The sequence below is a fragment of the Streptomyces sp. RLB3-17 genome (genome assembly GCF_007113425.2).
In the GTDB taxonomy this organism is placed as follows: Bacteria; Actinomycetota; Actinomycetes; order Streptomycetales; family Streptomycetaceae; genus Streptomyces; species Streptomyces mirabilis_D.
This window is the reverse complement of the sequence record NZ_CP041610.2, coordinates 5,536,431-5,766,285: the sequence shown is the minus strand read 5'-3', so window position 1 is coordinate 5,766,285 and position 229,855 is coordinate 5,536,431. Positions and strand designations below refer to the sequence as shown.

197 protein-coding genes, 15 tRNA genes, 1 other RNA gene, 1 pseudogene and 1 riboswitch (2 of these 215 only partly in view) are annotated in these 229,855 nt (G+C 70.4%); of the genes and pseudogenes, 107 read left to right on the top strand and 107 right to left on the bottom strand.

The genetic code is table 11. The features are described 5' to 3' along the window. Both thiC and FNV62_RS26175 read left to right on the top strand, forming a co-directional pair. Positions 1–1,576 carry the 3' portion of a phosphomethylpyrimidine synthase ThiC gene (thiC, locus tag FNV62_RS26180; RefSeq protein WP_060901675.1) on the top strand. 254 nt of this gene lie to the left of the window's left edge, so only the last 1,576 of its 1,830 coding nucleotides appear in the window; its start codon lies off the left edge, out of view; it ends in the stop codon at positions 1,574–1,576. Between the two features lie 96 nt (positions 1,577–1,672). Continuing rightward, positions 1,673–3,142 (top strand): VWA domain-containing protein, encoded by a 1,470-nt coding sequence (locus FNV62_RS26175; protein WP_169081061.1) that lies wholly within the window; start codon positions 1,673–1,675, stop codon positions 3,140–3,142. A 131-nt stretch (positions 3,143–3,273) separates the two neighbouring features. Here the strand turns inward: FNV62_RS26175 and FNV62_RS26170 are convergent, their stop codons facing one another. The 3 genes from FNV62_RS26170 to FNV62_RS26160 all read right to left on the bottom strand — a co-directional run bounded on the left by FNV62_RS26170 (position 3,274) and on the right by FNV62_RS26160 (position 6,766). After that, a complete protein-coding gene (locus FNV62_RS26170; protein WP_143627249.1) occupies positions 3,274–4,143 on the bottom strand; it encodes a hypothetical protein in 870 nt (289 codons plus the stop codon). Positions 4,144–4,324: 181 nt separating this feature from the next. Continuing rightward, on the bottom strand, positions 4,325–5,395 hold the full coding sequence (locus FNV62_RS26165) for a metallophosphoesterase (protein ID WP_054236911.1): 1,071 nt from the start codon (positions 5,393–5,395) through the stop codon (positions 4,325–4,327). Between the two features lie 258 nt (positions 5,396–5,653). Further along, complete coding sequence (locus FNV62_RS26160; protein WP_060901678.1) at positions 5,654–6,766, bottom strand: LacI family DNA-binding transcriptional regulator; 1,113 nt, start codon at positions 6,764–6,766, stop codon at positions 5,654–5,656. Positions 6,767–7,255: 489 nt separating this feature from the next. Here FNV62_RS26160 and hisC point away from each other — a divergent pair, with 489 nt between their 5' ends. The 5 genes from hisC to FNV62_RS26135 all read left to right on the top strand — a co-directional run bounded on the left by hisC (position 7,256) and on the right by FNV62_RS26135 (position 16,558). Then, positions 7,256–8,332 (top strand): histidinol-phosphate transaminase, encoded by a 1,077-nt coding sequence (gene hisC, locus FNV62_RS26155; protein WP_054236913.1) that lies wholly within the window; start codon positions 7,256–7,258, stop codon positions 8,330–8,332. A gap of 336 nt (positions 8,333–8,668) precedes the next feature. Continuing rightward, entirely contained in the window at positions 8,669–10,186 is a 1,518-nt protein-coding gene (locus FNV62_RS26150; protein ID WP_054236914.1) for a cytochrome ubiquinol oxidase subunit I, read from the top strand. Between the two features lie 20 nt (positions 10,187–10,206). Beyond that, positions 10,207–11,214: a cytochrome d ubiquinol oxidase subunit II gene (gene cydB, locus FNV62_RS26145; RefSeq protein WP_060901679.1), complete on the top strand. Its 1,008-nt coding sequence runs from the start codon at positions 10,207–10,209 to the stop codon at positions 11,212–11,214. Between the two features lie 98 nt (positions 11,215–11,312). Beyond that, entirely contained in the window at positions 11,313–14,816 is a 3,504-nt protein-coding gene (gene cydD, locus FNV62_RS26140) for a thiol reductant ABC exporter subunit CydD (RefSeq protein WP_143627247.1), read from the top strand. A 59-nt stretch (positions 14,817–14,875) separates the two neighbouring features. Beyond that, positions 14,876–16,558 (top strand): GAF domain-containing sensor histidine kinase, encoded by a 1,683-nt coding sequence (locus FNV62_RS26135; protein ID WP_143627245.1) that lies wholly within the window; start codon positions 14,876–14,878, stop codon positions 16,556–16,558. 111 nt (positions 16,559–16,669) lie between these two features. Here the strand turns inward: FNV62_RS26135 and FNV62_RS26130 are convergent, their stop codons facing one another. From FNV62_RS26130 to FNV62_RS26110, 5 genes are all read right to left on the bottom strand, one after another. Next, positions 16,670–17,557: a Cof-type HAD-IIB family hydrolase gene (locus FNV62_RS26130; protein ID WP_186003104.1), complete on the bottom strand. Its 888-nt coding sequence runs from the start codon at positions 17,555–17,557 to the stop codon at positions 16,670–16,672. Between the two features lie 99 nt (positions 17,558–17,656). Then, positions 17,657–18,568: an LLM class flavin-dependent oxidoreductase gene (locus FNV62_RS26125; protein ID WP_097285410.1), complete on the bottom strand. Its 912-nt coding sequence runs from the start codon at positions 18,566–18,568 to the stop codon at positions 17,657–17,659. A gap of 88 nt (positions 18,569–18,656) precedes the next feature. Continuing rightward, a complete protein-coding gene (locus tag FNV62_RS26120) occupies positions 18,657–19,205 on the bottom strand; it encodes an RNA 2'-phosphotransferase (RefSeq protein WP_143652106.1) in 549 nt (182 codons plus the stop codon). 134 nt (positions 19,206–19,339) lie between these two features. After that, entirely contained in the window at positions 19,340–20,284 is a 945-nt protein-coding gene (locus FNV62_RS26115) for a MerR family transcriptional regulator (RefSeq protein WP_143627241.1), read from the bottom strand. A 167-nt stretch (positions 20,285–20,451) separates the two neighbouring features. Next, positions 20,452–22,212 (bottom strand): SDR family oxidoreductase, encoded by a 1,761-nt coding sequence (locus FNV62_RS26110; RefSeq protein ID WP_186003218.1) that lies wholly within the window; start codon positions 22,210–22,212, stop codon positions 20,452–20,454. 258 nt (positions 22,213–22,470) lie between these two features. On the opposite strand from FNV62_RS26110, the gene FNV62_RS26105 reads away from it, so the two are divergent. The 7 genes from FNV62_RS26105 (at position 22,471) to FNV62_RS26075 (ending at position 28,388) form a co-directional block, all read left to right on the top strand. After that, a complete protein-coding gene (locus tag FNV62_RS26105; RefSeq protein ID WP_054236935.1) occupies positions 22,471–23,454 on the top strand; it encodes an ABC transporter ATP-binding protein in 984 nt (327 codons plus the stop codon). Beyond that, entirely contained in the window at positions 23,444–24,349 is a 906-nt protein-coding gene (locus tag FNV62_RS26100) for an ABC transporter permease (protein WP_054236922.1), read from the top strand. The genes FNV62_RS26105 and FNV62_RS26100 overlap by 11 nt, the downstream gene beginning before the upstream one ends. Beyond that, positions 24,346–25,257 (top strand): ABC transporter ATP-binding protein, encoded by a 912-nt coding sequence (locus FNV62_RS26095; protein WP_054236923.1) that lies wholly within the window; start codon positions 24,346–24,348, stop codon positions 25,255–25,257. The genes FNV62_RS26100 and FNV62_RS26095 overlap by 4 nt, the downstream gene beginning before the upstream one ends. 9 nt (positions 25,258–25,266) lie before the next feature. Continuing rightward, positions 25,267–25,986: an ABC transporter permease gene (locus tag FNV62_RS26090; protein WP_054236936.1), complete on the top strand. Its 720-nt coding sequence runs from the start codon at positions 25,267–25,269 to the stop codon at positions 25,984–25,986. A 164-nt stretch (positions 25,987–26,150) separates the two neighbouring features. After that, entirely contained in the window at positions 26,151–27,665 is a 1,515-nt protein-coding gene (locus FNV62_RS26085) for an ISL3 family transposase (protein ID WP_143651897.1), read from the top strand. 121 nt (positions 27,666–27,786) lie between these two features. Continuing rightward, a complete protein-coding gene (locus FNV62_RS26080; protein ID WP_054236924.1) occupies positions 27,787–28,020 on the top strand; it encodes a hypothetical protein in 234 nt (77 codons plus the stop codon). A 283-nt stretch (positions 28,021–28,303) separates the two neighbouring features. Then, a tRNA-Ser gene (locus FNV62_RS26075) sits at positions 28,304–28,388 on the top strand. A gap of 77 nt (positions 28,389–28,465) precedes the next feature. On the opposite strand, the gene FNV62_RS26070 is transcribed toward FNV62_RS26075, so the two are convergent. The 9 genes from FNV62_RS26070 to FNV62_RS26030 form a co-directional block, all read right to left on the bottom strand. Beyond that, positions 28,466–29,353: an HAD-IIB family hydrolase gene (locus FNV62_RS26070; RefSeq protein WP_143627237.1), complete on the bottom strand. Its 888-nt coding sequence runs from the start codon at positions 29,351–29,353 to the stop codon at positions 28,466–28,468. Next, positions 29,350–30,627 carry a serine--tRNA ligase gene (serS, locus tag FNV62_RS26065; protein WP_060901687.1) on the bottom strand — a complete coding sequence of 426 codons (1,278 nt, stop codon included), beginning with the start codon at positions 30,625–30,627 and terminating at the stop codon, positions 29,350–29,352. The genes FNV62_RS26070 and serS overlap by 4 nt, the downstream gene beginning before the upstream one ends. Before the next feature lie 708 nt (positions 30,628–31,335). Next, positions 31,336–32,271 carry a prephenate dehydratase gene (pheA, locus tag FNV62_RS26060; RefSeq protein WP_054236926.1) on the bottom strand — a complete coding sequence of 312 codons (936 nt, stop codon included), beginning with the start codon at positions 32,269–32,271 and terminating at the stop codon, positions 31,336–31,338. Positions 32,272–32,305: 34 nt separating this feature from the next. Continuing rightward, entirely contained in the window at positions 32,306–33,604 is a 1,299-nt protein-coding gene (gene efeB / locus FNV62_RS26055; RefSeq protein ID WP_097285404.1) for an iron uptake transporter deferrochelatase/peroxidase subunit, read from the bottom strand. Between the two features lie 8 nt (positions 33,605–33,612). After that, positions 33,613–35,757 (bottom strand): copper resistance CopC/CopD family protein, encoded by a 2,145-nt coding sequence (locus FNV62_RS26050; protein ID WP_399222649.1) that lies wholly within the window; start codon positions 35,755–35,757, stop codon positions 33,613–33,615. 13 nt (positions 35,758–35,770) lie between these two features. Beyond that, positions 35,771–36,256, bottom strand: a complete 486-nt coding sequence (locus FNV62_RS26045) for a copper chaperone PCu(A)C (RefSeq protein ID WP_225900376.1) — start codon at positions 36,254–36,256, stop codon at positions 35,771–35,773. After that, positions 36,253–36,906 (bottom strand): SCO family protein, encoded by a 654-nt coding sequence (locus tag FNV62_RS26040; RefSeq protein ID WP_097285403.1) that lies wholly within the window; start codon positions 36,904–36,906, stop codon positions 36,253–36,255. The genes FNV62_RS26045 and FNV62_RS26040 overlap by 4 nt, the downstream gene beginning before the upstream one ends. Before the next feature lie 106 nt (positions 36,907–37,012). Beyond that, positions 37,013–37,750 (bottom strand): YcnI family protein, encoded by a 738-nt coding sequence (locus FNV62_RS26035; protein WP_143608658.1) that lies wholly within the window; start codon positions 37,748–37,750, stop codon positions 37,013–37,015. Positions 37,751–37,942: 192 nt separating this feature from the next. Beyond that, on the bottom strand, positions 37,943–38,764 hold the full coding sequence (locus tag FNV62_RS26030) for a hypothetical protein (protein ID WP_097285401.1): 822 nt from the start codon (positions 38,762–38,764) through the stop codon (positions 37,943–37,945). Between the two features lie 234 nt (positions 38,765–38,998). On the opposite strand from FNV62_RS26030, the gene FNV62_RS26025 reads away from it, so the two are divergent. Beyond that, positions 38,999–39,454, top strand: a complete 456-nt coding sequence (locus tag FNV62_RS26025; protein WP_054236932.1) for an ATP-binding protein — start codon at positions 38,999–39,001, stop codon at positions 39,452–39,454. On the opposite strand, the gene FNV62_RS26020 is transcribed toward FNV62_RS26025, so the two are convergent. The 3 genes from FNV62_RS26020 to FNV62_RS55815 form a co-directional block, all read right to left on the bottom strand. Next, positions 39,417–40,766, bottom strand: coding sequence for a sensor histidine kinase (locus FNV62_RS26020; protein WP_143627235.1), 1,350 nt, complete (start codon positions 40,764–40,766; stop codon positions 39,417–39,419). The genes FNV62_RS26025 and FNV62_RS26020 overlap by 38 nt on opposite strands. Positions 40,767–40,842: 76 nt before the next feature. After that, on the bottom strand, positions 40,843–43,065 hold the full coding sequence (locus tag FNV62_RS26015) for an MMPL family transporter (RefSeq protein ID WP_164331752.1): 2,223 nt from the start codon (positions 43,063–43,065) through the stop codon (positions 40,843–40,845). 225 nt (positions 43,066–43,290) lie between these two features. Next, a complete protein-coding gene (locus FNV62_RS55815) occupies positions 43,291–43,692 on the bottom strand; it encodes a hypothetical protein (protein WP_225900375.1) in 402 nt (133 codons plus the stop codon). 178 nt (positions 43,693–43,870) lie between these two features. On the opposite strand from FNV62_RS55815, the gene FNV62_RS26005 reads away from it, so the two are divergent. The 3 genes from FNV62_RS26005 (at position 43,871) to FNV62_RS25995 (ending at position 47,005) form a co-directional block, all read left to right on the top strand. Then, a complete protein-coding gene (locus FNV62_RS26005) occupies positions 43,871–45,034 on the top strand; it encodes a sensor histidine kinase (protein ID WP_097285399.1) in 1,164 nt (387 codons plus the stop codon). A 147-nt stretch (positions 45,035–45,181) separates the two neighbouring features. Then, positions 45,182–46,153, top strand: a complete 972-nt coding sequence (locus tag FNV62_RS26000) for an intradiol ring-cleavage dioxygenase (RefSeq protein WP_225900374.1) — start codon at positions 45,182–45,184, stop codon at positions 46,151–46,153. 9 nt (positions 46,154–46,162) lie between these two features. Beyond that, entirely contained in the window at positions 46,163–47,005 is an 843-nt protein-coding gene (locus FNV62_RS25995) for a triphosphoribosyl-dephospho-CoA synthase (protein ID WP_143627229.1), read from the top strand. On the opposite strand, the gene FNV62_RS25990 is transcribed toward FNV62_RS25995, so the two are convergent. The 4 genes from FNV62_RS25990 to FNV62_RS25975 form a co-directional block, all read right to left on the bottom strand. After that, positions 46,977–48,263, bottom strand: coding sequence for an MFS transporter (locus tag FNV62_RS25990; RefSeq protein ID WP_225900373.1), 1,287 nt, complete (start codon positions 48,261–48,263; stop codon positions 46,977–46,979). The genes FNV62_RS25995 and FNV62_RS25990 overlap by 29 nt on opposite strands. 46 nt (positions 48,264–48,309) lie before the next feature. After that, entirely contained in the window at positions 48,310–49,770 is a 1,461-nt protein-coding gene (locus tag FNV62_RS25985; protein WP_143627227.1) for a PLP-dependent aminotransferase family protein, read from the bottom strand. 161 nt (positions 49,771–49,931) lie between these two features. After that, positions 49,932–51,434 carry an aminopeptidase P family protein gene (locus FNV62_RS25980; protein WP_060899421.1) on the bottom strand — a complete coding sequence of 501 codons (1,503 nt, stop codon included), beginning with the start codon at positions 51,432–51,434 and terminating at the stop codon, positions 49,932–49,934. Between the two features lie 236 nt (positions 51,435–51,670). After that, on the bottom strand, positions 51,671–53,194 hold the full coding sequence (locus FNV62_RS25975) for a PP2C family protein-serine/threonine phosphatase (protein WP_082417600.1): 1,524 nt from the start codon (positions 53,192–53,194) through the stop codon (positions 51,671–51,673). Between the two features lie 481 nt (positions 53,195–53,675). On the opposite strand from FNV62_RS25975, the gene FNV62_RS25970 reads away from it, so the two are divergent. Together FNV62_RS25970 and FNV62_RS25965 are read left to right on the top strand one after the other, a co-directional pair. Continuing rightward, complete coding sequence (locus FNV62_RS25970) at positions 53,676–54,341, top strand: bifunctional DNA primase/polymerase (protein WP_054235106.1); 666 nt, start codon at positions 53,676–53,678, stop codon at positions 54,339–54,341. Between the two features lie 55 nt (positions 54,342–54,396). Continuing rightward, positions 54,397–55,068, top strand: coding sequence for a hypothetical protein (locus FNV62_RS25965; protein ID WP_225900372.1), 672 nt, complete (start codon positions 54,397–54,399; stop codon positions 55,066–55,068). Between the two features lie 263 nt (positions 55,069–55,331). Here FNV62_RS25965 and FNV62_RS25960 read toward each other — a convergent pair whose 3' ends face one another. The 3 genes from FNV62_RS25960 to FNV62_RS25950 form a co-directional block, all read right to left on the bottom strand. Continuing rightward, positions 55,332–56,297 (bottom strand): DUF5926 family protein, encoded by a 966-nt coding sequence (locus tag FNV62_RS25960; protein ID WP_143627225.1) that lies wholly within the window; start codon positions 56,295–56,297, stop codon positions 55,332–55,334. Positions 56,298–56,490: 193 nt separating this feature from the next. After that, positions 56,491–57,129 carry an ATP-binding protein gene (locus FNV62_RS25955; protein WP_143627223.1) on the bottom strand — a complete coding sequence of 213 codons (639 nt, stop codon included), beginning with the start codon at positions 57,127–57,129 and terminating at the stop codon, positions 56,491–56,493. 137 nt (positions 57,130–57,266) lie between these two features. Next, positions 57,267–58,076: a glycerophosphodiester phosphodiesterase gene (locus FNV62_RS25950; RefSeq protein WP_097285393.1), complete on the bottom strand. Its 810-nt coding sequence runs from the start codon at positions 58,074–58,076 to the stop codon at positions 57,267–57,269. Positions 58,077–58,343: 267 nt separating this feature from the next. Between FNV62_RS25950 and FNV62_RS25945 the strand changes: the two genes are divergently transcribed. Further along, entirely contained in the window at positions 58,344–59,828 is a 1,485-nt protein-coding gene (locus FNV62_RS25945; RefSeq protein ID WP_143602258.1) for a S1C family serine protease, read from the top strand. Positions 59,829–60,131: 303 nt separating this feature from the next. Here FNV62_RS25945 and FNV62_RS25940 read toward each other — a convergent pair whose 3' ends face one another. Beyond that, positions 60,132–61,145: a hypothetical protein gene (locus tag FNV62_RS25940; protein ID WP_186003103.1), complete on the bottom strand. Its 1,014-nt coding sequence runs from the start codon at positions 61,143–61,145 to the stop codon at positions 60,132–60,134. 382 nt (positions 61,146–61,527) lie between these two features. Between FNV62_RS25940 and FNV62_RS25935 the strand changes: the two genes are divergently transcribed. The 3 genes from FNV62_RS25935 to FNV62_RS25925 all read left to right on the top strand — a co-directional run bounded on the left by FNV62_RS25935 (position 61,528) and on the right by FNV62_RS25925 (position 63,933). After that, entirely contained in the window at positions 61,528–62,172 is a 645-nt protein-coding gene (locus tag FNV62_RS25935) for an RNA polymerase sigma factor (RefSeq protein ID WP_097285390.1), read from the top strand. Then, entirely contained in the window at positions 62,169–63,233 is a 1,065-nt protein-coding gene (locus FNV62_RS25930) for a CU044_5270 family protein (RefSeq protein ID WP_143627221.1), read from the top strand. Before FNV62_RS25935 ends, FNV62_RS25930 begins: the two co-directional genes overlap by 4 nt. Before the next feature lie 403 nt (positions 63,234–63,636). Then, positions 63,637–63,933, top strand: a complete 297-nt coding sequence (locus FNV62_RS25925; RefSeq protein ID WP_143627219.1) for a hypothetical protein — start codon at positions 63,637–63,639, stop codon at positions 63,931–63,933. 128 nt (positions 63,934–64,061) lie between these two features. Here FNV62_RS25925 and FNV62_RS55810 read toward each other — a convergent pair. Both FNV62_RS55810 and FNV62_RS25915 read right to left on the bottom strand, forming a co-directional pair. After that, a pseudogene (locus FNV62_RS55810) lies at positions 64,062–64,301 on the bottom strand (DNA mismatch repair protein MutT); the annotation flags it as partial. A gap of 363 nt (positions 64,302–64,664) precedes the next feature. Then, positions 64,665–65,234: a DinB family protein gene (locus tag FNV62_RS25915; protein ID WP_097285387.1), complete on the bottom strand. Its 570-nt coding sequence runs from the start codon at positions 65,232–65,234 to the stop codon at positions 64,665–64,667. Positions 65,235–65,969: 735 nt separating this feature from the next. Between FNV62_RS25915 and FNV62_RS25910 the strand changes: the two genes are divergently transcribed. Then, positions 65,970–66,824 (top strand): hypothetical protein, encoded by an 855-nt coding sequence (locus FNV62_RS25910; RefSeq protein WP_144315671.1) that lies wholly within the window; start codon positions 65,970–65,972, stop codon positions 66,822–66,824. A gap of 138 nt (positions 66,825–66,962) precedes the next feature. Here FNV62_RS25910 and FNV62_RS25905 read toward each other — a convergent pair whose 3' ends face one another. The 7 genes from FNV62_RS25905 to FNV62_RS25880 all read right to left on the bottom strand — a co-directional run bounded on the left by FNV62_RS25905 (position 66,963) and on the right by FNV62_RS25880 (position 72,884). Then, complete coding sequence (locus FNV62_RS25905) at positions 66,963–68,357, bottom strand: tyrosine-type recombinase/integrase (protein ID WP_144315670.1); 1,395 nt, start codon at positions 68,355–68,357, stop codon at positions 66,963–66,965. Next, positions 68,351–68,557: a helix-turn-helix transcriptional regulator gene (locus tag FNV62_RS25900; protein ID WP_225900371.1), complete on the bottom strand. Its 207-nt coding sequence runs from the start codon at positions 68,555–68,557 to the stop codon at positions 68,351–68,353. Before FNV62_RS25900 ends, FNV62_RS25905 begins: the two co-directional genes overlap by 7 nt. Next, complete coding sequence (locus FNV62_RS25895; RefSeq protein WP_144315668.1) at positions 68,554–70,017, bottom strand: replication initiator; 1,464 nt, start codon at positions 70,015–70,017, stop codon at positions 68,554–68,556. Before FNV62_RS25895 ends, FNV62_RS25900 begins: the two co-directional genes overlap by 4 nt. A gap of 149 nt (positions 70,018–70,166) precedes the next feature. Beyond that, positions 70,167–70,859, bottom strand: a complete 693-nt coding sequence (locus FNV62_RS25890) for a DUF2637 domain-containing protein (RefSeq protein ID WP_144315667.1) — start codon at positions 70,857–70,859, stop codon at positions 70,167–70,169. 53 nt (positions 70,860–70,912) lie between these two features. After that, a complete protein-coding gene (locus tag FNV62_RS25885) occupies positions 70,913–72,328 on the bottom strand; it encodes an FtsK/SpoIIIE domain-containing protein (protein ID WP_144315666.1) in 1,416 nt (471 codons plus the stop codon). After that, positions 72,325–72,450, bottom strand: coding sequence for a hypothetical protein (locus tag FNV62_RS57155; RefSeq protein WP_260691470.1), 126 nt, complete (start codon positions 72,448–72,450; stop codon positions 72,325–72,327). The genes FNV62_RS25885 and FNV62_RS57155 overlap by 4 nt, the downstream gene beginning before the upstream one ends. Positions 72,451–72,533: 83 nt before the next feature. After that, complete coding sequence (locus FNV62_RS25880; RefSeq protein ID WP_054233111.1) at positions 72,534–72,884, bottom strand: hypothetical protein; 351 nt, start codon at positions 72,882–72,884, stop codon at positions 72,534–72,536. 170 nt (positions 72,885–73,054) lie between these two features. Here FNV62_RS25880 and FNV62_RS25875 point away from each other — a divergent pair, with 170 nt between their 5' ends. Continuing rightward, positions 73,055–73,537, top strand: a complete 483-nt coding sequence (locus FNV62_RS25875; RefSeq protein WP_144315665.1) for a winged helix-turn-helix domain-containing protein — start codon at positions 73,055–73,057, stop codon at positions 73,535–73,537. Positions 73,538–74,470: 933 nt separating this feature from the next. Here the strand turns inward: FNV62_RS25875 and FNV62_RS25870 are convergent. From FNV62_RS25870 to FNV62_RS25860, 3 genes are all read right to left on the bottom strand, one after another. Beyond that, on the bottom strand, positions 74,471–75,259 hold the full coding sequence (locus FNV62_RS25870) for a protein kinase domain-containing protein (RefSeq protein ID WP_413083922.1): 789 nt from the start codon (positions 75,257–75,259) through the stop codon (positions 74,471–74,473). A gap of 118 nt (positions 75,260–75,377) precedes the next feature. Continuing rightward, on the bottom strand, positions 75,378–75,821 hold the full coding sequence (locus FNV62_RS25865; protein WP_144315663.1) for a glycine-rich domain-containing protein: 444 nt from the start codon (positions 75,819–75,821) through the stop codon (positions 75,378–75,380). Between the two features lie 251 nt (positions 75,822–76,072). Beyond that, a complete protein-coding gene (locus FNV62_RS25860; protein WP_144315662.1) occupies positions 76,073–76,315 on the bottom strand; it encodes a hypothetical protein in 243 nt (80 codons plus the stop codon). 114 nt (positions 76,316–76,429) lie between these two features. Between FNV62_RS25860 and FNV62_RS25855 the strand changes: the two genes are divergently transcribed. Next, positions 76,430–77,770 (top strand): helix-turn-helix domain-containing protein, encoded by a 1,341-nt coding sequence (locus FNV62_RS25855; protein WP_144315661.1) that lies wholly within the window; start codon positions 76,430–76,432, stop codon positions 77,768–77,770. On the opposite strand, the gene FNV62_RS25850 is transcribed toward FNV62_RS25855, so the two are convergent. From FNV62_RS25850 to FNV62_RS25840, 3 genes are all read right to left on the bottom strand, one after another. After that, positions 77,748–78,281, bottom strand: coding sequence for an NUDIX hydrolase (locus tag FNV62_RS25850; protein WP_144315660.1), 534 nt, complete (start codon positions 78,279–78,281; stop codon positions 77,748–77,750). The two genes, FNV62_RS25855 and FNV62_RS25850, sit on opposite strands and share 23 nt — an antisense overlap. 193 nt (positions 78,282–78,474) lie before the next feature. Further along, positions 78,475–79,347, bottom strand: coding sequence for a hypothetical protein (locus FNV62_RS25845; RefSeq protein ID WP_144315659.1), 873 nt, complete (start codon positions 79,345–79,347; stop codon positions 78,475–78,477). Beyond that, a complete protein-coding gene (locus tag FNV62_RS25840; protein ID WP_144315658.1) occupies positions 79,344–79,976 on the bottom strand; it encodes an RNA polymerase sigma factor in 633 nt (210 codons plus the stop codon). Before FNV62_RS25840 ends, FNV62_RS25845 begins: the two co-directional genes overlap by 4 nt. Before the next feature lie 656 nt (positions 79,977–80,632). On the opposite strand from FNV62_RS25840, the gene FNV62_RS25835 reads away from it, so the two are divergent. The 4 genes from FNV62_RS25835 (at position 80,633) to FNV62_RS25820 (ending at position 86,532) form a co-directional block, all read left to right on the top strand. Next, complete coding sequence (locus tag FNV62_RS25835; RefSeq protein WP_144315657.1) at positions 80,633–81,397, top strand: hypothetical protein; 765 nt, start codon at positions 80,633–80,635, stop codon at positions 81,395–81,397. Between the two features lie 14 nt (positions 81,398–81,411). After that, entirely contained in the window at positions 81,412–83,820 is a 2,409-nt protein-coding gene (locus FNV62_RS25830; RefSeq protein WP_225900370.1) for a bifunctional polysaccharide deacetylase/glycosyltransferase family 2 protein, read from the top strand. A gap of 963 nt (positions 83,821–84,783) precedes the next feature. Beyond that, positions 84,784–86,004: a S53 family peptidase gene (locus FNV62_RS25825; RefSeq protein WP_144315654.1), complete on the top strand. Its 1,221-nt coding sequence runs from the start codon at positions 84,784–84,786 to the stop codon at positions 86,002–86,004. A 441-nt stretch (positions 86,005–86,445) separates the two neighbouring features. Next, positions 86,446–86,532, top strand: a tRNA-Ser gene (locus FNV62_RS25820). Positions 86,533–86,778: 246 nt separating this feature from the next. On the opposite strand, the gene FNV62_RS25815 is transcribed toward FNV62_RS25820, so the two are convergent. From FNV62_RS25815 to FNV62_RS25805, 3 genes are all read right to left on the bottom strand, one after another. Next, positions 86,779–87,132, bottom strand: coding sequence for a VOC family protein (locus FNV62_RS25815; protein WP_097285386.1), 354 nt, complete (start codon positions 87,130–87,132; stop codon positions 86,779–86,781). Between the two features lie 280 nt (positions 87,133–87,412). Further along, complete coding sequence (locus FNV62_RS25810; protein WP_143627217.1) at positions 87,413–87,844, bottom strand: hypothetical protein; 432 nt, start codon at positions 87,842–87,844, stop codon at positions 87,413–87,415. Between the two features lie 10 nt (positions 87,845–87,854). Beyond that, positions 87,855–88,775, bottom strand: a complete 921-nt coding sequence (locus FNV62_RS25805; RefSeq protein ID WP_143602251.1) for a bifunctional DNA primase/polymerase — start codon at positions 88,773–88,775, stop codon at positions 87,855–87,857. A gap of 361 nt (positions 88,776–89,136) precedes the next feature. Here FNV62_RS25805 and FNV62_RS25800 point away from each other — a divergent pair, with 361 nt between their 5' ends. The 8 genes from FNV62_RS25800 (at position 89,137) to FNV62_RS25765 (ending at position 97,092) form a co-directional block, all read left to right on the top strand. Next, positions 89,137–89,442, top strand: a complete 306-nt coding sequence (locus FNV62_RS25800; RefSeq protein ID WP_097285383.1) for a hypothetical protein — start codon at positions 89,137–89,139, stop codon at positions 89,440–89,442. Positions 89,443–89,669: 227 nt separating this feature from the next. Further along, entirely contained in the window at positions 89,670–90,833 is a 1,164-nt protein-coding gene (locus FNV62_RS25795; RefSeq protein ID WP_143627215.1) for an acyl-CoA dehydrogenase family protein, read from the top strand. Beyond that, positions 90,830–91,738 carry a bifunctional MaoC family dehydratase N-terminal/OB-fold nucleic acid binding domain-containing protein gene (locus tag FNV62_RS25790; RefSeq protein WP_097285381.1) on the top strand — a complete coding sequence of 303 codons (909 nt, stop codon included), beginning with the start codon at positions 90,830–90,832 and terminating at the stop codon, positions 91,736–91,738. Before FNV62_RS25795 ends, FNV62_RS25790 begins: the two co-directional genes overlap by 4 nt. A 1-nt stretch (position 91,739) precedes the next feature. Beyond that, positions 91,740–92,810 carry an acyl-CoA dehydrogenase family protein gene (locus FNV62_RS25785; protein WP_054235121.1) on the top strand — a complete coding sequence of 357 codons (1,071 nt, stop codon included), beginning with the start codon at positions 91,740–91,742 and terminating at the stop codon, positions 92,808–92,810. 86 nt (positions 92,811–92,896) lie between these two features. Further along, positions 92,897–93,292, top strand: a complete 396-nt coding sequence (locus FNV62_RS25780; RefSeq protein WP_143652104.1) for a MaoC family dehydratase — start codon at positions 92,897–92,899, stop codon at positions 93,290–93,292. Further along, positions 93,289–94,458: a lipid-transfer protein gene (locus tag FNV62_RS25775; protein ID WP_097285380.1), complete on the top strand. Its 1,170-nt coding sequence runs from the start codon at positions 93,289–93,291 to the stop codon at positions 94,456–94,458. Before FNV62_RS25780 ends, FNV62_RS25775 begins: the two co-directional genes overlap by 4 nt. Positions 94,459–94,721: 263 nt before the next feature. Next, a complete protein-coding gene (locus tag FNV62_RS25770; RefSeq protein WP_054235087.1) occupies positions 94,722–95,267 on the top strand; it encodes a SigE family RNA polymerase sigma factor in 546 nt (181 codons plus the stop codon). 148 nt (positions 95,268–95,415) lie between these two features. Continuing rightward, the gene (locus FNV62_RS25765) at positions 95,416–97,092 is read left to right on the top strand and encodes a long-chain fatty acid--CoA ligase (RefSeq protein ID WP_143602247.1); all 1,677 of its coding nucleotides are present in this window, start codon (positions 95,416–95,418) and stop codon (positions 97,090–97,092) included. 101 nt (positions 97,093–97,193) lie between these two features. Here the strand turns inward: FNV62_RS25765 and FNV62_RS25760 are convergent, their stop codons facing one another. Continuing rightward, positions 97,194–101,276, bottom strand: coding sequence for a PAS domain-containing protein (locus FNV62_RS25760; protein WP_143627213.1), 4,083 nt, complete (start codon positions 101,274–101,276; stop codon positions 97,194–97,196). A gap of 202 nt (positions 101,277–101,478) precedes the next feature. Then, the gene (locus tag FNV62_RS25755) at positions 101,479–101,976 is read right to left on the bottom strand and encodes an SSI family serine proteinase inhibitor (RefSeq protein ID WP_143627211.1); all 498 of its coding nucleotides are present in this window, start codon (positions 101,974–101,976) and stop codon (positions 101,479–101,481) included. Positions 101,977–102,186: 210 nt separating this feature from the next. On the opposite strand from FNV62_RS25755, the gene FNV62_RS25750 reads away from it, so the two are divergent. From FNV62_RS25750 to FNV62_RS25735, 4 genes are all read left to right on the top strand, one after another. Beyond that, positions 102,187–102,277 (top strand) — tRNA-Ser (locus tag FNV62_RS25750). A 194-nt stretch (positions 102,278–102,471) separates the two neighbouring features. Further along, a tRNA-Arg gene (locus tag FNV62_RS25745) sits at positions 102,472–102,544 on the top strand. Between the two features lie 118 nt (positions 102,545–102,662). Then, on the top strand, positions 102,663–103,034 hold the full coding sequence (locus FNV62_RS25740; RefSeq protein WP_143602244.1) for a VOC family protein: 372 nt from the start codon (positions 102,663–102,665) through the stop codon (positions 103,032–103,034). A gap of 90 nt (positions 103,035–103,124) precedes the next feature. Further along, positions 103,125–103,304 carry a hypothetical protein gene (locus FNV62_RS25735; protein ID WP_143627209.1) on the top strand — a complete coding sequence of 60 codons (180 nt, stop codon included), beginning with the start codon at positions 103,125–103,127 and terminating at the stop codon, positions 103,302–103,304. Positions 103,305–103,397: 93 nt separating this feature from the next. Here FNV62_RS25735 and FNV62_RS25730 read toward each other — a convergent pair whose 3' ends face one another. Continuing rightward, entirely contained in the window at positions 103,398–104,060 is a 663-nt protein-coding gene (locus tag FNV62_RS25730) for a hypothetical protein (protein WP_144315653.1), read from the bottom strand. A 339-nt stretch (positions 104,061–104,399) separates the two neighbouring features. Between FNV62_RS25730 and FNV62_RS25725 the strand changes: the two genes are divergently transcribed. After that, positions 104,400–105,500 carry a Bro-N domain-containing protein gene (locus tag FNV62_RS25725; RefSeq protein WP_143627206.1) on the top strand — a complete coding sequence of 367 codons (1,101 nt, stop codon included), beginning with the start codon at positions 104,400–104,402 and terminating at the stop codon, positions 105,498–105,500. A gap of 144 nt (positions 105,501–105,644) precedes the next feature. On the opposite strand, the gene FNV62_RS25720 is transcribed toward FNV62_RS25725, so the two are convergent. After that, positions 105,645–106,124, bottom strand: a complete 480-nt coding sequence (locus FNV62_RS25720; protein ID WP_373559494.1) for a MarR family winged helix-turn-helix transcriptional regulator — start codon at positions 106,122–106,124, stop codon at positions 105,645–105,647. 111 nt (positions 106,125–106,235) lie between these two features. Here FNV62_RS25720 and FNV62_RS25715 point away from each other — a divergent pair, with 111 nt between their 5' ends. From FNV62_RS25715 to FNV62_RS25670, 10 genes are all read left to right on the top strand, one after another. Beyond that, entirely contained in the window at positions 106,236–106,604 is a 369-nt protein-coding gene (locus FNV62_RS25715; RefSeq protein ID WP_143627204.1) for an HGxxPAAW family protein, read from the top strand. A 70-nt stretch (positions 106,605–106,674) separates the two neighbouring features. Beyond that, positions 106,675–107,544: a DUF2797 domain-containing protein gene (locus FNV62_RS25710; protein WP_143627202.1), complete on the top strand. Its 870-nt coding sequence runs from the start codon at positions 106,675–106,677 to the stop codon at positions 107,542–107,544. 161 nt (positions 107,545–107,705) lie between these two features. Next, positions 107,706–108,059, top strand: a complete 354-nt coding sequence (locus FNV62_RS25705) for an antibiotic biosynthesis monooxygenase family protein (RefSeq protein WP_097285371.1) — start codon at positions 107,706–107,708, stop codon at positions 108,057–108,059. Positions 108,060–108,115: 56 nt separating this feature from the next. Beyond that, positions 108,116–109,075: an amidohydrolase family protein gene (locus FNV62_RS25700; RefSeq protein ID WP_143627200.1), complete on the top strand. Its 960-nt coding sequence runs from the start codon at positions 108,116–108,118 to the stop codon at positions 109,073–109,075. A gap of 182 nt (positions 109,076–109,257) precedes the next feature. Next, positions 109,258–109,998 (top strand): response regulator transcription factor, encoded by a 741-nt coding sequence (locus FNV62_RS25695; RefSeq protein WP_054235077.1) that lies wholly within the window; start codon positions 109,258–109,260, stop codon positions 109,996–109,998. Further along, positions 109,995–111,605 (top strand): sensor histidine kinase, encoded by a 1,611-nt coding sequence (locus FNV62_RS25690; RefSeq protein ID WP_143627198.1) that lies wholly within the window; start codon positions 109,995–109,997, stop codon positions 111,603–111,605. The genes FNV62_RS25695 and FNV62_RS25690 overlap by 4 nt, the downstream gene beginning before the upstream one ends. A 14-nt stretch (positions 111,606–111,619) precedes the next feature. Then, the gene (locus FNV62_RS25685; protein ID WP_097285367.1) at positions 111,620–113,161 is read left to right on the top strand and encodes a bifunctional glycosyltransferase family 2/GtrA family protein; all 1,542 of its coding nucleotides are present in this window, start codon (positions 111,620–111,622) and stop codon (positions 113,159–113,161) included. Next, the gene (locus tag FNV62_RS25680; protein WP_143627197.1) at positions 113,158–115,401 is read left to right on the top strand and encodes an ArnT family glycosyltransferase; all 2,244 of its coding nucleotides are present in this window, start codon (positions 113,158–113,160) and stop codon (positions 115,399–115,401) included. The genes FNV62_RS25685 and FNV62_RS25680 overlap by 4 nt, the downstream gene beginning before the upstream one ends. 161 nt (positions 115,402–115,562) lie before the next feature. Continuing rightward, positions 115,563–117,068: an MFS transporter gene (locus FNV62_RS25675; RefSeq protein WP_143627195.1), complete on the top strand. Its 1,506-nt coding sequence runs from the start codon at positions 115,563–115,565 to the stop codon at positions 117,066–117,068. Between the two features lie 86 nt (positions 117,069–117,154). Continuing rightward, a complete protein-coding gene (locus FNV62_RS25670; protein ID WP_143627193.1) occupies positions 117,155–117,928 on the top strand; it encodes a TetR/AcrR family transcriptional regulator in 774 nt (257 codons plus the stop codon). A gap of 33 nt (positions 117,929–117,961) precedes the next feature. Here FNV62_RS25670 and FNV62_RS25665 read toward each other — a convergent pair whose 3' ends face one another. The 4 genes from FNV62_RS25665 to FNV62_RS25650 all read right to left on the bottom strand — a co-directional run bounded on the left by FNV62_RS25665 (position 117,962) and on the right by FNV62_RS25650 (position 122,443). After that, a complete protein-coding gene (locus FNV62_RS25665; protein WP_054235072.1) occupies positions 117,962–118,432 on the bottom strand; it encodes a PPOX class F420-dependent oxidoreductase in 471 nt (156 codons plus the stop codon). 41 nt (positions 118,433–118,473) lie between these two features. Further along, entirely contained in the window at positions 118,474–119,295 is an 822-nt protein-coding gene (locus FNV62_RS25660) for a YceI family protein (RefSeq protein WP_097285364.1), read from the bottom strand. 106 nt (positions 119,296–119,401) lie between these two features. Beyond that, the gene (locus FNV62_RS25655) at positions 119,402–121,933 is read right to left on the bottom strand and encodes an MFS transporter (protein WP_097285363.1); all 2,532 of its coding nucleotides are present in this window, start codon (positions 121,931–121,933) and stop codon (positions 119,402–119,404) included. Between the two features lie 18 nt (positions 121,934–121,951). After that, entirely contained in the window at positions 121,952–122,443 is a 492-nt protein-coding gene (locus tag FNV62_RS25650) for a MarR family winged helix-turn-helix transcriptional regulator (protein ID WP_054235070.1), read from the bottom strand. Positions 122,444–123,261: 818 nt separating this feature from the next. Here FNV62_RS25650 and FNV62_RS25645 point away from each other — a divergent pair. Continuing rightward, a complete protein-coding gene (locus tag FNV62_RS25645; protein ID WP_054235117.1) occupies positions 123,262–123,459 on the top strand; it encodes a hypothetical protein in 198 nt (65 codons plus the stop codon). A gap of 45 nt (positions 123,460–123,504) precedes the next feature. On the opposite strand, the gene FNV62_RS57615 is transcribed toward FNV62_RS25645, so the two are convergent. The 7 genes from FNV62_RS57615 to FNV62_RS25610 all read right to left on the bottom strand — a co-directional run bounded on the left by FNV62_RS57615 (position 123,505) and on the right by FNV62_RS25610 (position 128,819). After that, positions 123,505–123,795, bottom strand: a complete 291-nt coding sequence (locus FNV62_RS57615; RefSeq protein ID WP_306459570.1) for a hypothetical protein — start codon at positions 123,793–123,795, stop codon at positions 123,505–123,507. 504 nt (positions 123,796–124,299) lie between these two features. Further along, positions 124,300–125,208 carry an RNA polymerase sigma factor SigF gene (locus tag FNV62_RS25635; RefSeq protein ID WP_054235068.1) on the bottom strand — a complete coding sequence of 303 codons (909 nt, stop codon included), beginning with the start codon at positions 125,206–125,208 and terminating at the stop codon, positions 124,300–124,302. 244 nt (positions 125,209–125,452) lie between these two features. Next, complete coding sequence (locus FNV62_RS25630) at positions 125,453–126,403, bottom strand: RNA polymerase sigma factor SigF (protein WP_079089988.1); 951 nt, start codon at positions 126,401–126,403, stop codon at positions 125,453–125,455. A gap of 190 nt (positions 126,404–126,593) precedes the next feature. Beyond that, on the bottom strand, positions 126,594–126,887 hold the full coding sequence (locus FNV62_RS25625) for a Dabb family protein (RefSeq protein WP_143608594.1): 294 nt from the start codon (positions 126,885–126,887) through the stop codon (positions 126,594–126,596). A 40-nt stretch (positions 126,888–126,927) separates the two neighbouring features. Next, positions 126,928–127,107, bottom strand: a complete 180-nt coding sequence (locus FNV62_RS25620; RefSeq protein WP_067377012.1) for a hypothetical protein — start codon at positions 127,105–127,107, stop codon at positions 126,928–126,930. A gap of 244 nt (positions 127,108–127,351) precedes the next feature. After that, a complete protein-coding gene (locus tag FNV62_RS25615) occupies positions 127,352–128,080 on the bottom strand; it encodes a GNAT family N-acetyltransferase (RefSeq protein WP_144315652.1) in 729 nt (242 codons plus the stop codon). Then, positions 128,061–128,819 carry a GntR family transcriptional regulator gene (locus FNV62_RS25610; RefSeq protein WP_144315651.1) on the bottom strand — a complete coding sequence of 253 codons (759 nt, stop codon included), beginning with the start codon at positions 128,817–128,819 and terminating at the stop codon, positions 128,061–128,063. The genes FNV62_RS25615 and FNV62_RS25610 overlap by 20 nt, the downstream gene beginning before the upstream one ends. 427 nt (positions 128,820–129,246) lie before the next feature. Between FNV62_RS25610 and FNV62_RS25605 the strand changes: the two genes are divergently transcribed. From FNV62_RS25605 to FNV62_RS25540, 14 genes are all read left to right on the top strand, one after another. Beyond that, on the top strand, positions 129,247–129,513 hold the full coding sequence (locus FNV62_RS25605; RefSeq protein ID WP_144315650.1) for a DUF6284 family protein: 267 nt from the start codon (positions 129,247–129,249) through the stop codon (positions 129,511–129,513). After that, positions 129,510–129,953: a Pycsar system effector family protein gene (locus FNV62_RS25600; protein ID WP_144315649.1), complete on the top strand. Its 444-nt coding sequence runs from the start codon at positions 129,510–129,512 to the stop codon at positions 129,951–129,953. The genes FNV62_RS25605 and FNV62_RS25600 overlap by 4 nt, the downstream gene beginning before the upstream one ends. After that, entirely contained in the window at positions 129,950–130,846 is an 897-nt protein-coding gene (locus tag FNV62_RS25595; RefSeq protein WP_144315648.1) for a DUF2637 domain-containing protein, read from the top strand. Before FNV62_RS25600 ends, FNV62_RS25595 begins: the two co-directional genes overlap by 4 nt. Then, a complete protein-coding gene (locus FNV62_RS25590; RefSeq protein WP_144315647.1) occupies positions 130,846–131,229 on the top strand; it encodes an RRQRL motif-containing zinc-binding protein in 384 nt (127 codons plus the stop codon). The genes FNV62_RS25595 and FNV62_RS25590 overlap by 1 nt, the downstream gene beginning before the upstream one ends. A gap of 29 nt (positions 131,230–131,258) precedes the next feature. Then, positions 131,259–131,492 carry a hypothetical protein gene (locus tag FNV62_RS25585; RefSeq protein ID WP_144315646.1) on the top strand — a complete coding sequence of 78 codons (234 nt, stop codon included), beginning with the start codon at positions 131,259–131,261 and terminating at the stop codon, positions 131,490–131,492. Positions 131,493–131,494: 2 nt separating this feature from the next. After that, positions 131,495–131,812: a hypothetical protein gene (locus FNV62_RS25580; RefSeq protein ID WP_144315645.1), complete on the top strand. Its 318-nt coding sequence runs from the start codon at positions 131,495–131,497 to the stop codon at positions 131,810–131,812. 107 nt (positions 131,813–131,919) lie between these two features. Continuing rightward, complete coding sequence (locus FNV62_RS25575; protein WP_144315644.1) at positions 131,920–134,043, top strand: ATP-binding protein; 2,124 nt, start codon at positions 131,920–131,922, stop codon at positions 134,041–134,043. A gap of 206 nt (positions 134,044–134,249) precedes the next feature. Then, positions 134,250–134,711, top strand: a complete 462-nt coding sequence (locus tag FNV62_RS25570; RefSeq protein ID WP_144315643.1) for a hypothetical protein — start codon at positions 134,250–134,252, stop codon at positions 134,709–134,711. 19 nt (positions 134,712–134,730) lie between these two features. After that, entirely contained in the window at positions 134,731–135,282 is a 552-nt protein-coding gene (locus FNV62_RS25565) for a hypothetical protein (protein WP_144315642.1), read from the top strand. A gap of 89 nt (positions 135,283–135,371) precedes the next feature. Further along, the gene (locus tag FNV62_RS25560) at positions 135,372–136,286 is read left to right on the top strand and encodes a bifunctional DNA primase/polymerase (RefSeq protein ID WP_144315641.1); all 915 of its coding nucleotides are present in this window, start codon (positions 135,372–135,374) and stop codon (positions 136,284–136,286) included. Next, on the top strand, positions 136,283–136,636 hold the full coding sequence (locus tag FNV62_RS54670; protein WP_205523162.1) for a hypothetical protein: 354 nt from the start codon (positions 136,283–136,285) through the stop codon (positions 136,634–136,636). Before FNV62_RS25560 ends, FNV62_RS54670 begins: the two co-directional genes overlap by 4 nt. Then, positions 136,633–137,781, top strand: coding sequence for a DUF3631 domain-containing protein (locus FNV62_RS25550; RefSeq protein ID WP_143614650.1), 1,149 nt, complete (start codon positions 136,633–136,635; stop codon positions 137,779–137,781). Before FNV62_RS54670 ends, FNV62_RS25550 begins: the two co-directional genes overlap by 4 nt. A gap of 189 nt (positions 137,782–137,970) precedes the next feature. Continuing rightward, a complete protein-coding gene (locus FNV62_RS25545; RefSeq protein WP_144315640.1) occupies positions 137,971–138,216 on the top strand; it encodes an excisionase family DNA-binding protein in 246 nt (81 codons plus the stop codon). A 9-nt stretch (positions 138,217–138,225) separates the two neighbouring features. Next, entirely contained in the window at positions 138,226–139,509 is a 1,284-nt protein-coding gene (locus FNV62_RS25540) for a tyrosine-type recombinase/integrase (RefSeq protein WP_144315639.1), read from the top strand. A gap of 31 nt (positions 139,510–139,540) precedes the next feature. On the opposite strand, the gene FNV62_RS25535 is transcribed toward FNV62_RS25540, so the two are convergent. From FNV62_RS25535 to FNV62_RS25510, 6 genes are all read right to left on the bottom strand, one after another. Then, the gene (locus FNV62_RS25535; RefSeq protein ID WP_144315638.1) at positions 139,541–139,816 is read right to left on the bottom strand and encodes a hypothetical protein; all 276 of its coding nucleotides are present in this window, start codon (positions 139,814–139,816) and stop codon (positions 139,541–139,543) included. Beyond that, entirely contained in the window at positions 139,809–140,078 is a 270-nt protein-coding gene (locus tag FNV62_RS25530) for a hypothetical protein (protein ID WP_144315637.1), read from the bottom strand. Before FNV62_RS25530 ends, FNV62_RS25535 begins: the two co-directional genes overlap by 8 nt. Positions 140,079–140,281: 203 nt before the next feature. Then, positions 140,282–140,366 (bottom strand) — tRNA-Ser (locus FNV62_RS25525). A gap of 62 nt (positions 140,367–140,428) precedes the next feature. Beyond that, positions 140,429–140,860, bottom strand: a complete 432-nt coding sequence (tadA, locus tag FNV62_RS25520) for a tRNA adenosine(34) deaminase TadA (RefSeq protein WP_060899669.1) — start codon at positions 140,858–140,860, stop codon at positions 140,429–140,431. A gap of 175 nt (positions 140,861–141,035) precedes the next feature. Further along, positions 141,036–141,581 carry a hypothetical protein gene (locus FNV62_RS25515; RefSeq protein ID WP_054235064.1) on the bottom strand — a complete coding sequence of 182 codons (546 nt, stop codon included), beginning with the start codon at positions 141,579–141,581 and terminating at the stop codon, positions 141,036–141,038. 299 nt (positions 141,582–141,880) lie between these two features. Beyond that, positions 141,881–142,189, bottom strand: coding sequence for a hypothetical protein (locus tag FNV62_RS25510; RefSeq protein WP_143602234.1), 309 nt, complete (start codon positions 142,187–142,189; stop codon positions 141,881–141,883). A gap of 96 nt (positions 142,190–142,285) precedes the next feature. Here FNV62_RS25510 and upp point away from each other — a divergent pair, with 96 nt between their 5' ends. Beyond that, a complete protein-coding gene (gene upp, locus FNV62_RS25505; protein ID WP_054235115.1) occupies positions 142,286–142,921 on the top strand; it encodes a uracil phosphoribosyltransferase in 636 nt (211 codons plus the stop codon). Between the two features lie 234 nt (positions 142,922–143,155). Here upp and FNV62_RS25500 read toward each other — a convergent pair whose 3' ends face one another. After that, the gene (locus tag FNV62_RS25500; RefSeq protein WP_143605474.1) at positions 143,156–143,809 is read right to left on the bottom strand and encodes a LytR C-terminal domain-containing protein; all 654 of its coding nucleotides are present in this window, start codon (positions 143,807–143,809) and stop codon (positions 143,156–143,158) included. Between the two features lie 189 nt (positions 143,810–143,998). Beyond that, positions 143,999–144,295 (bottom strand): type II toxin-antitoxin system VapB family antitoxin, encoded by a 297-nt coding sequence (locus FNV62_RS25495; RefSeq protein ID WP_003999914.1) that lies wholly within the window; start codon positions 144,293–144,295, stop codon positions 143,999–144,001. A gap of 105 nt (positions 144,296–144,400) precedes the next feature. Between FNV62_RS25495 and FNV62_RS25490 the strand changes: the two genes are divergently transcribed. Further along, the gene (locus tag FNV62_RS25490; protein ID WP_186003102.1) at positions 144,401–146,005 is read left to right on the top strand and encodes a helicase HerA-like domain-containing protein; all 1,605 of its coding nucleotides are present in this window, start codon (positions 144,401–144,403) and stop codon (positions 146,003–146,005) included. A gap of 157 nt (positions 146,006–146,162) precedes the next feature. Here the strand turns inward: FNV62_RS25490 and FNV62_RS25485 are convergent, their stop codons facing one another. The 4 genes from FNV62_RS25485 to FNV62_RS25470 all read right to left on the bottom strand — a co-directional run bounded on the left by FNV62_RS25485 (position 146,163) and on the right by FNV62_RS25470 (position 148,238). Next, on the bottom strand, positions 146,163–146,309 hold the full coding sequence (locus tag FNV62_RS25485) for a hypothetical protein (protein WP_159055361.1): 147 nt from the start codon (positions 146,307–146,309) through the stop codon (positions 146,163–146,165). Positions 146,310–146,380: 71 nt separating this feature from the next. Continuing rightward, a complete protein-coding gene (locus FNV62_RS25480; protein ID WP_060896945.1) occupies positions 146,381–146,722 on the bottom strand; it encodes a hypothetical protein in 342 nt (113 codons plus the stop codon). Positions 146,723–146,851: 129 nt separating this feature from the next. Beyond that, positions 146,852–147,511: an HdeD family acid-resistance protein gene (locus tag FNV62_RS25475; RefSeq protein ID WP_060896946.1), complete on the bottom strand. Its 660-nt coding sequence runs from the start codon at positions 147,509–147,511 to the stop codon at positions 146,852–146,854. Between the two features lie 142 nt (positions 147,512–147,653). After that, complete coding sequence (locus FNV62_RS25470; RefSeq protein ID WP_143602232.1) at positions 147,654–148,238, bottom strand: HhH-GPD-type base excision DNA repair protein; 585 nt, start codon at positions 148,236–148,238, stop codon at positions 147,654–147,656. Positions 148,239–148,427: 189 nt separating this feature from the next. Between FNV62_RS25470 and FNV62_RS25465 the strand changes: the two genes are divergently transcribed. The 3 genes from FNV62_RS25465 (at position 148,428) to FNV62_RS25455 (ending at position 153,273) form a co-directional block, all read left to right on the top strand. Beyond that, on the top strand, positions 148,428–150,593 hold the full coding sequence (locus FNV62_RS25465) for a penicillin acylase family protein (protein ID WP_143627189.1): 2,166 nt from the start codon (positions 148,428–148,430) through the stop codon (positions 150,591–150,593). Then, a complete protein-coding gene (locus tag FNV62_RS25460; RefSeq protein ID WP_143627187.1) occupies positions 150,583–151,215 on the top strand; it encodes a GNAT family N-acetyltransferase in 633 nt (210 codons plus the stop codon). Before FNV62_RS25465 ends, FNV62_RS25460 begins: the two co-directional genes overlap by 11 nt. Before the next feature lie 63 nt (positions 151,216–151,278). Then, positions 151,279–153,273 carry a copper resistance CopC/CopD family protein gene (locus tag FNV62_RS25455; protein WP_097285353.1) on the top strand — a complete coding sequence of 665 codons (1,995 nt, stop codon included), beginning with the start codon at positions 151,279–151,281 and terminating at the stop codon, positions 153,271–153,273. Positions 153,274–153,291: 18 nt separating this feature from the next. Here FNV62_RS25455 and FNV62_RS25450 read toward each other — a convergent pair whose 3' ends face one another. The 5 genes from FNV62_RS25450 to FNV62_RS25430 all read right to left on the bottom strand — a co-directional run bounded on the left by FNV62_RS25450 (position 153,292) and on the right by FNV62_RS25430 (position 157,596). Then, positions 153,292–154,392 (bottom strand): CU044_5270 family protein, encoded by a 1,101-nt coding sequence (locus tag FNV62_RS25450; protein WP_143627186.1) that lies wholly within the window; start codon positions 154,390–154,392, stop codon positions 153,292–153,294. Then, on the bottom strand, positions 154,389–155,045 hold the full coding sequence (locus tag FNV62_RS25445; protein WP_143611312.1) for an RNA polymerase sigma factor: 657 nt from the start codon (positions 155,043–155,045) through the stop codon (positions 154,389–154,391). Before FNV62_RS25445 ends, FNV62_RS25450 begins: the two co-directional genes overlap by 4 nt. Before the next feature lie 58 nt (positions 155,046–155,103). Beyond that, positions 155,104–156,039: a phosphorothioated DNA-binding restriction endonuclease gene (locus tag FNV62_RS25440; RefSeq protein WP_143627184.1), complete on the bottom strand. Its 936-nt coding sequence runs from the start codon at positions 156,037–156,039 to the stop codon at positions 155,104–155,106. Positions 156,040–156,150: 111 nt separating this feature from the next. Further along, on the bottom strand, positions 156,151–156,633 hold the full coding sequence (locus tag FNV62_RS25435; protein WP_143605472.1) for a GtrA family protein: 483 nt from the start codon (positions 156,631–156,633) through the stop codon (positions 156,151–156,153). A gap of 285 nt (positions 156,634–156,918) precedes the next feature. Beyond that, positions 156,919–157,596, bottom strand: coding sequence for a hypothetical protein (locus tag FNV62_RS25430; protein WP_225900367.1), 678 nt, complete (start codon positions 157,594–157,596; stop codon positions 156,919–156,921). A gap of 267 nt (positions 157,597–157,863) precedes the next feature. Between FNV62_RS25430 and FNV62_RS57150 the strand changes: the two genes are divergently transcribed. Further along, positions 157,864–157,986 carry a hypothetical protein gene (locus tag FNV62_RS57150; protein ID WP_258320964.1) on the top strand — a complete coding sequence of 41 codons (123 nt, stop codon included), beginning with the start codon at positions 157,864–157,866 and terminating at the stop codon, positions 157,984–157,986. Positions 157,987–158,018: 32 nt separating this feature from the next. On the opposite strand, the gene FNV62_RS25425 is transcribed toward FNV62_RS57150, so the two are convergent. Both FNV62_RS25425 and FNV62_RS25420 read right to left on the bottom strand, forming a co-directional pair. Further along, positions 158,019–158,228: a hypothetical protein gene (locus FNV62_RS25425; protein WP_143602227.1), complete on the bottom strand. Its 210-nt coding sequence runs from the start codon at positions 158,226–158,228 to the stop codon at positions 158,019–158,021. Positions 158,229–159,058: 830 nt separating this feature from the next. Continuing rightward, positions 159,059–159,146, bottom strand: a tRNA-Ser gene (locus FNV62_RS25420). Between the two features lie 71 nt (positions 159,147–159,217). On the opposite strand from FNV62_RS25420, the gene ffs reads away from it, so the two are divergent. From ffs to FNV62_RS25390, 6 genes are all read left to right on the top strand, one after another. Further along, an RNA gene (gene ffs / locus FNV62_RS25415) (signal recognition particle sRNA small type) lies at positions 159,218–159,316 on the top strand. Positions 159,317–159,425: 109 nt separating this feature from the next. Further along, on the top strand, positions 159,426–161,747 hold the full coding sequence (locus tag FNV62_RS25410; protein ID WP_143627182.1) for a DNA polymerase III subunit gamma and tau: 2,322 nt from the start codon (positions 159,426–159,428) through the stop codon (positions 161,745–161,747). Positions 161,748–161,844: 97 nt separating this feature from the next. Then, positions 161,845–163,110, top strand: a complete 1,266-nt coding sequence (gene purD / locus FNV62_RS25405; RefSeq protein ID WP_143602225.1) for a phosphoribosylamine--glycine ligase — start codon at positions 161,845–161,847, stop codon at positions 163,108–163,110. A gap of 329 nt (positions 163,111–163,439) precedes the next feature. After that, positions 163,440–165,299 (top strand): hypothetical protein, encoded by a 1,860-nt coding sequence (locus FNV62_RS25400; RefSeq protein ID WP_143611305.1) that lies wholly within the window; start codon positions 163,440–163,442, stop codon positions 165,297–165,299. A 186-nt stretch (positions 165,300–165,485) separates the two neighbouring features. Then, on the top strand, positions 165,486–167,039 hold the full coding sequence (locus tag FNV62_RS25395; protein WP_143602224.1) for a N,N-dimethylformamidase beta subunit family domain-containing protein: 1,554 nt from the start codon (positions 165,486–165,488) through the stop codon (positions 167,037–167,039). Positions 167,040–167,113: 74 nt separating this feature from the next. Beyond that, positions 167,114–168,013, top strand: coding sequence for a phosphoribosylaminoimidazolesuccinocarboxamide synthase (locus FNV62_RS25390; RefSeq protein ID WP_143627180.1), 900 nt, complete (start codon positions 167,114–167,116; stop codon positions 168,011–168,013). 61 nt (positions 168,014–168,074) lie between these two features. On the opposite strand, the gene FNV62_RS25385 is transcribed toward FNV62_RS25390, so the two are convergent. The 8 genes from FNV62_RS25385 to FNV62_RS25350 all read right to left on the bottom strand — a co-directional run bounded on the left by FNV62_RS25385 (position 168,075) and on the right by FNV62_RS25350 (position 172,871). Next, positions 168,075–168,147: transfer RNA gene (locus FNV62_RS25385), tRNA-Gly, on the bottom strand. Between the two features lie 22 nt (positions 168,148–168,169). Then, positions 168,170–168,826: a response regulator transcription factor gene (locus FNV62_RS25380; protein ID WP_143627179.1), complete on the bottom strand. Its 657-nt coding sequence runs from the start codon at positions 168,824–168,826 to the stop codon at positions 168,170–168,172. Beyond that, positions 168,823–170,133, bottom strand: coding sequence for a sensor histidine kinase (locus tag FNV62_RS25375; RefSeq protein ID WP_143652103.1), 1,311 nt, complete (start codon positions 170,131–170,133; stop codon positions 168,823–168,825). Before FNV62_RS25375 ends, FNV62_RS25380 begins: the two co-directional genes overlap by 4 nt. 20 nt (positions 170,134–170,153) lie before the next feature. Next, complete coding sequence (locus tag FNV62_RS25370; RefSeq protein WP_143602222.1) at positions 170,154–170,978, bottom strand: ABC transporter permease; 825 nt, start codon at positions 170,976–170,978, stop codon at positions 170,154–170,156. Continuing rightward, positions 170,975–172,042: an ABC transporter ATP-binding protein gene (locus FNV62_RS25365; protein ID WP_143627177.1), complete on the bottom strand. Its 1,068-nt coding sequence runs from the start codon at positions 172,040–172,042 to the stop codon at positions 170,975–170,977. Before FNV62_RS25365 ends, FNV62_RS25370 begins: the two co-directional genes overlap by 4 nt. A gap of 132 nt (positions 172,043–172,174) precedes the next feature. Next, positions 172,175–172,250: transfer RNA gene (locus tag FNV62_RS25360), tRNA-Gly, on the bottom strand. A 79-nt stretch (positions 172,251–172,329) separates the two neighbouring features. Beyond that, positions 172,330–172,401 (bottom strand) — tRNA-Gly (locus FNV62_RS25355). A 152-nt stretch (positions 172,402–172,553) separates the two neighbouring features. After that, the gene (locus FNV62_RS25350) at positions 172,554–172,871 is read right to left on the bottom strand and encodes a histone-like nucleoid-structuring protein Lsr2 (protein ID WP_060898437.1); all 318 of its coding nucleotides are present in this window, start codon (positions 172,869–172,871) and stop codon (positions 172,554–172,556) included. A gap of 361 nt (positions 172,872–173,232) precedes the next feature. Here FNV62_RS25350 and purS point away from each other — a divergent pair, with 361 nt between their 5' ends. The 7 genes from purS (at position 173,233) to purM (ending at position 181,173) form a co-directional block, all read left to right on the top strand. Continuing rightward, a complete protein-coding gene (gene purS / locus FNV62_RS25345) occupies positions 173,233–173,496 on the top strand; it encodes a phosphoribosylformylglycinamidine synthase subunit PurS (RefSeq protein WP_060898438.1) in 264 nt (87 codons plus the stop codon). After that, positions 173,493–174,173, top strand: a complete 681-nt coding sequence (purQ, locus tag FNV62_RS25340; protein WP_143627175.1) for a phosphoribosylformylglycinamidine synthase subunit PurQ — start codon at positions 173,493–173,495, stop codon at positions 174,171–174,173. The genes purS and purQ overlap by 4 nt, the downstream gene beginning before the upstream one ends. Then, positions 174,170–176,428, top strand: coding sequence for a phosphoribosylformylglycinamidine synthase subunit PurL (gene purL, locus FNV62_RS25335; RefSeq protein ID WP_143627173.1), 2,259 nt, complete (start codon positions 174,170–174,172; stop codon positions 176,426–176,428). Before purQ ends, purL begins: the two co-directional genes overlap by 4 nt. Before the next feature lie 226 nt (positions 176,429–176,654). Further along, the gene (locus FNV62_RS25330) at positions 176,655–177,488 is read left to right on the top strand and encodes a maleylpyruvate isomerase family mycothiol-dependent enzyme (RefSeq protein ID WP_097285337.1); all 834 of its coding nucleotides are present in this window, start codon (positions 176,655–176,657) and stop codon (positions 177,486–177,488) included. 161 nt (positions 177,489–177,649) lie between these two features. Next, a complete protein-coding gene (locus tag FNV62_RS25325; RefSeq protein WP_143627172.1) occupies positions 177,650–178,441 on the top strand; it encodes an META domain-containing protein in 792 nt (263 codons plus the stop codon). 61 nt (positions 178,442–178,502) lie between these two features. Continuing rightward, complete coding sequence (gene purF / locus FNV62_RS25320) at positions 178,503–180,029, top strand: amidophosphoribosyltransferase (RefSeq protein ID WP_054235040.1); 1,527 nt, start codon at positions 178,503–178,505, stop codon at positions 180,027–180,029. 43 nt (positions 180,030–180,072) lie between these two features. After that, a complete protein-coding gene (gene purM / locus FNV62_RS25315; RefSeq protein WP_179858214.1) occupies positions 180,073–181,173 on the top strand; it encodes a phosphoribosylformylglycinamidine cyclo-ligase in 1,101 nt (366 codons plus the stop codon). A gap of 144 nt (positions 181,174–181,317) precedes the next feature. Here the strand turns inward: purM and FNV62_RS25310 are convergent, their stop codons facing one another. Continuing rightward, complete coding sequence (locus tag FNV62_RS25310; protein WP_037615441.1) at positions 181,318–181,572, bottom strand: DUF3073 domain-containing protein; 255 nt, start codon at positions 181,570–181,572, stop codon at positions 181,318–181,320. A gap of 321 nt (positions 181,573–181,893) precedes the next feature. Then, on the bottom strand, positions 181,894–182,994 hold the full coding sequence (locus FNV62_RS25305) for a Leu/Phe/Val dehydrogenase (protein WP_054235038.1): 1,101 nt from the start codon (positions 182,992–182,994) through the stop codon (positions 181,894–181,896). 246 nt (positions 182,995–183,240) lie between these two features. Between FNV62_RS25305 and FNV62_RS25300 the strand changes: the two genes are divergently transcribed. Both FNV62_RS25300 and bldC read left to right on the top strand, forming a co-directional pair. Then, entirely contained in the window at positions 183,241–184,089 is an 849-nt protein-coding gene (locus tag FNV62_RS25300; protein ID WP_060898444.1) for a hypothetical protein, read from the top strand. A gap of 705 nt (positions 184,090–184,794) precedes the next feature. Beyond that, positions 184,795–185,001, top strand: a complete 207-nt coding sequence (gene bldC, locus FNV62_RS25295) for a developmental transcriptional regulator BldC (RefSeq protein WP_003949541.1) — start codon at positions 184,795–184,797, stop codon at positions 184,999–185,001. 449 nt (positions 185,002–185,450) lie between these two features. Here bldC and FNV62_RS25290 read toward each other — a convergent pair whose 3' ends face one another. From FNV62_RS25290 to FNV62_RS25255, 8 genes are all read right to left on the bottom strand, one after another. Then, positions 185,451–185,639, bottom strand: coding sequence for a DUF6274 family protein (locus FNV62_RS25290; RefSeq protein ID WP_060898445.1), 189 nt, complete (start codon positions 185,637–185,639; stop codon positions 185,451–185,453). A 378-nt stretch (positions 185,640–186,017) separates the two neighbouring features. Beyond that, a tRNA-Asp gene (locus tag FNV62_RS25285) sits at positions 186,018–186,092 on the bottom strand. Between the two features lie 93 nt (positions 186,093–186,185). Beyond that, complete coding sequence (gene hrpA / locus FNV62_RS25280; RefSeq protein ID WP_097285333.1) at positions 186,186–190,163, bottom strand: ATP-dependent RNA helicase HrpA; 3,978 nt, start codon at positions 190,161–190,163, stop codon at positions 186,186–186,188. A gap of 360 nt (positions 190,164–190,523) precedes the next feature. Then, positions 190,524–190,886: a hypothetical protein gene (locus FNV62_RS25275; protein WP_225900366.1), complete on the bottom strand. Its 363-nt coding sequence runs from the start codon at positions 190,884–190,886 to the stop codon at positions 190,524–190,526. A 155-nt stretch (positions 190,887–191,041) separates the two neighbouring features. After that, positions 191,042–191,118: transfer RNA gene (locus FNV62_RS25270), tRNA-Phe, on the bottom strand. Between the two features lie 24 nt (positions 191,119–191,142). After that, positions 191,143–191,217, bottom strand: a tRNA-Asp gene (locus tag FNV62_RS25265). A 47-nt stretch (positions 191,218–191,264) separates the two neighbouring features. Then, positions 191,265–191,337: transfer RNA gene (locus FNV62_RS25260), tRNA-Glu, on the bottom strand. Between the two features lie 80 nt (positions 191,338–191,417). After that, the gene (locus FNV62_RS25255; protein WP_143627170.1) at positions 191,418–193,052 is read right to left on the bottom strand and encodes a metallophosphoesterase family protein; all 1,635 of its coding nucleotides are present in this window, start codon (positions 193,050–193,052) and stop codon (positions 191,418–191,420) included. Positions 193,053–193,146: 94 nt separating this feature from the next. On the opposite strand from FNV62_RS25255, the gene FNV62_RS25250 reads away from it, so the two are divergent. From FNV62_RS25250 to FNV62_RS25225, 6 genes are all read left to right on the top strand, one after another. Further along, the gene (locus FNV62_RS25250) at positions 193,147–193,497 is read left to right on the top strand and encodes a metallopeptidase family protein (RefSeq protein ID WP_054230272.1); all 351 of its coding nucleotides are present in this window, start codon (positions 193,147–193,149) and stop codon (positions 193,495–193,497) included. A gap of 171 nt (positions 193,498–193,668) precedes the next feature. After that, complete coding sequence (locus tag FNV62_RS25245) at positions 193,669–194,193, top strand: hypothetical protein (RefSeq protein WP_097285330.1); 525 nt, start codon at positions 193,669–193,671, stop codon at positions 194,191–194,193. A 358-nt stretch (positions 194,194–194,551) separates the two neighbouring features. Further along, complete coding sequence (locus FNV62_RS25240; RefSeq protein WP_054230270.1) at positions 194,552–196,801, top strand: DEAD/DEAH box helicase; 2,250 nt, start codon at positions 194,552–194,554, stop codon at positions 196,799–196,801. Positions 196,802–197,048: 247 nt separating this feature from the next. Then, complete coding sequence (locus tag FNV62_RS25235) at positions 197,049–200,135, top strand: FG-GAP repeat domain-containing protein (RefSeq protein WP_225900365.1); 3,087 nt, start codon at positions 197,049–197,051, stop codon at positions 200,133–200,135. A gap of 58 nt (positions 200,136–200,193) precedes the next feature. Next, positions 200,194–201,729, top strand: a complete 1,536-nt coding sequence (locus FNV62_RS25230) for an amino acid permease (protein WP_097285328.1) — start codon at positions 200,194–200,196, stop codon at positions 201,727–201,729. 109 nt (positions 201,730–201,838) lie between these two features. After that, positions 201,839–201,911, top strand: a tRNA-Lys gene (locus FNV62_RS25225). A 72-nt stretch (positions 201,912–201,983) separates the two neighbouring features. Here the strand turns inward: FNV62_RS25225 and FNV62_RS25220 are convergent. Then, positions 201,984–202,610: a GTP cyclohydrolase II gene (locus FNV62_RS25220; protein ID WP_143602215.1), complete on the bottom strand. Its 627-nt coding sequence runs from the start codon at positions 202,608–202,610 to the stop codon at positions 201,984–201,986. A 207-nt stretch (positions 202,611–202,817) separates the two neighbouring features. Beyond that, complete coding sequence (locus tag FNV62_RS25215) at positions 202,818–203,321, bottom strand: MarR family winged helix-turn-helix transcriptional regulator (protein WP_054230266.1); 504 nt, start codon at positions 203,319–203,321, stop codon at positions 202,818–202,820. Between the two features lie 72 nt (positions 203,322–203,393). On the opposite strand from FNV62_RS25215, the gene FNV62_RS25210 reads away from it, so the two are divergent. The 6 genes from FNV62_RS25210 to FNV62_RS25185 all read left to right on the top strand — a co-directional run bounded on the left by FNV62_RS25210 (position 203,394) and on the right by FNV62_RS25185 (position 208,795). Continuing rightward, complete coding sequence (locus FNV62_RS25210) at positions 203,394–204,536, top strand: dihydrofolate reductase family protein (protein ID WP_097285327.1); 1,143 nt, start codon at positions 203,394–203,396, stop codon at positions 204,534–204,536. Positions 204,537–204,609: 73 nt separating this feature from the next. After that, positions 204,610–204,683: transfer RNA gene (locus FNV62_RS25205), tRNA-Met, on the top strand. A 150-nt stretch (positions 204,684–204,833) separates the two neighbouring features. Continuing rightward, positions 204,834–205,025: a hypothetical protein gene (locus tag FNV62_RS25200; protein WP_097285326.1), complete on the top strand. Its 192-nt coding sequence runs from the start codon at positions 204,834–204,836 to the stop codon at positions 205,023–205,025. A gap of 161 nt (positions 205,026–205,186) precedes the next feature. Further along, positions 205,187–206,329, top strand: a complete 1,143-nt coding sequence (locus tag FNV62_RS25195) for a PP2C family protein-serine/threonine phosphatase (protein WP_211179897.1) — start codon at positions 205,187–205,189, stop codon at positions 206,327–206,329. A 256-nt stretch (positions 206,330–206,585) separates the two neighbouring features. After that, a riboswitch (cyclic di-AMP (ydaO/yuaA leader) is annotated at positions 206,586–206,743 on the top strand. Between the two features lie 11 nt (positions 206,744–206,754). Beyond that, complete coding sequence (locus FNV62_RS25190) at positions 206,755–207,792, top strand: M23 family metallopeptidase (protein WP_097285324.1); 1,038 nt, start codon at positions 206,755–206,757, stop codon at positions 207,790–207,792. 58 nt (positions 207,793–207,850) lie between these two features. Continuing rightward, entirely contained in the window at positions 207,851–208,795 is a 945-nt protein-coding gene (locus FNV62_RS25185) for an aldo/keto reductase (RefSeq protein ID WP_143602213.1), read from the top strand. A 3-nt stretch (positions 208,796–208,798) separates the two neighbouring features. Here FNV62_RS25185 and FNV62_RS25180 read toward each other — a convergent pair whose 3' ends face one another. The 4 genes from FNV62_RS25180 to FNV62_RS25165 all read right to left on the bottom strand — a co-directional run bounded on the left by FNV62_RS25180 (position 208,799) and on the right by FNV62_RS25165 (position 214,235). Then, positions 208,799–210,196: a PrsW family intramembrane metalloprotease gene (locus FNV62_RS25180; protein WP_143602212.1), complete on the bottom strand. Its 1,398-nt coding sequence runs from the start codon at positions 210,194–210,196 to the stop codon at positions 208,799–208,801. Between the two features lie 67 nt (positions 210,197–210,263). Next, positions 210,264–211,103 carry a tRNA (guanosine(46)-N7)-methyltransferase TrmB gene (gene trmB / locus FNV62_RS25175; RefSeq protein WP_099921855.1) on the bottom strand — a complete coding sequence of 280 codons (840 nt, stop codon included), beginning with the start codon at positions 211,101–211,103 and terminating at the stop codon, positions 210,264–210,266. 311 nt (positions 211,104–211,414) lie between these two features. After that, entirely contained in the window at positions 211,415–212,620 is a 1,206-nt protein-coding gene (gene lhgO, locus FNV62_RS25170) for an L-2-hydroxyglutarate oxidase (RefSeq protein WP_225900364.1), read from the bottom strand. 190 nt (positions 212,621–212,810) lie between these two features. Beyond that, positions 212,811–214,235, bottom strand: a complete 1,425-nt coding sequence (locus FNV62_RS25165) for a hypothetical protein (protein ID WP_060901701.1) — start codon at positions 214,233–214,235, stop codon at positions 212,811–212,813. 747 nt (positions 214,236–214,982) lie between these two features. Between FNV62_RS25165 and FNV62_RS25160 the strand changes: the two genes are divergently transcribed. Together FNV62_RS25160 and FNV62_RS25155 are read left to right on the top strand one after the other, a co-directional pair. Next, positions 214,983–217,082, top strand: a complete 2,100-nt coding sequence (locus FNV62_RS25160; protein ID WP_097285320.1) for an asparagine synthase-related protein — start codon at positions 214,983–214,985, stop codon at positions 217,080–217,082. Positions 217,083–217,519: 437 nt separating this feature from the next. Then, entirely contained in the window at positions 217,520–221,095 is a 3,576-nt protein-coding gene (locus FNV62_RS25155) for an AfsR/SARP family transcriptional regulator (protein ID WP_225900363.1), read from the top strand. Positions 221,096–221,154: 59 nt separating this feature from the next. On the opposite strand, the gene FNV62_RS25150 is transcribed toward FNV62_RS25155, so the two are convergent. Together FNV62_RS25150 and FNV62_RS25145 are read right to left on the bottom strand one after the other, a co-directional pair. Next, positions 221,155–223,170, bottom strand: coding sequence for a sigma-70 family RNA polymerase sigma factor (locus tag FNV62_RS25150; protein WP_143627166.1), 2,016 nt, complete (start codon positions 223,168–223,170; stop codon positions 221,155–221,157). A 258-nt stretch (positions 223,171–223,428) separates the two neighbouring features. Next, positions 223,429–224,208 carry a TetR/AcrR family transcriptional regulator gene (locus FNV62_RS25145; protein WP_143627164.1) on the bottom strand — a complete coding sequence of 260 codons (780 nt, stop codon included), beginning with the start codon at positions 224,206–224,208 and terminating at the stop codon, positions 223,429–223,431. 374 nt (positions 224,209–224,582) lie between these two features. Here FNV62_RS25145 and FNV62_RS25140 point away from each other — a divergent pair, with 374 nt between their 5' ends. Further along, positions 224,583–225,962, top strand: coding sequence for an NAD(P)/FAD-dependent oxidoreductase (locus FNV62_RS25140; protein WP_060901704.1), 1,380 nt, complete (start codon positions 224,583–224,585; stop codon positions 225,960–225,962). Between the two features lie 242 nt (positions 225,963–226,204). Then, positions 226,205–227,860, top strand: a complete 1,656-nt coding sequence (locus FNV62_RS25135) for a SpoIIE family protein phosphatase (protein WP_054230575.1) — start codon at positions 226,205–226,207, stop codon at positions 227,858–227,860. 97 nt (positions 227,861–227,957) lie between these two features. On the opposite strand, the gene FNV62_RS25130 is transcribed toward FNV62_RS25135, so the two are convergent. Beyond that, a complete protein-coding gene (locus FNV62_RS25130) occupies positions 227,958–229,235 on the bottom strand; it encodes an MFS transporter (protein WP_075031346.1) in 1,278 nt (425 codons plus the stop codon). Between the two features lie 144 nt (positions 229,236–229,379). Between FNV62_RS25130 and FNV62_RS25125 the strand changes: the two genes are divergently transcribed. Beyond that, positions 229,380–229,855, top strand: the 5' portion of a protein-coding gene (locus FNV62_RS25125) for a MarR family winged helix-turn-helix transcriptional regulator (RefSeq protein ID WP_054230573.1). Its footprint extends 85 nt past the window's final position; the window shows 476 of its 561 coding nt (coding positions 1–476); it begins with the start codon at positions 229,380–229,382; the stop codon falls past the right edge of the window.

Genomic DNA, 229,855 nt, shown 5'->3' with positions numbered 1-229,855 from the left:
GCCACTGCGCGAGAACTGGATCATCGCCCGCGGTGACACCGAGGAGTACGCGGGGCGTCCCGTCCGTCCCGAGGACGACGGAATCAAGCACACCTCGCCGCGCGGGGGCCTGCGCAACCTCGACGCGGTCTTCCCGGGGCGGCCACGCCAGCCGCGTCGAGGCCGTCCCGGAGAGGCGGTCACGCAGCTCGCCTACGCCCGGCGGGGCGAGATCACACCCGAGATGGAGTTCGTGGCGGTCCGCGAGAACGTCGACCCCGAGGTCGTACGCGAGGAGATCGCCGCCGGTCGCGCGGTGCTGCCCGCGAACGTCAACCACCCGGAGATCGAGCCGATGATCATCGGCAAGCGGTTCCTGGTGAAGGTCAACGCCAACATCGGCAACTCCGCCGTCACCTCCTCCATCGAGGAGGAGGTCGAGAAGATGACCTGGGCGACCCGCTGGGGCGCGGACACGGTCATGGACCTGTCCACCGGTCGCAATATCCACACCACGCGGGAATGGGTCCTGCGCAACTCCCCCGTCCCCATCGGCACGGTGCCGCTCTACCAGGCTCTGGAGAAGGTGGACGGCCGCGCCGAGGAGCTGACCTGGGAGATCTACAAGGACACGGTCATCGAGCAGGCCGAGCAGGGCGTGGACTACATGACGGTGCACGCGGGCGTGCGGCTGCCGTACGTGCCGCTCACGGCGAACCGCAAGACCGGCATCGTCTCGCGCGGCGGCTCGATCATGGCGGCCTGGTGCCTCGCGCACCACAAGGAATCGTTCCTCTACGAGAACTTCGAGGAACTCTGCGAGATCCTCGCGGCGTACGACGTCACGTACTCGCTCGGCGACGGGCTGCGGCCCGGGTCGATCGCGGACGCCAACGACGCTGCTCAGTTCGCGGAGTTGAGGACGCTCGGGGAACTCAACACGATCGCGAAGCGTTTTCATGTGCAGACGATGATCGAGGGCCCGGGACATGTCCCGATGCACAAGATCAAGGAGAACATCGACCTTCAGCAGGAGATCTGTGATGAAGCTCCGTTCTATACGCTCGGCCCGCTGACGACGGACGTCGCGCCGGCGTACGACCACATCACCTCCGGCATCGGTGCCGCGATGATCGCCTGGTGGGGCACGGCCATGCTCTGCTATGTCACGCCCAAGGAGCACTTGGGCCTGCCCAATCGTGACGACGTCAAGACCGGCGTCATCACCTACAAGATCGCCGCCCACGCAGCCGACCTCGCCAAGGGGCACCCGGGTGCGCAGGAATGGGACGACGCGCTGTCCGACGCCCGCTTCGAGTTCCGGTGGGAGGACCAGTTCAACCTGGCCCTCGACCCGGACACGGCACGGGAGTTCCATGACGAGACCCTGCCGGCCGAGCCCGCCAAGACGGCGCACTTCTGCTCCATGTGCGGCCCGAAGTTCTGCTCGATGAAGATCAGCCAGAGCATCACCGAGCAGTTCGGCGGTACGGCGGCCGCGGGGGCGTCGGCCGAAGAGGTCGCCGAGGGGATGCTGCAGAAGTCCAGGGAGTTCGCCGCCGCCGGCAACCGGGTCTATCTGCCGCTCGCGGACTGAGCCGCACGCACGCGCAGTCGTGCCCGGAGCCGTTCGCGGCGTAGATCCAGCGCAACGAACGGCTCCCGGGCCGGCTTCTCTCGGCAGACTGGGCCCATGACATCGACATCCATGAGCAAGGGCGCCAACCTTCCCGTCGCCGCCGGGGCGGTGCGGGCCGTGCTCGGCTGGAGAGGAGGTGCCGGTGCACCGGACGCGGATGCCTCGGCGCTGCTGCTCGGCCCGGGCGGACGTGTGCGGGACGACGGGGACTTCGTCTTCTACAACCAGCCGCGGCACGCCTCCGGCGCCGTACGGCATCTCGGGAAGCAGCGGGACGGCGCCGCCACGACGGACACCGTCGAGGTGGACCTGCGTGCCCTGGAACCGGAGATCGAGCGGGTCGTCCTGTGCGCCTCGGCCGATGGCGGCACCTTCGGCGGGCTGTCCGGACTGACGCTGCGGCTGCTCGATGCCGGGACCCAGCAGGAGATCGCGCGCTTCGAGATGGAGGCCACGACGGAGACGGCGTTCATCGGGGGCGAGCTGTATCTGCGGGGAGGTCAGTGGAAGTTCCGGGCGGTCGGACAGGGCTATGCGTCCGGGCTGGCCGGTCTCGCCACCGACTTCGGTATCAGCGTGGAGTCCGACGGGGCCGGTGCGCCCGGGCCGGAGCCGACGGTTTCACCCGGGGGCACACCGGCGGTCTCTCCCGCGCTCCCGCCGACTGGCTCACGGACGGCCGCTTCCACCGCTGCGGGCGCCCCGCCGGCGCCCTCGGCACCTCCGGCACCATCAGTGTCCCCGGCTTCCTCCCCGCGTCTCAGCAAGGGCGAGGAACGGTTGCCCGTGGACATGCGCAAGCGGCTCTCGTTGCGCAAGGAGCAGGTGGCGGTCAGTCTGCGGAAGCACGGTGCGGAGGGGGTCACGGCGCGCGTCGTGTTGATCCTCGACGCCTCCGGTTCCATGTCGCTCCTGTACTCCAAGGGCGTCGTGGCCGACGTGGTGGAGCGGATGGCCGCGGTGGCGGCGCAGCTGGACGACGACGGGGTGATGCAGGCGTGGACGTTCGCCTCCCATGCCGCCCGGCTGCCCGACCTGAGTCTGGGCGAGCTGCCCGAGTGGCTGGAGCTCCATGTCCGGGTCGGTGAGCTGAGCCTGTTCCGGCGGAGCAACAAGCCACGGAAGGGCCTGCTGCCGGGGCAGGTGGACATGCGGTCGGTCGGTATCCAGAACGAGGAGCAGAAGGCGATCGCCGAGGTGCGTACGTATGTACGAGAGCATCCGGCTGTCGATCCCACGCTGGTGTTGTTCTTCTCCGACGGAGGTGTCTACCGGAACAAGGCGATCGAGCAGGAGCTGAGGGCCGCGGTGGAGGAGCCGATCTTCTGGCAGTTCGTGGGCCTGGGGCGGTCGAACTACGGCGTGCTGGAGCGGTTCGACACGTTGCCCGGTCGGCGCGTCGACAACGTGGGGTTCTTCGCGGTGGACGACATCAGCGGCGTACCGGACCCGGAGTTGTACGACCGGCTGCTCTCCCAGTTCCCGGCCTGGATGACGGCGGCCCGGGGGCTCGGCATCATCTGACGGGGCGCACCAGGACCGTACGAGCGGGGCGGGCGCCGGTGAGGGTGAAGGGGTGGGCAGCGGCAAAAGGGCCCGCGCCGTATTGGCGCAGGCCCCTCGTTCCCGTCACCCCGGTGTCGGCCCGCCGGGTGTCACTCCGGCTGGTGCTCGGGCCCCCCGAAGTCCGGGCTGGTGAAGTCCGGGCTGGTGAAGCTCGGGCGCGGGCCGGCCGCGGGTCCGCCGTCGGGGCTGCTGAACCCCGGCCGGTTGTAGCCGAGGTGCGGCATGCGGCCGGTGGTCGGTGTCGGTGACGGACGGGTCAGTGCCGCCGAGCCCGGATCGGCGAGGGCCTCCCGGAGGAACGGCATGATGCCGCGCTCCAGCAGGGCCTCGCGCCAGGCTTCCCTGGCCCGGGCCACCTCCGCGTTGAGCTCGCCGGGCGCTCCGGCCCGGAGCGAGGACGAGCCGTTGCGCAGAGCGGTGAGCAGCAGCCCGACCGCGGCGACCAGGATCGCGGCCGCCGTGACCGCGCCGAAGACCCACCCGGTGGTCAGCAGGGTCTGGGCGAACGCCAGCTCGGGGGTGAGGACCTTCAGGATGAATCCCACGAGCAGGAAGATCGCCGCGGCTGTTCCGGCGAGGACGGGCGCGAGCACCGCGACGACGGCGATCGCGCCGGCTCCGGCGGTCTCGGTGACCTCGCCCATGGTGGCGGCGAGCCCCATCGCGGTCGCGCCGGGCTCCGCGGAGCCGGCGCCTTCGCTCACGGTTGGGGTGGACGGCGCCGGGCGGCGCAGTTCCTCGCGGACCTTCACGTAGTGCGCGTACTCGGTCGCCGCGGCCGTCGTGATGAGTGCGGTGGCGTTGAGCGCCATCGTGCGCAGCTGTTCGGCATTGAGCCGCTGGCCGACAGCGGCGAGTTCCGGGCGGTGTGGGGCGGAGCGCAGCGCCTCATCGAGGATCCGCTCGTATTCCTGGCGGTCCTCGCTCAGCAGGTGCTGCGGAACGCTGTTCATGTGCATCCCCCGATGCTCCGTAGGGCTGGTGGCTCGCACGCTGACGAGCCGTCGGGCAGAAACGGAGGGGAGCCTGCTACGGATAAGCCGATGGTAGAGCGGTGACGGCACGCCGTGACAGGGGGTTTCCAGAAATTGCCCCCTGGCCAGCGCTGTCCTTCCTGGGGGACGTCTGCCCGAAGAACCCTCAGCTATCCAGGGGCAGTTGCTGGACCAGCAGTTTTCCGGCCATGGTCACTCCGCCGTCCATCGCGATGGCCAGTCCGTCGGCGTAGAGATGCGGTCCCTCGACCACGGGGCCCGCGGCGTCCTCGCCGTCCTCCGAGCCGACCTCGCCCAGGAGGTACGGGATGGGGCTGTGGCCGTGGACGACACGGGTGCCGCCGTAGGTGTCCAGCAGGGACAGCGCCGCCTCGGCACCGCCTTCGTCGCGGAAGGCGAAGCGTCTGGTGAACTTCCGGAAGAGGTCCCAGCACTCGTCCGCGTCGTTGCGCGTGAGGGTTTCGCGGATGGTGTCGTTGACCGCCTCGATCGAGTCGCCGTAGTCGAGGTAGGCGGTGGTGTCGGAGTGCACGAGGAGGTGCCCGTCGACCTGCTCCATGGCGTCCAGGCGGGCCATCCACTGCAGGTGGTGGTCCTGGAGGCGGTCCATGTCGGTCTTCTGGCCGCCGTTGAGCAGCCACGCGGCCTGGAAGGTGGCGGTACCCGCGCCGGAGTTGACGGGGGTGTCGCCGAACCGCTTGGCGCCGAGCAGCAGCAGCTCGTGGTTGCCCATGAGCGCCTTGCAGTAGCCGCCGACCGCGGCAGCCTCGGCGGACAGCCGCATCACGAGGTCGATCACGCCGATGCCGTCGGGGCCGCGGTCGGTGAAGTCGCCGAGGAACCACAGGCGCGCGGTCCCGGCGGACCAGTTGCCCGCGGCGTCGAGGAGGCCCTGTTCCTGGAGCGCGGCGACCAGCTGGTCGAGGTAGCCGTGCACGTCGCCCACGACGTACAGCGGACCCGGCCCGTCGGCGGGCTGGGGGGCCGCCACGGCGGCGGGGTCCATGACGACCTGCACCGTGTCGCCCCGGTTGATGACAGGCAGGTCGCGCCGGGTGGGCGTGTAGCCCTCGGGCTCCTCGCCGACTCCGGCCGCCTCGCCGGGAGCTGCGCTCGGCGGGTACGGACCGGTCTCGTGGATGTACGCGGGCACCCGGAAGTCGCGCAACGTCTCCGTCCGCACCGCCTCGGGTCCCTGACCGGCCCCCTGAGTCATCGACCCCTCCACCACCATCGCGCCGCATCTGCACCGGATCGGACTGCCTGGTCGCAGCGGCCCGCGGTGTCGTGGGCCCATCATAGGAATGCGGATCGCGCCATGTGATGACCCAGGGGTGGTGAATCGGAGCAGGAGCCCTGTTCACCACGGTTTTCGCCCGAATTGGGCGGGGCTTTCCCTGGTGGATGCCCCGCCGCCGACATGACGGACGTCAACCTCAGCGTACGCCGGGCCACTCCTCCCCGGGGTCCCGGACTACCCCTTCTCGGGTGACCGGGGCGGGCTGACCGTCGTACGAGGTGGACGCCGCTCGGAGGAGGTACGCACGATCAGCTCCGTCGGTATGACCTGTTCGACGGGTTGGTCGGTTTCCGCTCCCTCGATGGCGTCGATGAGGAGCTGGACGACGGCGGTGCCGATGCGGCGGGGTTTGAGCGAGAGGGTGGTGATGGGCGGCTCGGTGCTGGCGTAGACGGTGGACTCGCTGCAGCAGACCAGCAGCAGGTCGTCCGGGACGCGCAGTCCGTAGCGCCGGGCAGCGGCCAGCAGATCGGTGCCGTTGGGGTCGAAGAGGCCGTAGACCGCGTCGGGGCGGTCGGGCCGGGCCAGTAGCCGGTCCGCGGCGACGGCGCCCGCACACGGGTCGTGGGCCGGGTAGGCCTCGTACACCGGATCCTGTCCGACCCGCTCGCACCAGTGCAGGTACGCGGTGGTGGAGAGGTGGGTATAGGTGTCGGTGGAGGTGCCGGTGAGGAGGCCGATGCGGCGGGCGCCGGCGTCGGCGAGGTGGTCGAGGATGCCCAGGACGGCGGCTTCGTGGTCGTTGTCGACCCAGGCGGTGACGGGCAGGGTGCCGGCGGGGCGGCCGTCGGAGACGACGGGTAAGCCCTGACGGACGAGTTCGCTGACCACGGGGTCCTGGTCGGAGGGGTCGATGACGACGGTTCCGTCGAGGGCGACGTTGGACCAGACGTCGTGGCGTGAGGTGGCGGGGAGGATGACCAGGGCGTAGCCGCGGGCGAGTGCGGCGGAGGTGGCGGCTCTGGCCATCTCGGCGAAGTAGGCGAATTCGGTGAAGGTGAAAGGTTCATCCCCGTAGGTGGTCACGGTCAGGCCGATGAGGCCGGACTTGCCGGTACGGAGGGTGCGGGCGGCGGCCGACGGGCGATAGCCCAGCCGGTCGGCGACTTCGCGGACGTGGCGTCGGGTGGCGTCCGGGAGCCGGCCCTTGCCGTTGAGGGCGTCGGAGACGGTTGTGATCGAGACGCCTGCGGCCGCGGCGACGTCTCTGATTCCCGCCCGGCCCGGTCGACCGCTTCGGCGGGTAGTCTCCGCCCGGCTCACCTGGTGCTTCCCTGCTGCTGTCATGGCGAGCCGATAGTAGGGCTCATGCGGTGGGGTAGTGCGGACGCATATGCACGCGTTGACAGGCACGTTTCTGCATGATCGAAACCTCCCTACTCCCTTTGAAACCAAGTCAGTTAAACGATCCAATGGCAGTACGTGACGCGTCGGCGCGCATGGGCCTGCCAAGTGGGTCATGTTTCGAAGAGGTCTCAACTCACCTGCACGGGTGATGCGCGCTACGGCGTGAGCCACCAGCGCACAGCCTTGAAGGCAACGCGCCCCCCGATTCGTACGCCTTCGTACGAGGATGACCGCGGAGTTCGCACGGAGACGGTCGCCGGGGAGTATGACGATGATCACCAAGGCGTACGCGGCGGGTCGTCGGCCCGGGCCAGGGGCGTCGCATGGTTGTCCCCGGCCCATTCGCAGCGGCGCCGAATCCTCATAAGGTGAGAAGCATTGGTAGCCGGTGGTGGTCATGAGCCAGCGGTGGTCGCGAGGAGGACTGCGGTGAGCGAGACGAGCCCCAAGCTGCGTGCCGAGCTGGAGGGTATCCCCACCTACAAGCCGGGCAAGCCCGCCGCGGCCGGCGCGGTGGCGTACAAGCTGTCCTCCAACGAGAACCCCTACCCGCCGCTGCCCGGGGTGATGGAGAGCGTGACCGCCGCGGCCGGTACGTTCAACCGCTACCCGGACATGGCGTGCACCGGACTGATGAGCGAGCTGTCGGACCGCTTCGGGGTCCCCCTCTCGCACCTGGCGACCGGCACCGGTTCGGTCGGGGTGGCCCAGCAGCTGCTGCAGGCGACCAGCGGACCGGGCGACGAGGTGATCTACGCCTGGCGGTCCTTCGAGGCGTACCCGATCATCACGCAGATCAGCGGGGCGACCTCGGTACGGGTGCCGCTGACCTCGGACGAGGTGCACGACCTGGACGCCATGGCCGACGCGATCACCGACAGAACGCGGCTGATTTTCGTCTGCAACCCGAACAACCCGACCGGCACTGTGGTGCGCCGGGCCGAGCTGGAGCGATTCCTCGACCGGGTGCCTGGCGATGTCCTGGTGGTCCTGGACGAGGCGTACCGCGAGTTCATCCGGGACGTCGAGGTGCCGGACGGCGTTTCGATCTACCGTGACCGTCCCAATGTCTGTGTTCTGCGCACCTTCTCCAAGGCGTACGGGCTCGCGGGCCTGAGGGTCGGTTTCGCGATCGCGCACGAGCCGGTGGCCGCGGCGCTGCGCAAGACGGCGGTGCCCTTCGGCGTGAGCCAGCTCGCGCAGGACGCGGCGGTCGCCTCGCTGCGCGCCGAGGACGAACTGCTCGGCCGGGTCGGCGCGCTGGTGTGCGAGCGCAACCGCGTGGTCGAGGCGTTGCGCGGGCAGGGCTGGACGGTGCCCGAGACGCAGGCCAACTTCGTGTGGCTCAGGCTGGGGGAGCGCACGCTCGAGTTCGCCGCCCACTGCGAGCAGGCCGGGGTCGTCGTGCGGCCCTTCGCCGGGGAAGGGGTGCGCGTGACGATCGGCGAGACCGAGGCGAACGACATCTTCCTCAAGGCGACCGAGGGGTTCCGCGAGCAGCTCTGACGTCACATCCCCTCCGACGTCGCATCCCCGCTGACAACCCCGTTGCTTCCGTGCCTCGCGGCGCCGGAGCAGCGGGGTTGTCGTCGTCGGTCCGGAGGACACCGTGGTGTGGTCCGGAGGACACCGTGGTGTGGTCCGGAGGACACCTTGGTGTGTTCGAGACCTTCCGAGGGGTTGACGCAAAGGGGGACCCCCCTTCGAGGGTCGAAAACCGGTGCGTCATAATTGCTTGTGAATGTGAACGCGTTCACAAGCGTGTCCCGGTTGTCCCGTGATGTATGTAGCAAAAGGGGCAAACTGCCGCTGTAACCACGGCGGCGTAAGGAGACTGACGACGTGGAACTGGCTTTGGCACCGGAGACTCTGGCTCGGTGGCAGTTCGGCATCACCACCGTCTACCACTTCCTTTTCGTCCCGCTGACGATCTCGCTCGCCGCTCTCACGGCGATTCTGGAGACCGCCTGGGTGCGGACGGGCAAGGAGCACTACCTCAGGGCGACCAAGTTCTGGGGAAAGCTGTTCCTGATCAACATCGCCATGGGTGTCGTGACCGGCATCGTGCAGGAGTTCCAGTTCGGCATGAACTGGTCCGACTACTCGCGCTTCGTCGGTGACGTGTTCGGTGCCCCGCTTGCCTTCGAGGCCCTGATCGCCTTCTTCTTCGAGTCCACCTTCATCGGGCTGTGGATCTTCGGCTGGGACAAGCTGCCGAAGAAGGTGCACCTCGCCTGTATCTGGGTGGTCTCCATCGGCACGATCCTGTCGGCCTACTTCATCATGGCGGCCAACTCCTTCATGCAGCATCCGGTCGGCTACCGGCTGGTCAAGAAGGCGGACGGCACGATGCGCGCCGAGCTGACCGACTTCCCCAAGGTGCTCTTCCAGGAGACGGCGCTCGTCAACTTCTGGCATGTGATCAGCGCGTCCATCCTGGTCGGCGGCGCCTTCATGACCGGCATCGCCGTCTTCCACCTGCGCAAGAAGCGGCATGTCCGCACCATGCGGATGTCGCTGCGGCTCGGCCTGGTCACCGCGCTGGTCGGCACGCTCCTCACCGTCGTCAGCGCCGACACCCTCGGCAAGGTGATGTACGAGCAGCAGCCGATGAAGATGTCGGCCGCCGAAGCCCTGTGGGACTCGCAGCAGCCCGCGCCCTTCTCCCTCTTCGCGTACGGCGATGTCGCCAAGGGGCACAACACCGTCGCCATCGAGATCCCGGGGATACTCTCCTTCCTCGCCAAGAACGACTTCAACGCCAAGATCCCCGGCATCAACGACATCAACAAGTCCGAACAGGAGAAGTTCGGGCCCGGTGACTACCGGCCCAACATCCCCACCGCCTACTGGGCGTACCGCTGGATGATCGGCTTCGGTGGGGTCTCGATGGCCCTGTGCACCGCCGGCCTCTGGCTGACCAGGCGGAAGTTCTGGCTGGCGCCGGAACACCGCACCGGGGACGAGGACGTCCCGAAGCTCATGCTCACCAAGAACATGGAGCTGACGCCGAAGCTCGGCATCTGGTGGTGGCGGCTGTCCCAGTGGACGTTGATCTTCCCGCTCATCGGCATCTCCTGGGGCTGGATCTTCACCGAGACGGGGCGTCAGCCCTGGGTGGTGTACGGCCTGTTGAGGACCAGGGACGCGGTCTCGCCCGGGGTCTCCCAGGCGGAGGTGCTGACCTCGCTGATCGTGTTCACCCTCATCTACGCGATCCTCGCCGTCATCGAGGTGAAGCTGATGCTCAAGTACGTGAAGCAGGGTCCGCCGGAGCTCACCGAGGCCGACCTCAACCCGCCCACCAAGATCGGCGGCGACCCCCATGACGCCGACAAGCCGATGGCCTTCTCCTACTAGGCCCAGGGAGCTGCTGAGTCATGGAACTCCACGACGTCTGGTTCGTCATCATCGCGGTCCTGTGGACCGGCTACTTCTTCCTGGAGGGCTTCGACTTCGGGGTCGGCGTCCTCACCAAGCTGCTGGCCCGCGACCGCACCGAGAAGCGGGTCCTCATCAACACCATCGGACCCGTCTGGGACGGCAACGAGGTCTGGCTGCTCTCGGCGGGCGGCGCGACCTTCGCCGCCTTCCCGGAGTGGTACGCCACGCTCTTCTCCGGCTTCTATCTGCCGCTGCTGCTCATCCTCGTCTGCCTGATCGTGCGCGGAGTCGCCTTCGAGTACCGGGTGAAGCGGCCCGAGGAGAACTGGCAGCGCAACTGGGAGGCGGCGATCTTCTGGACCTCGCTCGTCCCCGCGTTCATGTGGGGCGTGGCCTTCGGCAACATCGTGCACGGAGTGAAGATCGACAAGAACTTCGAGTACGTGGGCAACTTCGGTGACCTGCTCAACCCGTACGCGCTCCTGGGCGGTCTGGTCACGCTGACGTTGTTCACCTTCCACGGGATCGTGTTCGTGGGGCTCAAGACCGTCGGGGACATACGGGAGCGGGCGCGCAAGCTCTCGCTCGGGGTCGGGCTGGTGGCCGCCGTGGTGGCACTCGTCTTCCTGATCTGGACCCAGGCCGACAACGGCGACGCGAAGTCCCTGGTCGCGTTGATCGTGGCCGTGGTCGCCCTCGTCGCCGCGATCGCGGTGGCCCAGACGGGGCGCGAGGGCTGGGCGTTCGCGCTGTCGGGGCTCACCATCGTGGCGGCCGTCGCGATGCTCTTCCTGACGCTCTTCCCGAACGTCATGCCGTCCTCGCTCAACCCGGACTGGAGCCTGACGGTCAGCAACGCCTCGTCGTCTCCTTACACCCTGAGGATCATGACCTGGTGCGCGGGAATCGCCACACCGATGGTTCTGCTCTACCAGTCGTGGACGTACTGGGTGTTCCGCAAGAGGATCGGTACGCATCACATCGCCGCGGATGTTGCGCACTGACCCCGGCCTTATGGGCTGAATCCGACCTCATGGACCAAGTCCGACCCAAGGGCATGTTTCACGTGAAACATGCCGGATGAGCCAAGGGTGTGTTTCACGTGAAACCAATCGATCCGCGTCTGCTGCGGTACGCCCGCGCCACTCGCTTCTTCCTCATGGCGGTCGTGGGGCTGGGCGCGGCCGGAGCGGCGCTGGTCATTGCCCAAGCGATGCTCATCGCCGAAGTGGTCGTGGGTGCTTTCCAGCACGGTCACTCGGCTTCCGAGCTCCGGACGCCCCTGGTCCTGCTGGTCGCGGTCGCCATCGGGCGAGCGGTTGTCTCCTGGCTCACCGAACTCGCCGCGCACCGGGCGAGCGCGGCGGTCAAGTCGGAGTTGCGGGGGCGGTTGCTGGAGCGGGCCGCCGCGCTCGGTCCCGGGTGGCTGAGCGGGCAGCGGACCGGGTCGCTGGTCGCCCTCGCCACGCGGGGAGTGGACGCGCTCGACGACTACTTCTCGCGCTATCTCCCCCAGTTGGGACTCGCGGTCGTGGTGCCCGTGGCGGTGCTCGCGCGGATCGTCACCGAGGACTGGGTGTCGGCGGCGATCATCGTCGTGACCCTGCCGCTCATCCCCGTCTTCATGGCGCTGATCGGCTGGGCCACCCGGTCCCAGATGGACCGTCAGTGGCGACTGCTGTCCCGGCTCTCGGGGCACTTCCTGGATGTGGTCGCAGGTCTGCCCACGCTCAAGGTCTTCGGGCGGGCCAAGGCGCAGGCCGAGTCGATCCGGCGGATCACCGGCGAGTACCGCCAGGCGACCATGCGGACGCTGCGGATCGCCTTCCTCTCGTCCTTCGCGCTGGAGCTGCTCGCCACGATCTCGGTCGCCCTGGTCGCGGTGACCATCGGGATGCGGCTCGTCCACGGCGACATGGATCTGTACGTCGGGCTCGTCATCCTCGTCCTCGCTCCCGAGGCGTATCTGCCACTGCGGCAGGTGGGGGCGCAGTACCACGCCGCAGCCGAGGGGCTCGCGGCGGCGGAGGAGATCTTCTCGGTGCTGGAGACCCCGGTGCCGACCACCGGTTCGCTCGTCGCGCCGGAGGGGGAGATCGGCTTCGAGGGAGTGACGGTCCGGTATCCGGGACGCTCCGGGGACGCGGTCTCCGATGTCTCCTTCACGGTCGAGCCCGGTGAGACGGTGGCCGTCGTCGGACCGAGCGGTGTGGGCAAGTCGACGCTGCTGAACGTGCTGCTGGGGTTTGTGGAGCCCGTCGCGGGGCGGGTGCGGATCGGAGGAGTCGATCTCGCCGAGGCCGATGCGGAGGAATGGCGGTCTCGGGTGGCATGGGTGCCTCAGCGCCCGCACCTCTACGCCGGCTCGATCGCCGAGAACGTACGGCTCGCCCGGTTGGACGCCGACGACGCGGCGGTGCGGCGGGCGCTGGCCGACGCGGGGGCGCTGGAGTTCGTGGACGCCCTGCCCGACGGGGTCGGGACGGTCCTCGGCGAGGACGGCAGCGGACTCTCCGCCGGGCAGCGCCAACGTCTCGCGCTGGCCCGGGCGTTTCTCGCGGACCGGCCCGTGCTGCTGCTCGACGAGCCGACGGCTTCGCTGGACGGGGCGACGGAGGCGGAGGTCGTGGCGGCGGTGCGCAGGCTCGCCGTCGGCCGGACGGTGCTGCTGGTCGTGCACCGGCCCGCGCTGCTGGAGGTGGCCGACCGGGTGGTGCGGCTCGAGGCCGCGGCGTCGGTCGTCGCGACCGGTTCCGTCCACGGCGAGGGCGCGAAGGAGCTCCCGGCGGTCGAGCCGGAGGGCGTGCCCGCGGCCGCTACGGAAGAGGCCCACGCGGCCCCTTCGCGACGCGGAGGTGTGCTCGCCCGGGTCCGTGCGACGGCCGGCCCCCGGAGCGGTCGTTTCGCGCTCGCCCTTCTCCTCGGGAGCCTCGCCCTCGGAAGTACCGTCGGGCTGATGGCCACCTCCGGGTGGCTGATCTCGCGGGCGTCGCAGCAGCCGCCGGTGATGTACCTGATGCTGGCCGTGACCGCCACGCGGGCGTTCGGGATCGGCCGGGCCGTCTTCCGGTACGCGGAGCGGCTCGTGTCGCACGACGCGGTGCTGCGGATGCTGGCCGACACCCGCGTCGCCGTCTACCGACGCCTTGAGCGCCTGGCCCCCGCCGGACTGCGCACGGCCCGGCGGGGCGACCTGCTGTCGCGGCTCGTGGCCGATGTGGACGCCTTGCAGGACTACTGGCTGCGGTGGCTGCTGCCGGCCGGGGCGGCGCTCCTCGTGTCCGCCGCCTCCGTCGGCTTCACCGCCTGGCTGCTCCCCGAGGCCGGGGCCGCCCTGGCCGCCGGGCTGCTGGCGGCCGGGGTCGGTGTCCCGCTTCTGACCGGCGCCGTGGCGCGCCGCGCGGAGCACCGGCTGTCCCCCGCTCGTGGCGCCCTGGCGACCCGGGTGACCGACCTCCTCACCGGGACGGCCGAGTTGACGGTCGCGGGCGCGCTGCCCACCCGTACGGCCGAGGCGCGGCGGGCCGACACCGTGCTGACCCGCATCGCCTCCCGGGCCGCCACCGCGACCGCGCTCGGCGACGGGCTCACCGCGCTGGCGACCGGACTGACCGTCGCGGCGACCGCCCTCGTGGGCGCCCAGGCGGTCGCCGGCGGGCGACTGAGCGGCGTGGCGATGGCCGTGGTCGTTCTCACCCCGCTGGCGGCGTTCGAGGCCGTCCTGGGGCTGCCGCTCGCCGTCCAGTACCGGCAGCGGGTGCGCAGGAGTGCGGAGCGTGTGTACGAGGTGCTGGACGCCCCCGATCCCGTACGCGAACCGGAGGTCCCGCAGCCGGCGCCCGCGTCGCCGTTCCCGCTGCGTGTACAGGGGCTGAGGGCGCGCCATGCCGGACAGGACCGTGACGCGCTCGCCGGCCTCGACCTGACCCTCGAACAGGGCCGCAGGGTCGCCGTCGTCGGCCCCTCCGGCTCCGGCAAGACCACGCTCGCACAGGTGCTGCTGCGGTTCCTGGACGCGGAGGCGGGGACGTACACGCTGGGCGGCACCAACGCGTACGGGATGGACGGGGACGACGTGCGCCGACTGGTCGGGCTCTGCGCCCAGGACGCGCACCTCTTCGACAGCACGGTGCGCGAGAACCTCCTGCTGGCCCGGAAGAACGCCACCGAGGCCGAGCTGCGCGACGCGCTCGCGCGGGCCCGGCTCCTGGAGTGGGCGGACGGACTGCCCGACGGACTCGACACGCTCATCGGTGAGCACGGGGCGCGGCTGTCCGGTGGTCAGCGCCAGCGGTTGGCGCTCGCTCGCGCGCTGCTGGCCGACTTCCCCGTGCTCGTCCTCGACGAGCCCGCGGAACACCTCGACCTGCCGACGGCCGACGCGCTCACCGCGGACCTGCTGGCCGCGACCGAGGGCCGTACGACGCTGCTGATCACCCATCGGCTGGCCGGTCTCGCGGCGGTGGACGAGGTGATCGTGCTGGCGGCGGGACGGGTGGCGCAGCGGGGTGCGTACGCGGAGCTGTCGGTGGCGGAGGGGCCGTTGCGGGAGATGCTGGAGCGGGAGGCGGCGGGGGATCTGCTGGCCGGGGCGGCGGCGCGCTAGCGGCTCCCCGGGCAACGATCCGACTTTCCGCACCAAAGGGGACTAACTACTCTCGAGGCATGTCAGTGGTCCCCGCCTCCCCTCGTCCGGACGGCGGCCCGGACGTGCCGCGGCTGCTGGAGGCGGTGCGGTCGATCGGGTCGGGGCTGGAGCTGCACGCGACGCTGGACCGGATCTGCGAGAAGGCGGCCGAGCTGGCGGACGCGTGCTACGCCGCCATCGGGGTCGTGGCGGAAGACGGCGAGGGACTCGCGGACTTCGTCTTCCACGGCGTCGACGAGGAGACCGCCCGGCGGATCGGGCAGTTGCCCGACGGACACAAGGGGCTGCTCGGGGCGCTCATCCACGACCCGGCGCCGGTACGGCTCGCGCGGTTGGACGAGGACACGCGCGCGTGCGGATTTCCCGAGCACCATCCGGCGATGCGCAGCTTCCTGGGGGTTCCGATCCGGGTGCAGGGGGAGATCTTCGGGAATCTGTACCTGGCCGAGAAGCGTGGCGGTGGCCCGTTCACCGACGACGACCTCAGCATGGTCCGCGTGCTGGCCGCGGAGGCGGGTATCGCGATCGGCAACGCCCGGCTGTACGAGGCCGCCCAGCAGCGCGAACGGTGGATCGACGGCTCGGTGGCCGTGACCCGGGCACTCCTGTCGGCCGACGACCCCGAGGACGCGCTCCAGGTCGTCGCGGAACAGGCCCGCAGGCTCTCCGGATCGGTGGCCGGGATCGTGCTGCTGCCCGCCGCGGAGGGCGGTCTGGAGATCAGCGCGGTCGCCAAGGACCGCCCCTCCAAGGTGCTGGGAGCCGTCGTCCCGCCGGAGAGCGAACTGGTCGCCGAACTCCTCGACGGAGAGGCCGTGTTCCTCGACGACGCGGCCACCGACCCGCGCATGGTCACCGACTTCGCCCGCGAGTACGGGCCGACGATGATGCTTCCCCTGCAGAGCGACTGCCGTCTCCTGGGAGCCCTCGTCACTCCCCGGGAACGGGGCGGGCGACCTTTCACCGAGAACGAGCGCACCCTCGCCGCGCACTTCGCCTCGCAGGCCGCGCTCGCGCTGATCATGGCCGAGGCACAGCGCGACCGGGAGCGGCTCGCGGTCTACGAGGACCGTGACCGGATCGCCCGTGACCTGCACGACCTCGTCATCCAGCGGCTGTTCGCCACCGGGATGATGTTGGAGAGCGCACAGCGGAACTCGGCCGTGCCCGAGGTGCGGCAGGGCGTCGAAAGGGCGGTCGACGAACTCGACGTCACCATCCAGGAGATCCGCACCGCCGTCTTCGCGCTCCAACAGGGACCTGCCGAAGTTCCGTCCGGGCTGCGCACCCGGGTGCTGCGGGAGATCAACATGGCCGCCGTGCCGCTCGGCTTCAAGCCCACGCACCGTTTTGTCGGGCCGGTCGACTCGGCGGTCGGTGAACTCACGGGCAAGAACCTCATCGCGGCCCTGCGTGAGACACTCTCCAACGCCTTCCGGCATGCCGGGGCCTCCCGCATCGACGTCGTCGTCGACGCGACCGTCGTCCTGCCGGACGGTCGGCAGGGTGTCCGGCTGACCGTCGAGGACGACGGCGTCGGCATCCCCGAGGGCGGCCGGCGCAGCGGCCTGCGCAACCTCGGGCGGCGCGCCGAGTCGCTGGGCGGCGACAGCTGGTACGGACCGGGGCCCGGAGCCGACGGCGGCGGTACGACGGTGGTGTGGCAGGCGCCGCATGTTCCGCAGGGGGAACCGCTTTAGAGACCCGAGGACGGAACCGGTTTGGACCCCGGGCGCGGCACCGCTTTGGAGCCCCGGGCCGTTGTGGAAACCGCCGGTCCTGCCCAGCCGCTGCTACCTGCCCAGCCGCCCCTACAGCCGCTCGGCGAGGATCTTCTCGATGACGACCGCCACCCCGTCCTCGTTGTTGGCGACCGTGCGACCGGAGGCCGCGGCGATCACGGTGGGGTGCGCGTTGCCCATCGCGTACGACGTGCCCGCCCAGGTCAGCATCTCGACGTCGTTCGGCATGTCCCCGAAGGCGACGACCTCCTCGGGGGAGATACCGCGCTCGGCGCAGCACAGTTCGAGCGTGCTGGCCTTGGAGACGCCGGGGCCGCTGATCTCCAGCAGGGCGCTGGGGCTGGAGCGGGTGATGGTGGCGCGGTCGCCGACGGCACGACGGGCCACGGTGAGGAAGGCGTCGGGGTCGAGCTCGTGGTGGAAGGCGAGGATCTTGAGCACCGGCTCGCCGGCGCCGGGGGCGTCCGGGGCCAGGAGCCGCTCGGCGGGCGCGAGGTTGTCGGGGATCTCCATGTGCAGCTTGGGGTACGCGGGCTCCTGGTAGAAGCCGTACGTCTGCTCGACGGCGAACACGGTGCCCGGCGCGGCCTCCCGCAGCAGTCGTACGGCGTCGAGCGCGTTCTCCCGCGCCAGCTCCCGGACCTTGACGAACCGGTGGGCGCCGGGGCCGCCGTGCAGGTCGACGACGGCGGCGCCGTTGCCGCAGATCGCCAGGCCGTGGCCGTGGACGTGGTCGCTGACGACGTCCATCCAGCGGGCCGGGCGGCCGGTCACGAAGAAGACCTCGATGCCGGCCTCCTCGGCGGCGGCGAGGGCGGCGACCGTGCGCTCGGACACGGACTTGTCGTCGCGCAGGAGGGTGCCGTCGAGGTCCGTGGCGATCAGGCGCGGCGGAAGGGCGGCTGCCGGGGTCTCTGGCTGTCGGGTCGCTGAGGTCACCGGGCCATTCTCGCGCATATGCCCGCACGGCCGTGCGGGAGCCCGCACAGGTGAGTGGTTACCGCTCTCACCAGTGCCGTTACACCCCGTTGTCGCCTTCCGCCATGGATCTGGCCGTCAGGCCAGCTGCGCCGGGGCCTCCATGGCGATGCGCTCGAAGACCTTCTCGTCCGCGGCGAAGTCCGAGTCGGGGATGGGCCAGTGGATCACGATGTCGGTGAAGCCCAGCTCCGCGTGCCGGCCCGCGAAGTCGACGAACGCGTCGAGGGACTCCAGCGGACGGCCACGGTCCGGGGTGAAGCCGGTGAGCAGGATCTTGTCGAGTTCGGACGCGTCACGGCCGACCGCGGCACAGGCGGCGGCCAGCTTCTCCACCTGTCCGTGAATGGCCTGAACCGACTGTTCAGGGGTGCCCGTTTCGTACAACTTGGGGTCGCCGGTGGTCACCCAGGCCTGTCCGTGGCGGGCGGCGAGCTTCATGCCGCGCGGGCCGGTGGCGGCCACCGCGAAGGGCAGTCGGGGCCGCTGGACACAGCCCGGGATGTTGCGCGCCTCGTGTGCCGCGTAGAAGTCGCCGTCGTAGGAGACCGAGTCCTCGGTGAGGAGGCGGTCGAGCAGCGGCACGAACTCGCCGAAGCGGTCGGCGCGCTCGCGCGGGGTCCAGGGCTCCTGGCCGCTCTTCAGAAGCGTCGTGGCGTCGAATCCGTTGCCGCCCGCGCCGATGCCCAGGGTGATCCGGCCGTTCGAGATGTCGTCGAGGGAGATCAGCTCCTTGGCGAGGGTCACCGGGTGCCGGAAGTTCGGCGAGGTCACCAGCGTGCCCAGGCGGAGCCGGTCGGTGGCGGCGGCCGCGGCGGTGAGCGTGGGCACGGCGCCGTACCAGGGGCCGTCCCGGAAGGTCCGCCACGCCAGGTGGTCGTACGTGAACGCGGTGTGGAAGCCGAGCTGCTCCGCACGCTGCCAGGCGGCACGCCCGCCCTCGTGCCAGCGGAGGTACGGCAGGATCACAGTGCTCAGACGCAGACTCATGCATCGAGCGTAAGCGGAGCCGCGGGGTGGTCGTGGCCACCGCGTGATCGCTCCACCGGCGCCCCTCGGCCCGCCGGTCGGCGGCCGATCAGTGCGGGCCGGGGAAGCGCAGGTACTTCGGGGGTACGGCCTCGGTGAGCCACACCCCGTTCGCGCTGACCCGGAAGACATGGCCGTCGCGGTGCATGGCGGCGGCGTCCACGCCGAGCACGACGGGCCGGCCGCGGCGGGCACCGACGCGGGTGGCGGTGTCGCGGTCGGGCGAGAGATGCACGTCGTGCCGGTTCATGGGCCGCAGGCCCTCGGCCCGGATCGCGTCCAGATTGCGAGCCACGGTCCCGTGGTACAGGTACTCCGGCGGAGTCGCCGGGGGCAGTCCGAGGTCGACCTCGACGGAGTGGCCCTGGCTGGCGCGGATGCGGGTGCCCTCCACGGCGAAGCGCCGCTTGTCGTTCGTGGCCACCACATGGTCGAGCTCCTCGCGGGTGATCCGGAAGCCGTGCTCCGCCGCTGCCGCGATCAACGTGTCGATCTCGACCCAGCCTCCCTCGCCGAGCGTGAGCCCGATCCGCTCGGGCTGATGCCGCAGATGCTTCGAGAGGTACTTCGACACCTTCACGGTGCGTCTTTCATCCATCGGTTCGTTCATCCTGCCAGCGTGCCTGGCGAGAGACGGATCACGCATTTGATTTTGGTTCGGAGGTTTGATCCACAAGCAAGTCCGGTTATCCACAGGTGAATTGACGAATCTGTGGACAACACGCAGAAGATTTACGGCGTTTCGCCAATAACATTGTGATTGTTGTAATTTGAGGTGAGATGGTCCAACGTCCTTGCCTGGACCTCCCGTTCCACGGCCGCCGCGACGAAGGCCGCCACCTGCGCGGACCCAACCAGGGTCTCCACGGCCCGCATTGTGGCGAGCGGGAGCTGGACGGAACGCGTCTCGTCCCCAGGGTCCTGGGACGGTCCCGCCCCAAGACGTTCACGCAGGTGTCGGGTCGCGAACAGCCGCATGGCGCGGGCCAGTTCCGCGTCCACCGTCTGCTGCGCGAGCGGTCGCAGCCGGCGTACCAGGGAGGCCGCCTCGGCCGCTTCCGCGTCGCTCGGCGGATGCTCACCGAGATAGCGCGCGAAGACGTGCTCGGTCGTGAACTCCAGGAAACGCGCGGCGATGTGCTCGACCTTGCCCCTCAACTCCCGCAGATGGCCCGAGATCGCGGACAGCGGAACGCCCGCCGCGTACAACTCCACCGCCACAGCCAGCTCTTGGGGGCTCGGGACCAGATACACCTCACCCGCGCCGGGGACGCGCTCCAGCACTCCGAGCTCCACCGCCTCCGCCACCGCCGCGTCGTCCGGACGGCCGCCGAACCGCTCGTCCAGCTCGGCCCGCGACATGCGCACGGCCTCCTCGTCGCTCCACGGTCCGTCGACCTCCGCGACCAGCCCGAGGATCCCGCCCAGCCCCCGGCCCGCGTCCCAGGCCTCCAGGAGTTCCTTGATGGAGGCCAGGGTGTAACCACGGTCCAGGAGGTCGGCGATCTGCCGCAGCCGGGCCAGATGCGCGTCCGCGTACACGTTGGCGCGACCGCGCCGCTCGGGGCGGGGGAGCAGCCCGCGGTCCTGGTAGGCGCGGATCGTCCGGACCGTGGCGCCGCTGTGATGCGACAGATCCTCGATGCGGTACGCGACCCGGACCGGCTCGTCGTTCACGCTGCCTGCCTCCCGACCCCCTGGGTACTACGCGACGGCCCCGCGCGGCGAGCCCTCCTGCGAGGGATGGTACGACCGCCGCGGACAGCGGGACATGGCCGTGCCGAGCTCCTCCAGAGTGGGCAACAGGCCCTTTCCCGCGCCCCTGTTGCGGGCGGCCACGAACCTCACAGCGGTGGCTCCATCCGCGCGATCGCGCGCAGCGCCCTCGGCGCCAGCCGGGACATCAGGCGGCCACCGCGCGCCTCGGGGGTGACGGGCACGACCGCCTGGTTGCGGACGACCGCGCGCAGGATCGCGTCGGCCACCTTCTCCGGCGGGTAGTTGCGCAGCCCGTACAGCCGCGCCGACTTCTTCTGTCGGCGCTTCTCCTCGCTCGCGTCCACCCCGGCGAAGTGCGCGGTCGAGGTGATGTTCGTGTTCACGAAACCCGGGCAGATCGCCGAGACGCCGATGCCCTGCCCGGCCAACTCCGCGCGCAGGCACTCGCTGAGCATCAGCACGGCCGCCTTCGAGGTGCTGTAGGCGGGCAGCGCCTTCGAGGGCAGGTACGCCGCCGCCGACGCGGTGTTGACGATGTGGCCGCCCTGCCCACGCTCGGCCATCTGCCTGCCGAAGAGCCGGCAGCCGTGGATCACGCCCCACAGGTTGACGTCGAGAACCTTCTTCCAGTCCTCCGGAGTCGTGTCGAAGAAGGACCCGGACAGTCCGATCCCGGCGTTGTTCACCAGCACGTCCACCACGCCGTACTCGCCGGCGACCCTTTCGGCGAGCTTCTCCATGGCCTGCTCGTCGGAGACGTCGACCGTCTCGGCCCACGCCTCGGGGGAGCCGATCAGCCGGGACATCTCCGCCGTGCGCGCCGCGCCCTCCGCGTCCCGGTCGACGGCCACCACGCGCGCGCCGGCCTCGGCGAACGCCAGGGCGGTGGCCCGCCCGATGCCGCTGCCCGCGCCGGTGACCAGCACGAGCTGCCCGCCGAACCGGTCGGCGTACCTGCCCGAGGCGATGGTGTCCCGCACCGGCACGCCGTCCTCGTTGGCCTGCACGAAGTCCGTGATCCAGGACGCCAGTTGGTCGGGCCGCGTACGCGGGATCCAGTGCTTGTCCGGGAGGGTGCGACGCACCAGCTGCGGGGCCCACTCCTCCAGGTCGTCGTAGAGCCGCTCGGAGAGGAACCCGTCCCCCAGGGGCGTGACGAGCTGCACGGGCGCGTGCGCGTAGGCGTCCGTGCGTGGCCTGCTCAGCCGGGCCCGTACGTTGTCGCGGTACAGCCATGCGCCGTGCGCCGCGTCCGTCGGCAGCGAGGAGGTCGGATAGTCGCCCGCGGGCACCTTCTCGACCCGCCGCAGGATCTTCGGCCACTGCTTGCCGAGGGGGCCGCGCCAGGCGAGCTCCGGCAGCACGGGCGTGTGCAGCAGGTACACGTACCAGGACTTGGCGCCCTGGCCGAGGAGCTGGCCGACCCTGCGCGGGGTGGGCCGCCGTACACGCCGCTTGATCCAGTGGCCGAAGTGGTCGAGGGACGGCCCGGACATGGAGGTGAAGGAGGCGATCCGGCCCTGGGTGCGCGCGACCGTGACGAACTCCCAGGACTGCACCGAACCCCAGTCGTGCCCCACCAGGTGCACCGGGCGGTCGGGGCTCACCGCGTCGACGACGGCCAGGAAGTCGTCGGTCAGCTTCTCCAGGGTGAACCCGCCCCGCAGTGGCTGCGGGGCCGTCGATCCGCCGTGGCCACGGACGTCGTACAGCACCACGTGGAAATGCTCAGCCAGGCGGGTGGCGACCTCGGACCACACCTCCTTGGAGTCCGGATAGCCGTGCACGAGCACCACCGTGGGCTTCGCCGGATCGCCCAGCTCGGCGACGCACAGCTCGATCCCACCCGTCCGCACCCGGCGCTCGCGCGCGCCTTCGAGAGTCACGAGAGTCACTTCTCCTTCGTCCAGCGCCGCACGGTACGTGTCCGTAACGTGACACTGGCGAATGTGACAGTTGTTAGAGGCTGCGTCAATAGACTTGCGCGGCACCTGTGGACAACCGGTCCGATGTGGACAAACCCCCGCCGGTTGTTCGACTTCAGGCGGACCCCTACGGGCCCGTACGACTGGAGTCGGACGCGGATACAGCTCCGTGGGTTGACGACCGCTGTGGTGTGCGCCACTACGTTCGACAACGTGACTGTGATCGCGACCGAAAGCCTGAGCAAGCGGTACCCACGGGTGACCGCTCTTGACCGGCTCTCCGTGGACGTCGGACCCGGTGTGACCGGACTCGTCGGAGCCAACGGAGCCGGCAAGTCCACACTGATCAAGATCCTGCTGGGTCTCTCCCCCGCCACCGAGGGCCGCGCCGAAGTCCTCGGACTCGATGTCGCCACCCAAGGCGGCGCCATCCGCGAGCGGGTCGGGTACATGCCCGAGCACGACTGCCTGCCCCCCGACGTCTCGGCCACCGAGTTCGTCGTCCACATGGCGCGCATGTCCGGGCTCCCGCCGGCCGCGGCCCGCGAGCGCACCGCGGACACCCTGCGCCACGTCGGACTGTACGAGGAGCGCTACCGTCCCATCGGTGGCTACTCGACGGGCATGAAGCAGCGCGTCAAGCTCGCGCAGGCCCTCGTCCACGACCCCCAGCTGGTCTTCCTCGACGAGCCGACCAACGGCCTCGACCCGGTCGGCCGCGACGAGATGCTCGGACTGATCCGTCGTATCCACACCGAGTTCGGGATCTCGGTCCTGGTCACCTCGCACCTGCTGGGCGAGCTGGAGCGCACCTGCGACCACGTCGTGGTCGTGGACGGCGGCAAGCTGCTGCGGTCCAGCTCCACCACGGACTTCACCCAGACCACGACGACCCTCGCCATCGAGGTCACCGACACCGACGAGCACCCGGACGGCACCAGCGCGGTCCGCGAGGCGCTCCACGCGCGCGGGGTCGAGACCCACGACGGCAGCGGGCTGCCGGGCGCCGGCCACATCCTGCTGCTGACCGCCGAGGGCGAGGAGACCTACGACCTCGTCCGCGACGTCGTCGCCGACCTCGGCCTCGGCCTGATCCGCATGGAGCAGCGCCGCCACCACATCGCGGAGGTCTTCCGCCAGGAACAGACGGACGGGACGGACGTGCAGGGCGTACGGAAGGAGGCAGTGGGCCATGGCAGTTGAGCAGTCCCTCACCCCCCGCGGTGAGCAGACCCGGATCCACGACATCGGCTACCGCCACTACGACGGCCCGCGCCTGGGCCGCGCCTACGCACGCCGCTCGCTGTACTCGCAGTCCCTGCGCGGCTCCTACGGCCTGGGCCGCTCGGTCAAGTCCAAGGTGCTGCCGATGCTGCTCTTCGTGGTGATGTGCATCCCCGCACTCATCATGGTGGCCGTCGCGGTCGCCACCAAGGCGAAGGCCCTGCCGGTCGACTACACGCGCTACGCGGTCATCATGCAGGCCGTCATCGGCCTGTACGTCGCCTCCCAGGGACCGCAGTCCGTCTCGCGCGACCTGCGCTTCAAGACCGTGCCGCTGTACTTCTCACGCCCCATCGAGACCGTCGACTACGTACGCGCCAAGTACGCGGCGCTGGCCTCGGCGCTGTTCGTCCTGACGACCGCGCCGCTGATCGTGCTCTACGTAGGGGCGCTTCTGGCGAAGCTCGACTTCGTCGACCAGACGAAGGGCTTCGGACAGGGGCTGGTCTCCGTGGCGCTGCTGTCGCTTCTCTTCGCCGGGATCGGCCTGGTCATCTCGTCGGTCACCCCGCGCCGCGGCTTCGGCATCGCGGCCGTCATCGCGGCGCTGACCATCTCCTACGGAGCCGTGTCGACCGTCCAGGCCATTGCCTTCGAGCAGTCCAGCTCCTCGGCCGTGCCCTGGCTCGGCCTCTTCTCTCCCATCACGCTCATCGACGGGGTGCAGACGGCCTTCCTCGGCGCCACCTCCGCCTTCCCCGGAAGTCAGGGCCCTTCGACCGGGCAGGGAGTCGTCTACCTCGTCGTCGTCCTCGGGCTCATCGCGGGCTCCTACGGCCTCCTGATGCGCCGCTACCGAAAGGTCGGGCTGTGACCACGCTCAACATCGACCATGTCTCGCGCTGGTTCGGCAACGTGGTGGCGGTCAACGACATCACGATGACGATCGGCCCCGGCGTCACCGGCCTGCTCGGCCCGAACGGCGCCGGGAAGTCCACCCTCATCAACATGATGGGCGGCTTCCTCGCCCCCTCCACCGGCACCGTCACCCTCGACGGCCGGCAGGTCTGGCGCAACGAACAGATCTACAAGCACATCGGCATCGTCCCGGAGCGCGAGGCGATGTACGACTTCCTCACGGGCCAGGAATTCGTCGTCGCCAACGCCGAGTTGCACGGCCTCGGAGCGAAGGCCGCCCAGCGGGCGCTCGCCACGGTCGAGATGGAGTACGCGCAGGACCGTAAGATCTCGACGTACTCCAAGGGCATGCGGCAGCGCGTGAAGATGGCCTCCGCGCTCGTCCACGACCCCTCCCTGCTGCTGCTCGACGAGCCCTTCAACGGCATGGACCCGCGTCAGCGCATGCAGCTCATGGACCTGCTGCGCCGCATGGGCGACGAGGGCCGCACGGTGCTGTTCTCGTCCCACATCCTCGAAGAGGTCGAACAGCTCGCCGCCCACATCGAGGTGATCGTCGCCGGACGGCACGCGGCCAGCGGCGACTTCCGCCGCATCCGGCGCCTGATGACCGACCGCCCGCACCGCTACCTGGTGCGTTCCAGCGACGACCGGGTACTGGCCGCCGCGCTGATCGCCGATCCGTCGACGTCCGGCATCGAAGTGGACCTGGCCGAGGGCGCGTTGCGCATCCAGGCGGTCGACTTCGGCCGGTTCACGGCGCTGCTGCCGCGCGTCGCGCGCGAGCACGGCATCCGGCTGCTCACGGTCTCGCCGTCCGACGAGTCCCTCGAGTCCGTCTTCTCGTATCTCGTCGCGGCGTAGGAGGCCAAGATGTACGACCCCACAGTCGCCCGGCTCACCTATCGAGCCCTGCTCGGCCGCCGCCGGGCCCTCATCCTGTGTGCGCTGCCCGTCCTGCTCATCGTGATCTCCGCGGCCGTACGCAGCTTCGCCGGAGCCGACGACCAGGTGGCATCGGACCTGCTCGGCGGCTTCGCGCTCGCCACGATGGTGCCGATCATCGGCGTCATCGCCGGCACCGGCGCGATCGGCCCCGAGATCGACGACGGCTCGGTGGTGTATCTGCTGGCCAAGCCCCTGAAGCGGCCGACGATCATCTTCACCAAGCTGATCGTCGCGATCGCCGTCACCATGGCGTTCTCCGCCCTGCCGACGTTCATCGCCGGCATGATCCTGAACGGCAACGGCCAGCAGGTCGCCGTCGCCTACACCGTGGCGGCGCTGGTCGCCTCGATCGCGTACGCCGCGCTGTTCCTGCTGCTCGGGACGGTCACCCGGCACGCGGTGGTGTTCGGGCTCGTCTACGCGCTGGTCTGGGAGGCCCTGTTCGGGTCGCTGGTGTCCGGCGCGCGCACGCTCAGCGTCCAGCAGTGGGCGCTCGCCGTGGGCCACAAGGTCACCGGCGGCGACCTCGTCACCTCGGACGTGGGCCTGCCCACCGCGACGGTGCTCCTGGTCGTGGTCACCGTGCTCGCCACCTGGTACGCCGGGCAGCGGCTGCGGTCGCTGACGCTGGCCGGCGAGGAGTGAGCCGGGGGTCCCACGCGCGTGTGCCGGTTGTCGCCACGCACGCGCGCGTGGAACCCGCTTTTTTCTTGGCTCTGACTTGATTTTCGTAGCGGGTGATCGAACCCGTCGTGGTTCTCCCTGCCCTGGGCGCAGACTGGTGGGTGTATGCCCTCGAGTTGGAGGTCCTGCTGCCGCAGCTGGCCGCGGTGCAGGTACGGGAAGTGCAGGCTGGCGGGGATCTGATCCAGATTATGGCCCGGACCCGGGACGGTGTCGCGGTGGCGTGTTCGGGCTGTGGCTGGTTATCGGACTGGGTGCACAGCCGGTACGAACGGCATGTCGCTGACGAGGCGGTCGGGGGCCGGCCGGTCACGGTCGACCTCTCGGTCCGCCGCCTGTACTGCGAGAACCCCGGGTGTTCGAAGACCACGTTCGTGGAGCAGGTCGATGGACTGACCGTGCGCTACCAGCGACGCACCCCTGCCCTGCAGCAACTGCTGAGTGCTGTCGCGGCGGCGCTCGTCGGCAAGACCGCCGTCCGATTACTGCCTCACCTGCATCAACTGGTCAGTTGCAGCACGTTGCTGACCATGCTGATGGCACTTCCGCTCCCCGTCCTGCCGGTTCCGCAGGTGCTGGGAGTCGATGATTTCGCGCTACGGCGCGGTCACCGCTACGCCACCGTCCTGATCGACGTGATCACCCACGCCCGCGTCGACGTACTGGCCGACCGCACCGCCGAGACGCTGACCGCCTGGCTGCGTGCACACCCCGGGGTGGAGGTCGTATGCCGGGACGGCTCGGCCGGCTACGCCGAGGGCATCCGTCAGGGAGCCCCCGACGCGGTGCAGGTCAGCGACCGATGGCACCTGTGGCACAACCTCGCCGCCGCGGTGGAGAAGACGGTGGCCGCGCACGCCGCGTGCTGGCGCGCGGTGCCCCCCGAGGCGACGCCCGGGTCGCGCAACGCGCGTGTCCTGCAGACCCATGCCGCCGTGCACGCCTCACTCGAGACCGGGGTGAGTCTGTGCGAGACCGGCCGACGCCTGGGCCTCGCGCTGAACACCGTCAAACGGTACGCCCGCGTCGGTGACCCCGCGCAGCTGATCCGGCCCCCTCAGTACCGGCGCTGCCTGGTCGATCCCTACCGCGACCACCTGCGGACTCGCCGCGCGGCCGGTCCGGTGGCCACCACCACCCTCCTCGCGGAGATCCGCGTACTGGGCTACACCGGCAGCCCGAACCTGCTAGTCCGCTACCTCGAACAGGGCCGGGCCGAGGAGTCTTTGGCCGACCCGTCCGTCCGCCGCCTCACCTCCTGGATCATGACCGACCCCGACCACCTGGCCGATGAGCCGGGGACCCACCGCGACAAACTCACCGCCGTCTGCCCCGAGATGACCGCCTTGACCAGCCACGTCACCGCTTTCGCCAAGCTACTGGCCCACCACGAACATCCCACCACCGGGCACGCGGCCCTGGCCGAATGGATCGAGGCCGTGAACGGCGACGACCTCCCCGCCCTGCACGCCTTCGTCCGCGGCCTTCAGAAGGACCAAGACGCCGTTCAAGCCGGTCTCGACCTGCCCTACAGCAACGGAGCCACCGAGGGCATCAACAACAAGACCAAGCTCCTCAAGCGCCAGACCTACGGACGAGCCGGCTTCGCCCTCCTCCGCCAGCGCATCCTGCTCAACTGATCTTCGGGTCAACGGGACGATCACCCGCTACGAAAATCAAGTCAGAGCCTTTTTCTTGACAGTGGCTTCACCTCTGTCCCGGCACACTGGGCAGAGGGACGCGCGGCTAGGAGGAACGGGGATGGCGGAACCGCAAGGTGAGGGACAGAGGGAGACCGAGGACGTCTGGGACGGCCTCGTACTTGACGAGAGCTTCATACGGTCGGCGGAGACGACCGAGCCGTCCGCCCGCGCCCGTATGCTCGCCGCCCGCTGGCGCGAGGGGGGACCCGACCCGCAGCCCTGGCGCTCCGACGAGCCGCCCGCGGGGTGGTTCTTCAGCAAGGCACGTCGGCGCAGGTGGCGCCGCCGGTAACCCTCTTTGGGCCGTCGGTGACCCCCTTTGAGGGGCGGCTTTATTCAGTGGCGCCCAAGTCGGCGTACGGGCACAGTAGTTATGTCCACGTCGCCGCATCGAGTCGGCGCCACATTCTGGGAGAGGAGCGCGACGATGCCCATGAGTAGCAGTCCGTCGAGCTCCCTACAGGGCAGCCCGCGGCAGGCTCAGGAGTAGTTACCCCTCCGTGGAGCCCGCCCGCACGGGGGGCTGCCCGGGGCGGCCGCTTCGAGCGCGCGTACGCCGCGCGGGCCGCCCACCCGGAGGATTGGCCGAGAGGTAAGGCACCGGCTTGCTGAGCCGTGGTCGGGGTCAACCCCGCGCGCGTTCGATCCGCGCATCCTCCGCAAGACGTTGTCACAGGCACTCGGCAGAGTGCGGGTTCTGACAAGGCATACGGCGCCGCAGGCCGTGCCCTCACCCGCTAACCCAGCATCCGCTCCAGCACCACCGCGATGCCGTCCTCCTCGTTCGAGGACGTCACCTCGTCCGCGACAGCCTTGAGCTCGTCGTGGGCGTTCGCCATGGCCACACTGTGGGCCGCCCAGGCGAACATCGGGATGTCGTTGGGCATGTCACCGAAGGCGATCGTGTCCGCGGCCTTCACACCGAGCCGTCGGGCGGCGAGGGACAGCCCCGTGGCCTTGGAGAGGCCGAGGGGGAGGATCTCCACTATCCCCGCGCCCGCCACGGTGACGCCGACCAGGCCGCCCGCGACCTTGGCGGCCACCGCGGCCAGTTCGTCGTCGGAGAGCGTGGGGTGCTGCACGTACACCTTGTTCAGAGGGGCCGACCAGAGGTCCGTCGCGTCCCTGATCGGGACGACCGGGAGCGAGCCGTCCTGCCTGCGGTAGCCGGGGCCGACCAGCACCTCGCCGTCGAGCCCGTCACGGCTCGCGGCCAGCAGCAGCGGGCCGACCTCCGCCTCGATCTTGGCGAGCGCGAGCCCGGCCAGCTGCCGGTCCAGCGTCACCGAGGTGAGCAGCCGGTGCTCCCCCGCGTCGTACACCTGCGCGCCCTGGCCGCACACCGCGAGACCCTCGTAGCCGAGGTCGTCGAGGATGTGCCGGGTCCAGGGCACCGCGCGCCCGGTGACGACGATGTGCGCGGCGCCCGCCGCGGTCACCGCGGCGAGTGCCTCACGCGTGCGCTCCGAGACCGTCTCGTCGGAACGCAGCAGCGTGCCGTCGAGATCGGTCGCGACGAGCTTGTAGGGGAACGATCCGGTCGGACCCGTGGATCCGGCCGGACCCCTGGATCCGGTCGGACCCCTGGATCCGGTCGGACCGGTCGACCCGGCGGCGGCGGTCACTTGGAGATCGGCTCCAGAACCTCACGTCCGCCCAGGTACGGACGCAGCACCTCGGGCACCCGCACGGAGCCGTCGGCCAGCTGGTGGTTCTCCAGGATCGCCACGATCGTGCGCGGGACGGCGCACAGCGTGCCGTTCAGCGTGGCGAGCGGCTGGACCTTCTTGCCGTCGCGCATGCGCACGGACAGGCGGCGGGCCTGGAAGCCGTCACAGTTCGAGGCCGAGGTCAGCTCGCGGTACTTGCCCTGGGTCGGGATCCACGCCTCGCAGTCGAACTTGCGGGACGCGGAGGCACCGAGGTCGCCCGAGGCCACGTCGATGACCTGGAAGGGCAGCTCGAGGCCGGTCAGCCACTGCTTCTCCCAGTCCAGGAGCCGCTTGTGCTCGTTCTCAGCGTCCGCGGGGTCGACGTACGAGAACATCTCGACCTTGTCGAACTGGTGCACACGGAAGATGCCGCGGGTGTCCTTGCCGTAGGTGCCGGCCTCACGGCGGAAGCACGGCGAGAAGCCGGCGTAGCGCAGCGGCAGCTGGTCCGCGTCGAGGATCTCGTCCATGTGGTAGGCCGCGAGCGGGACCTCGGAGGTGCCGACCAGGTAGTAGTCGTCCTTCTCCAGGTGGTACACGTTCTCCGCGGCCTGGCCGAGGAAGCCGGTGCCCTCCATGGCGCGCGGGCGGACCAGGGCCGGGGTCAGCATCGGGGTGAAGCCGGCCTCGGTGGCCTGCGCGATCGCCGCGTTGACGAGGGCGAGCTCCAGGAGCGCGCCGACACCCGTCAGGTAGTAGAAGCGCGAGCCGGAGACCTTGGCGCCCCGCTCGACGTCGATGGCGCCGAGCGCCTCGCCGAGCTCCAGGTGGTCCTTGGGCTCGAAGCCCTCGGCGCCGAAGTCGCGGATCGTGCCGTGCGTCTCCAGGACGACGAAGTCCTCCTCGCCGCCGACCGGGACGTCCGGGTGGACCAGGTTGCCGAGCTGGAGGAGCAGACGTTTGGTCTCCTCGTCCGCCTCGTGCTGTTCGGCGTCGGCGGTCTTGACGGCGGCGGCGAGTTCCCCTGCCTTTTTCAGCAGCTCGGCCTTCTCGTCGCCGGATGCCTTGGGGATCAGCTTTCCGAGCGACTTCTGCTCGGATCGGAGCTCGTCGAAGCGGACGCCGGACGACCTGCGCCGCTCGTCGGCGGAGAGGAGGGAGTCGACGAGGGCGACGTCCTCTCCACGGGCGCGCTGGGAGGCGCGAACACGGTCGGGGTCCTCACGGAGCAGGCGAAGGTCAATCACCCCTCAAGGCTACCGGTGCGCGCTTCCGGCCATCGACTCGATATTCCGCTCCGTCACTTCTGTGACGTTATGAGTGAAATGCCGTATCGATATTCCTTGATCGCCAATGATCACCCATGAGCGCCGGTCCGCGTCAATAAAAGGGACGGTACTCCCTGAAACGGGGCAGACGGTAATCAGAGGGTTGACTGATTCCCTTGTGGAGAGCGGCACTTGAGAAGGGGTTGTCCACAGGGATCCACATCCCCGCAGAGTTATCCACAGGCTGTGCGGAAGATCTGTGGACTTCGGAGGTGATCGTTCCGAAAGCCGCATGTGGGGCGAAGAATTCCCGGGTCGAACCAGCTGTACACCCACGTTCGAGTGGAAATGCTTCGCTCCAAAGGATTGATCAAGGGAAAAGAGTGGACGAGGGGTGACGTGCGGGGCTGTGGACGAACTTGGGCCCTGTAGGCCGATTTGTCGATGATGTAGTGCTTCCTTGTCGACTTGTCCCCAGATCGAGAAGCACACCTGTGGATAACGTCTGTGGATGACGAAAATCGGCAGGTAGGACTGATGGAATGCGGAGAAGGGCAGTGGAAAAGCCCACGCCGACGAGCCGCCGACACGGGAACCCGAACGCCTGAACGGGCCTGATCCGGCCTGGATCCGGCCCGGCTCCGGTTCTGGATCTGGTTCTGGTTCTGGATCTGGCCTGGAACCGGCCTAGAACCGTCCGTCCTGGCAGCGCGCCAGCCAGTCCGACGCCGCCGAGAACGCGCTGTCGGACGTCCCGGGCCGCAGCGGCCGTACGTCCTCCAGGGCGACCCCGGCCCGCGGATAGGACCCGAGGAAGCGCACCTGGGGGCTGATGCGCTTGAGGCCCATCAGTGCCTCGCCCACACGGCGGTCGGTGATGTGGCCCTCGGCGTCCACGGAGAAGCAGTAGTTGCCGATGCCCTGGCCGGTCGGCCGTGACTCGATCCGCATCAGGTTGACGCCGCGCACCGCGAACTCCTGGAGCAGTTCGAGCAGCGCACCCGGGTGGTCGTCGCCGAGCCAGATGACCACGGACGTCTTGTCGGCGCCGGTCGGGGCCGCGGGCCGGGCCGGACGGCCGACCAGCACGAAGCGGGTCTCGGCGTTCGCCGCGTCGTGGATCTCGGTGACCAGCGGCTCGAGCCCGTAGGTCGCCGCCGCGAACTCGCCCGCGAAGGCCGCGTCGTACCGGCCCTCCTGGACCAGCCGGGCACCGTCCGCGTTCGAGGCCGCCGACTCCCACACGGTGTTCGGCAGGTGGGCGCCGAGCCAGTTGCGTACCTGCGGCTGGGCGACCGGGTGGCCGGTGACCGTCTTGATGTCCTTCAGGGCCGTGCCGGGCCTGACCAGCAGGGCGAAGGCGATCGGCAGGACGACCTCGCGGTAGATCATCAGCGGCTCGCCCTTGGCGAGCTCGTCGAGGGTGGCGGTGACACCGCCCTCGACCGAGTTCTCGATCGGGACGAGGGCGCCCGCGGCCTCGCTCGCGCGCACCGCGTCGAGCGCGGCCGGCACGGACACCATGGGCACCAGCTCCCGTGTCGCGGCTTCCGGGAGCGTGCGGAGGGCGGCCTCGGTGAACGTTCCCTCGGGGCCGAGATAGGTGTAGCGCGTCGCCGACATACTCGTCACCCTAATGGGCCCCGTCCCGCGCGGATCACGCTTCCAGCAGCCGTTGCCCCACGTACTCCCCCTCCGCCGCACCACCCGGCACCGCGAACAGCCCGCTCGCCTCGTGGCGGATGAAGGTCGACAGGGCGTCGCCGCGGTCGAGCTTGCGCTGCACCGGGACGAAGCCGCGCAGCGGATCCGCCTGCCAGCAGACGAAGAGCAGGCCCGCGTCGGGCACCCCGTCCGTGTCGAAGCCGTCGTGGAAGGAGAACGGGCGGCGCAGCATCGCGGCGCCGCCGTTCTGGTCGGGCCGGGTGATCCGGGCGTGCGCGTTGAGGGGGACGACCAGGTTGCCGTCGGCGTCGGTCTTGTCGAGGTTCATCGCGGTCGTCTCGGTGCCACCGGTCAGCGGCGCCCCGGTGGATTTCTTCCGCCCTACGACGTCCTCCTGGGCCTTGACCGACAGCTTCTCCCAGTCGTCGAGGAGCATCCGGATCCGGCGTACGACGGCGTAGGAGCCGTTCGCCATCCAGGCCGGGTCGCCGGCGGCCGGCACGAAGATGCGCCGGTCGAAGTCGGACTCGGACGGCTTCGGATTGCGGGTGCCGTCGATCTGGCCCATCAGGTTGCGGGCCGTCATCGGCTGGGCCGTGGCGCCGGGCGAGCGGTTGAAGCCGTTCATCTGCCAGCGCACCCGGGCCGCGCTGCCCGCGTCCTTCTGGAGCGTGCGCAGGGCGTGGAAGGCGACCAGGGCGTCGTCGGCGCCGATCTGCACCCACAGGTCGCCGTTGCTGCGCGCCTTGTCGAGGTGGTCGGAGGAGAAGTCGGGCAGTGGGTCGAGGGCGACCGGGCGCTGCTTCTCCAGACCCGTCCGGGCGAAGAAGCTGTTTCCGAAGCCGAAGGTGACCGTCAGCGAGGACGGTCCGGCGTCACGGGCGACGTCCGTGTCGTTCTGCGCGGCAGCCTGGCCCGCCATCAGCCGCTGGGCCGTCGTCGACCAGCGGCGCAGCAGGGCGGCGGCCTCCTTGCGGCCCGCGCCCGCGGCCAGGTCGAATGCGACGAGGTGGCCACGGGCCTGGAGCGCGGTGGTGATGCCGGGCTGATGTTTCCCGTGAAACATCACCGTGTCCGCGCCGAGCGAGGTCAGGGGTGCGGCCTTGTCGGCGGCGGGCGCTGCCGCGTACCCGGCGGCACCTCCGGCCGCGCCCAGGGCGAGACCGGTGGCACCGGCGGTGCCGAGCAGCCGGCGCCGGGAAAAGACCCCGCCAGAAGAGGGCTTCTGGGAAACGGCCTCTCCTGGAGGGGTGTTTTCCGTGGTGGCTTCCGGAGTGGGCTGGTCAGCCATGGTGAGGTTCAGCCGATCTTCGCGTTCTTGGTGACGGTCGTCTGGTCGATGTCGGAGGTGCGCACGGTCACCGCGATCTCCCAGTCGCCCGCCATGGGGATCTGCACCCCGATCGCCGACCAGTGGCCGGTGGCGATGCGGTCGGGGGTCACGGGCAGCGGCCCGATCTTCTTGGCCTTCAGGGTGAAGGCGACCTTCACCTCGGGGATGTCGAAGGCCTTGCCGTTCGGTCGTTCCACGTAGACGTGCATCTCGTTGCCGCCGACGCGGGCCGGGGCGAGGGTGACCTCCGCGGTGCCCTTGCCGTCGTGGCCGCCCGTGTCGAACGGGAGCTTCAGGGAGAGCGGCCCGGACCGCTGCGAGGAGGACGAGGTGGCCTGCTTGGCCGCCTCCTCCGTGCGCCCCGGCTCGGTGGACGTCAGCACGGTCGTCACGGCCAGCAGGACGACGGCGACGCCGGCCTCGGCGAGCACCGAGCGGCGCAGGCCGGCCCGGGCCGGGTCGGCGTCGCGGAGGCGCTTTTGACGCGCGATGGCCACGGCGGTCTGCTGCCGGGCGAGTTGAGCGGCACGCCGTGAGTCTCCGGAGTGCGAGTCCCTGGAGTTCGAGTGTCCGGAGTTCGAGTCCCTGGAATCCGCGTTTCTGGAATCCGAGCCCCCAGAGCTGGAGTCCCTGGAATTCGCGGGCACCTTCGTCGGCTGCTTCGTCCGCAGTTCGGCGAGAGCCGTCGCTCCGGCTGTCGTCCCGGTTCCGGCCCCGGCTTTGGCCCCGGCCGTCGCCAAGGCCTTCGCCTGCGGCGCCTCGGACAGCTGTGCCGTCCAGCGCCGCGAGATCCACGCGATGCCGACGAGGACCGCCACCAGGCCGATCTTGATGAGCAGCAACTGTCCGTACCACGTTCCGGTCAGCGCCGACCAGGAACCGACCTGGCGCCAGGACTGGTAGATCCCGGTCGCGGCCAGCACGGTCACGCTGCCGAACGCGAGGCGCGAGAAGCGCCGTACGGCCGCCGCGTCGATCTGTGTCTCGGTGGGCGCCCGGAACAGCGCCACGAGCAGCGCCGACAGGCCGCCCAGCCAGACGGCGACCGCCAGCAGGTGCAGCACGTCCACGGGCATCGCGAGGCCCGCCTGGATACCGGTGGAGGCGTGCTCGGCCATCGCCCAGCTCGCCGCCAGGCCCGCCGCGACGACGGCGCCGCCGATCGCGAGCCCGAAGGTGAGGTCCCTCTTCTCGGCATCGGCATCGACACCGCTCTTGTCGGACCCGTCCCCCTTGTCGGACGCGTCACTCCTGCCGGACGCGTCGCCCTCGTCGGTCGCGTCGGCCTCGTCCCGCCGCGCGTACGCCCCGAAGAGCACCGCGATGAACAGCGCGCCCGCGGCGAGCAGCAGCAGCCGCGAGACCAGTGCCGCGCCCGCCTTGGTCTGCAGCACCTGCCCGAGCAGCGTCAGGTCGAAGATGTCGCCGACCTTGCCGGAGCCGACGTAGGAACCGCGCAGGAGCAGCAGCGCGAGGGTGGCGCCGGTCAGCGCGAGCCACCCGGAGACCACGAGCCGTTGCACCGGACGGACCCCGGCGCCGCGCTGCCAGCAGGCCAGTACGAAGGCCGCGCCACCCACCAGAAGGATGAATCCGGCGTACGAGACATACCGCCCGACCCCGTAGAGCGCGCCGACGACTCCGCCGCCCACGGCCGGGTCGGAGAGCGCGACGGAGGTCTGCGAGGGCGCGCCGACGGAGAAGGTGAAGGCGCCCGAGACGGGATGGCTGTCCGCCGACACCACCTGGTAGGTGACGGTGAACGTGCCGTCGGGCAGCCCCGAGTGGAGCTTCACGCCGTAAGTGGTGCCGCCCAGGTCGGTCGCCTTGCCGGTGTCGACGCGCTTGCCCTTGGGGTCGAGCACGCGCACCGAGTCGTCGGACATCGCGACCTTCTCGGAGAACGTCAGCGAGACCTGGGTGGGTGCCCGGCCTACCACCGCTCCCTGCTGGGGGTCGCTGCCGGTCAGCGCGGCGTGCGCGGAGGCGGGCGCCGCGCCGGCCAGGACCGCGCCGATCACGGCGAGGAGCAGCAACAGCAGTGCCCGTACCCGAAAAGCGACCCCTCCAGTGGTGGTGGCAGCCGCACGGGGAGCGATGGCCTGTGTCACGGTGATCCCTCCCTCAGTGCCCGGTCTTGGGGTTGTACGTCGCGGACTTCACCGGCATGGAGACCTTCACCGCGCCCGCCTTGGTGAAGTGCAGCGTCACCGACACCTTCTCGCCCTCCAGAGGCTTGTGGGTGAGCTTTTCGAACATGAGGTGGTTGCCGCCGCTCGCGAAGTCGAGTGACCCGTCGGCGGGCACGGCGAACGACTTCTGCTCCTCCATCGCGCCGCCCTTGGTGGAGTGCAGCGTGACGTCCGAGGCGAGGTCGCTGGTGACGGAGGTCAGGGTGTCGGCGCCGCCGGAGTTGGTGACGGTGAAGAAGCCGGCGGCCATGGTGTCCATGACGGGGGCGGGCATGTAGGCGCCGGTGATCTTCATCTCGGGCTTGCCCGCTTTGTTCGAGGGGGAGTCCTCGGAGCCGCAGCCCGCCAGCGCCAGCGCCGTGGCCGTCAGGGCCACGCATCCCGCGAGACGCCTCGAAGGGGCTCCGGGTCGGCTCACGGATTCTCTCCCTTGATGAGCTTGGGGAGGTCCCTGGTGTAGTCGTCGACGGTGGCGTCCTCGCCGTAGATCACATAGCCCCCGTCGGTCTTCGGCGAGAACGCGATGACCTGGGTGCCGTGCACGGAGACGAGCTTGCCGTTCTTGTCCTTCGTCGTCGGCTCGATGGAGATGCCCAGGGTGCGGGCGCCCGCCTGGATGGTGGGGAAGTCGCCGGTGAGGCCGACGAAGGCGGGGTCGATCCCCTTGAGCCACTTGCCGAGCGTGGCGGGGGTGTCGCGGGCCGGGTCGGTGGTGACGAACACGACCTTGAGCTTGTCCTGTTCGGCCTTGGGCAGTTGCTTCTTGGCGACGGCGAGGTTGCTCATCGTCGTCGGGCAGACGTCGGGGCAGTGGGTGTAGCCGAAGTAGATCAGCGTCGGGACACCCTTGGTCTCGGCCCGGAAGTCGTACTTCTTGCCGTTCGTGTCGGTGAGGACGAGGTCGGGCTTCTCGAACGCCTTGTCGAGGACTGTGGCGGCCTTGCCCGTGCCGGCCTCGGCGGACACGTTGGCGATCGGCTTGTTGCTGTCGTCGCCGCTGCCGCAGGCGGAGAGGGTCAGTGCGGCGGCGGCGAACAGGGCGGCCGCGGCATACGTCTTCTTGCGCATAGAAAAATGTCCCAGATGTGAGGGCTCCGGTGTGCACCGGGGTCGTACGACCTCTTTGACGAGGGCGTACGACCTACCGGTGCACAAAGGAGGCGTGCGATGGGCCTCAGGCCTCGGTGCGCCGACGGCCGGCCAGAACGCCGTACGCCACGCCCGCCGCGCCGACGACGATGCCGACGACACCGAGGACGCGCGCGGTGGTGTCACTGCTGTCCGCGGAGGAGGCGGAGGTGGACGAGGCGGGGGCCGCCGTGGAGGTGTCGGAGGCATCCTTGGCGGTGCCGGAGGACCCGTGGTGGCCGTCCGCGGACGCTTCGGAGAGCGTGAGCACCGGAGCCGGGTTCTCGGGCTCCTCCTGGCCCGCCTTCTGCGGCTCGATCCAGCGCACGACCTCCTTGTTGTCGTACGTCTGGATCGCCTTGAAGACGAGTTCGTCGGTGTCCTCGGGGAGCGCGCCGACGGAGAGCGGGAACTTCTGGAAGAAGCCCGGCTCGATGCCCTTGCCGGTGGCGGTCCAGGTGACCTTGCTGACAGCCTCGGAGATCTTCTCGCCGTGCATCGTGAGCGGCTTGGCCAGCTTGGTCTTGGTGACCTTCACGGACCAGCCGTCGAGGGGCTGCGGCATGACGGAGGCGAGCGGGTGGTCGGTCGGGAAGTTCACCTCGACCTGGTTGGTCGAGGCGTTGTCGCGCTCGTTGGGGACCTTGAAGTCGACGACGGCGTAACCGCCCTTGGCGGCCTCGCCCTCCGGCTGCACGCTGACGTGCGCGAAGGCGGGGGCGGAGACGGCGAGGACGGCCGAGACGGCGACGGCACCGGCGGCGGCGATACGGGAAGCCTTCATGGAAGAGAGCACTCCACTTTCAGTCCGATGAGAAGAGAAGGGGGTGCGCGTGCGAAAGGTGCGAGGGGCCCCTGGGGGTGTTTTCGCGTGCACGCGCGCGTGCCGCACGACGGCAGCCCCTTCGGATCCTTCAGATCCTTCGGATCGGTCCGGACGGATCCTTGGGATCGGTCCGCGTAGTGGCGCGTCGTGTCAGGCGGCGAGGACGAGAGCGGTGGAGTGGGGCGGTCCGCGGCGGACGACGCTGTGCTGAAGCTCGGCGGTACGGGGCTTGGGCGGCGTCAGAAGCGCGGTGCGCCGGGCGCGCGGCGTCGCGTCGGGCGTACCCGGCAGTCCGGCCCGCAGGGCGCGTACGAGCGCGAGCGCCCCGCGCAGGGACCGTACGAGCGCCCCTTCCGCGACTCCGTGCGCGGACAGCCGCATCAGCCGCAGCAGCGCCAGATCACCGTGGCGCAGCACCCAGCCGGCGGCGACGGCCGCGAGGACGTGCCCGAGCAGCATCGGCAGGGACGGCCACACGGACATCGAGGACCCCGTGGCGGCCGACATCGCGTCCGAGGAGTGGGGCATGGGCATGGACATGGACGGGGTCGTGCCCGTGTCGAGCCGTGCGTCGGCGAGGATCTTCATGGCCTGAGCCGGGCTGATCGCCGCCGCGGTCGTGCCGCAGACGAGGCGCGCGGCACGTTCCACGAGTGAGGTGTCGGCCATCGACATGGAGCTTGAGCCCGCCGTAGCGGTCCCGGCGAGCCCGAAGAGCGTGTGCAGCGCGGTCTGACCGCCCGCGAGCAGCGCGGCGATGCCCGGTAGGGAACGCTCCCGTCCCGCCAGCCCGGCGGCGACGGCGAAGACCGCCAGGAATCCGGCGCCGAGCGTCCACAGCGGGACGGTGGCGCAGGAGGCGAGCCCATGACCGGCCGCGGCCAGCACGACACAGACCGCGGCGAACACCGCGGCCCGCAGAATCCGGAGCCCGTGTCCGGAGCGCGCCCTGCGCTGGTGGGGGGCAGTCATGGCGGGCTCATCATCGCACTCGACCCACCCGCTGCCCACGGCAGGTCCGCAAGATGACGGTCCGCGAGCCGTGGTCCGGAAGATCACGATCTGGGCCGAACCACCCGCACATACACCGATCGTTGTCGCGTGCGCATCCGCCATATGGGCGGCATCACGTCCTGCGGGCGATTGCGCACAGGTGCTTGCGGCAATACGTAACGGTATGTCGAGCCGCGGCCGGGAGGCTGGAGCATGAGCATCTGGTGGTCACTCCATTTGCGGCGTGAGGCTGCGAGCGTTCCGCTCGCCAGACGTCTGCTGCTCGGCACGATGGAGACGGCGGGTGTCGATCCGGACGTCTCGTACGACCTCTCCGTGGCTCTCACCGAGGCCTGCGCCAACGCCGTGGAGCACGGCGGCGACGCCGCTCCCGGTACGGCGTCCGAGGCCTATCGGGTCACCGCCTACCTCGACGGCGAGAAGTGCCGCATCGAGGTCTCCGACTCCGGCCCGGGCTTCGCCCCGGGCCGTGCGCGTCCCGCGCTCCGCCCGGTCCGCGGCGACGCGGAGCACGGCCGGGGGCTCTGCCTGATCCGGGAACTCGCCGATCACGTCCAGATCGGCAACGAGCCGGGGCGGGGCGGTGCGGTGGTCAGTTTCGACAAGATCCTCAAGTGGAAGAAGGACGCGCCGCTGATGGCGGTTTAGCGCCCGGGCGGGAGCGGATCGCCAAGGCGGTCTCGCGGGTCGCCAACGCGGCCTCGCCCAGCGGGAGTTCGGCCCTGACCTCGAAGCCGCCTCCGGGTCCGGGCCCGGCCCGGAGGCGGCCGCCCACGGACTGGGCGCGTTCGCGCATGCCGACGAGACCGAAGCCGCCGGGGACCTGTGGTGTGGGCGGGGCGGATCGCAGGGCGCCTCCGTCGTCGGCGACCGTGAGGGTCAATCGGTCGTGGGAGTAGGCGAGCCGGACCCGGGCGGTCTTGGCGGCCGCGTGTTTGGTGACGTTGGTGAGCGCTTCCTGCACGATCCGGAACGCGGTGAGATCCGCCGCCGGGGTGAGCTGTTGGGGTTCCCCCTCGGTGCTGACGGTGACGTCGAGACCGGCGGACCGGAAGGAGGCGGTCAGGCCGGCCAGGCGGGCGAGTCCGGGAGCGGTCGGCGAGGATGCGCCCTCGGACTCCCCGGACTCCCCGGACTCCTCGGACTCCTCGGACTCCTCCGTGTGTTCAGTGTCCTTGGTGTCCTTGGTGCCCTCGTGCCGCAGCAGGCCGACGGTGGCCTTGAGTTCGCGCAGCGCCGCGGAGGTGGTGGTGGCGAGGTCGGCGAGAATCTTGTGGACCTGGTCGGGCTGGCCGCGCAGAAGGTGGGCGAGGGTGCCGGCCTGGGCGTTGGCCAGGGCGAGGTGCTGGGCGGTGACGTCGTGCAACTCGCGGGCGATGCGCAGCCGCTCCTCGGCGACCCGGCGCCGTGCCTCCTCCTCGCGGGTGCGCTCGGCGTGCTCCGCGCGGGCCCGGACGGCGTCGAGGTAGGCGCTCCGGAGCCGGACCGCGCTGCCCAGAGCCGTCGGCATCAGCACCCAGGCGGCGGGGCCGACCGTCTCGAGGTCCAACGGGCGGTCGGCGGGCCCGGCGATGACCTCCGTGGTCATCAGGAGCGCGGCGACACCGAAGACGTAGCTCCTGCGCAGGGCGTTGTGTTCGGTGCGGAGGGCGAACGAGTAGAGCGCCACCATGAGCGGGCCCAGCGACAGCACGGTGAGCAGCCGGCCCTGCGCGGCCGAGGTCACGGCGGCGGCGGTGGTCAGGGCCAGTGCGGTGCGCGGGTGGTCGCGGTGGAAGAGCAGGGCGGTGCAGGAGACACCGGACAGGAGCGCGGCCGTCCACCACGGGGCGGCCGGGTCGGGGGAGCCGGTGGCGACGTACAGGCTGCCGGGGAAGGAGACGGCGAACAGGAGCAGGGCCGTTGTCGTGTCCCGGGCGCGGGGACTGCTTCGCACGTGTCGCTGCCAGTTGGCGATCATCACCGGTTCCTGTCGGGGGTACGGAGTGAGGGCCGCCCGTGTTCGGCACGGGTGGCCCTCCGGCACGCGGGGATGGTCAGATGCGGGCCGGTTCCCGTGGGGCCGGGTCGTCGTGCGCCGGGGGTGCCGGGGGGATCGTGGACTGCTGGGTGAGTGCCTCGCCCTCGACGTCGACCTTGGGCAGGATGCGGTCCAGCCAGTGGGGCATCCACCAGGCGGCTTTGCCGAGCAGGGCGAGGACGGCTGGTACGAAGGCCATGCGGACGATGAAGGCGTCGAACAGGACGGCGATCGCGAGGCCGAAGCCGATCATCTTGATCATGGACTCGCTGGCTCCGATGAATCCGGAGAAGACGGCCATCATGATCAGTGCGGCGGCGACGACGACCCGGGCGCTGTGGCGGAAGCCGCTCTCGACGGCCTGGCGCGGGTTGTCGCCGTGGACGTAGGCCTCCCGCATCCGGGCGACGAGGAACACCTCGTAGTCCATCGCGAGGCCGAAGACGATGCCCACCAGGAAGATCGGCATCAGGCTCATGATCGGACCGGTGGTCTCCACGCCGAGGAGTGAGGCCAGCCAGCCCCACTGGAAGACGGCGACGACGGAGCCGAGGGCGGCGAGCACCGACAGGAGGAAGCCGACGGCCGCCTTGACCGGGACCAGGACCGAGCGGAAGACCACCATCAGGAGCAGGATGGCCAGGCCGACGACCACGATCAGGTAGGGGATCAGGGCGTTCTGGGTCTTCTGGGCCATGTCGATGTTCAGGGCGGTGGTGCCGGTGACCTCGAAGCTCGCGCCGTGGGTCGAGGCCTCGGTGGCGGGGCGCTGGTTGCGGATGGTTTTGACGAGGTCCTGGGTCTTCTTGTCGGTGGGCGCGGTGGAGGGGACGGCGGTGAACATCGCGGTGTCGCCCGCGGGGTTGAAGCGGGCGGGGGAGACGGAGACGACTCCGTCGGTGGCTTTGATCTTCTTTTCGATGGTGGTGACGGCGGCCTTGGGGTTCGCGGCGGCCCTGGCGTCGACGACGATGGACAGGGGGCCGTTGAAGCCGGGGCCGAAGCCCTTGGCGAGGTCGTCGTAGGCGCGGCGCTCGGTGGTGGAGGTGGGTTTGGCCTCGTCTCCGGGCATGCCCAGCTGGAGGTCCATCACGGGTACGGCGAGGGCGCCCAGGCCCACGACCGACAGCAGGAGCACCGGGAGGGGGCGGCGCAGGACGAAGCGTGCCCAGCGGCTGCCGCCGTTGTTCGTGCCGCCTTCTTTGATCCGGCCGCGCTTGCGGGCCTTGCGGGAGAGTACGGCGTTGGGCCAGAAGCCGAGGAGGGCCGGGACGAGTGTCAGTGCGATGAAGACGCCGATCATGACGGCTCCGGCGGCGGCGAGGCCCATCTTGGTGAGCATGGGGATGCCGATGACGGAGAGGCCGGCGAGGGCGATGACGACGGTGAGGCCGGCGAAGACGACGGCGGATCCGGCGGTTCCGGTGGCGAGGCCGGCGGCTTCCTGCGGGGTGTGGCCCTTGGCGCGTTCTTCGCGGTAGCGGGAGACGATGAAGACGGCGTAGTCGATGCCGCAGGCGAGGCCGAGCATGGTGGCGAGCGTGCCGGTGGTGGAGGACAGGCCGAACGCGCTGGACAGGGCCATGATCGCGGCCATCGAGACGCCCACACCGATGAGCGCGGTGAGCAGCGGCAGCCCGGCGGCGGTCATCGAGCCGAAGGTGATCAGCAGGACGAGCGCGGCGATGGCGATACCGATCCCCTCGGCCGCTCCGCCCGCGGCGGGCTGGGCCGCCAGCGCGTCACCGCCGGCCTCGACCGTCAGACCCGCGTGCTTGGCCTGCGCTATCGCGTCCTTCAGGTGGTTCTTGCTGGCGTCGGTGAGGCCGTCGGCCTTCACCTTGTAGGTGACGGTCGCGTACGCCGTCGTCGCGTCCTTGCTGATCGCGTTCGCCTGGAAGGGGCTGACCGCGCCGGCGACCTGCGAGCCGTCGGCCGCCTCGTCCACGAGCTTGTCGATGGCCTTCTTGTTGCCGGCCGCGGTGATCTTCTGGCCGTCGGGGGCCACGAAGACGATCCGGGCGTTCGCCCCGTCGGCCTTCGCCCCGGGGAAGCGCTGCTCCATGAGGTCGAACGCCTTCTGGGACTCGATCCCCGGCATGGAGTTCGAGGCGTCGGGAGCGGCCGGAGCCTTGACCGCGCCGAAGCCGACAGCGCCGAGCACCGCCACCCAGATCAAGGCGACGTACCAACGCCGCCGGAAGGCCGTACGGCCCAGTCGATAAAGGAAAGTAGCCACGGGAGTGGTCTCCAAGGTCTGTGTTCGGGGCAGCGAGCGGTGGGGTGCTGCGAGCGGTGCGGTGCGGTGCTGGGCGGGCGCGGGCATGCCGGGGTGTCCCGTGGCCCGGAGGGGGCGTCGTAGGCGCCGGGGTCAGAGGTTGAGCCGGGGTCAGAGGCTGAGGGGGATGAGCGTCGGGCCGTAGTCGGAGCGGCAGGCGCGTCAGGCCGGGGGGCGGTAGGCGCGTCAGGCCGGGGTCGGCGTCCTGCGGCCCTGCGTTTCGAGGGCCTGTGTCCCGCGGTTTCGCGTCCCGCGGCTCTGGAGGAGGCCGAAGCCCGCGCCGAGCGAGACGAGGCCCATACCGGCGGCGGCAGTGATTCCCTGCACGCCGTCAAGGGCGAAGCCGGCGGCCACGGCGACGACTCCGTTGAAGAGGAACAGGAACCAGAGCACCGGACGGGAGGAGAGGAACGACTTGATCGGGTCCTTCTTGGCGATGCGGGAGCCGGCCAGGAGGGAGAGGGCGATCCCGCCGTAGGTGGCCACGTCCTTCTGCGTGCCGTCGAGTACGGAACCGGAGGCCACGGTGGCGGAGAGGCCGACCAGGAACAGCGACCAGAGCACGATCGAGGAGAGCAGCGACTTCATGAACCTTTTCCTTCGGCGGGGAGTCTGTAGGGGCGTGAGCTTCCGGATTCAACGATCCCGTCGGAAGCTCGCCGCCACGAGTGAGTGCTCCCCCGAACCTGTGGTGTAGCGGGCTACACCATCTATCTGGAGCCTGCTCTCCCGCGCAGCCGCACCAGGCGTGCCTAGCCTGGACGGCATGGGAACGACAGTGCGGCAGGCAGCGCGAGCCACGGTCCAGTTGGGACGGGCAGCCGTACTGGCGTTCGGCTCGATCATCTTCATCACCGTGCTGCTGTTCACGGCCGTCGCCACCCTCGTGGTGGTCGGTGCCGGACTGCTGCCCGAGACGGTGCTCCTGGTGCGCCGCTTCGCCGGCGCCAAGCGGCGCCAGGTCGCCGAGTGGACCGGCCGGGAGATCCCCGAGGCGTACCAGCGCGTCGAGGGCCCGCTCCGCCGGCGGCTGCGCACGGCGGTCCGAGACCCGGGCACCCTCAACGACCTGCGCTGGATGGTCGCCCACTACGCCTACGGCTTCCTGGGCGTCCTCGCGCTGCCGCTGTGGCCGGCCGGCCTGCTCGTCGACGGCGTACGACAGGGTGTGCTGGGCCGTTCACCGCTGGTCCTGCCGCTGATCAGCCGGCTCGCGGACCTCGACGCCGTCTGGTCCACCGCCCTGCTCAAGCCCTCACCCAAGGCCCTGCTCGCGGAGCGGGTCGAGGAACTGACCGAGACCCGGGCGGGCGCGGTCGCCGCGCACGAGGCCGAACTGCGCCGCATCGAGCGGGACCTGCAAGAGGGTACGCAGGCCCGACTGGTGTCGCTCTCCCTGCGGATCGGCATCGCCAAACGGGCGTACGAACGCGACCCGGACGCCGCCCGCAAACTTCTCGACGACGCCCAGGACCAGGCCGAAGAGGCGCTGACCGAACTGCGTCACGTCGTCCGTGGCATCCACCCGCCGATCCTCACCGACCGTGGACTCGTCGGGGCGGCGCGGGCGCTCGCGGCGAGCAGCGGGCTCGACGTGACCATGGACGTGGACGGTCTGGAGGACGGGGCGCAGAGCGGGGTCCGGGCCCCCGCGGCGATCGAGGCGGCCGCGTACTTCGTGCTGGCCGAGGCGCTGACGAACGCGGGCAAGCACAGCACCTCGGAGCGGGCGGCGGTCCGGCTCGCCCGTACGCCGACGGGACTGAGTGTGGTCGTCCGTGACGAGGGCCGCGGCGGTGCCGACGAGGCGGCCGGTTCGGGACTGCTCGGTATGCGACGGCGGGTCGCCGCGCTCGACGGGGCCGTACGACTGACCAGCCCTGTCGGGGGGCCGACGGTGATCGAGGTGGACCTGCCGTACGCGTGGTGACGCCCTCGGCGTTTCGGCGACACCTTTGGCGTTTTCGGGCTCCCTGTAGAGGCCGATTTTCCGTCGACTTCAGCTTTCTCAGGATTCTTACCCTCCTCACAGCCCCACCCCATGTCCCTGACGGTTGACCTTCCTAGCTTTCCGATCATGACGAGAAGCCACAAGGACACTTCGGTCACCCGGCGCCGTGCGCTCGCGGTGACGGGTGGCACGGTCGCCGCGGGCGGGCTCGCGGTCGCCGGCTACCAATCGGCGTTCGCCGACGGGACGACCAGCGCCACCGACGCCGAGGCGACCGCCTCGGCGACCTCGACCTCCACCGGCAGCGGCCAGTGCGTGCTGATGTCCAGCGTCACGGAGGGGCCGTACTACCTCGACGGCGCTCTGGTGCGCAAGGACATCACCGAGGGCAAGGGCGGCGTCCCGCTGACGCTGCGCATCACGATGCAGGACACCACCGACTCCTGTGGCCCGGTCGCGGGCGCGGCCGTGGAGATCTGGCACTGCGACGCCTGGGGCTACTACTCCGGCTACACCACCGCCAACCCCGGCGGCTCCGCCCCCGCCGAGAGCGAGGACGGCTCGACCGCGAACGACCAGACCTACCTGCGCGGCTACCAGGTCGCCAACGCCAACGGGGTCGTCAAGTTCGAGACGATCTTCCCCGGCTGGTACACGCCTCGCACCACGCACATCCACGTCAAGGTGCACACCGGCGGCGAGAAGGCGGACGGCACCTACGAGGGCGGCAAGGTCAACTTCACCGGCCAGCTCTTCTTCGACGACGACATCGCCGCCGAGGTCCAGGCCCTGGAGCCCTATTCCAAGCACACGGGCAGCTACACCAAGCTTGCCGACGACATGGTGTACGACGGCGGCGGCACCTCCAGCGGGCTGCTCACCCTGACGCCGGTCCACAAGAAAGACCCGTCCAAGGGCTTCAAGGGGTCCATCATCCTGGGCATCGACCCCGACGCCGAGAGCACCGGCGCGGGCGGCGGTGGTACGCCCCCGAGCGGCGCTCCGACCGGTACGCCGCCGAGCGGTGCCCCGACCGGTACGCCGCCGAGCGGTGCCCCGAGCGACAGTGCCAGTCCGTCCGCCTCGGCGTCCTCGTAGGGCTCGCGCGTGAGCGGCCGCGAGGACGAGACGCTGGCGCGGGCCGCCGTGGCCGCGCTGACAGGGCAACTGGAGCTCACCCCCAAGCCCGGCCTGCCCGATCCGCGTGATCTCGGCGCCCGGGACACCCGCCGGGATCTGTGTTCCCTGCGCTGGTCGGCCAAGGCGCTGACGCCCGGCCTCGCGGCGATGGCGGCCGCCGCCCGCCGCATCGGCGGGCCCACGCCCGAACTCCGCACGGAACTGGGCGCGATCGGCCGGTCCACCGAGCACTCGGTGACGCTGGCGGGCGGTGGCCACCGCGGGGCGCTGTGGGTCCTGGGCTTCCTGGTCGCGGCGGCGGCCCTGGATCCGGGGGCCAAGGGTTCCGAGGTCGCCGCCACCGCCAAGCGGATCGCGGCGCACCCCGACCGGCGGGCGCCGCGGCGGCCCTCCCGGGGGTCGTCCATGTCCGCGAAGTACGGCGCGGCCGGGGCGCGGGGCGAGGCACGCGCCGGATTCCCGCACGTACGGCGGGCGTTGGACGCGCTCGCCGCCTCGCGCTCCGCCGGCGCGTCCGAGCCGTACGCCCGGCTCGACGCCCTCCTCACCGTCATGTCCACCCTTCAGGACACCGAGTTGCTGTACACAGCGGGCCCGCACGGGCTCCGGCACGTCCAGGCGGGTGCCCGGGGCGTGCTGGAGGCGGGCGGTACGGCGACGGAGGCCGGCCGCGTGGCTCTGGCCGCCTTCGACGACGACCTCCACACGCGCGCGTGGAGCCCCCGTGGCACGGGGGGACTGCTCGCGGGCGCCCTGTTCGTGGACTCGCTTCCGGTGGTGGTCAGTTCGCCGGTACGGGTTGCTGCTTGACCCGGTCCTGGTCCCGGTCCCAGTACCGGCGGTGGGCTGTCGCCTCGCGCGTGGCGGCCCACCGCACCGCCGGGCCCATCCCGTAGGACGCCCCCAGCATCAGTCCCCCCAGCAGCAGCCATCCCGGGGTGCCCCAGCCCACCAGCAGCGCGGTCAGGACCAGCGGGCCCGCGGTGCGCGCCACCGTGACGCCCGTGCCGAAGAAGCCCTGGTACTCGCCCATGCGGTCGGCCGGGGCGAGGTCGAAGCCCACCTGCCAGGAACCCGCCGACTGCTGCATCTCGGCGACGACCTGGAGCACCGCGCCCGCCACCAGGACCCCGGCCGCGACCCACGGCGAGGCACCGGCGGACAGCGCGAAGACCGCGCAGGACATCAGCATCACGAGCCCGGAACGGCGTATCGCGCGCGTGGCCGAGGCGAGGCCCGTGACACCGCGCGCCATCCGCACCTGGAAGACCATCACCGCACCGGTGTTGAGGACGAACAGCGCGGAGACCAGCCAGGCGGGCGCCTGGGTGCGCTCGGTGATCCACAGCGGGATGCCCAGACTGAGCAGCGGCATCCGCAGCAGCAGCACGGTGTTGAGGAACGTGACGAGCACGTACGGGCGGTCGCGCAGGACACCGGCCCCGTGACCGCGCCGTACGGTCACGCGCGGCACGGACGGCAGCCGCAGCAGCACACCCGCGCAGAGCAGGAAGCTCACCGCGTCCAGCGCGAACACCCCGAGATACGCGTCCCGTGTACCGGCGTGCAGTGCGAGCCCGCCGAGGCCGGCCCCCACCGCCAGACCGGCGTTGAGGGTCGACTGAAGATGGGCGAGCAGCCCGGTCCGCTCCCCGGCCGGTATCAGCCCGGCGAGCAGCGCCTGCCGGGCCGCCCCGAGCCCCGACTGCGCGGAGGCGTACGCGCAGGCCGCGAGGACGAAGGGCAGGAAGCCGCGGACGACCAGGAAGGACGCCACCGCCGCTCCGGTCGCGAGGGCCAGCAGCACCGCCGTGCCACGAGGCCCGCGCCGGTCGGCGAGCCGTCCCAGCGGTACGCCCACAAGAGAGCCGATCGCCCAGGCGACGGTCAGCCCGAGCCCCACGCGCGCGGGGGCCAGCCCCACGACATGCGTGAAGTACAGCGCGGAGGTCACGTAATAGGCGCCGTCCCCCACGGAGTTGGTCAGCTGGGCGAGGGCCAGGACGCGTTGCGGTCCCGCGGGCGGGACGAGGCGGCTCGACCGCGCGGATGCTGCCGGATTCGTCATGACTTCGACGCTACGGGCCCGGTGGACCTGTCAACAGGCCCAATCCTCACGCCTTTTCGCGACCCAATTGGCTCCCGTACGACACCCGCCGGCTCCCGCCCGACACCCGCCGGCTCCCGTCCGACACCCCCTGGCTCCCGTCCAGCACCCGCCCCAACGCCTCCAGCGCTTCCGGATAGATCCGCTCCCGGGGAGTCCCGTAGCCCACGACCAAGCCCTGAGGCCGCCCCTCGCCGCGCTCGTGCCAGTGCTCGCCGAGATGCCCGACCGCGAGCCCCTCCTCCTCCGCCCGCGCCAGCACCTCCGCCTCGTCCGCCACGTCCACCAGTGCGTGCAGCCCGGCCGCGATACCGCGTACGCTCCTGCGCGCCCCCAGCCGGTCGAGCAGCTGGTCCCGGCGTCGCCGGTACCGCAGCCGGCAGGCGCGCACATGACGGTCGTAGGCGTGGCTGGTGATCATCTCGGCCAGCGCCAACTGGCCGATGGACTCGGTGTGATGGTCGCTGTGCAGCTTCACGTCGGCCACCGCGTCGACCAGGTGCGGCGGCAGCACCATCCAGCCGAGCCGCAGGGCGGGGCCGAGGGTCTTGGACGCCGTGCCCAGGTAGGCGACCTGTCCCGGTGCCATGCCCTGGAGGGCGCCGACGGGTTGCCGGTCGTAGCGGAACTCACCGTCGTAGTCGTCCTCGACGATCAGTCCGCCGCGCGCGCGGGCCCAGTCTGTGAGCGCCCGCCGCCGCTCGGGGTGCAGGGTCACCCCGGTCGGGTACTGATGGGCGGGCGTGACGACGACGGCGTCCGCCGGTGAGTTGGCCAACTCCCCAGCGCAGGCGCCTCGTTCGTCCACCTTCAGCGGCACCACCGTGCCTCCGCCCCGCCGCACCACGTCCCGGTGGAACGGCAGTCCGGGGTCCTCCATCGCGACCACCCCGCCGTCCAGCACACGCGTGAGGAGCGCGAGCCCCTGCACGTATCCCGAGGTGATCACGATCCGCTCGGGGGGCGCGATCACGCCCCGGGCCCGTCCCAGGTAGCCCGAGAGCGCCGTCCGCAGTTCGATCCGGCCGCGCGGGTCCCCGTAGTCGTACGCCAGGGAGGGCGCCGTCGCGATCGCGCGGCGCAGCGCCCGCAGCCACGCCGCCGCCGGGAACGTACCGACGTCCGGGCTGCCCGGCCGCAGATCGAAACGGGGCGCACGCGCGCGGGGAGCCCCGACGGCTTCCGACACGGCGTCCGCGGGAAGCACCGCGACCTCGGTGCCCGACCCCTGCCGGGCTGTCAGGTACCCCTCGGCGACCAGTTGGTCGTACGCCCCCTTGGCGGTCCCGCGCGAGATGCCGAGTTCGGTCGCGAGCCGCCGGGTCGGGGGCAACCGTGTGCCCGGAGCGAGCCGGCCGTCGCGCACCGCGTCCCGCAGAGCCCGTTCGAGCCCGGTTCTGCGCCCCGCGGCCACGTCCGGCTCCAGATGCAGATCCACCCCGACACCGGACCAGAAGTCGTCGCCCACTCATCCCCCCGTGAGTTCCCGCGCCCAAAGGGGCGCCGGGCCGTGACACCATGCGGCTCCGCCGCGTGGGCGCGACCAGCCACGACCTACCCGCAGACCAATGGCCGGGCACTTCTCGTACCCGGCCATCAGCCCTATGCCAGCCCTACGCCGGCCCTACGTCAGCCCTTCAGAGCCGCCATCCACGCCTCGACCTCGTCGGAGCGGCGCGGCAGCCCCGCCGACAGGTTCCGGTTGCCGTCCTCGGTCACCAGGATGTCGTCCTCGATGCGCACGCCGATGCCCCGGTACTCCTCGGGGACGGTCAGGTCGTCCGCCTGGAAGTACAGGCCCGGCTCGACGGTCAGGCACATGCCCGGCTCCAGCGTGCTGTCCACGTACGTCTCGGTCCGCGCGGCGGCGCAGTCGTGGACGTCCATGCCGAGCATGTGGCCGGTGCCGTGCAGGGTCCAGCGACGCTGCAGACCCAGCTCCAGGACACGCTCGACCGGGCCCTCGACCAGACCCCACTCGACGAGCTTCTCGGCCAGCACGCGCTGCGCGGCGTCGTGGAAGTCGCGGTACTTGGCACCGGGCTGCACGGCCGCGATACCGGCCTCCTGGGCCTCGTACACGGCGTCGTAGATCTTCTTCTGGATCTCGCTGTAGCGGCCGTTGACCGGCAGTGTGCGCGTGACGTCGGCGGTGTAGAGCGTGTGCGTCTCCACGCCCGCGTCGAGCAGCAGCAGGTCTCCGGAGCGCACGGGCCCGTCGTTGCGCACCCAGTGCAGCGTGCAGGCGTGCGGGCCGGCGGCGCAGATCGAGCCGTAGCCGATGTCGTTGCCCTCGACCCGCGCGCGCAGGAAGAAGGTGCCCTCGATGTAGCGCTCGCTGGTCGCCTCGGCCTTGTCCAGGACCTTCACGACGTCCTCGAAGCCGCGCACCGTCGAGTCGACGGCCTTCTGCAGCTCGCCGGCCTCGAAGTCGTCCTTGATCAGCCGCGCCTCGGAGAGGAAGACCCGCAGCTCCTCGTCGCGCTCGGCGGTGACCTTGTCGGTCAGGGCCGCCTCGATGCCGGCGTCGTAGCCGCGCACGACCCGGACCGGGCCGGTGGCCTCACGCAGCTTGCCGGCCAGCTCCCGCACGTCGGAGGCGGGGATGCCGTACAGCTGTTCGGCCTCGGTGAGGGAGTGACGACGGCCGACCCACAGCTCGCCCTGCCCGGACAGCCAGAACTCGCCGTTCTCGCGGTCGGAGCGCGGCAGCAGGTAGATCGTCGCCTTGTGGCCGCCGTTCCCGTTCGGGGAGACGGTGGGCTCCAGGACCAGGACGCCGTCCTCGGTCAGGTTGCCGGTGAGGTAGGCGTACTCGACCGAGGCGCGGAAGGGGTACTCCGTGTCGTTCGAGCGCGTCTTCAGGTTGCCCGCCGGGATCACCAGGCGCTCGCCCGGGAAGCGCGCGGAGAGCGCGGCGCGGCGGGTGGCGGTGTACTCGGCCTGCGCGATCGGCGTGAGGCCGCGCAGCTCGGTGTCGGCCCATCCGGACTTCATGTTCTCGGCGAGCTCGTCGGACACGCCCGGGTACAGGCCGTTCTTGCGCTGCTTGATCGGCTCTTCTTCGCCCGCTTCGTCAGCGGCATCGTCGAGCACGGCTTCCGGGGTCTCCGGGTTGAGCGCCTCCGACACGGTCTGCCTCCTAGATACGACTCTGGACCTTCCCCCCAGCTCTCCGCTGTGCTCGAGCAGGGGGACACCCATCATCGTACGGTCGTACGGGAGCGGGCCCAGGGCCGGAAGTCCTGTTACGCGCAGAACTCAGCGCGGCGGCCCCACAGGACCGCACTCGTCGAAGTACGGACCGCACTCGAAGCGTGGACCGACCGCAGTCGAAGCCTGGATCGACCGCACTCGAAGCGCGGACCTCAGTCGAAGCGCGCCGCCAGGAGTACGACGTCCTCCCCGCTGTCCGCCTCGTCCAGCCCGTCCGGCAGCACGGACCGCAGAACATGGTCGGCGAGCGCGCCGGGATCCTCACGCAGCGTCCTGGGGACGCTGGCGGCCGCCGCGTGCAGCCGGGCGAAGGCGCGGTCCATGGGGTCGCCGGTGCGGTGCAGCAGGCCGTCGGTGTAGAGCAGCACGGTCTCGCCGGGCTCGGCCGTCAGTTCGACACTGGGCGCCTCCCAGCAGGCGAGCATGCCCAGGGGCGCGGACAGCGAGGTCTCCACGAACTCGGTGCGCCGCGCGCCGATCACCAGCGGCGGGCTGTGTCCGGCCCCGGCGAGCGTGATCTTGCGCAGGGCGGGCTCGCAGTACGCGAAGAGGGCGGTCGCGGAGCGGGCGGGCTCGGTCAGGCGCAGCAGCAGCTCGAGGTCGGACAGGACGGCGACGGGGTCCTCGCCCTCCATCACGGCGTACGCCCGCAGTGAGGCCCTCAGCCGGCCCATGGCGGCGACCGCGCTGGGCCCGGCCCCGGTGACGGAGCCGACCGCGAGGCCGAGCGCGGCGTCGGGCAGCGGCAGCGCGTCGTACCAGTCGCCGCCTCCGCGCGGGCCCGTGCGGTGCCGGGCGGCGAGCTGGACACCGGAGACCCGGGGCAGCCGCGGCGGCAGCAGCTCCTGGGAGATCGTCTTCATGCACGCGCGCGTGCGGTCCAGTTCCAGCAGCCGTGCCAGGTGTTCGGTCGCGTAGCGGGCGTAGAGGCCGACGAGGTGGCGCTGGCGCTCCACCGGTTCGGCGGGTTCGTCGTAGAGCCATACGGCGGCGCCCAGCCGGCCCGCCGCCTTGGTGGACAGGGGCAGCGCGTAGCTCGCGGCGTAGCCGAGCCGGGCGGCCACCTCGCGGTGGCGGGGGTCGAGCCCGTCCTCGGAGAGGAGGTCCGGCTGGGAGATCTCGCCCTCGCCTCCGGGCAGTCCGTCCAGGATCCTGCCGTACGACATGGCGCTGCGCGGGACGGTCTCGATGTGGCCGAGGTCGGCGCGGGCGAGGCCCAGGCCGATGGTGGTGTCCGGGCCGAGTCCGTCGCCCGGTTCCATGACGACGAGACCGCGCCGGGCGCCCACGAGGGCGGCTCCCGCGCGCAGCAGCTCCTGCAGCGCGTCGTTCAGTGTCGCGGTGCGCACCAGGCGCTCGGTGAGTTCGTGGAGGGTGGTGAGGTCGGACACCCAGCCGGCGAGCCGATCTTGGAGAACGGCTCCGGGGCCGGTGGACGAGGTGGCCGAAGAGGAGCCCGTCGCGGAACCCGTGACGGAGGTCGTCGGCGCGACAGTGTGTGCGGGCGCGGGAACCGTTGAATCGATTCCGGCCACTTTCGGAACGTGAGGGGCGTTCATGGTGTCCGGCTTTCCGACCGGTGCGTATTGCTCAATAGCATCGCAAACCCCCATGTCGTTCTGCGCCGCTAGCAGTGTCTCCACATGTACACGCACTCGTGAGGGGATGTCCAGCATTGTCCTGCTGGGATTCCTGGTGTCCATGAGACCCTCGGTAACCCTTGCGGGAAAGCAAAGTTGGCTTAAAACTGACTCAGGTAACGGGTTATTGAGGTCGACTGGCCTCGTTCGACGGAGCGTCACAGCGGTCGTGATGGGTACGTACTCGGTGAAGGCCAGGGGTGGTTGGGATCCGCCCGGAACCTGGCGACGGACCCGGGCGTCTTAACCACCGACGACCGTGCCCCATCCTCCCGTGGCGGAGGCGGCAAGAAACAGCGGGACGGCAAAACGCCAGGCGCCGCCACCCCACGCCATGCCCATGCTTCAGACAGACGCAGTATGGACGCGGACGCAGCCAATGCTCGGCCCAGATGGGTTCCCCTTGCCGTGCGCAGGGGTGTGATGCGCCAGCAGGTACGCACAGTGAAGTGATCGACACATGACGTGATGTGATCCACGGTGTTGCCAGGCGTGCAACGGAAAGGAACGAGCGCTCATGCGCGAGATCCTCGGAAGGCGACGCAGGCTCCTGTCCAGGCGAAACAACGGGAGGTCTGAGATGCTCAGCGCGGCCCTGACCTTCGCGACCGATTGGCAGTGGCCCGTGCTCCCGGGTGTGGCACCGGACCCGCAGGGGCGTGCCCGCTGCGGGTGCCCGGACCCGGAGTGCACGGTGCCCGGTGCCCACCCCTTCGACCCCGGCCTCCTCGCGGCCACCACAGACGAGCGCATGGTGCGCTGGTGGTGGACCAACCGGCCGTCCGCACCCATCGTGCTGGCCACCGGAGGCACGGCCCCCTGCGCGGTGAGCCTGCCCGCCCTCGCGGCGGCGCGCGCACTCGACGCGCTCGACCGCACGGGCATGCGTCTCGGCCCGGTCGTCGCGGCGCCCACGCGCTGGGCGATCCTCGTCGCGCCCTACTCCATGGAGCAGCTCGGCGAGCTCCTCTACGCCAAGGACTTCGTGCCGGGGTCCCTGCGCTTCCACGGCGAGGGCGGCTACATCGCGCTGCCCCCGTCCGAGACCGGCCAGGGCCAGATCCGCTGGGAGCGCGCACCACTGCCCGGCTCGGCCGCGCCCTGGGTGCCCGATGTGGAGGCCGTGGTGGACGCGGTGGTGGAGGCGCTCACTCGTACGGGTGTGAGCGCGCCCGAGTTGTAGGGTGCCCGGCGCGCGGTGAGCCGCGCGCCCACCCACGCTCGTTATGTTCCGCACTATGCAGCGTCATTCCGGGGGACACAGAGCCCCATCGTCTCTACGTGCCGGGCCGGACTTCCACAAGGTTCGCCTGGTGGCGCTGGCGGGCCTCGTGGTGTTCACGGTCGCCCTGCCACTGACCGTGGCCTCCGCAGGACCCGTCGGTGACGGGAGCTCCGAGGCCCTACGCGCGTCCCGGACGATCGACGACAAGGGAACGGCAGCCCCCGCCGCGCCCCGTTCCGCTTCCGCGACCCCTCCCGCTTCCGCGCCCGTGCCCCGGCTTCTGGGCCTCGGCAGGGCCACCGCCGCCCGGTGCGGCCCCGAACTCTCCTCCCCCGACGGCATCGAGGCGCAGACCTGTGTCATGACCCAGGGGGAGGACACCTGGGCGCGCACCTACTACCGCAACGCGACCGGTGACGAGCTGAGCTCCACACTGAGCCTCATGGGCCCCGGTGGCCGCACCGTGGAGATGAACTGCGCGGTGGGTGCCGAGGACGACCCGGGGGTGTGCGAGACGCCCAGAGGGCGCACGGCGGGAGGTGTGGGGGCGTACACGGCGGTCGCCGAGTTCGCGAGGAGCGTCGGGAGCGGGCCGATGTTGCTGCGGTCGGGAAGCGAGGCGGCGAGCGCCTCGGGGAGCGACTCCGAGAGCACCTCGGGAAGGGGACCGGAGAGCGGTCCGTAGAGCGTCTCGGGGAGCAACTCGGCCCCGTAGCAAGGCGGTTGACGCCGCAGGAAAATCCGTACATGGAAAGACCCGGTTGCTGGCGACGGGGGATGCACCAGCAACCGGGCTACTCGAACGGTAACAAGAGATCGGCGGTTCGCAAATTCGATCTCGGCTATTCGGACACGGATTTACCTGTCACCGCCGGGAGTTGTGACAGGAGTCACCCACTCCGTGAAGCGCCGACCAGCTGACCGGTCGGTCAGTGCCCCAGCTGTGTGTCAGCTGAGCGTGACCTGTCGGTTCGTGAGGCCGCCGCGTGCCCGCCGCTCGTCAGGGGTCAGCGGTGCGTCCGAGGCCAGGGCGGTCGCGAGGCGCTCGGCGAACTCGGCCGCCGGCTTTTCCACATCGTCGGCCGTGACGCCCGTCGGCAGGTCCCAGACCGGCACCGTGAGCCCGTGCGCACGGAAGGAACCGACCAGCCGCGTGCCCTCGCCGAGGCTCGAGCGACCGGCCGCGTGCAGCCGCGCGAGCGCGTCCAGAAGCTGCTCCTCGGGGTACGGCATCACCCAGCGCAGGTGGTTCTTGTCGGGGGTCTCGCACCAGTACGCCGCGTCCACGCCGGAGAGCTTCACGGTCGGGATCGCCGCCGCGTTGGCCCGCTCCAGGGAGGCGGTGACCTCCGGCGTCGAGTGTGCCGTGTCCGGGACCCAGAACTCGAAGCCCGAGTGCACAACTGGCTCGAACGCGCCTTCGGGGTCGAGCAGTTCCTGCAGTCGCGGGCCGTCGGCAGGGGCGCGGCGGCCCTGGATCGGGGTGCCGGGCTGGGCCGTGAGCGCGCGCTGGAGGGTGTCGGCGAGGTCGCGGCTGATGTCGCCGGACGCCGTGTCGTTCTGCAGGCCGATCAGGACCGAGCCGTCGTCGCGGCGCAGCGCGGGCCAGGCCATCGGCAGGACGGTGGCGAGCGTCACCGAGGGAACCCCCTCGGGCAGGCTCTCCTTGAGATTCAGCTCGACCGTGGCGGCGGGCACCAGCTCGCGCAGCGCGACCCAGTCGCCCTCGCTCGGCAGGCCCTCGAAGGGGCGCTGGACCAGCTCCGTCACCGCGTGTGCGGCCGCCCGGCCGTGGCAGGCCTTGTAGCGGCGGCCGCTGCCGCATGGGCAGGGCTCGCGAGCGCCGACTACCGGGATCTCCCCGTCCTTGAGCTGAGGCTGCTTGGCCTTCGTCTGGGGTCGCTTCTTGGCCATCGTGGGTGTCTCCCGATCACGGCTCGTCTCGTACTGGCGCGAGCCTAGCCGCTCGTACGTCAGCCGACGGGACCCTGTGGACAACGCACCGAGTCGTCACGGAACCGGACCTTCCGTCCGGGGCTTCCGCCCGCGGTTTCCGCCCCGCTCCGTCGCGTCCCGCCCGGCCCCGTCCCGCCCTGTCCTGCCCTGGTCAGTCCAAGTCGTCGAAGGCGTCCGTGAAGTCCAGCCCGGGCAGTCCCGTCACACCTGGTGACGCGACGCGCGTAGCGAAGTCGTCACGCCGACGCGCCGTGGCCGTGTCCGTCACGTCGTCCTGGACGACGACCCACACGGTGACCTCTCCGCGGGTGTCGTCCCGTACGCCCCAGTCCTTGGCCAGCGCCGTGATGATGTTCAGCCCGCGGCCGCCGTGTGCGGTGACCGAAGGTGTGGCGGGAACCGGGCGGGTCGGACCACCGCCGTCCGTCACCTCGACGGTGAGCCTCCCGGACGCGTCGACGCGCCACGCGGCCCGCACGTCGCCGTCCCCGGCGAGGGCGTCGCCGAGGGGCCTGCCGTGCCGGCACGCATTGCTCAAAAGTTCGGAAAGGATCAGTACGGCGTCGTCGATGACCGATTCCGTCACTCCACCGGTGCGCAGTTGATCGCGCATCCGATGTCTTGCTTTCCCCACGCCCGCAGGGCCATGGGGAACGGCCATGCTCGACGACGTGGGCACCTCCTGTGCCACCACCAACGCCACCCCCGAGACCTCCTTTGCCCCACGCCACGGTGTGGATGCCCCTCCGGACTGGACCGGAAACCGGCCAATCCACGTCTGCTGACGCACTCGTAACGATCGAACACGGAACGAACGCGCCGGTGCACTCCCTGTAACCGAGTGGCTGGATTTCGGCGGTGGATGACGTGGTTCGACGGCTGTCGTCGGCACCTGGAGCGGTGGTTTCCGGACGACGAGCCGCGAGGTCAGCGGCCGAGTTGGTGCAGCACCGCGCGGGGGCGGTTGGTGATGATGGCGTCGATGCCCAGTTCAACGCAGAGATCGACGTCCTCGGGTTCGTTCACCGTCCAGACGTGGACCTGATGACCGGCTCTTTTCAGCCGTTCGATGTATCCGGGGTGGTTGCGCACGATCCGCATCGAGGGGCCTGCGATCCGGACACCGGCCGGCAGTCGTCCGTCGCGCAGCCGGGGTGAGATGAACTGCAGAAGATAGACCGTCGGCAGCGTCGGGGACGCGGACCGGACGCGGTGCAGGGAGCGCGCCGAGAAGCTCATGACGCGCACCGGAGAGGTGGCGGCGCTCGCCGGGGCGTCCAGGCCGAAGCGCTTCAGGAGGAGCAGCAGCCGGTCCTCGACCTGGCCCGCCCAACGCGTGGGGTGCTTGGTCTCGATGGCCAGCTCCACGCGGCGGCCCGCGTCGGCGACGAGTTCCAGCAGTCGCTCCAGAGTGAGGACGGAGGTGTCCTGCGGGTCCCCGGGGCCGTACTCCCAGTCGGGGGACTCGTCGCGGTTCTTCCAGGAGCCGAAGTCCAGGGCGGCGAGCTCGGCGAGCTCCAGGGCGGAGACGGCTCCGCGGCCGTTGGACGTACGGTTGACGCGGCGGTCGTGTACACAGACGAGATGTCCGTCCGCGGTCAGCCGTACATCGCACTCGAGGGCGTCCGCACCGTCCTCGATCGCCTTCTTGTACGCGGCCAGGGTGTGCTCGGGAGCCTCTTCGGAGGCCCCGCGGTGGGCGACCACCTGAATCGGGTGCTGTCGTGCGTGGGTCACCGCGTCATGGTGCCACCGTCGCAGGGCCGACGTGGAGGCCGAGACGCCAGGAATGTTTCTTTTTAGTATAAAAAGCCCGATATAAAGGATGGTCCTGGACCCACAGCCACCGCTTATGGTGCTCTGACGTCCCGTGGGAAAAGCTGACGGCGTACAAAAAGCACATGCACACCAGCACAGCTGCATCGCGCCGGACCGTCTGACAAGCGTGAGTGAGCGTGACCGAGTGCGACCGAGAACAACAGCCGTGGACCGAGGAGAAGAGCTGTGAGCACCGAGAACGAGGGCACTGCAGTACCCCCGGCCCCGTCCGCACCTCCTGTGCCGGTGGAAACTCCCGCTGCTTCCGCGCAGAGCGCTGCGCCCGAAGGGGGCGCGCCGACCGCCCAGCTCCCGGCGGTGCCTCCGAGCGCCCCCGGCGCACCGGAGCAGACACCGGCGTACGCGTCGATGGGCGCCGGGACTCCTGAGGCTCACGGGCACGCCCCCGGAGCGTCCGGAGCGCCGGTCTCCGCCGCCGAGGCGGGCTGGCCGCCCCCGCCGCCCGCCGTTCCCTCGTACGCGGACGGTGGCGGCTCGGGCGCGGGCGGCTGGGGCTCCTCCTACGAACAGCCCGCGCCGCAGCCCAAGAACCGGCGTGGCGGCCTGGTCGCGGCGATCCTGGTGGCCGCGCTGGTCGCGGGCGGCGTCGGCGGCGGCATCGGCTACTCGCTGGCCAAGAACAACGACAACTCCACCGACTCGACGACCGTCTCCGCGCCGAGCGGCAGTGGTGACGTGAAGCGGGCCTCGGGCACGGTCGCGAACGTGGCCGCCAAGGCGCTGCCGAGCACCGTCACCATCGAGGCCGAGAGCAGCAGCGGCTCGGGCGGCACCGGCACCGGGTTCGTCTTCGACACCCAGGGCCACATCCTCACCAACAACCACGTCGTGGCGGACGCGGTCGACGGCGGCAAGCTCACCGCGACCTTCCCCAACGGCAAGAAGTACGACGCCGAGGTCGTCGGCCACGCGCAGGGCTACGACGTCGCGGTCATCAAGCTCAAGAACGCGCCGTCGGACCTGAAGCCGCTCACCCTGGGTGACTCCGATGCGGTGGCGGTCGGCGACTCCACGATCGCGATCGGCGCGCCTTTCGGCCTCTCGAACACGGTGACCACGGGCATCATCAGCGCCAAGAACCGCCCCGTGGCCTCCAGCGACGGCAGTGCCAGCAGCAAGGCCTCCTACATGAGCGCCCTGCAGACGGACGCCTCGATCAACCCGGGCAACTCGGGTGGCCCCCTCCTGGACGCCCAGGGCGCGGTCATCGGCATCAACTCGGCGATCCAGTCCTCGAGCAGCGGCGGTCTGGGCGGCACCAGCCAGTCCGGCTCCATCGGCCTCGGCTTCGCGATCCCGATCAACCAGGCGAAGCACGTCGCCCAGCAGCTGATCAAGACCGGCAAGCCGGTCTACCCGGTGATCGGCGCCTCGGTCTCCCTCGAGGACGGCACCGGCGGCGCGAAGATCACCGAGCAGGGCGCGAGCGGCTCCGCGGCGGTCACCTCCGGCGGCCCCGCCGACAAGGCCGGTCTCAAGCCCGGCGACGTCATCACCAAGCTCGACGACCAGGTGATCGACAGCGGCCCGACCCTCATCGGCGAGATCTGGACCCACCAGCCCGGCGACGTCGTGAAGCTCACGTACACGCGCGACGGAAAGACCCACACGGCCGAGGTCACCCTCGGACAGCGCGACGGCGACAGCTGACCGGTTGGTCTCGTCCCCAGGCTCGGATCGCGCCGACTCCGCAGGTCATAGACGTACTGGTCAGAAGGGGTGCCTCTCACTGAGGGGCACCCCATCTGCATCAGGTCTGTCTCACCTTGATCCGGCTTCGTCACGTGGTGGATCAGCGTGTGTGGACCAGGCGTGGACCGGATGTCGGGCCGCAGGATTGGCTGCGACCTGGGCTTTCGTCGGGCTGATGGTTTGAAGGACTCCAAGCCCGAAGCAGGTGGCACGGCTCCCTCATGTGATCTGGTCCGTCGCCCGCGGATGCGGTCCGTCGTCTCAGATGTGGTCCGCCGGTGGCGATTCGAAGTGACCGCAAGGCCGCGTGTTGAGCCAGGCCTGGCTACCGCCCGCGAAACGTGCCGCCAGGTCCATGGCCTCCTGGGTGAGTCTGATGTGCAGGCCGGCGTCGTCCTGTGTGGCGACCTGGGTAAAGCTGCCCTCGTACCACCAGAACACCGAAGGGCTCAGCGCGCCCGGTGACTGCTCGAAGCCCATGGCGGCGAACCGGGCCATGGCGTGCAGTGAGGGGGCCACGCTCCTGTCGCGGATGACGTGGAAAGCGAGTTGGTGCCGGTGCGGCAGAGTGACCAGGATTCCGTCCGGCGCGGGTGCGTCCTTGGTGTAGCGGCGTACGACCTCGTCGAGGACCAGGGCGAGGCTCGCGATGAAGTACGAGCCTCCTGTCAGCACGTCGAAGTGGGAGCCGTCCTTGTCCTTGACCACCTTGTGCCTGTCCACGCGGACGGCCCGTAGGTTCTGGAACGCGCGGTCCCGAAGGGCCGTGATTTCACCCAGATCGGAGAGGGAGTCCGCGGTCAGCATGTCGACGGTTTCCGGGAGGTCGAGCGCCAGCACCTCCAGCAGCCCCGGGACCGATCGGGGACCGTACCCGAAGGCCTTCAGGAGCGCGGGGTCGCTGGGAATGAAGCGGGGGTAGAGCTGGGCCAGGAGCCGTTCGTGCGGCAGGGCCCTGAGAGCCTGTGGTCCATCCATCGAACGGATGACCCGGTCGACATGTTCGTCTACCAGCGTCCGCCAGCACCGAGGGCCGCGGCTGTCGTGGTGGCACACGGCCGCGAGATTGGAGAGGCCGAAGCGCCAACCCGAGACCGTGGTCACGCGTCCCGGTTCGACCGTTACCTCGATGCCGCGTTCCGCGAAGGCCTCGCGGACGAAGGTGCGCAACCGGGCCGCCTCCGCCTCGGACAGGAACGCGAACTCCCCGTCGCGCGGCAGGTCCACCCCGTCACGACGCTCTCCGCGCCGAAATATCCCCACCAGGCCCCCCATCGCTCGAAGATGCGGATCATAGCCGCGACCGGCCCAGGCGCCTTCTTGAGGTGCTCACGCCCGGTGGGCGGCGGGCGCCGACGGCCCCTCTACATCCCCCGGTGACCTGCTCCGACCCAGGAACCAGATCACATGAGGCGACCAGCGAACCTGACCGGATCATCTGAGATTCGGACCAGACCGACTGAGACGGGACAGGGGAACCTTGGAACGCCACCCGCCCTGCTGCTCAGCTGCCGTGCCGCCCAGTACTCGCTGCCGCCCGAGATGTCGCTCAGCCCACGGAGACGGCGGTCGTGATGTGCGAGCCTGGCCGCGGAGCCCCATGTCTCCTGACCGTGTGACGCACGCCACGGGAACCTGCCCTGCCGTGTGGACAAGGATGGACGTGGACTACTCATTGCACACCCGGATACGGGCAGGCGACCCCGAGGCGTTCCGCGAGCTCTTCCGTGACCACGCCCGACTGGTCCACCGGCACGCGGTGCGCGTGACCGGGGATTGGACCGTCGCCGAGGACATCGTCTCGCTGACCTTCTTGGAGGCGTGGCGGCTGCGCGTCAAGCTGCGGGATGAGGGCGAAAGTCCGCGCCCCTGGCTGATGGGCATCGCCGTCAACGTACTGCGCAACACCACCCGGGCTGCGCGCCGCCACCAGCGGGCCCTGGAGCGCCTGCCGGCCAAGGAAAAGGTCCCGGACTTCGCCGACGAACTCGTCGGCCGCATAGCCGATGCCGACCAACTGGCTGCCGCCCAGCGGGTGCTGAAGAAGCTGAACCGGAGTGAGCGCGAGGTCTTCACACTCTGTGTGTGGTCCGGGCTCAGCTACGCGGAGACGGCGGCCGTGCTCGGCGTTCCGGTCGGCACCGTGCGCTCCCGCCTGTCCCGCGCCCGCAAACGGCTGAGCAAGCTGGCCGACGAAGAACTGAGGAAACGCACGGAACCGCTACCGCGCAACGGACAAGTACAGGGCGGCCGCACTTCCGCGGCCCGGTCACATGAGGCGTACGAGGAGAGGTCCGAATGATCCGCAAGAAGTCTCGGCGTGAGGAGTCGCTGGGCCACGCGGAACTGGCCCGGTTGCTGCCGGCGCCGGGAGACCCGCACCTGTCGCTCGACCGTCACCTGCTTCTCGAGGAGCACCTGATGAGCGAGATCCAGCCCACTGCACCCGCCCCTGCGCCGTCCCGCCGCGTGGCACGCCGTGTCCTGGTGATCGGTGTCCCGGTCACCGCCGCCGCCCTGGCCGGCGCCTTCGCCTTCACCGCGCTGACCGGTTCCGGGGGCAGCAGCCCGGCCGCGGCCACCCCGCCCCCGGTCGAAGCGCCGGTCGTCCGCATCGAGCCCGGCAGCACCGCCCAGCTCGCCTCCACCGTCGAGCACATCGCCGCCGCCGCCTCGGCCAGCAAGACGCCCGAACCCGGTCCGGGCCAGTACATCTACATCAAGAGCAAGGTCTCCTACCTCTCCGTCCTGCACACCGACGCAGACAAGTCCAAGACCTTGGTCCAGCCCCTGCATATCCGTGAGGCATGGAATTCCCCCGACGGCAAGCAGGGCTGGCTGGACGAGCCCGGCTACCAGCCCAAGGGTGGCATCACCCTCAACAGTGACGTCGAGAGCAGCTTGAACGCCCCCTCCTACGACTACCTCAAGACGCTGCCCACCGACCCGGACGCCCTGCTGAAGAAGATCTACAAGGAGACCAAGGGCCAGGGGAACTCACCGGACCAGGAGGCATTCACCACGGTCGGCGACCTGCTCGGGGAGCAGCTCGCACCGGCGAAGCTGAATGCGGCACTGTACCGGGCCGCGGCCAAGATCCCCGGGGTTGTGGTGGTGGACCATGCCCAGGACGCCGCGGGCCGCGAGGGCATCGCCCTGGCCCACGTCGACCAGCAGAGCGGCGATCGCACCGAATGGATCTTCGACCGCAAGACGTACGCCTATCTCGGCAGCCGCGGTGTCCAGGTCAAACAGGCCGACGACGTCAAGCCCGGCACGGTCCTCGAATACACCGCCGTGCTGGAGAGGGCCGTCGTCGACGCCCAGAAGCAGCGCCCCGGCGCGCAAGGTACCGGTGCGTGAGAACACGATCGCCCCGCTGGGCAGTGCGTATGTTGCCACGCGATCAGGACCAGCGCGTCGAGCGGCACTCCCGTCGTCGCGGGCGTCGGTCTCGCGGTCGTGGCTGGTCGGCACTGGCGCAGTGTTCATCGCGCGCAGACGCCGTACGGCCCGCCAGAGCTGACGGCAGGCAGCACAACGCTACGAAGGACGCAGGCCGCTCGTCGTGTCGTGGGCGGCCTACTCGTACTCCGAACCGCCAGGTGAACGGCCACTACTGGCGCCCGAGGTATTGGCGGTCGCCCTTGCCGTCGTCTCAGCTCCGAGGCGTGCCCCTCTTGCAGCGGCTACCCCCCCCGCCGATGGCCGCACCACCGAGCGCACCCAAAAGGCCGACGCCGGCAGACACGAGTGCCACGAGTCCTTGATCCATGAAGGCGGGGTGCAGGCAAACGGCTTGGGAATGATCCCGCTTCCCAAAACACGAGAGGCGCCCCACAAGGGACGCCCCTACGAGCCGGTTTGCCTACTCGTCGTCGTGCTCGTTGATCGCGTCGAGAGCCTGTTGGATCTGCTGGTTGGCCCGCGCTTGGTGGGGCTGGCGACGCCCAGACATGGTCACCGAACGGCGAAGTTCATCGCGATTGACTGGCGCGAGCGCGTCCGCTTCCACCTCGGCGTCGGTTACGGCCTCTGCGACGGCCGTAACCGGCGCTTCTGAGCATCGTCGGAGGGCCATCGCGTGCATGAACGTCCGTCGACGACAGACGGATACGCGGACTGTGTGAGGGCTCGGGGCCCCGAGCCTCCGAGCTCTTATTCGTCCGCCCGGCGCGAGAACGCTTCCGACTACTTCCATCCGTCAAGCGACACCTGCGGCCCGCCTTTGAGACAACGGTGGACGGCGCTGGCGGTGGTTTCCACGTCCTTGGGGAGGGCGTCGGCGTCGACCCAACCGACCTGTGCGTGCTGACGCGGCCCGCGGTTCTCGGGTTCGCCGCTCCACTCATGAGCACCTAAGACCACGGTGAGGAAACCATCGGGGACTTCGACGCCTCAGGCGCCGTGGAGGACGTGGGCGAGCCCGAGCCCGACGATGCGGGGGATCCAGGCCCGGAGTCTGTGCCGGATGGTGCTGATCTTTCGGGAGAAACCTCGGAGCCTGGGGACCCGTCCGCTCACGCAAACGGCCCCGGACGAGGAGTCCGAGGCGGAATAGAGTGCCTCTCTGAAGAGGAAAACCCAGGTCAGCGTCGTAATGCGTACCGACGTTGGCGAGTACGCCCTCAACTGCACTGGTACGCCGACGTTCGCGCCCGTTGATGTCAGGCGTAGATGTCAGCTGCCTCGCCCGACGACCTTGACCCGCGGATCATGGGGTAAGGCGTTTGCGGGGTCACAGGTCGTGTCGCCCCGACCGTGTGGGGGCGATACGACCTACCGCGCCGCTGGCTAACCCATGGTCTTGGCGCCGTCCAGGGACTCGCGGATGATGTCGGCGTGTCCGGCGTGCTGGGCGGTCTCGGCGATGATGTGCATCAGCACCCGGCGGGCCGACCATTGCCCACCCGGCTCGGACCACGGGGCCTTGGGCAGCGGTTGTGTTGCGTCCAGGTCGGGCAGGGTGACAACCAACTCGTCGGTCCGACGGGATACCTCGGCGTAGTTGGCGAGCACGCCGGCCAGCGTCTCGCCGGGCAGCATCCGGAAATCGTCGGCCCGCCGGGCCCAGTCGGCCTCGGTCATGGTGGTGAAGTCGGGCATCGCCGACGGGCCGTCCAGGATGAACTGCACCCAGGTCCGCTCGACCGCAGCGACATGCTTGATCAGGCCGCCCAGGCACAGCTGGCTGGCGGTGGTCCGGCGCCCGGCCTGCTCGTCGGTGAGGTCGCGGGTGGTGAAACGCAGGAAGCGCCGATGCGTGGCCAGCACCTCCAGCAATTCGGCGCGCTCGCCGGTGGCGGTCGGCTCATCGGCCGGGTCGTGGGTCGCCAGTTCGTTGACGGTCACGGTCTCGCTCATGGTCGCTGCCTTCCGTGGTTTGTGTTCCGCCGGGCAAGGAGGACGCTAGAGGCCCTAGAGGTCAGATTCTGACCTAAATGAGGGAAGAGGTGAGATTTCCATGATCCACTCCCCGGTGCCTCCCAAGAGCCGCGGACCGGGTGTTGATGATCGGCGCAGTGGGCATGGTGCGCGGAACCGAGCCAGCGGACCCCGTGTGGGCCACGGCCGCTGCGAATCGTCTGGAGCCGGTACGCTGTACCCGCTCCGTCCCTGGTGGGCGGGTGCGCAGGTGGGTTGCCCGAGCGGCCTAAGGGAACGGTCTTGAAAAACGTGAGGACGCGAAAGCGTCCCCGTGGCCTCGGATCGCACCGCCACCGCAGGTCATAGACGTGCTGGTCAGAAGGGGTGCCTCTCACTGAGGGGCACCCCTTCTGCATGGATCCTGTCTCACCTTGATCCGGCTTTGTCGCGTTGTGAATCAGTGCGTGTGGACCAGGCGTGGACCAAGAACCAGCCGACCAGGTCTGGAAATCCGCTGCTCAGCGGCCCTGTCTGATCCGAGGCATGAACCGTCTCCCTGAGGCGCCGGGACCCGCGAGTCGCCACCCGGACGGCATCGCAGCCTGCACCTTCTGCGCCGTACAGTTCGCCCAACCTCGCCGCTACCCGGCCGGTTCCGTACGCTAATCTGCGCCCACCATTCGAACATCCGATCTTCGGACAACAGATAACAGGGGGCGCCCCTTGCGTGGCATGCGGTTCCGTACGGTTCTGGCGGTCACGGCTGCCACGGCGACTCTGGGCACGGTCTCCGCCTGCGGCGGCAAATCCACCTCGGCGACGGGCCAACACACTTCCGCCACGCCGTCAGCGGTCGTTGTCTCACCGGTGGCTTACCTGCTCAAGGTGGAGGACGCCACAGCCAAGGTGCACTCGTCCACTATGGTTCGGACCGTCACGGTCGGTACTCTGCGCCAGTTGCGGATTGCGGGGGACGACGACTGGGCCCACGGTATGCAGGCCAACGTCACGATGTCGGTGAAGTCCTCTGCCCCGACGCCGATGAAGGTCCGGAGCGACGCCATGTACCTGAAGGTGCCTGCGCAGAAGGTGGCCAAGCTGGGCGGCAAGCACTGGATCAAGGAACCGCTTGCCCTCCTCGCGGCGCAAGGTGCCGCTGGCAAGGCCACGACCGACCAGCTGAAGCGGGCCAACCCTGCCATGGCCGTACGGATGTTGATGGCCAGCGGCGATCTGCGCAAGGTGGGCCAGGAGGCGGTACGCGGGGCGGCCACCACCCATTACACGGGCACGTTGGACACGGCCAAGCTGATCGCCACCAGGCAGGGCCTGACGCCTGATGACGTGAAGTTCTTCAAGAAGCAACTCGCGGCACAAGGTGTTGCCGACGCTCACATCGACCTCTGGGTCAACAGTGAGAACCTGCCTGTGGAGGCGCAGGAACAGATGCAGACGGCCACCGCCAAGGTCACCCGGACCACCTACTTCTCCAACTACGGCGTCGCGGTCGACCTGTCCGTCCCCGCTGCCTCGGACACCTACACCCTCCACTCGGTGACCGACGGCAACCAGACCGGCACGGCCTGAGCCGGGAGCTTCCAGCACGTCCCTGCCCCGTACTCCCATGCCTGAAGCAGGAGATCGGGTCCCCGACAGCGCAAAAGGCGTCACCCCCACCTTGGCATGGGTGAGGGTGACGCCTGTGGTTTGGACGGACCGCACGGCCTATTCGCCGTCGGCAGCCTCCAACGCCCGTGCTATCTGCTGGTTCGCCCGTTGCTGATTGCGGTGAATCGCCTTGGCGTAGAAGCGGAACAGAACAGCGATGCTGTGACCTGCCCGGCGTGCGACCTCGGCCGGAGAGACGCCAGACTCAAGCCACAGCGAAACGCCCGCGTGGCGCAGGGAGTACGGCACGTCAGCTAGCGGCGAGGCCGCCTCGGACTCCGTCAGCGCTGCGAGGCGGGCGGCCTTCCACGCCTCCCCGTACTCCTTGGACAGGAGGTGGCCGCCCTGGGCTGCGCGAAAGAGCCGGCCGTCCTCGGCGGTGCCGAACTCCTTGATGTGCTCGCGGATCAGGCGCACGAGAACCGGTGGAATCGGTACCGGCCTGGTCGCCTTGCGTGCCCGCTTTTTCAGGCCGCGCGTATCGAACGACTCGCCCGTGTCGGTCCATCCGGAGCCGACTCGGGGCATGCTCGTGGAGAGCAGGACTTCACCCCAGCCCTCTTCGGGAAGGGCGAAGTCGTCCTCACGGAGACTGACCGCCTCACCAGGGCGGTTCGCCGCGTAGTAGAGGCAGCCGAAGAACGCCATCAGGTGCCGCCCGCGTTCGCCCTGCTCACCGACAGCGTCGATCAGCGCCTTCGCCAGCTTGGGGCCGGGGACGAACCGGAAGTCGATCTCGTCGTCGGTCTCGGGCGGGGTCCAGTCGACCTTGTCGAGGGGCAGGGTCGTCAGCAACTCCCGTTCTACCGCGTACCTGAGGCAGTTGCTGAAGACCGTTCGCTTGCGGTTCACCGTGTTCTCGGCTGCGGCCGTGCCGTCCTGCTTCAGCTTCAGTGCGTTGAGTGCCGTCCGCACCACCGCGGGCGTGTTGAGGTCGGTGATGTCCACGGACTTCCGGCCCATCCAGGCCAACGCGGCCACGATGTCGGCAGGTGGCTCTTCGACGTCGAGGCGGGGCCGCAGCGTCCCGTCATTGCCGAGGACGAACCGGTAGACCCACGAGTAGAGCGCGATCCGGAGCACCTTCGGAGCTGGAGCCCCGCGGTTGTCCTTGACCAGCTTCGGCGTGATGGTGGCGAGCGTGTCAGCGATGCTCGCGCGGTGCTTGGCCGAGGCGCCAGGCCACTTCATCTCGGCGTAAGCGAGGGTGTGGGCGTACCAGGTGGAGGAGTTGAGGGCCTGGACCTCCGAGGCCGGCAGGCCGGTTTTCGTGTCGAATTGTTCGCGGCTGCGCAGGGCGGTCAGCAGTTCCGAGCGTCGGCCGTCGGCCTGAGCCTTGATCTTGTAGCTCTTGGAGAAGGGCCGGGGGCCAACGCGCCACCGGAGCTGGTAGGCCGCCGAACGGTCGGGCCGCTTGCGGATGGCCCAGATCTGAACGTCGTAGGTCAGCACGCTTCCTGCACCTCGCAGGCGTCGAACCAGGCGTCGAGGTCGGCCCGGCGTATGCGGATCTGACCGTTGGGCAGCTTCAAGTGTCTGGGCGCCTGGCCCCGAGCGCGCATCCGGTAGAAGGCGGCGCGGGACACCCCGATCTCATCCAGCGCTTCGACCAGCTTCAGCGTCTGCTTGTCGGCCTTGGTCGGAGTGGTCACAGCCAGAGCTCTCCTTCGGACTTCGTGCGTTGGACATGGGCTAGGTCGTGGCGAACCTGGGCAGCGAGAAGTTCTTCGCCGGGGCGGTAGCCGCTGCTGAGGTAGGTCCATGAGGAGTCGGTGACGAGGGTGGTGTTCTCGTCGTCGACGGGGAGGCCAGCCAGGGCACGAGCGCGGTCGGCTTGGGCGGTGCGCCAGGCGCGGCGTACGTCGCGGAGTGCGCCGAGGGTGGTGGAATAGGCGCGGGACTTGCTGGAGAAGTGGCCTCGGAAGCCGAGCATGTGAGCCCACTTCCAGAGCTTGAGGTCGGCGAACTCCGGAAGGTGGCCGAGCGCCCAAGCGGTACGGATCATCTGGCGGGCGTGCTGCTGTACCGGGAGGTCGGTGAGGGGTTCGGCTTGGCCGGAGCCGTCGCAGTCGTCGCACAGGTCGCGGAAGCCGTCGGGGCCGCGTACATAGCCGCGTCCGGAGCAGGGGCGGCATACGAGGGTGCGGTCCACGGTGCCCGCGCCTTCGGCGTTCTTGGTGGCGTACTTGGCGACGTATCCGGCGACCTTGGTGTCCGTGAGTTCGCCGTCCCCCAAGGCGGAGATCTGATCCACCTTGAACCGGTCGCCCCACCGGATGACGCGTTCGCCGACCGCGTCCGACTCGATGGTGAGCCGGGCACGGTCGACGGCCAGGCCGACGGCGACGCTAAGAGCGTCGAAGGTGGCCCAGGTCGGGGGCGAGGTGGTGTGGCCGTCGGGCCCGTCGAAGCGGACGACCGCGTGGAAGTGGACCAGGCCGCGTTGTTGGTACTCGGCGACCTTGGCGAAGGAGACGCGGAGGGCAGCGTTGAGTGCCTTCTGCGTCATGCCGAGGTGCTCGGCGAGGGCGCGGCGGAGATAGGTGGTGAAGCGCGCCCAGAGGGCCCCGGCGTGAGCGTTCCAGAGCACGGCGCCGGTGTAGTCGTAGCTTGCCGGGTGCAGCGGGGTGCCGAGTTCGGGGGCGTCCTGGGGGTGGCTTGCGCCGCACGCGCAGGGACGGGGCTTGCCCACGTTGGTGGTGGGCCGGTTGTGGACGGGGCCGAAGGAGGGGGCGGTGAGGGTGACGAAGGCGCGGGGGTGGTTGCGGACGGCTTCGGCGACGTTCTTGCCGCCGGATAGTCCGGCTTTGATGAGGTGGTACGTGTCGGCGGCGTAGAGACGGGAGCAGGCGGGGCAGCGGGAGGCGCGGCGGTTGCCGCAGGTGGTGAGTAGACGTCCGGAGGGTTCGTCCTCGGAGCGGTAGGAGCGGACCACTTGCTTGGTGGCCTGGTCGGTCGTGACCGTCCAGCCGTGCAGGTTGACGGGGCTTGAGCAGCCGCGCAGGCTGCGGACCTGCTCGGTCACGCGGTCGAAGTCGTCGGTGTTGGCCAGTTCGACCAGGTCCCGCAGGCCGGGGCTGATCACGTGGCGCAGGTCGAGGGAGCGGCGCATGAGTGGCGGGGTGTCCCTTCTGGCGCGAGGGTGGGCCCGCGGGCAGCAGCGATTCAGTGCGCTCGGGCTGCTGCCCGCAGGCATGGCGGATCGGGCCCAGGGGCGGGCGAGGCTGGGAGGTGCGGGAAGGGCGGCGGAAGGGGGCGGCCCTACAGGGCGGCGTGAAGCGCGGTGGCCATGGGCAGGCCGATGCCGAGTCGCATCTTGAGCTGAGCCGCCGTGATGGGTTCGCCGTGCTCGGTGTGGTGGGACGTGGCGATGGAGCGGGCTTCGGTCAGTAGCGGCTCAGGCACCTTCACCGCAGGCGAGGCGGGAGCCGGGGCGATGTGAGGAGTGACCGGGGCCGGAATGGTGAGCGGCACCGCAGGGAGGGCTGTGTCAGAGGCTGTCTCAGGCTCCGACTTGATCTCGTCCGGCGAGGGCGCCGCTTCTGCGGGGCGCGCAACGATGTGGAAGGCGCGCAGGAGCTGAGGGCCGACCGCGCCCCAGCCGAGGAGGAGCAGCGGAGCCACCGCGTCAACGGCGGCGCGACCGTAGTGTCCGGCGACTATGGGTTCGGCGACGTTGAGGGCCAGGGTCAGCAAGCCGGAGAAGTGCATCAGACGGGTCGCAGCCGTCATCTGTTCGGCGGGCAGGCCGCGCAGGGAGAGATAGCGCAGAGCGACCAGGAGACCGACCACGGACAGGTCCACCATCGGAGCGATGAGCGGTGCGATCGGGCCGGGGACGCCCAGGCGCAGAGCGAGGGACCAGACGTTGCCGAACGAGAAGACGAACGCCAGCGCGGCGATGACGATCATGACGGCGGTGATGGTGCGCTGAGTGATCCGGTCCTCTGTCATGGGTGTTCACCTCCTTTCTTTCGCTTGGCGTCGTGAACGTGCAGGTCGGTCGGTCAGGCCACTTCGGCGTCGGCCTTGATCAGGTCCAGGTGTCCCACGGGAGAGCCGAGGACGGATTCGAGGAGGGTGTAAGGGTCGGCGGTGAGGTGTGCGGTCTGCTCGGCGACGCGGGCCGCGTCCGCGTCCGGCACGTACGGCGTGCGGATGCGAGTGAAGCCGGGCTGGGACTGGTGGTTCATGGACGCGACGCCGACATAGGTGGGGTCCTGGAGGTTGATCGGGTTGGCGTCCGGCCATTCCCGGATCTCCTCGCCGAGCGCGGCCACGGCGGCTTCGGCGGTCTTCTGCGCGAAGCTCAGGCCCACGGGGCACACGTCGCGGATGAAGGTCGGGATCGCGTCACCGGTGGACTTCTGGGTGGTGAGGATGACGAGCAGGCCAACGGAACGGCCCTTCTTCACCAGGTCCTCGACGAGCCGGGCGTTCTCGGCAGCCAACGCGGCGAGCTTTTTGGTCTTCGGGTCGCTCCCCTTGTGGTCGCGGAAGTAGGTGTGGGCTTCGTCGACGATCAGCACGACGAGCGGCCAGCGGTCGGACGGGCCGATGTCCCATATGGACTTCACTCCGAGCACCATGCGCACCGACGCGGACCGTGCGCGCCGCAGCTCCACCAGCCGACGGAACAGCCTGTTGGCCTCTTCCAGGTCGTCGCCCACGAAGGCGAACATGCGCTGGACCCAGTCGGCATAGTCGCCTTCGTACGCAGCTGACACCTTGCCGTCCGCGCAGGCGAACTGCACCGCACACGAGGGCGCCCAGTCCGAGAGGAGCCGGTTGACCAGGCTGGTCTTACCGAAGCCGGGAAGGCCGGCCACGGTCACGCCGGGCACCTGCGTGAGGTTCACCGACACAGGCTGTGCGTACTCGTCCAGGCCCAGATCCCATCGGGCTGTCTCGTCCGGCACTTCACCTGTGGGGTGGTGCTCGGTGGGGAACTTCAGCGGATCGAGTCGCACACCGCGGATGAGGAGCTGCCCAGGCTTGTCCTGGGTGACTGCGACCCGTGTGCAGCGCCACGCGTCCGCGAGGTGCGGGGCCGCCCTCTGGAATTGTTCGAGCCCCACACCGGGCAGGCAGTTCGCCCGCGCGATCACTCCGTATGCGTCGTGCTTCACCCTCAAAGCGGGTATGAGGACGCGTGGCTTGATGGGCTTGCCGTTCGTGTTCGCCAGCGACGCCAGTGCGGTCGGGGTCTTGTCCGTGGCCGACAGCTTGAGCATCGGTGCGAGACGCTTCCAGCCCCACCGCACACGTACGGCCTGCCGGATCGACTGCCGGGTCATGGCGTCGGCGCGCAGGTAGCGGACCACCCACCACACCGCCCATCCGACGAGCACGGCAAGCGCCAGATCGACGACGAGCGGGCCGTAGCCGAGGACGCCTTCCGCCGGGGTGTTCGGATCCTTCATATGCGCTTCTCCAACGGGTTGTAGAGGAAGGCCACGAGGGCCGATTCGAGGGCCGCCCGATCCGCCGAGACGTCGAGGCGGGGGTAGCCGTAGCCGACGAGCACGGCCGCTACCGAGTTCACGAGCGATTCGGTGAACCGGGCATCCGGCCCGGCGTGAGGCAGCGGGTAGCTGCGCTCAGCGCCGGACCGGTGAGCCGTGCCGCTCACGCCGCCTCAGACGTCGGGGACACCAGGTCCAGCCGACCCGCGCGGTAGGCGATGCCGTCCGAGAGCGAGCCGTTGAAGATCCGCGCCCACGGGGTGGCGAACAGTTCGACCGGCATGACCGGGACACCCGGCCGAAGGCCGTTGGGCAGACCGGTCTCCGGAACGGTGATCTTCAGAGCCTCGGCACGGTCCTCCTCCATGAAGAAGAGGGTGATCGTGTAGAGCTTCGCGCCGGTCTCACGATCGGTTGCGAACTGCGTCTTCTCCTGGTCCGCGTACTTCGGCACCGGCAGGGTGCCGACCATGAACGACGAGGTAGGGAGCAGGCCAACACGGATGCGTGCCATGGGAGTTGATCCTTTCGATTGCGCTCCACCAGGGCGGCGGGGCGTGATCACCATTGAACATAGCTGACCTAGCAGTGTCAAGTGAATCGGGTGAGCTAGGTATCAGCTGACATAGGCCACCTATGTCAGTGGGGTGTGCTAGGGGTGCTAGGAATCGCTACTCTTGGGCCATGAGCCCCGCGCCAGAGAGCAAGCAAGACCGCCGGCCGCCGTATCAGCACGCTGCCGACGAGCTTCGGCGCGACATCTTGCAGGGGCGGATCAAGCCGGGCGAGCAGATGCCGTCCATTCGCGAGCTACAGGAACGCTTTGGCGTCGCCAACATGACCGCGAGGGCCGCGCTCAACGTGCTGCGCGATGACGGCTTGATCTACACGATCCACGGCCGGGGCAGCTTCGTCGCAGACCACGATGCCGGCGGCGAGCTCTCCGCGAACTACAACGCTCCGGCCTGGTACTTGGCGAACAAGGACGGTAAGCCCCACCAGGAGCAACACGGGGAAGGAGGACCCGACGACGCCGAAGCCGCCGGGGCCACCCTCACTGAAATGCTCACGGCGCTACGCGACGAGATCCGTGCCCTCAGCGCTGATCATCAGGAGCTGCGCCGTGAGGTCGAGGAGCTGAAGGCTGCTCAGCAGGCGAAGCCGTAGTCCTGAGCTGGGCCACTTCCTCTCGCAACTCCTTGGTCTCCCTGCTGAGGCGGCCGACCATGGCCCGCATCTCCCCGATCAGCGCGGCCATCTGATCCGTGTCCCCGACGTGAATGCTGGTCAACCCCATTTCGTTGTCCGGTATGTGCTCGGTCATCGCTCCCCGCTTGCCGCCGTGCCGTCGTTCCGTACCGCGCTTGCTCGAACCGGGGGCTTGCCCACGGCATCCGCGGGTCTCTCAGGTTGATCGACCACTGCCCTGTGGGCTGTTCAGAGTTTCTTTACTGGATCAAGGCGGACCGCCTACGGCGGTCCGCGCGCGCTGGCGGCCACGGGCCGCCGCCGCTCCCTGTCTCCGCCACCGCTCCGGCGGCCCCCGGCCACTCAGCGCGCAACACCGCCAAGGAGGACGGCCAGAGCAGGAAGCAACCCGACCAGCCCGAGCACCAGGACCATGCCGAGCCGCGCTGAGAGCGACGACACCGTCCCATCGGCCGCCGTTCTGCAACCGGGACCCGAGGCTGCGCCAAGCACCGTGCGTGGGTCGACAACGCGCAGGCCGGAAGGGGTGCGGTCTGTGACGTATTCGGGAAGCGTGGCTGAGGCCGGTACGGGGTTGCTGGAGACACACGTGACGGGTGCTCGTTCGGCGCACCCACCGCTATGGCTGACTTTCGGTGGCTGAGGTCAGAACCGTTTTGCCGTCGGCCGTACTGCAAGGGTCGTCCTCTCCAACTCGACAACAGAAAGCCAGGGTTGTAGCCGCACCCGCATCCGAGCACGCCGACCACCCCGGTACCATCGGCACCGGGGTCCTGATCAGGGATTCCACGACCGGACCACCCGGAATGCTGTCCAGGCTGAGGGGTGGTCCGGTCTTTTGTTGTTGGCTTTCGCCGCGTGAGCGGCTCCGGATAAACCGGGGCTTCGAGATCAGCTCAGGGCCTTGCCCACCTCGTAGATCGTCGGGCGATCCTCAGGAGCATGGCTGAGCATCGCGTCGATCAGCTCGCCCAGCTCACCGGGCACCTTCACGGGACGACGCCGACCGTTCGCCACCGCTTCGCGCTGCACAGGGCGCGGAGCGTCGTCCGGGTACTCGACCGCCCGCCAGCCTGTGGCAGAGATGAGCAGGGAGGCGCCGAGCGCGTAAATGTCGGCTTCCTGCGTCGGCTCGGCTTCACCGGTGGCGAGCACGCTGCGCGCGATCTCCGGTGCCTCGTAGTGGACGAGGCAGCCGCGGAACGGGAAGTCGTACCCCTCAGGCACGTGTCCGCCCCGGGCAAGGGCGAGGTCGATGAGGTGCGTCCGTCCCGGCCCGATGATGAAGTGCGCGGGCTGCACGTCACCGTGTGCCCAGCCCTTCGCGTGGAGCTCGGCCAGCGCTTCCACACATCCCAGCGCCACGCTGGTGTGCGGTGCGATGGACGAGTCTCGCCCACGGCATGGCTCCCACAGCCTGTACAGGTCCGGCCCTTCATGCCACGGCTGGAAGTTCCACGTTCCGCGCTCCCATTCGCCGTACGCGATCTCATCGAAGCCGAGGCGATGCAGCACGGCGCCCTCGCGTGCGGGCGCGAGCGCGGTCCAGGGCTGGGCAGGCCAGTCGGCGGTGGCCTCGATCGGATAGCCGAGCTTCACGGCGTAGTGGCCCCGAGGGCTCTCCACCTCCCAGACCGTGGAGCCCCGACGGTTGATGACCAGGTGCTGAGCCGTGGGCATGAGCGCGTCGAGCACCACGATCGGCAGTTCAGCGGTTGAGCCGGGCAACGTCTCTTCTCCTTCCGAGCGAACGCGGCCGACCACGAGTCGAGGCCGGCCGCATCGCTGTTGTCGTGTGCTACGCCCGACCGTACGGTCGGCCACAGTCCGAGTCGCACTGCGCGAGGTTCGTGCCGTTGACGGTCCAGAGGTCGTCGAAGACCGTGAACCCGGCCGCCTTCATGGCGTGTGCCGAGGCGGCGACCTTCTCAGGATCACGGGCCCCTCCGCCCGGCATCGGGCTGTGGTGCAGGAAGCGGCCCGCGTACTTCTCGCACAGCTCGGCGTACTCCTTCGTGTGCAGGATGAGTGCGTGGAGGCCGAGATCCACATCGTCCGAGGGGACCATGGGCACGGTGGCGGTGGCCGCAGTGACCAGGAACGCGACCGCCTGGTCCGCGATCCGCTCGGCACGCTCGGACGACTGCCCGTTGTGGATGACCACGAAGTGGGCGAGGCTCTCGAACAGCTCCTCACCAGCCACCGCGCGACCGGTCTTCTGATCGTTCGCCGTTGCCGTCATGTGCAATCTCCTCGTCTGAGGTGGTGCATGGGCATTTACCTCCCGCCCTGATCGTCGAGCTCGGCTCATAGACGACCGGGAAGCGGGCTTGGATGGTCGACCCCGAACGGGTTGGGGAGCCGGGGAGTTGGCACCCGTCCGGGGGCGACCGGTCTACGGGCTGGTACCGAGGGCCATGCCGATCACCAAGCCGCACGAACCGCTGATGCCGATGATGAACAGGACCCCGGCGTACCGGCCGATGGCGCGCATCACAGCCCGGCCCGACTGTTGCCGTTCTTCACGGTCAGACGTGCGCTCAGTTCCTCTCGCGCACTGAGCGCCACCACGTTGTCCGGCGTGGCATCCCACTCCTTGCCGCCGCGGATCGGCCTTATCTGAACACGGCCGCCGATCTCACCCATGACGACGCCGATACGTCCCCTGGCGCTGTCCTTCGCCATTTCACCGATGCCTGGTCTGGTCTGCTGATTGCTCGCCATGCACAGGAGCATCGCGACCCGGGGGCCGCCGCCAAAAGGTCAGGCTGATTACCCAACTTGGGTAATATCGCGGGAAGTAGAGAATCAGCGACGTTGCGTAGCCCTCGCAGTGTGGGAGCTTGCCCAATGCCCGAAGCCGATCGGCCGCAGGAACTGCCTGCCAGGTTGCTCACCGATCCCGAAATGCTCCATGCGTGTCGGGTACGGGACTTCGCCAGAGTCTTCCGACTGGTGAAAACGAGAGCGGGCATCTACCCGTCGATGATCGCCAGGCGATGCGAGCTAACGCCCAGCCGAGTCGGTGAAGTCATCGCAGGCCGCCGCCAGTTGCTCCACATGGACGTCGTCGAACGCATCGCGGACGGCTTGCGCATCCCAGGCCACATGCTCGGGCTTGCCAGACGATCTTGGGAGACGCCTCAGGCACTCGTCGTCACCGAGCGCGAGGCACCGCAAGAGCCGGAGCCAGAGAAGCAGACACCCGCTTCTCTACCGGGGCCAGACGTGGACAGCATCCTCGCGTTGGCCACCCGAACAAGCCTCAGCACCGCCACACTCGAAGCCTTCCGGTCGTCCATCGAAGATTATTGGCGCCGGGACGATCAGCACGGCGGCGAAGCTCTGAGGCCGGCTATCGTCGGCCAGCTCCGGTATGTGGTCGGGCTCCTGAAGGAGAGCCGACCGCAGTTCATCCAGAACGGCTTGTACGGAATCGCGGCCGAGCTGTCACGCCTCACCGGGTGGACCTACTTCGACGCCCGCCAGTACAACCAGGCCCGCGCGTACTTCACCGAGGCGCTGCAACTGGCCAAGGAAAGCGACGACCGGCAGTTCATGGCCAACGTGCTTGCCTGCATGAGCTTGCAGGCGACCTACCAGGACAAGCCCGCGGACTCTCTGGCACTCGTGACCGCCGCCCAGGACCAGGCCCGCTCAGCCCTCGGCACCACCCCACGCGTCCTGTCGATGCTGTCCATGCGCGAAGCGTTCGCCCATGCCACCCTCGGCAACCGGGACTCCACCCACCGGGCGATCGGGGAAGCGCACCGCCATTTCGAGCAGATCGGGGTAGGTGATCCGGACCCGTCATGGGTGAACTACTTCGATGAGCCGAAGCTCATCGTGGACACGGGCATCGCCCACGGCCGACTGGGCGAAGCAGTGACTGCCGAACCCTTGATCGCGGACGCTTTGCGGCGGGAAGACCGCACCAACCAGCGCGGCCGTGCGTTTCACGCGTTCTGGCTGGCTCGTACGCAGTTGGACCAGGGCAAGCTTGATCAGGCGTGTGCCACCGCCACGCAGGCTCTTGTGCCCGCGTCGGCGGTGGCGTCCGAGCGAGTGTCGGGCCATCTCAGGGAGTTCTACGACCAGTTGGCCCCGTACAGGCAAGAGCCCGTAGCCCTGGCCTTCGAGGCGCGGCTACGGGAGCTCCTCCCACCGGTCAGCGGATCGCTTCATCCATGAGCAGGTACAGGAGACCGACGAGGGATCCACTGCTCACGATCTCGCGGCGGTCGATCATCCCCCGCACCTCGCTGAGGGGGATCCACTCGATGCGGTCGGACTCGTTCTTCTCCGTGGGTGGTCCGGCGTAGGTCGCGCCATCGGCGCGGAAGACATGGTGCTGCGAGTCGGTGATCCCGTTGGCCGGCTCGGCGTAGATCAGGGGCTTGATGGGGCCAGGACGCCAGCCTGTCTCTTCCAGGACTTCGCGGGCCGCCGCTTCCTCCGGGGACTCACCGTCCTCGACCAGGCCCATGGGCAACTCCCAGGCCCACGAGTCCGTGATGAAGCGGTGGCGCCACATCATCAGGACCTCTTGGCGATCGTTGACCACGGCGGCCACGGCCAGGTGCCGGAGCCGAACGACGTGGTACTCCCACCTGCGCCCGTCAGGCTGCTGGACGTCGACCAGACACAGATTCACCCACTTGTTCGTGTAGATCTGTCGCTCACCGTGGGTCTTCCACTCCATACCTGCGGCCCCTCTCGATCGGTCTCCAGGATCTCAGACCGCTCCGGAGGAGAGCGCAGGTTCGACTCTTTTCGCGTCATCCTGACGAGATGGCACGAACAGGCGCCGCGTTCAGCCAGCTCTTCGGGTGGCCACCGGGGGTGTGTTCGCATGTGTGCACGATTCTCCGCCCGCGCGGGCCCTGCGGCGCGGGCTACTTGCGCTTCCCGCTCCCCTGGCCGCCGCCAGCCCGTCCTTTCCCGGCCGTGTTGTTTGTGCTGCCGGAGTTGTTACCAGATGCGCCGGTTTTACCCTCCGTGCTGTTTCCGGTTCCTGTGGCACCTTCGCCGGACTTACCCGTACCGGCCGATCTGCCTGGCGTGGCCGTCGTCCGCGTCAACTGCTCGGAGCAGTAGGCGATGACCTTGGCCTTGCCGCCGGCGGCCGCGACGAGTTGCTGCCAGACTTTCGCGTCGAGTGCCTTGCCGTGGCCCTGGACCTGCTCGTAGGCGCGGCAGTGGGCTTCGGTGTCCTGGGCGGGGGCCGGTCGGTCCGTCGGCCGGGGGCCCCGGGAGGACGACGAGGGTGCACCGCCCGGCCGGTCGGGAGCGAGCGCTGACGGGTGCGCAGTGCTCCGGTCGCCGCCGGCACTGTCGGAGGAGGAGCTCACGGAACCGATGGCCGCGACGGCGACGCCACCCAGGGTGAGGCTGGCGAACGCGACGCCGAACGTCATCTTCAAAGGACGCCGGGCCCGCCGCTCCTCGGCCGGCCGCCAGTCGTCCCGGCGCCGGCTACGTGCTGCTCGATGCGCGCCCTCGCCGCGGGCGGACCGGAAGGCGGCTACAGCCCGCTGCTCGGCCTGGAAGTCGAGATCGGCGGTACGGATGGCGGCGGTCAGGACCGTTTCCAGGTTGGCGGCGTCACGCACATTCGGAAGGTCGGACGAGGCGTCGTCAGGCCCACGTCGACGGCCCGGAACTCCGCCGTCGCTCAGCCCTTCACCCATGTCCGCTTCCATTCCTGTCCCACAGATTCTTTTCATTCGGCCTGCCGGGCCGGGCTGCCCGCTGCCGACGTCGTTCATGCCGACTTCCCCAGCGCGCGGTAAGCCCCATCCGTCACGTCCTCCTCGGCCTCGTTGCCGATGCCCAGCTGGCGGGCGAGGCGTTTCAGGCCCCGGTGGGCGGCAGTGCGTACCGCTCCCGGGCGCTTGCCGAGGACGCGTGCGGCGGCGGGACCGTCCAGGCCGACGACGACCCGCAGGAGCACGGCCTCGGCCTGGTCCCGCGGCAGCCCGCGGATCAGCTCCAGGGCCCGCTCGGTGGACAGGGACTCCAGAGCCTGCTCATGAGTATTGTGCGGGCCGGCCAGATTCAGTACGTCCTGGTCGGTGCCGCCGGCCTGGGGCCGTACGCGCTGGCGGCGCAGATGGTCCAGCGCCCGGTGTCGGGCGATGGTCGAGGTCCAGCCGCGGAACCCGGCCCCGTCCCCCTTGAAGCGTCCGAGGTCGCGGGCGATCTCCAGCCAGGCGTCGGAGGCCACGTCCTCCGCGTCGTCGCCGACCAGGCCGCGCAGATAGCCGAGCAGGCCCGGCTGCACCATCCGGTAGGCAACCGCGAAGGCGGCCTCGTCGCCGTCCTGGGCCTGCGCGACCGCCGTGCCCAGTTCCCCGTCGCGCGCCCGTACGCGTCGGGGTTGCCGTACCTGGCCCAAGACTGTCCTCGTTCGTACCGGGTTCATGGCGAGTGCATGCCGTCCGCCGTGCTCCGGTCGCATCGACGGCCCCATGATGTTCAGCGTCCGCCGTCACGGAAGTGTCACAACGCATCAGCCGTTCTCCACGTTCTCGCCGGTGTCCCCGTGCCCCGGCCGCTGGATCCGGCGCACATATGCGTGTAAGACGGAGCGCCATCGGTGCGGTCCGGGATCGGTGCGGTCCGGGCCGGGTGACGTTTCGTGCGGCCTGTGCGCTGGGGGAATGTCGGGTTCGCTGCCGGGCAGGCCAAGAGCGACCGCTCCGCCGACGCCAGCGCCGCAGCGCATCCCGGACCTCTCTCCGTGCCGCTCGTGACTCCCCCCGTGGGCGGCGCGGAGAGGGACGGGGGCCGGGGCCTCGACCACTGAACGGGGTCCCGGCCCCGAGGCACCCCTCATGGGACCGGCGGCGTCCGATCCGCACCCCGGTTCCGTCCGCCCCGCGTGATGCCCAGGTGCCCCACCGCGCTCCTTCTGGCATGAGTGCGTACCTCCGTCTGCGGTGAAGTGGCTGTCCGAGGCATGAGTTGTGCGTGAGGTGTAACAGTTTCAGCCCGCCGCGCTCTGTCCATGCGGGCGGCCGCGTCGGCCGGCCGGGACAGGGGACACGACTCGTGCAGTGGACGAACGGCAGCGGTGAAGCGTACGGCGATGATCCGTACGGTGGCGCTGGGTACGGGTATGGCTACGGTCACGGCGAGTACGGCCATGAGGGTTACAGCGGCGACACGGCCGCGCTGACCCGGGACCCGGTGCAGCTTGCGCAGTGGACGCAGCCCCACCCGACGGCGTGGGACGCTGCCCATGGCGACGTCCTCACCGTGACGGCCCCGGAGACCGACACACAGCCCGTCCCCTTCGTGCCGGTGCCGGCGCTCGAATCCGAGCCGGACCCGGATACGCCGGGGAAGGGACCGATGCGGCCGGTCTTCGTGGACTCCTCCGGGCGACGCCAGCGCCTCGTGCTGCGAGTCGCCCGGCTGCTGGTGATCCCCGCCGGGGGCTATGTCGCCTTGCTGATCAGCACCATGCTGGGCGGCCCCGGCGTCAGCGCTCCGTTCGTCCCGCAGCCGGACACCACACACCGGGCCGCGCCCCGTGTGACCGCCTCCGACTCCCCGTCCGGCACCGGCCGCTCGGCAGAGAGCGCGAGCTCCACCGCGGCGCACGACAAGTCCGGTCCCACGGCGCAGCGGACCTCCTCGCCAGTGCGGCCGACAGCCTCGACCGCCCCCGTGGCCACGTCCGGGCCCACCGCGGCGCCCACCAGGGCCACTTCTCCGACGGCCACCGCCAGCCCAACCCCGACTCCGACCCCGACCTCGGCCCCCTCCTCCCAGGGGCGCGCCCTCGGGACGTCCCACAAGCCCGTGAAGTGATCCAAGGCCCTGACGTGACCGATCGCCGTCACACCGCTCCTCACCGCCGCAGCCGTACCCGCCGGCTCACCCCCCGCGCCCATTGGCTGCTGCTGTGTGTGCTCGTGGTGACCCTGTCGGCCGCCCTGCTGCTGCAGGGCTACACCCACCACATGTTCGGGATCACCTCGGACAACGTGACCGGCCCCCGGGGTCGCGCCGAGGCGGTGCCCGGCCGGGTGACCCACGGCGGCCCCGTGATCGCGGACGCCGCCGGCGCCCCGCACACCGCCCGCCCGAAGGCCGGCACCATCGCCCTCACCTTCGACGACGGCCCCAACCCCGTCTGGACGCCGCGCATCCTCGACGTGCTGCGCCGCAACCATGTGCAGGCGACCTTCTTCGTCGTCGGCACCGAGGTCGTGGACCACCCCGAACTGGTCCGCCGGATCGTCGCCGACGGCCACGAGATCGGCATCCACACCTTCACCCATCCCGACCTGTCCCGCCTCGCTCCGTGGCAGCGCTCGCTGGAGCTGCGCGAGACCCAGCTCGCGGTGGCCGGCGCGGCCGGGGTCACCACCGCGCTGCTGAGGCCGCCGTACTCGTCGGAGAACGACGCGCTGAACGACGCCGACTGGTCGGTCCTGAAGCAGGCTGGCGCGGCGGGCTACGTCACGGTGCTCTCCACCCAGGACGCCGAGGACTGGCAGCGCCCCGGCACGGACCGCATCGTCGCGAACGCGACCCCGCACGGCCGCGCCGGACAGATCCTGCTGATGCACGACGGCGGCGGCGACCGCTCCCAGACCGTCGCCGCGCTGAACACCCTGATCCCCCGGCTCAAGGCCCGGGGCTTCCGGTTCGAGACGGTCGGCGCCGCCGTCGGCATGGCCGGCCCCGTCCAGCCTGCCGGACTGGGCGAGCACCTCCAGGGGATGGCCCTCGTCACGGTGTTGCAGGCCGGCGGCTGGGTCGTGTGGCTGCTTGGTGTGTTGATGTTCGCGGCCGGAGCGATCAGTGTGCTCCGTGCGGTGGTCATGGTGTTCGCGGCCCGCCGGCACCGGCGGCTGCGCAAGGGGCGCCGGGGCAGGTCGTGGGGGCCGCCGGTGACCGAACGGGTCAGCGTCATCGTCCCGGCGTACAACGAGAGCGCCGGAATCGAGGCGGCCGTACGCTCCCTGGTCGCCTCGGACCATCCGGTCGAGATCATTGTGGTGGACGACGGCTCCACCGACGGCACCGCCGACCTGGTGGAGTCCCTCCGCCTGCCCGGGGTGCGGGTGATCCGGCAGGAGAACGCGGGCAAGCCGGCCGCGCTCAACACCGGGCTCGCCGCGGCCTCCTGCGACCTGGTGGTCATGGTCGACGGCGACACGGTCTTCGAACCCGAAACCGTCCGCACGATCGTGCAGCCCTTCGCCGACCCGCGCGTGGGTGCCGTCTCGGGCAACGCGAAGGTCGTCAACCGCGGTGGCCTGCTGGGCCGTTGGCAGCACATCGAGTACGTGGTCGGCTTCAACCTCGACCGCCGCCTGTTCGACCTCGCCGAGTGCATGCCGACCGTGCCCGGCGCGGTCGGCGCCTTCCGCCGCCGGGCGCTGCTCGCCCTCGGCGGCGTCAGTGACGTCACCCTCGCCGAGGACACCGACCTCACCATGGCACTGTGCCGGGCCGGCTGGCGCGTGGTGTACGAGGAGCACGCGGTGGCCTGGACCGAGGCACCCGCCTCCCTGAACGCCCTGTGGCGCCAGCGGTACCGCTGGTGCTACGGCACCCTGCAGGCGATGTGGAAGCACCGCGGCGCCCTGATCCAGCGCGGCGCCGCCGGCAAGCTGGGCCGCCGGGGCTTGGTCTACCTCCTCCTCTTCCAGGTCCTGCTGCCCCTGCTCGCCCCGGTCGTCGATGTCTTCGCCGTCTACGGCCTGGTCTTCCTCGACCCACTCCGGATCACCGCCCTGTGGCTCGCCTTCCTTCTCCTGCAACTCGGCATGGGCCTGTACGCGTTCCGCCTGGACGGCGAGCGGCCCGGCCCGCTGTGGAGCCTGCCGCTGCAGCAGTTCGTCTACCGCCAGCTGATGTACCTGGTGGTCATCCAGTCCGTCTTCACCGCCGTGTCGGGCTCACGACTCCGCTGGCAGCGCATGGAGCGCTACGGCAGCCTGCGGGCACCGGCGGGAGCGGAGCCCTCCGGGGACAACCGCACTGCCGCCCCTGAGCAGTCGGAACCGTACGAGGCCGCTCAGCAGCCGCAACCGTACGAGGCGGTCACCCATTCCGGACCGTACGCAGCCGTCCCGGGGCCCGGACCGTACGCGTCTCAGCCGGACCCTGAGCTGTACCCGTCCCACCCGGCCCCCTGGCCGCACGAAACTCACCCACAGCCATGGCCGTACGTGACGCCTTCCCAGCCCGCACCCCACGACACCACCCACGAGTACTGACAGTTCTGCCTCGCGAGGGGTTCGGCACGGGCTCCCGGCGGCGTCACCGGACACCCTTGCCGAGGAGGAGGGCACCCACTCGTGGACCTGGGCGTCATCGGGCGGGCAACCGGACTGATCGCCGTCACCAACACCGACGGCCTCCTGATCCTGGCGCCACGTGCCTGTGTTCGCCCCTGTCGGCTCCAACGGGCTGACCGTGTACGCCGCGGTGTTCCTCGTGCTGGTGGCGGCGTGGACGGGGAGAAGAAGGCGTGAACCGGCGCGGAGGAGGCCGCGGTGGAAGAGCTGGCGCTCGCGGTGGGAGTGGCCGAGGCCGAGCTGTCGTCGGCGTAGGCCACGGTTGTCATCGTCAACGCGGCGGGGGCGACAGCGGCGGTCGTTGCGGCCGCCACAAGGGCACGGCGAAGTTTCATAAGAGGGCACGCGGTGCGGCAGGGGCTGATCCCAAGGCTGCTCGAAGCGAACGCACAGGCGCCCTGTCGGCGGATGGTTCCGGCCACACCCGGGCCGGTGACCGCAGACCGGAACGAAAGGTGCAGTTGTTCTCGGCTCCGCGATTTCTCCGCGAAGTAGCCCCCGTTCACTCCGGTCTGAGTTGTTGAATCGCCCCGGGAAAGGCTCGGCCCTTCATTGCCGGACGCACGATCAGGAGGTCAGGCAGGGGTGCCGGGTGCGGCTCAAAAGGCTCGCTTCGGAACGGGGTTGCCGACTGAATCCGGCCGAACCGCCGCCGGGTCGATCAAGCCATGGGCAGGTCGACTCTAGGTCATGACTTACTCATGAACGACACAGGAATTTCTCAGAAAAGGCAAAGGAACGTCCCCGGTTCAACATCCACCTTGTTGACGTGACCTCGACATCTATACGTTCTGCGCGGCCCCGGCGCACACCACGCGCCACGGCCGTACCGCGCACCCCCCACAGCCCTTCCCGGTACACCCACCATGTGGAGGACGTACGTTGCGCAGAACCGTTTCCCTCACCGCCGTGGCCACGCTCGCCACGGCCGCCCTCGCCCTGGCCTCACCGATCGGCCACGCGGCCCAGGCCACCGCCTCCGCGTCCCACGGCGTCTCTGTCGCCCGTGCCTGCGCGGCTTCGACGAAGAAGGACGTGATGGCCTGCAACGCCCTTCAGGTCACCGCGGGCACCCCCGCCTCGGCGCACGCCGAGAGCGCCCTGACATCGGCCGCCGTTCCCTCCGGCTACGGCCCCGCCTCGCTGCAGTCGGCATACAACCTGCCGTCCACGAGCGGCGGTTCGGGTCAGACGGTGGCAATCGTCGACGCCTATGACGACCCGAGCGCCGAGGCCGACCTCGCCGTCTACCGCTCCCAGTACGGCCTGTCCGCCTGCACCACGGCCAACGGCTGTTTCAAGAAGACCGACCAGAACGGCGGTACCAAGTACCCGCGGGGCAACTCCGGCTGGGCCGAGGAGATCTCCCTCGACCTCGACATGGTCAGCGCGGCCTGTCCCAACTGCAAGATCCTGCTGGTGGAGGCCGGCTCGGCCAGCATGACCAATCTGGGCACGGCCGTGAACACCGCCGTAAGGCTGGGTGCGAAGTTCGTCTCCAACAGCTACGGCGGCTCCGAGTCCTCGAGCGACGCGACATACGACTCCAGCTACTTCAACCACCCGGGCGTCGCGATCACCGTCTCCTCGGGTGACGGCGGCTACGGCGTGGAGTACCCGGCGGCGTCCAAGTACGTGACGGCGGTGGGTGGTACGTCTCTGAAGACCGCCTCCACCGCACGCGGCTGGGCCGACACGGTGTGGAGCGGGGCGGGCTCCGGCTGCTCCGCGTACGACGCCAAGCCCAGCTGGCAGAAGGACTCCGGCTGCGCGAACCGTACGGTCGCGGACGTCTCGGCGGTCGCCGACCCGAACACCGGTGTTGCGGTGTACGACACCTACGGCCAGGGCAACGGCTGGATGGTCTTCGGCGGTACCAGCGCCTCCTCCCCGCTGATCGCGGCGGTCTACGCGCTGGCCGGCGCCCCGTCCTCCGGTTCCTACCCGGCGTCCTTCCCGTATGCCCACACCTCGGCGCTGTACGACGTCACCAGCGGCTCCAACGGCAGCTGCGGCGGCTCATACCTGTGCACCGGCACCACCGGCTACGACGGCCCGTCCGGGCTCGGCACACCGAACGGCACGGCGGCATTCACCGGCTGAGCCTCCCCATGGGGTAAGCCGGTCGCCAGCGTGCACCACGCGGAGGACCGCCGGGCGCCTTGCTACGGCTCTCCCGGTCCTCCGCCACCGGGCCCGGCCCCCTCGTGTCTGAGACTGGTGCAGTCGAGGCGGCAGGAACCTTTGCTGGGGCTGGGACGGGTGCGGACACTCGGTGGTGGCACCAAGCCCAGATTTGACGGGGGTCGCGGGAGGGCGCAGGCACAGGGCTCAGCGGGGCCCCTCTCTGTGGGGATGCCGACAATGCCAGCACAGCCCTAGGCATACCCGCGTCGGCCTGGGGCCGCGGACCGGGTGCTGGTGATCGGCGCAGTGGGCATGGGGTGCGGAACAGATCCTGTGGACCCCGTGTGGACCACCGCCGCTGCGAAACGCCTGGAGCCGGTAGGCTGTACCCGCCCCGCCCCAGGTGAGCGGGGTAGAGGTGGGTTGCCCGAGCGGCCTAAGGGAACGGTCTTGAAAACCGTCGTGGCAGCGATGTCACCGTGGGTTCAAATCCCACACCCACCGCAGCTGAACGGCCCCTGACCAGGTGAATCGGTCGGGGGCCGTTCTCATGTGCGGTGTCCGCCAACCTCCGTGGTTCCACGTCAGTTACCGGTGGATCGGGCACGGCGGGGGCACGGCATCTTCTGATCCGTAGCTCTGTGTGGATCGGTCGCTGAGGGCATCGCCCCAGTTCTTCTGATCGACCATGCCGCGGACGTGTCGGCCGAACATGAACACAGGGCGCAAGGTGGACGCTCTCAGGGGTTCTCACTGAGGTCGTTGGCGAAGGACACAGAACTCGTTGCCTTCGGGGTCTGCCATGACAACCCACGACTGGTCACCCTGACCAATATCAACACGCTGTGCGCCATGAGCCTCGAGGCGAGCCACCTCGGCGTCCTGATCATCAGGCACGAAGTCGAGATGCAGCCGGCTCTTGGCCTTCTTGCTCTCATCGAGCCGGACGAACTCCAACCCCGGCCGGCGATCCGGCTCCGGACGGATCGCGAACTCCACATCGGAGGAGTGGACCACAACCCAACCAAGAGCCTCGGCCCACCACTGCCCCAGGGCCTCCGGATCTGCCGAGTGAACAATTACGTTTTGCCATTCCAAGGTCATCAGCCGAGCCTAGGCCTACCAGGGCTTCGCGGACAGGCGCTTGTAGCGCTTAAGGGAAGCCGCGCAGCGCCGCTCCGTCGGGCTTCCCGGCTGCGCCGACGCCCGCCCACACATGGATAGGACCAGGACCGGGACCAGGACCAAAAGTCGAGCACCGGACGGAGCCCGCCACGGTCAAGAACGACGCCTCCGGCGGGGGATCGGCAGGCCTACCAATCAGCAGCGCGGCCGGGTGCATGCAGAACTTCGGGGCACCCCCTTCGGCAGGCCCCTCGACGACTCACAGTTCGAAGTCCTGGGCGGCTTCCTCCCAGGGGATGGCGCGCAGGGCCGGATCGGCGGTGTGGCCGGACGGGATGTCGGTGGTGGCCTGGAACCACGCGACCGCGAGGGCCGAGCGGTGCAGGACGGGGTCGACGGCGGGGTCGACCGCGTTGGACAGGAAGAGGCCGACGCAGGTCACGGCGGGGAGCAGTTCGACCGGACCGAAGCCGCCGGCGGGCAGGTCCGGATGGTCTCGGTGGGGTGTGACGAGGTGCGTCGGGGTGTTGGGGAACGCCGCGGCGGTGCGCCGGGCCAGGCCGTCGACGATGCGGTCGTTCCAGCGCTTGAAGGGGTAGCCCTCGAGCATCCCGCCGTAGGTCGAGGTGAGACGCAGGTCGGATATCGCGACGGTTCTGCCCGAGGTGAGGGTGACGCGGGTCAGTGCCATGGCCCGCAGCCTAGGGACGGGCGGTTCGTGGTGTCGTTCCGTTTTCCGGTGGTCCGGGGCGTGGGAACGTCATCCGGGACGCCGAGGCGATCGTCGAGCGGGCCTCGCGTTCGGTGAGGCCGGTGCGGACGGCGGCCTCGACGAGTGCGGTGGTCAGCTCCGGGCCGATGCCGTTCTCGTAGGCGCGACAGGCGGCCCAGAAGAGGCGGGTGTTGCGCTGGCCCTCGTGGGCGGCGAGCACGAACTGGACCAGTCCCTGGCCGTGTTGGCCGGTCACAGGGGGCGCGCGGTGGTGTGTGCGGGGCGGGGGCGTGAGCAGGCGCAGGAGTTCGCGCGGACAGGGCGCCGGCGCCAACTGGGCGGTGCCCGGGGCCGTTCCGTACACGCCGTGCTCGGTGCGGGAGCCGGGGCCGACCAGGTAGCCGCCGGCGCCGCGGATGTCGATGCCCGGGGCCAGTCGGCTCGCCGAGTTGGGGACGACCACGTCGGGCGGTCCGGTCAGCCACAGGTGACGGCCGCCGCTCGGGGTCAGCACGACCACCGTCTCCGGGATCGTGAACAGGTGGCGCAGGGCCAGTTCGCGCAGGGCGGCCGAGGAGTCCGTACCGGATTTGGTGTCGAGGTCGATGCCGATGAGGCGGTGCGGGTCGAGGCCGCAGGCGATGCCGTAGCCGGTCGCCCAGGGCGCGGCGGCGAAGAGCGCGCGGATGCGGCGGGGGTCGGTGGAGGCGTCGTACACGCCGTGTCCGAAGCGGCCGCATTCGCCGTGGCAGGGAGGGGACGTCGGGTCGGGATCGGGGTCGTCGCGGTGGGGGGAGCGCAGGGCCGGGAGCTTCGTGCGGGACAGCGGGATCACCGCGAGGCCGCGTTCGGCGGCGGACAGGGCGTGGGCCAGGGCCAGGGTCGTGGCCTGCCGGTCGATGGTGGCCATGCATCCATGTTCGTACGAGTGTTCGAAAAAGGGAAGGGCTTGCCGGGCGTGGGGGTGTCGAGAAGGGGATTTAGGGAGGATTGGCCAAAAAGTGGCGGAACGGTTCCCCTCTTGGGGCGCCCGGGGTCGAGCTGTCCGATCCGGTCTGAGCTGGGGTTTCTTGTCATGAAGAGGGTTTATCGACATGTACTCACGCTTGAGGGCGAATCACGGCTTCCGGGGTGGTTCGCCGGGGATTCGGTGGGCAACTCTGGACTCGCGACGTCGTGAGCAGCGCCGGGGTGGTCGGCCAACCGCCTTGGAACGAGCAGTACTTCCCGGTTCGCGCCGGTCCGTACATCCGGTTCTTGGAGGAATTCACATGGCAAGCATCCGTACCGCCCGTGTTCTCGCCGCCGTCTCGGCCCTGCCCCTCGCCGCCGCCCTCTTCACGGGTGTCGCCGCGGCGGACAACGGCGCATTCGCGGACGACGGATCGAACGCGGGCGTGGCAACCGTCAGCGGCAGCGGGGTCGGACACAACAACAGCGGCAACTCCTCCACCACGCAACAGCAGGCGGTCGGCTTCGGGGCCTCGAACCAGAGCAACACGGCTCAGGTCAAGAACTCCGCGTTCACGGCCATCGACCAGTCGCACACCGTCATCAACTTCACCAACCTCTGGTGAGCCGGGGCCGATTCGCCCGCTCTCGACGGGCTCATCGGCCTTGAAGCACCGTGTGGGGTGCTCTGGGGGTGGAAATGCGTCTGCGCGACGGCACTTCGGTGCCGTCGCGCAGACGTTTTCGCGCGTCCCTCCTCGGCGGTCCCCTCCCGTCGTGACCTTGACAGCTCCCCATATCTGACGGACAGTCAGAAAACCTTGTTCGTACGAGGTCCGGGAGGGCCGCCGCCGTGCACCTCGCCCCCACCGAGCGCCAGCAACGGCTGCGCGCCGAACTGCGTACGTACTTCCGGGACCTGATGCCCGACGGTCCCCCGCCCGCCGACGACCCCGGCAGGCAGCGCGCGCTGCTGCGCCGCATCGGAGCCGACGGACTGCTCGGCATCGGCTGGCCCGTCGCGTACGGGGGCCAAGGGCGCGGAGCCGACGAGCAGTTCGTGTTCTTCGACGAGGCGTACCGGGCCGGAGCGCCGGTGTCGATGGTCACGCTGAACACCGTCGGACCGACCCTCATGAAGTACGGGAGCGAGGCGCAGAAGGAGTACTTCCTGCCGCGCGTCCTCAGCGGCGACCTCGTCTTCGCGATCGGGTACTCGGAGCCCTCGGCGGGCACGGACCTGGCCTCGCTGCGCACCCGCGCCGTGCGGGAGGGCGAGTCCTGGCTGATCGACGGGCAGAAGATCTTCACCTCCAACGCCCAGCACGCCGACTGGATCTGGCTCGCCTGCCGCACCGACCCCGACGCGCCCAAGCACCGGGGCATCTCGATCGTCCTCGTGCCCACGGACGCGCCGGGTTTCTCGTGGACACCGATCGAGACGGTGGGCGGCCTGACCACCACGGCCACGTACTACGACGGCATCCGCGTCCCCTCCTCGAACCTGGTAGGCGAGGAGAACGGCGGCTGGGAGCTCATCACCAACCAGCTCAACCACGAGCGGGTCGCCCTCGCCGCGATCGGCATGCAGGCCGAGGACTTCTACGCGGCCGCGCTGCGGGCGGCACGCACCCCCGATCCGGTGACGGGGCGGCGTCGGGTTGACGAGCCCTGGGTGCGTTTTCGGCTGGCCGAAGTGCATGCCCGGCTGGCGGCATCACGCCTGCTCAACTGGCGTTTGGTGGGGGATGTCGGGGCCGGCCGACTGGCCCCGGGCGACGCGAGCGGCGTGAAGGTCGCGGGAACGGAATCGGCGGTCGCTTCGTACCGAATGTGTCAGGAAGTCGTGGGTGCGCAGGCGCTGGTGCGCTCCGGTTCGCCGGGGGTGTTCGGGGACGGCGAGCTGGAGCGGATGAACAGGGCGGCGCAGATCAACACGTTCGGGGGCGGGGTGAGCGAGGTGCAGCGGGAGATCGTGGCGACCATGCGGCTCGGGATGACGAGGGGGCGGCGGTGAGCGACGGGGCGGCCGAGCTGGAGGCGCGGCTCAAGGCGTACGAAGGGCGTGCGGCCGCCGTCGCGGGCGTGGGCAAGGACCCGGTCAACGAGCCGATGATCCGGCACTGGTGCGAGGCGATGGGCGACACCAACGCGGCGTACACGGGTCCGGACGCCGTGGCGCCGCCCACCATGCTCCAGGCATGGACGATGGGCGGCCTGTCCGGGCACGAGGGCCGCTCGGACGCGTACGACGAGCTGCTCGGCCTGCTCGACGAGGCCGGCTGCACCTCCGTGGTCGCCACCGACTGCGAGCAGGAGTATCTGCGCCCGCTGCGGCCCGGCGACGAGATCACCTTCGACGCGGTGATCGAGTCGGTCTCCGAGCGCAAGACCACCAAGCTGGGCACCGGGCACTTCGTCACGACACGGATGGACGTACGGGCGAACGGGGAGCCGGCGGGGACGCACCGGTTCCGGATCCTCAAGTACGCCCCGGCGCGCACCAGGTCCAAGGCGGCCCGGCCACGACCGGTCGTCAACCGGGACAACGCCGGGTTCTGGGAGGGCGTCGGCCGGCACCAGCTGCTGATCCAGCGGTGCGGCGGCTGCGGGACGCTGCGGTTTCCCTGGCTTCCGGGGTGCGGCGCGTGCGGCTCCCCGGAGTGGGACACGGTCGAGGCGAGCGGAGCGGGGACGGTCTACTCGTACGTCGTCATGCACCACCCGCCGTTCCCCGCCTTCGACCCTCCGTACGCCGTGGGCCTGATCGAACTGGCCGAGGGCGTCCGGATCGTCAGCAACGTCATCGGGGTGCCGTACGACAAGGTGCGGATCGGGATGCCCGTGCGGCTCCGGTTCGAGCGGTACGACGAGGAGCTGGTGCTGCCGGTCTTCCGGGCCGGTGCGGAGGGGGGACGCTGACATGGACTTCACGCCCACCGAGGAACAGGCGGCCGCTCGCGACCTGGCCGCGCGGATCTTCGGCGACCTCTCCACTCCGGAGCGGCTCGCCTCCCTCGATCTCTCGGCTTCGCTCGAGCAGGGGGGACCCCCATCCGGCACCGGCAGCGACGCCGAGACATGGAAGGCGCTGTGCGCGGCCGGGCTGGTGGCGGCCGTCGCGGACACGGGGCTCCTCGGCCTGGTGCTGCTCCTGGAGGAGCAGGGGCGGACCACGGCCCAGGTGCCGTTCGCGGCGAGCTGTGTGTACGGGCTGCTGGCGGTGTCCGCCCACGGATCACCGGAGCAGCGGGAGCGGCTGCTGCCGGGGATCGGGGACGGGACGGCGGTGGTGTGCGGGGCGGTCTTCGAGCCGGGGGGTGTACGGGCGGACGCGGCGGGGCGGTTGAGCGGAGTCGTCCCCGTGGTGCCGTGGCTGCGCGACGCCACCCATGTGCTCGTCGCGGACGACCGGCGCCGGCTGTGGCTCGTGCGGACCGCTGACGCGCGGTGCGCGCCGGTCGAGCTGACGGCGCCCTGGGCGGCGGGACGGCTGACGCTCGACGGGACGCCGGGGGAGCCGGTGGGCGGGACGGACGCCTACGACGACGTGCTCGCCACCGCCCGGACGGCCTTCGCGGGGCTGCAGGCCGGGGTGTGCGCCGGCTCGCTGGCACGAGCCGTGGAGCACACCAACACGCGCGAGCAGTTCGGGCGTCCGCTCGCCGCCAAGCAGGGTGTCCAGCTCCGGGCCGCAGACGCGTACATGGACACCGAGGCGATACGCGTGACGGCGTACGAGGCGGCGTGGCGGCGCGACGAGGGGCTCGCGTACGCGACGCACGCGCTGACCGCGGCCTGGTGGGCGTCCGAGGCGGGTCAGCGGGTCGTTCACGCGGGCCAGCATCTGCACGGAGGAACGGGCGCCGACCTGGAGCACCCGGTGCACCGGCACTTCCTGTGGGGGCGGCAGCTGGACGCGTACCTGGGGTGCGGGAGCGAAGTCCTCCAGGAACTGGGGGAGCTGATCGCGAGCGGGGAGGAGGAGACATGAGGGCCGGGGAAGGAGAGCGCGTGCGGGTCGGAGAGGGCGAGCGCGTGCGGGCTGGGGAGCGGGTGCGGGCCGGAGCGGGCGAGCGGGTGCGGGCCGGTGTCGAGCTGCCGCCGCTGGAGATCGAGATCACGCGCACGCTGATCGTGGCCGGGGCGATCGCGTCCCGGGACTACCAGGACGTGCACCACGACGCCGAGCTGGCACGGCACAGGGGTTCCCCCGACGTCTTCATGAACATCCTGACCACCAACGGCCTCGTCGGGCGGTACATCACGGACCACTTCGGACCGGACGCCGTCCTCCGCAAGGTGGCCATACGGCTGGGAGCGCCCAACTACCCGGGCGACACGATGGTGTTGACCGGCAGGGTCGAAGAGGTCGAGGGCGACACCGCGACCGTGCGCGTGGTCGGGGCGAACGGCATCGGCAGACATGTGACCGGGACCGTGACGGTCACCCTGCCGCCCGGAGGCGCCTCGTGAGCGTACGCACGAGGGACCGGCTCGGCGGCCGGGCGGCGATCGTCGGGATCGGGGCCACCGAGTTCTCCAAGGACTCCGGGCGCAGCGAGCTGACGCTCGCCGCGGAGGCGGTGCGGGCGGCGCTCGACGACGCGGGACTGACACCGGCCGAGGTGGACGGGATGGTCACGTTCACCATGGACACCAGCCCGGAGATCACCGTCGCCCAGGCGGCCGGGATCGGTGAGCTGTCCTTCTTCTCCCGGGTGCACTACGGAGGCGGCGCGGCCTGCGCGACCGTCCAGCAGGCGGCGCTCGCGGTGGCGACCGGGGTGGCCGAGGTCGTCGTCTGCTACCGGGCGTTCAACGAGCGGTCGGGGCGGAGATTCGGAGCGGGGGTGCAGCAGCGGGAGCCGTCGGCCGAGGGCGTCGCGCTGGGCTGGGCCCTGCCGTTCGGGCTGCTCACCCCGGCGTCCTGGGTGGCGATGGCGGCCCAGCGGTATCTGCACACCTACGGACTGACGCCCGAGGCCTTCGGTCACGTCGCCGTGGTGGACCGCAAGTACGCGGCGACGAACCCGGCGGCGTACTTCCACGGCAGACCGATCACCCTCGCCGAACACGCGGCCTCGCGATGGATCGTGGAGCCGCTGCGACTGCTGGACTGCTGCCAGGAGACGGACGGCGGCCAGGCGCTGGTCGTCACCTCCGTGGAGCGTGCCCGGGACCTGCCGCATCCGCCCGCGGTGATCACGGCGGCGGCCCAGGGTGCGGGCCGGGCACAGGAGCAGATGACGAGTTTCTACCGGGACGAGCTGACCGGGCTGCCGGAGATGGGGGTCGTGGCGCGCCAGCTGTGGCGGACCTCGGGGCTGTCCCCCACGGACATCGATGTGGGCATCCTGTACGACCACTTCACGCCGTTCGTGCTGATGCAGTTGGAGGAGTTCGGGTTCTGCAAGCCGGGGGAGGCCGCGGACTTCGTCGCCGAGGAGCGGCTGCCGCTGAACACCCACGGGGGGCAACTCGGGGAGGCGTATCTGCACGGGATGAACGGGGTGGCGGAGGCCGTACGCCAACTGCGCGGCACGTCCGTGAACCAGATACCGGGCGCCGGTCGCACCCTGGTCACCGCGGGCACCGGGGTCCCCACGTCGGGGTTGATCCTGGGGGCGGACGGGGGATGAGTACGCTGTGGGGCTCGCCCCGCTCTCCCCACTCGCCCCGCGTCGCGGAGCCCCCGGGGCCCCTCGGGGACATCCCGGGTAGTACGGCGGCAGCCGCCGTACTACGGCCGTACGGGTCTCTCAGGGGTGAACCCTCAGGGTGCAGGCGCCGCTCGTCCACCCTCAGGAGGTGGGGCCAGCCCCCCTCCTACAACCTGAGGGGGACACCTCTTCGGGACCTGCGGCCGATCCGAAAAGGTAGGGGTCACTCCTAGCGTGGAGCCATGACCTCACTCGTCTGCACCAGCGGTTCGAACGGCGGGACACGGACCCTTCCGTATCCGTCGTTCTCGTCGTACATGAAGGCCCGCCAGCCGGTGCTGCTGCGTACCGCCCGCTCGCTGACCGCGAACCCGAGCGACGCCGAGGACCTGCTGCAGACCGCGCTGGCCAAGACCTACGTCGCGTGGGAGCGGATCGAGGACCACCGCGCGCTCGACGGCTATGTACGGCGTGCGCTGCTGAACACCCGGACCTCGCAGTGGCGCAAGCGCAAGGTCGACGAGTTCGTGTGCGACGAGCTCCCGGAGCCGGAGGACGTTCCCGCCGGGGACCCGGCCGAACAGCAGGCGCTGCACGACGCGATGTGGCGCGCGATCATGAAGCTCCCGGCGCGGCAGCGGGCCATGGTTGTCCTGCGGTACTACGAGGACCTGAGCGAGGCACAGACCGCGGAGGTGCTCGGTGTCTCGGTCGGCACGGTCAAGTCGGCGGTGTCACGGGCGTTGGGCAAGCTGCGCGAGGACCCGGAGCTGGAACCCGTGCGCTGACCTTCGGCAGATCCGGGCCGAACGGCCCCTGCGGAAAAGTTCCCGTCCGAACCGAACGGCCCCTGTGACCTGATCGATCGTCCGGAGCTAGTGACATACCGCGTGGTATGTGCGCAGAATCAGCGCATCCCTTACCGCCTCGTAGGCAATGTCGCCCCGGGAGGACGCCGTGCTGAGCACGATGCAGGACGTACCGCTGCTGATCTCGAGGATCCTGACCCACGGGTCGGCCATCCATGGCACCTCGCAGGTGATCACCTGGACGGGTGAGGGAGAGCCGCAGCGCCGTTCCTACGCCGAGATCGGCGACCGGGCCGCCCAACTCGCGCACGCACTGCGCGAGGACCTCGGTGTCGAGGACGACGACCGTGTGGCGACGCTGATGTGGAACAACGCCGAGCATGTCGAGGCGTACTTCGGTATCCCCTCCATGGGCGCGGTCCTGCACACGCTCAACCTCCGCCTCCCCGCGGAACAACTCGTCTTCATCGTCAACCACGCCGCCGACCGCGTGATCATCGCCAACGGCTCGCTGCTCCCGCTGCTCGCGCCGCTGCTCCCCCATCTGCCGACGGTCGAGCACGTGGTCGTCTCGGGCCCCGGCGACCGTTCGCTGCTCGAGGGCGCGAGCGTCCAGGTGCACGAGTACGACGAGTTGATCGCGGGCAAGCCGACCACGTACGACTGGCCGGAGCTGGACGAGCGTGCCGCCGCGGCCATGTGTTACACCTCCGGCACCACCGGCGACCCTAAGGGCGTCATCTACTCCCACCGTTCGATCTACCTGCACTCCATGCAGGTCAACATGGCCCAGTCGATGGGGCTCACCGACCAGGACACCTCGCTCGTGGTGGTCCCCCAGTTCCACGTCAACGCCTGGGGCCTGCCGCACGCCACGTTCATGACCGGCGTCAACCTCCTCATGCCGGACCGTTTCCTCCAGCCCGCGCCGCTCGCCGAGATGATCGAGTCCGAGCGGCCGACGCACGCCGCGGCCGTCCCCACCATCTGGCAGGGCCTGCTCGGCGAACTGCACGCCAAGCCCCGGGACGTCTCCTCGCTCACCCAGGTCACCATCGGCGGCTCGGCCTGCCCGCCCTCCCTCATGGAGGCCTTCGACAAGCTGGGCATGCGCGTCTGCCACGCCTGGGGCATGACGGAGACCTCCCCGCTGGGCACGATCGCCCGGCCGCCGGCCAGTGTCGTCGGCACGGCCGAGGAGTTCGCGTACCGCCTCACCCAGGGCCGCTTCCCGGCCGGCGTGGAGGCCCGACTCACCGGCCCCGGCGGCGAACGCCTCCCCTGGGACGGCGAGTCCGCGGGCGAGCTGGAGGTGCGCGGCCCCTGGATCGCGGGCGCGTACTACGGCGGCCAGGGCGCCGGACCGGTTCGCCCCGCCGACAAGTTCAGCGAGGACGGCTGGCTCAAGACCGGCGACGTCGGCACGATCAGCCACGACGGCTTCCTGACCCTCACCGACCGCGCCAAGGACGTCATCAAGTCGGGCGGCGAGTGGATCTCCTCCGTCGACCTGGAGAACGCGCTGATGTCCCACCCGGCCGTCGCCGAGGCCGCCGTCGTCGCCGTCCCCGACGACAAATGGGGCGAGCGCCCCCTCGCCACGGTCGTCCTGAGGGAGGGCGCCACCGCCGACTTCGTGTCGCTGCGCACCTTCCTCGCCGAGGAGGGCAAGATCGCCAAGTGGCAGCTCCCCGAGCGCTGGACGATCATCGAGTCGGTTCCGAAGACGAGCGTCGGCAAATTCGACAAGAAGGTGCTGCGCAGGCAGTACGCGGAGGGCACGCTGGACGTCACCCAGCTCTGAGGTCCTCGGTGGCAGAATGACGGTTGGGGTGCTGTTTCACGTGAAACAGCACCCCAACCGTCTTATGTGTGAACCCGGTTCGAGGTCAGCAGCGCAGCGGGTCAGTTCGTGCCGATGCGCGCCAGCAGATCCACGATCCGGTCCTGCACCTCGGCGCTCGTCGAACGCTCGGCGAGGAACAGGACCGTCTCACCCGCGGCGAGGCGCGGCAGTTCGGCCTGGTCGACAGCCGCGGTGTAGACGACGAGCGGGGTGCGATTCAACTGCCCGTTCGCCCGCAGCCAGTCCACGATCCCGGCGCGCCGACGCCGTACCTGCATCAGATCCATCACGACCAGGTTCGGCCGCATCTGAGAGGCCAGCGTGACGGCGTCCGCGTCCGTGGACGCCCGCGCCACCTGCATTCCGCGCCGCTCCAGCGTCGAGGTCAACGCCAACGCGATCTCCGCGTGCTCCTCGATGAGCAGCACACGCGGCGGGTGCTGCTCGGAGTCCCGCGGCGCGAGCGCCTTCAGGAGTACGGCGGGATCGGCGCCGTACGCCGCCTCCCGCGTCGCCTGCCCCAGTCCCGCCGTCACCAGTACCGGGACCTCGGCGGCGACGGCGGCCTGGCGCAGCGACTGCAGCGCGGTGCGGGTGATCGGACCGGTCAGCGGGTCCACGAACAGCGCGGCCGGGAACGCCGCGATCTGCGCGTCCACCTCCTCGCGCGAGTTCACGATGACCGGCCGGTAGCCGCGGTCGCTCAGCGCCTGCTGGGTCGTCACGTCCGGCGCGGGCCACACGAGGAGGCGGCGCGGGTTGTCCAGCGGCTCCGGGGGCAGCTCGTCGTCCACGGGCCGCGGCTGTGGCTGGTCGGCGACCTCGACCGCGCCACCGGGACCGTCCAGCGGCTCAGGACCCTCGTCGGCGTTCTTGTCCGGGGCTCCTATGGCGTACGACCGACCGGCGCCCTCGGTCGCTCCGGGCAGCCTCGGCCCGGGAGCCGTGGCGGTCTGCCCGGCCTGCGGGTGCGGACGCGCCGTCGTTTCGGGGCGCTCGGAAGCGGGCTCGGGGGGAGTGCCGAGCTTGCGGCGGCGGCCGGAGCCGTTGGTCTGGTGCGGGGGAGGCGTGGCGGTCTGCTGTGCCTGCGCCTGGGCCTGGGCCGGTACGGCCCCCGGCTGGTTCGGCGCCGACTGACGGCTGAACGGCACGCCCTGCCCGAGCGTCCGCACGCTGAACGCGCGCCCCTGCGTCGAGTTGGGGTCGATCGGCGCGGCGGCCTCGGCGGGCAGCGGCTGGGCGACCCGCGGCTGAGCACCCGGCCGCGGCACCGGCCGCGCGGGCTGCTCCGGCGGGAGGGGGGTGCCGGGGGCAGGAGTCTGCGCCTGCGGTTGCGGCTGGGCCCGGCGGGCGGCGGCCGCCGGGGCGGGGGCACCGGGCGGTACGGGCGCTCCCGGAGCTACGGGGGCGCCAGGCGGTACGGGGGCGCCGGCGCCGGAGGTGTCGTCGGCGTTCGGGGCCGGCCAAGGAGCCGGGGCCTGCGCGGGGACGGCTTGTGCCGGGGTGGCCGGTACCGCCGCCGCGTCCGGCCGAGCCGGGGCCTGGCGGGTCCGCACTCCCGACGGCGCGGAAACCGGGTGCGGCTGTGGCGGAGTGTGATCGTCGGCCGGGTCGTGCGGCATCCCGTCGTGCCGGCCCTCGTCCACCTGGCCATGACCGGCGACGGCACCGACGGCGTCGCCCGCCTGCTCAAGGAGCTGCTGCTGGGCCCTTTGCGCCTGCTGGACCTGTTCGGCCTGCATGTACTCGGGTGAGCGGTCCGCCTCCGCCGGCGGAAGCGCGAACACGGTCCGGGCTCCCTCTTCCTGCGCGGCTGCCCGCTCGGCCGCCGCGGCCAGCGCCCGCCGACGCCGCCCGGTCGGCTGCGTGCCGGCACCTTCGGCGGGGACGGCCTCCGGGGCACCCGGAGCACCGGGCGCGCTCGGGGCGCTGGGAGCCGCGGGCAACGCGGGCGGCAGCGCGTGCTGTTCGCCGTCACGCCGTGCCCGCCGCCCGGACGGCACGGGTACCCCTTGCGGAGACGCCACGGGAACCCCCTGCGGAGGCACCGTCCCGCCCAGTCCCGTACCCACGGCCGCGGTTCCCGCCCCGTGCTCGGCCGCCATGACGACCGCGCCCTCCGACACACTCTCGGCCGGGTCGCCGTCCACGCCCTCGACCAGGCTCGGCCGCCCACGACGGCGCCCGGTGGCGACGCCATCGCCGTCACCGGGGCCCTGGGCCTGCGCGGGCACGGACGCCTCGGCGGCCTCCTGCTCCGCGGCCGTACGGCGCCTGCGCCGCCCGGTGGGAGCGGCCGCACCGCCCTCGGTCGTGACCGGCTCCGCGGGGGCGACCTCGCTCTCCAGGAAGGCGTCCACGGAGGACCGCCGGGCCCGCCGCCTGCCACCGCCCTGGTTGCCGCCGTTCTGGTGCGAGGCCTGCTCGGGGAGGGCGATCTCGGCACCGGTCGACGCCGGTGCCTCGGGGGCCATCGCTCCGGCCCCGTCGCCGATCGGCACCTCCAGGACGAACGCGCTGCCGCTCATCCCCGGCACCTCGTGCGTCTGCAGCACGCCGCCGTGCGCGCGCACGATCCCGCGCACGATCGGCTCGTGCACCGGGTCTCCCCCGCTGTAGGGCCCGCGCACCTCGATCCGTACGACCTCGCCGCGCTGCGCCGCCGCCACGACGACGGTGTTGTCCATGTAGCCGCCCGCGGACACCGGCGCGTTGCCGGTCGCGTCGACTCCGGCCACGTCCGCGATGAGGTGCGCCAGCGCCTGCGCGAGCCGCTGCGGGTCGACCTCGGCCTCGATGGGCGGCGCGTGCACGGCGAACTGCACACGCCCGGGCCCGATCAGTTCGACGGCCCCGTCGACACCGGCCGCGACGACCGCGTCCAGCATCACGTTCGTACGGACGATCTGCTCGGCCCCCGCGTCCAGCCGCTGATAGCCGAGCACGTTGTCGACGAGGGTCGTGATCCGCGAGTAGCCCGCCGCGAGGTGGTGAAGTACCTGGTTGGCCTCGGGCCACAGCTGGCCGGCGTCGTCGGCGGCGAGCTTGGAGAGCTCACCGCGCAGCTGGTCGAGGGGCCCGCGCAGGGACTGGCCGAGCACCGAGAGGAGCTGATCGTGCCGGGCGGTCAGCGCCTCGTAGCGGTCCTTCTCGCGCTCGCCGAGCGCCGCGTACCGCTCGTCGCCCGCGGCGAGTTCCTCCTCGTGGCGCTCGCTCACCTCGGCGAGCTCGGCGGCGTGCCGCTCGCGCAGCTCCGCCAGCTCCGCCGCGTGCTCCTCGCCGATCCGCTCGATCTCCTCCGCGTGCTGGGTGGCCTCGGCGTCCTTCTCCTCGACGAGGTTGTCGTACGGCCGGCGGTCGGTGAAGGTCATCACGGCGCCGACGAGCTGGTCCCCGTCACGCACCGGAGCGGTCGTCAGGTCGACCGGCACCTTGTCCCCGGACTTGGACCACAGCACCTGCCCGCGCACCCGGTGCTTGCGCCCGGAGCGCAGGGTGTCGGCGAGCGGGGACTCCTCGTACGCGAAGGGCTCGCCGTCCGCGCGCGAGTGAAGGATGAGGGCGTGCAGGTCCTGCCCGCCGAGATCACTGGCCCGATATCCCAGTATCTGGGCGGCCGCCGGATTGACGAGGACGACCCGCCCCTCCGTGTCCGTGCCCACGACACCCTCGGCCGCCGCGCGCAGGATCATCTCGGTCTGTCGTTGCGAACGCGCGAGTTCGGCCTCGGTGTCGACGGTGCCCGACAGATCGCGTACGACGAGCATGAGCAGCTCGTCAGGGGTGGGACCGTAACTGTCGTAGGCCTGCTGGCCGTTCTCCAGGTTCGCGCTGGTGACCTCGACCGGGAACTCGCTGCCGTCGGTCCGCCGCGCGATCATCCTGGTCGGCTTGGTCCGCCCGCGCTGGTCGATCGTCTCGGGCCGCCGCATGGACCCGGGGATCAGCCGCGAGTCGAACTGCGGCAGCAGATCGAGCAGCCCCCGGCCCACCAGAGCCGTACCCGGGGCCTCGAAGGCCTCCAGGGCGATGGTGTTGGCGTTGACGACCGTGCCATTGGCGTTGACCAGCACCAACGCATCGGGCAGCGCGTCCAGTATGGCTGCGAGGCGAGCAGCGCCTCGGGATGGCCTGCTGCTCACGAGACGCTTCCTCCCTGTTACCGCACCTTGCCGACCGCGAGGGCCATCTTGCCAACCTGCCCGCAGCGTGTCACGCGAGGGAGTCTACGGGCAGAGGTTGCGCTCGCGGCGCCGGATGAGAGGGAGGTCGCACGCAGAAGAACGGAAGAACCTGTGACCGCGCATTTCATCCCTTCCCTCCCTACCTCGCCGAACCGTGGCGTCACCATGACCGAGCCGTGCCGCGACTGTGGGCGGAGCCGGGGAGCAGGGGGACGAGGGCGTCCCAGCGCGCGACCTGGCAGCCGTCCGCCCGGTCGAACCGCGCGTCGACGGGCCGCCCGGCCCAGGTCCCGGTCACATGGGCGGTGGCCGGACCGCCGTACATCATCGTGCACATCGTGCCGGGCGCCACGGGGGCGAAGGGGTCCTTGCCCCACGTGGTCCGCTGGTCCAGCGTCGCGCACGCCTTGCCCACGTCGGGGTGACTGCCGCCATCGGGATGACACCGCAGCTCGTACGTCCCGTCGCGGCCTTCCGCGTGCTGGACGGTCACGGTCAGCCGGTCCCCGGAATCCTCGCCGCGGGCCGGCGGAGGCATCAGGCTCAGGGAGGCCGGTTCCGCGTGGGCGGCTCCGGCCTGGGCGACGGCGGGCAGGGCGGGTACGGCGGACAGTGCCGCGACGGACGCGGCGGCGGTGAGGACGAGACGACGCAACATGACCTGACTAACGCGAGGGGCCCCGAGCGGTTGCGCGCGACCGACGCCTTCCCCCGCACGTCTCAGAGGTTCGGCTCTCCGGCTCACCGGCTCCTCGGGACTTTGCTCTGTGACCCGACTGCCTAGTACCGTGGGAGCCGATTGGTGACACCCCACCCGGCTGTGTCATCATCTGCACGCACCACTCGCGCTCGCGTGGGCGGTTGTGCGGGAGGCGTCGCCTAGTCCGGTCTATGGCGCCGCACTGCTAATGCGGTTTGGGCCTTAAAGCCCATCGAGGGTTCAAATCCCTCCGCCTCCGCGCCAAGATCCGAAGCCCCGGTCCACCTGGACCGGGGCTTCGGCGTTGAGCCCCTCTGGAGCGCGTTTGCCCAGCTCGCAAGGGGTGCGGCAAACGGATTTCACATGGCGGCGGCAGTCATGTAATGTTCTTCCTGTCGCCGCGAGCGGGCCGAAAGCCCGGGAAGCGGGATGAAGCAGGAAACAAGAAAACAAGCACTCGTAGCTTAACGGATAGAGCATCTGACTACGGATCAGAAGGTTGCAGGTTCGAATCCTGCCGAGTGCACAGCAGACCAGAGGCCCCGTGGAGTGATCCACGGGGCCTCTGGCTTTTGCCTTGACGGCAGTGTTCGACGGCAACCGCTTCTGTTCTGTCCACGAGGTCAACGGGAACACTGTTCGGCATGCCTGTCTCGCTGCATCACATCGTCATCGACGCCCACGACCTGCCCGCCCTGGCCCGGTTCTGGGCCGAGGTGCTGCGCTGGCGGATCCTGTCCGAGCGGGAGCGGGAGGTCGTGATCGGGCCGGACGAGACGGCCCCGGTGGGAATCTGCTTCATGCCGGTGACCGACCGCAAGGTCGTCAAGAACCGCCTGCACCTCGATCTGACCTCCACGGCGGAGGACCGGGAAGCCGAGGTCGAGCGAATCCTCGCCCTCGGTGCTCGCCGAGCGGACGTCGGGCAGAGCGGCGACGAGTCGTGGACCGTGCTCTCCGATCCGGAGGGGAACGAGTTCTGCGTGGTCCGTCCGAAGGAGACCCTCATCGGATAGTCCTGGGAGTCGATCAGACAGCTACCGGGACGCCGACCGCACAGCGCCTCGAGGGAGCGGTTCCGGGCCGCTGGCAGGAGCACGTACGGCGTGCACGAGCGGCACGGATGCACGTTCACGTTCACCGTCACGGCCACCGATCCCGACCCGAACGTGCCTGCGGCCTCACGGCAGTTCCCCCTCGGCCAAAACGGCAACGACGCCCTTGACGGCGGACCCGGCGCGAACACCAACAACGGCCCGGCGTCGAATTCCATCTCCATTCCATGAGGATCTCGATTCCATGTGGATCTCGGAATGGGTCTGCGGTAATGGGGCCAGGTGTGCAGAAGGCGCGCAGGCGGCTCTAAGGCCCCGGAGGGATCAGTCGGCACGGGGGGCGTGGGTGTGCGGGTTGCGGACGCTCGCGAGGAGTTGCTGGTACGTCTCATGCATGGGCTTCTCCTTCCCCTTCGGGCTGAGAGAGATGATCTCGATGAAGTGGGCGTCGCCGGCGATGAGGCGGGCGGAACCCGCGGCGCCGTCAGGGGCGGAGAGACGCGCGTCGAGGCCCGGTCGGCCGTGGGCCGTGATCTTGTGGACCTCGGTGCTGGAGAGCTTGTGCTGGGGAGACTGGGTGCCCGCGTTGTAGCCGTCCACCAAGCCCCGAAGAGCGTCGTCGAGTTCCCCCTGGGCGGAGGGCAGGTCGAAGACCGCGAAGACGATGACCCCGTTGTCGGTCCTCACCTTGTAAAGGCGACCGTTCATTCCGTCCACGGCCTGGGTGAAGTGCACGACCTCGGGCTTTCCGGGGAGCCGGAACTTGATGCCGCTCACGGCATCCGTGGTCTCCACCCATTGCTTGGCGGTGGCGGGGCTGCCGTGCTGACGGTGAGCGTCGTGATCGGAGGCGGCCGTGGTGACGGTGGCCGTGTGCGGCGCCGCCGTGGCGGCCATCGCGCTGCTGGGGAACACCGCGCCTCCGGCGATCACGGTGGTCGAGGCGGCGAGCAGCAGAAGGCGCTGGAAATGGGAACGTCGATTCATGGAAATTCACATCCCGTGGAAGTGGGGGGGAGGGTGGAAAGTAGGTTTACTGGTGGTCTGCAAATTACGGGTTTCCGGCCGTGCGTCGCATGTGTCCATTAGGCCCGGTGCTTTGAATCGGGTCATGCCCCTGAATCACGTGACGCGAGAAGTCGGGACTTGACCGATGCCGTTGGTCTGAGCACAATCCCCGGCCCGCACGCTGTCGCCGCGGCGGGCTTCCCGTGTGGGGGTGCTTGCGGGGAATCGATCCTGCTGTCGCCTATCGAGTGAACGTCATTGATTTCTACGGGAGTTGCATGCTTCCTCGCCTATTTTCCGGCGTGGAGGTGATGCTCGATGTACGAGCAGGACGCGATCGACGTCAACGACTTCGTGTTCGCGGCGACGGGGGCGCGGGTGCGGAGGCTGACGCTGGCGGACGGGGAGCACTGGTTCCCGGCGGCGGACGTGGCCAAGGACCTCGGCTACACCAACACCCGCCAAGCCCTTCTCTGGCATGTTGCGGAAGATTGCCAACAGAGCCTCGAGGATCTTGCGCGAAGCGTCTATGGAGTAGACGCATTGAGCAAGATTGCAGGTCACGGGCTCAAGAAGTCGATGAAGATGGTGAATCTGCAGGGGCTCGTCAGACTGGTCAACGGGTGCACCAAGCCCGAGTGCGAGCCCTTCAAGGCCTGGGTGGCCGAGGTCGTCGTGACCATCCAGCGCGACGGCTGCTACGACCTCGAGCCGGCCCCCGTGCAGCCCGCCCCCGGGGGTGGCGTCGCCTACGTCGTGCCCCAGCAGGTCGCCGATGCCATCGTGCGGCTCGAGGAGCGGAACATTCGGGCGGACGAGGAGTTCGCGGCGCGGGCGGCGGAGCGGAACGAATTGCTGGCCGAGCGTAATTTCCTGATTTCTGAGAGTAATCGGCTGGCGGCTCAACGGGAGCAGTTGATGGCCGAGAGGAATCAGCTGGTGCGGGAGTCGAACGGTGACCGGAGCGCCATGGCCCGGAACCAGGACGCGATGGCACGCAGCCAGGAAATGATCCTGCGGAGTCAGGAGGTGATCGCTCGCAGCCAGGAGGTGATCGCCCGGAGCCAGGACGCGATGGCGGTGGCCCTGGGGCGCATGGCCGAGTCGTTGGACCGGATCGCGGGGCGGATGGGGGCGGGCGGCGCGGGCCGGAAGCCGCCGGTGATGACTCCGCAGGAATTGCTGGCGGGGTGGCAGGCGAGGAACCTCGTCGTCACCGCGGATGTGCACGCCGTGGCGGCGTATCTCGCGCCCGCCCTCGTGCGAGGGAAGGCGCAGTGCCGGCTGGAGGACATCGCCGGGCGAACGGGGCTGACGGTGGAGCGCGTGCACGACAGCGTGCGGATGCTGCTCAAGCGCGGATGTATGAAGCAGAGCGGGTGCGGGGCGGACGGGGCGCCGGTGTACGTGCTGCCTTAGGGGGCGCCAGAGGGACGCGCCAAGGGGGTCAGGGAACGCCGAAGGAGGTCGGGCGAACGACGCCGGACGAAGGAGAAGGGCCCGAAGTCGCATCCCATACTTGCGGCTTCGGGCCCTCTCCACGTTAGGTGAAGGCGCGCCGGCTCAGTCGCCCTTCCGCAGCTCCTCCAGGTATTCGCCCATCAGCCTTCCCGTACGGGTGAACAAGTCGTACAGGACCGCGATTTCGGCGGGCGAGTAGTCGGAGAAGAGTTCGGTGACGCGGGCGTGGTGCGGCTCGTAGAGGGCCCTGACGCGGGCGACCGCGTCCGGGTTCGCGGCCACGCGGACGCGGCGGCGGTCGTCGGGGTCGGGGCGGCGGGTGACGTAGTCGGCGCGTTCGAGGCGGTTGAGGATCCCCGTGACGGCGCCCGTCGTGACATGGGCCCGCTCCGCGAGGTCGCCGGCCGTGAGCAGCGTGTCGCCCGCCTCCAGGACGAAGCCGAAGCACGTGAGGTCGGTGACGTTCAGGTTCAGCCGCTGGGCCATCTCCTGCTGGCCGATCATGCCCGTCGCGATGAGGTGGTCCATCGCGCTCAGCGCCTGGGCCGGGGTCGCGGGCGGGCGCGGCGTGCCCTGCTGCATGGGCATTTCCCTTAGTGCGTGAGATGTTTCTGGGGTAGATTTCTTAGCGTATGAGGGATTCTAGTCCCTCACATCACGAAACTCCGCTGTTCGGACAGAGGGAGGCAATACGTGAGCAAGCATGACGAGGGGCACACCCTCGCGGGCTGGATCGGATTCGGGATCGCCACCGTGGGGGTGGTGGGCATCGGGCTGGGGGTCTGCGCCGACAACGCCCTCGGCGAGTGGGGCGGGCTGGCGGTCGTGGCCGTGAGCGTGCTGGTCACCTGGGTGCTCCATCTCGCCGGATGGGGCAAGCCGCCCGGGCGGCGGCCGACCTCGGAGTGGGGACTGCGGGTCAGGGACCTCGGCGCGCGGCAGGGGCACCCCGGGTGCGTGGGGTGCCGGCTGGCGGGGCGCGGGCGGCCCGCGACCGGGTCGGACGTGGCTGTCGGCGGTAAGCCCCTGAGTGGTGAACCCGTGACCGAGTCCATCACCTGAACGGCTGCCCGGGCGGAGGCGGCTTGATCGCCGGCCCCGTTGTCGGTGGCAACGCCTACGCTCGTGAGTGATGGCACAGACGTGGAGATGTTCGGGTCTGCGGTGGTCTGCGGACGGCCCCGTGCTGATGTGGGGCGGCGGGCGGGGCAGTGCGCTGTCCTGGGGGAAGCGGGTGGCCTTTGGGGTGGTGGACGAGGGCGTACGGACGTGTGTGGGGGCGCGGGGGAACGCGTGTCCGGTGCGGGCGGTGGTGTCGGGGCGGAGTGCGGGGGCCCGTTGTGAGGAGTGCGCGCGGCTGGATCGCGCGCACTCCGTGGCCGCCGACACGTTGGCCGACGACCCGCGGCCCTACCGCGTGTACCTCGCGTGGTTCGGGCCCGGCATGGTCAAGGTCGGGATCACCGGGGCCGCGCGCGGCTCGGCTCGGCTGCTGGAGCAGGGGGCCGTCGTCTTCAGCTGGCTGGGGCAGGGGCCGTTGATGGCGGCGCGGCGGACCGAGGAGCTGCTGCGGGCCGCGCTCCGGGTGCCGGACCGGATCCCGTACGCCGAGAAGCGGGCGGTGCGGGCGGCGTTGCCGGGGGCGGGCGAGCGGCTGGAGGAGATCCGGGAGCTGCACGCGCGGGTCATGGAGCTCGAAGGCTGGCCCGAGTCCCTGGAGCGGGCGCCCTTCCAGGCCGTCGACCACACCGAGGTGTTCGGGCTCGAAGGGCTCCCGCCCGCCATCGGTGTCGTGAGCGAGCTGGTCGCGGGCGGTGTGGTGAGCGGGGAGCTGGTCGCCGCGGCCGGACCCGATCTGCATCTGGCGACCGGGCGAGGGGTCGTCGTCGTCGATACGCGGCTCATGACGGGGTGGGAGCTGACCGCGGTCAGGGGTGAGCAACTGACCGTTCCCGTAAAGGAGTGGGAGGACAGGAGTGTGAGGCAGGACGGACTCTTCTGAGTGCCCGAGTCCGCGTGCCCGAGTCCGCGTGCCCGCGTGAGTGCCCGGGTCCGCGTGCTCGCGCGGATGCCGTTCTCCGAGGGTCAAGAGTTGGATCCCTCTTGGATCCCGTTCGGAAAGGGCCTGGACGAGTGGGGAGACCCGGCCCGACAGTGGTTGCCATGAGCGATCACTCCATTGCACCTGTTGCAGCCCATGAACCCCCTTACTACGCCGCCGTGTTCACCTCCGTCAGGACCGAGGACGACGGAGGGTACGGAGAGACCGCCGAGCGCATGGAGGAGCTGGTGAAGGACATCCCGGGCTACCTCGGCATGGACTACGCGCGCACGCCGGGCGGGCTGGCGATCACCGTCGGGTACTTCCGGGACGCGGACGCGATCCGGGAGTGGAGCGGGCACGCCGAGCACCGCGCGGCGCAGCGGCGTGGCCGCGCCGAGTGGTACGAGCGCTACACGCTGCACATCGCCAAGGTCGAGCGGAGCCATGAGTTCGAGCGGACTCCAGGGGACTGAGCAGAGCGTCGGGACCGAGCGGGGCACAGAGGCAGGGCGAAGTGGCAGGAGCGAGCGTGCGGGCGACTGACGGGACTGACGGGACTGACGGGTCGGGAGGGACCGACGGGGCTGACGGGTCCGGAGGGGCTGGCGGGTCCGGCAGGGAAGACGTACGGCGGTTCTGGGAGCGGCTCGGGCTCCCGGGGCTCGTCGACGTCCACACGCACTTCATGCCCGAGCGCGTCCTGCGCAAGGTGTGGGACTACTTCGACGCGCTCGGGCCGCTGACCGGCGGCGTCGAGTGGCCCATCACCTACCGCGCGGAGGAGGGCGAGCGGCTCGCGGTGATCCGGGAGTTCGGGGTACGGGCCTTCACCGCGATGCTCTACCCGCACAAGGCCGGCATGGCGCAGTGGCTGAACTCCTGGGCCGTCGACTTCGCCCGCCGGACGCCCGACTGTCTGCACACCGCCACCCTGTTCCCCGAGCCGGGCGTCGAGGGGTACGTGCGGGAGGCGCTGGAGCAGGGGGCTCGCGTCTTCAAGGCGCACGTCCAGGTGGGGGCGTACGACCCGAGTGATCGACTCCTCGACTCCACCTGGGGGCTGCTCGCCGAGGCAGGGGTCCCTGTCGTGATCCACTGCGGGTCCGGTCCCGCACCCGGCAAACACACCGGGCCCGAGCCGGTCGCCCGTCTCCTCGCCCGGCACCCCCGACTGCGGCTGATCGTGGCGCACATGGGGATGCCCGAGTACGAGGACTTCCTCGCCCTCGCGGAGCGCTACGGGGAGGTGCGGCTGGACACGACGATGGCGTTCACGGACTTCAGCGAGCGGTTCGCGCCGTTTCCACGGGAGGCAGGGAACCGGCTCGTCGCCCTGGGGGACCGGATCCTGCTGGGGACCGACTTCCCGAACATCCCCTATCCGTACGTGCACCAGCTGCACGCCCTCGAACGGCTCGGGCTGGGGGACGACTGGCTGCGGGCCGTCTGCTACGAGAACGGCGCTCGTCTCTTCGCGATCAGTCCCTGAACGCGACGCCCTGTCAGTCCCTGAGCGGACGCCCGATCAGTCCCTGAACGGGGCGCCCCGGAACGCCCCTCGGGAACCTCGTGATCTTCCCAGGAGTTCCCTGAGAGGCACCTGTGTGTTTCTCAGGGAAATCACAGGTTCCCGAAAGCGTGCTCTCAGAGGACCCCGACAAGGTGTCCGCTATGACCACGACCTCGCCCCAGGGGCGCACCGAACTGCTGAGGCCGGACGGGAGCCCCGTCCGAGTGCTGGTAGTGGACGACGAGCTGTCGATCACCGAGCTGCTCTCCATGGCCCTTCGCTACGAAGGCTGGCAGATCCGCAGCGCGGGTGACGGACAGGGTGCGGTGCAGACCGCGCGCGAGTTTCGGCCCGACGCCGTTGTCCTCGACATGATGCTGCCGGACATGGACGGCCTCGCGGTCCTGGGGCGCCTGCGCCGTGATCTGCCCGACGTGCCCGTCCTCTTCCTCACGGCCAAGGACGCCGTCGAGGACCGCATCGCGGGGCTGACGGCCGGCGGCGACGACTACGTCACCAAGCCCTTCAGCCTCGAGGAGGTCGTGGCCCGGCTGCGCGGACTGATCCGCCGTTCCGGTGCCGCCGACCGGCGTTCCGACTCCGTGCTCGTCGTCGGCGACCTCACCCTCGACGAGGACAGCCACGAGGTCTCGCGTGCCGGGGAGAACATCCACCTCACCGCGACGGAGTTCGAGCTCCTGCGGTTCCTCATGCGTAATCCCCGGCGTGTACTCAGCAAGGCACAGATACTCGACCGCGTGTGGTCGTACGACTTCGGTGGCCAGGCCAACGTCGTCGAGCTCTACATCTCGTACCTGCGCCGCAAGATCGACGCCGGACGTGAGCCGATGATCCACACCAGGCGTGGGGCCGGTTACCTGATCAAGCCCGCGGCGTCATGAGCGGGCGACGACGGCCGCGTAAGCAGGGGCGAGGACGACAGCCGCGCACGCTGCGGACGCGGCTCGTCGTCGCGTCCGTGGTGCTGATCGCCGTGGTCTGTGCGGTGATCAGCACGGTGACGACACTTGCGTTGCGGTCGCACCTTTACTACCAGTTGGACGGGCAGCTGAACGAGGTCGCCTCCCGCGCATCCGGCTCGTTCGGTCCGCCCGGCGCGCAGCCCAAGAACGGCATTGGCGCGCCCGGTGGGCAGAGGGCGCAGTCGCGCCCGCCCGAACTCGAAGATTTCGTCACCAAGGGTCCGCAGCCCCCGGGCACCATCGCGGCCAAGGTGGTGAACGGTTCCATCACCGATGCCCGGCGCGGTGAGAAGTCCACGAGCGACCTCGAGATGAACGCAAAGACTCTCACCAAGGCACAGCTCGCGGCCCTCGGCTCCGTTTCCCAGGACGGCAAGCCGCACACCGTGGACATCCCCGGCGCGGGTGAGTACCGCGTCGAGTACAAGACAGGCGACAACGGCAACTACTACGCCGCCGTGCCGGCCTCGGACGTCAACAGCACCATCAACACCCTGATCCTCGTCGAGGTCAGCGTCACCGCCGCCGGTCTCATCGCCGCCGGCATCGCAGGCAGCGTCCTCGTCGGGCTCGCCCTGCGCCCCCTGCGCAAGGTCGCCTCCACCGCCACCCGCGTCTCCGAACTCCCCCTGCACACCGGCGAGGTCACCCTCTACGAGCGGGTGCCGGAGTCCGAGGCCGACCCGCACACCGAGGTCGGCCAGGTCGGCGCCGCGCTCAACCGCATGCTCGACCACATCCACAGCGCCCTGCACGCACGCCAGCAGAGCGAGATGCGCGTACGGCAGTTCGTCGCGGACGCGAGTCATGAGCTGCGTACACCGCTGGCGTCGATCCGCGGTTATGCCGAGCTGACCAGACGCGGCCGTGAGGAGACCGGACCCGACACCCGGCACGCCCTCGGCCGGATCGAGTCCGAGGCCGGGCGCATGACCCTGCTCGTCGAGGACCTGCTGCTGCTCGCGCGGCTGGACGCCGGACGCCCGCTCCAGTACGACCAGACCGACCTCGTACCGCTCGTCATCGACGCCGTGAGCGACGCCCGGGCGGCCGGACGCGACCACAACTGGCGGCTCGAACTGCCGGAGGAGCCCGCGCTGGTCCTCGCGGACGCCGCACGGCTGCAACAGGTCATGGTCAATCTCTTCGCGAACGCCAGAACGCACACCCCGCCCGGTACGACCGTCACCGCACGCGTGCACCGGCACGGACCGTGGCTGTGCGTGGACGTCCAGGACGACGGGCCCGGCATCCCGCCCGACCTGCTTCCGCGCGTCTTCGAACGCTTCGCACGCGGTGATTCCTCGCGCTCCCGGTCCTCCGGCTCGACGGGCCTGGGACTGGCCATCGTGCAGGCCGTCGCGGCCGCGCACGGCGGTGCCGTCACCGTGGACAGCATGCCCGGACGGACCGTGTTCACCCTTCATCTGCCCGCGATCGCCGTCGATCCGTTCGTGGAAACAAAGGCGCAACTGTTCTCACAGGCACAGCACAGCGCCACCACATGGGTGCAACAGGGCGTGTGACGAGAGTCGTTCGCATGCGAACCGACTCTTCTCCCGGCAACCTGCCGGCGCGGGAGCACCTCCCGGCCGGGTCCGCCGGTACGCCTGTCCTGGACGTAGTGATCCCCGTTTACAACGAGGAGAAGGATCTCCAGCCGTGTGTGGTGAGACTGCACGAGCATCTCAAGCGCACCTTCCCGTACGCGTTCCGCATCACGGTCGCGGACAACGCCTCGACGGACACCACCCCTCAGGTGGCCGCACGGCTGGAGTCGGAGATACCGGAAGTCAGGTCCTTCCGGCTTGAGCAGAAGGGCCGCGGGCGCGCGCTGCGCACCGTGTGGTCGGCCTCGGACGCTCCGATCCTCGCCTACATGGACGTGGACCTGTCCACCGACCTCAACGCCCTCCTCCCGCTGGTGGCCCCGCTGATCTCGGGCCACTCGGACCTCGCGATCGGCTCCCGGCTCGCCCGCAGCTCGCGCGTGGTGCGCGGTGCCAAGCGGGAGTTCATCAGCCGCACCTACAACCTGATCCTGCGCGGCTCGCTGCAGGCCCGCTTCTCGGACGCGCAGTGCGGCTTCAAGGCGATCCGTCGCGATGTCGCCCAGGTACTGCTGCCGCTGATCGAGGACACCGGCTGGTTCTTCGACACCGAGATGCTGGTGCTCGCCGAGCGCGCCGGACTGCGCATCCACGAGGTGCCGGTCGACTGGGTCGACGACCCGAACTCGACCGTGCACATCGTGAAGACCGCGACCGACGACCTGAAGGGTGTGTGGCGCGTGGGGCGTGCCCTCGCCACCGGTTCACTCCCCCTCGACCGGCTCGCGCGCCCCTTCGGGGACGATCCGCGCGACCGCGACCTGACCGACGTACCCAAGGGTCTGGCCCGCCAGCTCGTCGGCTTCTGTGTGGTGGGCGTCCTGTCCACCCTCTTCTACCTGCTCCTGTACAGCGGCTTCCGCTCGTTCTCGGGCTCGCAGATCGCCAACGCGCTCGCCCTGCTCGTGTCGGCCGTCGCCAACACCGCGGCCAACCGCCGGCTGACCTTCGGCGTCCGCGGTCGCGGGAGCGCGGTCCGGCACCAGGCACAGGGCCTGGTCGTCTTCGGTATCGGCCTCGCCCTCACCAGCGGCTCGCTCGCCGCCCTGAACGCGGCGACGAGCAGCCCGGCGCACTCCACCGAACTCGCGGTGCTCATCGCCGCCAACCTCGCGGCGACCGTGCTGCGGTTCCTGCTCTTCCGCGCCTGGGTCTTCCCGGACCGGCGTGACGAGACGGGAGCCTCGACCGTCGTCGCCTCGCACAACCCGTCCTCGCCCACCTACGGCACGACGACGGCGCACCAGCAGCACCCGCAACAGCTCCCGCACCAGCAGCACCCGCACACGCCGCTGCCCCAGCGCCCGAACGCGACCGCGCCCCAAGCTCCGTACACCAACTACGACCACAGCCAGACCAACGAGTTCCGCGCCGGTGAAGCCGCGGACCGGACCTGGGGGGACGCAACCATGCAGCTGCAAGCGGTGCGCCCGCACGATCACGACCCGAGGGACACGAGGGACGCACGATGACGACTCAGTCCGATACGAGCCACCAGGGGGGCGCGAGCCCCTCCGGCGCCGAGCCCTTCTGGGGACCGCCGAGCTCGACGGCTCTGCAGGAGCCCGTGGCGCCGCCCACCGCGGCCCCCCGGTCCGGTGAGCCCAAGCAGCCGTTCTTCCACCGCGTCTGGCGCGGCCGGCCCGAGGACCCGCGCTGGGTGCGCCCCGCCTTCCTCGCCCTGCTCGTCGCCACCGGCCTGCTCTACCTCTACAACCTGAGCGCCTCCGGGTACGCCAACTCCTTCTACTCCGCGGCCGTCCAGGCCGGCAGCCAGAGCTGGAAGGCCCTCTTCTTCGGCTCGCTCGACTCGGCCAACGCCATCACCGTCGACAAGCCCCCGGCCTCGCTGTGGCCGATGGCCCTGTCGGTACGGATCTTCGGTCTCAACTCGTGGGCGATCCTCGTCCCCGAGGTGCTGATGGGCGTCGCCACGGTCGGCGTCCTGTACGGGGCACTGCGCCGTCGCTTCAGCCCAGCGGCCGGTCTGATCGCGGGTGCGGTGCTCGCGCTCACTCCCGTCGCCGCGCTGATGTTCCGGTTCAACAACCCGGACGCGATGCTCGCGCTGCTGATGACCGTCACGATCTACTGCGTGGTCCGCGCTCTGGAGGACGGCCGGACGAAGTGGCTGGTCTGGGCGGGTGTCGCGGTCGGCTTCGCGTTCCTCGCGAAGACCCTGCAGGCCTTCCTGATCCTGCCGCCGCTCGCGGTCGTGTACGCGGTCTGCGCGCCGGTGCGGCTCAGGAAGCGGTTCGCCCAGCTGGGTCTTTCGGCGGTGGCGATGGTCGTCGCCGGCGGTTGGTGGGTGGCGATCGTGGAGCTGTGGCCCGCGTCCTCCCGCCCGTACATCGGCGGCTCGCAGAACAACTCCTTCCTTGAGCTGACCTTCGGCTACAACGGCCTCGGCCGTATCAACGGCGACGAGACCGGCAGCGTCGGTGGCGGCGGTGGCGGTGGCACCGGCCAATGGGGCGAGACCGGCTGGAACCGGATGTTCAACTCGGAGATCGGCAGCCAGATCGCATGGCTGCTGCCCGCCGCGCTGATCCTGTTCGTCGCGGGGATCGTGCTCACCCGCAAGGCCAGGCGGACCGACCTGACGCGCAGCTCGTTCCTCGCCTGGGGCGGCGCGCTGCTGATGACGACGATCATCTTCAGCTACATGGCCGGCATCTTCCACCAGTACTACACGGTGGCCCTGGCCCCCTACATCGCGGCCGTCGTCGGCATGGGCGCGACGGTGCTGTGGGAGGAGCGGAGCAAGGTCTGGGCCTCGCTCACCCTCGCCGGCGCGGTCACCGCGACCGCCGCCTGGGGATACGTGCTCCTCAACCGCACCCCCACCTACCTCCCGTGGCTGAAGTGGCTGGTCCTCATCGGCGGTCTGCTCGGCGCGCTCGGCCTGATCTTCGCGGCCAGGCTGGGCCGTCAACTGGCCCTCGCGGCGGTCGGACTGAGCTTCGTGGCCTCGGTCGCGGGTCCGACGGCGTACACGCTGTCCACGGTGAACACCGGGCACACCGGTTCGATCGTCACGGCCGGTCCCGCGGGCGCCAGCATGATGGGCGGCCGGGGTGGTCCCGGTGGCGGCGGCATGCGGGGCGGCTTCCCCGGTGGCGGCAACACCCAGGGCCAGAACCAGCAGGGCGGCAACGGCACCACCCAGCAGGGCGGCGGCATGGGCCAGCCCCCCACGGGCGGCACCGGTGGCTTCCCCGGTCAGAACCAGCAGGGCAACGGCAACACCCAGGGCCAGAACCAGCAGGGCGGCATGCCCGGCGGTGGCGCGATGGGCGAGGGCGGCATGGGTGGTGGCGGTGTGGGCGGTCTGCTCAACGGCGCGACCGTCAGCTCCGCCGCCAAGAAGCTGCTGGAGACGAACGCGGGCGACTACACCTGGGCGGCCGCGGCCGTCGGTTCCCAGAACTCCGCGAGCTACCAGCTCGCCACCGGCAAGCCGGTGATGGCGATCGGCGGCTTCAACGGCACCGACCCGTCCCCGACTCTGGCCCAGTTCAAGAAGTACGTGACGGACGGCAAGATCCACTACTTCATCTCGGGCGGCGGCATGGGCGGTGGCATGGGCGGCGGCAACTCCTCCTCCACCACCTCCACCTCCTCCCAGATCAGCTCGTGGGTCACGGCCAACTTCAAGAAGGTGACGGTCGGTTCGGCCACCTTCTACGACCTGACGCAGCCGACCAAGTAGCTGACAGCAGGTCCTGCACGCAGGGCGGTGGCCCGGAGCGATCCAGCTCCGGGCCACCACCCTTTTCGTACGCCCGCTCGTACGCCCCGCTTGTGCGCCCTTTTCGTACGCCCGGAGAACTGCGTTGTACGCTGTATGGGAACTGTTCTACGGTGTACAGCATGTCGACGACTCCCCCAGGACCCCCCGAGGACCAGCCGCAAGGCCACCCCCAACGCTGGCTGATCCTCGGCGTCATCTGCCTCGCCCAACTGACCGTGCTGCTCGACAACACCGTCCTGAACGTCGCGATCCCCTCCCTCACCCGGGAGCTGGGCGCGGCCACCTCCGACATCCAGTGGATGATCAACGCCTACTCGCTGGTGCAGTCCGGGCTACTGCTCACGGCGGGCAGCGCGGCCGACCGCTACGGCCGCAAGAAGATGCTGATCGCGGGTCTGGTCCTCTTCGGGATCGGCTCGGTGGTGGCCGGACTCGCCGACTCCACGGGCCAGTTGATCGCCGCACGGGCCGGGATGGGCGTCGGCGGCGCGCTCCTGCTGACCACCACGCTCGCCGTCGCCATGCAGGTCTTCACCCCCGCGGAGCACCCGAAGGCCATCGGCATCTGGAGCGCCGTCAACGCCCTCGGCTTCGCGGCCGGACCGCTCCTCGGCGGCTTCATGCTGAACCACTTCTGGTGGGGCGCGATCTTCCTGGTCAACCTGCCGGTGGTGGCCCTGGGCCTCGCCGCGGTGGTGGTCCTCGTACCGGAGTCGAAGAGTCCGCGCGGGGACCGCCCCGACCTCCTGGGAGCGCTGCTTTCCACGATCGGCATGACCGCACTCGTGTACGCGATCATCTCCGGCCCCGAACACGGCTGGACGTCGAGCCGGGTCCTGGCCACGGACGCGGTCGCCGTGCTGGTGCTGGCCGCCTTCGCGTACTGGGAGAGCCGGATCCCGTACCCCATGCTCGACCCGCACTTCTTCCGCGACCGGCGCTTCACAGGAGCCGTCGCGGGAGCCGTCCTCATCACCTTCGGCATGGGCGGTGCCCTCTTCCTCCTCACCCAGCACCTCCAATTCGTCCTGGGATACGGCCCCCTGGAAGCCGGACTGCGTACGGCGCCGCTCGCGCTCGCGGTCGTGGCGCTGAACTTCTCCGGCCTCTCGGCGAAGTGGACGGCGAGACTCGGCACTCCGGTGTCGATCGCGCTCGGCATGACGCTGATGTCGGCCGGGCTGGTGTCGATCGCCACGCTCGCCGCGCACGGGTACGGCGGCACGCTGCTCGGGCTGTTGCTGATCGGCGCGGGCGCCGCCGTGGCCAATCCGGCCATGGCACACGCCATCATGAGCGCGATTCCGCCGGAGAAGGCGGGCGTGGGCGCCGGGATCAACGGCACGCTCGCCGAGTTCGGCAACGGCCTCGGCGTGGCGGTCCTCGGGGCGATCCTCAACTCCCGGTTCGCGGCGCTGATTCCGGTGGCGGCGGCCTCGCTCCCGGCGGCGCTGGCCTCGGCGGGTTCGGAGGAGGAGCGTGGGCGGATCACGGACGCGTTCTCGTCGGGGTTGCAGACCAGCCAACTGGTGGGCGCGGTGGCCGTCCTTCTCGGTGGACTGCTGGCCGCGGCGTTGCTACGACGTGCGGAGAGGGCAGACTCCGCGGTGGCGGTGTCGGCGTAGCGCCCGCTTAGCATCAGGGTTCCGAGTTCCGAGTCATCCGTTGTGAGTTTCGAGTCTCGAGTTTCGAGTCCCGAGGAAGGTGCGCCATGGTGAGGGCAGCCGACCGTGCCGAGCGTCCGGCGCGGACCAGTGTCTGGCTGGAGGGCAAGGTTTCCCGGGGCGCTGCGGCGCGCGGGGGCGGGCAGCCGTCGGGGCTCGACCGGGACCGGATCACCGAGGTCACCGTACGGCTGCTGGATGCCGAGGGCATGGCGAAGTTCTCCATGCGCCGGCTGGCCGCCGAGCTGAACGTGACCGCGATGTCCGTGTACTGGTACGTCGACACCAAGGACGACCTGCTGGAGCTCGCCCTCGACGCGGTCTTCGGCGAACTGGAGCTGCCCGACGCGGAGTCGGGCGAGGACTGGCGCGACCAGCTCCGCTCCCTCGCCACCGGCTACCGCGCGCTGCTGGTCCGCCACCCCTGGGTGTCCCCGCTGATCGGGACCTTCCTGAACATCGGCCCGCACTCCATGGCCTTCTCGCTCTGCGTCCAGCAGGTGATCCGCAACACCGGCCTGCCCCGGCACGGCCAGATGGGCGCGCTCTCGGCGGTCTTCCAGTTCGTGTACGGGTTCGGCACCATCGAGGGCCACTTCGTGCAGCGCTGCGCCTCGGCGGGGATGACCCAGGACGAGTACTTCCGTCAGGCCATGAGCACGATCGGCGAACAGCCGCAGTTCTCCGCCAACTTCGAGAACGCCGCGGACCTCATGGAGGCCCGCGGCGGTGACACGGTCGAGGAGATGCGGGAGCGGGACTTCACGTTCGCGCTGGAGACGCTGATCGCGGGGATCGAGACGATGGTCGCCCGGGGTTAGGGCCTGCCCCGCTCCTTCTCGGCTGTTCCCGGGTTACTCCTGGGGTGACAGTCGGGCCGGGAAGCCGCCCGTCGCGACCGGTCCCCACTTCACCGGCGTGACCCGGATGATCGACTTGCCCTGCTTGAGCATGGCCTCCCGGTACTCGTCCCAGTCCGGGTGTTCGCCCGCGATGTTCCGGTAGTACTCGACGAGCGGCTCGACGGATTCGGGGGAGTCGACGACCTCGGCCGTGCCGTCGATCTGGACCCAGGGTCCGTTCCACTCGTCGCTCAGCACGATCAGGCTGACCCGCTCGTCCCGCTTGGCGTTACGGGTCTTCGCGCGTTCGGGGTAGGTCGAGACGACGATCCGCCCGGCGTCGTCGACCCCGCAGGTCAGGGGGGAGCCCTGGGGGCTGCCGTCCGCCCTCCGGGTCAGCAGGATGGCGCGGTGGCGGGGGCGTACGAAGTCGAGCAGTTCGTCCAGGGACACGGCGGTGTTCGTAGCGATGTTCGGTGCCATGTGAGTCAGCCTAGGCTGCCCGCCGGGAAGGTGCGCTCACCTCACGCCTGCGGGAGTGGCACGCCTTGTACCGCCTGGACGTCCAACTCCACCTTCAGCGTGGTGCCGATCGCCGAGATGCCTGCCTGGATGACCTGGTTGTAGTTCATGGCGAAGTCCTCGCGGTGGAGTTCGGTCGTCGCCCGGAAGGCGGCCCGCGTGCCGCCCCAGGGGTCCCCGCCCGTGCCCAGGTAGGCGAGGTCCAGGTCGACCGGGCGGGCGATGCCGCGCATGGTGAGTTCGCCGTGGACGGTCCAACGGTCGGAGCCGGCCGGGGTCAGGCCGGTCGAGCGGTAGGTGATCTGCGGGTACGTCTCGACGTCGAGGAAGTCGGGGGACTTCAGGTGGCCGTCGCGCATGCCGTTGCCGGTGTCGATCGAGGCCGCGGTGATCACGGCCTCGACGCGGGACTTGGACACGTCGTCCGGGGCGATCTCGATCGTCGCGGAGAAGTCCGTGAAACGTCCGTGCACGCTGGAGATGCCCAGGTGCTGCGCGACGGCGCCGACGGAGGAGTGCGCCGGGTCGACGGTCCAGGGTCCGGGCGGCGGCAGTTCGTTGCCGCCCTGGCGGGCGAGGGTCACGTTGCCGATCTCGGCCCGGCCGCTCGCCGTCACGATCGCGCTGGAGGCGGCGGGCGCGTACCCGACCGCGGTCACGATCACGGTGTACGCGCCGGGCGTGAGGGGGGTCGGGTCGTGCACGGCGCCTTCGGTGTCCGCCTCGGCGCGCAGCACCTGTGTCCCGGTCATGTCGGTCACCGTGACGACCGCGTGCGACACGGCCCATCCGTCCCGCGTGCGAATCCGTGCGGTCAGTCCCATCCCGTTTTCTCCCTGAAAAGCACTAAAAATCGGTCGCAAGGAAACCGGCCCGTGGGGGGCGCACCTCCGCTCAGAGTGCGCGCGTCCCCACGGGCCGGGGTATCAACTACTCGCCGGGGTGGGCGAGGGTGATGTCGTGGTCGTCGACGCCACGGCCGGTGACCGTGAGAGCCGTCGCCACCGGGGGGTAACCCGTCGCGATGACGGTGTACTCGCCGCCGTCCAGGTCGGTGAAGGCGTACGCGCCGTCCGTGCCGGTCCTGGCGGTGCCGATCACGTTGCCGGCCGCGTCGACCAGCGTGACCCGGGCGTCGCCCAGGGGGCCGCCGGGGGCCCGTACGACGCCCTGGAGCTGGGCGCCCGCGCTGAGCTCGACCTCGACCCGGGTGACCCCGGCGCCGCCGACCTCGACGGTGAGGGCCTGCGGGCGGTGGCCGGCCGCGTTCACCGCGATGGTCACCGGACCCGGAACCAGTTCGGCGAAGGTGAACTGGCCCTGCTCACCGGTGGTCCCGGTGGCCAGCACGTCACCCCGGACGTCGGTCACGATGACCATGGCGTCCTTGACGGGGGTGCCGGTCCCGGCGGCCCGGACGAGTCCGCTCAGCCCGCTCGTGCCGCTCAGCAGGATGTCGTACGCCACCGGCTCGTCGTTCACGATGATCGTCGAGGCCTGCGGCTGGAAACCGTCGGCGGAGGCGATCAGGACGTACGAGCCCGTGCCGGGCGCGTCCACCGTGTAGAAGCCGTCGGCCTGCGCGACCGACCGGCCCAGCTGCCGTCCCGCGAGCGAGATCAGCGTGACCGCGGCCTGCGGGACGGGGGCGCTCTCGGCGCCGCGGACGTGACCGCGGACCGGTATGCCGCCGGAGGCGGGCAGCGGTGCGCTCTCCCGTGTCGCGGTGGCGACGGCGGCGAGCCGCTGGGTGCCCTCGGGTCCGGCCGCGAGGCTCGTCTCGGCGACGGCCGCCCAGCTCGGGATCCTCTCGTCGGCGGCGGGTGCCTCGGCGGTGGCCGAAGCCGTCGGCTCGGTGGCCTCCGCCTTCGCCTCCGCGGCCTGGGCCAGCGCGCCCGAGGTCCGCAGCGGGACCTCCTTGATGAAGAGGACGATGAAGAAGGCGATCAGTGCCAGGGCGGCGGCGATCATGAAGACGTCCGCGATGCCGTGGCCGTACGCGCTCTCCATGACGGTCCGCAGCGGGGCGGGCAGCGCGTCCATCTTCGGGATGGTGCCGGAGCCCGAGCCGGAAGCCGCGGCGGCGTACTTGGGGTCGAGTCCGGCCAGGCCGTCCTTGACGTAGTGGGTGATCCGGGTGGACATGATCGCGCCGAGCGCGGAGACGCCCATCGCACCGCCGAGGGAGCGGAAGAACGTCACCGTGGAGCTGGCCGAGCCGAGGTCGGACGGGGCGACCTGGTTCTGCGTGGACAGCACCAGGTTCTGCATCGTCATACCGACGCCGAGGCCCAGCAGCGCCATGAAGATCGCGACGTGCCAGTAGGTCGTGTCGTAGCGGATGCTGCTCAGCAGGCCCAGGCCCGCGGTGATCAGGACGGTACCGCTGACCAGCCAGTACTTCCACCGGCCGGTCTTGGTGATGACCTGGCCGGAGACCGTGGAGGCGATGAACAGGCCGCCGATCATCGGGATGGTCATGACGCCCGACATCGTCGGGGACTTGTCACGGGCCAGCTGGAAGTACTGGCTGAAGAAGACGGTGCCGGTGAACATCGCGACGCCGACGAAGAGCGAGGCGAGGGAGGAAAGGGTGATGGTGCGGTTGCGGAACAGCCGCAGCGGGATGATCGGCTCGCTCGCCTTGGACTCGACGAGCACGAACAGCAGGCCGAGGACGATCGCGCCTCCGACCATCGCGTACGTCTGCCCCGACACCCAGTCGTACTTGTCACCGGCGAAGGTGACCCAGACCAGCAGCAGCGAGACCGCGGCGGAGATGAAGAACGCGCCGCCCCAGTCGACCTTCACGTCCCGCTTCACGGTGGGCAGGTGCAGGGTCTTCTGCAGCACGATCAGCGCGATGATCGCGAACGGCACGCCGACATAGAAGCACCAGCGCCAGCCGAGCCACGAGGTGTCGGTGATGACACCGCCGAGCAGCGGGCCGCCGACGGTTGCGACAGCGAAGGTCGCGCCGAGGTAGCCGGAGTAGCGGCCGCGCTCACGCGGGGAGATCATCGCGGCCATGACGATCTGGGCGAGGGCGGACAGACCGCCGACGCCGACGCCCTGGACCACGCGGCATGCGATGAGCATGCCGGGGTTCTGGGACAGACCGGCGGCGGCCGATCCCAGCACGTATATGACGAGGGCTATCTGTACGAGCGCCTTCTTGCTGTACAGGTCGGAGAGCTTGCCCCACAGAGGCGTGGTCGCGGTCATGGCCAGCAGCGAGGCCGTGACGACCCAGGTGTAGGCGGACTGGCCGCCGCCCAGGTCGCCGATGATCTCGGGGAGTGCGTTGGTGACGATCGTCGACGACAGGATCGCGACGAACATACCGAGCAGCAGCCCGGAGAGGGCCTCCATGATCTGACGATGTGTCATCGGAGTGCCGTCGGAGGGTGCGCCTCCGTGCTTGGCGTGAGCCCGCACACCGGCTGGTGTGGTCGTTGCCATGGGCTTCCTTTTCTTGTCTTACGCGGGTGTACGGGTGGTCAGTTCGGATGCTTCCGGCACGTAGGGCGGCCGGGGTACGGCACGGCAGTCGCCGAAGCTCTCGCGCAGCCGGCCCATCAGGTGGATGAGCAGGCCGACCTCGTGGTCGGACCAGTCGCTCAGCCGGTCGGCGAACAGCCGGGAGGAGCGGCGGGAGAGTTCGGTGAGCTGCTCGCGTCCCGCGTCGGTGAGGCGCAGGATGCGGGAGCGTTTGTCGGCGGGGTCGGGGAGGCGTTCGATCCAGCCCCGGTCGGCGACGTGGGCGACGTGTCGGCTGGTCACCGACATGTCCACGGCGAGCAGCTCGGCGAGCTTGCTCATCCGCATGTCGCCGTGCCGGCCGAGGAGGGTCAGTACGGCGGCGGAGCCCGCGGGGCAGTCGTGCGGCAGGATCCGCCCGAGCTCCCGCTTCACGGCACCGATGGCACTGAGCTGACGAGCCAATTCCTCGTACTGCGCCTGCTCGGCCATCACACCTCCTGTATTCGTTGCTTGGGGCAACCATAAATCCAGTTGGTTGCTGCAGGCAAACGATATCGCTGCCGCTGGGCTAAAAAGATGGCAAAGGCAAGTATTGGCGAATGTAAACCTGCTGGTGGGCGGCGTACGCGGCTGTGAAGCCGCTGTGGGCCGACGGAGCGTGGCCTTCGCGGGGCGGGGGGTGGGCTCCGGTCACCTGGGGGGCTGAGCGTCTGACCCCTGCTGGGTCGAGCATCTGACCCCTGCGGGGCTGGGCCCTGGTCGCCTGCGGGGCAGCGCGACAGACCGCTGATGGGGCTGAGCTCTGGTCACCTGTGGGACAGCGCGTCAGACCGCTGCGGGGCGGCGTGCCCGACCCCTGCGGGGCTGCCGTCCTAACCGGGCGGGACCCCCGTGGGGCTGCCGTCCTAACCGGGCGGGACCTCCGTGGGGCTGCCGCTCTGATCGGGCGGGGGGTGTGCGTCGGGCTCGTGGTTTGGGGCTGTTCTTCTGCGCCCTTGCTCCTGCCACCTGTGGGTCCTGCGCTCGGCGCGCTCGCGGATGGAAGGGTTCCCGGTGCTCCTGCGGGGCATCGACTTCGGGTGCCCGCTGGGTTCCGTCCCACCCGGGCGGGCGACCCCGTCCATCCGGAGGTCTCCGGCTGTGGGCCGGTGGGGCTGGGGTGCGTTCCTCGGGTTCCTGGCGGTGCGCTGCCGGTGGGGCGTGCGTCATCCGGCTCGCCGCCCAGGCCATCCAGAAACCGGGGAAGGGGAAGGCGAGGGGAACCCGGCGCTTGGGTAGGGGGCATGTATTCGCTAGGGTCCTGGGCCATGGCAAACACCCAGGGCCCCGAGGGCAACTACGACCCCGCGGGTAGCACCCAGATGTTCCGCGCTTTCGTCGACGAGGGCCCCCAGGCCCGGCAGCAGCAGGCGGCCGCCCCGGCGGGCCCCCGCATCGGCCTGATCATCGGCATCGTCGTCGCCGTGGCGGTCGTCGCCGCCGTGGCGTGGCTCGCGCTGGCGTAAGGGCAACAACCCGCCCGCCCCGCCGGCAGGACCGGTGGAGGCGGGTCACTTCCACTGGACGGACACGTCCCGCGTCTCGATGTGCATGCCGAGCGGCACGCGCCAGTCGTCGACGCACACCGTCCAGGTCTTTGTGCTGCCCGCTCCGGCCGCGATCGGCACGGGCAGATCCCGCGTCGAGTCGATCGTCGCCCAGTCGATGCCGAGCAGCCCGATGATGTGCGTCCCCAGGGTCACCGTGCCCGAACGCACTGCGCTGCCACCGGTGTTGCGGAAGGAGACCGTCACCTTCTCGCACCAGCGCTTGTCGGTGGCCTCCCGCGTGGGCTCGCTCACGTCGAGAACGGCGGGGCCGACGGGACCGGGAGGACCGGGGGTACTGGGGAGACCGGGAGGACCGGTACCTGCCGCGGAACCCGGGGTCGGCCGAGCCGAGGGCGCCGACGTCGCGCCCGAACCGGCGCCCGTACGGGGCAAGTTGTCGTCACCGGGGTCCGTTGCCGTGCCGGGCGAAGCGGACAGCGGGGGCTGCGGGGATGAACTGCCCTGCTGAGGGGCTCCCTTGGCGGCTTCCGCGAGTGGCGTGGACTCGGGCAGCGGGGTCAGTGAGACGTTTCCGGTCGGGGCCACCACGGGTCCCGAATCGGCCGGCGCCCCCACCGCCACGTATCCGCCACCGCTCCCACCGCCCCCGCACGCGGCCAGTACGGCACCCAGGCAGACAACAGCCGTCGAGGCGCCCACCAGGGCGCCTCGACGGCCATGGAGCCAAGTCGCTCGACGCATCGCGCCAGTGTGGCTGACGATCCGTCAATTATGAAGGGTCGAGCGCGGGAGGTCTCAGTCGGAGATCAGGCCCTCGCGGAGCTGGGCCAGGGTGCGGGTGAGAAGGCGGGAGACGTGCATCTGCGAGATGCCGACCTCCTCGCCGATCTGCGACTGGGTCATGTTGGCGAAGAAGCGCAGCATGATGATCCGGCGCTCGCGGGGCGGGAGTTTGGCGAGCAGCGGCTTCAGCGACTCGCGGTACTCGACGCCCTCCAGGGCCGTGTCCTCGTAGCCGAGGCGGTCCGCGAGGGAACCCTCGCCACCGTCGTCCTCGGGGGCCGGGGAGTCGAGGGAGGAGGCCGTGTAGGCGTTGCCGACCGCGAGGCCGTCGACGACGTCCTCCTCCGACACGCCCAGGACCGCGGCGAGTTCGGCGACGGTCGGCGACCGGTCGAGCTTCTGGGAGAGCTCGTCGCTGGCCTTGGTGAGGGCCAGGCGCAGCTCCTGGAGGCGCCGCGGGACGCGGACGGACCACGAGGTGTCACGGAAGAACCGCTTGATCTCGCCCACGACCGTCGGCATCGCGAACGTCGGGAACTCCACGCCGCGTTCGCAGTCGAAGCGGTCGATCGCCTTGATCAGGCCGATGGTGCCGACCTGGACGATGTCCTCCATCGGCTCGTTGCGGGAGCGGAAGCGGGCCGCCGCGTACCGCACGAGCGGGAGGTTGAGCTCGATGAGGGTGTCCCGGACGTAGGCACGCTCGGGGCTGTTCTCGCCGAGTGCGGCGAGCCGCAGGAACAGGGAGCGGGACAGGGTGCGGGTGTCGATGGCTCCCGAGGTCTCGGGGGCCGCCGGGACGGCTTCGAGGGCCGGAGCGGCGTCGGGGGCCGGGAGGGCCGGGACATCGTGAAGCGCGTCGGGCGCGGATTCGCTCTTCGTGAGCGTGAGCACCTTCGAGCTGCCCTGGTCTGCGGACATGCCACCCCCTTTGGGTCGCGGACGGTCACGGCGGACGCTCCCGTCGGAGGAACGCAGCCTCCACCTGAATACCGGAGGCGGGGCTGCGCCAAACGCTCTTCCGGCAGAATGTCACATGTCGGCAACACGCTGTAGTGACATGTCGACATGGAGGGGGTGAATCGGCCCTGGAAAAGGGGGGTCTGGCGGTTTTTCGACGTTGAACTGTCGGAAAAGGAGACGTTGAGCGATTCGCTCTTGCCGGTTACGCCTCGATCCTGTTTGCGGATCGAAGCCGCGCGAAGCTCCGGGCGAGCAGCCTTGACACATGCATCTGGGAGACTCCCAGCTCGGCACTGATCTGCGACTGCGTCAGATTGCTGTAATAGCGAAGGAGAAGGATCCGCTGCTCGCGCTCGGGCAGTTGTACGAGGAGATGGCGGACGAGGTCGCGGTGTTCGACCCCGTCGAGGGCCGGGTCCTCGTAGCCGAGCCGGTCGAGCAGTCCGGGCAGCCCGTCACCCTCCTGGGCGGCTTCGAGGGAGGTCGCGTGGTACGAGCGTCCGGCCTCGATGCAGGACAGCACCTCCTCCTCGGTGATGCGGAGCCGCTCGGCGATCTCGGCGGTCGAGGGGGAGCGCCCGAAGGCCGTCGTCAGGTCCTCCGTCGCGCTGTTCACCTGCACCCACAGCTCGTGCAGCCGGCGGGGTACGTGGACGGTGCGGACGTTGTCGCGGAAGTACCGCTTGATCTCGCCGACGACGGTCGGCATCGCGAAGGTCGGGAACTGCACGCCCCGGTCGGGGTCGAAGCGGTCGATCGCGTTGATCAGGCCGATGGTGCCGACCTGGACCACGTCCTCCATCGGCTCGTTGCGGGAGCGGAAGCGGGCGGCCGCGTACCGCACGAGTGGCAGGTTCGCCTCGATGAGCGCCCCGCGTACGCGGTCGTGCTCCGTGGTGCCCGGCTCCAGGGTCTTGAGCTGGCCGAAGAGCAGCTGGGTGAGGGCCCGAGTGTCGGCGCCGCGGCGTCGCTCAGGGGTGACCTGCTCGGGGGTGACGCGTTCGTGGGCGATGTGCTCCGGGGCGAGGGGTTCCGTGGTGACGCGCTCCGTGGCGACGCGTTCCTGGGCGAGGGGGTCCGTGGTGATGTGTTCCTTGGGGATTTCCTGTGGCGGTGCTTGAGGCGCAGTACTGGCCGGCACGGTCAACTCCACCTCTATGATCCGTCAGATCCATCAACTCATCCGTCAAAAGCGGTCATAGCATCACAAGACATGTGCACTGTGTGCAAGCACCGCATAACCCCGTGTTGAACAGGATTTAGGGAGAGTTGGGGCATACGAAACGGAAAAGCCCCCCGCCGGTTTCCGGCGAGGGGCCCAGAGCGTGTCGGCTCGGATCGGTTCAGAAGGGATAGTCGGCGATCACCCATGTCGCGAACTCGCGCCACAGCGCGACGCCCGCCTGGTGCGCGGGATGCTCCAAGTACCGCTTCAGGGCGTCGGGGTCGTCGACCGCGGAGTTGATCGCGAAGTCGTACGCGATGGGCCGGTCGGTGATGTTCCAGCCGCACTCCCAGAACCTCAGCTCGGGGATCTGGTCGCCGAGCGGGCGGAAGGCGGCCGCGCCCTCGACGACGCGGGGGTCGTCACGCTCGACGCCTTCGTTGAGCTTGAAGAGGACCAGATGGCGGATCACGGGTACTCCCTGGTGGTGCGGGCCGTGCGGGGGCGGCCGATCAGTTCTTGGCCCCGTCGGCGATCCACGTCATGAAGTCGCCGATGGACCGGGCGGCGGTCGAAATGCCCTCGAACCCTATCTGGACGTAGTCGGCCGCCTTCGCCGGATCCGTGATGATCACGTAGAGCGCGAAGACCACGAGTATGTAGACGGCGATCTTCTTCGAATTCACCGCCATCGCGGCCTCCCCTGTGACTGCTGCGCCCACTGGGCCCCGTGTGCCGGCGGCGAGTGTAACCTCCACCCCCACATTTTTGGACCAACGGCCCGCTGACCGAGGTCCTTTGCCGTACGCACGAAGGGCCCCGTCTTGCGACGGGGCCCTTCTCAAGCGGTAGCGGAGGGATTTGAACCCTCGGTGACTTGCGCCACACTCGCTTTCGAGGTCTGTTCGCAATGATCAGATCATAATCCAGGGCCGTTCAGCCCTGTTCATCCTCGTACTCTCGGCCGTCGCGTGAACCGCTGTGGACGTCGTTGGACGAGGGTGAATGAGACGGAAACTGAGACGGGGGCGCCACCCGTCCATCAGCGCGGTAGTCCCTCTGAGGTGGCAGTTCAGGGGCATGGGCCGAAGCTTCGCGCTCTTCGCGGGAGTGGACAGGCAGGAGGTCGTGAGGCATGGCAAGCGCGCCTGCTGGCCTCTGAGCAAGCCACCCTGAGCGACGGTGCGGCGGGGCCTCAGTGCGGACATGCCTGAAGCCCAACCGCTCGTAGTAGGAGTGCAGCCCTGAGTTCGTGCGCCAGGTGTCGATGCGCACCCACGCTCGTCCTTCCAGCGCTGCGAGGCGGGACATCCAGTCGATGACCCGCGTGCCAAGCTGTTGGCCGGACGCTTCGCGTGCGACGATCAGTTTGTATAGATAGAGCGCCGATTCAGGATGGTCGGCGTCCGTCCAAAAATCTCGGTCGACAGGGCCGCGGCTGACGGTGGCGAGCACCGCATCGTCCTTGCTAACGACGACCCATGCACGCCCCTCATCAATGCTGGCACGCCACTTTGCGATGGCCCGTTCCCCGGTTTCTGGGTCGCTCCACTGGTCCGTGCCTTGGTCGCGCAGCCATCCTTCGGCCTCTGTTCGTAGAGCCAACAGGGCAGGTACATCCTCAGCCGCTGCGGGGCGGAGGTATTCAGTCCGTGCTGACTTCATAGAGGATCTTGTGCCTGTCTCCGGGGAGGATGGTGACCATGCAGCGGAGGGGGCGACCATCCGCGTCGTAGCCCGTTCGGGTGTGCTCTGCGACGGGTGTCGCCGCAGGTAGGGCAAGTAGTGCAGCTTCCTCGCGAGTCGGCATGCGAACTGCGATTTCGTCCACGTACTTCGCTTGCACGAGTCCCACAGAGGCCAGGATGCCGCCGGGCGCTGAGACGTCTCGGGGCTCCATCAGCGGAGTGCCGCTCACGAGTTCCTGAGGGAAGTACGAGTCGGCGAGTGCATAGGGCCGGTTGTCTATGAATCGGACACGCTTGCGCGCTACAGCCAAACCGTCTGCGGCGAGGTCGAGGCGCTCGCGCACGTGGGAGGGAGGCTCAACGATCGACACCGTGATGTCCTGGCGGGGGGCGTTCCCGTTTTCCGCGATCGCGCTCGCCCACTGGTCGCCGGCGGTTCGTCCTTCGACGCCATTGGCGTGACGACTCCGACTCTCCAGCGTTGTCCAGTTCCACACGACAGGCGGGTAGTCCTCGCGGACGTACTTCCCCTGGCCCTGTCCTGTGACGACCAGCCCTTCGTCCACCAATAGGCGGACTCCAGCGCGGACAGTCTCGCGGCTGTAGCCGTACTGGCTCATCATTTTCGACTCGCTGGGGAGTGCCTCACCCCCCGCCAGTGCACCGGACAGGATCTGTTCGCGCAGGTCAAAGGCAATTTCCTGCGACTTCGTCATGCCGCGTCGAACCACTTAGGCATCCTCTCCGCTCCGACTCCTCCGTACAAGTTAGACCAGGGGGCTTGACTCTCCAAGCCTGACTCGTGCAGTCTCTTGCCAAGGCACTCCTCCAGACAAGTCGGATAGGGTGTCACGTACGAAGCTGCTGTACAGGTGCGCTAGAGGAAAGCCCGCAGGGGTCAGTACGAAGGAAGCGCCGTTTGTTTGAAAACTCAACAGCGTGCCGATCCAGCCGCCTGTACATGGGCGGTCGATGGGTCGATGTGAGCCCGAGTGCTCACGGTCCTTGACGTCTCTCTACCGGGCGTCAAGGGCCGTGTCTGCTCGGCCGAGCAGACCAACCCAACAACGGCGCGCGGCTCCCGGGGTGCCACCCGGGAGCCGCTGTTCGGGCCGTTCCACCTACAAGGGAGAACACGACCCAATGAACCCCATCGTTACTGTTCAGGATGCTGTTACCGCGTTTGCCGACTTCATGGAGCCGACGGCTGCGGAGCTGGACGCGATCGACCGGGAGATGCCCGCCATCGAGGCGGACATCGACCTGTTGGACGCGCAGATCATCGCCCTAGACCGCACCCCCACCGAGCTGGACACCCGCCGCATCCGCCGGGCCCGCAGCGTGGCGCTGGCCATGCGGCTGGTGCTCGCCAACCAGGTCGCGCCGCTGGTTCCGGGGGTGGGCGCGTGAGCACCCCTCAGACGCTCGCCACCGCGCACGCGGAGGTGAAGGCGGAAATCGCGCGGACCGACACCAAGACCGGTCTGTTACTGGCGTTCGTCGGTGCCGTCCTCGCCGGCACGTGGACCGTCGCCAAGGACGTCCCCCTCACCGTCCCCGCGTACATCGCCGGCGGGCTCGGGGTGGGCCTGCTGGTCGCCGCGGCTGACCTGCTGCTGCGGGCGGTCCGGCCGAACCTGGGCGGTGGCCGCGGGTTCCCGCTGTGGGCGACGCTCACGGCCGAGGAAATCAGCGCAACCCTCGACGGCGACCAGGCCGAGGACATCGCGGGACTGTCCCGGATCGCCGTCGCCAAGTTCACCAACCTTCGACGCGCGGTCCATCTGACCCGCGCGGGCGGCGCCCTGCTCATCCTCTCGGCCCTGCTCGCGGCAGGGGGTGCGGCATGAACCGCACGGGCAGGATCCTGCTGGTGACGGCACTGGTCGCGGTCGTCGCGATGGCGTTCCGGGTGTCCTGGAACGCGTTGCGGGACATCGCCAACGCCATCGGCGCGGACCACACCGCCGCGACGCTCTACCCGTTCGTGGTCGACGGCCTCATGGCCCTCGCCCTCGTCGCCACCCTCGTTCTGTCCGGACGGGACCGGACGTTCGCGCTGCGGGTGCTGGGCACCTACACGCTCGCCTCGCTGGTCCTCAACTACGTCCACGGGCTCGTTCCCGAGCTGCACGGCCGGACGGTCGATTGGGGCCGACTCGCGGACTGGGATCCGGCGAACTGGGCGCTCGTGCTGCTGGCCACCTCGCTTCCGGTCGGGTCGATCTACTTCGGATCCGATCTGGTCGCGAAGGTGCTGCACCACCGCCCCGCCCCGATCCCCACCCCGGACACGAATGCGGAGGAATCTACCGAGACCAGCAGTAATCGGTCTACCGCTGACCTCATGGAATCGACTCCCGCGCCCGTGGTGGCCGCTCCGGTGCGGATGCCCGATCCGGTGGCCGTGGAGTTCGTGAAGTCGACTCTCCCCCTCAAGCCCGCACCGACCACCGTCGCCCCGACTGCCGCCCCGGCGATCGAGCGGCGCTCGGTGGCCGCGGCCGAGTCGACTCGCCCTCGCCGGGCGACGGGTCGGGTTCCCGAGGCTGCCCGATCGAGCCGGCCGAGGCGCACGCCGGATCAACTGCTCGCCGAAGCCCGCACGGTGACCGCCGACTGGCCGGACGCGAAGCTCACGGCCGAGGGGATCCGCCTCGCGGTGCACACCTCGCCGAAGAACGCCCGGACCCTGCGCGAGACCCTCCGAGCTGAACGCGACGGCGCCACCACGGCCGTCTGATGGGCGGGTCGTTCGGCAAGTGCTACGACCCTTCCGGCAGTCAGTTCGGCATCCCCACCTACCCCTGGCGCTACGCCCCCAAGGGGCTCGCCACCCGCCGCCAACTCCGCGCCCGAGGCTTACGCCCCGGCGGACAGCAGATCGCCGCGCAGGTGCTGCGTTCGCGCTACCGGCGCGGCCCGCTGACCGCCTACCTCTACCGCGTCGACCGTGCCAAGCCCGTCCGGCCCATGACCCCGGCGAGGTGGGCAGCGCTCGCCAAGGCCAACCTGGCGCGCCGCACCTGCCCGAAGTGCCGCACGGACGCCGGATACGTCATCCCCACCTCACTCGGCATGTGCGTGCCCTGCGCCTACCCCGACGACGAACAGCGCGCCGCCTGAACACGTCGACCAGACCCAGGAGTTCCGCTGTGACCAGCACCAATGCCACCCCGCCCGCCGTCGCCTACTCCTGGCACGGCTGGGTGACCGTCCGCGGCCAGGGCCGCGCGTTCGCGTCCGGCACCGTCACCGGCCCCCACGGCTACTGCCGCGCCCGGGCCCTGCGCGACATCGGCGCCTGGCTGGGCGCCCGCGGCTGCACCGGCCGCCTCGCCGACATCACCCTGCTGCCCGCCACCCACACCTCGCCGAAGGGGAGTTGACCATGAGCAAGCCCGACACCCGCCGTCTGGACCGGGAGATCCGGCAGACGATGAAGAAGCTGGAAGCCGTCCGGCGGGGCGAGTGGTGGCCGCTGAACGGCTCGGAGCGCCGCGCCATGGCGCGCTCGCTGGCCGGCGGCGCCTACCGAGCCGCCCGGGGCCGCAGCACCAACCGTGCCGAAGAGCAGATGGACAGCACGGGTTCGGCGGCTGAGATGCGGCTGAACGCGGAGCTGACCGCCCTGCACGGCGAGCGCCAGCGCCTCATCACCGAGGCCGCCCGCGCCAAGGCCGCCAAGAAGTCTTCCGGCTGGTTCTGACCAGCCCGCACAACCCGCCGGGGTGACCGCCCCCTGCCACGGACACGGCCACCCCGGCGCCCTCCACAACTCCCGCCCCGATCGGGGCAGTCAGGAGCACCCTCAGCATGTCTGAGAACGTCGTTCACCTCCACAAGCCCACCGACCCCCCGACCGACCCCGCGGCGCCCACGGTGCTGACTGTCGTGCCCGACGCCCCGCCGGCGGCCCCGGTGCCGCTGTGGGTGCGCTCCGGGCGCGCGGTCAAGACCGTGGTCACGCACGAGACCACGAAGACGACCGCCCGCGCGGTGGCCCGGCATGGCCTCTACACGTTCAACGGGGGCCGGATCGTGGCCCGCCGCACCTGGGACGGCAAGACCGGAGCCCGCTACGAGCGCATGATCCGGACCGCCGAAGCCGCGGGGAACCTGGAAGCGGCCGAGGAGTGGGAAGAGCGGTTGCAGCGCTTCCGCGCCGCCCGCCACCACCGCCGCATGGACCTCCTGCACTCGCCCGTAGAGGCCGCTAAGGGCATTGCGGTAGGCACCGGGGTGAGCGTCGGGGTGCTGGTCGCGCTCGGAGTGGTGATGGCCATCAACAACCACGACGTCACCGACGTCATCACCCCGCTCAGGGCGACCATCGAGTTCATCGCCCTGCTGATTCGGATCGTGCAGGTCGTATGGGGCCCCGCCCTCACGATCGGCCCGTTCCTCGCCCTGCTCGCCCTGTGGACCGTCGGCAGCAAGCAGCAAGCCGCACCCCAGTGGGCCCTGCCCGCCAACGTTCGTTCCGGTGAGGGCGAGCCGATCACCCCGTCCATCGTCGTCAAGGCCCTGCGCGACCTCGGGGTGCCCGCACTGCGCAGCGCCATCAAAGAGATGGGGGACGCCGGCGCGTCCATGCTGTCCCCGATCACCATCGCCGGATGCGGCGTCGAGGTCGACGTCACCCTGCCTTCCGGGGTGTCGACGAACGAGGTACAGAGCCGACGGCGCAAGCTCGCTGAGAACCTGACCCGGCACGAGCACGAGGTGTTCATCACCATCCCGCCCGCCGCCCGCACCGTGCGGCTGTGGATTGCGGACTCCGGGGCGCTGGACGAGCCGATCGGCCCGTCCCCGCTGACCACGGACGAGACGCTGACCGCGAACTACAAGACTGGAAAGGCCCCGTGGGGGCAGGACCTGCGCGGCGACGCTGCCGAGCTGAGCGTGTATCAGCGCCACCTGCTCATCACTGGCCGCTCGAACCAGGGCAAGACCGCCTCCCTGCGCTCCATCGCGCTGTGGCTCGCGCTGGACAAGTCGGTGCAGTTCTGGATCGGTGACCTGAAGGGCATCGGCGACTGGAAGATGTTCGTCGGCATCGCTGATGTCCTCATCGAGGGACCCACCGACGAGCACGTCATCCAGGTGACCGAGATGGCCGAGGACGCCGTCGACGAGATGAACCGCCGCCTGGAGGCCCGCCGCGCCGACCCGACCGCGGCCTTCCCGCCGCTCATCGTCATCGTCGACGAGGCGCAGGTCGCGTTCATGTGCCCGGTCAAGGACAAGGACAAGCGGCCCTACGGCGGCTCAAGCTCCACGTCCCGCTACTTCATGGCCGCCCGGAAGATCCACAACCAGGGCCGTGCGGTCGACGTGCTGCTGTGGCAGGGCACCCAGGACCCCACCGACCAGAACCTTCCCAAGCTCGTGCGCGAGGGTGCCCACACCCGGGCCTCCCTCGTCGTGGGCACCGAGTCCCAGGCCCGCATGGCGCTGGGCGACAAGGCCGTCGACGACGGCGCCGCCCCGCACCTGCTCCGGCAGGGACTGGACAAGGGAACCCTCGTCGTCGCCTCCGACGGCATCGACATGCCCAAGGGCCAGTCCTCCATCACGGTGCGCACGCACTTCATCGACGACGACCCTGCCGAGGAGATCGCCGCGCGGGCCAAGGCCCTGCGCGACGGGGTCACCACCCTGCGCGTCATCGAGCGGGGCGAGGAGCGTGACCCGCTCGCCGACATCGTCGCCGCGCTCGGGGACAAGCCGCGCTTGCTCACCGGTGACGTCCTCAAGAGGCTCGCCGCGCTGAACGAGGACGCCTACGGCCGTTGGACGAACGGCGACCTGAAGCGAGTCATGGAGGCGGAGGGCGAGGAGCCGAAGAAGTCGCACGGCCGCATGGTCGTCCACAAGGATCACGTCCTTCGGGCCATCGCCCACCGCGACGCAGACGGTTCCACTTCCGCCTTCTGATCACGGGGAGGCGCCCCCTCCCGCCCCGGGGAGGCGGGGAGAACTCCCCAACCGCCTCCCCGACCCGCCTCCCCCACGTTGATCAGCGAAAACACCGATTTGGGGAGGCGGGGAGGCCCGCAGGTCAGACTCCCGAAAACCCCCTCCACAGCCGTCCCGAAGGGGGTGGCTCCGCCTCCCCGACCAAACACCGGAAGGGATTCCGTATGTACCCCCAACACCTCGGCCACCTGCCCGCCGAACGGGCCGTGACCATCCACCAACCCGCACCCCTCGCCCCCGTGCAGGCGGCGCCCCTCGTGCCCATGCAGCCCGCCGGCATCCCGGCGGTGGCGAGCATCGTCCTGCCCGACGGACGGGTCGTCACCGGCTACGCCATCGAGCCCGCCAAGCCCGAACCCGTCGTCACCAAGCCCGTCGTCTCCCGCGCAGCGGTGAACATCGCGCTCGGAGGGATCGGGTTCGCCGCCTTCTGCGGCGGGCTGGCCCTGCTCACCGCGTTCGTCGCCGCCCTCGCCGCATTCATCCACCAACTGATCATCCTCGCCGCCGTCATCTTCGGCGGCTGGATCGCCGTGCAGGTCTTCGGCACGAGCGGCCACCGCGGCGGCGGGACCACGGTCAACATCCGTAAGGCCGTCATCAAGCGCAACCACTTCCACGGCTGAACACCCCCAGAGGAGAACCGTGTTCGAGATCCGCATCATCTGCGCTCCCGCCGACACCGACCGCATCGTCACCGCGTTGGACAAGACCTTCACGGCCGGCACCGTGACGGTCTGCCCCGCCCGCGGCGGCAAGCAGCACCGCCTCTACGTCGGGGCCGACCACCGCGCCGCCCCGGGCCCGCGGCCCACCCCCGAGGAGATGGGGCCGACAGCGTGGCCGACGCCGGAAGACGCCTACGCCACCGCCCCCGGCATCACCTACGAGGTCGCGTGGACCGCGTCCACGGCCAGGACGCTCACCGAGAACCCGCACGGCGGCGACGTGGACCGTGAGTACTGGCTCCGCAAAGCCGCCCTGCTCGACCGCATCGCGCTGGAGCACGAGGCCGAAGGCGTCCGCAACGGAACCGACGAGATCGCGGCCCATGCCGCTCGCCGGCTCATCGAGGTCGACCAGGACGGCGAGGGCGACTACAGCGGCGACCCGTACTGGCCGGAGCACCCGGCCACGCTCGCCCACCCGCGCGGCTACGTCCGCCAGGAATACGCCGTCTGGGCCGAGAACCAGTAGCTACGCCAAGGGCGGCCCCTCCGTCTCGCCAAAGTCGCGGGGCCGCCCTTGCCAACCAGCCCACTACAGACCTGTTGGAGGTCTCCAGCATGACCCAACCAACCGACAATCGGCGAGAGGCGTTACTCGCGGCCGCGCTGAACGCTGCCGTCCGCGGCTGGCACGTCTTCCCGCTCCGTCCCGGCACCAAGCGCCCCGCCCTCCACGGAGAGGCCACCTGCCCGCGCACCGGAGCGTGCGCGGGAGGCCACCGGAAGTGGGAGCAGCGTGCGACCACCGACCCCGAGCGCATCCGCGCCACCTGGGCCACGGGCGCGTTCAACGTCGGTATCGCCACTGGTCCTTCCGGGCTGCTGGTCGTCGACCTCGACATGCCCAAGGACAACAGCAATGGGGACGCGCCTGACGGCGCGGCGACCTTTGGGGCGCTCTGCGAGCGCACCGGTCACGCCGTCCCGGACACCTACCGGACCCGGACCGCGAGCGGCGGCAGCCACCTGTACTTCGCGGCGCCGTCTGGGGTGCGGCTGGCCAACACGGCAGGAACTGTTGCCCCGTTGGTCGACACCCGGGCATGGGGTGGCTACGTCGTCGCCGCGGGTAGCATCACCCCCGCCGGACCCTACGAAACCGTCAGCGGCCCTGTGGTGGCTTCTCTGCCCGCGTGGCTGCTGAGCATCCTGAAACCGACCCCCAAGCCCGTACAAGCCCCCTCAGTGCCCGTAACGGTGCAATCCCGCCTATACGCGGACACCGCGCTCGGTAATGAGGTCCGCAATGTCTCCGGGGCTCAACTCGGCCAGCGCGAGGCAAGGTTGTTCCGGGCGGCGCGAGCCGTGGGGCGCTTCGTCGCGTGGGGCGACCTCGCCCGGTACGAGGTGGAGCAGGCTCTTCAGGAGGCGGGCGAGGCGGTGGGACTGCCGCCGTCGCAGTGCCGCGCCACCCTGCGCAGCGCGTTGGACTGGTCCATCGCCCACAACCAGCGCCGGCGGGATGCGGCATGACCGCCCCTTCCCTCCCCCCTCTGAAGAGCATCACCCCCACCTCGAACGGCCTGCAGCACGCCGACGCCGCCCGGGCACGGACGGCGGTGGGCGAACCGAAGGGCGTCGCCGAAGGCGTCCCCATTGCTGTTCGTCCTGACCCGCAGCAGGGGGACGGCCGCTACCCCGTCGCGTGGCTGCACATCTGCGCCCCGCGCGGCGCCGTCCCGACCGCCACCTCGAAATGCCTGTGTGGCCGTGACCGCAGCGCCGTCGGCAAAGCCCGCGTGCTCGCCTTGATCGCCGACCACGAAGCCCACCGCGCCGAATGCCCGCTCCGCACCACCCAGGAAGGGAGGGCCGCCGCATGACCGACACCATCGACGGGGCCGCGCTGCTCGACGAGGTGGAAGCCTTCCACCGCCGCTTCAACGTCTTCCCGCACGAGGCCGCCTACGTCGCCGTCGTGCTGTGGGACGCACACGCCCACCTGCTCGACTGCTTCGACTCCACCCCCCGCCTCGCGTTCCTGTCCCCGGAGCCGGGGTCGGGGAAGTCCCGGGCGCTGGATGTGGTCGAGACCCTCGTGCCGCGCTCCATGGCCGCTGCGGACGCGTCCGCAGCAGCGCTGTTCCGGTCCGTATCCGGTATCGACGGCGGCCGGCCCACGATCCTGTTCGACGAGATCGACACCATCTTCGGCCCCAAAGCCGGAGACAACGAGCAGCTACGCGGCTTCATCAACGCAGGCCACGCACGAGGACGCCCCGTCTACCGGTGCGTCGGAGACGGCGCCAACCAGCAGGTACAGGGCTTCCCCTCGTACTGCGCCGTCGCCGTCGCCGGACTCGGCTCCCTGCCCACCACGATCCTCACCCGCTCCGTCATCATCCGCATGCGCCGCCGGGCCCGGAACGAGAAAGCAGAGCCCTTCCGCTCCCGCATCCACGTCCGCGAAGGCAACGAGATCCGCGACCGCCTCGCCAAGTGGGCTGAATCCGTGGAGGAACAGGTCACCGGTGCCTTCCCCGCTCTCCCGGACGAGGTCACCGACCGGCCCGCGGATGTATGGGAACCCCTGATCGCTGTCGCCGACGCGGCCGGCGGCAACTGGCCCGAACGGGCACGGCAGGCGTGCGTAACGCTGGTGACCGCGTCCAAGGCCAACGACAAAGGCAGCATCGGAGTCCGGCTCCTGACCGACCTGCGCGACCACGTCATGGCCGGCATCGACCGCCTCCCCACCGTCGCCATCCTGGACCGGCTCAACTCCCTCGACGACGCCCCGTGGGCCGACCTGAACGGCAAGCCGCTCGACAACCGGCGGCTGTCGAAGATGCTCGCGGAGTACATGACGGCCGACATCGAGCCGATCACCTCCCGCAACATCAAGACCGCCGGAAGCGTCCTCAAGGGCTACTACGCCGCAGATCTCTGGGACGCGTGGGCCCGCTACTGCCCCCCACCCCCGGAAAGTCCGCTACCTCCGCTACCCGGCACGGAAAACACCGCCTGACCAGCAGCGACGGGGTAGCGGCAACCGGCATCGCCACCCGCTACCCCGCCGCTACCCATCCGCTACCGCTACCCCTTCCCGCTACCTCGATCAGGCCCCTGACCTGCGCGGTAGCGGCGGTAGCGGAAGTAGCGCACTTCTGAGAGGCCTCCCGAGCGCCCTCGTGCTGTCTGTCGCAAGGAGATCTGCATGGACATGGCCCGCCTGGACGACGCATTCGACCCCACGCTCGTGTTGCTGACGGTTGAGGAGGCTGCCCGCCGCCTCCGGATCGGCCGAACTCTTTGCTACCGGTTCGTCAGCTCCGGAGAGCTGGAGTCCATCACCGTCGGCCACCTCCGCAGGGTCCCCGCCGATGCCGTACCCGAGTTCGTCACTCGCCGCCGCAAGACGCAGCGCCCCGCCACCCCCATGACCGCCGCCACGGCAGCCTGAGGAGTACCCATGGCAGAAGAGAAGAACGATAAGCGCACCCGACAGCCGAACGGCCGTTCGTCCATCTACCTTGGCAAGGATGGCAAGTGGCACGGCCGCGTCACCGTCGGAATTTGCGACAACGGCAAGCCCGACCGTCGCCATGTCGAACGCAAGACCCGTGCTGAGGTGACGGCGGCCGTCCGAGAGTTGGAGAAGCAGCGTGACGGCGGCACCGTTCGCAAGGCCGGGCGAGCCTGGACGGTAGAGACGTGGCTGACCCATTGGGTCGAAAGCATCGCCCCGTTGGCCGTCAACGAGAACACGATGGTGGGGTACGGCGTCGCAGTGCGGAAGCACCTGATCCCCGCTCTTGGAGCACACCGTCTGGACAAGCTCGGGCCGGAGCACATCGAGCGGTTCTACGGAAAGATGCAGGCTGATGGACGCAGGGCCGGAACGATCCATCAGATCCACCGGACCTTCCGCACGGCCTTGAACGAGGCTGTGCGGCGCGGTCACCTCGCACGCAACCCGGTTCAGCTCGCCAAGGCGCCGCGCCTCAGCGAAGAGGAGATCGAGCCGTACACCGTCGAAGAGGTACAGCGGCTGTTGCGTACGGCAGACAACCGTCGGAACTCTGCACGGTGGGCCGTGGCGCTCGCCCTCGGACTCCGACAGGGCGAGGCGCTGGGACTCAAGTGGGCGGATGTGGACCTGAAACGGGGTGTCCTGATGGTCCGTCGGAGCCGCCGTCGGCCCCGCTATGCCCACGGGTGCGGCGACACCTGCGGGAGGAAAGCCGGGTACTGCCCGCAGCGTCAGCGGACCAACCCGGAGACGGCCGACACGAAGTCCCGCGCGGGACGTCGCGCGGTCGGACTTCCCTCACAGCTCGTAGATCTGCTGCGGACCCACCGGACCAAGCAGCAGGCCGAACGCGCGGCGGCAGGTGACGACTGGACGGATGAGGGCTGGCTCTTCGCGACGCTCACTGGTCGGGGCACGTCACCCCGAACGGATTACGACGACTGGAAGGAACTCTTGGACGACGCGAAGGTGAGGGACGGCCGGCTGCACGATGCCCGGCACACCGCCGCCACGGTCCTGCTGATCCTCGGAGTCTCCGAACGAGCCGTCATGGGACTGATGGGTTGGTCCACTACGGCCATGGCCGCGCGGTATCAGCACATGGTGGACTCCGTGCGCAGCGACGTCGCCCGACAGGTCGATGGACTCATCTGGAAGCTGGGGGGAGACGGACCGGCTGACGATGACGACGGGCCCGCCGGGGCGCTCGTATCGATCCGTTGAAACGCCGGGGCAGGCTTTCGGGCCTGCCCCGCTAGTTCACGGCCTTGCCACCCAAGAGTCCCACCATGGCACCGAACCCCAGGTTGGCAAGAGTGGAACAGGTGTCCATTGCCGACTTGGCGGCCTCGGTGGGTTCCTTAACGAAGACGCCGATGCAGAGGCTGGCGGCAAGCGTGAAGACAGTTATGACCATCACCCCGATGAACACCAGCTTGAAGTGGGCGGTGACGGTGGTCACTGCTGGTGTATCGGTGGGCGCCTGATCGGCTGCGGTGGCAGTGACGGGACTCGCGAGTTCGTCACTCATTCGAGTCGCCCCCGGCTCCGGTCCGGGTGTCGCTTTGGTGGGCAGGCGGGTCTTTCTCCGCACGTAGGAGAGCAATGGTCTGCTGGAGCAACTCGTCGTCGAGCGGGCCCTTGAGCTCTACCCGCTTGCCATCGACCTCAACGATCACGGATGTCTCTCGCGGACGACGGAAGATCGCGCGCAAGAGGCCACGCACGGTGGGGCTGGCCAGCATGGCGACGAGGACCACCCCTAACAGGATGACCAGAACAATTGGTTCCATGCCCCCACCGTCCCCCTCGGGTGTGTCATTGCAACAGGCGACGCAGCAAACCTCTAGTTTTGGATTGTGCTATCCACGCGTCCAGTACATGCCTTGTTCCCGGTTTCCGCCCGGATGGATCGCAGGACGTGCAACTGAGACGGAAACTGAGACGGAAGAACACGAAGGGCCCGGTCCATCGGACCGGGCCCTTCGTTTACCTGCGGTAGCGGAGGGATTTGAACCCTCGGTGACTTGCGCCACACTCGCTTTCGAGGCGAGCTCCTTCGGCCGCTCGGACACGCTACCGAGGGAGACCCTACCCCAAGGTGGGCCGTGGTCTGAAATCCGTTTCCCGCCGCCCCCTGGAGTCAGCGGTCGCGGAAGAAACGCGTGAGCAGACCCGCGCACTCGTCCTCGAGTACACCCCCGATCACCTCGGGGCGGTGGTTGAGCCGGCGGTCGCGTACGAGGTCCCAGACGGAACCGACCGCGCCCGCCTTCTCGTCGCGGGCGCCGTAGACGACCCGGTCCACCCGGGACTGGACGAGCGCGCCCGCGCACATCGTGCACGGCTCCAGGGTGACGACGAGCGTGCAGCCGGCCAGCCGCCACTCGCCGAGCCGCTGGGCGGCCCCGCGGATCGCGAGCACCTCGGCGTGCGCCGTCGGATCGCCCGTGGCCTCGCGTTCGTTGTGTCCGGTCGCGAGCACCGTCGTACCGTCCGTGGACAGCACGACGGCGCCGACGGGAACATCCCCGCCCTGGACGGCCCGGTGGGCCTCGTCCAGGGCGAGCCGCATCGCGGCCCGCCAGCGGTCGCGTACCGGATCTGCCGAATCTGCTGGAAAGGTCTCTTTTGTCGGGCTCACCCGGGAAATCTATCGGGCTCGCCAGGGAAACCGCCTCCCCCGGAACCGCGGGAGCCGGGCCCTGCCTTCCGGATCGGGCCCTGGGGCCCGTCCGGCGGATCAGGCCCTAGCGGACGGTCTCCAGGACCTCTGCCGCTCCCAGGGCTTCGGCGATCGTGCTGAGCGCGTCGCCTTCGTCCAGGGCAAGCAGTTCCTTCTCGCTCACACCGAGGTCGGCGAGGATCTCGCGGTCCCCGACGGGGCTGTGCGAGACGATCTCGCCGGAGACGCTCTCCTCCTCCTCGTCGTCCTCGGAGTCGTTTGCGTCGTCGGGTTCACCGTCCTCGGTGCCGTCCAGGTCGAGGGAGTCCAGGTCGGCGTCGTCGTCGCCGGGCTCCCGTCCTAGTAGTTCGTCCGTGAGCAGGATCTCGCCGTACGAGCTGCGGGCTGCGGCTGCGGCGTCCGAGACGTAGATGCGAGGGTCCTCCTCACCGTCCACGCGGACGACGCCGAACCACGCGTCCTCCTGCTCGATGAGTACGAGCACCGTGTCCTCCTCCGAGGCTTCACGGGCCAGATCGGTCAGATCCGACAGGGTCTCCACATCGTCGAGCTCTGTGTCGCTCGCTTCCCACCCGTCTTCGGTGCGCGCGAGCAGTGCGGCGAAGTACACCGTGACTCTCCCACTGGTCATAGGCGTGCCGGTTGGGGGTCCCCCCGGCGGAGGTCGATTGGGCGGGGAGTGCTGCTCCGAGACCCCACCCACTCGGAATCGTGGCAGAAACAGAGCGTTCAGGGGACGTCTTCGGCCTGCTGTGTCTGCCTCTTTTGATCGCTAACAGCGGATCGTACGCGGCCCTCGGCGTCGTGTGTGCATGTCCCCGCCCTCACGGCGTGGGCGGGACACCAAGGAGCTACCGAAGGACTACCAAAGGACTACCGACGGAGCCACCGATGGAGCCGGCGGCGGAGCTACCAACGGAAGGTGCGCATGCGCATGGCGTGACGGAGACGGGCGACCTTGGCGCGGCGGGGCTGGACGCGGTCGCGCAGCTCGCGCGCCTCGGTCAGGTCCCGGAGGAACTGGGCGCGGCGCCGTCGGCGCTCGGCGTCCGTCTCCGGCTGCCCGGTCCGTTCGGATTGCTCGGCCCGTTCGGATTGTTCGGATTGTTCGACGCGGCGAAGTCGTCCGGTCCGTTCGGCCCCATCGGTCCGTTCGGCCGCATCGGCTCGTCCGAGTCGGTCCAACTGCTCCGGGGACTCCTTTTCCCGGTCCGGCATAGGCACACCACCCCAGGTCCGTCCCTACCGCCTTCCCTCTGACGGGCGGTTTGATGCCAGCGCGAGGGACACGGGGGCACGGCTACTGTTATGGGCATGCGTCTCCACGTCGTCGACCACCCCCTGGTCGCCCATAAGCTCACCACCCTGCGCGACCGGCGCACCGACTCCGCGACCTTCCGGCGGCTCGCCGACGAGCTGGTCACCCTGCTCGCCTACGAGGCCACCCGCGACGTGCGCACCGAGCAGGTCGACATCGTGACCCCGGTCGCCCCCACCACGGGCGTCAAGCTGTCCTACCCGCGCCCGCTGGTCGTGCCGATCCTGCGTGCGGGTCTCGGCATGCTCGACGGCATGGTGCGGCTGCTGCCGACCGCCGAGGTGGGCTTCCTGGGCATGGTGCGCGACGAGGAGACGCTCCAGGCGTCCACGTACGCGACCCGGATGCCGGACGACCTCTCCGGGCGCCAGGTGTACGTCCTCGACCCGATGCTGGCCACCGGCGGCACGCTCGTCGCGGCGATCCAGGAGCTGATCAAGCGCGGCGCCGACGACGTCACCGCCGTCGTGCTGCTCGCCGCCCCGGAGGGCGTCGAGGTCATGGAGCGCGAGCTCGCGGGCACGCCGGTGACGGTCGTGACCGCGTCGGTCGACGAACGGCTCAACGAGCACGGTTACATCGTGCCGGGGCTGGGCGACGCGGGGGACCGGATGTACGGGGCGGCCGAGTAGGTCCCCGCACCCGCGCGGTACCTGCCACGGTCCTACGGGACCGTCGTGGCGCCACGGGATGTCGCGGCGCTACGGGACATCGCGGCCCTACGGGACCCGTGGTCGCCCCTCGGGCCCTCAGCGGCCTTGCCGGGGCCATCCAGGGGTCCAGGGCCCAGTGGCCGGTTCCGAACGATCAGCGGTCTCAGGAAGGCTGTCTGCGGTCCCTACGGGGCTGCCGACAGCCTTCGCCGTTCAGCAGCTCTTCGCAGAGGCGGACGCGGCCGGCCGGGGCCCGGACAGGGTGGCCAGGGCCTTGTCGGCGTCCTCCTTCTTCGTGAGGCTCTTGAAGGCGGTGCCGATGATCAGGTCGACCTGGTCGGCCTGGGCGCGGCCGTCCGTCTTCACCTCGGCGCCGGACAACTGCGTGCCCAGCACCGGCAACGCGGCCTGTGCGGCCCCCTTGGCGCCGAGCAGTATTCCGGCGCCGTTGACCTTCTTGTCGTACGCGGCCGTCGCGTTGCCCACGTCGCCGATGCGGAACCCGCGCTTCTTCAGCTCGTCCGCCGTCTGCTTGGCGAGCCCGCTGCGCGGCGTGGCGTTGAGGACGTTGACGGTGATCTGCCCGGGCCTGGGCAGCGTCCCGGCGGCGGTGGACGTCGTGGATGTCGTCGACGTCGCGGTCGCCTTGGCCGACGGGCCGGCCGTGGACGTGCAGTCGCCCTTCGTACCGGCCGCCGTGGCCTTGTCGCCCTTGCCCGTGAAGACGTCGATGAGCTGCAGGGTTCCCCACCCGACCAGCCCTAGCGCGGTGACGGAGGCGACGACCAGGAACACGAGCCTGCGACGCCCCCGGGGTCGGCGCATCCGTGGGTATTTGTCCCCCGTGATCCGGTACTGGCCGCCCATGCCAGGGGGAGTGAGCATGCTCATGGGCGCAGCGTAGTGTGCCGCGGCGGTGATTCCTACTAAATGATCATCGGTCGAGGTTCAGTCCAACCCAAAAGGGTCAACGAGCGGGGATCTTGGGCCTCGAGGAGGCTCTCGCGTCCCAGGCGCCCGGTCCCGGCCGAGTTCGCCCCGGTCGAGTCGGCCGATTCAGTCGAGTTCGAGCACACGTGCGTGGAGCACCTGGCGCTGTTGCAGCGCGGCGCGTACGGCGCGGTGCAGGCCGTCCTCGAGGTACAGGTCGCCCTGCCACTTCACTACGTGCGCGAACAGGTCGCCGTAGAACGTGGAGTCCTCGGCGAGGAGGGTCTCCAGGTCCAACTGGCCCTTGGTCGTCACGAGCTGATCGAGGCGGACCGGGCGCGGCGCGACGTCCGCCCACTGCCGGGTGCTTTCCCGGCCGTGGTCGGGGTACGGCCGTCCGTTTCCGATGCGCTTGAAGATCACACGGAAAGCCTACCGGCCCAGACCTTCCGGGCGCAGCCATGGCGACGTAGTGCGACGCTGGAAAAGACGTCGTAAATCAGTGCAAACCGGGAACAGGGGCCTGATATGAGCGACAGCGAAGCACCTCCCGCGGTGGCACCCGAAGGTGTGAGCGGCGCCCCCGGGCTCTCCCAGGAGGCTCTGGAGATCGCCTCCGGTTACGCGTTCGCCGGACCCGCGCTCGACCTGGGCGCTCTGCTCTGGGACGGGCGGAGTCTGCCGGACGCCCGGATCCGCATTCCGCTGCCCGTGCTCAACCGGCACGGGCTGGTCGCCGGAGCCACCGGCACCGGCAAGACCAAGACGCTGCAGCTGATCGCCGAACAGTTGTCCGTGCAGGGCGTGCCGGTGTTCCTCGCCGACATCAAGGGTGATGTCTCCGGGATCTCGGCGCCGGGCGTGTCGAACGACAAGGTGCTGGCGCGTGCCCAGGAGGTCCACCAGGAGTGGACGCCGACCGCCTGCCCGGCCGAGTTCTACGCGCTCGGCGGCATGGGCAGGGGCATCCCCGTACGGGCGACGGTCACCAGCTTCGGCCCGGTGCTGCTCTCCAAGGTGCTCCAGCTGAACCAGACCCAGGAGCAGTCGCTCGGCCTGATCTTCCACTACGCCGACCAGAAGGGTCTGGAGCTGTTCGACCTCAAGGACCTGCGGGCCGTCGTCACCTTCCTGACCTCGGACGAGGGCAAGGCGGAGCTGAAGGGCATCGGTGGGCTGTCGCCCGCGACGGCGGGGGTGATCCTGCGCTCCCTGACCGCCTTCGAGGCACAGGGCATGAGCCCGTTCTTCGGGGAGCCGGAGTTCGACACGAGCGAGCTGTTGCGGACGGCGTCGGACGGGCGCGGGATGGTGTCCGTCCTCGAACTCCCCGAGGTCCAGGACAAACCGCAGCTCTTTTCGACCTTCCTGATGTGGATGCTCGCCGATCTCTTCCACGACCTCCCGGAGGTCGGTGACCTCGACAAGCCGAAACTGGTCTTCTTCTTCGACGAGGCGCACCTGCTCTTCACCGGCGCGTCGAAGGCCTTCCTGGAGTCGATCACCCAGACCGTGCGGCTCATTCGTTCGAAGGGGGTCGGCGTCTTCTTCGTGACGCAGACCCCGAAGGACGTGCCGTCCGACGTCCTCGCCCAGCTCGGCAACCGCGTCCAGCACGCGTTGCGCGCCTTCACCCCGGACGACCAGAAGGCGCTGAAGGCCACGGTGAAGACCTTCCCCAACTCCGCGTACGACCTGGAGGAGGTACTCACCGGCATGGGCACCGGCGAGGCCGTGGTGACCGTGCTGAGCGAGAAGGGCGCGCCGACGCCGGTCGCGGCGACCCGGCTGCGGGCCCCGCAGTCCCTGATGGGCCCTGTCGATCCGGCCGCGCTGGACCGGGCGGTGCGGGCGTCCCCGCTGTACGGGCGTTACGCGCAGGCGGTCGACCGCGAGTCCGCGTACGAGAAGCTCGCGGCGCGGGACGCGGCAGCCGCGCAGGCCGCCGCCCAGGCGGCTGCGGAGGCCGGGCGGGCGCCCGCGAAGGGCGGCGGCCGGGCGAAGGAGGAACCCTCGGTCGTCGAACAGGTCGTCGGCAGCGGGATCTTCAAGTCGCTGGCACGGTCGATGGGCACGCAGATCGGCAGGGAGATCACCCGCTCCCTCTTCGGGACGGCTCGGCGCAGGCGGTAGCCGGTAGCCGGTGGTTGGTGGTCGGTTTTTGTCATCTGTCATCTGTCATCTGTCATCTGTCATCTGTCATCTGTCATCTGTCATCTGTCATCTGTCGGCTGTCGGCTGTGAGGCGACCGCCCCGCCCACGGGCGGGACGGTCGCCTCATCGTTGTGCCTAGCTGTTTCCGTGCTCCTTGGCCGGGGGCGCCTGCACCTGCCGGGCGTCCGGTGCGGGCCTGGGCTCGGGCTGCGGCTTGGGCGTGTTGCGGACGGCTTCCGCGCGCAGGAGGGCGCGCAGGACCGCGTACGGGTCGGTGGGCATGGCTGTGTCCTTGCGTTCGCTCGGTTCACTGACTGACTGGTGGGGACGGTCCGGAGGCCGGGCCGGACCTGTCAGCAGCGCAGGACCACGGAGCGCAGGGCGTGCAGCGTGCGGGAGTGCGACGGCGGTACGTGACGGGGGCGGGGCGCCGGCTCCGGGCAGTCGGGAGCGGTCGGCGCGGGGCGCAGCGGGGCGAGGGGGCGGTGGTCCTGCCGGGCGGGCGGGCGAAGGGCCGTGTCGAGTACGTCGTGTTCGGCGCCGCAGCCCGCTTCGGCGGAGGCCACGACGGGGTTCGGGGCGAGGGCGTCGACGTGGGCGCCCGCCGCGAGGATCGTGACGACGAGGAGCGTCAGAACCCGCATCCACGCGTGCCGGTGCGACGGGCGCGGCCGGCGGTGCGGAGAGGAGCTCATAGGAGGTCGTGTCCCCATCCGGAGTGGGTGGTTCATCGTGTCGGCGGCGAGATCCGCCCTCATGGGCTACGGGGGAGGCGCGGAGTTGACGTACGGCGTGGACTCGTCGTCGTGTGGTCGGAGGTGCGGTCAGACGACGGCCGGGATGTGCTTGGCGCGGCCGCGGATCACGAACGCCGTGACGATTTCCGTGACGCCGACCGCGATGAGCCAGCAGCCGCCGACGAGGGTGAGGACGGCGACCGAGGTGAACGGGGACACGATGAGGACGATCCCCGCGAGGGAACTGACGATTCCGAGGAAGATCTGCCAGCCGCGGGCCGGCACGGTCGGGTCGGACGCGGCGGCCAGGGTCTGGGTGATGCCCCGGAACAGCCAGCCGATGCCGATCCACAGGGCGAGCAGGAGGGTCGACTGCATCGGGCCGCGGAAGCAGAACAGGCCGAGCAGGATCGAGAGGGCGCCGCTGATGAAGGCCATGACGCGCAGCGAGGTCGCGACGTGGGTGCCGAACGCGGCGACGAGCTGGAGTACGCCGCTGAAGAGCAGGTAGAGGCCGAAGAGCACGCCTGCGGCCAGCAGGGAGGCGCCCGGCCAGACCAGCACCAGCACGCCCAGGACGAAGGCCGCGATGCCGGCGAGCAGGACGGCCTGCCAGGCGCTGCGGGCGATGAAGTGCAGGGGGCCTTCGGGGGTGACGCGTGGTTCGCGGTCGTGGACGTGACGTTCGTGGACGTGACGGTCGTCGTACTGCGGGCCTTGGCGGGGGGCGTTCGGTACCTCGCTCATGGTTCATGTTTTGGCCGCGCGGGACCGCTCTGCCACCGCGGTGAGCCATCCGACGGACCCTCGCCCCCGGACCCCCGGGGGCTGGTCACGCAGTTCCCTGCGCCCCTTGGGAGCGCTGCGGCGGGGCGAGACAAGTGGAGGGCTACTTGCCGGAGGCCTTCGCCTGGGCCTTCATTTCCTGTTTGTGGGCGCGGACCTTCGCCAGGGACTCCGGCCCGGTGATGTCGGCGACGGAGCGGAAGGAGTCCGGCTCGCCGTACGCCCCCGCCGCCTCGCGCCAGCCCTTGGGCCGCACACCGAACTGCTTGCCGAGCAGGGCCAGGAAGATCTGGGCCTTCTGGGCGCCGAACCCGGGCAGTTCCTTGAGCCGCCGCAGAAGCTCCTCGCCGCTCTTGACGCCCTCCCAGATCTTGGCCGCGTCCCCGTCGTAGTGCTCCACGAGGTACTGGCACAGCTGCTGGATCCGCTTGGCCATGGACCCGGGATAGCGATGCACGGCCGGCTTCGCCGTGAGCAGCGCGGCGAACTTCTCCGGGTCGTACGCGGCGATCTCGTGCGCGTCCAACTCGTCCGCCCCCATGCGCGAGGCGATCGTGCGCGGCCCCTTGAACGCCCACTCCATCGGCACCTGCTGGTCCAGCAGCATCCCGGTCAGGGCGGCGAGGGGACTGCCGCTGAGCAACGCGTCCGCTTCGGGATCCTGGGCGATGTGAAGGCTGACGTCCATGCCTCGATGATCCCGCGTGAGGGTGCGGAACGCCTCTCAGCCCGCCGTGCGCCAGTAGCCCATCGCGTTCACCCGCTGCCTCGGGACGGAGAGTTCCTTGCGGACGTACGTCGGCCCTCCACCGCTCGCGTACGATTTCGCCCCAAAGAAAGTTAGGTTAGCCTAACCTGACAAAAGTGGGGATGGATTGTGACCGCCGAGCTCTACCGTGACCCTTGGGGGATCCCCCACCTGCGCGCCGGCGACGCCCGCGCCCTCGCCCGTGCCCAGGGCCGTGTCACCGCCCTCGACCGTGCCTGGCAACTGGAGGTCGAACGGCACCGCGCGCAGGGCACCTCCGCCGCGTTCCTCGGCGCCGAGGCCGTCGGCTGGGACCGGTTCGCACGCAGGGCCCGGCTCGACGACACCGCGAGACGTTGCTTCGCGGCGCTGGAGAGACGGGATCCGGAGACCGCCGACTGGGTGGTGGCGTACGTCGACGGGGTCAACGAGGGGCTGCCCGAAGGCGCCCGGCGCGCACCGGAGTTCGCGGAGACCGGGCTCGCCCCGGGGCGCTGGGAGCCCTGGACCCCGCTCGGCGTCTGGCTCGGCGCGCACATCCTCTTCGCCGGTTTCCCCGCCAAGCTGTGGAGGGAGGAGGTCGTCCGCCGGATCGGGCCGGAGGCCGTGGACCTCTTCGCCGCCGACGGTCCCGGCACCTCGGGCAGCAACGGCTGGCTCGTCACGGGCGAGCGGACCGGCACCGGTCGGCCGGTCATCGCGGGCGACCCCCACCGCTTCATCGAGGACCCCGGCGTCTACCAGCAGATCCACCTCTCCTGCCCCGAGTTCGACGTCGTCGGCCTCGCCGTCCCCGGCGTTCCGGGCATCGCCCACTTCGCCCACACGGGCACGGTCGCCTGGGCCATCACCAACGCGATGGCCGACTACCAGGACCTGTACCGGGAACGACTGCGACGCGTCCGACCCCAGGGACCGGAAGGACCGGAGCGATCGCAAGGACCGGAAGGATCGCAAGGACCGGAGGGATCGGAGGGATCGGAAGGATGGGAGGCGCTCGACCCCGACGGGGAGTGGCGGGCCGTCGCCCGGCACGTGGAGACGGTCGAGGTGGCGGGCGGTGAACCCGTCGAGGTCGAGGTCGTCGAGACCCCGCGCGGACCGGTCGTCATCGGGGGAGCGGAGCAGACCGAGGGCGTCGAAGCCATCAGCCTCCGCTACCCGCCCCGCGTCACCGAAGACCTCGGCTTCAGCGCGCTCCTCCCGCTCCTCCGGGCCCGCGAAGTCGCCGACGTCGACCGGGCGTTCGACCACTGGGCCGAACCCGTGAACGTCGTCCAGGCCGCCGACACCGAGGGCGGCGTACTGCACCGGGTCGCCGGCCGGGTCCCGCTCCGCGGCGCGGACAACCGCACCCGGATCGTCGCCGCCTGGGAGCCCGGGCACGCATGGCGGGGCTGGCACGAGATGCCGTACGGGACGGTCGAGGACGGCGTCGCCGTGATGGCGAACCAGCGCGGCCCCGCCGGCCCGCTCGGTGTCGAGTTCGCCCCGGTCCACCGGGCCGCCCGGATCCGGCAGCTCCTCGACGAGCGGCCGAAGTGGTCGGCCCAGGACATGGCGGACATCCACATGGACACCCATCTCGCCTCCGCCGCGCCCCTGATGGACCACCTCGCCGCGCTCGACGGACTCAGCATCGAGGCGACCGCCCTGCGCGACTGGCTGCTCGGCTGGGACCGCCGGATGACGGCCGACAGCATGGCGGCGGCCGCCTACGCCGCGGTGCGTGGCGCGGTCGTACGGCGGCTCGCGGCGCACCCCGCCTTCGCCGCGCTGGCCGACCCGTCCGCGTACCCCGAGGTCTTCCGCCCCTGGCTCGCCCTCCTCCCCCGTGTCGGCTTCGCCCTCGAACACCTTTTGAAGGCCGAGGAGTTGTACGGCATCGATCGCGCCGCCCTCGTCCGCGAGGCCGTGGAGGAGGCGGCCGCGCAACCACTCGGTGTCTGGGGCGACACCCACCGCCTCGCGCCCTGGCGCGCGCTCCCGACCACCTCGTACGACGAACCGGGGCTCTCCGGTGACCACGACTGCGTGCTGTGCACCTCGGCGGTCCCCGGCCTGACCGACCTGAGCGCGCGCGGCCCGGCGGCCCGTTACGTCTGGGACCTCGCCGACCGCGACCAGAGCCTCTGGGTGGTCCCCTTCGGCGCCTCGGGCGTCCCGGGCTCGGCCCACCACCGCGACCAACTCCCCTTGTGGCTCAAGGGAGAACTGGCCCCGGTCAGCACCGACTGGAGCCGGCTGACACCGGAGCAGGAGACAGAGAAGGTTGAGGACGACCATGAGCAGTGAGCCGTACGCCGCCGACCGCGAGGCCGTGCACGAGCAGAAGTTCGACGGCTTCGGGACCGTGCGCGTCCTGCCCGTCGACCCGGGCGCCGACCTGGACGTCATCCACCGCTGGGTGAGCGAGGAGCGTGCCGTGTTCTGGGGCATGAACGGGCTCACGAAGCAGCAGGTGCTGGAGACGTACGTCCATCTGGACTCCCTCGACACCCACGACGCCTTCCTCGCGGTCAAGGACGGCGATCCCGCCGCGCTCTTCCAGACGTACGAGCCCGAGGCCGACCGGGTCAGCGAGTGCTACGCCGTCGAACCCGGCGACATCGGCGTCCACCTGCTGATCGGCCCCGCGGGGTCCGGAGGCGGCCGGCCGGGCTGGTCGTCCGCGCTGCTCACCGCGTTCACCACGTACGTGCTGGTCGGCCTCGACCGGCAGCGGGTCGTGGTCGAACCCGACGCGCGCAACGAGAAGGCGATCGCGCGGCTGGTCCGCCAGGGCTTCGTGCCCGGCCCGGAGATCGTGCTTCCCGAAATCGACCTTCCCGGGGTCTACTTGCCCGAGAAGCGGGCCCGGCTGGCCTTTCTGACGCGGGAGGCGGCCCTCCCAGGGGCTTCCTCGCCGGGGGAGTGAGCACGGCGCCGGATTCGTCCGTACGTATCCGTGACTCTGGAAGGGCGGACCGGGCGGACCGGAATGCGGAGACCGCAGGGACGACGGAGACGACGGAGACGGCGTGTGAGCGGACGTGGAGGCGGACAGCGGGAGCGACGGCGGATCGCCCAGGGGCTGGCGCTGCTGGGCACGGTGCTGGTCCTGGTGCTGTTCGGCGGTGTCGGCGGCGCGTCCGCCCACGCCGCGCTGACCGGCACCGATCCGCAGGACGGCAGCGTGCTGAAGACGGCGCCCACCGAGGTGACGCTGTCCTTCAGCGAGTCCATCGGGCTCCTCGACGACTCCTTCCGCGTGCTCGACCCGGACAACCGACGCGTGCACACCGGCGATCCGGGGCACGCGGGCGACCGTTCCGACACCGCCCGTGTGACCCTGCCGAAGGGGCTTGGCACGGGCACCTTCACGGTGGCCTGGCGGGTCGTCTCGGCCGACAGCCACCCGGTCTCCGGCGCCTTCACCTTCTCCATCGGCAAACCCTCCGCGACCGCCCCGCCGGTCCCCGTGGACCCCTCCGGGAACACCGTCGCGGGCACGCTCTACGACGCCGCCCGCTACTTGGCGTACGGCGGTCTGGCCCTCCTCATCGGCTCGGCCACCTTCGTCCTGGTCTGCGGGTTCCCGGGCCCGGTGCGGCGACTGCTCCTCACCGGCTGGTGGATCCTGGGCGGGTCCACCGTCGCGCTGCTGCTCCTGCGCGGACCCTACGAGCGCGGCAGCGGCCCGGCGGACGCCTTCGACCCGTCCGTCCTCAACGAGACCCTGACCAGCAGGCCGGGACTGGCCCTGCTGGCGCGGCTGGTGCTGCTCGCGGCGGCGGTGTTCTGTCCGGTACACGAGCAGGCGCGGGGCCGGCTCGTCCTGGCGCTCGGCGGGCTGCTCACCGTCTCCCTCGCCGTCACCTGGGCCGTCGCCGAGCACGCGTCCGCCGGGATCCAGGTCCCCGTGGCGATGGTCTCCTCCGTACTGCACCTGCTGTCGATGGCGGTCTGGCTGGGCGGCCTCGCGGCCCTGCTCACCGCGCTGTACCGGTCGGCCGAGCCGCTCCCCGCGGCCGTCGTCAACCGCTTCTCCCGGCTCGCCCTCGCCTCGGTCACCGTCCTGGTCGTCACCGGCGTCTACCAGTCCTGGCGCGGTCTCGGCTCCTGGGACGCGCTGACCTCCACCTCGTACGGCCGGCTCCTCCTCGCCAAGCTGGTGGCGGTGCTGGTGCTGCTGGCCGGGGCGGGGGCCTCGCGGCGCTGGACCGGGCGGCTGATGCTCGCGGCGGATGAGTCACGGACAGCGGCCGCGGTGTCGGTGGAGGAGCGGGTGCCGCAGACGGTGGGGGCCTCGGCCGCCCCCACCGACGTACGGGTCGGGAGGGCGGACGGCCCGTCGGACGGCGGCCCCTCGGACGACGGCGTATCGGATCCGGATCGCGAGTCTTCGGACAAGGCTTCCGACAAGAGCTCGGGCAAGGTCTCCGACAAGGACACCGACAAGGACCCCGGCAAGGCCTCGGGCGCGGCCTCCGACGAGGCCGACCGGTACCGGCGGGCGTTGCGCCGTTCGGTGCTGGTCGAGGTCGTCGTCGGCATCGTCGTGCTGGTGATCACCACCCTGCTCACCGGTACCCAACCGGGCCGCGCGGCCACCGAGGCCGCGGCGGCCTCCGCCACCGCGGCCGCCGGGCAGACCACGGCCTCGACGACGACGATCCCGTTCGACGTGGGCACGAAGGGCGGACACGGCAAGGTGCAGATCGAACTGACACCGAGCCGGGTGGGCGAGAACTCCGTGCAGGCCGTGATCTACGGCTCCGACGGCGGCTTCGCCACCGTGCCCGAACTGCGCCTCACCTTCACTCTGGAATCCCAGCAGATCGGCCCGATCGACGCCGAACTGACGGACAAGGGCGGCTACTGGACCGCGGACGGCGTCACCCTCCCGGTGGCCGGCACCTGGACCATGAAGGCCACCGTCCGCACCACCGACATCGACCAGGTCACGGTGTCGAAGACCGTGAAGATCGGCTGACGGGACCACCGCGTCGGCTCACGGGGTCTGCTTCATGCCGTCGACGACGGCCCGGGTGACGATGGCGTTGGTGAAGGTCACCGTGCCGGGCTTGATCAGAGCGTCCTCACCGGCGCTCGCGGTCACCTTGACCGAGCGGTCGCCCAGGAAGACATGGGTCTTCTTGTCGAAGATCCACTCTTCGCGTTCGCCGCTGGTCTCGTCCAGCCGGGCCACCGCGATCCCGTGCCGGCCCACCGCGTCCACCGCGTCGTTCACCACGACGACTCCGGGGATCTTCGCGGCGGCCTTGAACAGGGCCGAGTACAGCTCCGCCGGCGGGTAGCTCTCGACGAGCAGGTCGCCGATGGTGGTGAACGCCTCCTGGTCGGGTGAGTTGCCGTGGCCCTTGGTCTCCTTGTAGATCTTGGCCAGGATCTTGTCGGGGTCGGTGGTCAGCTTGGCCAGGTAGTCGTACGTGGGGTGGTTCAGGCTGCCGACCGGGGTGTTGCCCTGTTCGTCGGGCAGGCTCAGGGTCTCGCCCTCGGAGCTGTCGTTGACGGCCGGGTCGATCAGCCAGCCCTTGGTGCCGTCGGAGGACATCCAGACCTGGCGGCGGTGCAGCGCGTGACTGGCGAGGCTGCTCTTGTCGTCGACGGTCTTCACGAACGAGTCGGCCGTCTTGGACTCTATGTAGACGTACTGGCCGGGCTTGACGGCCGGGTGGCTCCCCCCGGTCTCGGCCGCCGCCAGTGAGATCTGGCCCAGCAGCTGGGGGACGCCCTTGGTGGTCGCGGCACCGATGTGGGTGGTGAGGGCGGGTCCGGTGGCGACGCCGCCGTCCCTGACCCCGCCGCCGTCGTTCATCACCACTGCGGCGACGACCGTACCGGCCAGGGCGGCGGCCAGCGCGGGCAGCATGATCGCCGGACGCGGCAGCCGGAACCGCCGGGTCCGCGCCGGGGCCGCCGCCGCGGCCGCCGTGCGCTCTTCCTGCTGGATCTGGTGAATCTGGGCCATCAGGCGCTCCTTGTGGAACTGGTGACGGCCCGCCGGGAGGTCGCGCGCCGTGCGGGACAGGAGCTGCTGGGCGCTCTCGTCCCGCTCGGCCGGACTCTGCCGGGGCGTGTTCGCGTTCATCGGTTTCCTTCCTGTGCGGGCCGGATCACTTGGGTGCGATCGCCTGTTATCTGTCGGGCGCGGCGGCTGCCTTCCCGTCTTCCGCGAACTTTTTTCGGCGGCGGTCCGGGTTCTTGGCGTGCTGGTCCGGGGTCGGTGAGGGTGCGCAGCTTCTTGCGGGCGCGGGAGAGCCGGGAGGCGACCGTGCCGACCGGAATCCCCAGTGCCTCGGCCGCGGCCTCGTAGTCCAGGCCCTCCCCCAGGCAGAGCGCGATGACCTCGCGCTCCGGGGGACGCAGCGTCGCGAGGGCGGTGAGGGCGGTCGCGAGGCGGCGCCGGTCGTCGACCCGCCCTGCCACGTCCTCGGCGTGGTCGGGCACCGACAGCTCGGCCGCGGCGGCGGCCTGGGCCGCCTGCCGGTAACGCCGGTTGCTCCGGTACTGGTTGCGCGCGGTGTTGGTGGCGATGCCCAGCAGCCAGGGCCGCAGCGAGCCGCCCTCGGGGTCGACCCGGTCGCGCAGCCGCCATGCCTCCAGGAAGGTCGCGGCCATCACGTCCTCGGCCGTCGACCAGTCGGCGGTCAGCCGGAAGGCATGGTTGTAGACCGCGCGCGCATAACTGTCGAAGAGCTCCGCGAAGGCGCCCGATTCCCCGGCCCGTACCCGGGTACGCATATCAATGCTCACCCCTATGAGCTGTCCGGCACCCGACACCGACTTCCCGTGACCTGCGTCACAGCTCGCCGTGTGCGGTGGGGACCGGCGCGGCAGGGCGCGGAGCTCCGTGGAACACCTGGCGGGTGTGCCAGGTCCGGTGGTGCGCGGCGACGGGCGCGGTGCCTGGCTGGGGACCGGTCAGCTGACGGCCCGCCAGCGCGATGACATGGTCGCGGGCCGCCGGGCTCCGACCGACGAAGCGTTGCGACACCAGGATGCGGTGCCCGTCCCCGATACCGAGGACGCCCTTGTCGAACAGTTTGTGGTGCAGCGAGCACAGGCACAGACCGTTGTCGATGTCGTCCGGCCCGTCGAACGCCCACCAGCGCACATGCGCGGCCTCCAGCCCGACCGGCACCGCCCCGATCCGGCCGTCGTACCCGCAGAACGCGCACTGGTACTCGTACGCCGTCAGGACCAGCTCCCGCATCCGCCCGTCACGTCGGCGCCGGTCCCGCGGCCCCGCGTCCGGCAGGTGCACCGCCCCTTCCGGCTCCCACTCCCACTCCAGGCCCACGGCCTCGCACAGTTCGTCGTGGAGCGAGGGCGGGAAGTGCAGGTCGAGCAGGATCCGGGCCATCCGGCCGAGGAGCGCGGGCTCGCGTCGCAGCGCCGCCCGCAGCTCCGGCGCCAGCCGTCCCGCCGCGCCCGTCGACCGCAGTTCCCGCACCCCGCTGCCGGGGCTGCCGGGCCCGCGATCGGTCTGTACCTCCCACACCCCGTCGCCGACCAGGTGGTGGAAGGGGTACGCCGGTGTCGTCCGGTTGGCCGGACCGTACTCGGCCAGCAGCCGCTTCAGATCGTCCTCGACCGCGCTGTAGCGCAACTCGCCGTCGGCGTCCCGCTGGAACCGGCCGAGGGCGTAGAGGAGGAGCAGGGGCTTGTGCGGGGCGCGGACTCCGTTGCCGGTCCACTGCCTCAGCTTCGCCGCGCGCTCCAGCCAGTCCTCCATGACGGGTGATCGTACGGGTGCGGCCGGATGATCGGACGGGTGGCTTGAGGGGGAGGGCGGAGACGTTCAACGCGGTCGCGGTGACCCTCCGACTCTCCGGGGCGGCGGGGCCTAGGCCCAGGCCAGGGCCCGGTGCGGCCGGGGTGCCGGGCTGTTCACCCGTACCGGCTCCGTGGCCCTGGTCCGTCCGCCGGCGAAGACGTAGAGGCGCAGGAGGAGGAAGCGTCCGATGCCGGCGAGGCCGGAGGCGCTGAGGTAGACGAGCTGTTCGGTGAGCATGCTCGGGGAGGTCTGAAGGGTGTGCAGGATGAGGATCGCGACGGAGGTGACGGCGTAGGCGGCCGCGGCCGATCCCGCGGACTGCCAGTGCTGGAGCCATCCGGCGTGCTTCCCGCTGCCGAAGGTGAAGCGTGCGTGCAGCTCGGTGCAGAGGATGGTCGACGCGACGGTGATGACCGCGTTGGCCACCGCCCAGGGCATCAGTCCGGCGACGAGGGGGACCGCGAAGCTGGAGAGGACACCTATGCCGCCACCGCAGAGGACGAACCGGGCGAAGGAGGCGAGCGGACCGGGGGCGGCCGGGGTCGCCGGTATCCGGCGGGCGTCGTGGGCCGCGGTTCCGGCCGGCTCCGCACCCCGCACCGCGGACTCCGTCTCCCTGCCCGTCTCCGCGCCCGTCTTCGTGCCCGTCTCCGGCTCCGTCTCCGGCTTCGACGAGAGCAGCGCGTTCATGGGCTTTCCTTCCGGACGGGGGAGCTGTGAACCTCTGGGACCAGCTGGGTTCAACGATGCCGTCGTCCGTGGGCCGAAACGATGAGGTGCACTCCCGAACCGGGGGTGTAGCCAGCTGCACCCCCGGCCCGGGGGAGAGCGGGGTGCTCAGAAGGGGGAGGCGTCCGGGTGGGTGGGTGAACGATCGGCGCCCTTCAGCAAGTTGACGACACGCTCGTGGACATCGCCGACCCGGTCCACCACACGCACCCGCACGAATACGCTCTCCAGCTCGCGCATGGCCTTCTCGGTGAACCAGCCCAGAAACAGCTGTCCCTGCCCCTGCCCGGGGATGGGGTAACCGCGTCCGACAAGGTTCAGCTGGAAGTCCTGCCGCTCCGCCAGCTCACGGCTCGCGATCGCCGCTGTCGCCTCCGGCTGGCTCATCCACTCCGACGAGTCGACGGCGCCGGCGGCGCGTGCCGCGGAGGTGTACTCGATCCAGTAGCCGGTGTCCGCGGTGATCGCCACCTCCTGCCCGCCGTTGAGGAGCTTGCACATCCAGGCCAGCCGCTCGTTCGGAGCCGTGTTCGCGACGACGCGACCCCCGTATCCGATGGCCGGCCGCACCGTCCGTGCGTACTGGGCCCGGGCCAGCGCGGCTCCTCCCGTGCCGAGCACCGCCGTGACGGCGCTCTGTATGTCCAGCAGTCTGAGCTTCCAGGGCCAGTCACGGGTCAGCCGTGCCGACAGGTTCTCCCTGAACAGGCTGTAGCCGAGCAGCAGGACCGCCACGCCCACCAGCACGACCAGCAGCCGTGAGAACAGCCCACTCCGGTGGATCACACGCTGCGCCGACTCCATACACACCCACCCCACCCCACTCGCCCGTCACTCCGACGAGACTGTAGGCGCAGGGAGTTGACGAGGCGACAGGACATCGGCTCCCGCCAGGAGGGAGTCGGCGCAGCGCTGTGCCCGGCTGGGTCAGCGTGGCCTGCGCCGCGACGACGGTTCCTCCCGGTGTGGAGTCGCCGACCACCGGGCCCCCCGCCCCGGGGCCGCCGCCGTCATCGGCCGGCGACAGCTCCACGACGACGTAGCGGCCGGAACGTGGCCGAGGCGCAGAGCTACGCCCGGATCACGTACGAGGCGATGGACTCGTCGTACGCCCAGGGCTCGGCCGAGACGGTCGCCGCAAAGATCGGCACCCTGCTGCACTCCCTGCACACCTGACCCGGCGGATGCCGTCGAGCCCGGCTCCATCGCTAACCGGGAGGGTCGATGGTCTTGGTCCATCCCACCGAGAGTCCCCAGGACCCACTCGTCTTGCTGGTGACCGAAACAGCGACGTTCTTGTGGCCGTGGCTCATGGCTACTTCGTCGACCTGCCCAGGATCGCCGTCTGCGCAGACGACGGTGTAGCTCACGAGAGAGCCGACATTGACCTCGATGTGCCCGGAACCCGAACAGATCACCGCGACTTCCAGAGTTCCCCGCTGGATTTGAGCAAGTGCCGGAAATGAGTGAGACCCGGTCTTTCCGCCTGTTTTGATGAATGTTCTCTGCGCGTCTGGAAGCTGGGGCGGAAAAAGAGGGCCTGCGGTGACGGAGGGTGTGGCGGAAGGGCCGGCCGAGGGGGTACTGGACGAAGCTGTGTCGACCGGCGTCTCACGCGCAGTCGCTCGACCCGTTGCCGTCGTACTGGTGCACCCGGTCAACGTAAGTAGGACCACCGGAATGACTATTCCTATTCGTCCCATGCGTGCCACCCTTTCGTCGCTGTCACGGCTGCGGGGCATTTCTGTCTAGGTGCGCAGGTGCGCAGGTGCCGCCGGGGACGGAAATGGCTGGTCAGACCGTTGATCACGGAGCCTAGGGGGCAAAAAGATGCCGCGTGCAAAATTGAGCGAACCCTGAGGCTGCTGACGGGGCTGCCCCTACCTCTCCTGCCGGTGTGACGAGCTGGCTCGAGTACTCGGTCGAGAACATCGCTCGTCGAGGACGTCGGCCTCGACGCGGGATACGTCCGTATCCGGAAGAGCCGACCTCGGCCCAAGCGCGCGCACGGCCGCGGCGCCAACCCGTGCGGTAGGGATGCGGCCCACTGCCCGAAGCGGGAGCGGACGCGGCGCGAGCCAGGTCCACGAAGTCGCGGGCGGGGCGCCCCACGATCGGTCTGCCCGGTCACGGGCGACTGCATGACGCTCGCCATCCGGCTACGACCGAGACGGAAGCCGAGACGGCCAACGTCGAAGGGCCCCACCGCAAGCGGTGGGGCCCTTCGACATCGTGCCCGGTGAGGCACTGGCGGAGGATACGAGATTCGAACTCGTGAGGGGTTGCCCCCAACACGCTTTCCAAGCGTGCGCCCTAGGCCTCTAGGCGAATCCTCCGCGGCAAACAATACAAGACGTTGAGGAGTGCTCGCGAACTCGTTCCCTCCTCCCGGATCAGGTACTCTGTGCGGAGCCCCTCACGTGGCGCTATCTGACTGAACTCCCCCAGGGCCGGAAGGCAGCAAGGGTAGGTTGGCTCTGGCGGGTGCGTGGGGGGCGCTTGCGTTCACGGGGCGGGATGCGGCACGGGAGTCCGGCCGCCCGGGGCCGCGGGCCTGGGGCCCGGGGGCCGGTGAGCGGTCCCTGTTGTCAGTGGGCGCCTATAACCTCGTATGTGTGTCGTCTCTCGCGCTGTACCGCCGCTATCGCCCGGAGTCGTTCGCCGAGGTCATCGGGCAGGAGCATGTCACCGACCCGTTGCAGCAGGCGCTGCGGAACAACCGGGTCAATCACGCGTACCTGTTCAGCGGGCCGCGCGGATGCGGGAAGACGACCAGCGCGCGGATTCTGGCCCGGTGTCTGAACTGCGAGCAGGGGCCGACGCCGACCCCTTGCGGGGAGTGCCAGTCCTGCAGGGACCTCGCGCGGAACGGGCCGGGGTCGATCGACGTAATCGAGATCGACGCCGCCTCGCACGGTGGTGTCGACGACGCTCGTGACCTGCGGGAAAAGGCCTTCTTCGGGCCTGCGAGCAGTCGGTACAAGATCTACATCATCGACGAGGCCCACATGGTCACCCCGGCGGGCTTCAACGCCCTGCTGAAGGTGGTCGAGGAGCCGCCCGAGCACCTCAAGTTCATCTTCGCCACGACCGAGCCCGAGAAGGTCATCGGGACGATTCGGTCGCGGACCCACCACTATCCGTTCCGGCTCGTGCCGCCGGGGACCCTGCGGGGTTACCTGGGCGAGGTCTGCGGGCATGAGGGCATTCCCGTCGAGGACGGCGTACTGCCGCTGGTCGTGCGGGCCGGCGCCGGCTCCGTGCGTGACTCCATGTCCGTCATGGATCAGCTCCTCGCGGGGGCGAGCACCGACGGTGTGACGTACGCCATGGCCACCTCGCTGCTGGGGTACACGGACGCGTCGTTGCTCGACTCCGTGGTCGAGGCGTTCGCCGCGGGCGACGGCGCCGTGGCCTTCGAGATCGTGGACCGCGTCATCGAGGGGGGCAACGATCCCCGGAGGTTCGTCGCGGACCTGCTGGAGCGGCTGCGCGACCTGGTGATTCTGGCCGCCGTTCCCGACGCCGCCGAGAAGGGGCTCATCGACGCCCCGTCGGATGTCGTCGAGCGCATGCAGGCACAGGCCGGGGTCTTCGGCGCCGCCGAGCTGAGCCGCGCCGCCGATCTGGTCAACGAGGGGCTGACGGAGATGCGCGGCGCCACCTCGCCGCGACTCCAGCTCGAGCTCATCTGCGCGCGTGTGCTCCTGCCCGCGGCATATGGGGACGAGCGATCCGTCCTGGCCCGCCTGGACCGCATCGAGCGCGGGGTGAACTTCTCCGGTGCCGGCGCGGGCGCCCCCGCCATGGGGTACGTACCCGGCCCCGAAGTACATGGAGGGGCGCCGGCCCCGGCCGCTCCGATGGTTCCGCCGGGCGGCGGGGTCGACGCGGCCCGGGCCGCCGTGCGGGGCGCGGGTCCCGGCGGACAGGGAGCGACGAACGAGGGGTACGGGGCCGGTGGTGCGGGGGGTGCCGGCGGCGTTGCTGCGGCGCCGGGTGCGGGGGCTTCCCCTGCCCCTGCCCCTGGCCCTGCCCCTGCTCAGGCCCCGGCGCCCGCCCCGGGTCCCGCGGCTGCCGCTGCCGCGCCCCCGGCTGCCGCTACGGCCCCGCCCGCGGCCCCCTCCGGATCCGCGCCCGGCGCCTGGCCCACCGCGACGGCCGTCGGCAGCGGTCGGCGTCCGGGCGGCTGGCCGACCGCGACACCCGCGGGTGGGGGACAGGCCCCCGCCACCCCCAGCGCACCCGCACCCGCTGCTGCGCCGACGGCGTCCACCCCCGGCCCGGGCCCCGGCCCCGCCTCCGCGCCGGCCCCCGCCGCCGGTGGCGTCGACCCCCGCATGCTCTGGCCGAACATCCTGGAGGCCGTGAAGAACCGCCGCCGCTTCACCTGGATCCTGCTCAGCCAGAACGCGCAGGTCACCGGCTACGACGGCACGACCCTGCAGATCGGCTTCGTCAACGCGGGCGCGCGCGACAACTTCGCGAGCAGCGGCAGCGAGGAAGTCCTGAAGCAGGCGCTGTCCGAACAGTTCAATGTGCAGTGGAAGATCGAGGCGATCGTCGACACCTCCGGTGGCTCGGCACCGCCACCGATGTCGGCCTCCGGCCCCGGCCCCGTTCCCGGATTCGGTGGTGGCGGCAGCAGCGGCGGCGGCTACGGCGGAGCTCCGGCCGGCTCGCGCCCCGCCCCCCAGCAGCCCCCGGCTCCGCGCCCCGCCGCGTCGCAGGGCCCGCCCGCGGGCCAGGCCTCGGCCGCGCCCGCCTCGACGCCCGCCCCACCACCCCCCGCCGCCTACGAGCCGCCTCCGGTGGCCCCCGAGGATGACATCCCCGAGGACGACGACCCCGACCTCGACGAGTCCGCCCTCTCGGGCCACGACCTGATCGTCCGCGAACTGGGCGCGACGGTGGTGGAGGAGTTCTCCAACGAGTGAACGCCCGGACCCTCTCGGAGGATCGCACCAACTCTCCCCACCCCCCGCTTCGGAAGCCCCCACAAAGGCACCCGGCCCCGACGGATAGGCTGACCCCGTGAAGGTCCTTGTCATCGGTAGCGGCGCCCGCGAACACGCCCTGTGCCGTTCCCTGTCCCTCGACCCCGACGTCACCGCCCTGCACTGCGCCCCCGGGAACGCAGGCATCGCGGAGACGGCCGAGCTGCACCCGGTCGACGCCCTCGACGGCGCCGCCGTGGCCGCGCTGGCCACAGAGCTCGGCGCCGAGCTGGTGATCGTGGGACCGGAGGCGCCGCTCGTCGCCGGGGTCGCCGACGCCGTGCGCGCGGCGGGCATCCCCTGCTTCGGCCCCTCCGAGGAGGCCGCGCAGCTGGAGGGCTCCAAGGCCTTCGCCAAGGATGTGATGGCGGGGGCGGGCGTCCCCACGGCACGTTCGTATGTCTGCACGACGCCCGAGGAGGTCGACGAGGCGCTCGACGCCTTCGGCGCCCCGTACGTCGTGAAGGACGACGGACTCGCCGCCGGCAAGGGTGTCGTCGTGACCGACGACCTCGCGAAGGCCCGCGCGCACGCCATCGCCTGCGACCGCGTCGTCATCGAGGAGTTCCTCGACGGCCCCGAGGTCTCCCTCTTCGCGATCACCGACGGCGAGACGGTCGTCCCGCTCCAGCCCGCCCAGGACTTCAAGCGCGCGCTGGACGGCGACGAGGGCCCGAACACCGGCGGCATGGGCGCGTACTCGCCCCTCCCGTGGGCGGACCCGAAGCTGGTCGAGGAGGTCATGGAGACCGTCCTCCAGCCGACCGTCGACGAGCTGCGCCGCCGCGGTACGCCGTTCTCCGGCCTTCTCTACGCGGGTCTGGCGATCACGAGCCGCGGTGTACGGGTGATCGAGTTCAACGCCCGTTTCGGCGACCCGGAGACCCAGGTGGTCCTGGCCCGGCTGAAGACCCCGCTCGCGGGCGTCCTGCTCGCCGCCGCCGAAGGCACCCTCGCCGATCTGGCGCCGCTGCGCTGGAGCGACGACGCGGCGGTCACCGTGGTCGTGGCCTCCCACAACTACCCCGACACCCCGCGCACCGGCGACCCGATCACCGGGCTCGACGAGGTGGCGGCGCTGGACGCCCCGCACGCGTACGTCCTGCACGCCGGGACGAAGCACGACGGCGACGCGGTCGTCAGCGCGGGCGGCCGGGTCCTCTCCGTCACGGCGACCGGCACCGACCTCACCGAGGCCCGCGCCCGCGCCTACGCGGCGGTCGCCCGCATCGGCCTCGACGGTTCGCAGCACCGTACGGACATCGCGGCGAAGGCGGCGGCGGACGTCACGACCGAGGCGTAGAGCCCCTGACGGAGGCGTAGCGCCCACCCCCGCACGCACCACTGGGCCCCGGATTCTGTACGGAATCCGGGGCCTGATCCTTGCCCACGGTCATCCACCTTTCCCCAAAGCCATTCCATCGAGTGAGCGATGCCCCATCCGGCTGACGGGGGCCGAGGCCCCAACTAGGGTGCGGCGAAAGCGTTCCGGCACTTGGCCCACCGGCATTGCGATGTCGGTGGTGGGTGCCACAGTGGGGGAGTGAGCAACACCAGGGCATCCTTCGGCGCGGGCTGCGAGACAGCTCGGGCCGGGCCGACAGCAGGGGGTGACATCCGGTCGTGACCGGTATGGGTGTGGAGGTGGGCGCGCAGGCCGCGCGCTCCCGGGCGCTCGCCGTGCTGCGTATCCGCAGCAGGGCGCTGGCCGTCGCCCTGCTGCCCGCGGCCGTCGCCGTCGTGCTGCTCGTCGGCGGCTCGACCGGGCACATCACCGGCGGAAGCTGGCCCGTCACCAGCTGGATCGTGACGGTCATCGCCGCCCTCGTGCTGCTCGCCGCCGCGGGCATCGCGCTCGTCGTCGCCCGCGCGCGGCCCGCCGTGAGCCCCACGGTCCCGATCGCGGAGGCGTCCGCTCCCGACCTCTACCGCCTGGTCCGGGATCTGGCCGACCGCCTCGACGTCCCGCCGCCCTCGGCGATAGCGCTGACCCCGGACTGCGACAGCTGGCTGGAGGACCGCACCCACCCGGCGCACGGTCCGCCGCCGCCCGAGCACCGCGACGAAATAGCGGGCGCACGAGGGGTGGGAGGCGGGCGTTCCCGCCGAGCCCCCGCGGCTCCCGTCCTCGTCATCGGTTCGCCCTTCCTGTGGTGGATGCGGGTCGGGGAGCTGCGCGCGGTCCTCGCCCCGGTCGTCGCCGGTACGGGCCCTTCGGCGCACCCCGACATAGCCGCGGCCCGCCGTTTCGTACGGGGTCTGGACGCGGCCGTGGCCGTGACCTCCGAGCCCGCCCGCGGCCCTCTGGCCCGCACGGTCCTCGCCGGTGTCGGCTGGGTGACCCGCCTGCTGCTGCGCAGCTGCCGGGGCCATGCGGCCGAGATGGAGCGGGGAGTGGCGGCTGCCGCGGCCGAGCGTGCACAGGCTGTGGACTACGGTCTGCGGATCGTCGCCCAGGAACAGGTCGGCCTGGCGTACGCGGGCTGGGACCGGCTGCTGACCCGGGTCGCGCTGCCCGCCTGGCGGATGGGCCGCTGGCCGGCCCGGCTGGACGCGGGTGTCGTCGCGGCCCTCACCGAGCTGTCGCGCCGTGACCGGCTGGCCGAGGGCTTCGCCTCCCGCCTCGGCGAGCGTCCTGCCTGCGACCTGCTCGAAGAGCCCGGTTCGGTGGACGAGGCGGCCTCGCTGCTCGCCGCGCGCCTCTTCCACGGCGGGCCCGCGGAGCCCGGGCCCGACTGGGCGCCGGTGGACTGGCAGGAGTATCCGGACGAGGTCGTCGACCGCACCTGGCGCACCGAAGCGGCCCGGCTGCACCGGGTGCTGGACGCGCTGGGCGTCCGCCACCCCACGGATCCGACCCAGCCCGACCAGGGCGGTCCGACGCTGGCACGTGTGCTCGACCATCTGACCGCGCCTGCCACGGACGACGCCGACCTCTCCGTCGATCGGCGCGAGGCGTACGGGAAGAGCGGTACGGGCGTGAGCCTGAACGAGACAGGGACAGGGACAGGGACAGACGCAGGGACAGAGGTAGAGGTCGAGGAGGAGGTCGGGGAGGACGGCGAGCCCGTGCTCGGGAGTGAGCGGACGGCGGCACTCGCGGCCGGGCTCAGCGCGGAGCTGGCCCGTGAGGAGGCGGCGGCGCCGGCCGTCGCGTCCGGGCCGGGCGGGAGTGCGGAGCAGCCGGGCCCCGACTGGTCGTTCTGGGACGACGGGATGCTGCCGCTCTTTCCGCTCCAGCCGCCGCGCAGTGGGCGTGAGCTGTTGGCCGACCATGTCACCGCGATGGTCTGTTGTGCGGCGATGGACACCGCCGGGGCGGCGCCGGGGCTCGACTGGCTCGATGGCCCCGCCCTTCTCGTCGACGGGGTGCGGGCCGTCGATCTGGGGCCGCGGGTCCTGACCCTCGTCGAGGACGGCGACCCGGAACCTCTCCGGGACTGGCTCCGTCACCTGGGCGTCCGCCCCGAGAAACCGGTCCGCCTGGTCTGACGCCACCACCACCGTCCCTGCTCCCAGCCGCCCATCTCCACTTCTTCAACCGGAGGTCCGCGTTCCGTTCACGTCAATTCGCGACGAACGGTGACGGAGTGCGTGCGTAATGTGATGTGCTGGGACCGATCGCGTGCAGGGCAGAGGTTTACAGAACCGACGGGGGCACGAGGGAGGGGAGCAGGCATGGGGTCGGAGCAGATCCGCCGCTGGGAGTCGGGCGCACTCGCGCACGCCGTGACGGACCCCTTCGGCCAGGGCCCCGTTCCCTGGCTCAGGGGCGACGAGCAGTACTTCGACGACACGGGCCATGTCGTCCCGTGGTACATCGATCACATTGATCACGTCGATCAGGCGGGTCGGGCTGGTCAGCCCGGTCAGGCCGGGGGACCCAGTGGCTCCGCCACCCTCCAGGGCTCCCGCAGGCCCCCCATCCCCCACCCCCGCGCCGGCGGCCCCCGCTCGGCCGACGACGTGCACCGCCAGATCAAGGGCTTCGCCTCCAACGGCGCGGCCGCGCCGGGCGAGTCCATCGACTTCCACGTCACCGTCGACCCGCCCCAGGAATTCAGCGTCGACATCTACCGCATCGGGCACTACGGAGGCGACGGGGCCAGCAAGATCACCACCAGCCCCCGCCTGTCGGGCATCGTCCAGCCGCCGCCCCTCACCGCCGACAGAACCGTTTCCTGTCATCACTGGTGGCTCTCCTGGCGCCTGCAGATCCCGAGCTACTGGAGCATTGGCGCGTACGTGGCCGTACTCACCACCGCCGACGGCTACCGCTCGCACGTCCCCTTCACCGTCCGCGACAACCACCCCGCGGACCTCCTCCTCCTGCTCCCGGACGTCACCTGGCAGGCGTACAACCTCTACCCGGAGGACGGGCACACCGGCGCGAGCCTCTACCACGCCTGGGACGAGAACGGCCGTCTGCTCGGCGAGTCCGAGGCCGCGACGACGGTCTCCTTCGACCGCCCGTACGCCGGCGCGGGCCTTCCCCTCCACGTCGGCCACGCCTACGACTTCATCCGCTGGGCCGAGCGCTACGGCTACGACATCGCCTACGCCGACGCCCGCGACCTGCACGCCGGCCGCGTCGACCCCACCCGCTACCGCGGCCTGGTCTTCCCGGGGCACGACGAGTACTGGTCGTTGGCCATGCGCCGCACCGTGGAACTCGCCCGCGAAAGCGGCACCTCCCTGGTCTTCCTCTCCGCCAACACCATGTACTGGCAGGTGGAGTTGGCCCCGTCCCCGTCCGGCGTCGCCGACCGCCTGCTGACCTGCCGCAAACGCAGAGGCCCGGGAAGGCCGGCGCTGTGGCGCGAAATCGACCGTCCTGAGCAGCAGCTCATCGGCATCCAGTACGCGGGCAGGGTCCCGGAACCCCACCCCCTGGTCGTGCGCAACGCCGACCACTGGCTGTGGGAGGCGACCGGCGCACACGAGGGCGACGAACTCGCCGGCATGGTCGCGGGCGAGGCCGACCGCTACTTCCCGCGCACCCCGCTGCCCGAGCACCAGGGCCGCATCCTGCTCGCCCACTCCCCCTACCAGGACAGCGAGGGCGTCACCCGCCACCAGGAGACCTCCCTCTACCGGGCCCCCTCCGGCGCCCTGGTCTTCGCGGCCGGGACGTTCGCGTGGTCCCCGGCCCTGGACCGTCCCGGCCATGTCGACGCCCGTGTCCAGCGAGCCACCGCGAACCTCCTCGACCGCATCTGCAAACGCGACTGAGGAACCCCCTGGCCGAAGGCGCTCTCCGGATACGGGAGAATCGAGCCACTTGGACAGAACCACGGGGAGGAACCGTGTCCGGATTCGTCGAAAAGCCCGAGCCCCTCCAGGTCCCGGGTCTGGTACATCTGCACACCGGCAAGGTGCGCGACCTGTACCAGAACGAGGCGGGCGACCTCGTGATGATCGCCAGTGACCGCATGTCCGCCTACGACTGGGTGCTGCCCACCGAGATCCCCGACAAGGGCCGGGTCCTCACCCAGCTCTCGCTGTGGTGGTTCGACAAGCTCGCCGACCTGGTCCCCAACCACGTGCTGAGCACCGAGCTCCCGCCGGGCGCCCCCGCCGACTGGGAGGGCCGCACCCTCATCTGCAAGTCCCTGCGGATGACGCCGGTCGAGTGCGTCGCGCGCGGCTATCTCACCGGCTCGGGCCTCGTCGAGTACGACGAGTCCCGCACGGTCTGCGGCCTCGCCCTCCCCGAGGGCCTCGTCGACGGCTCGGAACTCCCCGCGCCGATCTTCACCCCCGCCACCAAGGCCGCGGTCGGCGAGCACGACGAGAACGTGTCGTACGAGGAGGTCGCCCGCCAGGTCGGCGCCGAGACGGCGGCCCAGCTGCGCCAGACGACCCTCGCCGTCTACGGCCGCGCCCGTGACATCGCGCGCGAGCGCGGCATCATCCTCGCGGACACCAAGTTCGAGTTCGGCTACGAGGGCGAGACGCTCGTCCTCGCCGACGAGGTGCTGACCCCGGACTCCTCCCGCTTCTGGGCCGCCGACGCGTGGGAGCCGGGCCACGCCCAGCCGTCCTTCGACAAGCAGTTCGTCCGCGACTGGCTGACGTCTCCCGAGTCGGGCTGGGACCGCAGGAGCGAGCAGCCCCCGCCGCCGCTGCCGCAGCACATCGTGGACGCGACCAGCGCCAAGTACATCGAGGCGTACGAGCGCCTGACCGGCACCAGCTGGAGCTGAGGACGCGAAGGAGCACACGAAGAAGCCCCCGACCCTGAAGGGCCGGGGGCTTCTTTCTCTGAGCGGACGACCAGGTTCGAACTGGCGACCTCAACCTTGGCAAGGTTGCGCTCTACCAACTGAGCTACGTCCGCATGCGCTGTGGTGCGAGAACAACTATACCCAACCTCGCTCCCGTGCGAGACGCACCGCCGCGTGCCGGTTCTCCGCCCCGAGCTTCGAGACGGCCGACGAAAGATAGTTGCGTACCGTCCCCTGGGACAGTGCCGCCCGCTCCGCGATCTCCGCGACGGGCGCCCCGTCGGCGGCGAACTCGAGCACCTCGGCCTCGCGCGCGGTCAGCGGAGAGTCCCCGGCGGAGATCGCGTCCGCGGCCAATTCCGGGTCCACGTAGCGGTTTCCCGCATGCACGGTACGAATGATCTCCGCGAGCCGCTGTGCGCTCACCGTCTTCGGAACGAACCCGCGCACACCTGCCGCAAGCGCTCGCTTCAGATGCCCAGGCCGCCCGTGACTCGTCACGATCAGCACCTGACAGCCGGGCAGTTCGGCCCGTAGCGATGTGGCCACCCTCACACCGTCCGCCCCCGGCATCTGCAGATCCAGAACGGCGACATCGGGCTCGTGCGCCAGCGCCATCGCCAGCGCCTCGGGCCCGGTCGCGGCCTCGGCGACCACCACGAGGTCGTCCTCCAGTCCCAGCAGCGCGGCGAGCGCGCCCCTGATCAGGTGCTCGTCGTCGGCGAGCAACAGCCGCACGGGCGGTGCGGATGGGGAGGGTGGGGCAGATGAGGTGGGTGGGGTGGACGTCATGAGGTGACCTCGCTCACAGGGTGGGGGACGGGTCGGGGCGACCCACCCGGTTCCGGGGCCGGAGCCTGTTCCGGGACCGAGTCGGGGGGCAGCGGCACCTCGGCGGTCAGGCGGAACAGGTCACTCCCGGCAGGCCCGGCCCGCAGCACCCCGTCCACCTCCCTGAGCCGTTCCCGCAGCCCGGCGAGCCCGGACCCCCTTCCCGGTTCGGCGGTATCGGTACCGGAACCGCTACCGATACCGGGCGCCCCGTCGTTCTCGACGGTGAGGGTCACCCGGCCCTTTGCCACCCGCAGGGACACCGCGCACCTTGCGGCGTCCCCGTGCCGCAGCACGTTCGTCGTCGCCTCCCGTACGACCCAGCCGAGCGCGGACTGGATCTCCGCGGGCAGTCCGGTCACCGGGCCGCTCACCTCGCAGTCGATGCCGGCGGCCGTCAACACGCCCTGTGCACCCGCGAGTTCGGTCCGGAGATCGGCCTCGCGGTAGCCGCGTACGACCTCGCGGATCTCCCGCTGCGTCTCCCGCGCGATCCGCTGGACCTCGACCATCTGCTCCACGGCCTGCGGCCGTCCGCGCCGGGCCAGTTGCACGGCGAGCTCGCTCTTCAGCGCGACCACCGCCAGGTTGCGGCCCATCACGTCGTGCAGATCGCGCCCGAAGCGCAGCCGTTCCTCGGCGACCGCGAGCCGGGCCCGGGTCTCGCGGGCCTCGTCGAGTTCGTAGACGGCGTTCAGCAGCCAGACGGAGAAGGCGGAGGTGAAGGTGAAGAAACCGGCGGCGAGGACGACCGCACCGGCGGCGACGGCGGCGCCGGGCGCCGAGACACCCGCCGGGACGGCCACGGCTCCGGCACCCACGGCGGCGCCGAGCACGCCGTACACCATGCGTCGTGTCCCGCGCACCGCGAGCGCCAGAGTGCCGATCCCGAACGACAGGACGCCGACGAACACCGTGCCCGCCGCCGCCCCGTTGTCCGCGCCGCGCGGGCCGTGCAGCGCGACCACCAGGCTCACGACGGCGATCACCACGGTGGCGGTGCCCAGCGCCCAGAGCAGCCGTACCGGCAGGGGGCGGCGGCCGCGGGTCCAGTCCAGGGTCAGCGAGGCGGTCACCGCGGCGACTGCGGCGTGCGTGCTCACCAGCAGGAACAGGATCCAGTTCACCGGGGCGGGCACGTATCCGAAGGCCGGCAGCGCGAAGGTGGCGACCTCGATGAACGGGAAGGTGTGGAACGACCACCGTGTGTACGTCTCGACCTTCGCCGGCGTGCTCTTGCCGCGCCACCAGCCACCGCGCCCGCCCATGCCCATCACCAAGTCCCTGGTCAACGCCGCGGCTCCCAGCGGAACCACCGCCGTACAGCAAACACCGCGAACACGGTCCAGGCCACCGCCGTCCCGAGCGCGCCCAGGGTGTCGTGCGCGGAGAGGTCGCCGGTCCAGCCGCCGCGTATCAGCGTGATCACCGGGGTCAGGGGCAGCAGTTCGCAGGCCGAGGCGAGCTGGTCCGGCATGAGCTGGAGGGGGAAGAAGGTGCCGGAACCGAACAGCGACACCAGCATCAAGGGCATGGTGGCGACCTGGGCGCCCTCCACGCTCTTGCTGAAGTTCGCCGTGATCGCCGCGAGCGGGGGCCACATCGCCAGGCCCAGGAGCAGCCCCAGGACGGCGAGATGGGGTGCCCGGGGCGCGCCGACGTCCAGCAGCGCGGCGCACGCGACCGTCAGGATCAGGCACTGCACCAGGCCGATCGCGACCGAGGGCAGGGCCGCACCCGCGAGGATCTCCGCGTCCCGCAGCTCCCCGGTGCGCAGCCGTTTGAGGACGAGCTCCTCGCGGCGGGCCGCGTACACGCTCACCAGCGGGCTGTAGACCGCGAAGAGGAGTGCGAAGCCGACGGAGGACGGCACGATGACCGAGCCGACCGAGAGCCCGGCGCCCTTCAGGTCCATCTGGTCGATCGTCGAGCGGAGGCTGAACGGCAAGAGCAGCGGCATGAACACGGCGGCGGCGAGGGTCGCTTTCGAGCGGCCCAGCAGGGTCAGTTCGGCGCGCGCCAGGGCGGCCATCCGCCCCGCGGCCGTCGTCGTGCCCGTATCCGCACCCGCACCCGCACTGGTTTGCCCGGTCGCCGGAACTGTCGCGCTCATGCCACCGTCCCCCTCTCCTGCTCCCGCACACCCGCACTCGGCGCATCCGCACCCCGTGCATCCGCGTCCCGCGCACCCGCACCCCGTGCATCCGCGTCCCGCGCACCCGCACCCCGGCCCGCGGCGTCCCGCGCTATCCGCAGGAACGCCTCCTCCAGTGAGGCCGACCGCACATCGAGCCCCCGCAGCTCGACCTGCTTCTGGTGGGCCCACACCAGCAGCGCCGTGGCGGTGCGCTGGAGCTCGTCGGTGCGCAGCCTGACGACACGGCCCGCCGTCTCGTGATCGGTCACGCCGAGTCCGGCGAGCGGGGGCAGATCTCCGAGGAAGTAGCCGTCGGGCAGTTCGAAGGAGATCCGGGAGGGTGAGGACGCGGTCACCTCGGCAGGGGTGCCGGCGGCCGCGATGTGCCCTTCGTGGAGGATCGCGAGCCGGTCGGCCAGTTCCTCCGCCTCCTGCAGGTAGTGCGTGGTCAGCACCACGGTCGTACCGCCGTCGCGCAGCTCGCGCACCAACTCCCAGGTGTCCCGGCGCCCTTCGGCGTCCAGGCCGGTCGTCGGCTCGTCGAGGAAGAGGACCTCGGGGCGGCCGAGGAGCGCGAGGGCCAGGTCCAGGCGCCGTTTCTCGCCCCCGGACAGCTGCTTCACCCGTACCCCGGACCGCCGGGTGAGCCCGACCATCCCCAGGGCCTGAGCGGTCGGCCGGGCTCCGCTCGTGCAGCCCGCCCACATCCGTACGGTCTCCGCGACCGTCAGTTCGGAGGGGAAGCCGCCCTCCTGCAGCATCACACCGATCCGGGGCCGGACGGCCGCGCGCTCCTCGTACGGATCGTGCCCGAGGACCCGCACCCGGCCGCCCGCCGGAGGGGCGAGGCCCTCCAGCAGCTCGACGGTGGAGGTCTTGCCGGCGCCGTTGGTCCCCAGCAGCGCGAAGAGCTCACCGCGGCCCACGGAGAAGGTGATTCCGCGCACGGCCTCGAAATCTCCGCCGGCTCCCCGGTCCCCCCCGTACACGCGCCGCAGATCAGTGACCTCGATCACGTCATCTTGCTCGTTCGTGTTCATGGAATCAGCGTCCCCGCGGACGGGACCCGACAGCAGTGCGCGGTGTCATCACTCCGCATGACAAATGTCAGGGGAGACGCTCGTACGCGCACACGAGAAAGACCCCGGTCGGTGACCGGGGTCTTTGCTTCCTGGAGCGGACGACGAGGCTCGAACTCGCGACCTCAACCTTGGCAAGGTTGCGCTCTACCAACTGAGCTACGTCCGCATTGCCTCCGACCGGCTTTCACCGATCGGTGCGAGCACCACCCTACCTGATCCACAAGAGTGGTCGGTAAGGGCTGCAGAGCGGGTGACAGGAATTGCACACTGCGCCTTCCCCCTGGAAGGGGGATGTTCTGCTACTGAACTACACCCGCGTGACTCCTCGGGACCCGGCTTTTCGGCCTTGCCCCTCGGCGTGCTCCAGACTCTAGCTGATCAGCAGGGGGTCAGCGCAAGTCGGTTGCGCGCGGGGGCGGATGGCCGGCCGGAGCGGGACCCCGGCGAGCCATCCGGCGGACCCTCGGACTCAGTGCGCCTCGGCGAACGCCTCGTAGACCTTCTTGGGGATGCGGCCGCGCGGGGGGACGTCCAGCTTGTTGGAACGGGCCCAGGCGCGGACGGCGGCCGGGTCGGGGGTCAACGCGGTGTGCGTGTACGCCTTCCCGGACTTCGACTGCTTGCGGCCGGCCTCGAGGTAGGGCGCGAGCGCCTTACGCAGTTTCTTGGCATTGGCTGGATTGAGGTCGATCTCGTACGACTTGCCGTCGAGTCCGAAGGCGATCGTCTCCGCCGCTTCCGAGCCGTCGATGTCGTCAAAGAGAGTGACCACGACACGCTGCGCCACGAATATCGGTCCCTTCGTGCGGCACCTCTGCGATCGCCCCCCATGACGTGCGTGGACGTCACGGAGTTGTCGGGGAGATGTCGACTGTCCGGCTGTTATTGGGCAAAGTATCGGCTATTGCCAATTCCTTTGTACAGTGCCGGGCATTGCATTGTGAAGCCCGACTAAAACCTTCCGCGTGTCCGAAGGTAATGGGGCCCAGCCGCTCTTCTGCGATTTTTCCCAGGATTTTCCGTACAGGCCCCCGCGTCGATGCGGGATCGTGATCGGGCTCACGTAGGATTCTACGAATCTACGCGAGTAGAAATTTTGTGCGGGTAGTCTGAAGCGACCTGCTCAGCACCACACACCGGGAGTGCCAGTGGCACGCGTCGTAGTCGACGTCATGCTCAAGCCGGAGATCCTCGACCCCCAGGGCCAGGCGGTGCAGCGTGCACTGCCGCGCCTCGGTTTCGACGGTGTCTCCGACGTACGTCAGGGAAAGCGATTCGAACTGGAAGTGGACGGACCGGTGGACGACGCCGCGCTCGCCCGCATCCATGAACTGGCGGAATCCTTCCTCGCCAACACCGTGATCGAGGACTTCACCGTCAAGGTCGAGGAAGTCGCGGAGGCAGGAAAGTGACCGCTCGTATTGGAGTCGTCACCTTTCCGGGCAGCCTCGACGACCGGGACACGCAGCGTGCGATCAAGCTCGCCGGTGCCGAACCCGTCGCCCTCTGGCACAAGGACAAGGACCTCAAGCAGGTCGACGCCGTGGTGCTGCCCGGCGGTTTCTCGTACGGCGACTATCTCCGGGCCGGTGCCATCTCGCGCTTCTCGCCCGTGATGGAGACCGTGATCGAGCAGGCGAAGTCCGGAATGCCCGTCCTCGGCATCTGCAACGGCTTCCAGGTCCTCACCGAGGCCCACCTCCTCCCCGGTGCGATGCTCGGCAACAACCACCTCCACTTCATCTGCCGCGACCAGAAGCTGCGGGTGGAGAACGCGGAGACGTCCTGGACGGCCGACTACGAGTCCGGCCAGGAGATCCACATCCCGCTGAAGAACATGGACGGGCGGTACGTCGCCGACGAGCGCACGCTCGACATGCTGGAGGCGGAGGGCCGGGTCGCGTTCCGCTATGTGGACGTCAACCCGAACGGCTCGCTGCGCGACATCGCCGGCATCACGAACGAGGCGGGCAACGTCGTCGGTCTGATGCCGCACCCGGAGCACGCCGTCGAGCCCCTCGTCGGCTCCGGCCGCACCGACGGCCTCCCCTTCTTCACCTCGATCCTCAAGAAGCTGGTCACCGCATGAGCCGCACGCCTCTGGACACGGTCGAGAACGCGGCCGCGACCCCCGACGTCGAGCTGCCCTGGGCCGAACTGGGCCTGAAGAAGGACGAGTACGAGCGGGTCGTCGAGATCCTCGGCCGCCGCCCGACCGGCGCCGAACTCGCCATGTACTCCGTCATGTGGTCCGAGCACTGCTCGTACAAGTCCTCGAAGGTCCACCTCCGCCAGTTCGGCGAGAAGGCCCCGCAGTCCGACGCGCTCCTCGTGGGCATCGGCGAGAACGCCGGTGTCGTCGACGTCGGCCAGGGCTACGCCGTCACTTTCAAGGTCGAGTCGCACAACCACCCGTCGTACGTCGAGCCCTACCAGGGCGCGGCCACCGGCGTCGGCGGCATCGTGCGCGACATCATCGCGATGGGCGCCCGCCCGGTCGCCGTCGTCGACCCGCTGCGCTTCGGCGCCGCTGACCACCCCGACACCAAGCGCGTCCTGCCGGGCGTGGTCGCGGGCATCGGCGGCTACGGCAACTGCCTGGGCCTGCCCAACATCGGCGGCGAGGTCGTCTTCGACGCCTGCTACCAGGGCAACCCCCTCGTCAACGCCGGAGCCATCGGCGTCATGAAGCACGAGGACATCCACCTCGCGAAGGCGTCCGGCGCGGGCAACAAGGTCATCCTCTACGGGGCCCGTACGGGCGGCGACGGCATCGGCGGCGCCTCCATCCTGGCGAGTGAGACCTTCGACGACGCCAAGCCGTCGAAGCGCCCCGCCGTCCAGGTCGGCGACCCCTTCCAGGAGAAGCTGCTCATCGAGTGCACGCTCGAGGCCTTCGCCGAGAAGCTGGTCGTCGGCATCCAGGACCTCGGCGCGGCCGGTCTGTCCTGCGCCACCTCCGAGCTGGCCTCCAACGGCTCCGGCGGCATGCGCGTCACCCTGGACGACGTACCCCTGCGGGACTCGACTCTCTCTCCCGAGGAAATCCTCATGAGCGAGTCGCAGGAACGCATGTGCGCGGTCGTCGAGCCGGCGAAGGTCGACCGGTTCCTGGAGATCTGCGACAAGTGGGACGTCATCGCCACGGTGATCGGCGAGGTGACGGACGGCGATCGCCTCGAGATCTTCTGGCACGGCGGCAAGATCGTCGACGTCGACCCGCGCACGGTCGCGCACGACGGCCCGGTCTACGAGCGCCCCTACGCCCGCCCCGAGTGGCAGGACGCCCTCCAGGCCGACGACGCGAACAAGCTGTCGCGCCCGGCGACGAGCGAGGAGCTCAAGGACCAGGTCCTCAAGCTCGTGAGCTCGCCGAACCAGGCCTCCAAGTCCTGGATCACCTCCCAGTACGACCACTTCGTGCAGGGCAACACGGTGCTGGCGCAGCCCGAGGACTCGGGCATGATCCGCATCGACGAGGAGACCGGACTCGGCGTCGCCATCGCCACGGACGGCAACGGCCGCTACGCGAAGCTCGACCCGTACACGGGTGCGCAGCTCGCGCTCGCCGAGGCCTACCGCAATGTCGCGACGACCGGTGCCAAGCCGCTCGCCGTCTCCGACTGCCTGAACTTCGGCTCGCCCGAGGACCCGGCCGTCATGTGGCAGTTCGCCGAGGCCGTGCGCGGTCTCGCCGACGCCTGTCTGCAGCTGGGCACCCCGGTGACCGGCGGCAACGTCTCGCTCTACAACCAGACGGGTGAGGCCGCCATCCACCCGACTCCGGTCGTGGCCGTGCTGGGCGTCATCGACGACGTCGCCCGCCGCACGCCGGTCGCCTTCCAGGAAGAGGGCCAGCTCCTCTACCTGCTCGGTGACACCCGCGAGGAGTTCGGCGGTTCGGCCTGGTCCCAGGTCGTCCACGACCACCTCGGGGGCCTGCCGCCGAAGGTCGACCTGGAGCGCGAACGCCTCCTCGGCGAGATCCTCATCTCCGCCTCCCGCGACGGCATGATCGACTCGGCGCACGACCTGTCCGACGGCGGTCTGGTCCAGGCCGTGGTCGAGTCGGCGCTGCTCGGCGGCAAGGGCGCCCGGCTGGTCGTCCCCGACGGTCTCGATGCCTTCACCTTCCTCTTCTCGGAGTCGGCGGGCCGCGCGGTCGTCGCCGTCCCGCGCTCGGAGGAGCTCCGCTTCAACGACATGTGCGGTGCGCGGGGTCTGCCCGTCACCCGCATCGGTGTCGTGGACGGAGACGCGGTCGAGGTCCAGGGCGAGTTCGCCCTCCCGCTGGACGAGCTCCGCACGGCCCACGAGGGCACGATCCCGGCGCTGCTCGCGTAAGCGGTCGTACGACGCCGACGGCCCCGACCGTTTCGACGGTCGGGGCCGTCGCCATGCCGGAACGGGCTCGGTCGCCCGGGGCGGGGTCGCGGCGCCCTTCGTGTCACCGGCCTCCCACAAGCCGGCCGAACCCGGCGTCGGCCGGCAGGAGCGCGCCGAGCGTGACGTTCCTGGACGGACGTCGACCTCTTCACGTCCTCCGCCGGACAGGCCCTAGGCTCGCCCTATGCCGCCGGCCAGGAAACGCACCCGTACCTACGACCCCGCCAAGATCCGTGCGGCGGTGCTCGCGCAGTTCGGGAACGTGCGGCAGGGCGTCCACACCCTGACCGAGGAACAGTTGGCGCGGCCCGCGCGGCTCGGGGACTGGAGTGTGCGGGAGCTGGCCGCGCACCTCACGATGGCGGTCGAGACCGTGAGCCGCAACCTCGACCGGCCCGAGCCCGGCGTGAAGGAACTCGGACTGCTCGACTGGCCGTTCGCGACGGCGGCACGCGCCGGGGACATCGCCGACGGCACCCGCGAACTCGCCCGCGACAACCCCGACCTCGACGCGCTCTACGCCCGCGTCGAACAGCGGATCACCGAGCGCCTGGCCACGGCCCCCGACGATCGGCTGCTCGCCGCGCTCCCCCAGGCTCCCGGCTCCGCTCGAGCAGGGGGGACCCCCCTCGGAGCCATGACCCTCGCCGACTACCTCGTGACCCGCACCGTCGAACTCGTCGTGCACACCGACGACCTGAACCGCGCCGCCGGCGCCGACATCCCCCTCGACCGCCAGGCCCTCGCCGCCTGCACCCGGCTGCTCGCCGACGCGCTCGCCGTGAAGGCGCCCGGCGCGTCGACGGAGGTGCGGATCCCGCCGTACGCCGTCGTGCAGTGCGTGGAGGGCCCCCGGCACACCCGGGGCACGCCGCCGAACGTCGTGGAGACCGACCCGCTCACCTGGATCCGGCTGGCGACGGGACGCACGGAGTGGCAGACCGCGCTGGACGAGGCGAAGGTCAGCGCGAGCGGTGAGCGGGCCGACCTCGGCGGACTGCTGCCCCTGATGGGCTGACTCCACCCGGTGACTCAACCTGCTGACTCCACCCGGCAGCTCAACCTGCCGACCTCACCTGCCGACCTCACCTGCTGACCCGACCCGCCGACTCCATCCGCGGAGCCCACCCGCACAGCCCGGAGGGGAACCGGCCACCCCACCCCTCCCGTCACACCGTCATGGACAAGCAGCGACTGACTCTCAGCGTCCTGACCCTGCTTCCGCTCGCCGTGGCCTGTGGCACCCAGACGGCGGGCGGCGGTTCCGCGGGGACCGGATCGTCCCCGGTCACCGGTGTTCACTGGAGTGTCGACACCCTCACCACGCACGGCCGGACCCGGCAGGCGCCGGACAGCGCGTATCTGCGGATCGGCGAAGACGGTCGCGTCAGCGGCAACCTCGGCTGCAACACTTTCGGCTCCACGGTCACCCTCAAGGGTGACCGTGTCGACTTCGGGACGATCGAGGCGACCGACATGGGCTGCCAGAAGGACCCCATGAGCTTCGAGCAGAGCCTGAGCCACGCCTACGTCGACAACACGTTCACCAGCGAGGTCAAGGGCGACAAGTTGACGCTCACCACCGACGGCGGTGACCGCGTCAATCTCACCAAGGAGCCGGACGCACCCCTGTACGGCACGAAGTGGACGGTCACCTCCCTCGGGGACGGTGACGTGGCCCAGTCCCTTCCCGAAGGGGCCGACGCCCACTTCACCCTCGACAAGGCGAACGGCACCCTTTCCGGCCGCCTCGGCTGCAACCACGTCACCGCCAAGGCCACCGTCCGCGACGGACATATCACCCTCGGCGCCGCCAAGACCACCCGGATGATGTGCGACGGCTCACTCATGGACACCGAGAGGACCTTGCTGGGCCTCTTCGACAGCACGGTCGTATACGAGTTGAACCACCGATCCATCGCGCTGACCAGCACAAACGGAAAAACCGTCCAAGCCGTCGCGGAAGAGTGATCCGTCAAAGATCCGTATCCCCAATTCGGACCAGTGGTCGATCTCGCCTACACTCGGTGGCGTGCCACGTGGTGACGGTCGACTCAATCATGATCTGCTCCCCGGCGAGAAAGGCCCCCAGGACGCTTGCGGCGTCTTCGGAGTCTGGGCCCCGGGTGAAGAGGTCGCCAAGCTCACTTACTTCGGGCTCTACGCCCTCCAGCATCGAGGCCAGGAATCCGCGGGTATCGCGGTAAGCAACGGCTCCCAGATCCTCGTCTTCAAGGACATGGGCCTTGTGTCCCAGGTCTTCGACGAGACCTCGCTCGGTTCGCTCCAGGGTCATATCGCGGTCGGTCACGCCCGCTACTCGACCACCGGCGCCTCCGTGTGGGAGAACGCCCAGCCGACGTTCCGTGCCACCGCGCACGGCTCCATCGCGCTCGGCCACAACGGCAACCTCGTCAACACGGCGCAGCTCGCCGAGATGGTCGCCGACCTCCCCAAGCAGGACGGCCGCACCACTCGGGTGGCCGCCACCAACGACACCGACCTGCTCACCGCGCTCCTCGCGGCCCAGGTCGACGACGACGGCAAGCCGCTGACCGTCGAGGAGGCCTCCGCGAAGGTCCTCCCGCAGGTCAAGGGCGCCTTCAGCCTCGTCTTCATGAACGAGCACACCCTGTACGCGGCCCGCGACCCGCAGGGCATCCGCCCGCTGGTCCTCGGCCGCCTGGAGCGCGGCTGGGTCGTCGCCTCCGAGTCCGCCGCCCTCGACATCTGCGGCGCGGCCTACGTCCGTGAGATCGAGCCGGGCGAGTTCGTCGCCATCGACGAGAACGGCCTGCGGACGTCCCGATTCGCGGAAGCGAAGCCCAAGGGCTGTGTCTTCGAGTACGTGTACCTGGCCCGCCCGGACACGGACATCGCCGGCCGGAACGTGTACCTCTCCCGTGTCGAGATGGGCCGCAAGCTCGCCAAGGAAGCCCCTGTCGAGGCCGATCTGGTGATAGCGACCCCGGAGTCCGGGACGCCCGCCGCGATCGGTTACGCGGAGGCCAGCGGCATCCCGTTCGGCGCCGGCCTGGTGAAGAACGCGTACGTCGGCCGGACCTTCATCCAGCCCTCGCAGACCATCCGCCAGCTGGGCATCCGTCTGAAGCTGAACCCCTTGAAGGAAGTCATCAAGGGCAAGCGCCTGGTCGTCGTCGACGACTCGATCGTGCGCGGCAACACCCAGCGGGCCCTGGTGCGCATGCTCCGCGAGGCGGGTGCGGCGGAAGTCCACATCCGGATCTCCTCTCCCCCCGTGAAGTGGCCCTGCTTCTTCGGCATCGACTTCGCGACCCGCGCCGAGCTGATCGCCAACGGCATGACCATCGAGGAGATCGGCACCTCGCTCGGCGCCGACTCCCTCTCGTACATCTCCCTCGACGGCATGATCGAGGCGACCACCATCGCCAAGCCGAACCTGTGCCGCGCCTGCTTCGACGGCGAGTACCCGATGGAGCTTCCCGACCCCGAGCTGCTCGGCAAGCAGCTTCTGGAGACCGAGCTGGCCGCGGGTCCCGCAGCCACGGCCGCGGCTGACGCCATCCGTCGCCCGTAACCGCCGCAGAGCCCCGTTTCACCAACCCGAAAGATCCCAGGCAATGTCTTCTGTGTCTGATCAGTCACCTCCGGCGACGGGCACTGCTTCCGGTGCTTCCTACGCGGCCGCCGGCGTCGACATCGAAGCGGGCGACCGCGCCGTAGAACTGATGAAGGAGTGGGTGAAGAAGACGCAGCGCCCCGAGGTCCTCGGCGGCCTCGGCGGCTTCGCCGGCCTCTTCGACGCCTCCGCCCTCAAGCGCTACGAGCGCCCGCTGCTCGCCTCCGCCACGGACGGCGTGGGCACCAAGGTCGACCTCGCCCGCCGGCTCGGCGTGTACGACACCATCGGCCACGACCTGGTCGCGATGGTCATGGACGACATCGTGGTGTGCGGCGCCGAGCCGCTCTTCATGACCGACTACATCTGCGTCGGCAAGGTCCACCCGGAGCGCGTGGCGGCCATCGTGAAGGGCATCGCCGAGGGCTGTGTGCTCGCGGGCTGCGCCCTGGTGGGCGGCGAGACGGCCGAACACCCGGGTCTGCTCGGTCCGGACGACTTCGACGTCGCGGGCGCCGGTACGGGCGTGGTGGAGGCCGACCGGCTGCTCGGCGCGGATCGTATCCGTACGGGTGACGCGGTGATCGCCATGGCGGCCTCCGGTCTTCACTCGAACGGGTACTCGCTCGTCCGGCACGTCCTCTTCGACCGGGCGAACCTCAGCCTGGACCAGCACGTCGCGGAGTTCGGCCGCTCGCTCGGCGAGGAGCTCCTGGAGCCCACCAAGATCTACTCGCTGGACTGCCTGGCGCTGACGAGGACCACCGACGTGCACGCCTTCAGCCACATCACCGGTGGCGGGCTCGCGGCCAACCTGGCCCGGGTGATCCCGGACGGGCTGCACGCGATCGTGGACCGTGAGACCTGGACGCCGGCCCCGGTCTTCGACCTGGTCGGCAGGACCGGCGAGGTCGAGCGTCTGGAGCTGGAGAAGACGCTGAACATGGGCGTGGGCATGATCGCGATCGTCCCCGAGGAATCGGCGGACGCGGCGCTGGCCACCCTCGCGGACCGCGGCGTGGACGCCTGGATCGCCGGTGAGATCACCGAGCGCGGCGAGCACGCGACGGGCGCGGCCCTGATCGGCGACTACGCGAGCTGAGGCCCTCGGGGCAGCACAAAACCCGGTCCGGCGTTGAGGCCCCGGACCGGGTGAAGTGCGGTTGCTACGAGAAATCCGCCAACAGAGATCTGCTCACCGCTACAGCTACGAGAGATCGCGGAAACCGCGAGGGACGCTGGTGCGTCAAGCGCCGCGACGTTGAGACTGTGGACCGGACTGGTCGTCCTCATCCTCATCGTCGTCGTTGTAGAGATCCGCGTACTGGGCGTACGGGTCGTCTTCCTCGTCGTCGTCCTCGAACGGCTCGCCATTCGGCGGCTGGCTCGAAGTCGAAGCGCCCAGCTCATTGGCCAGACGCGAGAGGTCAGTCCCGCCGCTGCTGTACTTCAGCTGGCGGGCGACCTTCGTCTGCTTGGCCTTTGCCCGGCCGCGCCCCATGGCTCGACCCCCTCGGATACGGGGCTCGGTGGCCCCAGAGTCTTGACACGCGTTCATGATCTGGAACGGGCTCTCCATGGAGAGACCGGTCCGTAGGGCTTCCACGGTACCTGAGCCCGCGCCCATACGGTACGTCGCCCGCAGGACGCGCCTTGGCCCAGAACCTGCGAGGTGCCCTGTCCCCGCTGGTCAACCGCGATTTTAACCTCTTCTTGGCGGACGACCCGCCGACGGGAGTGAGAGTTCTCTCGAAGTGTCCCCTCGGCGGGTCCCTGACAAGCGTCGAGACACACGCGGAATGCGACGGAATGGAAGGTTCCGTTATCCGCGGCGGCGCGCCTCCGCCATCCGCTGCTCGGCGATCCGGTCGGCCGCGGCGGCCGGCGGAATCCCGTCCTCCTTCGCACGTGCGAAGATGTCCAGCGTGGTGTCGAAGATCTTCGTGGCCTTCGCCTTGCACCGGTCGAAGTCGAAGCCGTGCAGCTCGTCGGCGACCTGGATGACACCGCCCGCGTTCACCACGTAGTCGGGCGCGTAGAGGATCCCGCGGTCCGCGAGGTCCTTCTCGACACCCGGGTGCGCGAGCTGGTTGTTGGCGGCGCCGCAGACGATCCGCGCGGTGAGCACCGGCACGGACGCGTCGTTCAGCGCCCCGCCCAGCGCGCAGGGGGCGTAGATGTCGAGCCCCCCAGAGGGATGGTCGCCGCGGATCAGCGCCTCGGTGTCCGTGGCGGCCGTCACGCCCGTCGGGTGCTTGTCCAGGATCCGTCGTACGGACTCGTCGCGTACGTCCGTGATCACGACCTCGGCGCCGTCCTCGCGCAGATGGTCCACGAGGTGGTGGCCCACCTTGCCGACGCCCGCGATGCCGACCTTGCGGCCGCGCAGCGTCGGGTCGCCCCACAGGTGCTGGGCACTGGCCCGCATGCCCTGGAAGACCCCGTAGGCGGTCAGGACCGAGGAGTCGCCGGCGCCGCCGTTCTCGGGCGAGCGGCCCGTCGTCCAGCGGCACTCGCGCGCCACGACGTCCATGTCGGAGACGTACGTACCGACGTCGCACGCGGTGACGTAGCGCCCGCCGAGTGAGGCCACGAACCGGCCGTAGGCGAGGAGCAGGGCCTCGCTCTTGATCTGCTCGGGGTCCCCGATGATCACGGCCTTGCCGCCGCCGTGGTCGAGACCGGCCATGGCGTTCTTGTACGACATCCCGCGCGAGAGGTTCAGCGCGTCGGCGACGGCCTCCTCCTCGCTCGCGTACGGGTAGAAACGCGTCCCGCCCAGGGCGGGGCCCAGAGCGGTGGAGTGGATGGCGATGACGGCCTTGAGGCCGCTGGCCCGGTCCTGACAGAGCACGACTTGCTCATGACCCCCCTGGTCCGAATGGAACAGGGTGTGCAGGACGCCGTCGGTTAGGTCGGTCACGGTGGTGACTCCCAGGTAAGTAGCGGCGGTTGTGGACGGTGCCCGTGCGGATGGCGGGCTTCCGTGGGCATGAGATTAGAGCCTGTGCCCGGTCGCCATCCGCGCAGTGTTCAGGATCACCTCCTCCCGGAGTACGTTTCCGCACGGTCGTGGGACGATTTGCAGTGATTTCCCGGTCGCCCGGCTGTCGCTCGCCCGGGATCCCGCCCGGGGTTTCGTGTCCGGTCCGTTGGGGAGGGAGCAGGGGTGCCCAAGGTGTCCTCGGTGATCGTCCCGTACGCGTCCTATCTGCGCGTGTACGAACCGCTGGCCGCCTTCCCGGAGCCTGAGCGAACCCACTGGGCGCGTTACGCACGGCGCGCCGAGCGACCGTCGTACCAGGACGAGTTGCGCCGCTCCCTGGCCGACCTGCTGCCCACCCCGCCGATCCCCGTGCCGGTGCACGAGAGCGCGGACGCGTTCGTGCTGAGCGTCGACGGAGTGCTCTGCGTCTGTCCCTGGCGCACCCGGCTGCGCGGCTGGCAGGCGCTGGAGGAGCTGGCCGACGAACTGCCCGTGTCCGTCCTGGACGCGGTCCTGCCGCCGCTCGTACGCCGCCAGGCGGCACTCGACTACGAGCGCTGGCTGGCCCGCAACCCCGACGCCCGCCCGTGGATCCGCACCTCGACCTGGCAGGTGCCGCTGAACTGGTTCGTGCTCGTCACCGACGAGGAGCGGCGGTACGAGAAGGGGGCGGGCGGCGACGGAGCCGCGCCCGTGCTGCGCTACCGGACGCCGATGGTGCAGGCGCGGCGGCGGACGGCACGCGCCCTGAAGACCCTGCGGGACACCCTGGACGAGGGACCCCTCATCGACGGCCTGGTGGACGTGGGGCGCTGGCTGGAGGAGTTCCATCCGCGCTCGCTGGTGGAGCTGGACTACGGCGGGCTCGTGCACGCCCTGCCGGCCGGGCACCTCGAGGACGACCACTCGGCGGCCGACGTCGCCGAGGGCATCGAGGCGCTGCGTCATGGGGACGGGGCGGCGGCGGGCGAGGCGTACGGGCGGCTCGTGGAGCGCTGGCGCTCGGTCCGGGACCGGCGCTCGTCGAACTGAGGGACGTCCAGGGTCTTTGGGCCCGGGGGCGCGTGGGTCCTGTGTGTCGCGTGGGTTCTGTGTGCTCTGTGGGACCTGTGCGTCCTGTGGGGTGTCTGAGTGCCTCGGGACCGTCTGGGTGCCCCGGGACGGCTGGGGCGGGTTTGCCGTACGAGAAGTGTGATGTGCTTCTCACTGGTGTTCGCCCGAACTGACGTATGGTCCTCGCACGCTGAAGAACCCTCACTGCGGGAGAAGACCGCGCAGGGCAGGACCTAGGTCCCGATCCGGTCTTTTGTGTCAACGATGTGTCAAGCGTGACGGATGGCACTTACCTGGCTCTTGCATCGCTTGCCCCTCCTCGTGCCAAAATAGGACAAGGAGCCCGGGGGAGGGCTCCATCCGTCCATGTTTGGGCGGGAATCTCGGTATTGCCTGCTATGGGGGGTCTGACGACTCCTGATCGTCCTGTGACTGATCGTCACAGTGGCGTGACTGTCCGCTATGGCATGGTCCATCGGCTTCCGTCGCTGATGAACACCTGGGAGGGCAATTCCATCGGTTTGGCCGACGCGGCTGGACGGATGGTGTAGTTGTAGTGCCGAGGACAAGCCGTTCGTCCTATAACCGACTCGACTCGCGTCCGCCATTTCGGGCAACGCGGGTCAAGGTGCAGAATTTAGAGGAAAGAACCGAGAAGGTTCGGTTCTCCCGAGGAGGCCGCTCATGACCGCTCGCACCCCTGATGCCGAGCCGCTGCTGACCCCGGCTGAGGTCGCCACGATGTTCCGCGTCGACCCCAAGACGGTCACGCGGTGGGCGAAGGCCGGCAAGCTGACATCCATCCGCACGCTCGGCGGGCACCGCCGCTACCGCGAGGCTGAGGTCCGCGCGCTACTCGCGGGTATCCCGCAGCAGCGCAGCGAGGCCTGAACAATCGCATAACCGGGCAATTCGGCAGGTCCCCCAACCCGTCAAGACGCCCGAACCACAGCTCCAAGCGACGCGGGTCCTGCCCCAACAGGGCTCACGCCCGACCCAGTTACACATGCGACAAGGGTGCGTCGTCGATCGCGCTGGACTCCGCCGGGTCCAGCGCGATTTTTTTTGTGCCCTGCTCAGGCGCCGGAGGGGCGTTGGTGTGGGCCGTGCGGTGGGCCTGTGAGCGGCCTTGTCGGAGTCTGGGGAGGGCTGTCGGATCTCCTGTGGGAGCCCTCGGAGAGTGGTGCAATTGCACATATTAAATTGACTAGTTGTAGGTGGGGTGTAAGTTCCGCCCTTCTGAAAACTTGTGCGGTGACACCCGTCACATGCCAGAGTCCTTGTTGCCTGTGACGCGTCTGCGCTAAAGGAGTTGGGCGGATGCGCCCTCCCGCGCGAGGTCACGCATGGGAGGGGGTTTCGTCCTCGGCCGCCGTCTCGTCCTCCTCGCCGCGCGCGGAGGGCTCCATGGCCAGTCTCAGGAGCTGATGGCAGATCGGGCAGTGCCGCGTCAGATGGCGATACCCGGAGGCGGCCGACAGATGGGCGCGGAGCAGAGCGCGCGTCTCGTGCCGAGCGGACGCCGCCATGAACCACCTCCGGGAGGTCGAGTGCCCTGGATTCCGGGGTACCCGCCGAATGTGACGGCGTCAAGGTGCGGGGGGCTTCGCCGGTTGGGCGGAGTTGCGTCCGGCGTTCGGTGGGAGGGCCTGAGAAACGGCCGTGCGGGGGTGGGGGCGTGCGAGGCGTGTGAAGGGGCGTACGGCGCCCGGAGTCGGTGGACGCGCGCTCAGGGGCCGAACGTGCGCTGCCGGGGGTTCGGTCCGTGCGGTGTGGTCCTGCGGGGTGATCCGCGCGCGGGTGGTCCGGGAGTCCGGATGCCCGAGGGGGCCGTGAGTTCGCATGACGGCGCGGAGCGCGTACGCACGAGAGCCCGGGTCCGAAGACCCGGGCTCTCGTATCTCTTGCGGTCCTGACGGGATTTGAACCCGCGGCCTCCACCTTGACAGGGTGGCGAGCACTCCAAACTGCTCCACAGGACCAGGTTTCGCAGTCACTTTCTTGCGCTGTGCTGCGAGAAGAGACTGTACAGGAGGGTGAGCCCGGGGTCGAACTCACCCACCGTGCAGGACCCGTTACGGCACCGCCGCGTCGATCGCCTTCACGATGCGCTTGTCGGAGACCGGGTACGCCGTGCCGAGCGCGTGGGCGAAATAGCTGACCCGGAGCTCCTCGATCATCCAGCGGATGTCCAGGACCTGCTGCGGGACCGGCCGGCCCTGCGGCATCTGCTCCAGGAGCCACGCGTACTCGTCCTGCATCTCGTGGACCTTCTCCATGCGGGTGGTGTCCCGCTGGACGCCGGTCGGCATCTGCTGCAGGCGGCGGTCGGCGGCGACCAGATAGCGCATCAGGTCCGGGAGCCGGCGCAGGCCGGTCGCCGTGACGAAGCCGGGCTTCACCAGGGCGTTCAGCTGCGTCCGTACGTCCGTGAGGTTTGCCAGCAGGGTGGGGCTGCTGGTGGCCTTCAGACGGCGCTCACAGGCCTGCCAGGCGGCGAGGACCTGCTGCACCTGGCCCACCGTCCGGACCGTCGTGTCGACGATCTCGGCGCGCACCTTGTCGTACAGCTTCCGGTACGACTCCTCGTCCCACGCGGGGCCCCCGAAGTCGCCGATCAGCTTGTCCGCCGCCGCCGTCGCGCAGTCGTCGAACAGGGCCTGCACGGAGCCGTGCGGGTTGGCGGACAGGGCGAGCTTCTGGGCGTTGGTGAGCTTGTCCGAGGCGAACTTGGCAGGGTTCACCGGGATGTTGCGCAGGATCAGCCGCCGGGTGCCCGTCCACATGGCCTGCGCCTGCTCGGCCTCCGTGTCGAAGAGACGTACGGAGACGGTGTTCGCCGTCGGGCCGTCGTCGACCAGGGCCGGGTACGCCTTCACCGGCTGGCCGGCCCGGCGCGTCTCGAAGACGCGCGTCAGCGTGCCGATCGTCCAGTCCGTGAGGCCCGTGCGTTCCAGGGACTCGCCACCCTCGCGCTCCGCCGTCGCCGCCGCGGCCTGCGAGATCGCCTTGCGCGCCTTCGGCTTCAGCTGGAGCTGGAGGGTCGAGAGGTCCTTGTCCTCGGCCAGCTTGCGGCGCCGCTCGTCGACGATCCGGAAGGTGATCTTCAGGTGGTCGGGGACGCGGGACCAGTCGAAGTCGTCGGCCGTGACCGGCACGCCGACCATCCGCTTGAGCTCACGCGCGAGGGTCGTCGCCAGCGGCTCCTGAAGGGGCACGGCCTGGTCGAGGAACCGCTTCGCGAAGTTCGGGGCGGGTACGTAGTTGCGGCGGATGGGCTTGGGGAGGGAACGGATGAGCTCGGTGACCACCTCTTCGCGCAGACCCGGGATCTGCCAGTCGAAGCCCTCGTCCGTCACCTGGTTCAGGACCTGGAGCGGGATGTGGACCGTGACGCCGTCGGCGTCCGCGCCCGGCTCGAACTGGTAGGTCACCCGGAACTTCAGGCGGCCCTGGTGCCACGAGTCGGGGTAGTCGGCCTTGCTGACGTCACCGGCTCGCTCGTTGATGAGCATCGAACGCTCGAAGTCGAGGAGCTCGGGCTCGTCATGGCGCTTGTGCTTCCACCAGGAGTCGAAGTGAGCGCCGGACACGACGTGGGCCGGCACCCGCTGGTCGTAGAAGTCGAACAGCGTCTCGTCGTCGACCAGGATGTCCCGGCGGCGGGCACGGTGCTCCAGCTCCTCGACCTCGGTCAGGAGCTTGCGGTTGTCGGCGAAGAACTTGTGGTGCGTGCGCCAGTCGCCCTCCACGAGGGCGTTGCGGATGAAGAGGTCGCGGCTCGTCTCGGGATCGATACGGCCGTAGTTGACCTTGCGTTGGGCGACGATCGGGACGCCGTAGAGAGTGACCTTCTCGTACGCCATCACGGCCGCCTGGTCCTTCTCCCAGTGCGGTTCGCTGTAGGTGCGCTTGAGGAGGTGTTCCGCCAGCGGTTCGACCCACTCGGGTTCGATCCTGGCGTTCACCCGGGCCCAGAGACGGGAGGTCTCCACCAGCTCGGCCGACATCACGAAACGCGGGGGCTTCTTGAAGAGGGCCGAGCCCGGGAAGATCGCGAACTTGGCGTTGCGGGCGCCGAGGTACTCGTTCTTGCCCGTGCTCCTCCCGCTCTCGCCCCCGGTCTCCTTCACGTCCTTCATGCCGACGTGCGAGAGCAGGCCGGCGAGGAGGGAGACATGGACACTCTGCTCCGCCGCGTCGTCCTCGTTGAGGTGGATGCCCATCTGCTTGGCGACCGTGCGGAGCTGGGAGTAGATGTCCTGCCACTCGCGGATGCGCAGGAAGTTGAGGTACTCCTGCTTGCACATGCGGCGGAAGGCGGACGATCCTCGTTCCTTTTGCTGTTCGCGGACGTAACGCCAGAGGTTGAGGAAGGCGAGGAAGTCGCTCGTCTCGTCCCTGAAGCGGGCGTGCTGCTGGTCCGCCTGCGTCTGCTTGTCGGCGGGGCGCTCGCGCGGGTCCTGGATGGAGAGCGCCGCGGCGATCACCATGACCTCGCGCGCACAGCCGTTCTTGTCGGCCTCCAGGACCATGCGGGCCAGCCGGGGGTCGACGGGGAGCTGGGCGAGCTTGCGGCCGGTGTCCGTGAGGCGCTTGCGTACGTCCTTCTGGGACGGGTCCAGCGCGCCCAGTTCCTGGAGGAGTTGGACGCCGTCGCGGATGTTGCGGTGGTCCGGCGGGTCGATGAAGGGGAACTTCTCGATGTCGCCGAGGCCGGCCGCCGTCATCTGGAGGATGACGCTCGCCAGGTTCGTACGGAGGATCTCCGCGTCCGTGAACTCCGGGCGGGTGTCGAAGTCGTCCTCGGAGTACAGGCGGATGCAGATGCCGTCCGACGTACGGCCACAACGGCCCTTGCGCTGGTTGGCGCTGGCCTGTGAGACCGGCTCGATGGGCAGGCGCTGGACCTTGGTGCGGTGGCTGTATCTGGAGATGCGGGCGTTGCCCGGGTCGATGACGTACTTGATGCCCGGGACGGTGAGCGAGGTCTCGGCGACGTTGGTCGCCAGAACGATCCTGCGGCCGGTGTGGGGCTGGAAGACGCGGTGCTGCTCCGCGTGGGAGAGGCGGGCGTAGAGGGGGAGGACCTCGGTGAAGCGGTAGTTCTTTTTCGTGAGCGCGTCCGCCGTGTCGCGGATCTCGCGTTCGCCGGAGAGGAAGACCAGGATGTCGCCCTTGCCCTCGGCCTGCAGTTCCTCGACCGCGTCCGTGATCGCGGTGATCTGGTCGCGGTCGGCGTCGTCCCCCTCCTCTTCGAGGAGCGGACGGTAGCGGACCTCCACGGGGTACGTACGGCCGCTGACCTCGACGATCGGGGCGTCGCCGAAGTGGCGGGAGAAGCGCTCCGGGTCGATCGTGGCCGACGTGATGACGACCTTGAGGTCCGGGCGCTTGGGCAGCAGCTGGGCGAGGTAGCCGAGCAGGAAGTCGATGTTGAGGGAGCGCTCGTGGGCCTCGTCGATGATGATCGTGTCGTACGCGCGCAGCTCGCGGTCCGTCTGGATCTCGGCGAGCAGGATGCCGTCCGTCATGAGCTTGACGAAGGTGCCGTCCGGGTTCACCTGGTCGGTGAAGCGGACCTTCCAGCCGACGGCCTCGCCCAGGGGGGTGTCCAGCTCCTCCGCCACACGCTCGGCGACCGTGCGGGCGGCGATGCGGCGGGGCTGGGTGTGGCCGATCATGCCGCGGACGCCGCGGCCCAGTTCGAGACAGATCTTGGGGATCTGGGTGGTCTTTCCGGAGCCGGTCTCACCTGCGACGATGACGACCTGGTGGTCGCGTATGGCGTCGGCGATGTCGGACTTCTTCTGGCTGACCGGGAGCTGCTCGGGGTAGGTGACGGCGGGCACGCGGGTGCGGCGCTCGGCCATGCGGGCCTCGGCCTTGGTGACCTCCGCGTCGATCTCGGCGAGCACGGCGGTGCGGGCTTCGGGTTTGCGGATCCGGCGCGCGCCCTCGAGCCTGCGGCCGAGCCGGTGCGCGTCGCGCAGGGACAGCTCGGCCAGGCGGGGGGCGAGGTCGCCGAGGACGGGGGCAGGATGCGTAGACATACGCCGTCCAGGATCTCACCTCGCCGAAATTACTGGCGAGTGCTTTATCTGGGGACCCGTGGGTGCCGGGTGCCGGGTGCCGGGTGCCGGGTGGAGGTGGGTGGGCGCGCCCGGTTCCGGTGGTGGGGCGGGGCCGTGGCGGTGCGTCGAGCCCGTCGCCGCTGGATCAGACGTGGGCCGGGCATGCGAACCGCTGCTCGATCCGAACGTAAGCGACGGGCTTGCGACGCACCGCCACGGCCCCTCGCGTCGTATGGCGGCCTCGGGGCGCATGGTGGTTTCGCGTCGTATGGCGGCCTCGGGGCGCACGGTGGTTTCGCTTCGCGTGGTGGTTTCGCGTCGCGTGGTGGCCTCGGGTGGTCAGGGGTGCGGGTTGTCAGGGGTGCGGGGGGAAGGGGGCGTGGGGGTTGGGGTTTCGGTTGGTGGTGTTGTGGTTTCGGGGGGTGTCTGGGTGCGGCGGGGGGCGCCCTGGGCCATTGCCTGGGCGGTGTTGGAGACGGCCTTGATGCCCAGGTACGCCGTGGTCATGGTGCTGACCGCGGTGAAGGCCGCCGTCAGCACGCCGATGATCACCGACTTGTCGCCGCCCAGGCGCCATACGCCGGCGATCGCGACGGCGACGATCGCGAAGTTGCTCAGGGCGACCGCCGTCAGCCCGTACAGGGCCCGGTACCGCTCCAGGTCGAGCTCCCGGATCGGCTTCGCCCTGTCCTTGCCCACCATCACTGGTCCCCCTTGCTCACCACACGACGTCCGGTCAGCCAGAACGTAGTGTCCTGCCCGGGGCATGCCAAGTTCGGCTCGCCGGGGTGTCGGTGCATCGGAGGGCGTCGGGGATACGACGAAGGCCCCGTCCGTAATGGACGGGGCCTTCGGTGTGGTGGCTGGGGCCGGGGTCGAACCGGCGACCTATCGCTTTTCAGGCGATCGCTCGTACCAACTGAGCTACCCAGCCACGAGGTTTCATGTGAAACCTCAGCGGTCCTGACGGGATTTGAACCCGCGGCCTCCACCTTGACAGGGTGGCGAGCACTCCAAACTGCTCCACAGGACCAAGCTGTTGCGTGCGACGCGTAAAACAGTGTCGCACACGGTGTTGCGTGCCCCCAACGGGATTCGAACCCGTGCTACCGCCTTGAAAGGGCGGCGTCCTAGGCCGCTAGACGATGAGGGCTATCGGCCCGCCTGGGCGCTTCTCAGCGCGTCGGGGACGTGAGAAGCATATGGGATGGCGGGAGGTATCGCCAAAACGGTTTACGGGGTGCTCGTGGAGGTGGTCGGGGAGGGGGAGGAGGACTGGGGCGCGCCGGGTTGGTTCTCCTTCGGGAGGTGTCGGCTGACCTCGGCCGTCGTCAGGCCCAGGCCCCCCAGTTTGATCTCGTCCCAGGCCTGGAGACGGCGGGTGTCACGGTCGACGTAGAGGACCGAGGCCTCGATGGGGTCCGGGTACTTGCCCTCGATCGCGCGCAGGCCGCTGCCGCCCGTCGAGCCCTCTACGCGCAGGCGGGTTCCGTACTTCATGACCTCCATCTGTTCGTGGTGGAGGTGACCGGCCAGGACGAGGGGCACCTCGCCGTCCGTCCCGCGGGCCGCCGACGGCTCGTGGGCGATGGCGATGTCGACGGGGGTGCCTGCCGTGCGCTGGTCGCGGAGGGCGGAGGCCAGGCGGGCGCCGGCCAGATTCTCCGCCGCGTCGCCGCCCGGGGCGACCGAGCGGTCGGGGGTGAACTGGGGGTCGCCGATGCCGGCGAAGCGCAGGCCCGCGATCGTGATCGCGTGGCCGTCGTCCAGGACGTGCACGTTCTTCAGGCGTTCCAGGTAGCGCTGGGTGACGAGGCTGTCGTGGTTGCCGCGCACCCAGATGTAGGGCGCGCCCAGGTCGGGGATGGGGTCCAGGAAGCCGTTCTCGGCCGACGTCCCGTGGTCCATGGTGTCGCCGGAGTCGACGATCACGTTGATCGAGTACTGCTTCACCAGCGACGCGATGATCTTCCAGCTCGCGGGGTTGAGGTGGATGTCGGAGACGTGCAGGACCCGGATCGTGGACGGGTCCGGCTCGTACGTCGGGAGCGTGGATGTGACGTCGTAGAGCTTCGTCACGTTCGTCACCAGGCGTGCCAACTCCTCCTGGTAGACGTTGAATTCGCTGACGATGTTGCGGGCGTTGCCGACGAGGGAGGGTGCGGAGGAGAGCAGTCCGGAGAACCTCGGTTCCAGCACTGAGTTCGGGTTCCAGGTGGCGAAGGCCGTCGCACCCGAGGCGGTGAGCAGGGTCAGGGCGAGGCCGCCGGCGGCCAGGGCGCGGCGCGGGCGGCGGTAGACCGCGAGGCCGAGGGCCGTGGCGCCCGCCACGACCGCGACGCAGGACCGTACGGCCAGGTCGAGCGTGCCGTGCTCGACGTCGTGCGCGACCTCGTCCTGCAGGCCCGAGAGCCGCTCGGGGTGGTCGACCAGGGCCTGCGCGCGGACCGGGTCGAGCTGGTCGACGTTCACGTCGAGGCGGACCGGGGCGATGTGGCTGTTCAGCTCCAGGGCGCCGAGCGGGGAGACGTTGATCTTGGTGCCGCCGGTGACCGAGGGGCGCAGGGTCATCGTGGTGTTCATGGGGCCGACCGGGACGCGCACATTGCCCACGATCAGCAGGCCCAGCCAGGCGCCGAGGAGGACGACCGCCATCAGGCCGAGCGCCCGGGTGTACGGGTTCGGCTGCTGGACGAGTTCCTCGGTGACGGGGCGGAAGCGGGGAGAGCGGCGGGAGCTGAGGCGGAGGCGGCGGAGGTGCGGGGTGTGGCGGGGGCGGCGTGTGCGGGTCAGGGCGGTGATGACGGCGGATATGGACGTGGTGACGGCGGATGTGGCGGTGGTGACGGCAGCGGGGACGCGGGCCATTGGTCCCGTATGCCCAAGTGCGGGGGTGGGTATGCGGGGTGTACGGGGCTGTCGTCGACTCTCCTGCGAGGCGGTCGTACCGGACAATGGCCGTGTGCTGGAGATGACGCGCGAGGAGTTCGAGGAACTGGTCGCCGAGGCGCTGGACCGGATTCCGCCGGAGCTGACGCGGTTGATGGACAACGTGGCGGTGTTCGTCGAGGACGAGCCCGACCCCGCCGATCCCGAGCTGCTCGGGCTCTACGAGGGAACTCCGCTGACCGATCGGGGGGAGTGGTACGCGGGGGTGCTGCCGGATCGGATCACGATCTACCGGGGGCCGACCCTGCGGATGTGCGAGACGCGGGCGGACGCGGTCGCGGAGACCGAGGTCACCGTGGTGCACGAGATCGCGCATCACTTCGGGATCGACGACGAACGGTTGCACGCGCTCGGCTACGGGTGAGTGAGCGGGGAGTGGGTGGCGGGGGCCGGCGCCCCCCGGGGCTCGGGACGTGTGTCATGTTCCCGCGTGTCCTCTTGTGGGCGCCGAGAGTTGGGCAGGGGGACTCCCCGATCCATCCCCAGGGTCTCGGCCTCGCCGAGCAGGGGAGACCCCCTCCGGAGGTGGCTGCCCGTGCGCGCCTTGTACGTACCCGTCCGTCTGGCCGCCACGGTCATCGTCGTCGCGTCCGCCGCCGGCTGTATGAGCGTGGGTGACGACGCGGGCCGGCCCGGGCCCGCGCACTCGGCGGGGCGGCACGGCGGCCAGGGGGCCCCCGACGAGGAGTCCGCGGAGAGCGGGGGCGGTGGCGGGTTCCACGGGGGGACGGGTGTGAAGGGCGGCGCCTCCGCCAAGCCCGGTGAGCACGCCTCCGGGTCGGCGTCCGCGTCCGCGTCGGCCTCCGGCGGTGCGAAGCCGTCCACCAGGGCGACGGGCAAGGGGGACGGCAAGGGGCAGCCGGAGCAGCCTCCACCGTCGAACGGGGTGCCGAGTCCCACGCGTGCCACGTCCGATCCGACTCCGCCGCCGCCTCCTCCGCCACCGCCCGTGTCGCCGACGCCCGATCCGACCACGGCTGAGCCCTCGTCCTCGGCGCATGAGCAGACCACGCAACTGGTGGATCGGGAGCCGGCGCCGCAGGCGGGCCAACCGGCGTGAACAGGGTGCTGGACGGGCGGCGGGGAGGGGCGGAGGGTCGACGAGCGGAGGGGCGGCGGGAAAGTCGGCGGAGGGGGCGGGAATACGCTCGGCCACCGCTGGCGTTGCACCCCCTGCCAGCAGACGTAAGACCTGCCCTGCGTGGCTGACCTGCCCCTTTGGGGGTCAGTTTGCCTTCAGGGGTGGGGGGTGCGTATGGTGGTAGATCGTTTGATCCCATTTGCCCGGCGCCATTGCAGAGAGCGCCGCGTGTGGCGCGTACTCTCCCTTGCCGTGGCCGGACCGCATAGAGGCGGTCGATTGCGACTTCACGGAGTTTGGGCGCGTGCCGAAGAACTCCGGAAGGTTCGCATTTCGCATGTCTGTTTCCAGTACTGATCACGTCGTCGTGCCCGAGAACAACGAGAACGACAACAACGAGGGCGTCCAGGCCGCCGTCGAGACCGTGGAGACGGTCGAGACCGTCGAGGCCGTCGAGTCCGCCCCCGAGATCACCTTCGACTCCCTCGGCCTCCCCGAGGGCGTCGTCCGCAAGCTCGCCCAGAACGGTGTGACCACCCCGTTCCCGATCCAGGCCGCGACCATCCCGGACGCCCTGGCCGGCAAGGACATCCTCGGCCGTGGCCGCACCGGCTCCGGCAAGACCCTCTCCTTCGGTCTGCCGACCCTGGCGCGACTCGCCGGAGGTCACACCGAGAAGAAGAAGCCGCGCGCCGTCATCCTCACGCCGACCCGTGAGCTGGCCATGCAGGTCGCCGACGCGCTGCAGCCCTACGGCGACGTCCTCGGCCTGAAGATGAAGGTCGTCTGCGGCGGTACGTCGATGGGCAACCAGATCTACGCCCTGGAGCGCGGCGTCGACGTCCTCGTCGCCACCCCGGGCCGCCTGCGCGACATCATCAACCGCGGCGCCTGCTCGCTGGAGAACGTCCAGGTGGCCGTTCTCGACGAGGCCGACCAGATGTCCGACCTGGGCTTCCTGCCCGAGGTCACCGAGCTGTTCGACCAGATCCCGGCCGGCGGCCAGCGGATGCTGTTCTCGGCCACGATGGAGAACGAGATCTCCACGCTGGTCAAGCGCTACCTGACCAACCCGGTCACGCACGAGGTCGACAGCGCCCAGGGCAACGTCACGACGATGTCCCACCACATCCTCATCGTGAAGCCCAAGGACAAGGCGCCGGTCACCGCCGCGATCGCCTCCCGCAAGGGCCGCACGATCATCTTCGTCCGCACCCAGCTGGGCGCCGACCGTATCGCCGAGCAGCTGCGCGACGCCGGTGTGAAGGCCGACGCGCTGCACGGCGGCATGACCCAGGGCGCGCGGACCCGGACGCTGGCCGACTTCAAGGACGGTTACGTCAACGCGCTCGTCGCGACCGACGTCGCCGCCCGCGGTATCCACGTCGACGGCATCGACCTCGTCCTGAACGTGGACCCGGCCGGTGACCACAAGGACTACCTGCACCGCTCCGGCCGTACGGCCCGTGCGGGCCGCAGCGGCACCGTGGTGTCCCTCTCCCTGCCGCACCAGCGTCGTCAGATCTTCCGGCTGATGGAGGACGCGGGCGTCGACGCCGCGCGTCACATCATCAACTCCGGTACGGCCTTCGAGCCCGAGGTCGCCGAGATCACCGGCGCCCGGTCGATGACCGAGGTCCAGGCCCAGTCGGCCGGCGACGCCGCGCAGCAGGCCGAGCGTGAGGTCTCGCAGCTCACCAAGGAGCTGGAGCGCGCGCAGCGTCGTGCGGTCGAGCTGCGTGGGGAGGCCGACCGTCTGGTGGCCCGTGCCGCGCGCGAGCGGGGCGAGGACCCGGAGGCGGCCGTCGTCGCGGCCGCGGAGGCCCTGGCGGAGCAGGCGGTGGCCGAGGCCCCGGCCGAGACGCCGGCCGTGTCCGAGCAGCCCGTCGCCGAGCGTTCGTCCTACGAGCCGCGTCAGCGCCGTGACGATCGGGGCAACTTCGAGCGCCGCGACAACGACCGTGGTGGCTCTGGCTTCCGTCGGGACAATGACCGTCGTGATGACCGTGGTGGTCGTTCGTTCGAGCGTCGTGACGACCGCGGTGGCTCTGGCTTCCGTCGGGACAATGACCGTCGTGATGACCGTGGTGGTCGTTCGTTCGAGCGTCGTGACGACCGCGGTGGCTCTGGCTTCCGTCGGGACAATGACCGTCGTGATGACCGTGGTGGTCGTTCGTTCGAGCGTCGTGACGACCGCGGTGGTTCCGGCTTCCGCCGTGACAACGACCGTCGTGACGACCGTGGCGGCTTCGACCGCGACCGTCGGGACGGCGACCGTGGTGGTCGTTCCTTCGAGCGTCGTGACGACCGCGGTGGCTCCGGCTTCCGCCGTGACAACGACCGTGGCACCGCCGGCCGCTCCTTCGAGCGTCGCGACGACCGTGGCGGTCACCGTGGCAGCGACCGTCCCTTCAACCGCGACCGCCAGGACAACCGTCCCTCCAGCGGTTTCCGCGCCGGTAGCCACGACCGCCCGTACGGCCGTCGCGACGACCACCGCGGCACCGGCACCGGCACGGGCACGGGTACCGGCACCGGTTCCTTCGGCCGCCGCGACGAGAAGCCCCGCTGGAAGCGCAACGGCTGACGTCCGATGACATCCGCTGACGTCCGCTGACGTCCGCGCATGCTGAACGCCGTGGCCCCCACCGATCCGGTGGGGGCCACGGCGTTTTCCGTGCCTGTGGCTGTGCCCCGCGCTGTTTCGAAAGGCTTTCCGGAAACTTTGAACTCGCTGTAGGATCAGCCGACTTCTGAGACGGATGCGACGGCCGGGGGGCCGGGGACATCGAGAAGCGGTGCGCGTCCCGTCTCGTTCTTCGGGGAGGGCCTTCTTGACTCGTCATGCCTTCGTGCGCCTCCGTCTCGTCGCCGCCTCCGCAGTGCTGGCGGCCGGCCTGAGCCCGTTGCTGCCGTCGTCGACGGCGGTCGCGGACGCGCCGCAGGAGACGGTGGTGCCGGCGACACTGCGCGGCACCTACACCTCGGCCGAGCTCTACAGCGGGTCGACGTCCGGCCACGACGGCGCGGGACAGCAGGGCGTCTTCCACACGCTGGAGGGGTCCGGGCTGGTCTGGACGCGGTACGCGGACGGGACGTCGGTGCCCGTGACCCGGCCGGCGGGGATCCTCGGCACCTGGGGGACCGGCGGCGACGTCCTCGCGTACCGCTACGAGGGGGGCAGGGTCGACCTGTGGAACGCGGTCGACGGGACCACCCGCACCCTCCAGACACCCTCGGACCTGACGCTGCTCACCGCGTACAGCGACCTCGCGGTCGCTTATCGCGTCGTGCGGGACGAGAACGGCACGGCCTGGCGGGAGATGCACCTGCTGCTCCCGGAGGCCGACGGCGGCACGCGTGACGTGCCGGTCGGCGGAGTGCCCGCGGGAGTGAACCTCGGGCAGCCCCTGGGCGGGGACGCCGACGGGCTGCTCTTCCAGGCCTCGAAGGACGGGCAGTATCTGTCGGTCATGGTCGACCGGCGGACGGGGCAGGTGCGGGACTGGACCCCGCCGCGCTCCAAGGTCTACCTCAGGGCCAAGGTCACCGCCGAGCACGTGGTCCTGTTCAACGCCAACGAGGCCGCCGTGCAGGTGTTCCCCCGCTCCGACCTGTCCGCGGCCCCGACCGAGGTCACGCTGTCGGGCAGCGGCAGCGTGAACCCCGCGCAGGATCTCGCCGTGGTCGGCGACTGGCTCGTCCACCGGCCCAGCGCCGGTACGGCGGTGATCGCCAAACCGATCGCGGGCGGTCCCGCGGTCACCCTGATGCCCTGGTCGAATGTCTATTCCTCCGCCGTCTCCGACGGCACCGCCGTCCTGATCGGCCGCACCACCGCCGACGACTGGGGCGTCCAGCGCATCAAGCCGGGTCCCGACGGCACCCCTGCCGTCACCCAGGTCAAGGCTCTGCCCAAGCCGCCGATCAAGATCCAGGGACTGGCCCTGGAACAGGGGCGGCTGCTCGTCGCCGACACCGGCGGCCCGGGCGGACGCCGCGACGACTACGTACGGACCGTCGCCGTGACCGGCACCCCCGAGTTCGGCCCACGCTCGTCGTTCGACGGCACCGACCTGAACCTCGGCACCTGCCCGGCGACGGAGGTCGGCTGCTCCCAGCTCCACGGCACGGCCGACGGTCGCGCCGTCTGGGTGACGAAGGACACCACGACCAGCGACAGCATTCGCGTCAACGGGCCGGCCCCGTACACCTTCTGGGAGCGCAGGGTCCCCGCCGGCGGCCGGATCACCGACGTGTCCGGCCAGTACCTGATCCACACGACGGACACCGCGCAGACCGTCTACAAGATCGGCAACGACGGCATCCCGGCGCTCACCCGCACGCCCGGCGCCGCCGCCCTCTCCGGCGACACCCTGTGGACCCGGGGCACCACCCCCGGCACCGTCACGGCGTACGACCTCACCACGAAGAAGACCACCGGGACCCTCAGCACCGACGCCGACTGCGCTCCCACCGAACTGCGGGCCAACGGCCGTTGGCTGTACTGGAGTTGCGCCGACGGCACGGCCGGTGTCTACGACCGTACGGCGAAGAAGTCCGTGCCCGTCCCGGCCGGCGAGGCGGAACTCGGCGACGGATTCGTCGTCACGCACGACAGACAGGCCGGGCAACTGGTCCTCACGACGGTCGCGGACGGCACACCCGTGAGCCGCGTGATCGGCGCACTGCCCGACACCGGAATCTCCCAGCGCGAGGTGCGCTGGACGGTCGACGAGTCGACCGGGAACGTGGCCTACGTCGACGAGCAGGAGCGCGTGCACCTCGTGCCGACCGGCGTCACCCAGCAGCCGCTGCGCCTGCTGGCCCCGGTCGATTCGGCGTCCACCCTCGTCGCGCGGGAGATCGACGCGACGCCGTCCACGCTGACCACCCTGCTGCTGTCGAAGCCGGCCGCGGGCTGGCGGCTGACCGTACGCAGCCGCGCCACCGGCAAGGTCGTGGACACGCGAGACGGCGGTGCGACACGTGGCGAGGTGAAGGTCGGCTGGTTCGGGACGGACGCCAAGGGGGCGTTCCTGACGAACGGGCGGTACGACTGGACGTTGTCGGTCACTCCGGCCGACGGGGTCGGCGCCCCGGTTGCCACGAGCGGCACGGTCGCCCTGTCCGGCGCCGCTCCGGCCACCCACGACTACATCGGCGGCGGCGACTTCTTCGGCGACCTGGTCACCCTCAGCTCCTCGGGCACGCTGGGCTTCCGGCAGGGCTCGGGCAAGGGCACGTTCTCCGTGAACCTCGGCACCAGCAGCGGCTGGACGACGACCAACAAGGTGGTGCCGTTCGGCGACCTGAACGGCGACCGCTGCAACGACGTCCTGGTCCGGCTGACCGGCGGGGCACTGCGCGCGTACAAGCCGGACTGCTACGGCACGCTGAAGCCGTCGACGGCGTACACCTCGCTCGGCACCAGCGGCTGGAACCAGTACGACGTCCTCACCGCGCCCGGCGACATCAGCGGCGACGGCCGCCCGGACCTGATCGCGCGCAACACGGCGACCGGCACGGTGTACCTCTACAAGGGCACGAGCACGGGCAAGCTGTCCGCGCGCGTGAAGCTGTACGCCAACTGGAAGACGTACAAGAAGGTCGTCGGCGTCGGTGACCTGAACGGCGACGGCATCGGTGACCTGCTCGCCCAGGACAAGGCCAACACCCTGTACCGCTACTACGGCACCGGCAAGGGGTCGTTCGGCGCGCGGACGAAGGTGTTCGCGGGCTGGGGCGGGTCGTACGACGTCGTCGTCGGCGCCGGGGACATCACGGGTGACGGCAAGGCGGATCTGGTCGCGCGGGACACCGCGGGCAATCTGTACCGCCAGAACGGCACCGGCAAGGGGTCGTTCGCGGCGCGGGTGAAGATCGGGAGCGGCTGGCAGGGCTACAGGGGCCTTTTCTAGCCAATCCGACATCTTGATCGGTGCATGTCGATCCCCCGGCGAGGGAATCGCTGGGGGCATGACAGATGACGCCAAGGCGAGTGGGCTGTCGGACGAAGAACGGCTCGCCCAGCTCGGCTATACGCAGGTTCTCGCCCGCCGCATGTCGGCGTTCTCCAACTACGCGGTCTCGTTCACGATCATCTCGGTTCTTTCGGGGTGTCTGACGCTGTATCTGTTCGGCATGAACACCGGCGGCCCCGCCGTGATCACCTGGGGGTGGGTCGCGGTCGGACTGATGACGCTGTTCGTCGGGCTGTCGATGGCCGAGATCTGTTCGGCCTATCCGACCTCGGCGGGGCTGTACTTCTGGGCCCACCGGCTGGCGCCGACGAGGTCGGCCGCCGCCTGGGCCTGGTTCACGGGGTGGTTCAACGTCCTCGGGCAGGTCGCGGTGACCGCCGGGATCGACTTCGGCGCGGCGTCCTTCCTGGGCGCGTACCTGAACCTGCAGTTCGACTTCACGATCACGCCGGGCCGCACGATCCTGCTCTTCGCCGGGATCCTCGTCCTGCACGGGCTGCTGAACACCTTCGGGGTCCGGATCGTCGCCCTCCTCAACGACATCAGTGTGTGGTGGCACGTGCTGGGCGTCGGGGTGATCGTGGGCGCGCTGGCCTTCGTGCCGGACCACCATCAGTCGGCGTCCTTCGTGTTCACGCACTTCGTGAACAACACCGGCTGGGGCAGCGGCGTGTACGTCGTCCTCGTCGGCCTGCTGATGGCGCAGTACACCTTCACCGGGTACGACGCCTCCGCCCACATGACCGAGGAGACGCACGACGCGTCGACGGCGGGCCCGAAGGGCATCGTGCAGTCGATCTGGACCTCGTGGATAGCCGGATTCGTGCTGCTGCTGGGCTTCACCTTCGCCATCCAGTCGTACGACAAGGAGCTGGGCTCGGCGACGGGCGCGCCGCCCGCGCAGATCCTGCTCGACGCGCTGGGGGCGACGGCGGGCAAACTCCTGCTCCTGGTGGTGATCGGCGCGCAGCTCTTCTGCGGGATGGCGTCCGTCACCGCCAACAGCCGCATGATCTACGCGTTTTCGCGCGACGGGGCGCTGCCGTTCTCCCGGGTCTGGCACACCGTGAGCCCGCGCACACGCACGCCGGTCGCGGCGGTGTGGCTGGCGGCGCTGGGCGCGCTCGTGCTGGGGCTGCCGTACCTGATCAATGTGACGGCGTACGCGGCCGTGACGTCGATCGCCGTGATCGGGCTCTACATCGCCTACGTCATCCCGACGCTGCTGCGGCTGCGCAAGGGGGAGGCGTTCGAGCGGGGGCCGTGGCACCTGGGCCGCTGGTCGCGCGCGATCGGCGTCGTCTCGGTGGCCTGGGTCGTCGTGATCACGGTCCTGTTCATGCTGCCGCAGGTCTCGCCGGTCACCTGGGAGACCTTCAACTACGCCCCGGTCGCGGTCCTCGTCGTCCTCGGCTTCGCCGCGACCTGGTGGCTGGCGTCGGCCCGCCACTGGTTCCTCAACCCCGACCACGCCCGCACGGTCGCCCGCGTGGCGGCGCGCAAGGACGCGCCCGAACCGGTTGATCCATAGGGCTGTTCGCTGTTGGCGTGGCCGGGACGCGGATACCCGATCGGAGTCCCGGCCACGTCCGGCTATGCTCGGGGATGCATCGGCACGGGATCGAGACGGGCCGGCGTGTGGACCCTTAGCTCAATTGGCAGAGCAGTGGACTTTTAATCCATTGGTTGTGGGTTCGAGTCCCACAGGGTCTACCGAAAAGCCCCAGGTCAGAGGGAATCCGACCTGGGGCTTCGGTGTGTTTGGGGAGCGTGGGGCCCGAGGGCTCAGCCCGCCGTGAGTTCCGGCAGGGGGAGCGTGTGCTGGGTCTGGAGGACCTTGGCGCGCAGGTAGCGCACGTTGTGGGCGGTGGTGAAGACGCCCGTCGGGACGCGGTGGGAGACCGTGACGCCGAGGTCGCGCAGCTGCTCGGCCTTGTCCGGGTTGTTGGAGAGCAGGTCCACGTCGTCGATGCCGAGGGCCTGGAGCATCTGGGCCGCCGCGGTGTAGTCGCGGCCGTCCTCGGGCAGGCCGAGGGCGGCGTTGGCGGCGTATGTGTCGAGGCCCTGGTCCTGGAGGGCGTACGCGTCGAGCTTGTTGTAGAGGCCGATGCCGCGGCCCTCCTGACGGAGGTACAGGAGCACTCCGCCGCGCTCCGCGATCCGCTCCACCGCCTCGCGCAGCTGCGGGCCGCAGTCGCAGCGGGCCGAGCCGAAGACGTCACCGGTCAGGCATTCGGAGTGGAGCCGCACCAGCGGGGTCGCGCCGGGCTTGCCGAGCACGACGGCGAGGTGTTCCTTGTCGTCGGCGAGGCCGTGGAAGGTGACCAACTCCGCGTCGACCGAGTAGCCGTCGCCGAAGCGCAGGGGCACAGTGACGCGGGTGCGCACCGTGGCGGTGGGGAAATCGCGCATGTTGTCTCTCCGGTCCAGCGGGTGTCGTGCGAGTTGTGCCGGTGGTGCTTCAGTTTTGAAGCACTGCCTCGGAGACAGACAGTACACGGTGCTTTAAAGTTCAAGCAACGGCTTTGCGGGATTCTGTGTCGTACGGCTCACGAAGAGTGCTGTCGTACGGCTCACGAGGAAATGCCGTCGCCGACTACGAGGAACGCCGTCGCCGACTCAGGAAGAACGCCGTCGCCACGGCAGATCTTCCCCGCAGGCCCCGGGATTCTCCCCTTGGATGCCGCGGGTGATCGCCCCGCAGATCTCCTCCAGCTGCCCCACCTGCTCGGGGGTCAGTCGGTCGAAGACCGCCGTCTTGACCTGCTCCGCGTGACCCGGCGCCGCCCGCTCCAGAACGGCCATCCCCTCGTCCGTGAGGACCGCGATCTGGGTGCGCTTGTCGCTGTGGCAGCCCTCCCGGCGCACCAGGCCGTCGCTCGCCAGCCGGGTCACGCCGTACGTCAGCCGACTGCGGGTGATCTTCAGGGTCTCGGCGAGGTCGGTCATCCGCAGCCGCCGGTCCGGCGCCTCGGACAGCATGGCCAGGATGGAGTAGTAAAGGTGGGGCATGCCGGTCTCGGCCTGGAGCTGCCGGTCGATCGTGTCCTCCAGGAGCGAGGCGGCGGCGATGTACGCGCGCCAGGCGCGCTGCTCGGCGGGGGAGAGCCAGCGGGTCGTCATGCCGCCAGTCTAGGTATTGTTTAAAACTTGAACCACTAGGAGCCCTGCGCTCGGAGCTGGAGAGTGCGCCCCATGCCCCACCCCTATGTCCTGTTGTCCGCCGCCGTCTCCCTCGACGGCTTCCTGGACGACACCGGCCCCGACCGCCTGCTGCTCTCGGGCCCGGCCGACTTCGACCGGGTCGACGAGGTACGGGCGTCCAGCGACGCGATCCTGATCGGCGCCGGCACCATCCGCGCGGACAACCCCCGGCTGCTGGTCAACTCCGCCGAGCGGCGGGCGGCGCGGGTCGCCGCCGGGCGCCCGGAGTACCCGCTGAAGGTCACCGTCAGCGGCTCCGGCGACCTCGACCCGGACGCCCAGTTCTGGCACACGGGCGGCGAGAAGGTCGTCTATACGACGGACAAGGGCGCCGAACGCGCCACCGACGCCCTGCGCGGACTGGACGTCGACGTGGTCCCGACCGGCGCCGAGCTGGACTGGCGCGTCGTGCTCGAACACCTCCACGACGCCCGCGGGGTGCGGCGGCTCATGGTCGAGGGCGGGGGGCGCGTGCACACCCAGCTGATGACACAGGGGCTGGCGGACGAGCTGCAGCTCGCCGTCGCGCCGCTCTTCGTGGGGGAGCCGGACGCGCCACGGCTGTTCGGACCCGGGGGATATCCGCCGGGCCGGATGCGGCTGGTGGAGACACGACCGGTCGGGGACGTCGTCCTCGTCCGCTACGTCCCCACCGCACCCGGGGAAGGCGCCCTCGCGTCCGCCGCGGACCGGCACTGGCTGGGCGTCGCCTGCGAGCTGGCGGCGCTGTGTCCGCCGTCGGAGACCGCGTTCAGCGTGGGCGCGGTGGTGGTGGCGGCCGACGGCACCGAGCTGGCGCGCGGGCACTCGCGGGAGGGCGACGACCCCGTCGTGCACGCCGAGGAGGCGGCGCTCGCGAAGATCGATCCCACGGATCCGCGTCTGCGCTCCGCCACCGTGTACAGCAGCCTGGAGCCGTGCGCGCGGCGGGCTTCCCGGCCCGCGCCCTGTGCGCGGCTGATCCTCGACGCGGGGGTACGGCGGGTGGTCACCGCGTGGCGCGAGCCCGACACGTTCGTGACGGAGGCCGACGGCAACGGTCTGCTCGTGGCCGCGGGGGCGGATGTCGTCGTACTGCCGGAGTTCGAGGAGCGGGCCGTGGCGCCCAATCGTCACCTTCTCGCGGCCGGCTAGGGGCGGCCTCGCGGTCGTCCGCGAAAAGCCTGGTGAATCGGGCCCCGCGGATGGCGTACACTAATTTCAACGACGCGGGGTGGAGCAGCTCGGTAGCTCGCTGGGCTCATAACCCAGAGGTCGCAGGTTCAAATCCTGTCCCCGCTACTGAAGGCCAAGGGCCGGAACTCGGAAACGAGTTCCGGCCCTTGGTTTTTCCCGTTCACCGTCCCCGTTTTCCTGCCGCCCGGCGTTCCCGTTCGCCGTCCCGCCCCGGTTTTCCCTGTCGACCCGACTTTCTGTAGTCTTCCGCTCACTATGAGTCGTCATCGCTGGCTGGTCCGACGCGCGCCGGCGCTCGCGCTGCTGCTCGCCGTGTGCGCGCTGTTCCTCGGGGCCTGTCACGACGGTCACGACCTCGTGCCGGACGGCGGGAGCGTCGTCGCCCCGGCCGGGTACCACCACGAGCGCGGCGGAGCCGGCGGCGTCCGGTGGTCGGCCTCCGACTGACGTGTCCCCCGGTCGGCCCCTCCCCGCTCGCCGCCCGCCCCCGAGCCGGGAAGTCTGGACGGGTGGGGCAGCAGCAAGGAGGCGCGCAGCGGGCCGAGGAGCCGTACGGCGAGCCGTACGAGAAGCCGAGTGACGAGCGGTACGACCGGTCCGGTGGGCGGTTGCCCGGGGACCCCGTGCCCGATCCGGGGCTGGGGGACGAACCGGTGCCCAGCCCGGCCGAGGCGGACCGGCGCCGGATCTCCTGCGCGCGCAGCCTCGTCCGGGTGCTGCCCGCGCTGCTCATCCTGGTCGGCGCGTTCTACGACTACTTCACCCCGATGGCCTTCACCGCGGGCCCCCTCTTCACGGCCGCGCCGCTCGTGGCCGCCCCGCTCTTCTCGCTGCGCGGCACCGTGCTCACCGGCATCGCGGCGCTCGTCGCGGTGCTCACGATCCACATCCGGCTCGGCATCGTCTTCAAGGTGGACGCGCTCACGGAGGTCGCCACCGTGGCGACCGTCGGCGTGCTGGCCGTGCTCATCAACATCCTCGTCCGCCGCACCGACGAACGACTCGCCTCGGCCCACCAGATCGCCGAGGCGGCCCAGCGTGCCGTCCTGCCGGAACCCGACCAGCGGATCGGCGGCCTCGACGTCGCGGCGCGCTACGAGGCCGCGCAGGCGGGCGCGTTCATCGGCGGCGACCTGTACGCGGTGCAGGACTCCCCGCACGGCGTACGGCTGGTGGTGGGCGACGTACGCGGGAAGGGCATGGACGCGGTGGCCGCCGTCGCGGTGGTCATCGGGGCGTTCCGGGAGGCGGCCGAGCAGGAGGCCACGCCGGAGGCGGTCGCGCAGCGGCTGGAGCGGGCGCTGGCCCGCGAGGGCACCCGGCGCGAGGGCCTCGACGCCTTCGAGGGGTTCACCACCGCCGTCCTCGCGGAGATCACGCACGAGGGCGGCCTCGTCAGGATCGTCAACCGCGGCCACCCGCCGCCGTTGCTGCTGCACGCGGACGGAACGCTGGTCACGCTCGTCGCCGCGAACCCCGCACTGCCGCTCGGCATGGGCGAGTTGGGCAGCTGGCCGGACCGTGCCGAGGAGACGGAGTTCCCGCACGGGGCCACGCTCCTCTTCCACACGGACGGCCTGTCCGAGGCCCGCGACGCGCAGGGGCGCTTCTACGATCCGGCCGCGCGCCTGGCCGGACGGACCTTCCCCGGACCCGACGCCCTGCTGGCCACGCTCGTCGAGGAGGTCCGACGGCACACGGGCGGCGCCCTGACGGACGACATGGCACTGCTCGCCGTACGGCGGCCGTAGCCACGGAAGGGCGCGTTCTTGATCGATGTCACGAGGGGTGATCGGTCGATGCCCCTCCGCATAACAACTGACACACCGTCAAATAACCGCCAGGTAGGGAGGCGCGGCCAACTCGCCCGATTTCCGTCGGTCATGGGCGGTAAGTCCCGGCCAAAAGTGGTTAATGATCAGTACGAACAGCTTGGAATCCGGTACCCGCGTCTATTAACGTTCGATAACGCAGCGCGGTCGTCCCAGCCGTCACAAGAGTCGGCTCCGTGCGCACGCGCCGAATCCCGCAAGGGAACCGGGGAACCACCAACTTGGGGTGAATCGAGCGTCTTTCACGGTGGAGACACCGTGGGTTGACGCGCGTAGGAGACCTTCCTGCTCCGAACCCGTCAGCTAACCCGGTAGGCGAGAAGGAAGGAAAGGAGCACGCCCACGTGGCGTCCAACCGGCCTGCCCAGCCCACTTCGTTCCCGCCGAACGACACCCAGACTTTCGGCTACGCCTACGGCAAGGACGAGGGCCCCTGGGAGGAGTGGAACCCCACCGAGGATTCCATCCGTCCCCTCCGCGGCCGGCACCGCGTCTCCAAGCAGCGCGGCGGAGGACTCGCCCGCAGCTCCACGGTCCTGGGCGTCGGCGTCATCGCCGCCGTCGGCGCGGGCGGCATGGCCACCGCGGCGCCCGGCAAGCCGCCGGTCTCCATCTCGCTGCCCGACTTCTCCTCGGTCACCGCATCGGCCAAGGCGCTGATATCCGACGGCGGTTCCAGCACGCCGAAGGGCTCCGCCACCCCGCTCACCAGCGCCGGTGTGACCAGCGCTGACGCCGCGCAGGGCAACACGGATGCGGGCGAGGCGCTGCGCGCCCGCATCATCCAGCAGGCCGAGTCGCAGCAGGACCAGATCGACAAGGCGGCCCAGGCCGCCGCCGAGTCCGCCGCCGCGAAGAAGGCGGTCGCGCTGGCCGCCAAGCAGAAGGACGACGCCGAGGCCAAGGTCGCCGCCGCGAAGAAGAAGGCGGACGAGGACGCCAAGCAGAAGGCCGAGGCCGCGCGCCTCGCCGAGCTCGCCAAGAGCTTCTCGCTGCCGACCTCCTCGTACACCCTGACCTCCCGCTTCGGCGACGCCGGTTCCATGTGGTCCTCCGGCTACCACACCGGCCTCGACTTCGCGGCCCCCACCGGCACGCTGATCAAGGCCATCCACAGCGGCACGATCACGGAGGCGGGCTGGGCCGGCTCGTACGGCTACCGCACCATCCTCACCCTCGACGACGGCACGGAGCTGTGGTTCTGCCACCAGTCCTCCATCAGCGTCAGCGTGGGACAGAAGGTGGCCACCGGTGACGTCATCGGGCGCGTGGGCGCGACCGGCAACGTGACCGGGCCGCATCTCCACCTGGAGGTTCACCCGGGCGGCGGCAGCGCGATCGACCCGATGGCGTGGCTGCAGAGCAAGGGCCTGAACCCCTGATCGTTCCCAGGGGCCGTATACGGAATATGGCAATCCGGTACGGCTGTTGAAATAAGGCATGACTTCTCTACGCAAGCTCGGCTCCTCCGACCTCGAGGTCTTCCCGCTCTCCCTCGGCGGCAACGTCTTCGGCTGGACCGCCGACGAGGCGCAGTCCTTCGCCGTGCTCGACGCGTACACGGCCGGGGGCGGCAACTTCGTCGACACCGCCGACGGCTACTCCGCGTGGATCGCCGGCCACACGGGCGGTGAGTCGGAGACGATCATCGGCAAGTGGTTCGCCGCGCGGGGCAACCGCTCCGACGTCGTCCTCGCCACCAAGGTCAGTACCCACCCCGAGTACAAGGGCCTGTCCCCGGCGAACATCAAGGCCGCCGCCGACGCCTCGCTGCGCCGCCTCGGCACGGACTACATCGACCTCTACTACACCCACTTCGACGACACCTCGGTGCCGGTCGAGGAGATCATCGGCGCGCTCGACGAACTGGTCCGGGCCGGCAAGGTCCGGGAGATCGCCGCCTCCAACATCTCCGCCGAGCGGCTCGCGGAGTCCGTGGAGTTCTCCGACCGCGAGGGCCTCGCGCGCTACGTCGCCCTCCAGCCCCACTACAACCTCGTCTCGCGCGACACCTACGAGGGCCCGCTCCAGGAGGTCGCCTCCCGGACCGGCCTGGCCGCCGTCCCGTACTTCGCGCTCGCGTCCGGATTCCTCACCGGCAAGTACCGCCCGGGTACGACGGTCGACTCCGCGCGTGCCGAGGGCGCGGGCAAGCACCTCGACACCGAGCGCGGCATCCGCGTCCTGGCCGCCCTCGACGAGGTCGCCGGGGCCCATGACGCCGAGGTCGCCACGGTCGCCCTCGCCTGGCTCGCCGCCCGGCCGACGGTCGCGGCGCCCATCGCCTCCGCACGGACGGTCGAGCAGCTGCCGGCCCTGCTGGCGGTCGCCGACCTGACACTGACGGACGCGGAGGTGGCCAGGCTGACGGAAGCGTCCGCCTGAGGCCTACGACTGGTAGGGGTTGTACGCGGGGTACGGCGTCGCCGGGGCGGGATACGGGGTCGTCGCACCGGCGGGGTACGGGGGCGCGCCCGCGGGGTTCACCTGGCCGGGCACCGGCGCGTAGCCGTAGCCGGGCCACGGCGGCGGCAGCTGCGGCGGCACCGGTACGGCAGGGGCCGCCGCGTGGGCCGCGTACGCGAGGGAGGGGCGGGCGACCTCCCGGCGGCGCCACAGCTCGTGCAGCAACTCCCCCTCCCGTACGACGAAGTCGGCGTTGGCGCGACCACTGCGCCCCCGGTGCCGCAGAAACGCCAGCGAGGTCGCGTACGCCTCGTACTGCGCGACCGAGCGCGCCGCCGCCCTGCCGAAGTGGTGGGCCGCGTAGTCGCGGGCCAGCCGCCGCGCCCGCATCGAGCCGAGCGCGTACGGCTCGGGCGGGGTGAGCCACCCGGCCGCCGCGTACGCCGGAAGTTCGGTCCGTACGGTCTTCAGCTCCCGCTGCCGCGTCCAGATGACGAGGAAGGTGAGCAGACCGAACGCGGGCACCATGAACGCCCCGTACACCGCGTAGAAGCCGTACTCCCCGAAGTTCGACGAGCCGTTCCACATGGAGTGCATGCCCATCGCGAGCAGCAGTCCGGTCAGGGGCAGCAGGACGCGGCGCACATGCTGGCGCTCGGCGGACAACGCCGCGGTGCCGAAGCCGATGCCGGTGAGCACGGTGAACAGGGGGTGCGCGAAGGGCGACATCACGACGCGGACGAAGAAGGTCGCGGCGGTGACGGAGGCCAGGCCGTGGTCGCCGTTGAGCTGGTCCGTGCCGAAGGCGGTGCCGAGATAGAGGATGTTCTCGGTGAAGGCGAAACCGGTCGCGGTGACTCCGGCTATGACGACTCCGTCGACGATTCCCGTGAAGTCCCGGCGGCGGAAGAGGAAGACCAGGAGCACGGCGGCGGCCTTCGCGGACTCCTCCACGATCGGCGCTATGACGGTCGCGCCGAGGGTGTCGGCGCTGGACGGGTCGGCGGTGGCGGTCGCTATCCATCTGGTCGCGAAACTGTTGGCGACGATCGCTATCAGCGCCGCCGCGCAGGCGCCCCACGCGAAGGCGAAGAGCAGGTTGCGCCAGGGGCCGGGCTCCACCCGGTCAAGCCAGCGGAACGCGGCGACGAGGAGCGGCACGGGCAGCACGGCGAGGCCGAGCCCGACCAGGAAGCCCTCGGTGCCGGTCTGTTGGCGGACCAGGGCCAGGATGACGAGGCCGGAGAGCGCGAGCAGGGTGATCAGCGCGCCGTAGCGCACCCACTTCCGCTGCCACCAGTGCGCGTGCCGCAGTGCACCGTCGGCCGGCCCACCGGTGGGACCGCCGGGATACGTCGGGTACGGGGGGAAGGTGGCCACGGCATTGACCCTAACGAGGGAGGGGCGCTGCCCGCGACGGCGCCTGGTGGTGTTCGTCCGCGGGCCTTCAGTCGCCGGATGTGTCCTGGTCTCGGTGCTGTACGCGCCGGAACAGGAGGTCGTTCACCACATGACCCTTCTCCAGTCCCTGCCCCTCGAAACGGGTCAGTGGCCGGAAGTCCGGACGAGGCGCGTAACCGCCGTCCGGCCGGGTGTTCTCGAAGTCCGGGTGCGCGCTCAGCACTTCCAGCATCTGCTCGGCGTACGGCTCCCAGTCGGTCGCGCAGTGCACGAGGGCGCCGGGCCTGAGGCGGGTCGCCGCGAGGCTGAGGAACTCCGGCTGGATCAGCCGCCGCTTGTGGTGCCGCTTCTTGGGCCAGGGATCGGGAAAGTACACGCGCAGCCCGCTCAGGGAGTCCGGCGTGAGCATCTCCCTGAGCAGAATGATCGCGTCACCGTTGCCGACGCGGATATTGGTGAGTCCGTTCTGGTCCGCGAGGTTGAGCAGGTTGCCCTGCCCCGGCGTGTGCACGTCGACGGCGAGGATCCCCGTCTCCGGGTCCTCCGCCGCCATCCGCGCGGTGGCCTCGCCCATCCCGAACCCGATCTCCAGCACGACGGGCCGCTCGCCCCCGAACAACTCCGCGAGATCGATCACCCGCTGCCCGTCGATGTCGAGCCCCCACTTGGGCCACAGCCGCTGCAACGCGTCCGCCTGCCCCGTGGTGACCCGGCTGCGCCGCGGCTGGAAACTCCGGATCCGCCGCTCGAAGTGCGATCCGGCGGGGTCGGCCTTCGGACCGTCGGGGAACCGGGGCTCCCCCTTGGCCCGGACATGCCGATGGGGCTCACCTCCGGCGACGGAGCTGGACCGGGGCTCTTCGGGGGAGTCAATGGAGTCAGACACAGTGAGGACGATTTTACGGCGCCCCCGAGAGCACTCTCCCGCCGCCGCGGGCGCGTGGGGGCTGGTCGCGCGGTTCCCCGCGCCCCCAAGAGCGCTGGCGCGCATCTTTCAGCCCGTCCGGCGTCTGAGGACGAGGCCGTCAGGCCGATGGGGCACCGGGGCGCAGCCCCGGCCCCCCAGGGGCGCGGGGAACTGCGCGACCAGCTCCCACCGGCCCGCAGTCGACAAACCCACCCGGGGGTCTGGGGGCGGAGCCCCTGGGGATGGGACGGGTAGGGGCGGCGGGGCGAGAAACTCAGGTCGGTCACCCGTCACGTGCCCGCCAGCACCCCCAGCGCCCTGCGCGCGACCTCGCGGCCGATCGGGAGCGACGCCGTGGCGGCGGGAGACGGCGCGTTCAGGACGTGCACGGTGCGCGGGCCCTCCTCGATGAGGAAGTCGTCCACCAGGGTGCCGTCCCGCAGGACGGCCTGGGCCCGGACACCTGCCGAGGCCGGGAGCAGGTCGTCCGGCGTCACCGCGGGCAGCAGCCGCCGCACCGCCCCGGTGAACGCCGCCTTGGACAGCGACCGCCGCAGCTCCCCCGCCCCGTACCGCCAGTGCCGCCGCGCCATCCGCCAGGAACCGGGCCACGCCACGGCCACGCCCACCTCGCGGGGCCGGACGACCCCCCACCCGTACCCCTCCCGGGCGAGCGCGGGCACCGCGTTGGGCCCGATGTGGACGTCTCCGTCGATCCCCCGGGTGAGGTGCACGCCGAGGAAGGGGAAGGCGGGGTCGGGGACCGGGTAGACCAGGCCGTGGACCAGCTCGGGACGCGCCAGGGAGTAGTACTCCCCGCGGAAGGGGATGATCCGCATGCCGGGCTCGTCCCCGGCGAGGCGCGCGATCTCGTCGCAGTGCAGCCCGGCGCAGTTGACCAGCACCCGTCCCCGCACGACCGCCCCGTCCTCCGTGCGGACGGCGACGCCGAGCGCGGGTCGGCGGTCGATGCGGACGACCTGCGCCCCGTACCGGATCTCCGCCCCGGAGGACTCGGCGAGCTGCCGGGCCACGGCGACGAAGTCGCACACCCCCGTCGTGCCGACGTGGATCGCGGCGAGCCCGCGCACCTGCGGCTCGTACTCCGCTATCTGGGTGGGGCCCAGCTCCCGCACCGGAATCCCGTTCTCCCGGCCGCGCTGCACGAGCCCGTGCAGACGGGGCAGCTCGGCCTTGTCCGTGGCGACGATCAGCTTTCCGGTGACGGCGTGCGCGATGTCGTACTCCGCGCAGAACTTCACCATCTCGGCGGCGCCCCGCACGGCGTACCGCGCCTTCAGCGAGCCGGGCCGGTAGTAGATCCCGCTGTGGATCACCCCGCTGTTGCGTCCCGTCTGATGCCGGGCGGGGCCCGGCTCCTTCTCCAGCACCGTCACCCGCGTGCCCGGCGCGGCGCGCGTGATCGCATACGCCGTCGCCAGGCCGACGATCCCGCCGCCGATCACCAGCACATCGCAGTCGTAAGCGACCCGCACCTGTTCCACCTCCCGGCTTCAAGAGTGCACTGCGCCACTGACAACGCCTTCAAACCCAAGAAGTGGGCCGCGCCCCCGAAGGAGCGCGGGGCCGCGTCATTGTGCGGCTCCGCCGCGTGGGCGCGACCGGCCCCGGACAACCCGCAGCCGCAAGACCACGGCAACCCGGCAGACGCGAAGGCACCCACCCCTAGGCCGGGGCCATCAGCAGCGGCCGTGCCCGCTCCCTCAGCTCCACCACACGCGGTTCGTCGCCGTAGGGCTCCAGACGGTGCAGAAGGTCCTTCACGTACTCCGTCGTGCGCGCGGAGGAGATCCGCCCGGCGACCTCCACCGCCCGTACGCCCTGCTCGCATGCCGCGTCGAGATTGCCCGACTCGAGCTCGGCGACCGCCGACACCACCAGTCGCAGACCGTGGGAGCGTACGAACTCCTCCGTCGGCTTCGACAGTGCCTGCTCGGTGAAGCGGCGCACCTGACGCGGCGCCTTCAGATCGCGGTAGCACTCGGCCGCGTCGGCCGCGAAACGGTCGTACGAGTAGAAGCCGAGCCAGCTCGGGTCGTGGTCGCCGTCCCGGGCCCGCTCCAGCCAGCCCTCGGCGGCCTTCAGGGCCCCGCCGGCCGCCTGGGCGTCACCCGCGCGCGCGTGGGCGCGTGCCTCGACGAGACGGAAGAAGCTCATGGTGCGGGCGGTGGCGAGCCCCCGGTTGCGCTCGAGGGCTGCCTGGGCGAGGTCGACGCCCTCGTCGCCGAAGCCGCGGTAGGTCGCCTGGAGGGACATCGAGGCCAGTACATAGCCGCCCAGAGGGACGTCGGCGGCGGCTCGGGCTAGGCGCAGGGCCTGGATGTAGTAGCGCTGGGCGGCCTCCTGCTGGCCCGTGTCGAAGGCCATCCAGCCCGCCAGCCGGGTCAGCTCGGCACTCGCCCCGAACAGGGCTCTGCCCACCTCGTCGGAGTAGGCGCCGAGCAACAGCGGTGCCGCCTCGACCCGCAGACATTCCGGCACCATCGACGAACGCCAGTCGCCACCTCCGTACTTGGAGTCCCAGCGCCTGGCGTCCTCTGCTGCCTCGCGGAGCTTCTGCACATCGCTGTGGCCGACTTTCAGTGGTGCCCCGGAGCCCTCGGAAGGGTTCACGTCCCGCGCCACCGAACTGTCGGCCGGGGTTATCAGCCACCGTGAGGCGGGAGTCGCGTAAGCGCTCACTGCGAAGGATCCCGCCAGGGACTGCCAGATGCCGCCACCGCCGGCCCGGCGGCCGGCGAGGTCGAGGCGGTACAGCTCGGTGGCGGACCGCACCGCCTGCCCGACGTCACGGGGGAAGGCGAGGCCCACTTCGGGCGCGGGATCCGCGTCCGCCAGGCCGATCTCGTGGAGCGGCACCGGGCGGCCGAGCTTCTGACCGATGGCGGCCGCGATGAGATGCGGCGCCGCACCCTGCGGCACCATTCCCTTCGACACCCAGCGCGCCACCGACGTCTTGTCGTAGCGAAGAGTCAACCCGCGTTGAGCGCCAAGATCGTTGACGCGCCGCGCGAGTCCTGCATTGCTGATTCCCGCGAGGGCGAGAACGGCGCCGAGTTTTTCGTTCGGCCCGCGTTGCTCCCTGGACATGCGCCACCCCTCGACACAGACGGCTGCCGCGCTGGCATAACCATGCGGCATTCGTAAACCCAGCGTAGTTCGCCGCATCCCAAGCGTTAAGGGGCGTTGTTCCGGATGGCGGGATTGTGGTCCGTACGGAAGTACGGACGGTTGCATCGTGCTCCCGCTGTGTGGCTGTGCGCCCGTCCGTGCGCTCTTCTCCGGCCACCGGGGGAGCGCTTCCATGGATCGTGCGTGGGTCGGCCCGCTGTACTGGATCCAGTGGGCTGGGGGACACCGCCGCCTACATCCCCGCGGGCGGCGGACCGGTCCGGGAGGCGAACTCCGCCTCCCGGACTGTGCGTTGCCGGAGCGGTGCGCTGGGCCTGTACGGAGCGTGTGCACGCCTGTCCGCCCGCAGCCGATTTGGCCGAAAATCGACGGTGGCCTTTGCGGGCAAATAGCGCTCCTACCACGTCACTTGAGGGCGCATGAGGTGCTTTCGGGGAGCGTACCGGGGGCGCATTCGCGTCGCCGATCCACCCCCGCCCACTCGTCGTTCCCAGTGAATCCGTCGTGATCGCCTTGCCTCGGGCGGGTGTTCGCATCTGCTTCGGATCGGCTTTGCAGCGGCCTCCCAACGGCGCGAACGTATTCGCGGGGGCGCATTCCAGGGGGCGCAAGCCGCTCCAGGGGCCCTCCCGTACGCGGTCTTCGTGGCAGCATGGAGCCGAGTTCGTACGGTGCACTGGTTGTCCACAGCCTGTGGAGGCGTCGATGCGGTGGTTGGTGGGGTGGAGCAGTACCGCCACCAGAGCGCCCGAGATCGGCCTGGCGGGCGCCACCGGAAGCGACGGCGAGACCGTGCACCCGGTGGGCTCCCAACTCCTGTGGGGCGACCCCGATCCGCTCTGGGCGGTCGGCGACTGGCGCCCCGACGAGGTCCGCGTCATCAAGGCCGACGCGCAGAACCGGATCGCCGTCCTCGGCACCTGCGGGGCGAGCGACGAGGAACTCAAGGTCGGCCTCTTCGCCGCGCGCGGCGGCGCGCTGCGCCACCTCACCGCCTGGTCCGGCAGCTACACCGCCGTCGTCCAGGTCGGCCGCCGCACCACCGTCGCGGGCGACCTCGCGGGCGCGCGGCCCGTCTTCCACACCCCCTGGGCCGGCGGTACGGCCTACGCGACCGCCGCCCTGCCGCTGGCCGACCTCATCGAGGCCAACCTCGACTTCGGGCACCTGGCGGCCCTGCTCGCCGCCCCGGACGTACCGGCCGCGGTCCACGACTCGACCCCGTACGAAGGCGTGCGACGCATTCCGCCGGGGCACGCGCTGATCATGCGCGCGGGTGCCCGCGAGGTCGCCGGCTACGAGCCCGTCGCCTCCCTCGCCGTCGCCGCGCCCACCGCGGACCCCGACAGCGCGGTGGACGGTGTCCGGGACGCCCTGGTGGAGGCCGTACGCGCGCGACTCGCCGCTCCCCGGCACGTACCCGGGACCGACATCGACCCCGGGCCCGTACCCGGGATGGGGCCCGCGGAGCGGCGTGCCGCGCGCGGGATGCCCGTACCGGGAATCGGGGCCGACCTCTCCGGAGGGCCCGCCTCCGGGACGCTGGCCCTGCTCGCGGCGGGGCTGCCGGGGGCGCCCGGCACGGTCCTCGGGCACGGCACGGGCGCCGGTGAGCGGCTCCTCGCCGTCACCTTCAACGACCTCGCCGTGCGCGGACGGGAGGCCGAGGTGGAGCGGGCCGGGACGCTCGCCGCGAACCCCCGGCTGCACCACGTGGTCGTCGCCGGGGGCGAGGAGACGCTTCCGTACGCCGACCTGGAGGGGCCGCTGACGGACGAGCCGGGGCCGTCGCTGGTGACGGCGGCGCGGCACCGTGCGCGGCTGTCCTCCGGCAGCGCGGACCACTTCACGGGGTACGGGGCCAGGCAGGTCCTGGACGCGCACCCCGCGCGGCTGGCCGACCTGCTGATGGACCGCAAGAGACGCCATCTGGTCCGGCCCGTCGCCGCGTTGGCGAAGGCGGACGGTTCCGTCATGGTTCCCGCGCGCGTGTACGGCGCCGCGCGCAAGCTCGCCCGTACGCCGTACCGGACCGGCGTCGACGTTCTCGCCGACCGGCTGCTGCACCGGCGCTTCGACGAACCGGGAGGCGCGGTGGGTGCGTCACTCGCTGCGCTCACCTGGGCCAGGCCTGGTCCCGCGGCGCGTTGGCTGACCGGTGAGGCGCTGGCTGAAGTATCGGTTCGCCTACAAGGAGCCGCAGGTCGGACGGGGGCGGTCGGTCCCGGGCAGCGGCCCGGTGACTTCCGCGCCCGGGCGGCGCTCGCACGCCACGCCGCCGATCTCCGCGTCCTGGAACAGGCCGCCGAGATCCGCTTCCAGCGGCTGCACGCGCCGTTCCTGGACAACCAGGTCGTCCGCGCGTGCCGGGAGTTGCCTGAGGCGCTGCGGGTCCAGCCCGGGGCGCGTGCCGCGATCCTCCGGACCGTCCTGGAGGGCGCAGGGGTGGCCGACCTGCCGCCCGGCTGGGGCGCGCCCTCGCACGCGTCCTCGGCGGCGGCCGCGCGGACGGGGTTGCGGGTGGCCGCGGATTCCCTGATCGCTTTGTTCGACACTCCTCTGCTGGCGCAGGCGGGGCTTGTCGAGGCACGGGTCGTCCGCAAGGCGCTGCGGGCGGCCGCGGCGGGGGAGCCGCTGCCGCTGGACGGGCTGGCGGATCTGGTCTCCCTGGAACTGTGGCTGCGCCGCCTGCTGGCCCGCCGCGGCACGTGCTGGACGGGCACGCCCGCCCGCCAACGGGCCGTACCCGCGGGGATCGTGCCGCAGGGGCGGGCGTTGGGGGCGGGGGCCGGGGGGCGGGGCTAGCGGCTGGCCGGCCGGCCGGCTCTGGGTCGTCTCTGCGTCGTCGGTGGGTCGGGGCCGCGCCGGTACGTCGAGCCCGTCGCCGCCGGATCAGGCCTTGCCCTACAAGGAGCCGCTTCCAGACCCGAACGTAAGCGACGGGCTTACGACGCACCGGCACGGCCCCTCCCGCGCGCGGACGGCTGCGGGCCGGTGGGGCCGATGGGGCCGATGGGGGGCCTGGGGCGCAGCCCCGGCCCCCCAGGGGCGCGGGGAACTGCGCGATCGGCCCCCACCGGCCCGCAGCCGGCGAACTCACCCGGGGGTCTGGGGGCGGAGCCCCCAGGTTGAGGATGGGACGGGTAGGGGCGGCGGGGGCGGAGAAACCGGGTGTGGGCCGGAGCGGAGGCCCGCCGGGGAAAGCCTCGGCTCTGCGCACCGGGCGAGGTGAGAATAGGCGGGTGCGGTACAGAATCCTGGGGGTCGCCCAGGCGGAGGATGAACAGGGTGCCCCGGTCGCGCTGGGCGGCCCCCGGGTACGCGCCCTGCTCACGGCGCTCGCCCGACGAACGGACCGCACGACCACCCCCCAGACCCTGATCGACGAGGTATGGGCGGACGACCCCCCACTGGACGCCCCGGCGGCGCTGCAGGCCCTGGTCGGCCGCCTGCGCCGAGCGATCGGCAAGGACGCGGTCGCCTCGGAGGCGGGCGGCTACCGATTGCGGGCCACGAGGGACGACGTGGACCTGTTCGTCTTCGAGCGGCAGGTACGGGACGGCAAGGCCGCCCTCGATCGCGGCGACGCGTCCACCGCCGCCCACACCCTGCGCGACGCCCTCGCCCTGTGGCACGGCCCGGCCCTCGCGGACCTCCCCGACCGAGACGCCGCCACCCGCCTGGACGCGCTCCGCCTGCAGGCGACGCGCACCCGCATCGACGCGGACCTGCGACTGGGCCGCGCCCCCGACGTCGTACCGGAGTTGAAGGAGCTGACAACCGCCCACCCGTACGACGAGGCCCTGCACGTCCTGCACATCCGCGCCCTGCGCGACGCGGGCCGGGGAGCGGACGCGCTGGCCGCGTACGAAGGGGTGCGCCGCGCCCTCCAGGAGGGTCTGGGTGCGGATCCCGGCCGGGAACTGCGGAGGCTGCACACGGAGTTGCTCGACCCGGCGGGAGCGGGCGGGCCGGGGCCCATACCCGTGGACGCCGACCATCGCGTACGGCGGGAAGAGGACGGGGCGGGGGCGGGCACGGGGCGAGGGCGTCGCGTCGGCTCCTTCGAAGAGCGACAGACTCCGCGTCCGGCCGAGGGCGGACACCTCCCCGGCCCCGACCCCCGCCTGGACCCCGAACGCACCGGCAACCTCCGCCCCCGCCTGAACTCCTTCGTCGGCCGGGAACCCGAACTCGACGCGATCCGTTCGGATGTGCAGAGGGCACGCCTGGTCACGCTGACCGGACCGGGCGGTTCGGGAAAGACCCGCCTCGCCGAGGAAGCCGCCGCCGGGCTCCCGCAGGCCTGGCTGGTCGAGCTGGCCCCGCTCGACCGGCCCGAGGCGGTCCCGGGCGCGGTGGTCAGCGCCCTCGGTCTGCGCGAGACCGTCTTGATGACCCACGAGATGGCGATGGTCGGCCAGGACGACCCGCTCGGCCTGCTCGTCGAGTACTGCGCCCCGCGCAGCCAGCTCCTGATCCTCGACAACTGCGAGCACGTCATCGGCGCGGCAGCCGAGCTCGCCGAAACCCTGCTCACCCGCTGCCCGGGGCTCACCATCCTCGCCACCAGCCGTGAACCCCTCGGTGTCCCCGGTGAGTTGGTGCGCCCGGTCGAGCCCCTGCCGCCCGACCCCGCGCGCCGTCTGTTCATGGAGCGCGCGTCGGCCGTACGTCCCGACGCCGGCGCCGCGCTCCACGACTCCGAGGCGGTGGACGAGATCTGCCGGCGGCTCGACGGCCTGCCCCTGGCCATCGAGCTGGCCGCCGCGCGCCTGCGGCTGCTGTCACCCCGCCAGATCGCCGACCGGCTCGACGACCGCTTCCGGCTGCTCACCTCCGGAAGCCGCACGGCGCTGCCCCGCCAGCAGACCCTGCGCGCGGTCGTCGACTGGTCCTGGGACCTGCTCGACGAACGGGAGCGGGCCGTGCTGTGCGAGGCGTCCGTCTTCGCGGGCGGCTGGGACCTCGCGGCCGCCGAAGCCGTCTGCACCGGTTCCCTCACCGGTTCCGTCGCTGGTTCCCTCGCCGGGCCGGTCGCCGGTGGCGTGGCCGATCTTGTCGGTGCGCTCGTCGACAAGTCACTGATCGTCGCGACCCCGTCCGTCCCGTACGACGAGGACGGTGGCGGCGGCATGCGGTACCGCATGCTGGAGACGATCCACGAGTACGCCACCGAGCGCGCCGCCGAAGTCCCCGAGCTGCGCGCCGCGGCCGAGCGGCGCCACCGCGCGTGGGTGCGTGACCTCGTCGAGGAGGCCGAGCCACTGCTGCGCTCCGCCGCGCAGCTGCCCTGGATCCACCGTCTGGAGACCGAGCTCGACAACATCCGGGCGGCCCTGCACCGCGCGATCGTCGCCGGCGCGGAGGAGGACGCCGGTGCGCTCGTCCTCGCCATGGGCTGGTTCTGGTGGCTGCGCAACTTCCGCCGTGAGGGCGGGGAATGGACGGATCGCCTGCTGCGGCTGGGCGCGGCGCTCGACGCGAGGCGCGTCGGGTCCGAGGCGAACCGGACGCACGGCGGGGAGGGCGGCGACGGTGGTGGCGGTGGTGGCGGTGGTGACGGGTGCGAGGGCCGCGGCGGTGGCGGCGGTGGCGGCGACCCCTTCGCCGAACTGGATCGTTTCGACCCGCTGGCCGCCTTCCTCGACGCCCCGGACCACGAGGAGTCCCATCCGCTGCACGGCATGCGGATGCGGGCGCGCATGCTGCACCTGTTCATGCTGGTGGACATCGATCCGTTGGACGCGGGTGAGTACCCGTGGATTCCGGAGTACATCCTGCGGGTGCGGGACTTCTTCGAGAAGGGCGGTCCGGACGCGGCGACCATGCCGGGCATCGTCTGGCCGATGACCGCCTTCTTCCTGAGCGGTTGGCACGACGTGCGTCCGTCGATGGACGCGGCCCTCGCCAACTGCCGTGCGTACGGCGGTGAGTGGGAGATCGGCGTCACCCTGATGTTCCGTACGCACATGGTCGTCGACGCCCCGGGCGGCATGCCGGGCGTGGACGACGACCTCGCGGAGCTGCGGGTGCTCAGTCGGCGGGTGGGCGACCGCTGGGTGCGCGCCCAGGTGTGCAGCGCCGCGGGGGAGGCGGCCATGGCGCGCGGTTTCTACGACGAGGCCAAGGGCGAGTACGAGGAGGCACTGCGGCTGGCCTTCGAGGTCGGCGCGTACGCCGAGACGCCCTTCCTCATGGCGCGGCTGGCCGAGCTCGCCTACCGCGCGGGCGAGCGCTCGCAGGCGCTGGCCGCCCTGGACGAGGCGAGCGCCGCGGCCGAGCGGTACAGCGTCACGGACTCCGGCGCCTTCGTCCGTCTGCTCCGCGCCCAGCTGGCCCTGGACGACGGCGAGGTCGCCGTCGCGCGTGAACAGTGGGAGCAGGCGTGCGAGATGACCACCCGCGGCACCCCGCCGCCGCAGTTCATGGCGGCGCTGAACTGGGTCGAGGCGCTCGTGACGGCCGCCGAGTCCGGCCCGGAGCCCGGCCTGCGCAAGATGGTCGACGCGTTGGCCGGTGCGGTGACGGGGCGGTGCGCCGACGTGGTGACGGCGAGCCTCGTCGAGAGTGCGGCGGGCTTGTTGTCCGAGCTCGGCGACCATCCCCGAGCGGCCCGTCTGCTCGCCGCGGGTACTTCCTGGCGCGGCGGTCACCCCCGTCCCACCCAGGAGCGCACCGGGGCCGAGCGCACGGAGACCGCCGCGCGTACCGCTCTCGGTCCCGTCCGTCATGAGTCCGCGCGGACGACGGGGGCGGGCTTCACCCAGGCCGACGCCCTGCGGGAGCTCGCGGAGGCGCTGAAGGAGTACGAGTAAGAAGTACGAGTAGGGCGTACGAGCAAGGTGCACGGGTCGGGGCGAGGGAGTGGTTCACCTCACTGGCACTGGAACTTGGACTCCGCCCAGTCCGCCAGGGCGACCGCGTCGAATCTCGTGTGCGGTTCGACGGCCAGCCGAACCGTTTTGCGGCCGGTGAGGTTCACATGCACGGGGATCGCGGGTTCGCCGCCCTTGACCAGAGGCGACTGCCACAGGCGCGCTCCGTCGGCGTACACGGAGAAGCTCACCTGACCGAGGCCCAGCGTCAGGTCGTCCACGCCGACCAGTGCGTCGTACGCCGAGCAGCTGCGGTTGAGGTCGATGGTGACCGAGGACTCGCCGTGCACGGTCACGCCGTGGGTGTACCGCTGACCCGCGATCGAGACCCCCCATCGCTGCCACACCCAACTGCTCTCGCCGAGCCGCATCTCGGGCTTGGTGTGGTCACCGGTGACGTCGTACTTCAACTCGTTCCACTGGTAGACGACCGGTGCGGGAGGCGGCGGCGGGGTGGGTGTCGGAGTGGGGGCCGGTGCGGGGGCGGATGTGGGGGTGGGCTTCGGCTTCGCCCGCGTCGGGGTGGGTGTGGGTGACGGCTCGGGTGTGGGCTTCGGGGCGGGCCGGGGAGTCGGGGTCGGGCTGGGCTTCGGTGCGGAGGCCACCACCGGGGCCCCTGGCGCGGGCTTCCTCGACGGAGTCGGCGTCGGCGTCGGCCGTGGCTGTGGCTGTGGGGCTTCGACCACCGGTGAGGTGGCCGGCGGCTTGGCCTCGGGCTTGTTGGCCGGGCTGCCGTTGCCGACGAGGGCGAGTGCCACCGCCGCCGCTGCCACCGCGACGACCCCCGCCGCGATACCGGCCTTCACCGGCGCGCCGAGCCCCTCCGAGGCCGCCGCGCCGCCCCCGGCGCCCGCCCCGCCCGAGCCGCCGCTCGCCGCCCCGGCCGCGCCCGCCGTCCCGCCCGAGCCGCCGCTCGTCGCCGCCGTTGCGCCCGCCGCCCCGGCCGCGCCCGCTCCGGCGCCACCGGCGATGAGCGCGACGGCCTTCGCGTACCCGGCGGCACCGAACCAACCGATGACCGCGACCGGCACGACCGCGGGGATCCCGCCGGCGACTTCCTTGATCTGGCCCGCGGCCAGCCGACACTTGGCGCACTCCTCCAGGTGCTTGCGCAGTCCGCGCTCGGCCCGGGTGCGCAGGCCGCCGCGGGCGTAGGCGCCGAGCCGGTCGGCGTAGCGCGCGCACTCCTCGTCCATGGTGAGCGTGGCGCTGACGTGTGCCTGGAGGTAGGCCTGCTTGAGGCCCTCGCGGGCGCGGCTGGCCAGGACGCGGGTGCCGTTGGCGTCGAGCCCGAAGAGCGTGGCGACCTCGCTCGGGGACTCGTCCTCGACCTCCGTGTGCCACAGCACGGCCTGCCAGCGCTCCGGCAGCGACCGGAACGCCTGCATCGCCATCGACTGCTCGGCCTCGTGCATCGCCCGTACGTCGGCGCCCAGGTCCAGCGTTTCCTCGTCGGACACCTCGGAGGTGCGGGAGGACTGCGCGGCGAACACCGCGAAGTCGTCGACCAGTTGTTCCCGTTTCGCGGACTTCGTCCAGCTCGCTGCGACGCGGCGGACCGTGGTGAGCAGATACGCGCGTACGGCGTGCTGGGGGCCGTGGCCGCGGCGGACCGCCTGGAGCATGCGGGCGAACACCTCGGCGGTGAGGTCGTCCGCGGTGTGCGCGTCCCGGCAGCAGGTGCGGGCGTAGCGACGGACGGCTTCGGCGTGACGGCGGTACAACTCCTCGTACGCCGTGTCGTCGCCCGCCCGCATCCGCCCGATCAGATCGGCGTCGGAGGGCGGCGGCTCGATCGGGGGTGGCAGGACACCGTCACGTCGGTCGAACCGGTCGCGCTGCGCCGGAACACTGGCGTCCCTCGGGGCACCCGAAGTGCCCGGAGCATCCGATGGACCCGAGGGTTCCGGGGTGATGCCCGACGGACCGCCCTGGCTCGGTACCTGCCGCGAGGGCGACCCGCCGGCCTCCGCGCCACCGTCACCGAGTGACTCGTCCCGCCCGTCAACGCTCATCGCGGAAAGCCCCCGCCTGCACACTCGGACCCGAATACCGGGACAGAGTGCCACACGCTTCAGGGACGGGACCCCACCGCACGGACCAACCACTCGTCCGTGGGGACTTGCCACACGACAGCACTAGTGGTCACCCGTTTGGGGAATAGTCAATAAACGCCCCCCACAAGGCAGTTGCGCCACGGCCGGAATGCCCGGACCCCGAACTCCATCACCTCGGACATCCGTCACCCCGGACATCCGTCACCCCGGCCGCCGTCACGCCGGCCGCGAGCGCAGCCCCTCCAGCAGGATGTCCAGCAGCCGGGCCGAGGCCGCGGCCTGCTGGGCGGCATCCGGCAGCGAAGGCGCCGCCGTGGCTATGACCAGCAGTACGTCCGCCACGGTCACGTCCGTCCGCAGCTCGCCCGCCGCGCGCGCCCGATCCACCAGCCGGCCCACCACGTCGAGCAGCGCGGCCGCACCGGCGTCGTCGGCCACCGAGGCCATGGCCTCCTCCTCGGGCGCCGACCGCTGCTCGACGAGCCGGAGCTCGGGGGCGAGCTGGGACCGCTGCTGCGGCACCCGCGCCTCGTCCGCCGAGGGCCCGTCCTCCGCGACGCCGACCCGCAGCACCTGCGGCGGCAGCAGCCGCCCGGCACCCGAGGCCACCGACGTACGCAGGAAGCGCGAGAGCGCCGACCACGGCTCGTCCTCCTGACCGAGCGCCGCGCGCGCCTGGTCGGTCAGCCGGGAGGTCTCCTCCTCGGCTATCCGACGGACCAGGACGTCCTTGCTCGGGAAGCGCCGGTACACCGTGCCGACGCCGACCCGGGCGCGCCGCGCCACGTCCTCCATCGGCGCGCCGTACCCCAGCTCGCCGAAGACCTCGCGCGCCGCGCGCAGTACGTGCTCCAGATTGCGCTGTGCGTCCACCCGTAGCGGCGTCGTCCGCGATCCGTCCACCGGACCGCGGCCGTTGCCGCCCGTTGCCGCGCCGACCGTGCCACCGGACGCGATGGCAGACGCGGAAGACCAATGAGCATCCTGAATGTGCATAAGCGTTCCCCCGGTAATGACGTCTCCCCCCGGAGACTCTCCCCGCCATTGGAAGCCGGAGCGAGCGGAACAAGCTTGATTCACGAACCCGTCGTGCGGACTCGTCGAGCGCATCCCCCTACACCCCGTCGACACACGAACATAGTTGAGTGGGGGTCAATTCAGAAGGGGCAGGTTCCGCACGGAGCGCCCCCCGATCGGAGTACGGGTCGGTTACCTCCCGATTACGCCCCCTCCGAACCCCCCGATCACCCCCTCTGACCTGCGCACTCTTCCCGCACTCCGGCAAACGGGGCAACCCCTCGGGCCCCCGGCCGTCGGTCACACAAATTGTCGAGCCTGTGGACAAACTCAAGAGCGGGGTGCGTCATGGGATGGTGAAGGAACCTGTGCGCATTCTCATCGTCGGCGGCGGCTACGTCGGGATGTACACCGCCCTGCGCCTCCAGCGAAAGTTGAAGCCGGAACTGAATCGGGGCGAGGTCGAGATCACCGTCGTCTCCCCCGACCCCTATATGACGTATCAGCCGTTCCTTCCCGAAGCCGCCGCGGGCCTGATCTCGCCGCGTCACGTGGTGGTCCCGCTGCGCAGGGTCCTCGACCGGTGCCGGATCGTGGTCGGCGAGGCCCACAGCATCGACCACGCCAAGCGCACCGCGACGCTCAGTACGCTCGCCACCGCCGAGGAGGGCGCGGGCACCGAGCAGATCACGTACGACGAACTCGTCCTCGCCCCCGGCTCGGTCTCACGCGCCCTCCCGATCCCCGGACTCGCCGACTACGCCATCGGCTTCAAGACCATCGAGGAGGCCATCGGGCTGCGCAACCACGTCATCGAGCAGATGGACATCGCCTCCTCCACCCGCGACCCCGCGATCCGCGACGCCGCCCTGACCTTCGTCTTCGTGGGAGGCGGTTACGCGGGTGTGGAGGCGCTCGGCGAACTCGAGGACATGGCCCGCTACGCCGCCCGCTACTACCACAACGTCAACGCCGACGACATGAAGTGGATCCTCGTCGAGGCCTCGAACCGCATCCTCCCCGAGGTCGGCGAGGAGATGGGCAAGTACACGGTCACCCAGCTGCGCCGCCGCAACATCGACGTACGCCTCGAAACCCGTCTCGACTCCTGCGCGGACCGGATCGCCGTCCTCAGCGACGGCGCCCGCTTCCCCACGCGCACGGTCGTGTGGACCGCCGGCGTGAAACCGCACCCGATCCTGGCCGCCACCGACCTCCCCCTCAACGGGCGCGGCCGGCTCAAGTGCACCGCGGAACTGACCGTCGACGGCGCCCCGCACGCGTGGGCGGCGGGAGACGCGGCCGCCGTCCCCGACGTCACCGTCGGGGAGCCCGGCAAGGAGACCGCGCCCAACGCCCAGCACGCGGTACGCCAGGCCAAGGTCCTCGGCGACAACATCGCCCACTCCCTGCGCGAGGAGCCCCTGGAGACGTACTCCCACAAGTACGTCGGCTCGGTGGCGTCCCTCGGGCTGCACAAGGGTGTCGCGCACGTCTACGGGCGCAAGCTGAAGGGCTATCCTGCCTGGTTCATGCACCGCGTCTACCATCTGAGCAGGGTGCCGACCTTCAACCGCAAGGCCCGTGTACTCGCCGAATGGACCTTGGCGGGGCTCTTCAAAAGGGAGATCGTGTCCCTCGGATCGCTCGAACATCCTCGAGCGGAGTTCGAACTCGCGGCCGGTGGAAAGCATCCCATCGACCCGAAGCTCGACCCGAAGGGGTCGTCCTGACCGGACGCAGGAACTCCACCGATCAGGCAGGCGTCTGACGGATGTGGGTCCGGTCGGCCAGACTGGTCCCGACCTTGGGCGGGCCGACGGTTCGCTCATTCGCACCCACAGGCTTCTTCCCCAGCGCCGCATTTCCCGGGTTCCGATCAGGGAGGCAGCGCTCCAGTGGCTCCGGCTGCGGGCCGGACCCCCGGCCGGATTCCGGAGCCGACCGGAGACGACAATCACGAGGCAAGGATTCGGTGAACTTCACCCGCTGGAGCGCCCGGCTCCCCGGAACGCAGCGCCGCGCCGCGGCGCGGACCGAACACACGGCCTCCCCGGACCGTCGAGGCGAGGGCTCCGTGCCCGCGGCCCGCGCCGAGCAGCTGACCGACGACGCACCGCCCGTCCCCGCCGTCGACGACCTGCCCGTGCGCGAGGTCCTCGACCGCGTCCCGGCCCTCGTCGCCCTCGTGCACGGCCACGACCACCGCGTGGCCTACGTCAACGACGCCTACGTGGCGGCCTTCGGCGCCCGACCCGTCGGCGAACCCGCACGTGAGGCGCTGCCCGAGCTCGCGGAGATCGGCCTGCTCCCGCTCCTCGACCAGGTGCTGCGCAGCGCCAAGCCGCGCACGGTCAAGTCCCGCAAAGCCCCCGGCGGTCGCTCGTACACCTTCACCTGCACGCCCGTCGACGCCACCCCGGACGGCCAGGACGGCGGCGTACTCGTCTTCGCCACCGACGTCACCGACCACGCCGAGGCCGCCGAGCGACTGCGCGCCAGCGAGCGCCGCCAGCGCGAGACCGCCGTCACCCTCCAGCGCTCCCTGCTCCCCCAGGAGCTGGAAGAACCCGACGACCTGCGCGTCGCCGCCACCTACCAGCCCGGCGGCACCGAGGCCGCGGTCGGCGGCGACTGGTACGACGTGATCACCCTCGGCGGCGGCCGCACCGCGCTCGTCATCGGCGACGTGATGGGCCGCGGAGTGCGGGCCGCGGCCGTCATGGGCCAACTGCGCACCGCCGTACGCGCGTACGCCCGCCTCGACCTGCCCCCGCACGAGGTCCTGCAACTCCTCGACGGACTCGCCACGGAGATCGACGCCAACCAGATCGCCACCTGCGCGTACGCCGTCCACGACCCCAACGAGGGGCGGCTCGTGTACGCCTCCGCGGGCCACCTCCCGATCCTCGTCCGCGACGAGCACGGCACCGTGATCCGCGCCGACGAACCCACCGGACCGCCGCTCGGCACCGGCGGCTGGATGCACGCCTCGGGCTCGGTCCCGCTGGGCCCCGGCTCCACGGCCGTCCTCTACACCGACGGCCTGGTCGAGCGCCGCAACGAGGACCTCGACGAGGGGATCGCGTCCCTGGAGCGCGCCCTCGCGGGGGCGACGGGCACGCCCCAGGTCGTCTGCGACCGCCTCGTCCGCTCCGCGGGCGTCACCGCCGACCACGACGACGACGTGGCCGTCCTCGTCCTCCAGCACCCCGCCCGTACGGGCCCCGACGGCGAGCTCTTCCGCAACGCGGCCTTGGAGCTGCTGGGCGGGGTGGAAGCGGCTCCACGCGCGCGTGCCTTCGCCTCCGGCGTACTGACGAGTTGGCGTTTCCCGTCCGACCTCCATGACCTCGGCGTCCTCGCCACCAGCGAACTGGTCGCCAACTCCCTCCAGCACGGCACCCCGCCGATGCGCCTTCGGCTGCGCCGTACCGACCGCCGCCTCATCATCGAGGTGACCGACGGCGACGACCATCTGCCGCGTCGGCGTCGCGCCGAGCCCGCCGACGAGGCCGGCCGCGGTATCGCGATCGTCGCGACGATCGCTTCCGGCTGGGGGTCACGGCGTACGCCCGGGGGAGGCAAGGCGGTCTGGTGCGAGTTCGCCCTCCCCCGCACCGCCGGCTGACCCCCTGCCCCAGGTGTGTTCCCTGAGAAACAGGAGACGGCTGCCGCCACGGTGAAACGTGGTGACAGCCGTCGTACGAACGTCGTACGAGCCTCCGTCAGGCGCTCGCCCGTACCGGCTCCGCGGGTGCCGCCCCGCCCTGAGCCACCACCCGGCTCTTCGCCAGCCACGGCTGGTTCTGTACGGGGCTGAGCTGCCGCCCGAGCCGCAGCGCCAGGAACGTGATGCCGAGCGAGAAGAGCAGAAACGTCACGACGTACGGACCGTGCAGCGAGGCCCCCATCGGACCGCCCACCGCCGGACCGACGGCCAGCGCGAGCTGCTTCACCAGGGCGAAGGCGGAGTTGTACTGGCCGGCCAGTCCCGTCGGCGCGAGATCCGCGACCAGTGGCGCGACCGTCGGCGACAGCATCGCCTCACCGAGTCCGAACAGCGCGTACGTCGAGACGAACGCCGCCGTCGCCATCGTCTGGCTGCCGTGTCCCAGCCCCGCGTATCCGGCGGCCAGCCACGCCACGGCCCAGATGAGGCCCACCGCCGCGATCACCCGCGACCGCTTGCGGCGCTCGACGAACTTCAGCACCGCGAACTGCGCCACCACGATCATCGCCGTGTTCGCCGCCATCGCCGTACCGAGCGCCGAGGTCGAGATCCCGGCCGCCTCGACGCCGTACGCCGACAGCCCCGACTCGAACTGCCCGTAGCAGGCGAAGAACAGCACGAAGCCCAGCACGGACAGCTGCACCATGGCCCGGTTGCCCAGCAGCTGCTTCCAGCTGCCGCCCTCGGCCTGCGGCGCGTCCCCCTCGATCCGCGGCGCGTGCGGCACCCGCACGGTCGCCATGATCACGACCAGCACCAGGAACATCGCCGCCTCGATCGCGAACAGCAGCGTGAACGAACTCGCGCGGGTCGTGTCGACGATGTGCCCGCCGATCAGGCCACCCACGCCGAGCCCGAGGTTCTGCAGGAAGAACTGTGTCGCGAAGGCGCGCGAGCGTGTGTCCGCCGTCGAGCAGTCCACGATCATCGTCGCCAGCGCCGGCTGCATGACCGCTTGTCCCGCACCGAGCGCCGCCGCCGACAGCAGTACGGCCGTGGCGTTGCTCGCGAGCCCCAGGCTCAGCGCCCCGAAGGCGGCGGTGACCAGGGCGGTGAGCAGGACCGGCAGCGGGCCGCGCAGGACGATGGCCCGTCCGGCGAACGGCAGCACCACGAGAGCGGCCACGGCGAAGACGGCGAGCACGAGGCCCGCCGTCATGGAGCCGAGTCCCCGTACCTGCGCCACATAGACGTAGAGGAAGGGGACGGTAAAGCCGAGCCCGAACGCTCCGAGTGCGTTGCCCACGTGGATCCGGCGCATCGCTGCGCCCATCGCCCTGGTCACTTTCACCTGCCTTGGTCGTGAAGCTTCGGCGTGCATGGATGCAGACCTGAAGACTTCGAAGCTAAAGTTAGATGTTGAACTGTACAGCTTCAAGGACTTCAACGCCAAGCGAGCCCGTGCGATACTTCGGACATGGGCGACACCCCCGGCCTCACCGCGCCGACAACCGAGCCGACACTCGACGAACAGATTGCCGCCTACCAGCGCGAGTTCCGGGACCTCGACCCCCAGGTCGAGAAGATCGTGGCGGCCCTCGGCCGCCTCAACCGCCGTATGAACGTCGCCTACGGCCGCCAGACCGCCACCCTCGGCATCAGCAACGCCGAGTGGGAGGTCCTCAAGGCCCTCGTCCTGTCCGGCGAGCCGTACCGGATGGGCCCCAGCGACCTCGCCAAGCGGCTGGGCCTGACCCCGGCCGCGATGACCCACCGAATCGACCGGATGGTCGCGGAGGGTCTGGTCACCCGGGAGCGCGACGAGTCGAACCGCGTCCGCGTGATCGTGGAGCTCACGGACGAGGGGCGCGAGAAGTGGCTGGAGGCCATGCGCCTCGCCACGGTCTTCGAGGAGGACCTCCTCCAGGACCTGTCCGCCGACGAGCGCGGTGT

What these genes read in the sequence shown, in the direction of transcription:
- FNV62_RS25670 (WP_143627193.1), top strand. Translation starts at nt 117,155, where the DNA reads ATGGTGAGGGCAGCCGACCGTGCCGAGCGTCCGGCGCGGACCAGTGTC.
- FNV62_RS25220 (WP_143602215.1), bottom strand. Translation starts at nt 202,610, where the DNA reads ATGCGCGATTTCCCCACCGCCACGGTGCGCACCCGCGTCACTGTGCCC.
- FNV62_RS25675 (WP_143627195.1), top strand. Translation starts at nt 115,563, where the DNA reads ATGTCGACGACTCCCCCAGGACCCCCCGAGGACCAGCCGCAAGGCCAC.
- FNV62_RS25615 (WP_144315652.1), bottom strand. Translation starts at nt 128,080, where the DNA reads ATGAAGTCAGCACGGACTGAATACCTCCGCCCCGCAGCGGCTGAGGAT.
- FNV62_RS25785 (WP_054235121.1), top strand. Translation starts at nt 91,740, where the DNA reads ATGGACTTCACGCCCACCGAGGAACAGGCGGCCGCTCGCGACCTGGCC.
- FNV62_RS25215 (WP_054230266.1), bottom strand. Translation starts at nt 203,321, where the DNA reads ATGACGACCCGCTGGCTCTCCCCCGCCGAGCAGCGCGCCTGGCGCGCG.
- FNV62_RS25725 (WP_143627206.1), top strand. Translation starts at nt 104,400, where the DNA reads ATGTACGAGCAGGACGCGATCGACGTCAACGACTTCGTGTTCGCGGCG.
- FNV62_RS25160 (WP_097285320.1), top strand. Translation starts at nt 214,983, where the DNA reads ATGCGGTGGTTGGTGGGGTGGAGCAGTACCGCCACCAGAGCGCCCGAG.
- FNV62_RS25450 (WP_143627186.1), bottom strand. Translation starts at nt 154,392, where the DNA reads ATGAACGCGAACACGCCCCGGCAGAGTCCGGCCGAGCGGGACGAGAGC.
- pheA (WP_054236926.1), bottom strand. Translation starts at nt 32,271, where the DNA reads ATGTCGGCGACGCGCTACACCTATCTCGGCCCCGAGGGAACGTTCACC.
- FNV62_RS25935 (WP_097285390.1), top strand. Translation starts at nt 61,528, where the DNA reads ATGGACGTGGACTACTCATTGCACACCCGGATACGGGCAGGCGACCCC.
- FNV62_RS25855 (WP_144315661.1), top strand. Translation starts at nt 76,430, where the DNA reads ATGCCCGAAGCCGATCGGCCGCAGGAACTGCCTGCCAGGTTGCTCACC.
- FNV62_RS26040 (WP_097285403.1), bottom strand. Translation starts at nt 36,906, where the DNA reads ATGCGCAAGAAGACGTATGCCGCGGCCGCCCTGTTCGCCGCCGCCGCA.
- FNV62_RS25150 (WP_143627166.1), bottom strand. Translation starts at nt 223,170, where the DNA reads ATGAGCGTTGACGGGCGGGACGAGTCACTCGGTGACGGTGGCGCGGAG.
- FNV62_RS25440 (WP_143627184.1), bottom strand. Translation starts at nt 156,039, where the DNA reads ATGGAGGACTGGCTGGAGCGCGCGGCGAAGCTGAGGCAGTGGACCGGC.
- FNV62_RS26135 (WP_143627245.1), top strand. Translation starts at nt 14,876, where the DNA reads ATGTCAGTGGTCCCCGCCTCCCCTCGTCCGGACGGCGGCCCGGACGTG.
- purL (WP_143627173.1), top strand. Translation starts at nt 174,170, where the DNA reads ATGAGCCGCACGCCTCTGGACACGGTCGAGAACGCGGCCGCGACCCCC.
- FNV62_RS25490 (WP_186003102.1), top strand. Translation starts at nt 144,401, where the DNA reads ATGAGCGACAGCGAAGCACCTCCCGCGGTGGCACCCGAAGGTGTGAGC.
- FNV62_RS25560 (WP_144315641.1), top strand. Translation starts at nt 135,372, where the DNA reads ATGACCCAACCAACCGACAATCGGCGAGAGGCGTTACTCGCGGCCGCG.
- FNV62_RS25620 (WP_067377012.1), bottom strand. Translation starts at nt 127,107, where the DNA reads ATGGCGGTGAATTCGAAGAAGATCGCCGTCTACATACTCGTGGTCTTC.
- FNV62_RS25365 (WP_143627177.1), bottom strand. Translation starts at nt 172,042, where the DNA reads ATGAACACGAACGAGCAAGATGACGTGATCGAGGTCACTGATCTGCGG.
- FNV62_RS25330 (WP_097285337.1), top strand. Translation starts at nt 176,655, where the DNA reads ATGCCGCCGGCCAGGAAACGCACCCGTACCTACGACCCCGCCAAGATC.
- hrpA (WP_097285333.1), bottom strand. Translation starts at nt 190,163, where the DNA reads ATGTCTACGCATCCTGCCCCCGTCCTCGGCGACCTCGCCCCCCGCCTG.
- FNV62_RS25730 (WP_144315653.1), bottom strand. Translation starts at nt 104,060, where the DNA reads ATGAATCGACGTTCCCATTTCCAGCGCCTTCTGCTGCTCGCCGCCTCG.
- FNV62_RS25595 (WP_144315648.1), top strand. Translation starts at nt 129,950, where the DNA reads ATGAACCGCACGGGCAGGATCCTGCTGGTGACGGCACTGGTCGCGGTC.
- FNV62_RS25665 (WP_054235072.1), bottom strand. Translation starts at nt 118,432, where the DNA reads ATGGCACCGAACATCGCTACGAACACCGCCGTGTCCCTGGACGAACTG.
- FNV62_RS25380 (WP_143627179.1), bottom strand. Translation starts at nt 168,826, where the DNA reads ATGACGTCCACCCCACCCACCTCATCTGCCCCACCCTCCCCATCCGCA.
- FNV62_RS25940 (WP_186003103.1), bottom strand. Translation starts at nt 61,145, where the DNA reads ATGGGGGGCCTGGTGGGGATATTTCGGCGCGGAGAGCGTCGTGACGGG.
- FNV62_RS25705 (WP_097285371.1), top strand. Translation starts at nt 107,706, where the DNA reads ATGAGCGATCACTCCATTGCACCTGTTGCAGCCCATGAACCCCCTTAC.
- FNV62_RS25875 (WP_144315665.1), top strand. Translation starts at nt 73,055, where the DNA reads ATGAGCCCCGCGCCAGAGAGCAAGCAAGACCGCCGGCCGCCGTATCAG.
- FNV62_RS25970 (WP_054235106.1), top strand. Translation starts at nt 53,676, where the DNA reads ATGCGCGAGATCCTCGGAAGGCGACGCAGGCTCCTGTCCAGGCGAAAC.
- FNV62_RS26020 (WP_143627235.1), bottom strand. Translation starts at nt 40,766, where the DNA reads ATGATCGCCAACTGGCAGCGACACGTGCGAAGCAGTCCCCGCGCCCGG.
- FNV62_RS25645 (WP_054235117.1), top strand. Translation starts at nt 123,262, where the DNA reads ATGGCAAACACCCAGGGCCCCGAGGGCAACTACGACCCCGCGGGTAGC.
- efeB (WP_097285404.1), bottom strand. Translation starts at nt 33,604, where the DNA reads ATGGCTGACCAGCCCACTCCGGAAGCCACCACGGAAAACACCCCTCCA.
- FNV62_RS25930 (WP_143627221.1), top strand. Translation starts at nt 62,169, where the DNA reads ATGATCCGCAAGAAGTCTCGGCGTGAGGAGTCGCTGGGCCACGCGGAA.
- FNV62_RS25370 (WP_143602222.1), bottom strand. Translation starts at nt 170,978, where the DNA reads ATGAGCGCGACAGTTCCGGCGACCGGGCAAACCAGTGCGGGTGCGGGT.
- FNV62_RS25535 (WP_144315638.1), bottom strand. Translation starts at nt 139,816, where the DNA reads ATGAGTGACGAACTCGCGAGTCCCGTCACTGCCACCGCAGCCGATCAG.
- FNV62_RS25990 (WP_225900373.1), bottom strand. Translation starts at nt 48,263, where the DNA reads ATGACGAATCCGGCAGCATCCGCGCGGTCGAGCCGCCTCGTCCCGCCC.
- FNV62_RS25765 (WP_143602247.1), top strand. Translation starts at nt 95,416, where the DNA reads ATGTCGCCCCGGGAGGACGCCGTGCTGAGCACGATGCAGGACGTACCG.
- FNV62_RS25810 (WP_143627217.1), bottom strand. Translation starts at nt 87,844, where the DNA reads ATGGCACTGACCCGCGTCACCCTCACCTCGGGCAGAACCGTCGCGATA.
- FNV62_RS26160 (WP_060901678.1), bottom strand. Translation starts at nt 6,766, where the DNA reads ATGACAGCAGCAGGGAAGCACCAGGTGAGCCGGGCGGAGACTACCCGC.
- FNV62_RS26170 (WP_143627249.1), bottom strand. Translation starts at nt 4,143, where the DNA reads ATGCACATGAACAGCGTTCCGCAGCACCTGCTGAGCGAGGACCGCCAG.
- FNV62_RS25255 (WP_143627170.1), bottom strand. Translation starts at nt 193,052, where the DNA reads ATGGCCCGCGTCCCCGCTGCCGTCACCACCGCCACATCCGCCGTCACC.
- FNV62_RS25885 (WP_144315666.1), bottom strand. Translation starts at nt 72,328, where the DNA reads ATGAAGGATCCGAACACCCCGGCGGAAGGCGTCCTCGGCTACGGCCCG.
- FNV62_RS25610 (WP_144315651.1), bottom strand. Translation starts at nt 128,819, where the DNA reads ATGACGAAGTCGCAGGAAATTGCCTTTGACCTGCGCGAACAGATCCTG.
- FNV62_RS25910 (WP_144315671.1), top strand. Translation starts at nt 65,970, where the DNA reads ATGCGGTTCCGTACGGTTCTGGCGGTCACGGCTGCCACGGCGACTCTG.
- FNV62_RS26130 (WP_186003104.1), bottom strand. Translation starts at nt 17,557, where the DNA reads ATGCGCGAGAATGGCCCGGTGACCTCAGCGACCCGACAGCCAGAGACC.
- FNV62_RS26100 (WP_054236922.1), top strand. Translation starts at nt 23,444, where the DNA reads ATGGCAGTTGAGCAGTCCCTCACCCCCCGCGGTGAGCAGACCCGGATC.
- FNV62_RS25880 (WP_054233111.1), bottom strand. Translation starts at nt 72,884, where the DNA reads ATGGCACGCATCCGTGTTGGCCTGCTCCCTACCTCGTCGTTCATGGTC.
- FNV62_RS25145 (WP_143627164.1), bottom strand. Translation starts at nt 224,208, where the DNA reads ATGCACATTCAGGATGCTCATTGGTCTTCCGCGTCTGCCATCGCGTCC.
- FNV62_RS25815 (WP_097285386.1), bottom strand. Translation starts at nt 87,132, where the DNA reads ATGACCTTGGAATGGCAAAACGTAATTGTTCACTCGGCAGATCCGGAG.
- FNV62_RS25580 (WP_144315645.1), top strand. Translation starts at nt 131,495, where the DNA reads ATGAGCAAGCCCGACACCCGCCGTCTGGACCGGGAGATCCGGCAGACG.
- FNV62_RS25755 (WP_143627211.1), bottom strand. Translation starts at nt 101,976, where the DNA reads ATGTTGCGTCGTCTCGTCCTCACCGCCGCCGCGTCCGTCGCGGCACTG.
- FNV62_RS25165 (WP_060901701.1), bottom strand. Translation starts at nt 214,235, where the DNA reads ATGTCCAGGGAGCAACGCGGGCCGAACGAAAAACTCGGCGCCGTTCTC.
- FNV62_RS25275 (WP_225900366.1), bottom strand. Translation starts at nt 190,886, where the DNA reads ATGGTGGGCAAGGACAGGGCGAAGCCGATCCGGGAGCTCGACCTGGAG.
- FNV62_RS25475 (WP_060896946.1), bottom strand. Translation starts at nt 147,511, where the DNA reads ATGAGCGAGGTACCGAACGCCCCCCGCCAAGGCCCGCAGTACGACGAC.
- FNV62_RS25650 (WP_054235070.1), bottom strand. Translation starts at nt 122,443, where the DNA reads ATGGCCGAGCAGGCGCAGTACGAGGAATTGGCTCGTCAGCTCAGTGCC.
- FNV62_RS25530 (WP_144315637.1), bottom strand. Translation starts at nt 140,078, where the DNA reads ATGGAACCAATTGTTCTGGTCATCCTGTTAGGGGTGGTCCTCGTCGCC.
- FNV62_RS25140 (WP_060901704.1), top strand. Translation starts at nt 224,583, where the DNA reads ATGGTGAAGGAACCTGTGCGCATTCTCATCGTCGGCGGCGGCTACGTC.
- FNV62_RS54670 (WP_205523162.1), top strand. Translation starts at nt 136,283, where the DNA reads ATGACCGCCCCTTCCCTCCCCCCTCTGAAGAGCATCACCCCCACCTCG.
- FNV62_RS25200 (WP_097285326.1), top strand. Translation starts at nt 204,834, where the DNA reads ATGAGTCGTCATCGCTGGCTGGTCCGACGCGCGCCGGCGCTCGCGCTG.
- FNV62_RS25695 (WP_054235077.1), top strand. Translation starts at nt 109,258, where the DNA reads ATGACCACGACCTCGCCCCAGGGGCGCACCGAACTGCTGAGGCCGGAC.
- FNV62_RS25130 (WP_075031346.1), bottom strand. Translation starts at nt 229,235, where the DNA reads ATGGGCGCAGCGATGCGCCGGATCCACGTGGGCAACGCACTCGGAGCG.
- FNV62_RS26080 (WP_054236924.1), top strand. Translation starts at nt 27,787, where the DNA reads ATGGCGGAACCGCAAGGTGAGGGACAGAGGGAGACCGAGGACGTCTGG.
- FNV62_RS26175 (WP_169081061.1), top strand. Translation starts at nt 1,673, where the DNA reads ATGACATCGACATCCATGAGCAAGGGCGCCAACCTTCCCGTCGCCGCC.
- FNV62_RS25470 (WP_143602232.1), bottom strand. Translation starts at nt 148,238, where the DNA reads ATGGACGTCAGCCTTCACATCGCCCAGGATCCCGAAGCGGACGCGTTG.
- FNV62_RS25890 (WP_144315667.1), bottom strand. Translation starts at nt 70,859, where the DNA reads ATGACAGAGGACCGGATCACTCAGCGCACCATCACCGCCGTCATGATC.
- FNV62_RS25685 (WP_097285367.1), top strand. Translation starts at nt 111,620, where the DNA reads ATGCGAACCGACTCTTCTCCCGGCAACCTGCCGGCGCGGGAGCACCTC.
- FNV62_RS25575 (WP_144315644.1), top strand. Translation starts at nt 131,920, where the DNA reads ATGTCTGAGAACGTCGTTCACCTCCACAAGCCCACCGACCCCCCGACC.
- FNV62_RS25860 (WP_144315662.1), bottom strand. Translation starts at nt 76,315, where the DNA reads ATGCTCCTGTGCATGGCGAGCAATCAGCAGACCAGACCAGGCATCGGT.
- FNV62_RS25770 (WP_054235087.1), top strand. Translation starts at nt 94,722, where the DNA reads ATGACCTCACTCGTCTGCACCAGCGGTTCGAACGGCGGGACACGGACC.
- upp (WP_054235115.1), top strand. Translation starts at nt 142,286, where the DNA reads ATGCGTCTCCACGTCGTCGACCACCCCCTGGTCGCCCATAAGCTCACC.
- FNV62_RS25185 (WP_143602213.1), top strand. Translation starts at nt 207,851, where the DNA reads ATGACTTCTCTACGCAAGCTCGGCTCCTCCGACCTCGAGGTCTTCCCG.
- FNV62_RS25445 (WP_143611312.1), bottom strand. Translation starts at nt 155,045, where the DNA reads ATGCGTACCCGGGTACGGGCCGGGGAATCGGGCGCCTTCGCGGAGCTC.
- FNV62_RS25500 (WP_143605474.1), bottom strand. Translation starts at nt 143,809, where the DNA reads ATGGGCGGCCAGTACCGGATCACGGGGGACAAATACCCACGGATGCGC.
- FNV62_RS25460 (WP_143627187.1), top strand. Translation starts at nt 150,583, where the DNA reads ATGAGCAGTGAGCCGTACGCCGCCGACCGCGAGGCCGTGCACGAGCAG.
- FNV62_RS25230 (WP_097285328.1), top strand. Translation starts at nt 200,194, where the DNA reads ATGACAGATGACGCCAAGGCGAGTGGGCTGTCGGACGAAGAACGGCTC.
- FNV62_RS25710 (WP_143627202.1), top strand. Translation starts at nt 106,675, where the DNA reads ATGGCACAGACGTGGAGATGTTCGGGTCTGCGGTGGTCTGCGGACGGC.
- FNV62_RS25510 (WP_143602234.1), bottom strand. Translation starts at nt 142,189, where the DNA reads ATGCCGGACCGGGAAAAGGAGTCCCCGGAGCAGTTGGACCGACTCGGA.
- FNV62_RS25240 (WP_054230270.1), top strand. Translation starts at nt 194,552, where the DNA reads ATGTCTGTTTCCAGTACTGATCACGTCGTCGTGCCCGAGAACAACGAG.
- FNV62_RS25865 (WP_144315663.1), bottom strand. Translation starts at nt 75,821, where the DNA reads ATGACGGCAACGGCGAACGATCAGAAGACCGGTCGCGCGGTGGCTGGT.
- FNV62_RS25605 (WP_144315650.1), top strand. Translation starts at nt 129,247, where the DNA reads ATGAACCCCATCGTTACTGTTCAGGATGCTGTTACCGCGTTTGCCGAC.
- FNV62_RS25895 (WP_144315668.1), bottom strand. Translation starts at nt 70,017, where the DNA reads ATGCGCCGCTCCCTCGACCTGCGCCACGTGATCAGCCCCGGCCTGCGG.
- FNV62_RS25845 (WP_144315659.1), bottom strand. Translation starts at nt 79,347, where the DNA reads ATGAACGACGTCGGCAGCGGGCAGCCCGGCCCGGCAGGCCGAATGAAA.
- FNV62_RS25310 (WP_037615441.1), bottom strand. Translation starts at nt 181,572, where the DNA reads ATGGGGCGCGGCCGGGCAAAGGCCAAGCAGACGAAGGTCGCCCGCCAG.
- FNV62_RS25400 (WP_143611305.1), top strand. Translation starts at nt 163,440, where the DNA reads ATGGGTGTGGAGGTGGGCGCGCAGGCCGCGCGCTCCCGGGCGCTCGCC.
- purM (WP_179858214.1), top strand. Translation starts at nt 180,073, where the DNA reads ATGTCTTCTGTGTCTGATCAGTCACCTCCGGCGACGGGCACTGCTTCC.
- tadA (WP_060899669.1), bottom strand. Translation starts at nt 140,860, where the DNA reads ATGCGGCTCGCCCTGGACGAGGCCCACCGGGCCGTCCAGGGCGGGGAT.
- FNV62_RS25660 (WP_097285364.1), bottom strand. Translation starts at nt 119,295, where the DNA reads ATGGGACTGACCGCACGGATTCGCACGCGGGACGGATGGGCCGTGTCG.
- FNV62_RS25655 (WP_097285363.1), bottom strand. Translation starts at nt 121,933, where the DNA reads ATGGCAACGACCACACCAGCCGGTGTGCGGGCTCACGCCAAGCACGGA.
- FNV62_RS25915 (WP_097285387.1), bottom strand. Translation starts at nt 65,234, where the DNA reads ATGAGCGAGACCGTGACCGTCAACGAACTGGCGACCCACGACCCGGCC.
- FNV62_RS25480 (WP_060896945.1), bottom strand. Translation starts at nt 146,722, where the DNA reads ATGAGCTCCTCTCCGCACCGCCGGCCGCGCCCGTCGCACCGGCACGCG.
- FNV62_RS25960 (WP_143627225.1), bottom strand. Translation starts at nt 56,297, where the DNA reads ATGGCCAAGAAGCGACCCCAGACGAAGGCCAAGCAGCCTCAGCTCAAG.
- FNV62_RS26005 (WP_097285399.1), top strand. Translation starts at nt 43,871, where the DNA reads ATGGGAACGACAGTGCGGCAGGCAGCGCGAGCCACGGTCCAGTTGGGA.
- FNV62_RS25210 (WP_097285327.1), top strand. Translation starts at nt 203,394, where the DNA reads ATGCCCCACCCCTATGTCCTGTTGTCCGCCGCCGTCTCCCTCGACGGC.
- FNV62_RS25395 (WP_143602224.1), top strand. Translation starts at nt 165,486, where the DNA reads ATGGGGTCGGAGCAGATCCGCCGCTGGGAGTCGGGCGCACTCGCGCAC.
- FNV62_RS25740 (WP_143602244.1), top strand. Translation starts at nt 102,663, where the DNA reads ATGCCTGTCTCGCTGCATCACATCGTCATCGACGCCCACGACCTGCCC.
- FNV62_RS26000 (WP_225900374.1), top strand. Translation starts at nt 45,182, where the DNA reads ATGACGAGAAGCCACAAGGACACTTCGGTCACCCGGCGCCGTGCGCTC.
- FNV62_RS26165 (WP_054236911.1), bottom strand. Translation starts at nt 5,395, where the DNA reads ATGACTCAGGGGGCCGGTCAGGGACCCGAGGCGGTGCGGACGGAGACG.
- FNV62_RS25325 (WP_143627172.1), top strand. Translation starts at nt 177,650, where the DNA reads ATGGACAAGCAGCGACTGACTCTCAGCGTCCTGACCCTGCTTCCGCTC.
- FNV62_RS26030 (WP_097285401.1), bottom strand. Translation starts at nt 38,764, where the DNA reads ATGACTGCCCCCCACCAGCGCAGGGCGCGCTCCGGACACGGGCTCCGG.
- FNV62_RS25455 (WP_097285353.1), top strand. Translation starts at nt 151,279, where the DNA reads ATGCGGAGACCGCAGGGACGACGGAGACGACGGAGACGGCGTGTGAGC.
- FNV62_RS25550 (WP_143614650.1), top strand. Translation starts at nt 136,633, where the DNA reads ATGACCGACACCATCGACGGGGCCGCGCTGCTCGACGAGGTGGAAGCC.
- FNV62_RS26120 (WP_143652106.1), bottom strand. Translation starts at nt 19,205, where the DNA reads ATGGATGAAAGACGCACCGTGAAGGTGTCGAAGTACCTCTCGAAGCAT.
- FNV62_RS25290 (WP_060898445.1), bottom strand. Translation starts at nt 185,639, where the DNA reads ATGGCGGCGTCCGCTCGGCACGAGACGCGCGCTCTGCTCCGCGCCCAT.
- FNV62_RS25720 (WP_373559494.1), bottom strand. Translation starts at nt 106,124, where the DNA reads ATGCAGCAGGGCACGCCGCGCCCGCCCGCGACCCCGGCCCAGGCGCTG.
- FNV62_RS26025 (WP_054236932.1), top strand. Translation starts at nt 38,999, where the DNA reads ATGAGCATCTGGTGGTCACTCCATTTGCGGCGTGAGGCTGCGAGCGTT.
- FNV62_RS25375 (WP_143652103.1), bottom strand. Translation starts at nt 170,133, where the DNA reads ATGGGCGGGCGCGGTGGCTGGTGGCGCGGCAAGAGCACGCCGGCGAAG.
- FNV62_RS25870 (WP_413083922.1), bottom strand. Translation starts at nt 75,259, where the DNA reads ATGCCCACGGCTCAGCACCTGGTCATCAACCGTCGGGGCTCCACGGTC.
- FNV62_RS55815 (WP_225900375.1), bottom strand. Translation starts at nt 43,692, where the DNA reads ATGAAGTCGCTGCTCTCCTCGATCGTGCTCTGGTCGCTGTTCCTGGTC.
- FNV62_RS26035 (WP_143608658.1), bottom strand. Translation starts at nt 37,750, where the DNA reads ATGAAGGCTTCCCGTATCGCCGCCGCCGGTGCCGTCGCCGTCTCGGCC.
- FNV62_RS25680 (WP_143627197.1), top strand. Translation starts at nt 113,158, where the DNA reads ATGACGACTCAGTCCGATACGAGCCACCAGGGGGGCGCGAGCCCCTCC.
- FNV62_RS25590 (WP_144315647.1), top strand. Translation starts at nt 130,846, where the DNA reads ATGGGCGGGTCGTTCGGCAAGTGCTACGACCCTTCCGGCAGTCAGTTC.
- FNV62_RS25805 (WP_143602251.1), bottom strand. Translation starts at nt 88,775, where the DNA reads ATGGCCACCATCGACCGGCAGGCCACGACCCTGGCCCTGGCCCACGCC.
- FNV62_RS25485 (WP_159055361.1), bottom strand. Translation starts at nt 146,309, where the DNA reads ATGCCCACCGACCCGTACGCGGTCCTGCGCGCCCTCCTGCGCGCGGAA.
- FNV62_RS25850 (WP_144315660.1), bottom strand. Translation starts at nt 78,281, where the DNA reads ATGGAGTGGAAGACCCACGGTGAGCGACAGATCTACACGAACAAGTGG.
- FNV62_RS25570 (WP_144315643.1), top strand. Translation starts at nt 134,250, where the DNA reads ATGTACCCCCAACACCTCGGCCACCTGCCCGCCGAACGGGCCGTGACC.
- FNV62_RS25800 (WP_097285383.1), top strand. Translation starts at nt 89,137, where the DNA reads ATGGCAAGCATCCGTACCGCCCGTGTTCTCGCCGCCGTCTCGGCCCTG.
- FNV62_RS25690 (WP_143627198.1), top strand. Translation starts at nt 109,995, where the DNA reads ATGAGCGGGCGACGACGGCCGCGTAAGCAGGGGCGAGGACGACAGCCG.
- FNV62_RS25975 (WP_082417600.1), bottom strand. Translation starts at nt 53,194, where the DNA reads ATGCTGGACATCCCCTCACGAGTGCGTGTACATGTGGAGACACTGCTA.
- cydB (WP_060901679.1), top strand. Translation starts at nt 10,207, where the DNA reads ATGGAACTCCACGACGTCTGGTTCGTCATCATCGCGGTCCTGTGGACC.
- FNV62_RS26125 (WP_097285410.1), bottom strand. Translation starts at nt 18,568, where the DNA reads ATGAGTCTGCGTCTGAGCACTGTGATCCTGCCGTACCTCCGCTGGCAC.
- bldC (WP_003949541.1), top strand. Translation starts at nt 184,795, where the DNA reads ATGACCGCTCGCACCCCTGATGCCGAGCCGCTGCTGACCCCGGCTGAG.
- FNV62_RS25635 (WP_054235068.1), bottom strand. Translation starts at nt 125,208, where the DNA reads ATGTCCGCAGACCAGGGCAGCTCGAAGGTGCTCACGCTCACGAAGAGC.
- FNV62_RS25965 (WP_225900372.1), top strand. Translation starts at nt 54,397, where the DNA reads ATGCAGCGTCATTCCGGGGGACACAGAGCCCCATCGTCTCTACGTGCC.
- FNV62_RS26090 (WP_054236936.1), top strand. Translation starts at nt 25,267, where the DNA reads ATGTACGACCCCACAGTCGCCCGGCTCACCTATCGAGCCCTGCTCGGC.
- FNV62_RS25545 (WP_144315640.1), top strand. Translation starts at nt 137,971, where the DNA reads ATGGACATGGCCCGCCTGGACGACGCATTCGACCCCACGCTCGTGTTG.
- FNV62_RS25540 (WP_144315639.1), top strand. Translation starts at nt 138,226, where the DNA reads ATGGCAGAAGAGAAGAACGATAAGCGCACCCGACAGCCGAACGGCCGT.